This is a genomic window from Shinella sp. G-2 (assembly GCF_050172695.1).
Classification (GTDB): domain Bacteria; phylum Pseudomonadota; class Alphaproteobacteria; order Rhizobiales; family Rhizobiaceae; genus Shinella.
Window position 1 is genome coordinate 1 of sequence record NZ_JBBEYH010000001.1, and the last position, 222,336, is coordinate 222,336.

Consider the following 222,336-nt stretch of genomic DNA (forward strand, 5'->3'; position numbering starts at 1 on the left):
CTCGGGCTTCATTCACCTCATCGCAGCGATGATATGGATGCAGTGAATGTCGATCCGTCCTAGCCGGCGGTGCAGAAGTGCTCGCGGCCGTCATAGCCGACATAGGTGCCGCTACGCGGATTGAACGAGCGGTAGCGCTGCGAGCAGTAGTCATACCACGACTGGCTCCACGGCTCGTAGCTCGGCGTATAGACCGGCTGGCGGCGATAGATCACGCGGGGCTCGGGCTCCGGGTAATAATCCGGCTCCACGTAGCGCGGCTCGGAATAGCGCGGCTGGGACGCCAGTGCGCCGCCGATGATGACGCCGGTGGCAAGGCCAAGGGCGCCGCCGATCAGGGCGTCGCGATCGCGGTGATGGCGGCGCGGCTTGCGGTAGTAGCCATCGCCGGCATCGCCCCAGTAGCCGTCCCGGTGACGGTCGCGTGCTTCGACCACGCCCGCCGTCGCGGTGAGGGTCGTTGCCGCAACCGCCAGGGAAAGCACGATTGTCTTGAGGACTTTGTTCATGACGTCGATCCTTTGGATCCGGCCCATCGCCGGTCGATATCAACGAAACTAGAAGAGTGCGGCTGAACGGAGGCTGAACGAAAAAACCCGGCATCTCTGCCGGGCTTCAACTGAAAATCCTGAGGAAACCGGATCAGCCGGCAATCTGCAGGTTAACCGCCTTCGGGCCTTTGCCGCGGCGATCGGGTTCCGTGTCGAAGCTTACCTTCTGGTTTTCGGAAAGGCCGTTCAGGCCCGAAGCCTGCACAGCGGAAATGTGTACGAAGATATCCGCGCCACCGTTGTCGGGCTTGATGAAGCCAAAGCCCTTCTCGGTGTTGAAGAATTTTACAGTGCCAGTCTCGGCCATGCGTCAGGTCCTTTTCTCTCTGCCCGTATATTGGCGGCGGGCAGCACATCAGTTTTGCCCCATAGGGCGTTAGGCAGGCAGTTCTGGAGGTTGAGGAAAGGGTCCTGTTTTCACCGCAGCCAGCCAACCGTTGGTCTTGCGACCATCAGATCTTGGCTGCCCGGAATTGTTTCGCGTCTCCGGCGCGCATTTATTCAAGGTCTTCCCGTGTCCGCAAATTGCCCGAACGGCGCAAGAGTGATGTGTTTGCTTCAAATTGGCAAGCAAAAGTTTTGGCAGTCGTTTGACACGCCTCACTTTGGTCAAATTCCAGGCGATTGCCGAAAAAACCCTCAGCTTTTAGGGGCTTTCTGCTGCACTTGTATGACTTATATTGCGTTGCGAAAGAAGAAGCGCGCGGTCATGCTTCAACGGCAAGGCCCGCGCGGCGGCTGCGCAGCAGTTCCGGCACGAGTTCCACCGCCAGCATGGCGAGGAAGATGATGCCGCAGCCGACATAGCCGGCAGATGTGATGGTCTCGCCCAGCAGCATCACGCCGAAGAGGGCGGCGAAAAGCGCCTCGCTGGAAAGGAAGATGGCCGCCTGAGGGGCGGTCGTGTAACGCTGGGCGACATTCTGGAAGATGAAGGCGATGCCGCTGGAGAAGACGCCGGCATAGAGGATTTCGGGCAGCGCCCCCTTGATGGCGGCCAGGCTGACGGGCTCGAACAGGATGCCGGCCGCGCAGCCGAGCACACCACAGATGGCGAACTGCACCAGCGACAGGGCGATCGGCCGGCCGGAGCGGCCGGCATAGACGCCGACGCAGATCATCTGCACGGACCAGAGCACGGCGCAGAAAATGGTCAGCATGTCGCCGAGCGTCAGCGCGGCGAGCGTGCCGCCGGAAAGCAGGAAAATGCCGAAGGACGCCATGAAGGCGGCCGGCCAGACGATCCAGTGCGTCCGGCGGCGCAGCACGAGCACCGTCAGGATCGGCGTGAAGACCACATAAAGGCCGGTGAGGAAGCCGGAATTGGTGACGGTCGTGGTGAGGAGGCCGACCTGCTGGAAGGCGGCGGCGGCAAAGAGGGCAAGGCCGGTCAGCGCGAAGCCGGCGATATCGGCCTGTCGCAACGGGCTTTTCGCGCGCGACTTCTCCCATTGCGCGAAGGGTAGGGCGACCAGGGTGGCGACGGCGAAGCGCAGGCCGATGAACCACAACGGGCCGAGCGTCTGCATCGCCGTCGACTGAGCGATGAAGCCCGCGCCCCAGATGGCGCCGGCAAGCAACAGGAGAAGGTTCGCCTGAACGCGCGTCATGTTTTGTGACCCTGATGGGAGAAAGGGGGCGCGGTCGCGCCTTCGCGCTCCTGCTATCAGGTGCGGGGATTGGAGGCAAGGGAGGCGGCGTCAGTCCGTCACGGCCGAGCGGGAGATCCGGAGGAGCGCCCCGTCCTCGGCGTCCGTCAGAAGAAGAAGAGCGCCATCCGGTGCGACGACCACGTCGCGAATGCGGCCGAGCTCGCCGTCGAACAGCCGTTCCTCGGAAACGACGGCGCCGCTTTCGTCGCGCTCAAGGCGAGCGACGAGCTGGTACTTCAGCGCCGCGACGATCAGGTTGCCGTCCCATTCGGGGAACATCGCGCCGCGATAGACGGCGATGGCGCCCGGCGCGATAGAGGGATCCCAGTAATAAAGGGGCTGCTCGTAGCCTTCAGCCGACGCGCCGAACTCGAATTCCGCCCCGGAATAGTGCCGGCCGTAGGATACGAGCGGCCAGCCGTAGTTGCGGCCCGGCAGCGGCAAGTTGATCTCGTCGCCGCCACGGGCGCCGTGCTCGACCGAAAGCAGCGTGTCGTCCTTCGGGTCGATGGCAAGACCTTGCGGGTTGCGATGGCCCTTCGACCAGATTTCCGAGAGGCCATCCGCGCTGCCGTTGAACGGATTGTCGGCATGGGGGCTGCCATCGGGGTTGATGTGCAGGATGGCGCCGGCATGATCGCGCATGTCTTGTGCGCGCTCTCCTTCGCCCCGGTCACCGATGCCGAAGAACAGGCTGCCATCTTTGGCGATGGCGATGCGCGAGCCGAAATGCTGGCCGCGTGTCGTGAGGCGATTCATCAGGAAGATGCGCGTGGCGCCTTCGAGCTTCGTGGCATCGTCCGACAGCCTTGCCTTGCCGACGGCCGTGCCGATGCCGCCGTCGCCGCGGGCGCTATAGGTGAAGTAGAGAATGCGGCTCGTCGCAAAGTCAGGGGCAAGCGCGATGTCGAGCAGGCCACCCTGCCCATTCGTGGCAACTTCGGGCACGCCGCTGATCGGCGTGGAGACAGTGTGGTTGCGCACGAGGCGGAGCGTGCCGCCCTTTTCGGACACGAGATAGCCGCCGTCCGACAGCACTTCGACGGACCAGGGTTGCTTGAGGCCGGTCGCCAGCGTCTCGACGGAAAGCGCGGCCTTCTTGCTGGGGAATTCACGTGTCTGTGCGAGGGTGGGGGTGGCTGCGACGGCAAGGAGCAGGGCAATGGCCGCGAAGGCGCTCTTCCGCATGTTGGTGGTCTGCCGCATCGCCGTCTCCTGCTTTCGCCGTTAACTGGCCCAGAGCGGCACGGCTTTCAAGGGCAATCGGTGGAGGGCAGGGTCAATTTTGCGTGGAGGAATTCAGAGAGGGGGAATTCAGCGAGGGGTCGATCTGCGAGGTGGTGCGCTCGATGCCGGAAGTCTTGATCGTGTCGATCTCGACGGCCGGCGGAGACATCAGGCTGACGACCATGGCGACGCAGGCGACCAGAGCCGTCATCGCGATGAGGAACATGGCGCGCGTTTCCCGGGCCTTTGGCTTGCTGCCGATCGCGTCGTCATCCAGAAACATGTCTCTTCCCCTGTTTGCGTTCCGTGATGACGAAAAAGCCCGCCGAAGTCGGCGTCACAAGGACCGAATTGCGGCAAGGGCCGACATTTATTGCGGCGAAAATAAGGCTTGTGGAAAAAGTCGAAATTTCAGCGGGTTCGGCCGAATAGACCGCGCTTTCCCGCCGTTCTAGACACCCCGCCGGCCGAACTGGCGAAGGGGGCGAACGACGCGGCTTTCCGTGCCTGCGGCGGACGTCTCCGCGACGGCCTGGACCGGCGTGTCGGCATGCTCCGGAAAGGTCTGGTTGAAGCTGGTCGGGGCGAGTTCCGGGCGGGCGAGCAGGTAGCCCTGCAACAGCGGGCCGCCCATCTCGCGGCAAAGCGCCAGCATGTCAGGTTCCTCGATGCCCGCGACGATGGCGCGGATGGTCTTGGCGGCGAACTGGCTGACAACGACACGCAGCAGCGCAAGCCCGGCGGAGTTCTCGGCAAAGCCGCGCAGCCAGGCCGTGTCGAAGGTGACGAATTGCGGCTGCAGGCGGCTGACGCGCTCAAGGTCGCGGTCCTCGCCGGTATAGTCGTCGATGGCGATGGCAAAGCCGCTCTCATGCAGCCGCTCGGCAAAACGCGCCAGCCGGTCGGGATCGTCGAGCGGATGCTGGCGGATCTCGCAGGCGATGGCGTCGAGCGGCATGCCTGCCTCGTGCGCCGAGAGCCGCAGACGCTCCACCTCCTGCCGCATTGCCTGGGGTGTTGCGAAGAGGCCGCTCTGGATGTTGACGATGAGGGCGCAGTCGCGCCGGCCGAGTGCGCCGGCATTGAGGATGTGCAGGCTGCGACAAAGCCCGTCGACCGCCGCCCGCTCGTCTTCCGCGACGCGCTGGAAGAATTCGCCGGGCGAACAGGGCATGCCGCCCGCGCTGGCGCGGATCAGTCCCTTGAAGGCGGCGATCTGCAGGCGACCGTCCGGCTGCTCGCTGAAGATCGGCTGCAGGGCTGATTGCAGGAGATAGGGGCCATAGACCGCGCTAAATGCGCCGTCCGGCTGGCGGACGAGATTGGAGAAGATGCTTTTTTCGCTCATGCAGCGCACCATCCGCTGGAACGATGTCGACAAGCAAACCTTAGGCGCGACCCGTTAACGGCGGCTTAATCCTTCGCGTAAAAATTTTTACGTTCCCGCGTATTTCAACCTTTTCGTGTGATGCCGCCACGATCCATTCGCATCCGTGATAGTGTTGATGAAATTTTGCGAGGAAGCCCGGATTTCCCGCTTTTTTCGCCCTTCGCGCTTGCAAGACCGGCCCACATTCGACATAGACCTAACCGCTATGGAGCCCGGCGCTCCGGGTCCATGGCGTCCAGCCGTCTTTGAACCCGATGAGGACATCTCCATCATGGCCTTTCTTGCCGACGCCCTTTCCCGTGTGAAGCCCTCCGCCACCATCGCCGTTTCCCAGAAAGCGCGTGAACTGAAAGCGAAAGGCCGCGACGTCATCGGGCTTGGCGCGGGCGAACCGGATTTCGACACGCCCGACAATATCAAGAAGGCTGCGATCGACGCGATCAACCGTGGCGAGACGAAGTACACGCCGGTCGCCGGCATCCCGGAACTGCGCGAGGCCATCGTCAAGAAGTTCAAGCGCGAGAACAATCTCGACTACACCGCCGCGCAGACCATCGTCGGCACGGGCGGAAAGCAGATTCTTTTCAACGCTTTCATGGCGACGATGAATCCGGGCGATGAAGTCGTTATCCCGACACCTTACTGGGTTTCCTATCCGGAAATGGTCTCGCTGTGCGGCGGTACGCCGGTCTTCGTCGCGACGACGCAGGAAAACAAGTTCAAGCTGAAGGCGGAAGACCTGGAAAAGGCGATCACGCCGAAGACCAAGTGGTTCATCTTCAACTCGCCGTCCAACCCCTCGGGCGCGGCCTACAGCCATGACGAGCTGAAGGCGCTCACCGATGTGCTGATGCGCCATCCGCATGTCTGGGTGCTGACCGACGACATGTACGAACACCTGACCTATGGCGACTTCAAGTTCGCGACCCCGGTCGAAGTCGAGCCGGGCCTCTATGACCGCACGCTCACCATGAACGGCGTTTCCAAGGCCTATGCGATGACCGGCTGGCGCATCGGCTATGCGGCCGGCCCGCTCAACCTCATCAAGGCCATGGACATGATCCAGGGCCAGCAGACGTCCGGTGCCTGCTCGGTCGCCCAGTGGGCCGCCGTCGAGGCACTGAACGGCACGCAGGACTTCATCCCGGAAAACAAGAAGATCTTCGAGGGGCGCCGCGACCTCATCGTCTCCATGCTCAACCAGGCCAAGGGCATCGAGTGCCCGTCGCCGGAAGGCGCGTTCTACGTCTATCCGTCCTGCAAGGGCCTGATCGGCAAGACCGCGCCCTCGGGCAAGGTCATCGAGACGGACGAGGACTTCGTTTCGGAATTGCTGGAAGCGGAAGGCGTTGCCGTCGTGCACGGCTCGGCCTTCGGTCTCGGCCCGAACTTCCGCATCTCCTATGCGACCTCGGAAGCCCAGCTCGAAGAGGCCGGCAAGCGCATTCAGCGTTTCTGCGCCGGCTGCAAGTAAGCTATTCGGCCCTATGAATACGAAACCCGCCGGCGACGGCGGGTTTTTTCATTGCCGTTGGTGAAATTTTCGCCTTCGTCACCGATATAATGAAGCGATACGGAAACACCGGAGCAGCATCATGAAAGCCACATCCTTCTCCCTCGCCGCCCTGCTGGCGCTCACCGCCGCAACCGCCGCCCTTGCCGCCGACAGCTACGGGGAGCGAAGCGGAGAGACGCCGCGTGGAAAGATCGTTGCCGGCGAGCATCCGGGCATGATGACGGCCTGGGACTATTTCTTCAACAATCCGGAAAAGTACCGCGGCATGCGCAACGGCCCCGGCGAATATTACCAGGGCGCCGAACGCCGGTAAGCCGCGTCCTCAAAGCCCGATCATCGTCAACATGATGAAGGTGGCGAAGAGGATGAAATGCGTCATGCCTTCGATGGCGTTCGTCTCCCCGTCATTGAGGTTGATGGCGGCGGCGATCAGCGTGATCGCCACCATGACTGTCTGCGTCGGCGACATGGCCATGACGAAGGGCTGGCCGGTGTAGAGCGCGATGGCCTCCATCACCGGCACGGTGAGGATCACCGTCGAGAGCGATGCGCCCATGGCAATGTTGACGACGGACTGCATGCGATTGGCAAGGGCGGCGCGTAGCGCCGTCAGGATTTCCGGCGCGGCGGAAATCGCCGCGACGACGACGGCCATAAGCGCCGGCGGCGCGCCCGAGCCCTTGAGGCCAGCGCCCAGCAGCACCGACATGACCTCCGCGAGCGCGCCGATCAGCACCACGCCGACGAGGATGACGGCAATGGACAGGCTCGCGGGTTCGTTCTCGTCCGGCGCCTTGCTCGGCAGGCCTTCCTTCCGTTCGGCTCGCGGATAGGCGTAGCTGAAGAAGTAGCTGTGCACGCCCACCTGCATGCGCAGGAAGACGGTGTAGAGCGTGATCATCGCGCCGATGGTGAAGAGGGAATAGAGGTGCCAGCTTTCCCGCGGCACGAATTCCGGCACGACCATGGAAATGCCCATGGCCGTCAGGATCATCACGCCGTAGGTCTTTCCCGAATCGTCGTTATAGGGCTGTTCACCGTGGCGGATGCCGCCGAGAAGGGCGGCAAGGCCGAGAATGCCGTTGATGTCGAGCATGACGGCGGCATAGATCGTATCGCGCACCAGTGTCGGCGAGGTCTCGCCCTGCATCATGATGGCGAGGATCACCACCTCCACCAGCACGGCCGACAGCGTCAGGATCATCGTGCCATAGGGATCGCCGACCTTGGAGGCGAGGATTTCCGCGTGATGGGCGATGCGGGTTGAAACGAGGATGATCGCGGCGACGAGCGCGAAGGCCGCCAGGAGAACCGACAGGCGCCCCATCTCCAGAAGACGGTGTTCCGTCGCATAGGCGACGATGGCGGCGGCAAGGCCGATGAAAAGGAAACGTTCCTTCAACAGGCTGGAGAGCATGGGCGAGCGGGCTCCTCGGCAGATCGATCTCATAGATGTAGCCGGGATGCGCAAAAAGAAAACGCCCGCGATGAAGGAAACGCGGGCGTTCTTTGGGAGGACGTCTGAATGCGGCGAAGGGCAGGCGGGGAGGGACACGCCCACCAGCGCCTGCCTATCGCAAGGCCTATCCTCAGGCGACGTTTTCCAGCGCCGGGTAGTCCGTATAGCCCTTGGCGCCGCCACCATAGAAGGTGTCCTTGTCGGGGGCGTTCAGCACGGTGTCGTTCTTCAGGCGCTCCACGAGGTCCGGGTTGGCGATGAAGAGCTTGCCGAAGGCGACGAGGTCGGCCTTGCCGTCTTCCACGGCGTCGATGGCCAGTTCCCGGTTGTAGCCGTTGTTGACCATCCAGGCCGCCTTGCCGCCTGCGGCATGGTAAGCGGCGCGCAGGGCAGCATAGTCGAACGGCGTGTCGCCCTGCTGGTGATCACGTGGGCCGCCGGTCGCGCCCTCGATGATGTGGATGTAGGAAAGGCCGTAACGGGCAAGGCCTTCCACCACATGGGTGAAGAGCGGCTGCGGATTCGGATCGAAGGCGTCGTTGGCGGGCGTGACCGGCGAGATGCGGATGGCCGTGCGGCCGGCGCCGATTTCCGCGGTGATTGCTTCGACGACCTCGAAGAGCAGACGCGCGCGGTTCTCGATGGAGCCGCCATACGCGTCCGTGCGATGGTTGCTGCCCGAGCGCAGGAACTGGTCGATCAGGTAACCGTTGGCCGCGTGGATTTCGACGCCGTCGAAGCCCGCCTCGATGGCGGCGCGGGCGGCCCGGCGATAATCCTCGACGATGCCGGGAAGCTCGGCCTTTTCGAGGGCGCGGGGCTCGGAGGTCTCGGCAAAGCTGCCGGTGCCGTCGGCATTGATGAGATAGGTCTTCGACTTGGCCCGGATGGCGGAGGGAGCGACCGGCTTGCCGCCGCCCGGCTGCAGCGTGTCGTGTGAGATACGGCCGACATGCCACATCTGAACGACGATCCTGCCGCCGGCCTTGTGCACGGCATCCGTGACCTGCTTCCAGCCGGCGAGAGCTTCCGGCGTATAGAGGCCCGGCACGTCGGCATAGCCCTGACCCTGCTGGGTGATGGCCGTCGCCTCGGTGATCAGCAGGCCGGCGGAGGCGCGCTGTTCGTAGTAGGCGGCATTCAGCGTGTTCGGCACGGCGTGTGGCGAGCGGTTGCGCGTCAGCGGCGCCATGACGATGCGGTTCTTGACGTCGATATCGCCGATCTTCAAGGGGTCGAAAAGAGAGGTCATGGGAAGTCCTTCTTCTGGCTGGGAGGGGAGAGGTGCTCAGAGAGCGCCGTTGAGGTGATGGAGAAAGGCGGCGATCTTTTCGTCGTCGCGCTTGAAGAACACCCACTGGCCGACCTTGCGCGTCGTCACGAGGCCGGCGCGCTGCAAGGTGGAAAGGTGGGCGGAAACGGTGGACTGCGACAGGTCGCAGCGCTTCTCGATCTGTCCGGCGCAAACGCCGAATTCCAGCGGATGTTCCTGGCCGGGAAAATGCACCTGCGGCTCCTTCAGCCAGGCGAGGATTTCCAGTCGCTTGGGATGGGCGAGGGCTTTGAGGATTTCGTCGGTATCGGGTTCGGTCATGTCCATCGGAGCTTTACGATGTTTATATCGGATATTCCCGATATTGGGATCGCGGTTTGCCGATGCAAGGGGCTTCAGAAATAAAAATCAAAAAGAAAATAAATGGGCAAAAAAAGAGGGCCACAAGCGAAGCTCGGGCCCTGCTAGGTTGAAGGTTTAAGAACCTCCAGAGGGGAACAGCCAGCGCGCGGTACTGGGAGGAGAAAGACCGCAAGTGCGCCGGCTGTCTTTAATATGGGAGAGGGGGTTGCCGTCTTCAAGAGAAAGACGTGCCAAGTTTTGCATGAGCGTTGGAAATTCTGCCTTGGTTAACGAAAGGCAAAAAAAGAGGGCCGCAAGATCAACTTGGGCCCTTTGTAGTTTTGAAGGTAATAAAACCTCCAGAGGGGAACAGCTGCTGCGGTGGCACTGGGAGGAAAAAGCCACCAAAAGTGCATCAGCTGGGCGCGATATGATGCTTTTTCGGGCATACGGCAATCATTTAATGCGCATGCCAGCCATGCACGAGGCGCAAGCCTTCCGAAATGGCGGTTTCAGAAGTTCCAGTTGCGCGCCTTGGCGACGATGAAGTCTCTGAAAACCTTGAGCTTCGCCGAGTTCTTCATTTCGCTCGGATAGCAGAAGTAGGTATCGAACGAAGGGATATCCGCGCTTACGGGCAGCTGGATAAGTCCCGGGTCGCGGCCGACAATATAGTCCGGCAGCATCGCGATGCCGATGCCGAGCAGGCAGGCGCGCTTGATCGAGGTCTGGCTGTTGATTTGCAGCACGGAGGGGCGGGGGTTGTCGGAATCGCGGCCGGCGATCTCCAGCCAGTTCACGTCGAGTAGGTAGCTCGGCGCCGGTTCGCCGAAAGTGATGATCTTGTGGTTGTCGAGATCGTCGATCGACTGCGGCTCGCCGTAGCGATTGATATAGGAGGGCGCTGCATAGAGGTGCATGTGCACGGTGAAGAGCCGGCGCTGGATGAGGTCGGACTGCTGCGGCTCGCGCAGGCGGATGGCGCAGTCCGCATGGCGCATGTTCACGTCCAGCTCCTCGTTGTCGAGAATGAGCTGTACCTGCATGTCGGGATAAAGCGCGAGGAATTCCTGCACCTTGTCGGTCAGCCAGCCCTGGCCGAGGCCGACGGTGGTGGTGATGCGCAGCTTGCCGCTCGGCTTTTCGGTGTTTTCCGTCAGCTGCACGCGCACGCTTTCGAGCTTCATCAGCACGTCGTGGGCGGTGCGGTAAAGGATCTCGCCCTGTTCGGTGAGGATCAGGCCGCGGGCATGGCGATGGAAGAGCTTGATGCCGACATCCTGCTCCAGCGCACTGACCTGGCGGCTGATGGCCGACTGCGAAAGGTGCAGCTTGTCCGCTGCATGCGTGAACGAGCCCGCCTCGGCCGCGGCATGAAAAATCCGCAGCTTGTCCCAATCGAGCGGCATTCTATCCCCCATATGTCTTTGCGGCGGGAAACGAGCGTTTCCCGTCCGGTCGCTGATTCAACTGTTCCCACACGGGAGGTCGGTCGAGCCGCCTCCCTTCGTTGGCGGCTTCTACTCGGCCGCAATTGCGACAGGCATATGACCTGCAAGGTATTTTTCAGTTTCGAGAGCCGCCATGCAGCCCATGCCGGCAGCCGTGACCGCCTGGCGATAGATATCGTCGGTGACGTCGCCTGCGGCAAAAACGCCCGGCACATCCGTCGCCGTGGAATCGGCCGCCGTCCACAGATAGCCGTTCGGCTTCTGGCGCAGCTTGCCCTTGAAGAGTTCGACCGCCGGCGCATGGCCGATGGCGACGAAAACGCCGTCGATCGCCATATCCCGCGTCTCGCCGGTCTTCACATTGCGCAGCTTCACGCCGTTGACGGTTGCCGGCATCGGTGGCTTGGCCTCTGCGCCGAGATATTCGAGGACCTCGTGGTCCCAGACGATCTTGACGTTCTCCTTGGCGAACAGGCGCTCCTGCAGGATCTTTTCCGCACGGAACGAGTCGCGGCGGTGCACGACGGTCACGGTCCTGGCGAGGTTGGCAAGATAGAGCGCTTCCTCGACGGCGGAGTTGCCGCCGCCGACCACGATGACGTCCTTGTTGCGGTAGAAGAAGCCGTCGCAGGTGGCGCAGGCCGAAACGCCGAAGCCCATGAACTTGTGCTCGGTGTCGATGCCGAGCCACTTGGCCTTCGCGCCCGTCGCGATGATGAGGGCATCGGCGGTCCATTCGGCGCCGCTGTCGGTGGAGATGCGGAAGGGACGCACGTCGAGATCGACGTTCGTCACGAGGTCGTTGACGATCTCGGCGCCGACATGCTGGGCCTGCTTGAGCATCTGCTCCATCATCCACGGGCCCTGCACCGGATCGGCATAGCCCGGGTAGTTTTCCACATCCGTGGTGATCATGAGCTGGCCGCCCTGTTCCATGCCTGCGATCAGCACGGGTTCGAGCATGGCGCGCGCCGTGTAGATGGCGGCGGTGTAACCGGCGGGGCCGGAGCCGATGATCAGCACCTTTACGTGGCGGGCGGACATGGTCGTTCCTTCCGGGGCGGGAGGCCCCTCAATCGGCCGGCCGGCGCGATGTCGCGCAGGGCACGGGCAGCGTGTCTCTGTTGACCCTCATTTATGAGGGGAGTGCAGGCAGTTTCAAGTGTGCGCGGCGCTTTGCCAACAGGCAAGCGAAGGCGCGTGACATATTTGTGCCTCTTGCAGTAACAATGTTGCGCTGATGCGGCGATTCGGGTCACTTCCGGTCGCCATCCCGAAAGGTCTGTAATTTCCCATGTTTCGAGCCGAACTCGACGCCATCGACATCCGCATCCTGAAGGAACTGCAGGCCGATGGCCGGATGACCAATGTGGAGCTCGCCGCCCGTGCCGGCATTTCCGCGCCGCCGTGCCTGCGCCGTGTGCGCAAGCTGGAGGAAGCGGGCATCATCGAAGGGTATACGGCGATGCTGAACGCGCCCGCGCTCGGCTACGATCTCGTCGCCTTCTGCATGGTCGGCCTCAAGCACCAGTCGGAAGCCAACCTCAAGGCCTTCGCCGCCGCGACGACCGAATGGCCGATGGTGCGCCAGGCCTGGATGGTCTCCGGCGACAGCGACTTCCTGTTGCACTGCGTTGCCGAAAACCTCACCCGTTTCCAGGATTTCGTCATCGAGGAACTGACCGCCAACGCGCAGGTCGACACGGTGCGCACCATGCTGACGATCCGCCAGGTGAAGAAGGTCGGGCTGGTCGAACTGTGATCGCGCTAGAGAATTTCCGGTAAAACCCGGTTCACCGGAAACGCACTAACCGGCCTTGCCCTGCGGGCGGAACCGGCGCTTCTTCCGCCAGGCGATGTATTTGTCGATCATGAGCCGCTTCTGCTTCGCGAAGCCATAAAACCAGCGGCGGCTGTTGTTTTTCCGGCTCGCTCCTGACGAAGCGAGGATCTGGCTCTCTGCGCCGCTCGTCGTGACGGGCGCTGGCCAGAAGCTGTATCCATGCCCCTCGCGGGTCAGCCAGTGACGGAAGAAGTTGTCGACCGGCGCGAAGATCGTCCTGTGTTCCCGCACGAACCGCTCCGCGCCCCTGCGCGACCAGACGATGGCGCTCGTCGTCATCGGGAAGTAATGCGCGGCGACCAGTTCAAAGCGTTTTTCATCCGCCGCGTACCAGCCGAGGCCGGTGCTGATCTTCATCTTGTTGTTGCCGATGTTGATGAGAAGCCAGTCCGGGTCGAGGGCATCGAGGTCAGGCAGGGCCTTGTCGAGCAGGTCGACCGTATTGCACAGGGGAAGCGCATCGTCTTCAAAGACCAGCGCATAGGGGGCGTCGGTCTCAAGGAAGGCCTTCGCCACCTTCAGGTGGCTGTAGTAGCAGCCGATCTCGCCGCCGACGAGACTGCGCCCCATATAGGCCATTGCCGCCGAGGCATCGTAGTCGGCAAGCGTCGCAAGATCGTAGCGCCGGCCATCGACCGCGGAAATGCGCTCGAACGGCAGGCCGAAGCCGGCGAGGATCGAGCCGATCTTTTCCAGCCGTTCCGGATTTCCGTCGAGGTTGATAATGTAGGTTTTCATCATGCGTGCGGCTGCCGGCTACTCTTGATGTGCTTGGGGTCTTTTCGGCGGAACCACCTCAGCGCCTGCGCTGCATCGGTTCGGTGTCTATGCCGAGCAGGCGAAGGCTGTGCCAGAAGCGGCGACGCAGGGATTCCCGCCACTTGAAGATGTTCTCGTTGCTGAAGAACTTGCGCAGGCTGCGGTTCGGGCGCGACTTTCGATATCCCCAGCCCGTTCCATAAGTCGAGCGCTCGTCGCCGATATGCAGGACGCCGCCATCGTGCAGCCAGGCCATGTCCCGCTTCTGGGCCTTGTAGAAACGGCTGATCTTCGCTTCGTCGCCGACGCCCTTGTAGCCGCCGCCGAGCGCCAGATAGTCCGATCGGCGTCGCAGTCCCGGGTTGAAGGTGAAGGTGTGCCACAGGAAATGCAGTTCGGGGAAGGTTCGCTTGTAGCGCGCGGAGGCGGTGTGCCTGTCCTTCAGGCTCCGGACATATCGCGGCATGTCCGCGTCCGTCCGCACGCTGACCAGGATGACGTTCGGCTCCTGCTCCAGAACCTCGATCGCCCGCTCGATGAAGCCGGGACGGGTAAAGCGCCAGTCGTCTTCAAGGTGGAAGATGTAGTCGCTGTCGACCTCTCCATAGGCGCGGTCGATGGAGGCGATCTGCCCGAGGTTCTTGCCGTTCACGAGAATGCGGTGATTGACGCCCTCGAGAACCTTGCCGACCGCGTAGACACCCTCTTCCGCCGAATCCTCGATGATGAGGATCTCCTTCAGGGGATAGGTATTGTGCTCGACGAAGCTCTTGAGCGTTTCCTCGAGCAGGTCGAACCGCTTGCAGCTCGTCACGACAGCCGTGACCGTGGGCTTGGCTTCGGTGTTCTGGGGATGGCTCATCTCTGAATTGCCTTATCTTTCGAGACGAAAGGTTAGTTTCTCGCCGATGCCGCCTGCTCGTAGACGCGATATACCTGCCGAGCTTCGTTCTCTATCAGGAAGTTCTGCAGGGCGCGCGCCTGCCCGCGCAGGCCGGCAGACTGCCGTCGCGCATTGTCGTCGAGAAGGGCGGCCGTGGCATCGGTCATCGCCGAAAGATCGTCTTTTTCCACAAGGATGCCCGTGCCGGTGTCGATCTGTTCGCTGAATGCGCCGACGTCGGTCGCGACAACGGCAACGCCCGTCGCCATGGCCTCCAGCGGCGTCAGGCCGAAGCCTTCCCAGCGCTGCGGGGCGACGAAGAGATCGAGCGCGCGATACCAGTCGTTGATGTTGGTATGTTCGCCGACGAAGAGGATGCGATCGGCAAGACCGGCCGCCCGCACTTTCTCCTTCAGCGCATTCTCGTAGTTCACATGCTGGGCCGTCGCGCGTCCGGCGATGATGGCCGACCAGTCCGGCCGCTGCGGCAGGAGGCGGATCATCGCCTCGACGAAGAGGTCCGTTCCCTTCTGGTGGCGGACGCGGCCGAAGCATCCGGCATAGTTCTGCGCGGGGTCAAGGCCAAGGGCAGCCTTCGCCGCCGGCTTGTCGGTCGGCGGGGAGAACCGCGCGGGGTCTATGCCGTGCATGACCACCGTGCTCGGAACTTCAAGATAGGACGCCGTCTTCGCGCTGGTGGCGATGACGGCGTCCATCCTGGAAATCAGGAATTTCGTCCAGCCGGTATGGCGACGCTGCGAGGCGGAGGTGAAGACCAGCTTCAGCTTCATGCGCAGGAGATCGCGCATCACGATCGCTGGCAGCATCTCGAGGTTGCGGCGCGCATGCCAGATGCGGGCCTTGCGGCCGGGAGGCGCAGTCCAAAGGGACAGAAGATCACGCCAGCGCATCTTGGGCAGCGTGTCCGGCAGGCCGGGGCCGAGGGTGGAGACCTTCTGCCCGAGCCTGTTTTGAACCGGGACAAGCTGGATGATCGTCGACGTCACGCCGGAGAGCCGGCGCTTGAAGTTGGGAGCAATGACCTCGACGTTGCGCATGTCCTCTATGAACGGCATGAAGGGGTACTCACCCCCAGGTGACGGCGAGGATTTCGTAGGCCTTGGAACCGCCGGGGGCGTTCACTTCGATGCTGTCGCCGACTTCCTTGCCGATCAGCGCGCGGGCGATGGGCGAGGAGATGGAAATGCGGCCCTGCTTCACATCGGCTTCCTGGTCGCCGACGATCTGGTAGACCTTCTCTTCCTCGGTGTCCTCATCGATGAGCTTCACCCGGGCGCCGAACTTGATCTTGGAGCCGGACATCTTGGAGAGGTCGATGACCTCGGCGCGCGCGACGAAGTCTTCGAGCTCCGTGATGCGGCCTTCATTGTGGCTCTGGGCTTCCTTGGCAGCGTGGTACTCGGCATTTTCCGACAGGTCGCCATGGGCGCGCGCTTCGGCAATCGCCTCGATGATTCGCGGACGCTCTTCCTGCTGACGCCAGCGCAGCTCTTCCTGCAGCTTGACGAAACCGTCCTGGGTCATCGGTACCTTTTCAACCATTTTATCCCGTCCTTCAGAGCGCGCCGCCCAGGCCGAGGCCTGCGCGAACGCAAAAGAAAACGGTCTCCGGAGACGAATCCCCGGAACCGTCGAAAGCGTTTGAACGATCCTTATAGCAGATCGGCGGGCGCGAAAGCCAGTTTTTTTGCCGCACGCCCCGGAACGTTCCCGGGAACATTCGCCACTGGCTGCCGTTAGCCGATCAACGCGGGAGGTGCGCATGACAGGCAATACGGCCCATCTGGAAGGCAGGATCAACGCCCACCGGCGCCTGCTGGTGGAGCTGCTGTCCGTGGTCGCCGCCATCCCCGCGGCGCGCGAGGCATTGCTTGCCATGGCGCGGGACAACGAGACGGTCGCCGACCATGAGGAGGACCCCGGCATCGAGCCGGACGCCGCCTTTGCCGCCCAGCAGATTGCCGATGACGAGATCCGGGCGATCCTGACGGCCGCGATGGCCCGCCTCGAAACCAGGACATGAGCCAGGACATGAGGATGAAACAATGGGTGTGATGCGCAGGATTTCCGACTACTTCAAGCAGTTCGCGGGCGAAGTGTCCGGCAACCCGGCCCTCTACGAGGAAGGCCGCCGTGGGGCCGGGGAGGGCCATCGGGACGAGGACGGGCAGGCTGTGCCGATGGAACCGCGGATCGTGCCGGGGACGGGCAGCATCGTTTCGGAAGGGGCCGGTCGGGAGGAGGCCATGCATGCCGATGCCACGCCGCAATTTGCTATGTCGCAGGCCGGCCGCAGCAATGACGGCGTTTCCAGCATCAAGCCGCGCAGCATCGCCGGCAGTGACGATGCGACCGCCTCCCGCATCCCGCCGGGCATGGCAACGTCGGCCCGCGATCAGTCCGCCGACTTCGACGGAAACGCGCCGCAGGGCGGCGAAACACCGGTCGCGGACTATTCGGATATCGAACAGCTGAAGCTCTACCGACTCGTGCCGATTGCCGCCCCAACGGACACGAACTGGAACCTCGCGCCCAACCAGGGAGAGGTGGTGGTGCGCGCCCGATCCAGCGGCGATGCCCGTGTCGTTGCGGCGGACGCCGAACTCGATTTCATGGAAATCGATGCCCTGCCGGGTGACGGCAACTCCACCACCTCGTCCAGCGCTTTCCGCAACGAGAAGCTCTACACTGTCGTCGTCGAGACCGATCCGGCCTATCCGGTGGAAGGTCCGCGCGAAGTGGTCGCCGGTACGGTGCGTGTCGACAATATCCGTCCCACCGAACTCTAGAGAGGCCGCCATGACCCCGAGCCAATCCGCCCGCACGGCTGAAAAACAGCGCGACATCCAGAAGGACGTGGCCGAGGCCGACCGCAAGGGCAAGGCGGAAGAGCCTAAGGCCATGCAGGCCGGCGCCCGGCTCTATCCCGTGCCGCCATTTCCGAAGCAGCATCTGGCCAAGCCCGGCCACGAGGCGGATGTCGATCCGCCGCCAATGTATGACGCGCCCTTCTACAAGGGCTCGGAAAAGCTGAAGGACAAGGTGGCGCTGATCACCGGCGGCGATTCCGGCATCGGCCGGGCGGTCGCCGTGCTCTTCGCCCGCGAGGGCGCGGATGTCGCGATCTGCCATCTTGCCGAAGGCGGCGATGCGAAGGAGACGATTGCCGCCGTGGAGGCGGAGGGCCGGCGCTGCATCGCCTTTGCCGGCGACGTGAAGGACAAGGCTTTCTGCGCCCGGACGGTGACATGTGTGGTGCGTGATCTCGGCCGGCTCGACATCCTCGTCAACAATGCGGCTTTCCAGGTGCACACGAAGGATATCGTCGACCTCACGGAGGAGCATTTCGACGAGACGCTGAAGACCAATCTCTACGGCTATTTCTTCATGGCGCAGGCTGCCGTGCCGCATATGGAGCAAGGGTCGGCCATCATCAATACGGGGTCGATCACCGGCATCGACGGTTCCAAGGACCTGCTGGATTATTCCATGACGAAGGGCGGCATCCATGCCTTCACGCGTGCGCTGGCCGGCCAGCTCGTGCCGCGCGGCATTCGCGTCAACGCCATCGCACCCGGCCCGGTCTGGACGCCGCTCAACCCTTCCGACAAGGAGGCCGGGGACGTTGCGAAATTCGGGGCGCAAACGCCGATGAAACGCCCCGCCCAGCCGGAGGAACTTGCCCCCGCCTATGTCTTCCTCGCCTCGTCGCATTGCTCCAGCTACATCACGGGCGAAGTGCTGCCGATCGTTGGCGGGTACTGAAAAAGGAAAAGCCGGGCGAGGGCCGCCCGGCTTTTCGCGTTTTCGAAGGGTTCGTCTCAGAAATAGGACTGCAACGGCCGTACTTCGAGCTGGCCCTGCTTGAGGGCCTTGATGGCCTGGGCGGCGGCGGCGGCGCCGGCCATGGTGGTGTAGTAGGGCACCTTCTGCATCAGTGCGGCGCGGCGCAGCGACTTGGAGTCCGAGATCGCCTTGTTGCTGTCCGTCGTGTTGATGACGAGGCTGACCTGGCGGTTGCGGATGGCGTCCTCGACATGCGGACGGCCTTCCTGCACCTTGTTGACCTTGGTTGCCTCGATGCCGTTCTCGGCGAGGAAACGCGCGGTGCCGGAGGTCGCCATGACCTTGAAGCCGATGTCGGTCAGGAGGCGCACGGCCGTCAGCACGCGTTCCTTGTCCTCGTCGCGCACGGAGACGAAGACCGTGCCTTCACGCGGCAGGTCGACGCCGGCGCCGAGCTGCGACTTGGCGAAGGCGAGCGCGAAGTCGGTGTCGAGGCCGATGACCTCGCCGGTCGAGCGCATTTCCGGGCCGAGCAGCGTGTCGACGCCCGGGAAGCGGGCGAAGGGGAACACGGCTTCCTTGACGGCGATGTGCTTCAGGTTGCGCGGGTCCGGCTTCTCGCCATAGGCGGCAATCGCCACATCGAGCGCTTCACCGGCCATGACGCGGGCGGCAATCTTGGCGATCGGCGCGCCGATGGTCTTGGCGACGAAGGGCACCGTGCGCGAAGCGCGCGGATTGACTTCCAGCACGTAGATCGTGCCGTCCTTGATGGCATATTGCACGTTCATCAGGCCGCCGACATTGAGCGCCTTGGCGAGCGCCTTGGTCTGGCGTTCCAATTCGTCGACGGTCTCCTTCGACAGCGTGTTGACCGGCAGCGAGCAGGCCGAGTCGCCCGAATGGATGCCGGCTTCCTCGATATGCTCCATGATGCCGGAGACGAAGACGTCCTTGCCATCGGAGAGCGCATCGACGTCGACTTCCGTCGCATTGGTGAGGTAGCTGTCGAAGAGCAGCGGGTTCTTGCCGAGCAGGGTGTTGATCTGGCCGGTCTTGTCGTTCGGGTAGCGCTGCTTGATGTCTTCCGGAACAAGTTCCGGCACCGTGTCGAGCAGGTAGGTCTGGAGCTGGCCTTCCGAATGGATGATCTGCATGGCGCGGCCGCCGAGAACGTAGGACGGGCGCACGACCAGCGGGAAGCCGATCTCGCCGGCGACGAGGCGGGCCTGTTCGACGGAATAGGCAATGCCGTTGTTCGGCTGGGCAAGGTCGAGCTTCTGCAGGAGCTTCTGGAAGCGGTCGCGGTCCTCGGCAAGGTCGATCATGTCGGGCGCGGTGCCGAGGATCGGGATGCCGTTCTTTTCCAGCGCTTCGGCAAGCTTCAGCGGCGTCTGGCCGCCGAACTGCACGATGACGCCGACGACTTCGCCGTTGGTCTGCTCAGCCTTCAGGATCTCGATGACGTCCTCGGCCGTCAGCGGCTCGAAATAGAGACGGTCGGAGGTGTCGTAGTCGGTGGAGACCGTTTCCGGGTTGCAGTTGACCATGATCGCTTCATAGCCGGCATCCTTCAAAGCGAAGGCGGCATGGCAGCAGCAATAGTCGAACTCGATACCCTGGCCGATGCGGTTCGGGCCACCGCCGAGGATGACGACCTTCTTGCGATCCGAAATGCCGGCTTCCGAGCGCGTCGCGCCTGCAAACGGCGTCTCGTAGGTCGAGTACATATAGGCCGTTGGCGAGGCGAATTCGGCGGCGCAGGTGTCGATGCGCTTGAAGACCGGACGCACGTCGAGGCCGTTGCGCAGCTCGGCGACTTCCTTCGGGCGCTTGCCGGAGAGGGTGGCGAGGCGTGCGTCGGAGAAGCCCATGGCCTTCAGCATGCGCAGGTTCTCGGCATCCTGCGGCAGGCCGTGCTCGCGGATGCGGGCCTCCATGTCGACGATGGCCTTGAACTGCTCGAGGAACCACGGGTCGATCTTGGAGCCCTCATGGACCTCTTCCAGCGTCAGGCCCATGCGCAGCGCCTGGGCGACCATGCGCAGGCGGTCCGGCGTCGGCGTGGAGATCGCGGCGCGAATGGCGTTCTTGTCGTTGCCGTCGCCAAGGCCGGGGATCTCGATTTCGTCGAGGCCGGTGAGGCCCGTTTCGAGACCGCGCAACGCCTTCTGCAGCGATTCGGCGAAGGTGCGGCCGATGGCCATCACTTCACCGACCGACTTCATGGCGGTGGTCAGCGTCGGCTCGGCGCCGGGGAACTTCTCGAAGGCGAAGCGCGGGATCTTCGTCACGACATAGTCGATGGACGGTTCGAAGGAGGCCGGGGTCGCGCCGCCGGTGATGTCGTTTTCCAGCTCGTCGAGCGTGTAGCCGATGGCAAGCTTTGCCGCGATCTTGGCGATCGGGAAGCCGGTGGCCTTGGAGGCGAGCGCGGAGGAGCGCGAAACGCGCGGGTTCATCTCGATGACGACGAGACGGCCGTTTTCCGGGTTGACGGCGAACTGCACGTTGGAGCCGCCGGTCTCGACGCCGATCTCGCGCAGCACCGCGATCGAGGCGTTGCGCATGATCTGGTATTCCTTGTCCGTCAGGGTCAAGGCGGGGGCGACGGTGATCGAGTCGCCCGTATGAACGCCCATCGGGTCGATGTTCTCGATGGAGCAGATGATGATGCAGTTGTCCGCCTTGTCGCGGACGACCTCCATTTCATATTCCTTCCAGCCGAGGACGGACTCTTCGATGAGCACTTCCGTCGTCGGCGAGGCGTCGAGACCGGAATTGATGATCTCGAAGAATTCCGAACGGTTGTAGGCGATGCCGCCGCCGGTGCCGCCGAGGGTGAAGGACGGGCGGATGATGGCCGGCAGACCGATCGTGTCGAGCGCCTGCGCGCCGATGGCCATGGCATGGCTCATGTAACGCTGCTTGCGGTCGGTCTCGCCGAGGTTCCACTGGTTTTCCAGCTCGTCCAGCGCCTTGTCGAGCGCATCGCCCGACAGCTCCGCCTTCAGCTTGGCGCGCTCGGCTTCGTGGACCTTGCGGTCCTTGTCCTTGATCTCGGTGGCGTTGGCCAGCATGGACCGCGGCGTTTCAAGGCCGATCTTGGCCATGGCCTCGCGGAAGAGCGCGCGGTCCTCGGCCTTGTCGATGGCTTCGGGCTTTGCGCCGATCATTTCGACATTGTAGCGGTCGAGCACACCCATGCGCTTCAGAGAGAGCGCGGTGTTGAGCGCCGTCTGGCCGCCCATCGTCGGCAGCAGCGCGTCGGGGCGCTCCTTGGCGATGATCTTGGCGACGACTTCCGGGGTGATCGGCTCGACATAGGTCGCGTCGGCGAGGCCCGGATCGGTCATGATCGTTGCCGGGTTGGAATTGACGAGGATGACGCGGTAGCCTTCCTCCTTCAGCGCCTTGCACGCCTGGGTGCCGGAATAGTCGAATTCGCAGGCCTGACCGATGACGATCGGCCCCGCGCCGATGATGAGGATCGATTTCAAATCTTGGCGCTTGGGCATCTCTCTATCCGTTCTTCCGCGTGCGCGAAAAACCGGCCATGGTGATGGGTTCACCGGCCGGGCGCGCATCTATGGTCGTTCAAAGGCTAGAAGCGGCTTATAGGCAAATGCACGGGCAAGCGGAACCCCGAAAATCGCCCAATCGACAGGAAAAGTGCGGGTCCGGTTTCAGCGTTGCGCGCCGTCGATATAGCTCTGGATGGTGCGGCCGACTTCAGCGACGAGCCGGTCGCGCGTAAGGGCGACGACCGGCGGCAGCTTCAACACATAGCGGGTGAAGGCAAGGCCGAGTATTTGTGTGGCGACGAGGCCGGCGACAGCCGGGGTATCACGCCCCGCGAGCCGTGCGATTGCGGGGGCGACCTGACTTGCGAATATCTCCCGGAGCCGTGCGGCAGCCAACTCGTTGGAGGCGGCCGAGCGCAAGGCCACCGGCAAGGCCGAGGTGCCGGCCTCGTTTTCCCATATCATCAGGAAGTGCCGCACCAGAGCTTCACCAACCGTGGCGCGGGGCAAGGTGGTAATATCCGGTAGCCGCAGATCGATATCCGCGGCGCGGGCAAAGAGCAGGTCCTTGCCGCCGAAATAGCGGATCACCATAGCCGGATCGATAGTGGCCGCGGCGGCGATGTCGCGCACCGTCGTGCCGTCATACCCCTTCTCGGCGAAGAGAAGGCGCGCCGCTTCGAGAATGGTCTCTCGGGTCCGGTCCGACTTGGTCTTTCTGGCGGGGGAATCGGTCATGAGTAATGAATGCCAACGAGCGTTGACAAATTCAAGGGATAGTCATAAAAGTCAACGAATGTTGATTTTTGGAGATCGAGCCATGCTGCCGCAGGAAACCGAAGTCCTCATCGTCGGGGCAGGGCCTGCCGGCCTTGCTCTTGCCGCCGCCCTGCAGCAGGCCGGTCTTCATCCCGTCATCGTCGACCGGCTGGCCGCCGGACAGAACACCTCCCGCGCTGCTGTCATTCACGCCCATACGCTGGAAGTGCTGGAGCGGCTGGGCATTGCCGACGCGCTGGAGCGTCGCGGCCTGCCGCTCACCCGCTTTGCACTGCGTGATCACGACAATGCGCTTTTCGAGCTGGATTTCTCCATGCTTCCCTCCCGCTACGCGCAGATCCTCATGTTGCCGCAGGACGAAACCGAGGCGATTCTTGCCGAAAGGCTGAAAACGCTGGGCGGCAGCGTGCAGCGCGGGGTGACCGTTACGAAGATTACACCGGATGCGACAGGCGCGACGGCGGTTCTCGATACGCCCGAAGGCGAGCGCACGCTCCGCGCCCGTTACGTCATCGGCGGCGATGGCATGCACAGCATCGTTCGCGAAGCGGCCGGCATATCCTTTGACGGTGAAACCTATGCCGGGTCCTTCGTGCTTGCGGATGTCCATATGGACTGGCCGTTGAGCAGCGAGGTGACGATGTTCCTGTCGCCGGAAGGCATGGGCGTCATCGCTCCGTTGCCGAAAGGACGATACCGCCTTGTCGCCCCGGTCGAGAATGCGCCCGAAGCTCCGAACGTCGCCTTCATCCAGGCGATCCTCGACGCGCGCGGGCCGCGCAAAAGTCCGGGCCGGGTGCGCGACGTGCTCTGGAGTTCGCGCTTCCGCGTGCATCACCGCGTCGCCGCGCATTATCGCTCTGGGTCACTTTTCATCATGGGCGATGCGGCGCATGTGCATAGCCCCGCCGGCGGGCAGGGCATGAACACCGGACTGGTCGATGCCGTCGTGCTCGGCCAATTGTTGGCCGACGTGTTGCGGGGCAGGGCGCCGGAGGAGAGGCTCGATCTCTATGAGCAGAAGCGACGCCCCGCCGCAGCTGAGGTGCTGGCGCTTGCCGACCGGCTGACAAGGGTTGCGACCGTTCGCAACCCTGTCGCCCGAGTTCTGCGCAACCTGGTCCTTCGCGCACTCGGGGCTTCCCCCGTGTTCGGCCGCAAGCTTGCCCTCACCCTGTCGGGCCTCGCCCGCAAGGGGGCGGGGACGGTTCCCCCGCCCTGACAGGACGCTTTACTCCGTCGCCAATATCCCGGGCAGTTCCTTCAGGATGCTGTCGCGGGCGCGCAGGCTTGTGCGGGGTTCCTGTTTCTTCTCGTCCTGGAGCAACCGGACGAAGACGACGGTGCGCTCGTCGCGGCGCGCCCAGCCGACATACCAGCCCCATGGCTTGTTGTAGTCGAAGGTACCGTCGGCCTTGCGGGGATAGGCCATGCCGGTCTTGCCCTGCACGCCCCAGCCGTCGTCGATGTCGCGCCGCTCGACGATCTCCATGGCGGCATCCATGGCTTCGGCCGAGACGGGCAGTTCGTGGTTCACCAGTTTCCTGAGGAATTCCACCTGCTCCAGGGGCGAGATTTTCAGCGAGGAGGCGATCCAGGCGCGTTCCAGCCCGTTGTTCTTGCCGGGATCGCCCGTCATGTCGGCATTGCCGTAGCCGAAGGCTTCCGCGTAGTCGCGCATCTGTTCGTAGCCGAGGAATTCGGCGATGCGCTGGGAATACCAGACGACGGAAAATTCCATCCAGCGTTTCGGTGTCGTCGGCTGCCGCCAGGCATCGCCGCCCCAGTCCGGGTAACCCTTCATGAAGGGCAGCACCGGCTCCTCGGCATTTTCCAGAAAGCCGGAATCGTAGCCCATCACGGCGAGCGGCACCTTGAAGGTGGAGGCGGGGGTCACGCGGGTCTTGCAGTCGCCTTTCTCCAGGATGATTTCGGTGCTCGCCGCATCGGCGACGATCGTACAAATGGTACGGGCTTGCGCGGGGGAGGAGAGGCTTGCGGCCAGCAGGGTGCCGGCCGCGAAGAGACGCTTGTCCATCACGTTTTTCCTTGGTTTTCGAGGATTCTCGCAGTCTGGATAGCAGCACCTTGATGTGCTGACAAAAGATGAATACTGGTCTTAGCCATTAGGAAAACTGGGGCATCGCCATGGTTCGGCCATACCTTCCTCTGAACGCCTTTCGCGCTTTCGAGGCGTCCGCCCGGCATCTGAGCTTCACGCGGGCGGCCATCGAACTGAACGTCACGCAGGCGGCGGTCAGCCATCAGGTGAAGAGCCTGGAGGAGCAGATCGGCGTCGTGCTGTTCAAGCGCCTGCCGCGTGGGCTGATGATCACGGCGGAAGGCGAAAGCCTGTTGCCGGTGCTGCGCGACAGTTTCGATCGCATGGCCGATGCGGTGGAGCGTTTTCGCGGCGGGCATGTGCGAGAAATCCTGACGATCGGTGCCGTCGGAACCTTCGCGGTCGGCTGGCTCCTGCCGCGTCTTGCCGCCTTCCGCGAGCGCCATCCCCTTGTCGAGGTGCGGCTTTCCACCAACAACAACCGCGTCGATCTCGCCGCCGAAGGCCTCGATTTCGCCATCCGCTTCGGCGCAGGCGCCTGGCACGGGACGGATGCGGTTCGCCTCTTCGACGCGCCGCTTTCGGTGCTCGCCATTCCCGTCGTGGCGCACGATCTCAAGGAGCCGGCCGATCTTCTCGGCCATACATTGTTGCGCTCCTATCGCCGCGACGAGTGGACGCGCTGGTTCGAGGCCGCCGGGTTGCCGCGCACGCCGCCGCCGCAAAATGCCATCGTCTTCGATACGTCGCTCGCCATGATGGAAGCGGTGCTGCAGGGCGCAGGCGTCGGCCTCGCTCCGCCGCTGATGTTTTCGCGGCTGCTCTCCTCCGGTGCGGTGGTGCAGCCGTTCCGGACGAGCGTCACGCTCGGCAGCTACTGGTTGACCCACCTGCAATCGCGCACCGTCACCCCCGCCATGTCCGCCTTCTCGGCCTGGCTGAAGGTGACGGTGGCGGAGGAGGGGCTGGCCTGAACCCGTCAGGTCAGGTTGCGGCGGCGCTCCAGCTCCGCGTCTGTCGGCGTCTCGAACTCGAAGGACCCGGTGGCGACTTCGCCGGCGCGGGCATATTTGCTCATGACGACGCCGGTGTCGCTGGTGCGCGAATCGATCAGTGTCAGCGCCCGCGGGAAGGACGCGTCACCGAAGAGGCGCTTGCCCTTGCCGAGGATGACCGGGAAGACGGAGACGTGAACCTCGTCGACGAGGTCATGTTCGAATAGCGCCTTGAGGAATTCGGTGGAGCCCTGCGTCAGGAGGTTCGGTCCGTCCCCGGCCTTCAACGTCTTCACCGCCGCGACGGTGTCCGCGCCGAGTGCGTGGCTGTTCTGCCAGGTCGGCCTGAAGGCCGGATTGCGCGTCGCGACATATTTGTTGATGCGGTCGAAGAGCGGACCGATCGGATCGTCTTTTTCCACATAGGGCCAGTGAGCGGCGAAGATGTCGTAGGTCTTGCGGCCGAGCAGGAGGTCGAAGGGTTGGGCGAAGGTCTCGCCGATGGCCGCGCCCATCTTCTCGTCGAAGAGCGGGGCCGCCCAGCCACCGAAGCGGAAGCCGCCGATGGGGTCCTCCTGCGGCCCGCCCGGCGCCTGCATGATGCCGTCGAGACTGGTGAAGGCGCCGACAATAATCTTACGCATGGGGTTTCTCCTCGCAATTGAATGACCTGATATCCAAAGACGAATGGTGAAGGCACGATCCGACAGGCGCCCGTGAAAATTCGTATCAGCCCCAGCGGTCGCGCACCGCCTCGTTGCGGCTGCGGCTGACGGGGATCTCCCGTCCGTCCTTGAGGCGGATCGCCAGCCTGCCGTCGCTGCGCAGCAACCGGTCGACATGGTTGTCGGCGACGAAATGCGAGCGATGCACCTGTAGCCCGGCCGTACCGCCAAGCTCCTCCAGCGCATCGGAGAAGCGCAGGAGAACGAGTTCCCGACCGCGGCTCGTCGTCACCTCCGTGTAATGATCGGCGACCGTCATATGCAGGATGGTGCCGCGGTTTTCCGGCTTGAGGCGACGCAGCAGGGGAACTTCGCTCCGTTCTCCTGTCTGTTCTTCGGCCACGGGCGCCGGGGTGGGCGCGAGCGCTTCGGCCTGCTTGCTGCTCATCGTCATGAAGGTGAGGCCGCAGAACAGCGCTGAGAGCAGAAGGCCCGTCGCGATGCTTTCCGCGATGGTGGCGAGCGTCGGCGTGCCGCCGAAGGTCAGAAGGCTGATCGCCTCCGTCGCCAGTCCGACGGGAATGCCGGCGATGACGGTGCCCAGCGCCATGCGGCGGGGAAGGGACGGGATGCGGCCGCGCAGCAGCGTGTTGACGAAGACGATGGCGGTGACGGCAATGCCCCAGGCGACGGCGTGCAGCACCAGCCAGAAGCCGAGCCGCGGCGCGGCCGCCAGACGCTCGGCCGTGCCATAGGGACCTGTCACCCAGAAGATCAGCACGACCGCACCGAAGGTTGCCCAGAAGCGCGGGGCACGCAGGAAAACCTGCAGTTCACGAAGCGCGGATTGCGGGAGGGGGCGTTCCACGAAGTTTTCCGTCCGTTCGGGCCAAAGCGTTTGAGGCACTCCGATCAATGGCGGAAGACGGGACCGAATTCAACCACACCCCGGACCGACCATGACCTTCGAACCGCTTCTGACCGCTCCATTCGCCATCCAGTTTCATGTTGTAACCGTTCTGCCAGCCGCCGTGCTCGGCGCCGTTCTGCTCGCCCGCCCCAAGGGCACGCCGACCCATCGCCTGCTCGGGAAAATCTGGTTGGTGCTGATGGTCACGACGAGTGCCTCGACCTTCTTCATTCATGGCATCGACACCGTCGCCGGCTTCAGTCCGATCCATCTCCTCTCGGTCTATGTCATCATGGGCAGCGTCATGGCGGTCAATGCAGCCCGCCGGCGCGATATCCGCGCGCACCGCGCCCATGTCACCGGCATGTATTTCGGCGGCATCGTCGTCGCCGGCCTCTTCACCCTGGTGCCGCACCGCGTGATGGGCGCGATGATCTTCGACGGCACGTCGGGTTTCGCCAGCGGCCTCGCCGCCGCCATCGTCAGCGTGCTGCTCGTCGCCGCAGGCGCCCTGGCCGCCCGCGAGGCCGGCTGGGCGCAGCGCGTCAACGCGATGTTCAGGCGGCGGTGAGGCGCCGCTTTTCATTTTGCAAGGCGCCCCTGCAAGCCCTATAAGCTGGTGCTGAGGAACGAATTCATGCGGTGAGCGTTCGTCGGCAGTTCAATGCGGGGAAATGCGCCATGGAATGGAAAGGTCGTCGCCAGTCGGACAATATCGAGGACCAGCGTGGAGCCGGTCCCTCGGCGGGCGGGGGCAACCCCTTTGGCCGCGGCAGCGGTGGCGGGTTCCGCATTCCCATGGGCGGCGGTCGCCGCGCCGGCGGCGGCATGAGCTTCGGCACGATCATCTTTCTCGTCGTCATCTACTTCGTGCTGAAGATGATGGGCATCGACCTTCTGCAGGTGATGGGCGAGGGCGGTGGCGGCCAGGTCAGCATGCCGGGCTTCGAGCAGACGGAAAGCGCAAGCCGCCGCGCATCGCCGCAGGAAGAAGAGACCAAGGCCTTCATGGCGACGGTGCTCGCCGAAACGGAAGACACCTGGAACGGCATCTTCCAGGCGGCCGGCGAGCGCTACGAGGAGCCCAAGATGGTGCTCTTCTCCGGTTCCGTGCAGTCGGCCTGCGGTTTTGCCTCGGCCGCCTCCGGTCCGTTCTATTGCCCGGGGGATCGCAAGGTCTATCTCGACATGAGCTTCTTCGACGAGCTTGCCAACAAGTTCGATGCGGCCGGCGATTTCGCCCAGGCCTATGTCGTCGCGCATGAGGTGGGCCACCACGTGCAGAACCTTACCGGCGTGCTGCCGCGCTTCAACCAGCAGCGCCAGCGCATGAGCGAGGTGGAGGCCAACCAGATGTCGATCCGCGTCGAGCTCCAGGCCGATTGCTACGCCGGCATCTGGGGCAAATATACCGAGCAGAAAGGCATTCTGGAGCGCGGCGACCTCGAAGAGGCGCTGAATGCCGCCACGCAGATTGGCGACGACACATTGCAGAAGCGCATGCAGGGATACGTCGTGCCCGAGAGCTTCAACCATGGCACGTCCGATCAGCGCCGCCGGTGGTTCAAGCGCGGTTTCGATACCGGCCGCGTCGATGCCTGCGACACCTTCAAGGGCGACGTCTGAGGTTTAAGTCCCGCGCCGACGAACAGGACCCTCCGGTTTCGCGGCCGGAGGGTTTTTGCGTTTTCATCAGAAAAATGCATCGGAGCCATCAAAACTTTTGCGTTGTTCACGGATTGTTTCGTTGACCGAAGTGAAATAGAACTCGCCGCCTGACATTTTTGCCTGCCATGCGGGCACCGTTCATTTTTCGAGGTCCTCCCATGTTCGATGCCAGGTCCACCCGGCGCGGGCTGCTGCTTGTTTTCATGATCATGTTTCTCGACGTCATCGGCATTGCCATCATCATGCCGGTGCTGCCGACCTATCTGCGGGAACTGACGGGCGACGACATCAGCCAGGCGGCCATCGACGGCGGCTGGCTGCTGCTCGTCTATGCCGGCATGCAGTTCATCTTCGCGCCCTTCGTCGGCAATCTCTCGGATCGTTTCGGCCGGCGTCCAGTGCTGCTTGTCTGCATCCTCACCTTCGCCATCGACAATCTCATCTGCGCGCTGGCGACCAGCTACTGGATGCTCTTCGTCGGCCGGGTGCTGGCAGGCCTTTCGGGCGCGAGCTTCGGCACCGCGGCGGCCTATATCGCCGACGTCTCGACGGAAGAAACGCGCGCGAAGAATTTCGGGCTGATGGGCATTGCCTTCGGCACGGGCTTTGCGCTCGGGCCGGTTCTCGGTGGCCTGCTCGGCGAATTCGGCCCGCGTGTTCCGTTCTACGGCGCTGCGGTTCTGGCGTTCCTCAGCTTCGTGGCGGCCTGGTTCCTGCTGCCGGAAAGCCTTGCCCCGGCGAACCGTCGCCGTTTCGAGCTTTCCCGCGCCAACCCGCTCGGCGCGCTCCTGCAGATGCGCAACTATCCGGGCGTGCTGTGGATCGGGCTCGTCTTCTTCTGCTACTGGCTGGCGCATGCCGTCTATCCGTCGGTCTGGTCCTTCGTCTCCGCCTATCGCTTCGGCTGGAGCGAGGGGCAGATCGGTCTGTCGCTGGGCATTTTCGGCATCGGCGGTGCGGTCGTCATGGGCTTCGTTCTGCCGCGCGTCGTGCCGAGGCTGGGGGAGTACCGCACGGCGGTGCTCGGCCTGTTCTTCTCGGTGCTCGGCGTTGCCGGTTACGCCGCGTCCTATCAGGGCTGGATGATCTACGCGGTCATCCTGCTGACGGCGCTGGAGGCGCTGGCCGATCCGCCGTTGCGCTCGATCGCTTCGGCGCGTGTGCCGCCATCGGCGCAGGGTGAGTTGCAGGGCGCGCTTACCAGCGTGTCCTCGATCACGACGATCATCGGCCCGCTGCTCTTTACGCAGATCTTCAGCCATTTCACCGGTCCGTCCGCGCCGGTGGTCTTTGCCGGCGCGCCCTTCGCCTTTGCCGCCGTCATCCTCTTCGTCGGCTTCCTGATCTTCGTCGTGAAGCTCCGGGGCGCAGGTGCTGGTCCGAAGACGGATCTGGCTCCCGAAGGCGCGTGACGCGCCTTTCGGCGTGACATTTCGATGAAATTTCGCGGAAACGAGCCTCGTCGGGCCGGTTTCCGCGCATTTTTGATGAAAAGATCAAATCTATTCGATTGATCGCGGCCGAGACTTGTGATCGGAAGCGATGCGAAAGTGAGAACTATCATGCACATGGCACCGCACCGCGAGGACAATGGCTGGGGCGCGCATTTCCGGGCGACCTTCACCCTCGGCGTGCCGTTGATCGGCGCCCAGCTCGCCCAACTCGGCATTCACACGACGGATGTGGTCATTCTTGGCCGCCTCGGCGCTGCCCATCTTGCGGCGATCGTGCTGTCTTCCTCGTTCTTTTTCACCATCTTCATCCTTGGCTCGGGCTTTGCCAATGCCGTCATGCCCATGGTGGCGCAGGCCTATGGCCGCGGCGACACCGTTTCGGTGCGTCGCGCCGTGCGCATGGGCATGTGGGTGGTGCTTATCTACGCCGTGCTGACGGCGCCCATCTTCTACAATGCGGAAAACATCCTGCTCTTCGCCGGCCAGAAGCCGGAAGTGGCGGCCCTGGCCGGCAGCTATCTTGGCATTGCGCAATGGGGCATGGGGCCCGGTCTCCTGTTCATGACGCTGCGCGGCCTCGTCAGCGCGCATGGCCGGGCCGGCATCGTGCTCTATGTCACGATCACCATTCTCAGCATCAACGCCTTCTTCGCCTATGCGCTGGTGCTTGGTCATTTCGGCTTCCCGGCCATGGGCATCCGGGGCGCGGCCATCGTTTCCCTCGCGGTCAACATGCTGAGCTTCCTACTGCTGACCGCCTATATCCAGTCGCGGGCGGAGCTGCGTCGCTACGAGTTGTTCGTGCGCTTCTGGCGGCCGGACTGGCCGGCCTTCCGGGAGGTCGTGCAGCTCGGCCTGCCCATCGGCTTCACCATGCTGGCGGAGGTGAGCCTTTTCACCGGCGCCTCGCTGCTGATGGGCAATATCGGCACGCTGGAGCTTGCCGCGCACGGCATCGCGCTTCAGCTTGCCTCCGTCGCCTTCATGATCCCGCTCGGCCTCGCCCAGGCCGGCACGGTGCGTGTCGGGGTGGCGCATGGGCGTGGCGATCATCTCGGCGTTGTGCGCTCGTCCTGGGCGGTGCTGGTCGTGGCGTCGATCATCGCGATCGGCGGCGGCATTCTCTTCGCGCTCATTCCGACCACGCTCGCTTCGATCTTCCTCGACAAGGCGGGCAAGGATTCGGCGGCGGTCCTGGCGATTGCCGGCCCCTTCGTGGTCATTGCCGGCGTCTTCCAGCTTGTCGATGGCCTGCAGGCCATCGCCGCCGGGCTCTTGCGCGGCCTGAAGGACACGCGCATTCCCATGGTCATGGCGCTGATCTCCTATTGGCCGATCGGCTTCCTCTGCGCCTGGTTCTTCGCCTTTCCGGCCGGCTTCGGCGGGGTCGGCGTGTGGTTCGGCTTCGTCAGCGGCCTTGCCGCCGCCGCCGTCCTGCTCAACTGGCGTTTCTACCGGCTGGTGAAGCAGAGAAGCGCCGCGTAGCCTTTTCACGGCAACAAAAAACCCGCCGGTCTCCCGGCGGGTTTCTGAAGGATTGGAGACCCGGCCATGCGCCGGGTTTTCCGTTAGAGCATGTCAGGTTCAGATCGAACCAGACATGCTCTAAATTCTTTTGTTTTCGTTTGTCTTTTCGGGAAAACCGGTTCCCACTTTTCCCTGACAAACTCTAGGGCCTCGCTCAGGCAGCCATGGCCTTGCGCAGGTTCTCGTCGATCTTGTCGAGGAAGCCGGTGGTGGAGAGCCACGGCTGGTCGGGACCGATGAGGAGCGCGAGGTCCTTGGTCATGAAGCCCGATTCGACGGTCTCGACGCAGACGCGCTCGAGCGTTTCGGAGAACTTGGCAAGCTCCGCATTGCCGTCCAGCTTGGCGCGGTGGGCAAGACCACGGGTCCAGGCGAAGATCGAGGCGATGGAGTTGGTCGAGGTTTCCTCGCCCTTCTGGTGCTGACGGTAGTGGCGCGTCACCGTGCCGTGCGCAGCTTCCGCTTCCACCGTCTTGCCATCCGGCGTCATCAGAACCGAGGTCATCAGGCCGAGCGAGCCGAAGCCCTGGGCCACGATGTCGGACTGCACGTCGCCGTCATAGTTCTTGCAGGCCCAGACATAGCCGCCGGACCACTTCAGCGCCGAAGCGACCATGTCGTCGATCAGGCGGTGTTCGTACCAGAGCTTCAGTTCCTTGAACTTGTCGGCGAACTCCTCGTCGAAGACCTTCTGGAAGATGTCCTTGAAGCGGCCGTCATAGACCTTGAGGATGGTGTTCTTGGTCGACAGATAGACCGGCACCTTGCGCTGCAGGCCGTAGTTGAAGGAGGCGCGGGCGAATTCGGTGATCGAATCGTCGAGGTTGTACATGCCCATGGCGACGCCGGCGGACGGCGCGTCGAAGACATCGTATTCGATTTCCTTGCCGTCCTCGCCGACGAACTTCATCGTCAGCTTGCCCTTGCCGGGGAACTTGAAGTCGGTGGCGCGGTACTGGTCGCCGAAGGCGTGACGGCCGACGATGATCGGCTTGGTCCAGCCCGGAACGAGGCGCGGCACGTTCTTGCAGATGATCGGCTCGCGGAAGATGACGCCGCCGAGGATGTTGCGGATCGTGCCGTTCGGCGACTTCCACATCTTCTTCAGCTTGAATTCTTCGACGCGGGCTTCGTCCGGCGTGATGGTGGCGCACTTGACGCCGACGCCGTGCTTCTTGATGGCGTTCGCCGCGTCGATCGTCACCTGGTCGTTGGTGGCGTCGCGGTTCTCCATGCCGAGATCGTAGTATTCAAGGTCGACATCCAGGTAGGGATGGATCAGCTTTTCCTTGATGAACTGCCAGATGATGCGCGTCATCTCGTCGCCGTCGAGTTCGACGACGGGATTGGCGACCTTGATCTTTGCCATGGGGAGCCTCGTGCTTGTAGGGGCTTTGCGCCCCGGATCGTGGACTTGAAAGAACCGTTTGGCCCTATAGCACTCGTGGCCGGGAAGGCAAAGCCGACCAATGGCTGAGGCGGTTTATTTTCGCGCCGCAGCGGAATAAGTTTCGCCCAAATTGCGTTCCAGGAAGGTTCGCTGAAAGGCCCGTCCGGGCCAGCCGTCATCCAATGGAGAATATGATGTCGCGTTTCGGTCTCGTTGCGCTTGCCCTTCTGCTTCCCGTTTCCGCCGAAGCTGCCGATTTCAAGGCGCCGGTCGCGGAAATCATGACGGCGGCGACGAGCAACTGGCAGGACATGGGCTCGGACACGGATACGCCGCCACCCTATGTCGACTACTTCTCCGAGGATTTCCTCAAGCGCCTCTACAGCAAGGATTTCGTTGCGAAGTACCGCGCGGCCGCGAAGTATCCGGCCTATGACGACGGCGGTTCGCCCTTCGACTACGACCCGATCATCGGTGGGCAGGACGGCTGCGCGCTGAAGGATGTCACGACGGCCGAGGGCCAGCCGGCGAACGGCGCGGAGGAGGTGACCGTCACCTTCGACAACAGCCATTGTTTCGGTGAGCGCGCGTCGGACTGGCAGCCGGAAAAGCTGGTCTTCAGGATGATCGAGGAGGACGGCCACGCGGTCATCGACGATATCGAACGCTCCAGCTTCGAGGATGGCGCCTCGCTGAAGAAAGAGATGGTCGAGCTTGCGGAAAGCGGGGCGAAGGGCGAGACCGGCGGCAATGAGAGCGTCGAATAGGCCGCGGACTTTTCATTTCCGGCCGATTGTGCCAGTGAGACCCCATCTTTCTAGGGACCTATGGGCATGGCAGGCACGAACAGCGAACGCACGCTGATCGCCGAAGGACCGGCGATCATTCTCGTTCATCCGCAACTCGGTGAAAACATCGGCATGGTGGCGCGCGCCATGGCGAATTTCGGGTTGGCGGAACTGCGCCTCGTCAACCCGCGCGACGGCTGGCCAAGCGAGAAGGCCATCTCCGCCGCCAGCAAGGCCGATCACGTCATCGAGGCGGCGAAGGTCTATCCCTCGCTGGAGGAGGCGGTCGCCGATCTCGAATTCGTCTATGCGACGACCGCGCGCGACCGTTACGGCTACAAGGAAGTGCGCTCTCCTGTCGTGGCGGCGGACGACCTGCGCACCCGCTTCCGGGGCGGGCAGAAGACCGGCATCCTCTTCGGCCGTGAACGCACGGGTCTTACCAACGAGGAAATCGCCCTTGCCGACGAACTGGTGACCTTCCCGGTCAATCCCGCCTTCGCCTCGCTGAACCTTGCTCAGGCCGTGCTCCTGATGAGCTATGAGTGGATGAAGAGCGGCCTTGCCTCTGTCGAGGACACGCCCTTCGACGCACTTCCTCAGCGCCCGGCCAAGAAGGAAGAGTTGCAGGGCCTCTTCGATCATGTGGAAGAAACGCTCGATGCGCGCGGCTATTTCCGGCCTGCCGAAAAAAAGCCCAAACTGGTGGAGAACCTGCGCGCCATCCTGACGCGGCCCTCCTTCACCGGCACGGAGATTCAGGTGCTGCGCGGCATCGTTTCCTGCCTCGACCGTTTCACCCGGGAATCGCCGCGCGGGGCGACCAACCCGAACCGCACCCGCAACCGCCGGCCCAAGGTGCCCCGTGACAGCGAATAGAACCTTTCCAGAAAACGCGGCGACCGGTTTTCCCTCCGGCAACGGGACCGGCGCGAAACCGGTTCTCATGTTCGACAGCGGCATCGGCGGCCTCACCGTGCTGCGCGAGGCCCGCGTGCTGATGCCGGAACGGCACTTCACCTATGTGGCCGACGATGCGGGCTTTCCCTATGGCGGCTGGGAAGAGCCGGCGCTGAAGGCGCATATCGTCGATCTTTTCCGCAGGCTCCTCAACGAGCACGATCCGGAAGTCTGCGTCATCGCCTGCAACACGGCCTTCACGCTCGTCGGCAGCGACCTGCGCGCCGCCTTTCCGCACATGCCCTTCGTCGGCACCGTGCCCGCCATCAAGCCGGCCGCGGAGCGCACCCGCTCCGGCCTCGTCTCGGTGCTGGCGACGCCCGGCACCGTCAAGCGCGCCTATACGCGCGATCTCATCCAGTCCTTCGCCAGCCAGTGCGACGTGCGCCTCGTCGGTTCTGAAAACCTCGCCCGCATGGCCGAGGCCTATATTCGCGGCGAAACGCTGTCCGACGAAGCCGTGCGTGCCGAGATCATCCCCTGTTTCGTCGACGAGACGGGCCGCAAGACCGATATCGTCGTGCTCGCCTGCACGCACTATCCCTTCATGGCGAACCTCTTCCGTAAGCTTGCGCCCTGGCCGGTCGACTGGCTCGACCCTGCCGAGGCGATCGCGCGCCAGGCCCGCCGCCTCGTGCCCCCGCTCGAAACCATCGCCCCCGGCGAGGATATCGCCGTCTTCACCTCCGGCACGCCCGACTTTGCGACCCGCCGGCTGATGCAGGGCTTTGGGCTGCGCGTCGTCTGACGCGGCTTTCCCTGTGGGTTTTTCAAAAGCCGGGCGTGACGGGCGGGGATTTCGTGTTAGGGCTCTCCGGTTACCCGGTGGCGGCCGGGCGAGTCGGATTTTTCAGGAACGAGGAACGGGATGAAGGTCGGCATCGACATGGGAACGGTGCAGGGCGGCGCACCGGCCAAGCTCGATATCGAGGAACTGCTGGCAACGCGTCTCCTGGTGCAGGGCAATTCGGGCTCGGGCAAGTCGCATCTCCTGCGCCGCCTGCTCGAACAGTCCGCACAATGGGTCCAGCAGGTCATCATCGATCCGGAAGGTGACTTCGTCACGCTCTCCGACCGATTCGGTCATGTGGTCGTCGACGGCGAGCGCACGGAGGCCGAGCTCGTCGGCATCGCGAACCGTATCCGTCAGCACCGCGTGTCCTGCGTGCTCTCGCTCGAAGGGCTTGAGGCCGACGAGCAGATGCGGGCGGCCGGCATCTTCCTCAACGCGCTCTTCGATGCGGACCGGGATTTCTGGTATCCGGTGCTCGTTGTCGTCGACGAGGCGCAGCTCTTCGCACCCGCCGTCAGCGGCGAGGTCTCGGAAGAGGCGCGAAAGCTTTCGCTCGGCGCGATGACCAACCTGATGTGCCGCGGCCGCAAGCGCGGCCTTGCCGGGGTCATCGCCACGCAGCGCCTCGCCAAGCTCGCCAAGAACGTCGCCGCCGAAGCCTCCAACTTCCTGATGGGCCGCACCTTCCTCGATATCGACATGGCGCGTGCCGCCGATCTGCTCGGCCTCGACCGGCGGCAGGCGGAAATGTTCCGCGACCTGCCGCGCGGCTCCTTCGTCGCGCTCGGTCCGGCGCTGTCGCGCCGTCCGCTGCCGGTGACGATCGGCGCGGTGGAGACCTCCGCCCGCTCCACCAGCCCCAAGCTGATGCCGCTGCCCGATGCGCCGCAGGACGTGGAAGACCTGATCTTCACGCCCGATCCGGACGAGTTCACGCGCCCCCTCGTGCGCCGCGCGCCGCCCGCGCCACGCCCGACGACGGACATTCTCGCCGAACTTTCCCGCGCCCGGCCGGAGCCGGTGCAGGCCGAGGCGAAGGCACCTGCGCCAGAGATCTCAGCCGAGGAGCGCGAAAGCCTGCTCGACCAGGCGCTCGCCGAAATCCTTGCCAATCCCGAGGCGGCCTTCCGGGCCGACGCGGAACTGTTCCAGGATTTCCTCGTGCGCTGCCGTATCCGCCGCGTGCCCGGCGCGCCGCTCTCCCTGCCGGCCTTCCGGCGGAAGATGGCGGTCGCGCGCTCCGGCGTCGATGCCGAGACGGCGGCGACGGAGATATGGGCGCGAGCGCTCGACTTGTCCCGCAGCGTCACCGAGGACCTGCAGGGCGTGTTCCTGCTCGTCGCGCAGGCGGCGGTGCGCGGGCTTGCCTGTCCCTCGGATGCGCGGATAGCGCGGGCCTATGGCACGCATTCGGCGCGCCGTGCGCGCCGCCTTCTCGGCTACTTCGAGGAGCAGGGGCTGGTCGTCGTGCACAGCGATCTTGCCGGCCACCGCATCGTCGCTTTCCCCGATCTTGCCTGCGAGACGCTGCCGGGTGACGCCAACGGGCCGGACCTTGCCGATTCCCACCGCGATGCGGCGGAATAGGCGGATTTTCCGGGCTTTGCTCGTTGACAGTTTTGTAAAACTCCCCTAATGAGCCCGCCAACGCCGGGCAGCAATGTCCGGTGTTTCATTTGACATGTCCCGTGGATTCTCCGGTCGCGATCGTGAGAAGCCTGTCGGAACCCGAAAGGTTCAGAGGAGGGCGTGTTTCCTTCAGCCGGTCCGGCAACGGGCAGGCGATAACAAGACCAAGAGGAAATGCGATGAGCAAGCGCGCTGCATCCAAGTACAAAATCGACCGCCGTATGGGCGAAAACATCTGGGGCCGTCCGAAGTCCCCGGTCAACCGCCGCGAATACGGCCCGGGCCAGCACGGCCAGCGCCGCAAGTCCAAGCTTTCGGACTTCGGTGTTCAGCTCCGCGCCAAGCAGAAGCTGAAGGGCTACTACGGTGACATCCGCGAGAAGCAGTTCCGCGCGATCTTCGAAGAAGCTGCCCGCCGCAAGGGCGACACCCCGGAGAACCTGATCGGCCTGCTCGAATCGCGCCTCGACGCGATCGTCTACCGCGCCAAGTTCGTTCCGACGGTCTTTGCTGCACGTCAGTTCGTCAACCACGGCCACGTCAAGGTCAACGGCGTCCGCGTCAACATCGGTTCCTACCGTTGCAAGCCGGGCGACGTCATCGAAGTCAAGGAAAAGTCCAAGCAGCTCGTGACGGTTCTCGAATCCGTCGGCCTGGCTGAACGCGACGTTCCGGACTACATCGAAGCCGACCACAACAAGATGACTGCGACCTTCGTTCGCATTCCGGTTCTCTCCGACGTTCCGTACGCGGTCGTCATGGAACCGCACCTGGTCGTCGAATTCTACTCGCGTTAATTCGCGGGCGACACCTTGCGTAATCTGGAAAAGCCGCCAAGAGATTGGCGGCTTTTTCTTTTGGGAGAACAGCGGGATGGACTTGCAGGCAATCGTCGATGAAATCCACGCCGGCTTGTCGTCGCGGCGCGGCGAGGGCAAGGTTGCCGATTATATTCCGCAGCTTGCCCATGTGGACCCGCAGAAGTTCGGCATCGCGGTGGTGACGGTCGACAGCGCGGTGCATCTTGCCGGCGATGCGGACGAGCCCTTCTCCATCCAGAGCATCTCCAAGGTCTTCACCCTCACGCTGGCGCTCGGCAAGCATGGCGAGGCGATCTGGAAGCGGGTCGGCCGCGAACCCTCCGGTTCGGCCTTCAACTCCATCGTCCAGCTCGAACATGAAGGCGGCATTCCGCGCAACCCCTTCATCAATGCCGGCGCCATCGCCATCACCGACCTCGTGCTGGCCGGCCATACGCCGAAGGAGGCGATCGGCGAGGTCGTGCGGTTCCTGCGTTATCTTGCCGACGAGGACGACATCATCGTCGACCAGGCGGTGGCGCGCTCCGAGCAGGCAACGGGTTTCCGCAACTATGCGCTTGCCAATTTCATGCGCTCCTATGGCAAGCTCGACCATGCGGCCGAACTGGTGCTCGGCGTCTATTTCCATCAATGCGCCCTGGCGATGAGCTGCCGGCAGCTTGCGCGGGCAGGGCTGTTCCTCGCCAACAGCGGAACCAATCCGCTCACCGGCCACCGGGTCGTCTCGCATCTTCGGGCGCGGCGTATCAACGCTCTCATGCTCACCTGCGGCCATTATGACGGTTCCGGCGACTTCGCCTATCGCGTCGGCCTGCCGGGCAAGAGCGGCGTGGGCGGCGGTATTCTTGCGGTGGCGCCGGGCAAGGCCGCCGTTGCGGTCTGGTCGCCGGGCCTCAACGCGAACGGCAACTCCCTGCTGGGTTCGCTGGCGCTGGAAATGCTGGCGGCGCGCACCGGCTGGTCGGTCTTCGGGGCTTGATTGTGCCGGCCGTTCGGGGCATTGCAGCCGCATGACCCTCGCTTTCGACCAGACCGAAGACGACACCCCGGACGACGGCCGCCATCCGCTCTTTGCGAATGCGCCCTCCAGCGTCTCCTTCAACAAGCTGCGCAAGCGCCTGCTGCGGCAGGTGCGGCAGGCGATGGACGATTTTGCCATGCTGAGGGGCCAGAAGCGCTGGCTCGTCGGCCTCTCGGGCGGTAAGGACAGCTACGGCCTTCTGGCGCTGCTGATGGACCTGCAATGGCGCGGCCTGCTGCCGGTCGAGTTGATCGCCTGCAACCTCGACCAGGGACAGCCGAATTTCCCCAAGCACGTCCTGCCGGACTACCTGAAATCCATCGGCGTCCGGCACCGCATCGAATACCGCGACACCTATTCCATCGTGAAGGAGAAGGTGCCGGCGGGGGCGACCTATTGCTCGCTGTGCTCGCGCCTCAGGCGCGGCAATCTCTATCGCATCGCCCGGGAGGAGGGCTGCGACGCGCTGGTGCTCGGCCACCACAGGGAGGATATTCTCGAGACCTTCTTCATGAACTTTTTCCATGGCGGGCGGCTTGCCGCCATGCCGCCGAAGCTCCTGAACGACGAGGGCGACCTCATTGTGCTGCGTCCGCTTGCCTATGCGGCGGAGGACGATCTGGCGAAATTTGCCGTCGCCATGCAGTTCCCGATCATTCCCTGCGACCTCTGCGGCTCGCAGGACGGTCTCCAGCGCAATGCGATGAAGGCGATGCTGGCCGATATCGAGACGCGCATGCCGGGCCGCAAGGACGCCATGCTGCGCGCCCTCGGCCACACCAATCCATCCCATCTTCTCGACCCCAAGCTTTTCGATTTCTCCTCCCTCGAAACGGTAAGGCCCCATGACGACGATTGACATCAATGCCCTCGCGCTCGTGCTTGCACAGGCGGCCGAGGCGGAAATCCGCCCGCGCTTCCGCGCGCTCGGCAAGGGCGACATCCGCACCAAGGCGGACGCGAACGACCTGGTGACGGCGGCAGACGAGGCGGCCGAGCGCTTCATCAAGCGCGAGGTGACGGCGCAGTTTCCCGGCGTGCTCTTCGTCGGCGAGGAATCCGTCGCGGCCGATCCGGCGCTGCTGCCGAAGCTGGCGGAGGCGGAGCTTGCCATCGTCGTCGACCCCATCGACGGCACCTTCAATTTCGCGGCCGGCGTGCCGCTCTTCGGCGTCATGGCGGCGATCGTCTCCGGCGGCGAGACGGTCGGCGGCATCATCTACGATCCGATGGGCGACGATTTCGTCATGGCGGAAAAGGGCGGCGGCGCCTGGCAGACCGGCGATCACCGTCCGGCGGTACGCCTCAAGGCGCGGGGCGCCGCGCCGCTCGAAGCGATGACCGGCATGGCGTCGACCAGCTTCCTCGACCGCGAGCGCCGCGCCCGCATCCTCGGCAATCTCGCCAAGGTGGCCTTCGTTTCCAACTATCGCTGCGCGGCGCACGAATACCGCACCTTCGCCGCCGGCCACCTGCACTATCTCATGTACAACAAGCTGATGCCCTGGGATCATCTTGCCGGCACGCTGATCGCCCAGGAAGCCGGCGCCTATGCCGCCCGCTTCGACGGTTCGGCCTACAGGCCTGATCATGTCGAAGGCGGCCTGCTGGTGGCCCCGGACAAGGAAAGCTGGGAGCTGCTGCGCCGCGAGGTCTTCGTCGACTGAGGTGGTCTTGTGCAAGAAAAAGGCCCGGCTGCCATCGGCAGCCGGGCCTTTCGTTTTAGAGGCCGGTGGAACGCTCAGGCGCGTTCCGGAATGGCGTCCTCGCCCTTCTTCTCGCGCACGAGATTGATGAAGCGGCGGAAGAGATAGTGGCTGTCCTGCGGGCCGGGGGAGGCTTCCGGGTGGTGCTGGACGGAGAAGACCGGCTTGCCGACAAGGCGCAGGCCGCAATTCGTGCCGTCGAACAGCGAGACGTGGGTTTCCTCGACACCTTCCGGCAGGGACGAGGAGGCGACGGCGAAGCCGTGGTTCATTGAGACGATCTCGACCTTGCCGGTCGTGTGGTCCTTCACCGGATGGTTCGCGCCGTGATGGCCCTGGTGCATCTTCTCGGTGGTCGCGCCGACGGCGAGGCCGAGCATCTGGTGGCCGAGGCAGATGCCGAAGACCGGAATGCCGGTCTCGATCAGCGTCTTGATGACCGGCACGGCATATTCGCCGGTTGCCGCCGGGTCGCCCGGGCCGTTGGAAAGGAAGATGCCGTCGGGCTTCTGCGCCAGCACCTCTTCGGCGCTCGTCGTCGCCGGCATGACGGTGACCTTGCAGCCGAGGCCGGCGAAGAGGCGCAGGATGTTGCGCTTCACGCCGTAGTCGAGCGCGACGATATGGTACCTGGCGTCGCTGTCGGAAAGCTCGGCGCTGCCCTCGTTCCACACCCAGGGCTTCTCGCTCCAGCGCGAGGACTGGCCGGAGGAGGCGACCTTGGCGAGGTCGAGCCCGACGAGACCGCTCCAGGCCTTGGCCTCGGCCTTCAGGGTCTCGATGTCGAAGACCCCGTTCGGGTCATGGGCGATGACGGCGTTCGGCGCGCCGTTCTCGCGGATCCAGGCCGTCAGGGCGCGCGTGTCGATGCCCGAGAGGCCGATGATGCCGCGCGCCTTCAGCCAGGCGTCGAGGTGCTTGGCCGAGCGGTAGTTCGAGGGGTCGGTGATGTCGGCCTTGAAGATCGTGCCGACCGCGCCGTGGCGGGCGGCAGGCGTCAGGTCCTCGATGTCTTCGTCATTGGCGCCGATATTGCCGATATGCGGGAAGGTGAAGGTGACGATCTGGCCGAGATAGGAGGGGTCGGTCAGGATTTCCTGGTAGCCCGTCAGCGCCGTGTTGAAGCAGACTTCCGCCGTCACCTTGCCGGTGGCGCCGATGCCCTTGCCTTCGATCACCGTGCCGTCGGCGAGGACGAGCAGGGCGGTCGGCTTTTCAGTGGTCCATGCGGGGGTCGAGGTCATAGTCATCCCGTTTCCGGCGCCGGGCATGGGCTTGAAAGCCGTTGAGCCGGGCACCATTTAAGATCGCAGGCAAAGGCGCGCGGAAACCCGCGTTGGTTCGCCCTGATTGCCAATTTTCGTGCAGGTGCCGGAAAATAGACAAAGCGGATGACGGGGTCAACCGTTGCCTGTGGATTGCGTGGAATTATAAAGCGTTGAAAATCAATTGCTTGCGCAATCCGTTTGCCGGCAGGCCCTCCGCCGGTCTATGAGCATGCACAATCGAACGATGATCAAGGCCCCGCCGCCCTCCGGCGCGGATGGCCTTCAATGGAGAAAATGATGCGCGAGACCATCGCAAACGCCTTGAAGGATGCACTCAAGGCCAAGGACGCCTGTCGTGTTTCCACGCTGCGCCTGATCCAGGCCAAGCTGAAGGACTGCGACATCGCCAACCGCGGCGCCGGCAAGGGGCCCGTGGAGGATGACGAACTGCTGCAGATCCTCGCCAAGATGATCAAGCAGCGCGAGGAATCCGCCAAGATCTTCGCCGACAACGCGCGTCCGGAACTCGCCGCCCAGGAGCGCGAGGAAATCAAGGTCATCGAGAGCTTCCTGCCCGAGCAGATCTCCGAGGACAAGATGAAGGACATCATCGCCGCCGCCATCCCCGAGATCGGCGCGCAGGGCCTGCGTGACATGGGCAAGGTCATGGCCGTGCTCAAGGAGCGCTATCCCGGCCAGATGGACTTCGCCAAGGCCTCCGGCATGGTGAAGGAGCTGCTGAAGTAATCCGGCAGCAGACATTTCGGCGAAAGGGCGGCTTCGGCCGCCCTTTCTGTTTTGCCCTTCCGCCCCAAGTGGAACCAAACCCGCGGCGCACCGTTATGCGGCGTGAACAGGAGCCTGACGATGCGGCAAGGTCCGCGCATCGGCCCGCCCCGGCGAAGTGCCTGCGATGCCGCCGGAACGTATGTGCGTCAGAGTCCGTCCGGTGGCCGTTCTCGAAACGGAGACCGAGCCGATGCGCCTATTCTTCCTTCTGCCCGTCCTGCCGCTTCTCGCTGGCCCGGTGCTTGCGCATGATGCGCCGAGCGGCTGGCAATACGCGCGGTTCTGCTGCAACGGCAACAGCCACAACGGCGATTGCCAGAGGATCCCCGCGACCACCGTGCGCATCATCGACGGCGGCTTCCAGGTGACGCTGGCGCCTGGCGATCACCGGCTCGCCACCCGCCCTCACGTCTTCCGTCTGCCGCAGACGGCGGCGCGTCCCTCGCAGGACGGCGAATACCATCTCTGCCTTTTTCCGACCGAGGACACGCCCCGCTGCTTCTATGCGCCGGACATGGGCTTCTGACTGCTGCCCTGTGAATTGGCTGTGGGCGGGGTGGTAAGACTGGCGGCGGGCCGCCGGCATGGTTATATGGACCTCGACCGAGGTACCCATGCGCTTTTCCAATGCTTTCCTAGACGAGATTCGCGACCGCGTTTCGATTTCGGACGTGATCGGCAGACGTGTGACCTGGGATCGCAAGAAGACCAATGTGTCGCGCGGCGACTACTGGGCCTGCTGCCCGTTCCACGGCGAGAAGTCGCCGAGCTTCCATTGCGAGGACCGCAAGGGCCGCTACCATTGTTTCGGCTGTGGCGTTTCCGGCGATCATTTCCGTTTCCTCACCGATCTCGACGGGCTGTCTTTCCCGGAGGCCGTGCAGCAGATCGCCGATCTTGCCGGCGTCGCCATGCCCCAGCCGGACCCGCAGGCCGAGCAGCGCGAGAAGGAGCGCATGGGCCTTGTCGAGGTCATGGAAATGGCGGCGCGCTTCTTCCAGGACCAGTTGCAGACGCCGGGCGGCGCGAAGGCGCGCGCCTATCTGCGCGACCGCGGGCTGACCGGCCGCACCATCGAGACCTTCCGTCTCGGCTATGCGCCGGAGAGCCGCAACGCGCTGAAGGAGTTCCTGGCGGGCAGGGGCGTGCCGAAGGAGGCGATCGAGGCCTGCGGCCTCGTCGTGCACGGGCCCGATATCCCCGTTTCCTATGACCGCTTCCGCGACCGCATCATGTTTCCGATCCTCTCGGTGCGCGAAAAGGTCATCGCCTTCGGCGGCCGCGCCATGTCGCCGGATGCGCCGGCGAAATACCTCAATTCCAACGAGACCGAGCTCTTCCACAAGGGCAGCGTGCTCTACAACCATGCCCGTGCGCGCAAGGGCGCCCAGGGGGCTGACGGCGCCGGCACCATCATCGCCGTCGAAGGCTATATGGATGTGATCGCCCTTTACCAGGCGGGCATCGAGAATGCCGTGGCTCCGCTCGGCACCGCCCTGACCGAGAACCAGCTGGACCTGCTCTGGAAGATGACGCCCCAGCCGGTGCTCTGCTTTGACGGGGACGGGGCGGGCATTCGCGCGGCGAACCGCGGCGCCGACCTTGCGCTTCCCTTCATCAAGCCGGGCCGCACGGTGCGCTTCGCGCTGCTGCCCGACGGCAAGGACCCGGACGATCTCGTGCGCCACGAAGGCCGCGCGCCCTTCGACAAGGTGCTGGCCAATGCCCGTCCGCTGGCCGACATGATCTGGAACCGCGAGGTGCAGGGTTCCACGCTCGACACGCCGGAAAGCCGCGCCGAGCTTGAGGCGCGCCTGCGCCAGATCACCGCCGCCATCGCCGACGAGGACGTGCGTCGTCATTACCAGCAGGATATGCGCGACCGTCTCAACGCCTTCTTCCGCCCCGCTCCGCGGTCGGGCGGCGGCGGCTTTTCCGGCGGCCGGCCGGGCAGGGGTGGTGGCCGTGGCGCGCCGCAGGGCAATGCCGTGCCGTCGGGCATTTCCGACCGGCTGGCGCGTTCGGCGCTGGTGCGCGGCGCGCAGGAGCTGCCCGCCCTGCGGGAGAGCGTGCTGGCGCTGACCGTCGTCAACCATCCCGGCCTGTTCTTCAGCGATTACGACGAAATCGCCATCATCGAATACGAGAATCGCGACCTGCAGCGCCTGTGGTCCTCGCTGCTCGGCATTGCCGGTTCCATCGGCACCCGGCTCGACCGCGACCGGCTGGTCGAGGAGCTGGAGGCGGCCGGGTTCGACACGCTGCTGAAGGGCCTCGAGCAGCAGATCCGCAATTCCCGCCTGTGGATCGCCACCGCGGAGGCCGCGCCGGAGGATGCCCGCGAAGGCTATCTCCAGGCGCTCGCCCTGCACAAGCGCACGCGCGCCCTTCTGTGGCAGCGCCGCGAACTGGAGCGTGAACTGGCGATGGCGACGGAAGAGGGCGACGGCGAGCGTGTGCCGCAGATCCTGCGCGCCTTGCAGGAGGTGCAGCTCGAGACCGTGCGCATGGAGAACCAGGAAGCGATCATCGAGGGCTTCGGCGTGCTCTCCGGCCGCGTGAAGGGGCCTGCGGGCAAGTAGGCCGCTCTCGAGGCCTCTCAGCTGTCGTAGACGATGGAGAGCTTGTTGCCCGAGGGATCGCGCACATAGGCGGAATACCAGTTCGGTCCGTAATGCGGCCGCGGGCCGGGCGCGCCTTCGTCCATGCCACCGTGGGCAAGGGCGGCCGCGTGGAACGCCTGCACCTCTTCGTGCGAAACGGCGGGAAAGCCGATCATGGTGCCGTTGCCGGCACCGGCCGGCTCGCCATCGAACGGCGTGCACAGCCAGAGCTTGAAGCCGTCCTCGCCTCCGCCCCTGGTGTAGCTGCGCCAGCCCGGAAATTCGGACTGCATTGCCCAGCCGATGGTCGAGAGCACGGCGTCGTAGAACGTTGCTGTCGCGGCGGCGTCCGTAGCGCCCAGCGTTGCATAGACTTCCATCGCTTTTTCCTCCCTTGCGATCGTTTGCAATTTACCGCGAATCATGAACAAATCAAGAACATTGTGTGTGAGTGCAAAACGTGACGGCTGGATGGTTGCCGCAGGTGCCGGGCTTGGCCAGAATAGGGGCAAGGAAAAGTCGATCATGATTCAAGCCAAATCCCTCAGCCCCGTCTCCCGGTTGTTCGATGCACCCGGGGCAAAACCGCTCGACGTGCTCAAGCGCGTCTACGGCTACGACGCCTTTCGCGGCAAGCAGGAAGCGGTGGTGGAACGCGTGACGGCAGGGGGCGACGCCGTCGTCCTCTTCCCGACGGGGGCCGGCAAGTCGCTGTGCTTCCAGATCCCCGCGCTCTGCCGCGAGGGCGTCGGTATCGTCATTTCGCCGCTGATCGCGCTGATGCGCGATCAGGTGGAGGCGCTGAAGCAGCTTGGCGTGAAGGCCGCGGCGCTCAACTCTTCCCTGTCGCGCGAGGAATTCTTCGCCGTGCGCGATGCCATGCGCACCGGCGACCTCGACCTGCTCTACGTGACGCCGGAGCGTATCGTCACAGACGGCTTCGCCGAGCTCGTGGCGGACGCCCGCATCGCGCTCTTCGCCATCGACGAGGCGCATTGCGTTTCGCAATGGGGGCACGATTTCCGGCCGGAATACCGCACGCTCGGCCTGCTCGGGGAGCGTTACCCCGGCGTGCCGCGCGTCGCGCTGACGGCGACGGCCGATCCGCATACGCGCGACGACATCATCGAGCGTCTGGGGCTGGAGGAGGCCGAGGTCTTCACGACCAGCTTCGACCGTCCCAACATCGCCTACGAGATTGCCGAGCGCGACCAGCCGCGCCAGCAGCTCCTGCGCTTCCTGTCGCGCCACCAGGGCGAGAGCGGCATCGTCTACTGCCTGTCGCGCGCCAAGGTGGAAGACACGGCGGAGTGGCTGAACACGCAGGGTATTCGCGCGCTGCCCTATCACGCGGGCTTCGACCGCGCGGTGCGCGATGCCAACCAGGACGCCTTCCTCAAGGAGGAAAATCTCTGCCTCGTCGCCACCGTGGCCTTCGGCATGGGTATCGACAAGCCGGATGTGCGTTATGTCGCGCATCTCGACCTGCCGGGTTCGGTGGAGGCCTATTACCAGGAGACGGGGCGCGCGGGGCGTGACGGCCTGCCCTCCGAGGTCTGGATGGCCTACGGCATGGCGGATGTGGTGCAGCGCCGGCGCATGATCGACGAAGGCGGGGCCGCCGACGAGATCAAGCGCATCGAGCGCGCCAAGCTGATGGCGCTGCTCGCCATCTGCGAGACGGCCGGCTGCCGGCGCAAGGCGATCCTTGCCCATTTCGGCGAATCCCATGCCGGCGGCTGCGGCAATTGCGATACCTGCCGCAACCCGGTCGAGACCTGGGACGGCACGGAAGCGGCCATCAAGGCGCTCGCCGCCGTCTACCGCACCGGCGAGCGCTTCGGCGCCGGGCATGTCATCGATGTCCTGCTGGGCGCGGTCAACGAGAAGACCGAGCGCTTCGGTCATACGGAAATGCCGGTCTTCGGGGCGGGCAAGGATATCGCGCCGCGTGTCTGGCAGTCGATCTTCCGGCAGTTGCTGTCCATGGGCCTCATCAGCGTCGATCATTCCGCCTTCGGCGCCCTGAAGCTGGAGCCGGAGGCGCGCGCCGTCTTCCGCCACGAGCGGGAGGTGCTGTTCCGCAAGGACCGGCCGCAGACGGGACGCAAGGCGAAGGCCGGCGGCTCGCCCGCCGCCCGCGAGCGCTCCAACCTTGCCGGTTCCGACCGCGAGCTGTTCGAGCTGTTGCGCGCCGAGCGGCTTTCCATCGCCAAGGATCTCGACGTGCCGCCCTATGTCGTCTTCCCGGACACGACGCTCATCGCGCTCGCCAAGGAGCGCCCGCGCGACCGGGAGGAGCTTCTGGATATTCCGGGCATCGGCGTTTCCAAGCGCGACCGGTTCGGCGATGCCTTCCTGGCGGTGATCGACGACTTCGTCGGTTAAATTTCAACGCGGTGTCGGAACGTTCGGCCGTGCTTCGTCCTTGCTCCGGATCATCACGGAGGATGGTACGATGAAAGTCACGCAGCATCTCTGGTTCGAGAAGGACATGGAGGCCGCCATCGGCTTCTACGCCTCGCTCATTCCCGGTTCCTCGGTTCACTGGGTTTCGGCATTGCCGGCCGAAACGCCGAGCGGGCCGCCCGGCAGCGTCAAGATTGCGAGCTTCACCCTCGGCGACCAGCGCTACATGGCGATCGAGGCCGGGCCGCTCGATCCGTTCAACCACAGCTTTTCCATTATGGTGGAATGCGAGACGCAGGGCGACCTCGACCGCCTCTGGGATGCGCTGAAAGACGGCGGATCGGTGGAGCAGTGCGGCTGGCTTCGGGACCGCTGGGGCCTTTCCTGGCAGATCGCGCCGCGGCGGCTCGGCGAGCTGATGAGCGATCCGGACCAGGCGAAGGTCAAGCGCGTCACGGAAGCCATGCTGACGATGATCAAGCTGGACATCGCGCCACTGGACGCGGCGGCGGCCGGCTGAGCGGGCTCCCCTACATCCGAACCGTCATCCCGCCGTCCACCACGAGAACATGTCCATTGACGAAGGAGGCGGCGTCGCTGGCGAGGAAGAGGGCGGCGCCGGCGATTTCGTCGGGGCGCGCCCAGCGCTGCACGGGGATGCGCAGGCGCACGAAGGGCATCAGCTCGTCATTGGCGGCCATGGCCGCATTGGTTTCCGTCGCGAACCAGCCGGGCGCGATGGCATTGCTGGTGATGCCGTCAGGACCGTATTCGACGGCCATGCTGCGCATCAGGCCGGTCAGGCCGTGTTTGGCGGCGGGATAGATGCCATCGTTGGGCATGGCGACATGGCCGCCGATGGAGGTGACGGCGATCAGCCGGCCGTGGCCGTTGCGCTTCATCAGCGCGGCGGCATCGCGCGAAAGGCTGGCGGCGGCGGCAAGGTCGGTGCGGATCAGCTCGTCGATATCATCGTCGCTCAGTTCGGCGAGCGACCGGCGATTGCGCGCGCCGACATTGTTGACGAGCACGTCGAGGCGGCCGTGCTGGCGCTCGATGTGGGCCAGCGTCTCGCGCTGGGCGGCCCGGTCGGCAATGTCGAAGGCGGCGGCCGAGGCGCTGCCGCCGGCGGCCGCGATCTTTTCCACGGCGTCGTCGAGCGTTGCCGCCGTGCGCCCCGTCACCACCACATGCGCGCCGGCCTCCGCCAGCGCCCTGGCGATCTCGAAGCCGAGGCCGCGCGCGGCGCCGGTGACAAGGGCGATGCGGCCCTTCTGGGAAAACCTGTCCAGGATCGTCATTGCGGCCTCCTTTCGTGGCGCCAACGGACAGGGGCAGGGCGTGGCTGTCAACCCCGATGTGCGCGCAGGGACTGGACTGCACGGCTTTGCCCCTCGTCGAAAAGGCGCTATGTCCGGCCGCAGAAAGGATTTTCCCATGGCCCAGAACATCTACGACCAGCCCGCCTTCTTCGAGGGGTACAGCAGCCTTCCCCGTTCGGTGCACGGGCTCGCGGGCGCGGCGGAATGGGAATCGGTGCGTGCGCTGCTGCCGGCTCTTGTCGGCAAGCGCGTCGTCGATCTCGGCTGCGGTTTCGGCTGGTTCGCCCGCTATGCGGCGGAGGAGGGCGCTGGCAGCGTGCTTGCCCTCGACCTCTCGGAAAACATGATCGCCCGCGCGAGGGCCGAGACGGCATCGGACGCCGTGCGCTACGAAATCGCCGATCTCGACGGCCTGGAATTGCCGGCCGGCGCGTTCGATTTCGCCTATTCCTCGCTCGCCTTCCACTATGTCGCTGATTTCGAGCGGCTGGTGCGCACCATCCATGCGGCGCTCGTGCCTGATGCCGCCTTCGTCTTCACGATCGAACATCCGCTCTACATGGCGCCCTCCGCGCCTGACTGGGCGCAGATCGGCGGCCGGACCATCTGGCCGGTCGACGGCTACCTGATCGAGGGGCCGCGCACCACCGACTGGCTCGCCAAGGGGGTCGTCAAGCATCACCGCACGCTGGGCACGACGCTGAACACGCTGATCGCCGCCGGCTTTACCATCCGTCATGTCGAGGAATGGCGGCCGAGCGAGGCGCAGCTTGCGGCGCATCCGGAATGGCAGGTGGAGCTCAACCGGCCGATGTTCCTGCTGATCGCCTGCGATCGTTCCTGAAAAGCGTGCGGCGGCCTTTTATGCAGGCCGCTGCTGCGCTAGAACTCGTCTTCGTGGAGCCAATTCGCCGGCATCACGATCAAAAAGAACAGCCGGCGTCATCGGAAGGGGAACCGAGCCCATGGACCGACCGAAACTGCCGCTCGATGGCGCCTGCCGTTGCGGGCGGGTGAAAATCCGCATCAGCGCGCCACCGATGATCACCATGGCCTGCCATTGCACCGGCTGCCAGCGCATGTCGGGCAGCGCCTATTCCCTGAGCGCCGCGATCCCCACGGAAGGCTTCGCCGTCGTGGAAGGCGAACCGGTGGTCGCCGGAGCAAGCACCGAGGCGGGGCACCATTTCTGCCCGGACTGCATGACGTGGATGTTCACCCGGCCCGCCGGGCTCGATTTCTTCGTCAACATTCGTCCCACCATGCTCGACGATGTCAGCTGGTACAGCCCCTTCATCGAGACCTATACCAGCGAGAAGCTTGGCTGGGCGACGACGCCGGCCGTGCACAGCTACGAACGATTCCCGGCGATGGAGGATTTCGAACCGCTGCTCGCCGCCTATGCGGCCAGCGCCACTTGAACCCGCCGCCTGAACCGTCCCCCTGTCTCAAAGCCGTGAGTGCGTGCCCATGACCTCCGCCTTCATCGCCCACCTTCAATCGGAAATCGCCGGCCTCAAATCGGCCGGCCTCTACAAGTCCGAACGCGTCATCACCTCCAAGCAGGCGGGCGAGATCGCCGTTGCCTCGGGTGAGCGCGTGCTGAACTTCTGCGCCAACAACTATCTCGGCCTTGCCGACAACGAGGAGCTGGCGGAAGCCGGCCGGAAGGCGCTCGACCGCTACGGCTACGGCATGGCGTCCGTGCGCTTCATCTGCGGCACGCAGGAGGAGCACAAGCAGCTCGAAGCGTGCATCTCCAGCTTCCTCGGACTGGAAGACACGATCCTCTATTCGTCCTGCTTCGATGCCAATGGCGGTCTCTTCGAGACCCTGCTCGGGGAGGAGGACGCCATCATTTCCGATGCGCTGAACCATGCCTCGATCATCGACGGCGTGCGGCTCTCCAAGGCGAAACGCTTTCGCTATGCCAACAACGACATGGCGGCGCTGGAGGAGGAGCTGAAGAAGGCCGAGGGCAGCCGCTTCAAGATGATCGCGACGGACGGCGTCTTCTCGATGGACGGCATCATCGCCAACCTTCAGGGCGTCTGCGATCTTGCGGAAAAATACGGCGCGATGGTCATGGTGGACGACAGCCATGCCGTCGGCTTCGTCGGCAGGCACGGCCGTGGATCGGCCGAGCATTGCGGCGTGGAGGGCCGGGTCGACATCATCACCGGCACGCTCGGCAAGGCGCTTGGCGGTGCTTCGGGCGGCTATACGTCGGGCAAGCGCGAGGTGGTGGAATGGCTGCGCCAGCGCTCGCGGCCCTATCTCTTCTCCAACACGCTGGCCCCGGTCATCGCCGCCGCCTCGCTGAAGGTCTTCGACCTGATCGACAACGGCGACGCGCTTCGCCAGCGGCTTTATGCCAATGCCGATCTCTTCCGCGCGGAGATGACGAAGCTCGGCTTCACGCTGGCGGGCGAGGGGCATCCGATCATCCCCGTCATGCTCGGCGATGCGAGCCTGGCGCAGGAAATGGCGAGCCGCATGCTGGCCAGGGGCGTCTATGTCATCGGTTTCTCCTTCCCCGTCGTGCCGCGCGGGCAGGCGCGCATCCGCACCCAGATGTCGGCCGCCCATAGCGAGGCGGATGTTCGCAAGGCGATTCAAGTCTTCGCCGAAGTCGGACGTGAACTGGGCGTCATTTAAAGAGTCTTCTGAATCCCTTGTGGAGATTTCGTCATGTCGAACATGATGCGTGCGCTGGTTAAAGCGAAACCTGAAGTCGGCCTCTGGATGGAGACTGTGCCGGTGCCGGAGGTCGGGCCGAACGACGTGCTCATCCGGGTCAGGAAGTCGGCCATCTGCGGCACGGACGTGCATATCTGGAACTGGGACCAGTGGGCCCAGAAGACCATTCCGGTGCCGATGGTCGTCGGTCACGAATTCGTCGGCGAGATCGCCGAGGTGGGTTCGTCCGTCACCAAGTACCATGTCGGCGAGCGCGTTTCGGGCGAGGGGCATATCGTCTGCGGCAAGTGCCGCAACTGCCGCGCCGGGCGCGGGCATCTGTGCCACTACACCAAGGGCGTCGGCGTCAACCGGCCGGGCTCCTTCGGCGAATTCGTCTGCATTCCCGAGCACAATGTCGTGCCGATCCCGCACGACGTGCCGGACGAGGTGGCGGCGATCTTCGACCCCTTCGGCAATGCCGTGCACACGGCGCTCTCCTTCGATCTCGTCGGCGAGGACGTGCTCGTTACCGGCGCAGGACCGATCGGCATCATGGGCGCGATGGTGGCCAAGCGCTCCGGCGCGCGCAAGGTGGTCATCACCGACATCAACCCCGTCCGCCTCGACCTCGCCCGCAAGGTCGGGATCGACCATGTGGTCGATGCGTCCAGGCAGGACCTGAAGGACGTCATGAACGAGATCGGCATGACGGAAGGCTTCGACGTCGGCCTCGAAATGTCCGGCGCGCCGCCGGCCTTCCGCTCGATGATCGACACGATGAACAACGGCGGCAAGATCGCCATCCTCGGCATCGCGCCCGACGGCTTCGGCATCGACTGGAACAAGGTGATCTTCAAGATGCTGACGCTGAAGGGCATCTATGGGCGCGAGATGTTCGAGACCTGGTACAAGATGATCGCCTTCGTGCAGGGCGGGCTCGACCTTGCGCCGATCATCACCCACCGCATCAAGATCGACGAATTCCGGGACGGCTTCGAGGCGATGCGCTCGGGCAATTCCGGCAAGGTCGTCATGGACTGGTACTGAGAGGAGTTGCGAGGATGAAATACGAAGGAAGCTGTCATTGCGGGAACGTCGCCTTCGAGGTGGAAGGCGAATTCGACAGCGGGCTCGACTGCAATTGCTCCATGTGCCGCCGGCGCGGCGGCCTGCTCGCCTTCGTGCCCGCGGAAAACCTGAAGCTGACGACGCCGAAGGAGAACGTGTCGACCTACACGTTCAACCGTCACGTCATCCAGCATCATTTCTGCGCCAATTGCGGCATCGCGCCCTATGGCGAGGGAAGTGATCCGAAGGGGAACAGGATGGCGGCGGTGAACCTGCGTTGCATCCCGGCCATCGACCTCGAAACATTGACGATCAACAAGGTGGACGGGCGTTCCTTCTGAGCCCATGCGATTCGGTTCGCGCGGGCGGGGCGGCGGCTCTTGTCTTTCCGGGATTTGCGCCTACATGATGGCTCAATCGCCCGGATCCGCCGACAGTCCTGTCCGCGAAGCCGAATCGTAGTCTTTTGCGGCTTTTTTGCCGGAAAAGCTTGACGGAACCGAAAATTCTGGGAATCACCATTGTTGGCTGTGAAGGAATGGGTACGGCGGATCGGGAAGTCATGTCAATTGTGTTGCCTCGGCAACATATCCACTGTCCCATGGGCCGGGCGGTGGTTAATCAGGATTTAATTGTCAATCCGTTAGGTCAGGGACGCTGATAAGCGATTGCGCATGCCGAAGGGCTGTCGGCGGCGGAATCCCTAACCGCTTGAAAACTGGATGCTCAGGAAAGCGACGAAATAAATGGCGACAAAGGTCAAAGAGAACGAGGAAGTCGAAAACGAACGCGAAGGCGCATCCGACGGCCCTCTTCTCGATCTTTCCGATGATGCCGTCAAGAAGATGATCAAGGCCGCCAAGAAGCGCGGCTACGTCACGATGGATGAGCTGAATTCCGTCCTGCCCTCCGAGGAAGTGACCTCGGAGCAGATCGAGGACACGATGGCCATGCTCTCCGACATGGGCATCAACGTCATCGAGGACGAGGACGCCGAAGAGGCGGCCCAGGGCGAGGACGAAGGCGGCGACGACGACGGCGACAGCGAAGGCGGGGAGCTGGCGACGTCCAGCGGCACCGCGCTTGCGACCGCCAAGAAGAAGGAGCCGACCGACCGAACGGACGACCCGGTGCGCATGTATCTGCGCGAGATGGGATCCGTCGAGCTTCTGTCGCGCGAGGGCGAAATCGCCATCGCCAAGCGCATCGAGGCCGGCCGCGAAACGATGATCGCCGGTCTCTGTGAGAGCCCGCTGACCTTCCAGGCCATCATCATCTGGCGTGACGAACTCAACGAAGGCCAGACGCTGCTGCGCGAGATCATCGACCTCGAGACGACCTATTCCGGTCCCGAGGCGAAGGCTGCGCCGCAGTTCCAGAGCCCGGAAAAGATCGAGGCCGACCGCAAGGCGGCCGAGGAGAAGGAAAAGAACCGCAAGCCGCGCACGGCCGCCAACGACGACGACATCACCAATGTCGGCGGCGAAGGCCTGCCGCCGGAGGAAGAGGAAGAGGACGACGACGAGTCGAATCTCTCGCTCGCCGCCATGGAAGCGGAACTGCGTCCCCAGGTCATGGAGACGCTCGACACGATCGCCGAGACCTACAAGAAGCTGCGCAAGCTGCAGGACCAGCAGGTGGAAGCCCGCCTGCAGGCGACCGGCACGCTCTCGCCCGCCCAGGAGCGCCGCTACAAGGAACTCAAGGACGAGCTGATCACGGCGGTCAAGTCGCTGTCGCTCAACCAGAACCGCGTCGATTCGCTCGTCGAGCAGCTCTACGACATCAACAAGCGCCTCGTGCAGAACGAAGGCCGCCTGTTGCGTCTGGCCGAGAGCTACGGCGTCAAGCGCGACTCGTTCCTGGAACAGTACAACGGTGCGGAACTCGATCCGAACTGGATGAAGTCGATCGCCAATCTGGCCGCCCGCGGCTGGAAGGAATTCGCCAAGAGCGAGAACACGACGATCCGCGACATCCGCCAGGAAATCCAGAATCTCGCCACCGAGACGGGCATTTCCATTTCGGAATTCCGCCGCATCGTGCACATGGTGCAGAAGGGCGAGCGCGAGGCGCGCATCGCCAAGAAGGAGATGGTGGAAGCCAACCTCCGTCTCGTGATCTCGATTGCCAAGAAGTACACGAACCGCGGCCTGCAGTTCCTCGATCTCATCCAGGAAGGCAATATCGGCCTCATGAAGGCGGTCGACAAGTTCGAGTATCGCCGCGGCTACAAGTTCTCCACCTATGCGACGTGGTGGATCCGGCAGGCGATCACCCGTTCGATCGCCGACCAGGCCCGCACGATCCGCATTCCGGTGCACATGATCGAGACGATCAACAAGATCGTCCGGACCTCGCGCCAGATGCTGCACGAGATCGGCCGCGAGCCGACGCCGGAAGAGTTGGCCGAAAAGCTCGCCATGCCGCTCGAGAAGGTCCGCAAGGTCCTGAAGATCGCCAAGGAGCCGATCTCGCTGGAAACGCCTGTCGGTGACGAAGAAGATTCGCATCTCGGCGATTTCATCGAGGACAAGAACGCGCTGTTGCCGATCGACGCCGCCATCCAGGCGAACCTGCGCGAGACGACGACCCGCGTTCTGGCCTCGCTCACGCCGCGCGAAGAGCGCGTGCTGCGCATGCGCTTCGGCATCGGCATGAACACCGACCACACGCTGGAAGAAGTCGGCCAGCAGTTCTCGGTGACGCGCGAACGTATCCGTCAGATCGAGGCGAAGGCACTGCGCAAGCTGAAGCATCCGAGCCGCTCCAGAAAGCTGAGAAGCTTCCTGGACAGCTAAGCAGGCTGCGCTGCTCCCTCGCTTGCCGAGGCGACGAAGACATCCCCAAAGCCTCGCCTTTTGGCGGGGCTTTTTGTTTTGGGCGATGGAAACGATCTTGCGTGCCTCAATGGCGGACCGTAGCGGATGCGGAGGAGAGTGAGTCGCATGCAGAAGGTGATGTGGCGGCTCGCCACATCGCCGTCGCCGCCCTCGGGCGGGCGGCGGCCTGACGGCTTACCAGCTGCCGCAGGTTTTCAACTGGTGCGAATATTTCGCGGCCATGTTCGCCGCCCGTTTCGCGCCGGCCTTGGCCGTCGAACTCCAGTTGCCGCGCTGGTAGCCGGCATGACCATGGTAGTAGGCGATGTAGAGCCGGTAGGTGTCGTTGAGCGCGATGCCGTTCGTGCGGTTGCTCTGGCTGTGGTACCAGGCGATGAAGCGGATGGCGTCGCTGAAGTCCGTGCGCTTGGCCGCCCAGCGGCCCGTTTCGCGCTTGTAGCGTTTCCAGGTGCCGTCGAGTGCTTGCGAGAAGCCGAGCGCCGTCGACTGGCGTTTCCACGGAATGAAGCCGAGCAGATAGGTGCGCGGCGGGCGCGCATTATGGCGGAAGCCCGATTCCGTATAGATGGTCGCCATCAGCACGGGGACGGGCACACCGTATTCGCGCTCGGCGCTATAGGCGGCACGCCGCCAGTTGTCGAAGAAGCCGTCGCGCTGCTCGAAGATGGCACAGGCATTCTGCGTCTGTCGCGGAACGGACGCACAGCCGGCGAGCAGCAGGAGGACGACGATCAATACGCAACGCATCGCTGATCCTCAAAATTTCCGGATATTTATAAAGTGTAAATCTTAACAATCCGTTTTGATTCAATTGCTCTTTAGCGCGTCCCATTCACGGCCGTGATCCGCCTATCAGATATGCAAATGCATTATTTTGTTGCGCTTTTTGGCCTTCCGGCCTAATCAATCCACAGCACGCCGGCCCTTCGCGCACGATTGTTCCGGACCGTGGAAGTCCCGTCCCGTTATCGGATTTCGGCCCGCGCCGTCCGGACGCATGACGGTTTGCGACCGGGCCCTCCCCAAGGCCCCAGTTCAGGAGAAAGAACCATGAAGAAGCAGATTTTTGCCGGAGCGTTTCTCGCCGCTTCCGTCGCCTTCGCGCCGCTTGCCCATGCCGATATCGTCATCGGCCTCATCGCTCCGCTGACCGGCCCCGTTGCCGCCTATGGCGACCAGGTCAAGAACGGCGCGGAAGCAGCCGTTGCCGAGATCAACAAGAACGGCGGCATTCTCGGCGAGAAGGTCGTGCTGAAGCTGACGGACGATGCGGGCGAGCCCAAGCAGGGCGTTTCGGCTGCCAACCAGATCGTCGGCGAAGGCATCCGCTTCGTCGTCGGCCCGGTCACCTCGGGCGTCGCCATCCCGGCTTCCGACGTTCTGGCTGAAAACGGCATCCTGATGGTCACCCCGACCGCGACGGCGCCGGACCTGACGGCGCGCGGCCTGACCAACGTGCTGCGCACCTGCGGCCGTGACGACCAGCAGGCCGAAGTTGCCGCCGGCTATGTGCTTGCCAAGCTCAAGGACAAGAAGGTCGCCGTGATCCACGACAAGGGCGCCTACGGCAAGGGTCTGGCGGATGCCTTCAAGGCCGCGCTCAACAAGGGCGGCGTCACCGAGGCGCTCTACGATTCGATCACGCCCGGCGACAAGGATTTCAGCGCGCTGGTCACCCGCCTCAAGGCTGATGGCGTCGAAGTCATCTACTTCGGCGGTTACCATCCGGAAGGCGGCCTGCTGGCCCGCCAGCTGAAGGACCTTGCGGTCAACGCCACGATCATCGGCGGCGAAGGCCTCTCCAACAGCGAATACTGGGCCATCGGCAACGAGGCTGCGGCCGGAACGCTCTTCACCAACGCGTCCGACGCGCTGAAGAGCCCCGACTCGCAGGCTGCCGTCGCCGTGCTGAAGGAAAAGGGCGTTCCGCCGGAAGCCTTCACGCTCAACGCCTATGCCGCCGTCGAAGTTCTGAAGGCCGGCATCGAGAAGGCCGGCAGCGCCGAAGATGCTGCTGCCGTCACCGCGGCGCTGAAGTCCGGCGAAGCCATCCCGACCGCCATCGGCAAGCTGACCTACGGCGAAAGCGGCGACCTCACCTCGCAGAGCTTCTCGCTCTTCAAGTGGGAAGACGGCAAGATCGTCGCTGCCGAATAAGGCTTTCGCGCATCGGAACTTACGAACGCCGGGGTTTTGCCCCGGCGTTTTTGTTTGCGTCCAGCGCTCTGGCATCGCTGTGGATTTGATCCGGAGCCCGCCCCGCGGCAAGTGGCCTTAACGCCCCGCCCGGAACTTCTCCTTCAGCCGCGCGATATCCGCCGCGCTCCAGTCCGTTACGTCGGTCACCGCGATCCACGGATCGACATAGTGCTCGCCGGCATAGACATGGCCAAGCCCCATGGGCGTGGTCGTCGCCATCGCCATGTCGAGCGTCAGTTGCAGGAAGGTGACGACCGGATACCACTGGAAGGCCGGCGAGACGTCCGGGCCGCGCGGCGTCGCCATCCAGGCCGGCTGGCGGTAGAAGGCATAGGGGTCGTAGAAGACGATCGGATCGCTGGCATATTGCAGATAGACGATGCGCATCGGCCCCCAATGGTCGCCGGCTTCGGGCAGCGCGTTCCTCTGGCTGGTGAAGCGCACGTAGGAACCGTCGCGGAAACGAGGCAGCCAGGCGGGCGTGTCGGGATTGCGATCCGCCGTCATCTTGCGCCAGATGCGGCTGGGGAAGGGCGGGCCGGACCAGAGCGCGCCCTGATAGGGATCGCCGATCACCTCGAACAGTTCTGCCGACTGCTCGGAGGAGAGCGCGCCGAGGCTGAGGCCGTAGAGGTAGAGTTTCGGCCGGCTTTCCTTCGGCAGGCGCGTCCAGTGATCGTAGACGGCATGGAAGAGGGCGCGCGCGGCCTCCGCCCCGTAGTCCGGCTCGGCAAGCAGCGAAAGCCAGCTGGCGAGATAGGAATACTGGATGGCGACGCTGGCGATGTCGCCGTGATGCAGGTACTCGACCGTGTCGATGCCCTCCGGATCCACCCAGCCGGTGCCGGTCGGCATGACGATGAGGAGCGTCGAGCGCTCGAAGCCGCCGACGCGGATCAGCTCGTCGAGGGCGACCTTCGCCCGTGCCTCTGGCGTCTCGGCGGCGTTGAGGCCGGCATAGACGCGCAGCGGCTCCATGGCCGGCTTGCCGGTGAAGGCGGAAATCTCGGCCGCCGTCGGCCCGCTTGCCACATAGGAGCGGCCCATGCGGCCAAGCTCGTCCCAGCGCACCAGCGAGGCGGCACTGCCCGATTTCAGCGGATCGGACGGTTCGGCCGTATCGGGCTCGATCACCTGGTCGAGCCGGCGGAAGGAGGAATCGGCCGTGTGCAGCACGAAGCGCACGAGGATGCCGTCGGCCAATGTCCAGAACAGCGTCGCGGCCAGCGCCGTGCCGATGACATAGGAGAGCCGGCGCGGGGCCGCGCGGCGCGAGGTGCTGGCGAAGAGCGTGACGAGGAAGGCGAAGAACCGCCCGAGGCCGAGGAGCAGGAGGAAGGCGGCGAGCGCGATGAGGCCGACATAGAAGGGATGGGCCGTCTCGATGGGCGGCAGGTGCATCAGCGTGCGGATGGAATTCTGCCATTCCGCGGTACGCCACAGGAAGACGAGCGCCACGATGGCGCAGGCGCCGCCGGCCGCCGCCTTGAGCCCGAGTCGCACGCGATCCTTCGGCTCCGGCAGTTCCAGCCAGAACCACAGGGCGGACAGCGCGACGCCGAGACCGTAGCCGCAGGCCATGGCGACTCCCGACAGCAGCCCCTGCGTGACATAGGTGCGCGGCAGGAGGCTCGGCGTCAGCGAGGCGGCGAAGAACAGCGTGCCGAGCACCAGCCCGGTGGCGGAAAAGGAGAGGATGAGACGCCAGAACCAATCCCGCACCGTCTATCTCCTTTCGTTGCAATCGTTTCCGTCCAAACCTTGCACGCCGTCCCGTACGGTGCAACCGCCCGCTTCGGCGGGGCTTGGCGCAGGCGGGCCGGCCGCGATAGTCTGCCGCCATGGGGAGGCGGAAACCATGATGCGCAAGGAAAAGCCCGCGGAAAGCCCGGATGCCTATGTCGCCGCGCTTGAGGGCTGGCGGCGCGAGATCGTCGATGCCCTGCGCAGAGCGGTGGCGGCGGCCGGCGCGCCGGAAGAGCGCATCAAATGGGGCCACATCGTCTGCTTCTCCAACGGTCCCGTGCTGCTCATCCGCGCCGAGGCGGCGCGCGTGCTCTTCGGCTTCTGGCGTGGCAAGCGGCTATGCCAGATCGAACCGCGCCTGAAGCCCGGCGGCAAGTACGAACTGGCGACGATGACCTTTCTGGAGGGCGACAGGGTGGACGCGGTCATCGCCGAAACGCTGGTGCGTGCGGCCATCGCGCTCAATGCCGAGGTCGGCGATCCGACGCGGGCGAGCTGACGGCCCGCAAAAAATATCCCGCCCCTTGTCGGATCGCGCTGCCGCCCCACGTCCTTGTCCTATCCAACCAGGGAAGGAGACGACCATGATCTATGCTGACGGATTCGTTCTGGCCGTGCCGAAGGCCAATATCGAAGCCTACAAGGAGATGGCGCGTACGGCGGGCGCGGTGTGGAAGGAGCACGGCGCCATCGACTATGTCGAATGCATCGGCGACGACGTGCCCTATGGCGAACTCACCTCGTTTCCGCGCGCCGTGCAGGCAAGCGGTGACGAAATCGTGATCTTCTCCTGGATCACCTACGAATCGCGCGCGAAGCGCGACGAGATCGTCGCCAAGGTCATGGCCGATCCGCGCCTGCAGGGCGATGACTGGAAGGATGTCTTCGACGGCAAGCGCATGATCTATGGCGGCTTCCAGGCGATCGTCACATTGTGAGCGGCAGGCGGCTGCGCTATCAACGCAGCCGCCGCCTGAAAGAAAGGACCTGCCATGAACGAGCTTTATTACGCGATCGTCGGCACGAACACCGACACCAATGCCGGCCTTGCGCGCTTCATGGGCGTGATCCTGGTCTTCATCGTCGTCGTCGGCACGCTCTTCTGGGCAATCGGCTGAGGCCGGTCATGCCGCAGACGATCCTGACCGTTGCCACCCGGGGGCAGGGGCTCTACGAGTTCACCCGCGAGGTGGAAGGCTTCGTGCGCGATGCGAAGGTGCAGGCGGGGCTGCTCACGGTCTTCGTCCGCCACACCTCCTGCTCGCTGCTCATCCAGGAAAATGCCGACCCGGATGTCCGGCGCGATCTCGACCAGTTCTTCAAACGCCTCGTGCCGCCGGCCGACGATCCGTCCATGCGCTGGATTTCGCACACGCTGGAAGGGCCGGACGATATGCCGGCCCATATCAAGGCGGCGCTGACGCAGGTCTCCATCGGCATTCCCGTCATGGAGGGGCGCCTTGCGCTCGGCACCTGGCAGGGCCTCTACCTCTTCGAGCATCGCGACCGGCCGCACCGGCGCGAAATCGTGCTGCATCTCGGCTCTTGACGGAACCCGTTCTGAGGATGGAACGTTCCTGCGGCGATCCGCCGAGAGGAGAGAACCATGGCTGACACCGAAAGCATCAACCACGCCGTCATCGAGGCCCTGAATGCGCGCGATTTTTCCGCGCTCGCCGCCAGGGTGCATGAGGACGTGGCCATTTCAGGCATCGGCGAGGGCAGCGACAATGGCCGGGACGCGCTGCGCGACCGCCTCGCCCGGCATTTCGAGGCCTCGGACGAGAGCTATGGCGATGCGCTGGTGATGAGCGATGCGCTCGGCAACAATGTGGCGATCCGCGTGACAGCGCGCGGCAAGACCGCCGGCGGCGCGGCCTATTCGCGGGAGAAGATCCTGCTGATCGAACTGGAGGACGGGGTGATCACCCGGCTCGCCCTTTTCACCGGTTCATGAAGTTGAACGCAACCTGAACGGCGGATTCGGACTGCGTTCAGGCGGCCCGCCATATGGTCTCCTCAATCGCCGGACAGAACGCTTCGGCCGGAACAACAGGAGATGCTTCCATGACGACCATTCTGAAAAAGACCATTCTTGCTGCGGTCCTCGGCCTCGGCGCTCTCACTGCCGCCGTTCCGGCCGCTTCCGCCGCCAATCTTTCGGTGACGATCGACAATGTCGGCTACCGCAACGGCTTCCTCCAGGTGCAGGACTATGATGGTGAATGGGACGGCCGCGACCGTGAACGCGACCGCTGGGATCGCCGCCATGACCGCCGCCACGGCGACTGGGGCGGCCGCCGCGGTCGCTGCTCGCCGGACCTCGCCGTCGACAAGGCGCGCGATTTCGGCCTGCGCCGCGCCCGCGTCGTCGACGTCTCGCGCAGCAAGGTCGTGGTCGAAGGCTTCCGCCGTGGTGAATACCGCCGCATCGTCTTCGCGAACGACCGCGGTTGCCCGGCACTCTGGCGTTAAGGGCCGCGCCGGCCTGCCGGCGCCCGCCTGACGGAAACCGTCCACCTTGTCACCCCCGGCCGGCGGACGGCCGCCCTCCCGGTCTTGCCGGGAGGGTTTTTGCATTTTCTGGTTGCATGGTTGTTGCCTCACCGGCAAAGCCGTCTATCCTCCCACGCGGGAGGTCCATGATGCATGACCTGACATTGAAAACGGCAACGCCGGCGGATGCTTCCGCGGTGGGAGCCTTGCTGTCCCGCAGCTATCCGGCCCTGATGGGCGAGGCCTATGCGGCCGACGTGCTGGCGCCGGTCCTGCCGCTCATAACGCGGGCCAATCCCGCGCTGCTCGCCTCCGGCACCTTCTATATCGTGGAAGCAGCGGGGCGTGTCGTCGGCTGCGGCGGCTGGACCTTTGGCGCGCCGGGCTCGGGAGACCTCGTGGAGGGGCTGGCGCATCTGCGCCACTTCGCGGTCGATCCCGCTCATGTCCGCCAGGGCGTCGGACGCCTGGTCTACGATGCCTGCGCCCATGCGGCAGCCGGGCAGGGCGCCGTTCGTTTCCAGGCCTATTCGGCGCTGAACGCGGAGAGCTTCTATGCCGGCATGGGATTGCAGCGGCTGGACGTGCTTTCCCTCGTCATGACTCCTGGTATCACGATACCCACCATCCTCATGGAAGGCCCCGTCGTGCCGCGACCCTAGGCCGTCAGCCTTTCACCGGAAACGAAAAGGGCCGCGTTCGCGGCCCTTTCCTGTTATGCAATGCAGGTCTGTTTACTTGCCGAGCGCGAAGGTCACGTTGACGACGACGGAGTAGCTGTTCTCGCCGGTTGCGAGCGGCACCGAACCACCTTCGGCATAGTCCTTGGCGACGGCGCGCATCATCGGCATCGGCTCCGCGCGGTAGCTGGTTTCGGAGATTTCCAGCACGCGGCCGAGGCCGACGCCGGCGGCGTCCGTCAATTCCTTGGCTTTGGCGATGGCATTCTCCACGGCCTTCTTGCGCGCGGCGCTGACGGCCTCGTCCGGCTTGTCGTTGGTGAAGCGGATGCCGCCACCCTGGTTGGCGCCGAGCGTCACGGCCTTGTCGAGGATATCGCCGAGCTTGGAGAGATCGCGCACGCGCAGCGTCACCGTGTTGGTGACCTGGAAACCAAGCAGGATCGGCGGCGGGTTCTCGCCCGTCGAGCTCTGCGGATACTGGTACTGCGGGTTGATCGTGAAGCCCGAGGTCTGCAGGTCACGCTCCTCGATGCCGGCTTCCTTCAGCGCGGCGAGGATGTCGGCCATGGCCTTGTTGTTGGCGTCGAGCGCCTCGCGGGCAGTCTTGGCGTCCTTGACGACGCCGAGGTCGATCAGCGCCATGTCGGGCGCCATTTCGGCCTTGCCTTCGCCGGTCACGACGATGGTCGCTTCGCGCGGCTTGGCCGTGTCCTCGGCCTTTGCGGCCATCGGCAGGGCGGCGGCAAGGGCGAGCGAGAGGGCAACGAGGCTGGCGCCGGTGCGGCGGCCGAGGCTTCCGTGGAACATGCTGGAATATCTCCTGATAGTTGTGTCCCTTGACCCGTTTCTTCGCCCGCCATTGTGTAGAGAATACGGCAACGCTTGTGGGAAGAACCGATTTCGTCTAGACGCTAACCACCGTCGGCCGCCATTGACCGACGCCCCCGGCTTTGCCGCCGGGACGGGCCTGTAGCTCAATGGTTAGAGCCGGCGGCTCATAACCGCTTGGTTGGGGGTTCGAGTCCCTCCGGGCCCACCAATCCTCCACAGACGTCCCATACCGTCCACAGGCGTCTCCCAGACCCTAGCGTTTCCGGGCTTTCTGGATTACCTGGGACGCCTCTGGACACCCCAGCGATCCTATTTGTTGGCACGGTTGTTGGCATCAGACTTCGCGGTTTGCCGCGATGCCAACAAACTGGCGATTCCCGCCATTGAATCAACTGCTTGAACTGATTCGCTTTTTCCCAATTCGTTCGAGTCCCACCCGTTGCGGGTTCGAGTCCCATGGCCGAACCCACATCAAAATCTTGCAATCGTCGCTCCGGCTGGTGCAGAATGGCGAGGAGCTCAAGACGAGGCGAGATTGTGACGGGATTAGCCCCGGTAAACTTCGCCATGCCCGCAGATGCGGACCTTAGCCCTACGACAACCGGTTGAGATTTGAACGTAGGCCGGCAGCCTCGGCTGTAGTCGCGCAAGGCGGCTCGTAAGTGGTGACCGGATCTGATGTACAGACCCTTGCGTGTTATGGGTAGCTCCCGCCACGCTTGGGCGCCGGTGAGATGGCAACCTTCCGGCAGGTATGCAGGAATCTTTCGAGACCCTGTATCGCATCGAGCAAACCCGCTCCGGCGGGTTTTCTTTTGCGTTGAGATTGGCGAGCCCGAGCATCGGTTGAATTCGGGCAGTCAACGACTAGTCGAATTCACGCATGCTGAGTGAATGGGAACTGACCGCATCCATAGACGCGGTCAGCACTTGCCGGGTGTCCCGATCCCACGCGATGCTACTGTTTATTGGGTAGCGGACCGTAGTTATCGTAACTGTCCCTATGGAGCACACCCCGGAACTGAATCGGTTTCGCCTTCGTAGCGGTTAGTTTGATTTTCATAGGCATTTTGGGGGTGATTGCTCCTCCCATGGGAGCGATGGCCTGGGCGTTTACAACGATGCCATTAGTCAGCTGAATGCCTTTGTTAAATCCCCCAACATGAGGCTGTCCGCCGTTTAGCTCGAAACTGAGTTCATCCTGTTCATTGTCGAACATGAGAACGAATTGCGGATTGGGTTCCATTAGGTGAGATGCAGATATCGTAATCATGATCTCCTTTGAAGGGTCGCCTTCAAACTTATAGGTGAGGTTGGAAAATCCCATGTGCTGCGGAGTAAACGTATTGTTGCCTTGGATGACGTTTACAATCTGAACGATTGCTGCCTCGACGCCATTGGCGAACATGTCAATATAGACATTTTGAAGAAGCACGGGCGGCATTGCGGAGCCGTCTACACGCACGGGAATGATCTTGCACTCACCCTTTGTCGCCTTGAATAGCGCAGTCTGCCATTCGAGCTTGACCATACCGCTCTGAAGGCTTTTTTCTGAAACAAAGAAGAACACGAATTTTGGTGAAACCAGCCCTTCATTCATTTTGTCAATGATCCCGTCACCGGGCTGGATTGACCAACTGTCGTAAAAAACCTTGTCTTGTCCAAAAATTTCGCGAAGCCGTAGCGCAACCGGCTCGATAACAGGTTTATCTGCGTGATTATGACTTAGAAAAATCATCCGTACCCCTCCCTGAAAGTGTGCGACACAGGTAGGAATACGCATTAAAAACTTCAACTATGGATAAGCATTTGAGCAGGAGGTGCGTTTTCTGTGTAATCGTCCAGAGAAGTCCCACAGCAGCCCAATATTTGTTGGCATCAGTGTTGGCATCACGGCCGGCGCGACCGAATAAAATTGAATCATTACAGTTACTTAGGTGTCATGCTCCGGTTCCTCCGGGCCCACCAGCATCCTAAGCATCTGGATGTTCTTGCAATTTTAGGCCTCCTCGTTCTGTCGTACACATCGATGTACACACAACCGTACACATCGCGGCCCACTGAAAGGGTTCGTTATGTATCTTTGGCGACGGTCTTGCGGTTTTAGGTTCCAGCAACGGGTCCCGGCTAGGTTGCAGGGAAAACTCGGTTCTTCACTGATCAGAATCAGTCTCGGTCCGATTTCGGCGGAGGAGGCACGTCGTCGTGCCAGGATTCTGGCCGGAGCGTTGACCGATCTGATCGAGGAACCGCAAATGACAAGAGAAGTCCTTTCCGCCAGCCTGACGGCGCTCGCAACCGAGATCAACCGCATCAGGAGGCAGGACATGCATCTCATGTTCACGATGTAATCGGCAGCCCACATTCGCGAGATTAATGAAGACGAGTTCGCGAGCGACAACGATCGCGGAATAGCGGAACTCATGCGAGAGCACCGGGCATCATCAATTCAACGACGCAATAACCTGAAAGGGATTCGGGCCAGTTTGGAGCGGGTCGGCGCCGCGCTGGCTCAGGACAAGGTTGCCTGGCAGGCGGAGCGCGGGACGTATGAGAGCGTGGTGCGCGTTCTCGGATCGATTGAGCGCTCTGCTGCCGCTGCGCCTGCCGCCGTTGCGGTTCCGGCTACACCTATTGCCCCTGCCATTTCTTCGGAGCCAGAACCGGAGATCGAAGTTGATGCGCGGGCATTCAAGCCATCCACGCTGCTGAGCATCGCCGGGCGGGCAACTCTCGATGCCCGGAAGGCGGCCCTGAACTCCGACCATAAAGATGCGTCCCGGTATGAGGAGCGGCTTGAAACTGCGTTCTCTGCATTTCTGGAAGTCGTCGGCGACAAGGCGCTCTCATACTATCTGCCGATCCACATGCAGGACTTTGCGACCTTCCTCTCGCGTGTTCCCAGGAACCGTTCAAAGATCGCGTTGTTCAAGTGGCTGACGCTGAAGCAGACAGTCGATCTGAACGGGAAGCTGCCACTCGATCAACGCAAGCCTTGCCTGTCGGAAACGACGGTCGCCAGCTATCTCTCCGAAGTCAAGAATATCTGGTCTCAGGTGTCGGCCGGTGTCATGGGGCTCCGCGACATGGGAGCCTATCGTGTATCGATGCCGAAGGACGCCGCTGCGTCCATCGATCGGCAGCCCCTGGCAGCTCCTTCCCTGAACATCTGGCTGCGCGATGCGGCGACGCCCAGGCTCATGAATAAGCCCCATAAGGCATGGTTGCCCCTAGCTGGGCTGCTCACTGGCATGCGGCTGGCGGAACTGGTCTATCTCCAGCGAACTGACATCGTCGATGTCGAGGGTAACGAAGTCATCGATTTGACCAGACCGCTATCGGTCGGCGGGAAGGAGATAGACCTTCCGGTAAAGACGAAGACGTTGAAGCGCTACGTCGCAATCCACCCGCTGCTCCATGACACAGGGTTCATCGAATACGCCAAGAGCGTGACGTCTCCGGATGGTTTCGTGTTCGGCCACTTCCACAGCCTTCGGCACAGCGCCAAGGACTGGTTCCGCGAACATGCAGGGGAACGGCTGGCCGACCGCTCCGGAGGGCGTGGATTTCTCCGCGTTCAAAGAAAGACAACGGTAAGGTCTCGACGGCGCATGATAATCCTGCTTGATTGCGGGAACGCCATAGAATTGCTTCCAAAAATTGTATTCGGAGAATAACCGTCATGAATCAGCTCGCCGAGCAGACACCCATCGAAGTCGAAGATGAGTTCCAGCTCGGTCTTGAAGCTGGCGTTGAAGATGAAAGCGCTGACGAAGCTGCTTCAAGTGCTAGCTTTACAATTACCAGTTACGGTGCCGATTACCCGGTAGATACTCTTGTCAAGCGCATGAAGGGTGAAGCGTTCTTCATCCCAAAATTTCAGAGGAATTTTGTTTGGTCGCAACGTCATGCATCGCGCTTTATTGAGTCGCTGCTTATGGGGCTGCCTGTACCAGGCATCTTCCTATATAAGGAAGCTGACACGGGAAAGCACTTGGTTGTGGATGGGCAGCAAAGGCTACGCACGCTTGAGTTTTTCTATAGTGGTCTGTTCAAAGACAAAGCGTTTCGCCTGATTGGCGTTCGAAAAGAGTGGGAAAATAAAAATTATCAAGAGCTGGATGCAAACGAACGGTTGAAGTTGGATGATTCAATTGTTCATGCAACTGTTTTCCAGCAAGATCAACCGAAGAATACTTTGAAAAGTCTTTATTTTGTTTTCGAAAGGATTAACTCTGGCGGAATTAGACTTTCCCCTCAAGAGATTCGGAATTGCATCAGTGAAAGTGCAGTCCTTGAAACGGTTCGTGTTCTAAACGATGATGCGAATTGGCGAGCTATCTTTGGCGAAAAGAAGAACGCACGATTGAAGGACCAGGAACTTGTGTTGCGTGCCCTTGCCATGATCCACAGTCGATCCGCTTACTCTGCTCCGATGAGAGACTTCTTGAATGAATTCGCAACGGATGAGGACAAAAAAATAAAGCAAGCGGAGTTGACTGAGTTGGAGAGACTGTTCCGGCTTTCGATTGACGTAATCAATCAGGCGAAGGGCAAGACTTCCTTCAGACCGATAAGGGCGTTGAATGCGGCGGTGTTCGAGGCTGTTGTGGTTGGGGTTGCAGAGCGGGTTCGCTCGACCGGAAAATTGCTCGACGTGGCAAAGGTCGCCGCTAGCTACGACAAGTTGCTCTTGAACGACGAGTTTCTCAAGGCATCTCTGAGTGCCACTGCGACACTGGAATCCGTAAAGACACGTCAACGCCTTGCCATCGAGGCCTTTGCGGGCGCCTGATGTGTCTCTAGCGATCGAAAATAGATTCCGGGAAGTAGAAAAACTTGTTGTGGCCGCTCAGACGAAGGGGCTTGATCCTGAAGTGGCTGCCTACTATTGCAAGCTGGGGTGTGTCCTAATTTGCGGAGCGATCGAGCGGTCAATAGAGATTCTGATTTCCGATCGAGTCGGCGGGCGCTCCGCACCCCAGGTAAATTCGTTTTTGAAGTCTTTTTTTAAACGTGGTACCAACTACAACTGTGACGAAATACAGGATCTTCTTTTTAAGTTTGATGCAGATTGGGGACGCAAGTTCCAAGTACTCATAGAGAAAAATGATCAGATCCGCAGTGGTGTTGCGTCGTGCTATGCAGTGAGAAACTCGGTAGCGCATGGTGGTGGTCAGTCTCTTGGCCCAAATATACTTCGCCAGTATTTCGACAATGCGTTCACTTTGGTGGCGGGACTCGAAAATCTGTTGCGTGCCTAGAGGGTGCGTTTGCCCGTCAGTAGCGCTCGTAATATCCAAATGCTTGACCTCTGCTCGCCGACGACTGAGCATAGAAAACCGCCATCACAGGGCTCGCAACTTTCCGGGGCAGCGCGGAAATTGTCGCATCGGCCACACATCGTTTTCTCGTCCCGGAAGATGAAGAGCAGCAGGATTCGAAGCAGGCACGCGGATGCTGCCCATGAACGGCGCGAGGCATCGACGCTTGTTCAGTGTTTCCCGGCGCGCCTTGGGACACTGTACCCTTTGCATGCAAGCAAAGCGATCCGGCGATCATCGCCCGCAGGTCTGCCGGCGCGCTTTCTGGCTCCCTGAGGCGGATTTTCTTCCGTAGGGGCAAGCGCTCAACTTGCTTCAAGTCGGCACGCGCGCAGCCCGCGCGTTGTCCAGACGGTGCAGAACCTGCTCGTGGAATGTGACCGGCATACCCGGATCCAGCTTTCGACCATCCGCGGGGACCGCACGCGGGCTGTCGCCGAGCATGCGGCACTTTTACGCCTATGCGAGGAGGGCGCCTTCGAGGAGGGCGCGCGCCTCATGCATGCGCATATCGACCATATCCGTGCCGGTCTCGTTGCCCTGTTGGGTCGCGAAGACAGTTCCGAGCGAATTTGATTGCGCTTTGCGTGGCGGATCGCTCGCGCGTTCGGCAAGCCGTCTCAAAGCGTTTTCCACCTTCTCCGGCGCATAGCCACAGGTCTGGACCAGCGCCTCGTTCACGGCGATGCCCTCCTGCGCGTGGGCATCGCGAAAGCCGCGCACGCGCGCCATCGTGTTGTGATCGGTGCCGCGGGCGTCCACGAAGAGGAGAGGCGCCTTCAGGCCATATTCGCGCCCGCAATTGGCAAGCACGCGGCCCGGGCGACTGCGAATGCGCGACAGCGCACAGTCGCAGCCCCGCAATCATCGATTACGGGGCTGCGAGAAAGACGGAGGAGAGGGGCGGGGATTTCACGTTGCCTATATGGTGCCCGGGCGGAGGCAGACCTCTGCCAATTCTATCAGTTCGGGTGTGCCGCATACGAAGTCGAGCTTGCCGGATAGGCCTGCCTTCTCCCAGTCGATCGTCGTGTTCACGTCGAGCTGCGCCAATGCCGGCAGCATGCCGAGGATATCCCAGCAGGGAATGGAACGACCGAGATAGCCGTCCACCGCACCCTTGGCGATGTCGATCAGGGAAATGACGGATGAGCCGGTGATGCGGAATGCAACGTCGAGGTCGTTCATCACCTGGCCGATCGTGCGAAGGCCTTGGTCCTTGGGAACGCTCGGATGGATGCCGACGCCAAGCGCCGCGCAGGCGCGGTTGAATGGGCGCAGTGGAGGAAGGGGCGTTCCGTTGAGCGACGCCGCCATGCCGTCGCCGCCGGCGAAGAGTTCGCCGCGCACCGGGGTGTTGACGACGCCGAAGACAGGCCGGCCCCTCTCGAAGAGGCCGATGGAAATGCCCCAGCCATCGCTGCCGCGCACGAAATTGAACGTGCCGTCGATGGGATCGATGACCCAGGTACGACCGGACCGGCTTGGAATGGCGCTGCCTTCTTCGCCGAAGACGCCGTCATCCGGGAAGGCGCGGGAAAATTCCGCGCAGATGAAAGCCTCGACCTCCCGGTCGGCGGCCGTCACGAGGTCGAGCGGTCCCTTGGCTTCCACATCGAGCGTGGAGAGGGTCCGGAAATGGTTCAGCGCGATCTCGCCGGCCTCGAGGGCGATGGATTGGACGCGCGCATAATCGTTGCTCAAAACCGGATTCCTTTATTCGTCGATGGAAACATAGCGGGTGTGGACGGCGATATCGCCGTCCTGGATGCGGTAGACGTAATAGGCATAGGGCTCACGCACGAGCGGGGGCTCGTGCGGCGTCTGCGTCAGATCGAGGCCCATCTGGAACGCGGGACTGCCGGCAACGGTGCAATAGGCGCCGTTCCAGATTGCCTGATAGGGGCGATGGATATGGCCTGCGAGAAGGACGAGCCTTGCCGGGTGGGCGCGCACGATGCGGGCCATTTCCTCGCGCCCTTCGACCAGCGTCGCCGCGTCCAGCGATGGAATGCCCGAGGGGAAAGGCGGATGGTGAAGGAGGACAAGCGCCGGCCGCTCAGGCGCTGACGAGAGCCTTTCCTCCAGCCAGGCGAGGCTTTCGGCGGCGAGCGCACCCTCGCCGCGGCCCTCCACGAGCGTATCGAGCGCCAGGACGCGCATTCCGCCGATCTCGGCCTCGTAGTTCAGGAAATGTCCGTCACCAAAGGGCAGGCTTTGCGCGAAGGCCGAGCGGAACGCCCGGCGCTTGTCGTGATTGCCCGGCACGGTGAAGATCGGCATCGTGAGCGGCGACAGGATGTCCTTCAGCAGGGCATAGTCTTCCGGCGAGCCGCCGTCGGTAAGGTCGCCGGTCAGAACGACGGCATCGAGCGATGGCGCGAAGGCGGCGAGATTGTCCACCACGCGGCGCGCCGTCCGCTCGGCATCCAGCCGCACCAGCGGTGTTTCCGGCTTTTGCGCGAAGACGTGGAAATCGGAAATATGGGCGATCAGCACGGATTGCTCCTTTGGGGTCTTAACGGATGCCGGCGCGCATGAAGCTCTGGACGAATTGGCGCTGGAAGATGATGAAGGCGACAAGGAGCGGGGCGACCGACAGCAGCGTTGCGGCCGTCACGCGTGCCCAGTCCACACCTTGCTCGACGGTCGCGAAGACCTGGAGGCCGACGGTGATCGGGCGTGTCTCGACCGAATTCGTCACGACGAGAGGCCAGAGAAAGTTGTTCCAGTGATAGCTGACGGTCACGAGGCCGAAGGCGACATAGGTGGGTTTTGCAAGCGGCACGAAGACGCGCATCAGCACCTGCAGCGCATTGGCGCCTTCGAGCCGCGCGGCCTCCTCCAGCTCTTTCGGCACGCTCTTGAAGGTCTGCCGGAAGAGGAAGATGCCGAAGGCCGAGGCGAGATAGGGCAGGCCCATGCCGAGAATCGTGTCGCGCAGGCCAAGCGCCGCGAGGGTTCGATAGTTCTCCACCAGCAGGATTTCCGGCATGATCATCAGCTGGATCAGCACCAGCATGAACAGCACGTTCGAGCCGCGGAAGGGGAAGCACACGAAGGCATAGGCCGCCAGCGTGCAGACGACGAGCTGGGAGGCCAGGATGAGCGTCACCAGCAGGAACGTGTTGAGGAAGTAGCGCGGGAAGGGCGCGGCGGAGAGCACCTCGCGGAAGTTGTCGAGCGTCAGCGGGGCGAAGAGATCGAAGGAACTCGACCCCGTCGACGGATGAAAGGCCGCCCAGAGCGCGAAGAGCATGGGCGATATCCAGAGGAGAGCGAGAAACCAGGCGCCGAAGGTGGTCGCGGCGCTGGCGGGGGCGGATGTCGACGTGCTCATCGATAGTGAACCTTCTTGTCGAGATAGCCGAACTGGAACAGGGCGATGAGGGCGAGAACCGCCAGCAGGAAGACGGTGAGCGCCGCGGCATAGCCGGTATCCCAGTACTGGAAGCCGGTTTCGTAGATGTAGAAGAGCAGCAGCGTCGTCGCATTGTCCGGCCCGCCCTTGGTGAGCGCGATGACGTGGTCGACGAGGCGGAAGGCGCCGATCAGGGCATTGACCAGCACGAAGAGCGTGGTGGGCATGATGAGCGGGGCGGTGACGCGGCGGAAGGTCTGCATCGGCGTGGCGCCTTCCAGGCGCGCGGCCTCGATCAGCGTCGGCGAGATCTGCTGCAGGGCGGCGAGGTAGAAGATCATGAAGAAGCCAGCCTCCTTCCAGATCGTGATGACGATCAGCGCCCAGAGCGCCGTCGCCGGCGTGCCGAGCAGGTTGTTGTGGCCGAAACCGATGAAGCCAAGCAACTGGTCGATCGGGCCGTAGCCCGGCGCATAGAAGAACAGCCAGATATTGGCGACCGCTACCATGGGCAGCACGGTTGGCGTGAAATAGGCCATGCGCACGAAGCCCTGGCCGTGAATGCGGTTGTTGACGAAGAGGGCCATGGCGAGCGCCAGCGCCATCGAGACCGGGATGGTCGCGGCGGCATAGACGAGATTGTTCGTCAGCGCCTGCCAGAAAACCGGGTCCTCGATCATGCGGGTATATTGGTCGGCGCCGACGAAGACGGCGGCACGGCGGCCCTTCGGCGTGGACAGGAAGCTGTGGTAGAGCGTTGCCAGGACGGGCTGGTAGGTGAAGACCCACAGCAGGACGGCCGCCGGCAAGAGCAGCAAGCTTCCATAGAGGAGATTTCGAGACCTGTTCATGTCAAGACCTGTCGGCGGTTTCCATCCGGGCGGGGGAGGCGCGGCCCCTCGGAGCCGCGCCGGCACCTTAGCGATAGGGCTTCAGGATGCGGTCGATTTCACCCTGCGCGCCGGTCAGCGCCTCCTCGGCGGACTTGTTGCCCGTCAAGGCGGACGCAAGCGCGTCGTTGAGGATCTTCGTCGTGCGCGCATTCTCGTGCGTCGAGAATTCCGGAACGGATGCCGGGATCTGCTTGAGGGCCACCAGCGCCTGCGGCGCTTCGGCGACGTATTTCTTCATCGTCTCGGTTTCCCAGGACCCATCGCGCGGGGCGACATAACCGGTCTGCACCGCCCAGTCGGCGAGGGTTTCGTCCGAGGTCAGGAACTGGATGAACTTGTAGGCCGCCGCCTTTTCCTCGTCCGAGGCATCCTTGAAGATGTAGAGATTGCCGCCGCCCAGAACGGACGCCGGCGTCGGATGGCCGGGGAACGGGGCCACACCGAAATCGAAGGTGGCGTTCTTGCGGATATTGGCGAGATTGCCCGTCGTGTGCCAGATCATGGCGACGCGGCCGGCGAGGAAATCGGCCGGCGCCGTACCCCATTCGAAGATGCCCGGCGGATGGATCTGGTCCTTGGCGGAGAGATCGACCCAATATTGCAGGGCTTCGACGACCTTGGGATCGGTGAGATAGGTCTCGGTGCCGGCGTCGTTCACCAGCTTGCCGCCGTTCTGGGCGACCAGCGCGCCGAACAGCCACTGCGCCGAGCCGACATTGCCGGCAATGCCGATGCCCCAGCGCGAGACCTGGCCGGAGCCGTCCTTGGTTACGACGGCCTTGCCGGCGGCGGCCATCTCATCCCAGGTGGCCGGACCCTTTTCCGGGTCGAGGCCGGCCTCCTTGAAGGCCTGCTTGTTGTAGTACATCACGGCCGTCGAACGCTGGAACGGCACCGACCACAGATGGTCTTCGGTCTGCGCGCTTTTCAGATAGGCGGGCATGAAGCCGGCCAGCCAGGCCTTGTCCTCGTCGGTCGTGGTGAAGTCGTCGATCGGGTCGATGACGTCCTCGTCGATCAGGGTGTAGACGTCGGTGGCGAGCAGCACGGCGACGGCCGGCGGCGTTCCGGCCTTGGCGGCGGTCAGGGCCTTGGTCGTCGTGTCGTTGTAGTTGCCGGCATAGATCGGCGCGACCGTGATGCCCGGATTGGCTTCCATGAATTTCTGGACATAACCGTCGATGACCTTGGTCACCGGGCCGCCGACCTGGACCGGATAATAGAAGTCGATCTTGGTGTCGGCCAGCGCCAGTCCCGCACCGAGCGCCATATAGGAAATGCCGGCTGCGGCCAGTTTCAGGGCAGTTCGTTTGCTCATCAGCATGGTTTCATCCTCCTCTAGAAGCTCTGCACGCGGGCGACGTCGTCGCGTCTTGTCCCGCTCGTTGTGTCGAAGAAATGCGTGGCGGCGGCGTCCCAGGCCAGTTGCACGGCCGCGCCGTCGGCAAGGCCGGGGCGACCGGGAACGCGGACCTGCAGCGCCTGGCTGCCGATGCGGCAGGTCAGGATCGTGTCGGCGCCGAAATATTCGCTCGACTGCACGGTGGCCGGCTCGCCGTTTTCGACGAGGCGCAGGTGCTCGGGCCGTATGCCGAACCGCAGCCCGGCCGGTGCCGCAGTCGCGACCGTTCGGGTGCCGCCGGCAATCATCGCGCCGCCGGGACCGGCGGCCAGGTCGAGAATGTTCATCGGCGGCGTACCGATGAACTGCGCGACGAAGATCGACGCCGGCTTTTCATAGAGATCGCTCGGCGTGCCGGCCTGTTCGACGCGGCCCTTGTTGAGCAGGATGACCCGGTCGGCCATGCTCATCGCCTCGGTCTGGTCGTGCGTGACATAGACCATGGTGATGCCGAGGCGCTTTTGCAGCGCGCGGATCTCGCTGCGCATGCCGGCGCGCAGCTTGGCGTCGAGGTTGGAGAGCGGCTCGTCGAGCAGGCAGACCGGCGTTTGCGAAATGAGCGCGCGGCCGAGCGCCACGCGCTGCTGCTGGCCGCCCGACATCTGGCTCGGGCGGCGGTCGAGCAGGTGGCCGAGGCCGAGCAGTTCGACCGTCCGTTTCAGGCGCTCCTGCTGCTCCGCCTTTGCGACACCACGCACGGACAGGCCGAAGAGAATGTTGTCGGCGACGTCGAGATGGGGGAACAGCGCATAGGACTGGAAGACCATGGAGAGATTGCGCTTTGCCGGCGGCAGGTCGGTCACGGCCCGGCCGTCGATGGAGATCGTGCCCGAGGAGACGGTGTCGAGCCCGGCAATCAGCCGGAGCGTCGTCGACTTGCCGCAGCCCGACGGGCCGAGCAGGGCGACGAATTCGGCCTTGTCGGTGGCGAAGCTGACATCGTCGACCGCGCGGAACGAGCCCCAATCCTTCACAAGGTTACTGACGGATATTCCTACCAAGATTTCCTCCCCGCCCGGCAAGCCTGCCGGCACATCAGACAAAGATGAATTTGGACCGCAGATCGGCCGGCAGGGAGCGCGTCAGCGGACGCGTCGCCTCGTTGGTCACGATGTGGTCGATCTTCTGCAGGGGCGCGATCACCGAGAGCGCGCTCCGCTGGAATTTGGAATGGTCGGCGACCACGATGACCGTGCGCGCGATTTCGATCATCGCCTGCTGAACGGAGCTGATCTGCGGCGTCGCCGTCGCGATCATGCCGCGGTCGAGATCCACGGCCGTCACGCTGAGGATCGTCTTGTCGACGCTGAAGCGGCGGACGCCCTCAGCGGCGAGCGGGCCGCCAAGCGACCGGTTGAGATCGATGTACTGGCCGCCGATGAGATGGATGTCCTGTGCGCCGCTGGCGGCAAGCTCGGTCAGGATGTCGGCGCCGTTGGTCACGAAGGTCAGGGATTGGCGCGTGGCGAGGTGTTTGGCCACCTGAAGCGTCGTCGTGCCGCTGTCGATCATCACGGCGTCGCCTTCGACGACGAGTTCGGCTGCCGCGGCGCCGATCCGCGCCTTCTCCTGCGTATTGGCGCCCTCACGCACCGGCGTGCTGTAGTCGCGCGTCGCCTGGTTGATGATGGCGGCGCCGCCATGCATGCGCTTCAAGAGGCCGCGCGCCTCCAGTTCGCTGAGGTCGCGCCGGATGGTGGCGATCGAAACGCCCAGCGCATCCTTGAGCTTTTGCGCGTCGGCGAAGACTTCGATGCGCAACTGCTCGAGAAGCCGCGCCTGTCGAACGGCCGAGGATTTGAATTCGTTCTCCGAGGGATGCTCGCTCACCGGAAGTCCTCCCAGCCCTTAGTGATCGATTGCAATCTTTTTATGATCTTTTTCGATCATGTCAAGATGGATTCGTTTTCGGGATGAAAACGGTCAATCTCCCGGCCGAATGGCTTTTGCCGTCTGATGACTGGAATCGGAAAGCTGGGCTTATGGGAGCGTGCAGATGATTTTGAGCGATATCGCTCAATTTTTCCGGAAAGCTCTCATCCGGGCGATCAAGGGCGTGGACGGATATCGTCGCTGAGGATTGCCGAGGCTCGGACGCCCTCCGCTCGCAGGTGTCGGCTTGAGCGCTCGCCGCTGTTCCCGTCACGGGAACCCGCCCCATGTCGATCAGGGATAGGGTCAACTGGACGGATCTCTGGAGGGTTCTGGCCAGGAATGGCGCGGCAGATGATTGCGGTTGATCATCGCCGAGCACCGTGGCCCGGTCATTTGATGTGGCGTGTTCTATCCGTTCGCGCGTCCGGCACGACTACGCGAAGGGTGGGCGTGCGTGAGAAGAACCGCCGGCGCGGCGATCTGTCCCTGACCGTTCTACCAGCCTGCGAACTGCGCGATTTCCTCGTCCGAAACGGCAGAGAGTTCGCGGAAGGCGCGATCCAGAAGGTTCAGCGCCTCCTGAATATCGGTTTCGGTGATGGTCAGAGGCGGTGTGAATTCCAGCACGTTGCCGTTCATGCCGACATAATACAGCACGAGGCCGAGCTGGTAGGCGCGGTAGATGAGCTTCGCAGTCTCGGCTCTTGCCGGCGCGCGGCTCTGCCGGTCGCGAACGAGCTCCACGCCGCAGGCAAGCCCGCGGCCACGGATATCGCCGATCAGCGCATGCCGCTCCGCAAGCCGGCCCAGACCTTCGCGCAGCAGGTTGCCCTTGCGCTCGGCGGCGGCGGCAAGCGCCTCCGCTTCGATCGTTTCCAGAACCGCAAGGCCGGCGGCCGCGCAGACCGGGTTGCCGTGCAGGGTCTGCATGGCGAAGGCACTGGCACAATCGAGAATTTCGGCCGGTGCGATGACCGCCGAGAGCGGCAGGCCGCTGCCAAGACCCTTGCCGAGCACCAGAATATCCGGCGCGAAACCCTCGTGCTCGTAGCAATGCAGGCGGCCGCTGCGGGCAAGCCCGACCTTCACCTCGTCGCAGACGACGAGGATGCCGTGGGCGCGGCAGGTATCGGCGAATTTGCGCAGGAATCCCTCGGGCGGAACGATGAGCCCGCCATCCGACTGGATCGGCTCGATGAAGGCAGCGGCGATGGAGCCCGCCGGTACCGCCAAAAGCTTCTCCTTGAGAAGCGCGATGACCGCATCACCCGTCGGGTCGTTCTCGTAGGGGCGGTAAGGATCGGGATAGGGCAGTAGGATCAGCCCATCGGCCTTCGCGGCGTCGGCCTGTACGCTGTGGCCCGAAAAGGCCATCGATCCGACGGTGCAGCCATGATAGGCGCCGACGAAGGCAATGACGCCCGAGCGGCCGGTTGCTTTCATCACCGCCCGATAGACGGCCTCGTTGGCGTCCGAGCCGGAATGGCCGAACCAGACCTTGTGTGTGCCGCGGTCGGGAAAGGTGGCGAGCAGCCGTTCGGCGAGCGTTACGGCCGGTCCGTTGGAGGCCGACAGGATGCTTGCGCCGGCCGGATCGGCAACGGCGCGGGAGACCGCTTCGACAAGAGCGGGGTGGCCATAGCCGAGGCTGGCCGCGCCCCAGGCGCCTGTCAGGTCGATGAGATGACGTCCGTCTTCCTCCACCAGCCGAGCGCCGTTTCCGCCGGTAACGGCCAGCGAAAAGAACCGCAACTTCTGCAGGCTGCCGATGGCGGCTTCGTCGCGCGTATAGAGACTGTCGGCCATCAGCCATGCTCCCGAAGGGCGGTTTCGAAACAGCGGGTAAGCCGGTCGCCCCATTCCTCGACGCCTGCAAGCGTGTCGATCAGGTCATGGCGCACCTCGATCAACGCCCCGGCAAGCCCGCGGGCATCGGCATGGACCGGCACGGTATAATCCTCGTCGGGGTGGATGTTGTAGGGCTCGTTGTCGCCGACGGTCAGCGCCGCGTCGTGTTGCAGTTCGCGGATCAGCGTCTGGCCGAAACCGGTGGCCTCGCCATAGAGGATGCCGGCGTGCCAGGGGCGCTGCTTGCCGAAATAGACCGGCGTGAAGGAATGGATGCCGACGACGATGGGGCGCTTGCCCTCCGCCTGCAGGCGATCGAGCCGCCGCGCGACGGCTGCGGCGTAGGGGGTGAACAGCGTGTCGATGCGCTGCTGCCGCTCGGCCTCCGTCAGATCGAGATTGCCCGGGATTTCGGTCGTCTCGCTGACTTCGGGAATGGCCGAGGGCACGCCAAGCGGCCGGTTGCAGTCGATGACCAGACGCGAATAGTTGGCCATGAACAGCGGCGCATCGAGCGTGCGGCTGAGATGCTGCGAAAGGGCGCTGACGCCGATATCCCAGGCGATGTGGCGGCGCCGCTCGGCCTCGGGCAGGCCGAGATCGCCGAGCGTGCGCGGAATGCGGTTGGCGGCATGTTCGCACAGCAGCAGATAGGGCGAGGCGCCGTCGGGGTTGATCACCGCATAGGGCGGCGGCTCGTCGATGGCGAGCAACGGACGACCGGGATCGTGCCGCCATCGGTTCTCGGGACGTGGGATGGTCTTGGTCGAGGTCATGGCCTGCCCACTCAATAAACGGCTGCGTAGCGTGCGCAGAGCGCCTCGGGCGAAAGCCCTTCGACGATCTCGATCTCCTTGCGCTTCATGGCGAAGTAGCAATCGAGGAAGTCCTTCGGGAACCAGCCGGTCACCACCTCGTCCGCGGCAAGCGTGTCGAGCGCTTCGGCAAGGCTCGACGGCAGGCGGCGGATGCCGAGCCGGGCCTGTTCCTCGGCCGAGAATGCCGAGGGGTCGGAATTGATCAGCGGCGGCTGTTCCAGTCCGGCGCGGATGCCTTCGAGGCCGGCGCGCAGCAGAACGGCCAGGGACAGGTGCGGGCTCGCGCAGGCGTCCGCTGCACGGTATTCCATGTTGAACTGCTTGGCCGGATTGCTGCCGGGCAGGTCGAGCGTCGGGCAGATGCGCAGCGTCGCCTCGCGGTTCTTTTCGCCAAGGCAGGTATAGGCCGCGCTCCAGTGATGCGGCACGAGGCGCATATAGGACAGAACGGACGGCGCGGTGAAGGCGACGAGCGCCGGCAGATGCTTGATGACACCGGCGGCAAATGCGCCGGCGACCCTGGAAAGCCGGCCGGGGCGGGCGGCGTCGAAGGTGACGGGGTTGCCGTCGAGATCGGTGAAGCTGACATGCAGGTGCACGCCGTTGCCGACCCCGTCGGGATCGGTCTTCGGCGCGAAGCTGGCATGCCAGCCGAAGAGGGCGGCGACTTCGCGCGTGACGGCGCGGATCGTCGCGCCGCGGTCCGCCGCGACGAGTGCGGGGGCGGGGCGGCAGGTAACTTCGAACTGGTCCTTGCCATATTCCGGCAGGAACATTTCCGGCTCGGCGCCGGCTTCCTTCAGCGCGGTCATCAGCAGCGAGCCGAAGGGTTCGGCGCGGCGCTGGGCGCGCAGGCCGAAGGCGGGGGCGGCGGGCCAGTCGGCGCCGAGCACCTGGAATTCCTGCTCGACGGCGCTGACGACCTTGAGGCCTGCTTCCTTTTCGAACTGGGAGAGCGTCGCCTTCAGGAAGCTGCGCACGCAGCAATCCCAAGGCTCGCCCTTCAGGTCGGTAATGTCGGCATGGTAGAAATGCAGCGGCGTTTCATCCGGCAGGCAGGTGACGCGCGCCTTGCTTGCGGGATCGGCCATCAGGCGCAGGTCGCCGGCAGAGCCCCAGGGATTGGGATCCGCGATGAGGTCGAACGGCGTCAGCGCCAGGTTCGCCGGCACCCAGCCAACGCCCTTGCGCAGGTAATCCTCGATTTCGGAGGCGGCGAAGCTGCGGCCGCGGGTGATGCCGGCGATATCCGTCGTGACGAAGGTCGCAAGTTCCGTCAGGCCGGAGAGCGTCTTGTCATTCATGCTGTTCCCCTTTGAAGCGATCAGGCCTGGCCGAGCGTGGCAAGACGACGGACGACGGTTTCGGTGTCGGTGATCCAGCAATAGCCGGAATAGGCGCGCATCGCCGCGTCGTGCCGTTCCTGGCTGTAGGTGGCGCAGGCGTCCTCGACGACCGTCACCAGATAGCCGCGGTCGGCGGCATCGCGCACGGCCATGTCGACGCACTGGTCGGTGACGACGCCGGCAATGATGAGGTAACGCGTGTTGAGATTGCGCAGCACATAATCGATGTTCGTCGAGTTGAAGACGCCCGACGAGGTCTTGGGCAGTACGATCTCGTTGTCGATGGGCGCGAGCGCCGGGATGACCTGTCCTTCGGGAGACCCCTTCGGCACATGCATGTCGGAGAGCTTGTGGTCGAGCGAGCGGTCGCGGCCGTCCAGCGTCAGGCTTTCGATGATCGTGTGCAGCACGTTGCAGCCGGCCTTGCGGCCTGCCTCGAGAATGCGAACCTGATTGGGCACGACCATGTCGCGCAGGCGGCGATGGTAGTAGCTATCGGCGTCCTGCGGATGGGTCGGATCGAGGTTCGGCTCGCACCAGATGCGCTGCATGTCGACATAGAGCAGGGCGGTCATGCCGTCCTCGTAGGCGCTGTCGCGTCGCAGCAGGTCCCTGCCGTGTTGCACTTCAATCGCAGTCATGTCTGTCCTCCAATGGGTGTTGGTTCGCACGTCCGGGCGGAATGTCACTTGCTGCCGTCGGTCGGCGTGCCGTAGGCGTCCTCGGTAATGCCGTAGCTGCGGCGCAGCTCTTCCATGCGCTCGATGCGGCCGCGCGACTGGTTGGCAAGGCGTGCCGTCAGACCGGCGATCAGCGCCTCGGTCTGGGCGATTGCGGGCACCATCGTGTCGTAGGGCGAGACCGTGTCGACCGCCGCGGTGAGGGTGACCGAGGCGAATTCGGCGATCGGCGAGACCCAGCGGTCGGTGAAGAGCACGATGCGCGCCCCCTGCTTGGCGGCCTGGCGGGCAAAGCGGATCGTATCGATCTGGTAGCGCCGGTAGTCGTAGACGAAGAGCACGTCGCGCTTGCCGAGATCGACCAGCCAGTCGACCTGGTCGGCCTGGGTGCCGTTGATCCAGCGGGTCTCGCCGCGCAATTGCTTCATGTGCGACCAGAGCAACCCGGCGAGAAAGCCGCTGAAGCGTCCGCCGAGGCAATGGACGCGCATGTTCAGGTCGGCGGCGGCGTCGATGGCCGCCTCGAAATCGTCGGGCGGCAGCATCTGCATCGAGGATTCCAGCGCATGGATGCTGGCGCGCAGGAAATACTGATAGAAATTCTCCTGCTCCAGCGAGGGCTTTCGCGTGTCGAGCATCGACAGGGGCGAACTCATCCGCTCCTGCACTTCGCCGAGCAGCGCCGTCTGGAATTCCGGATAGCCGTCATAGCCGAGCTTGTTGGCAAAGCGCACCACCGTCGGATTGCTGACGCCGGCGGCGGCGGCCAGGTGCGCGACCGTGTTGAGGCCGGCTGCCGGATAGTTCGACAGCAGTTGCCGCACGATCTTCAGCTCCGCCCGCGTGAAGTCGATTTCCCCGTCCGTCAGGCGATCTCGAATGGCCATTGCCTGCCTCCCCCTCATGATCGGCGTCGCTGGCGCGATTTTAATTTTGTTACATTATTGCTAGCAGACAATAAAAAATGAAACAAGATTGACATATTGATTTTCTGGATTAACGTTTGTTGCGGGAACAGGCTCCGGAAAACGGCGCCACAAATTCGGGAGAATGCTGATGGTGCGCATAAGGCGCGGGACCGTCGTCGGGATCGTCGCGACGGTGCTCCCCCTGGTGGTCGCGGCCCTCGTGGCGAAGGGCTTCTTTCCCGGCGCGGGCGAACGCTTGGTCACGCTGTTCCTGATCAACGCCGTCGCCGTCATCGGCATCGGCATCTACAGCGGCAATTCCGGCATCATCTCCTTCGGCAATGTGGGCTTCATGGCCATCGGCGCCTACGCCTCCGGTCTCCTGACCATCAATCCGATCGTGCAGAAAACGGCGCTTCCCCATCTGCCGGAATGGCTCATGGGATGGGGCATGCCCTTCCTGCCGGCGCTTCTCGTCGCGCTTCTCGTCGTTGCGCTGGCCGCGGTCGCCATCGGCATTCCGGTCGCCCGGCTCGGCGGTTCCTCGGCCTCGATCTGCACGCTGGGCTTTCTCGTCATCGTGCATGTCGTGCTCGTCGCTTCCAGCGATTTCACCCGCGGCAGCCAGACCTTCTTCGGCATTCCGCGCGCGGTGAACCTCTGGGTGGCGCTGCCCTTCGCGGTGCTTGCCGTCGCCATTGCCCGTATCTATCGCGACAGTGCGGCGGGCATGAAGCTGCGCGCCTCGCGGGAGGACGAGATAGCCTCGACGGCGGTCGGCGTGAATGTGCGTCTGCACCGCTTTTTCGCTTGGGTACTCGGGGCAATCCTTTCCGGCGCGGCCGGCGTGCTGTTCGCCCATTTCATCGGCGCCTTCTCGCCGAAGGATTTCTATTTCAATCTCACCTTCATGCTTCTCGCCATGCTGATCCTGGGCGGCATCAGCACCGTCTCCGGCGCGGTGGTCGGCACGGCGGTCATCATGGTCATCGTGGAGCTCCTGAGAAAGCTGGAGGGCGGCGTCGATCTCGGTGTCTTCCAGCTTCCGACGGTCTTCGGCCTGACCGATATCGGCATCGGCCTTGCGATCCTGCTCGTCATGTACCGCCTTCAGGACGGGCTGCTCGGGGTGCGCGAACTCGACGAGCAGGTGCCGTTCCTCAAGCGTCTTTCTGCCGGCGCGGCGAAGCCTGCAACGGATGAGCCCGCGCAAGCCGCGGCGAGCCATGCGGGGACGTTGCGGGTTGAAAATGTCGGCAGGCGCTTTTCCGGCCTCGTCGCGCTTGAAAAGGCCGATTTCGAAATCCGTCCCGGTCTCGTCACCGGCCTGATCGGCCCGAACGGCGCCGGCAAGTCGACGCTCATCAACAGCGTCTCCGGCGTCGTGCCGCCTTCGACCGGCCGGGTGATGATCGATGGCACGGACGTGGCGTCCCTGCCGGTGCATCGCGTGCCGGTCTCGGGCCTTGCCCGTACCTTCCAGAACATCCGCCTCTTCAAGAACCTCACCGTCCTGGAAAACGTCACGGTTGCCGCAAGCGCCATCGCCAAGGACCGCGATCCGGTGGATCTTGCCCGCGAGGCGCTGGCGGAAGTCGGCCTTGTCGAGGTTGCCGGTCAACTCGCCGGCACGCTCTCCTACGGCGCGCAGCGGCGACTGGAAATCGCCCGCGCGCTGGCGCTGAAACCCCGCTACCTGCTGCTCGATGAGCCCGCCGCCGGTATGAACCCGGCCGAAACGCAGGAATTGATGACGGTGCTCGACCGCATCCGCACCAAACACCGCCTCGGCCTGCTGGTGGTGGAGCATGACCTGAAGCTGATCATGCGGCTCTGCGACATCGTCGTGGTGCTCAACAAGGGCCAGCAGATCGCCATCGGCACGCCGGCGGAAATCCAGGCCAACCCCGCTGTCATCGAAGCCTATATCGGCCGGCGCCGCTCGGCCGCCCAGGAGACCAAGCCGGCAACCGGCGCTGCCCTGCCGGGTATCGATCCCCATGCCGCCGGCAACCCCGCATAACCGCCAGAGGAGTATAAAATGAAAACGACATTGAAGGCCCTTATCCTGTCCACGGCGCTCGGTGCGCTGGCATTTCCCGCGCTCGCCGAGGACCTCGCCATCGGCCTCGCCACCGCGCAGACCGGTGCTCTTGCGCCCTACGACCAGCCCTCGCTGAAGGGCCTTCAGATGGCCGTCGACGAAATCAACGCGGCCGGCGGCATCGCCGGCAAGTTCCCGATCAAGCTGATCGCCAAGGATACCCGCTCGGATGCCGCGCAGACCGCGCTCGTCGCACAGGAACTCGTCGACGAGGGCATCAAGATCCTGATCACGCCCTGCGACGCCGATCCGTCGATCGCCGCCGGTCAGATCACCCAGGCCGCGCAGATCCCAGCCTTCTCCTTCTGCGCCACGACGCCGACCATGCCGCTCGCCGTTGGCGACTACATGTTCGGCAACTATCCGGCCGACAACGTGCAGGCTGCGGTGCTGGCGAACTACGCCAAGGAGAAGGGTTTCAAGACGGCCTATGTGCTGAAGTCGCCGGATACGGCCTATACGCTCAAGCTGCCGGAATATTTCGCCACCAGCTTCAAGGGCAAGGGCGGCGAGGTGATCGGCGAGGGCACCTACAGCATGGGCCAGCAGGACTTTTCCGCCGAGGTTACCAAGATCAAGGCGCTGAACCCGGCGCCCGATGTCATCATGACCGCGGCCTATGAGCCTGACTTCCCGGCCTTCATCCGCCAGCTGCGCGGTGCCGGCGTCACGACGCCGATCCTCGGCAGCGACGGCATCGATTCCCCGACGACCTTCGGCCTTGGCGCGCTGGTCGACGGCGTGGTCTTCACCACGGCCGGCTTTGCGACGGAGGGCAGCCCGCTCGCCGCCTTCAACGAGAAGTACAAGGCGAAGTTCGGCCAGGATCCGGACACCGTCTACATCGCCAACGGCTACGATCTCGGCAAGGTCATCGAGGCGGCCGTGACCAAGGCGGACAGCATCGAATCGACGGCCATTCGCGAGGCAATCGCCTCGCTGGAAAACGTCGAAGGCGTCACCGGCAAGATCAGTTATGCCGGCACGCAGGGCATGCCGCTGCGCTCCGTCTCGCTGGTGCGTATCGAGGGCGGCAACCGCTCGCTGGTCAACCAGGGCGTTCCGGCTGCCGAAGACGTTCCGGCGCCCTGACCTTGAAGCAGTGCCCTCCGGCGATGGCCGGAGGGCTTTCCCGTCCCGTATGGCTGAAGCGGATGTGCCCGATGATGCATGACAATCCCGACCCGAATCCCTTGCTCGACGTCAGCGGCCTCAAGGTCGCCTACGGGCCGGTCGAGGCGCTGAAGGGCGTTGACCTCAAGGTGCGCAAGGGCGAGATCGTCACCCTGCTCGGCGCCAATGGCGCGGGCAAGAGTTCGACGCTCAATGCGCTCGTCGGGCTTGCCGCCAAGCGGGCTGGCCGCGTGACCTTCGCCGGCAAGGATATCTCGGCGCTGCCGCCGGAAATGATCGTGCGCATGGGCATGACGCTGACGCCGGAAGGGCGCCGCATCTTCCCGACGCTGACGGTCGATGAGCACCTGCTTCTCGGCGGCGCCATGCACAAGGGCAAGGGACAGATAGACGCGGTGCGCGAAGACATGCTGTCGCGGTTCCCGATCCTCAAGGAGCGGCTGTACCAGAAGGCCGGGTCGCTTTCCGGCGGCGAGCAGCAGATGCTGGCGATTGCCCGCTCGATGATGTCCTCGCCGGACCTGCTGCTGCTCGATGAGCCGTCGCTCGGTCTTGCGCCGCAGATCGTCGACCAGATTTTCGAACTGATCGCGAGCCTGCGCGCGCGCGGACTGACGATCCTGCTTGTCGAGCAGAACGTCTCGCTGTCGCTCGAGATTGCCGATACCGGCTATGTCATGGCGAACGGCCGCATTGTTCTGTCCGGCTCCGCCGCCGAACTGCGCAACTCCACCGAAATCCAGGGCGCCTATCTCGGCGCGTGACCGGCAAGAAAGAAAACCATCCATGGACATGTTCCTGCAGCAACTGGTCAACGCGCTCAGCCTCGGCGGCACCTATGCGCTGCTTGCGCTCGGTCTCGCCGTCGTCTTCTCGATCATGGGTCTCATCAATTTCGCCCATGGCGAGCTGATGACCGCCGCCGGCTACGGCCTGTGCTTCGCGCTGCTCTTCGGTCTGCCTTTCGGTCTTGCCACCGTTCTGGCGATGGCGGTCGCCATTGCGCTGGTGTTGCTGATGGAGCGCACCGCCTTTCGCCCGGTCCGCGGGGCGAGCGGCACGACGCTGCTTTTGACGAGCTTTGCCGTCAGCGCCATCCTGCGCGTGCTGTTCCAGAATTTCATCTCGGCCCGCCCCAAGCCCGTGCCGATGCCGATGAGCCTTTCCGGAACGATCGAGATCGGCGGTCTGAATATCGGCGTCATCCAGGCGATCTCCATTCTCGTCACCGTCATCATGCTGGTCGGCCTGAACCTCTTCCTGCGCACCACCGTGCTGGGCCGTGCCATGCGGGCAGCGGCGGAGGACTTCGCCATCGTCCGCCTCATGGGCATCCGCGCCAATGCGGTCGTTGCCACGGCATTCGCGATTTCCGGCCTGTTGGCCGGCGTCGCGGGCATCCTCTGGGTGGCGCAGCGCGGCAGCGTCGATCCGCTGATGGGGTTCCTTCCGGTCCTGAAGGCTTTCATCGCGGCCATCATCGGTGGTCTCGGCAGCCTGTCGGGCGCCGTTGCCGGCGGTTTCCTGCTCGGCTTCATCGAGGTGTTCCTGCAAGCCTATCTGCCGGAAAACCTGATCAGCTACCGCGACGCCTTCACCATCCTGCTGGTCATCGCCGTCCTGTTGTTCGCACCACAAGGCTTGCTGGCGCGCAAGACAATCGTGAAGCTCTGAAATTGCTGAGCGGGCGATTGATACGCTTTCGCGCTTCCGGTTCGTAAGGCACACGTCGTATCGGCAACGTCAGCCGGTCTTCTCCATGATCGTCGGGATTTCCACGATGGTGGGGTCCGTCGAACCGGAATCGATGATGCCGAAGACGGCCTCCAGCATTTTCGGCACGTCCTGCCGCACCATCTCGATATGGTCGCCGAGCATGGCGACGAAGGGGTCCCAGTCGAAGCAGCCGAGATGGGGCATTCGCTCGGCATAGTGGCCGGAGCGGCGAATCCAGCGCATCACGCCTTCCAGGGAAATCGTCGAATTGACGAACATGCCACGCGGCAGATCGCTCGTGCGTTCGGCAAGCTGTCGCATGGCGTTTTCCGCCTTTTCCGGCGCATAGCCGCAGGTCTGGACCAGGGCCTCGTCCACGGCGATGCCCGCCTGCGCATGGGCGTCGCGAAAGCCGCGCACGCGCGCCATCGTGTTGTGATCGGTGCCACGGCCGCCCACGAAGAGGAGAGGGGCCTTCAGGCCATACTCCCGCTCGCAATTGGCGAGCACGCGGCGTGTCAGTTCCAGCGCGCCGCCGTAACTGTCGGAAATGACGGAGGGGGCCCTGGAGCCGGGCAGGTCGAGATTGATGGTGCGCACGCCGGCGCCGGCGCAAAGGTCGACGATGCGGTCGGGGTCCGTCGCGCCCGTCGCGACGAGGCAGTCGACCTGGTAGGACAGCATGGCGCGCGCCGCTTCCATCTCCAGCGCCGGGTCGCGCATCGTGCAGGTGATGATCGGGAACAGGCCGCGTTCGCGCGCGCGCGCCTCGAACTGCTCGACGATCGAACCGAAATAGCGGTTGTCGTATTTCGGTACGATCATGCCGATGATCCTCGAGCGCTCGCGACGCAGGACGCTCGCCTGCATGTTGAGCGCATAGCCCTGTTCCTCGGCCAGTTTGGTGATCTTCTCGGCAAGCTTGGCGCTGATGCGCCGCTTCTTCCAATTGCCGTTGAGAACGGCGCTTACCGCGCTGGCGGAAGTGCCTGCCAGCTCTGCGAGATCATAGATGGTCGTCCTTTTCGGTGGGCTCGTCCGATTCACATGTCATCTCCATTTCGAAAGCCACCTTGACACCAATGACGATTGGTGACAATTCTTGCTTCATCGATTGAGCAAGCATGCTCCATCGATGAAGTTGCCTGAACAGCAAGGCTGACCCAAGGGAGGAGTCAGACGGAGCACCGACGAACCGGACGTTGCGGCGTGGCTGCAGCGAACGATGATCTGCGCGCTGAAGGTGCGTGGAGGGGTCGAGCCTGTCGCCCTTGGCGGCTTGAGGTCGCCGGCGAACATGACTGCGAAAATCAACCGTGGAGGAACACCAATGAAGACGCTTACCACTTTGCTTGCCTCGACCGGCCTTGCCCTGTCGCTCGCCGGCGCCGCGCTTGCCCAGGAAAACGCGACCGTCGCGTTCCTGATGCCCGATCAGGCCTCGACCCGTTACGAGCAGCACGACTATCCGGGCTTCAAGGCCGAGATGGAAAAGCTGTGCGCCAGCTGCACGGTCATCTACCAGAATGCCAATGCCGACGTGGCACTCCAGCAGCAGCAGTTCAACTCGGTCATCGCGCAGGGCGCCAAGGTCATCGTTCTCGACCCGGTCGATTCCGCGGCCGCCGCTGCGCTCGTCGAGATCGCCCAGTCGCAGGACGTCAAGGTCATCGCCTATGACCGCCCGATCCCGGACAAGCCGGCCGACTACTACGTCTCCTTCGACAACCAGGGCATCGGCAAGGCCATTGCCCAGTCGCTGGTCGAGCACCTGAAGGCGAAGGGCGTTCCGGATGGCGCCGGCGTGCTTCAGATCAACGGCTCGCCGACCGACGCGGCCGCCGGCCTCATCCGTGACGGTATCCACGAGGCGCTCAAGGCTTCGCCCTACAAGACGCTCGCAGAATTCGATACGCCGGAATGGGCGCCGCCGAAGGCGCAGGAATGGGCTGCAGGCCAGATCACCCGCTTCGGCGAGGAGATCAAGGGCATCGTGGCGGCCAATGACGGCACGGGCGGCGGCGCAATCGCGGCCCTCAAGGCTGCCGGCGTCAAGGAAATGCCGCCGGTGACCGGCAACGACGCGACGATCGCGGCCCTCCAGCTCATCATCTCGGGCGACCAGTACAATACGATCTCCAAGCCGTCGGAAATCGTGGCCGCGGCCGCGGCCAACGTCGCCGTCGCGCTGCTCAAGGGCGAGACCCCGGAAGCGACCCACAAGCTCTACGAAACGCCTTCGCAGCTTTTCGTTCCGGCGGTCGTGACGGCGGAGAACATCAAGGCCGAAATCTTCGACAAGGGCATCAACAAGCCGGAAGAGGTCTGCACGGGCGAATATGTTGAAGGTTGCCGCAAACTCGGCATCATCAACTAATTGAGCCCATCGTGTCCGGCCGTGGCCTCCCGCGGCCGGACACTCCGATCCGTCGTAAGGTCTTTCTGAAGGTTCTAGGGGCCATGACAGCCACGCACAGTCTTCCCGCCAAGGGGCAATCGGTCATACGTCTCAGCGGCGTATCCAAGAATTTCGGGGCCGTATCCGCGCTGACGGATATCGAGCTCGATGTGAAGGCGGGCGAAGTCGTCGCGCTGGTCGGCGACAACGGCGCCGGCAAGTCGACGCTGGTCAAGGTGCTCGCCGGCGTGCACCAGCCTTCGTCCGGCACGACAGAATTCTGCGGCCAGCAGGTCTCGCTCGACACGCCCGCCAAGGCGCTGGACATGGGTATCGCCACCGTCTTCCAGGATCTCGCGCTCTGCGAAAACCTCGACGTCGTCGCCAACCTGTTCCTCGGCCATGAAATCTCGCCCTGGGCGCTCGATGAAGTGGCGATGGAAGTGCGCGCCTGGACGCTGCTGCGCGAGCTTGCCGCGCGCATTCCCTCCGTCCGCGAACCCATCGCCTCGCTTTCCGGCGGCCAGCGCCAGACGGTGGCCATCGCCCGCTCGCTGCTGCTCAATCCCAAACTCATCATGCTGGACGAGCCGACCGCCGCCCTCGGCGTGGCGCAGACGGCGGAGGTGCTGAACCTCATCGAGCGCGTGCGCGACCGGGGCCTCGGCGTCATCATCATCAGCCACAACATGGAGGATGTGCGCGCCGTGGCGGACCGGATCGTCGTGCTGCGTCTCGGCAAGAACAACGGCGTCTTCACGCCCGAATCCTCCAATCAGGACCTCATTTCCGCCATTACCGGCGCCACGGACAATTCCGTCTCGCGTCGCGCCGACCGCAAGGCCGGTGAAGCCCAGGACCATCAAGGGGGAGCAGCATGAGCCAGAATCCGTCCCAACCCATGCTGGACCGCAGTGACGAGCGTGTGCGCCATGACGACAGCCTCGCCGCCATGGCCAAGGGGTTCATCGACCGCGTGCGCTCCGGTGATCTCGGCATGCTGCCCGTCGCCGTCGGCCTCGTCGTCATCTCCATCGTGTTTTCCGCGCTGAACCCGATCTTCCTTGCGCCGAACAACCTCGTGAACCTGCTGTTCGACTGCGCCACCGTCGGCGTCATCTCGCTCGGCATCGTCTGCGTGCTGGTGCTTGGCGAAATCGACCTTTCGGTCGGCTCGATGAGCGGCCTTGCCTCGGCCATGGTCGGCGTGCTCTGGGTCAACCAGGGCTGGCCGATCGTCGGCGCCATCCTCGCGGCCCTCGTCGTCGGTGCGGGCGTCGGCCTGCTCTATGCGACGCTCTATAATCGCCTCGGCATGCCGAGCTTCGTCGCCACGCTCGCCGGCCTTCTCGCGCTGCTCGGCCTGCAGCTTTACATTCTCGGCCCGACCGGCTCGATCAATCTGCCCTACGCTTCCTCGCTGGTGCGCTTCGGCCAGATCCTGATCATGCCGGACTGGTTGTCCTATGCGCTCGCTCTCGTGCCCGGCCTCGTCATGATCGGTCGCGGTCTTCGCACCCGCAGCCAGCGTCTCGCCGTCAACCTGTCCGCTCAGCCGATGCGCGCGCTGATTCTCAAGGCCGTCCTGCTGACGGCCGCCCTGGAGGCTGCCGTCTTCTATCTCAATCTCGGCCGCGGCCTTCCGTGGATGTTCGCCCTCTTCGTGGGGCTCGCCGTCATCCTCAACTATGCGCTGACCCGCACGAAATGGGGCCGCTCGATGTTCGCCGTCGGCGGCAACAAGGAAGCCGCACGCCGTTCGGGTATCAATGTACGCCGCATCTATATGAGCGCCTTCATGCTCTGCTCGACGCTCGCGGCGCTCGGCGGCATCCTCTCGGCCTCGCGCCTTGCCTCCTCCAGCCAGCAGGCCGGTACGGGCGACGTCAACCTCAACGCAATCGCCGCAGCGGTGATCGGCGGCACGAGCCTCTTCGGCGGACGCGGCAGCGCCTATTCGGCCCTGCTCGGCATCATCGTCATTCAGGCGATCTCGAACGGTCTGACGCTGCTCAACCTGTCGTCCTCGCTGCGCTACATGATCACGGGCGGGGTCCTCGCCATCGCCGTCATCGTCGATTCGCTCGCCCGTCGCTCCCGCGTCAGCCACGGCCGCGCCTAACGAAATCTGGAATGGAGTTTTAGACCATGGCTGACCTCATGAAGGGCAAGATCGCCGCCATCACGGGTGCCGCCTCCGGCATCGGCCTCGAATGCGCCAGGACGCTCATTGCCGAAGGTGCGAAGGTGGTGCTCGTCGACCGGGCGAAGGACAAGCTGGAGCATCTGTGCGGGGAGCTCGGACCGAATGCCTTGCCGCTCGTCGTCGACCTGCTGACGCCGTCCGACGTCTCCGGCATGCTGCCGCGTATCCTCGAGATTGCCGGCGGGCTCGACGTCTTCCACGCCAATGCCGGCGCCTATATCGGCGGCCCGGTGGCCGAGGGCGATCCCGATGCCTGGGACCGCATGCTGAACCTCAACATCAACGCGGCCTTCCGCTCGGTTCATGCGGTTCTGCCCTACATGATCGAGAAGAAGACGGGCGATATCCTCTTCACCTCGTCGATTGCCGGTGTCGTGCCCGTCATCTGGGAGCCGATCTACACGGCGTCCAAGTTTGCCGTGCAGGCCTTCGTGCACTCCACGCGCCGCCAGGTGGCGCAGCATGGCGTGCGTGTCGGCGCGGTTCTTCCGGGCCCGGTCGTCACGGCGCTGCTCGACGACTGGCCGAAGGAGAAGATGGACGAGGCGCTCGCCAATGGCAGCCTGATGCAGCCGAAGGAAGTGGCCGATGCCGTGCTCTTCATGCTGACACGGCCGCGCAACGTGACGATCCGCGACCTCGTCATCCTGCCCAACAGCGTCGATCTCTGAAAGCGCGGCAAGCGGCGCGATGCCGCTTGCCCCAAATGTTCCTGATTGCAGGCGGTAGACCCATGAACACTCCATCCTCCGCACGCCCCGCGGGCGGCGACCGCTACCTCGTCGGCGTCGATGTCGGCACGGGCAGCGCCAGAGCCGGCCTCTTCGATCTGTCCGGCCGCATGCTGGCCTCCGGAAAGCGCGACATTTCGCTGTTTCGCGAGCCGGGCGCCATGGTCGAGCAGTCGAGCACGGAAATCTGGGCTGCCGTCTGCGCTTCGGTGCGTGAGGCTGTCGAGAAGGCGAGTGTCGCACCGGAAACGATCGCCGGCATCGGCTTCGATGCGACCTGCTCGCTGGTGGTGCTGGGGGAAGGGGGCGCGCCGCTGCCCGTCGGCCCCTCGGAAGATCCGCAGCGCGATATCATCGTCTGGATGGATCACCGCGCGGTGGAGCAGGTCGAGCGCATCAATGCCGGCAAATACGATGTGCTGCGCTATGTCGGCGGCATCATCTCGCCGGAAATGGAGACGCCGAAACTGCTTTGGCTCAAGGAGAACCGCCCGCAGGTCTTCGACGCCGCCTGGCAATTCTTCGATCTCGCCGATTTCCTGACCTGGCGTGCGACGGGCGATCTCGCCCGCTCGACCTGCACGGTCACCTGCAAATGGACCTATCTCGCCCATGAAAAACGCTGGGATTCCAGCTATTTCCGGGGCATCGGCCTCGGCGTCCTCGCCGACGAGGATTTCGCCCGCATCGGCCAGCGGGTCGTCGAGCCCGGCACGCCTGTCGGCGCCGGCCTGACGGCGCAGGCGGCAGGCGAGCTCGGTCTTGCCGTCGGAACGCCTGTCGCAGCCGGCATGATCGACGCCCATGCGGGCGGCATCGGCACGGTCGGTGTCGACGGCCCGCCGGAAAACAATCTCGGCTATGTCTTCGGCACGTCGTCCTGCACCATGACCTCGACCCACGAACCGGTCTTCGTGCCGGGGGTCTGGGGGCCGTATTTCTCCGCCATGGTGCCCGGCATGTGGCTCAACGAAGGCGGCCAGTCGGCGGCAGGCGCCGCCATCGAGCAGCTTCTCTCCTTCCATCCGGCGGTGAGCGAGGCCACGGCGCTTGCAAAATCGCGCGGCCTCTCCCTGCCGGTGTTGCTGGCGGAACTGGCCGCGGAGAAGGCGGATGCGCTTTCCGACGTGGCAAGGCTTGCCGATGGCCTGCATGTCGTTCCGGAATTCCTCGGCAACCGCGCGCCCTTCGCCGACCCGCACGCCCGCGCGGTCATCGTCGGCCTCGGCATGGAGCGCGATATAGACAATCTCGTCGCCCTCTACATCGCCGGCCTTTGCGGTATCGGCTACGGCCTGCGGCAGATCATCGATGCGCAGGCGGCGGCCGGCGCACCGATCGACCGGATCGTCATCAGTGGCGGCGCCGGGCAACTCGACCTCGTGCGCCAGCTTCTCGCCGACGCGACGGGCAAGCCGCTGCTCGCGACGCGGGCAGAAGAACCGGTGCTGCTGGGGGCCGCCATTCTCGGCAGCGTCGCCGGCGGTGCGTTCGCGGATGTGCGGTCGGCCATGTCGGCCCTTTCTGCAACCGACCGCAGCTATCAACCCGCCGAGGGCAAAACCGCGGATCTGCATGCAGGACGCTACGCTGCCTTCCAGCGCCTGCAATCGCTCGCCCGCGAAATCCGCTAGGCAGGCGACACAATTGCGCGACTGCTGGAAGGGCGATGGCGTCGCAATCGCCCCGCATACGGCCTCTGGCCGCCTTGCCGCCGCTAGACTTCGCCCTTCAGGGTTTCCTTCTGCGTGATCAAGCGCGCCGAATGAAGCCCTGTCACGGCGGTCCATAACCAGCTCATCGCGACCGCGAGGCGGCTCCTGGTCCCGATCAGGAAGTAGATATGGGCAAGGCCCCAGATCCACCAGGCGAGCCATCCCTTCAGGCGGATCCGGCCCAGTTCGATGACCGCGGCGCTCGGTCCGATGGTGGCGAGATTGCCGAGGTGCCGGTAGCGGAAGGCCTTCGGGCTCGGCTTGCTTGACAGGCGATCCCGGATGATGCCGGCGGCATATTTGCCCTGTTGCTTTGCGGCGGGCGCGATGCCGGGGACCGGCTTTCCGTCCGGGCCGGTAACGAGCGCGGTGTCGCCGATCACGAAGATCTCAGGCATTCCCTTCACGGTCAGGTCCGGCTCGACGATGACGCGCCCGGCGCGATCCGTCGGGCAATCGAGCCATTGTCCTGCCTTCGACGCCTGGACGCCCGCCGCCCAGATCACCGTTTGCGCCGGCACGAACGTCTCGCCGATCCGTATCCCGTCCTCGCCGCAGGAGGTCACCGGTATTCCTGTCCGGATGGTGACGCCGATTTTTTCAAGGGCGCGTTCGGCATAGCCGGAAAGGTCCGGGTGAAATGCCGGCAGGACGCGCGGGCCTGCCTCGACGAGAACGATCCTGCTGGTTCTGGTATCGATCGACCGGAATTCCTTGACCAGCGTGTGGTGCGCGAGCTGCGCGATGATGCCGGCCAGCTCGACGCCGGTCGGACCGCCGCCGATGATGGCGAAGGTCAGGAGGGCCTCGCGCGCCTTCGGATCCGTCTCCAGTTCCGCGCGCTCGAAGGCGAGCAGGAGGCGCCGCCGGATGGTCGTCGCGTCCTCGAGGGCCTTCAGCCCGGGTGCATAGGGTTCCCACTCGTCGCGGCCGAAATAGGCATGCCGCGCGCCGGTCGCCAGGATCAGCGTATCGAAGGGGACCGTGTGGCCGTCCCGCAGGACAACGCGCTTCTGCTCCCGGTCGATGCCGACGACATCGCCGAGGAGCGTGGAAATGTCGGGCCGGTTGCGAAAGACGGAGCGGATGGGCCAGGCGATTTCCGATGTCGCGAGAAGCGTGGTGGCGACCTGATAGAGGAGGGGTTGGAACAGGTGGTGATTGCGGCGATCGATGATGGTGATCTCGATATCCGGATGCCGCAGGCTCCTGGCCGCTTGCATGCCACCGAAACCAGCGCCGACGATGACGACCTTGTGCTTGTGCATGTCGAATCCTCTCCGGGAAATCTACCGGATCAAAGTCACAGCCCATCGCAGCCAGCAAGCGTTAATATCCCGAAGGCCTTTGGGGCAACGGGCACCGCCGGCATGGCGGCCATGAATGCGTTTCGTGGAGGCGTTCTGCTGCGACCGTCTCAGAGCGAACTGTCCAGGAAATACCACTGGTCCAGATGCGCCCGCACGACAGGTTCGATGGCGGCGTTGAGGTGGAGCATGTCTTCGAGGAAACGTTCGCCCGGTTTTTCCTCGGGGGGCAGGCGGATGGGGGCGAGGGCCCTGGCTTCGAAGCGGAAGCCTTCCGTGCGGATGTTGTACCAGGGGCAGATCGTGGCGTTCGTCATGCGCGCGAGGCGGATGATGAGGGCGATGTTGCCTTCCATATGGGGCGGACGGTCGAAGAAGGGGCCGCGGATGACGCCGCGGAAACCTTCGTCGCAGAAGGCGTTGACGACGCCGCCCTTCTGCAGGACCTTGAGGGCCGGGCGCACGCCCTGGAAGCCGGGCGGCAGGAACTGTACGCCGGTCTTCGTGCGTACGCGCCTGGCGATCCAGGCCTTCGCCCGTTCCGTCGGCGGCACATAGAAGGTGTGCGGCGAGACGTTGATCTTCTGCAGCAGGATCGGGCCGATTTCCCAATTGCCGAGATGCAGGCCGACGATGATCGTCGGCCCCGCACGGACGGCCTGTTCGATGATTTCAAGGCCCTCGTAGCGGATGCGCTCGGGGTGGTCGATCATGCGGGTGACGACGGAAAACTCCGTCATGATGCGGCCCTGCGACCGCTGGTTCTCGGCCACAAGGGCTTCGCACTCGGCTTCGGAGAGATCGGGACGGAGCGTGCGGATCGTCGCGCGCGCCCGGTGCACCGCGACCTTGTGGAAGCGGGGGATGGCGAAGCGGCCAAGCCAGCCGCCGAGGTTGGAGACGACATCCATCGGCAGCAGCTTCAGGGAATAGTGGCCGAGAAGGTGGGCGGCGTTCCAGAGATTGTCCTTGACCCAGTAGGTCAGGAAACGCTGGCGCGCCTCGCGGCCGGCGAAAAGCGCCGACAGGCCCGGCCGGTCGCCGCTCGAAAAGAACCAGGCCTTGCGGCGGGCGAGGCCTTCGGCCTTGTGGGGCGGCTGGTCCGTCACGGCGCGGCTCCTCAGCGTTTCTCGATGGTGATCGGCAGGCCGTCGCGCGGGCGCAGCGTGAGCCGGCAGACCGGCTCCACCTTATGGTTTTCCGGAACCCGTACGCGGAAGCGCTGGGCGATGGCGGCAAGGCACAGCACCGCCTCGGTGAGGCCGAAATGCAGGCCCGGGCAGACACGCGGGCCGCTGGCGAAGGGAATGTAGCTATAGGGCGTCGGCCGGCGGCCTTCCAGGAAGCGTTCGGGCCGGAAGCGGTGCGGCTCGGGAAACAGGCTCTCGGTGCGGTGCAGCAGCCACGGCACGATGAGGATCAGCGAATTGGCGGCGATGTCGACGCCGCCCAGCTGGTCTGCCTTGCGGTTCTGCCGCGCCAGGATCGGCACCGGCGGATAGAGGCGCAGCGTCTCCTCGATGACCGCCTTGCACCATTCGAGGTTCGGCACGTCGTCGATGGTCGGCGTGCGGTCGCCGCAGACACGGGCGATCTCCTCGTGGACGGCGCGCTCCACCCAGGGGGCGCGGGCCAGCAGATACCAGGCCCAGGTCAGGGTCGCGGCCGTGGTCTCGTGGCCGGCCATGAAGATCGTTGCGGCCTCGTTGCGCAGCGCCACCACGTCGAGCTTCAGTTCGGGGTTGCGCTGCTGGCGGCGGATCAACAGCTCGACCATCGAATTGTGGTCGCCGCGGCCGGCAAGATGATCCTCGACGACCTTGTCGATGATCCTGTGGATACGCTTGACCGAGCGGCGCAGCGAGGGCGTGCGCAGGATCGGCAGGCCATCGTCGAAGCCGAGGAAGTAGCCGAGATTGATCGAATCGATCAGCGACTGGTAGCTGGTGAAGCCCTCGGTGACGGCCGCCGCGCCCTCCTCGCCGAGCTGATTGCCGAAGACGGCGCGTGAGATGATCTCCGCCGTCAGGCCGGCCATTTCGTGCAGGGCGTTGAGCGTGGTGCCCTCGGGCATGCCGCGCCAGCGCTCGACGAGTTCGCTTGCGGTCTGTTCCATGACGGGCCCGAAGGCGGGCACGCGGTTCATGTGCACGATGTCGGCGACGAGCGCGCGCCGCTGGCGCCAGGTCTCGCCGTCGGAAATGAAGAGGCCGTCGCCGAGCAGGTGCTCCAGCGCGCGCCGCATCTGCGGGCTCTTGCGCTCGTAGTTGTCCTGCCGCTTGACGACCACGTCGCGGATGAGCGCGGGGCTGTTCACCAGCACGACCTGGCGGCCGAGAATGCGGATTTGCGAAACGTTTTCGCTATAGTCGCCGGCACGCCAGATCGACAGGAAATCGGCGCGCGCCTGCAGGAGAAGATTGAGCGGTTTTCCCGGCGGGCCGGCATAATATTGCGCGCGCACGGGCTCGAGCACGCCGTCGCCTATGAATTCGTGAAAGTGGACCGGTTTCTGGAGCCAGGCGAGCATGCAAAGCCAAATTGTTTGTTTGGCTAACGTCTAAACAACGGGCTGCATCTGTCAACCTGGGCGCGAACAGGATTCAGGCCCGGCGCCGGGCGATGAGGGCATAAAGCAGCATCATCAACAGGAGCGCGGTCGGCCAGAAGTCCGTCGCCTGGTCCCAGTTCCACTCCCAGAAGCGATAGCCGTCGAGATGGGGCGGTTTCATATGGACCGAAACCTCGTAGTCCCGCTTCTCGCGGCCGTGGAAATGGCCGATAGCGAAGGCAAGGCCGATGACGAAGCTGTCGCGCCAGCAGTAGAGCGGTCGTGCGATGGCCGCGACCACGACGGCCATGACAAGCCCCTCGACCATATGGCCGAGCCAGTCGTAATTCTGCTGAATGAAGGACCAGTCCATCGCTAGGCCACGCGCCGGGCTCGGTGGAAGGACGGTCCCGCGCGGCGGGACGGTAAAGGCCCCGCGACCGAGGGGAGGGTGGTTTCTGGCATGCACATGCTTGCACAATCGTCCCGCCGCCGGATTGTTCCGGATAGGGACCTTTCACCACCGTACATCCGACACGTGCCGTCGCGACCTGGACTGGATTGTGTTGAACAATATTGCTAGGGTTATTCAACAAGACTGAAAACAAGATCGGGCCGAGGACGCGTGGTGTCTGCGCGCCGGCAAGGCCCCTGAGGAGGAGGACGTCATGAAGCCCAATCCGATAACCGCAGCGCCTGCGGATGCAGAGGCCCGCAAGGCCATCACGCCGGTGATCTGCTACCCGGTCGAGACCCTGCCGCGGCCGGACCTTGCCGCCTACCGCGCTCTTCGGGACGATCTGGAGCTGGTGGAAACCGTCGTCGTGCCGCCGCGCGAGGCCGCTACCTGGACGGTGCCGGCCGGGCATTTCTGCCGCATCGTCAGCAGCGAGGGACCGCAGGTCGGCGACCTCAATCTCTTCAATGCCAACGATTTGCGCGAGCGGCTCTATACCGGCAAGACGCGGGCGCTGAACGGTACCCATGTCGGCCTTGGCGACCAGCTCTTCTCGAATTTCCCTTATCTGCGCCCCATCGCCACCATCACGCACGATACGCTGGACTGGTACGGCTTCGACGAATTCGGCGGCGCGGTACACGATGTCATCGGCACGCGCTGCGACCCCTACACGAACAACCTCTTGAGCCACGGCGGCCAGTATCATCATTGCTGCCATTCCAACCTGACGCGCGCCTTCGCCAAAAAGACCGGCATGGCGCCGCGTGAGGCGGAAGGTTACGTGCATGACGTGCTGAACGTCTTCATGTGCACCGGTTTCACGCGCGACACGGGACAGTATTTCATGAAGGCGAGCCCGGTGCGGCCGGGCGACTATCTGGAGTTCTTCGCCGAGATCGATCTGCTCGGCTGCATGTCGGCCTGCCCGGGTGGGGACTGCTCGTCGCAGCACTCTTCCGATACGGCGGCCTGCTATCCCATGGTCGTCGAGATCTACAAGGCCAAGGGCCTGCCGAAAGGCTGGGCGCCGCCGCCGGTCAACGGCTATGACGGCACCCACGGCCTCTAACCCGGGACTCATCGCCATTCGGCCGATGCTGATCGCACGGGCCGAATGGATCGGCGATTGGCCCTAGCGCGGCCGGCGGATGGTGCGGATCGTGCCGCTTCGTCCGCCACCACAGAAGAAGCGGTCGGCGCCGTCGGATTCCAGACCCGAGACGCCGGTGCCCTCGGGCATAAGGATCGTGTCGAGCACGGCGCCGCTTTCCGGATCGATGCGGCGCAGGTCGCTTTCCTCTCCCTCCCAGGTACCGTGCCAGAGTTCGCCATCCACCCAGGTCACGCCCGTCACCATGCGGTTGCTCTGGATGACGCGGATGACCGCGCCGGTCTGCGGATCGATCTGGTGAATCTGCCGGCTGCGGTATTCGCCCACCCACAGCGAGCCTTCCGCCCAGGTGAGGCCGGAATCACCGCCATTGCCGGGTGCGGGAATGGTGGCGAGCACGGTGCCGGAGGCGGGATCGATCTTGTGGATCTTGTCTTCGGAGATCTGGAAGAGATGGCGGCCGTCGTAGGCCGTGCCGGCATGGGCGGCCATGTCGATGGTGCCGAGAATGCGGCCGTCCTCGGGGTCGATGGAATGGACGGCGTCACCGGCGGCAAACCAGACGGCCTTGCCGTCGAAGGTGACGCCGCCGATCTGTTCCACGCCGGGAAAGGGGCCGTATTCGTGCAGGATCTCCGCCTTGGACGTGCGCATCGAAAATCTCCTTTGGATCGCTTGTGACCCTATCCTAACCGCCGGGCAGGGGGCCCGGGAGTAACAAGAGTGTCGAGAAGGCGCCGGGCGTCGGCGTCAGCCAGCGCCGGGTGCGCCCGCGGCCGATCGCCTGCACCTTGCCGGCGCTGGAAAGCGCTTCGAGCGCGCGCTGCACGGTGCGCGCGCTGGTGCCGAGCGCGATGGCGAGCGCCGAGGTCGACCAGGCCTCGCCATCGGCAAAGAGCGCGAGCACGTCGGCATGCGGCTCATCCAGCGGCGGGGCGAGAACGGCAACGGGCCTGCCATTGTTCGGCGCGAGCGCAAAGCCGGTCTTCGTCGCGGTGATGTCGGCCACTCCTCCCAGTTCCGCGCGCAGCCGCCCCATTTCCACGCGCAGACGCGCGCGGTGGGATTCGTCGGCATGCCGGGCGCGGAAGGCGTCGAGAAGCAGCCTTTCCCGGCTCGCGTCGCCGGGAAAGGCCTCGGCCAGCGTGCGCAGCAGGGAAAACAGGATCGGCCGTGTGGCGAGCGAGACGGTCGTCTCGCCGCAGCGCACGACATGCCGGCAGGCATCGACAACCAGGGTGTCTGTTGTCAGCAGGCTTGCGACCTCCTGCGGCAGCAACGGGCGCTCCGTCCCCGCCGTCAGCAGCCGGGCGGCGGGCTGCCGCAGCACGGTCGCCGCCTCTTCCACCTCGCGCAGCAGGGCGAGGATGCGCGCCTGCCGGGCCGCATCGGTTGCGCGGGCAAAGGCCTCCCGCGCCGCATCGATATGCAGGCGGCGTACCGCGATGCCCGCGACGGCCAACTCGTGCGCGGCCCGCAGCGTGGGCGGCAGCGCATCGGGCTCCGTCTCGGCAAGGCGCGCTGCGGCTTCCGTCAGATCGCCGATCAGCAGCAGACGGCGGATGGCCAGCGTCCTCGCATGGGCGGCATTGAGGTGGTCACCATGGGCCGCGAGCGTTTGCCCGGCTGCCGAAAGCGCCTTGACCGGCCAGGTGAGGTCGCGCGAGACAAGGGCGATTTCCGCTTCCGCCACGATGCAGCGTGCCCGCGCCACGGCCTCGCGCGGGCCGAAGGCGCGACCGGCGCTTTTCAGGAGCGTCTTGGCCCGATCGAGATCGCCGAGCTGGGCCATGGCGATACCGCGCAGCGCCAGCGCCGGCGGGTCCTCGCGCAGCGCCACGCGGTCGAGCGCGCCGAGCGGATCGCCGGCGGCAAGCGCCCGGGCGGCGGCTGTGATCATCGAGTCCATGCAAATCCCGTCACGCTTGTAACTCCCGCCTGCGCCCGAACCGCCGCTAGTCTTTGCCTGTCCGTTGCCGAGGAAAGGCGTTTTGCTGCGTGCATTCAAGCCCTTTCTGGTGGAACGCCCGTCGGCCCACAGGGCCATGCGAAATTCTTTCGCATCCGATGTCGGAGCGGGTATCCTGCCAGCGTCTTTCATGCGGTCGGACAGTCTGGCCCGGCATTGCCGGGCGACCGCTAAGGAGATGACCATGATCCATACGCATTATCGCTGGGTGATCGTCGCGGCAGGGGGCCTGCTCGGCTGCGTTGCCATCGGCGCCATGTTCTCGCTACCGGTTTTCCTCCTGCCCATTTCCAAGGAAACGGGCTGGTCGGTGACCGGCATTTCCACCGCCATGACCATCGGCTTCCTCGCCCTGGCCTTCGCCAGCATGTTCTGGGGAAGCCTCTCCGACCGCTGGGGGCCGCGACCCGTCGTTCTGGCGGGCTCGGCGCTGCTCGTCGTCAGCCTGCTTCTGGCAAGCACGATCACCTCGCTCGTCGGCTTCCAGTTCGTCTTCGGCCTCATGGTGGGGGTGGCGGTCGCCGCCGTCTTCGCGCCGATGATGGCCTGTGTCACCGGCTGGTTCGATACGCATCGCAGCCTTGCCGTCTCGCTGGTCTCGGCGGGCATGGGCATGGCGCCCATGACCATGTCGCCCTTCGCCGCCTGGCTCGTGACCATGCATGACTGGCGAACCTCGATGCAGGTCATCGCGCTGGTCGCCGCCGTGCTGATGATCCCGGCCGCGCTGCTGGTCAAGAGCCCGCCAGCTCTCCAGGAAGGCGGGGACGGCGCGGCTGCGGCGGATGAGCCGCAGGAGGCGATGTCGACGCGGGACGTGCTGCGCTCGCCGCAATTCGTCATCCTGTGCCTCACGAACTTCTTCTGCTGCGCCACCCATTCCGGGCCGATCTTCCACACGGTCAGCTATGCCATTACCTGCGGCATTCCGATGATCGCGGCCGTCACGATCTACAGCATCGAGGGCCTTGCCGGCATGGGCGGGCGCGTGGTCTTCGGCATTCTCGGTGACCGGTTCGGCGCCAAGCACATTCTCGTGCTCGGGTTGTTCGCGCAGGCCTTCGGGGCGCTCGCCTATATCTTTACCGGCGGGCTTGCGTCCTTCTATCTCGTGGCGGGCATCTTCGGCTTCATCTATGCCGGCGTCATGCCGCTTTACGCTGTCATCGCACGGGAAAACTTCCCGCTGCGCATGATGGGCACCGTCATCGGCGGCACGGCCATGGCCGGCAGCCTCGGCATGGCGCTGGGGCCGGTCGCCGGCGGGCTGATCTACGACACCTTCGCCAGCTACACATGGCTCTATGTCGGCTCCTGGGGCATCGGCCTCGGCGCCTTCCTCATCGCCATGACGTTCCGGCCGGTGCCGAAGGGACGCGAGGCGCTTGCAACGGCTTGAGGACGAACGAGGCTGAGGGCCTCATGGCCCAGCCTCGCCATGGCAGGCGCCAGCGGCAGCTTAATGCACCCTCTTCACCTGCATCATGCCGGGCGAGGCCTGGCGTGATGCAGGTGAGGGGCGTCTGAAAGATGCCGTTTGCTGATCATGCCGCTGCGCTCGATCACGCTGCCCCGGCCGGATCGCCGATCGGCATCAGCGCGGGCTTCGTCGCCTGTTCGCGCTTGATCTTCTCTTCCTCGCTCTCGCCCTCCTTCGTCTTTCCGGCATCGCCGGGTGTCGTGCGGGAGGGGACGGCGTTGGTCTCGCCATCGGCATCTGGTGCGCCTGGCTTCGGTTTCTCGATTGTCATGGCGGCTCCTTTTCGGAAGATCGGCCTTAGAAATTCAGGAACTGTTCCGGGTTCTTGCGGGCGCGCATGAGAAGGTCCAGCTCCCGTTTCGAGGGGCCGAACTTGTCGTATAGCCGTTTGGCCTCCTGCGGAGTGAGGCCGTAAGCCGTGCGAAAGGTTTCTATCGTGTAGCGTTCTCCCGACAGACGGCGGTGGTCGGGAAAGAGCTTGGATTGGTCGGGCATCTGCGGTCGCGCCTATCGTCTTTGACAGGGCTTCAACCGGCAAGGGCGGGTATTGTTCCCTCTCCATCGGGAAAGGTTCGGGCGGATCGCTCCGCCCGAAGGCGCTCAGGCCCCGGCGCAGAAATCCCGGAGCGCATGGGCGGCGGCGAGCATGTCGAAGGTGCGGTCCTCGCTGACCGGCTCGGCATCCGTCGAAAGCTTGATCATCGCGAATTCCGCCTTCGGGTCCATGTAGAGATACTGGCCGAAAATGCCGAAGCACATGAAGACCGGACTGTCGGGCGCCTCGATCCAGAACTGGTTGTGATAGGCCCCGTTCGGCAACGCGCCCTGCCGCTCGTCGCCGAAGACGTCGTGGTCGGCCTTGTTGAAGCTCTCGATCCAGTCCTTCGGCACGATCTGCCGGCCATGGGCCTTGCCGCCGTTGAGGAGGAGCAGGGCGAAGCGGGCGAAGTCGCGCAGCGTCGCGTTGAAGCCGCCGTCTGCCAGCGCGTAACCGCCGCGGTCGAGCGTGATATAGGCGTTTTCCTCCGCGCCCATCGGCGTCCAGAGCTCCTCGCTGATAAGGTCGGCGAGGTGCTTGCCCGTCACGCGCTGCATGATGAAGGCGAGCACGTCCGTTTCGATGGAGCGGTACTGGAAGAGCTGGCCGTGCGGGCGTTCCTGCTCGGTGAGCTGGAGGATCAGCTCCCAGACGGTCATCGGCCAGGACGGGTCGCTGATCTCGAACCAGCCGCAGGCCTGGCCGAGCTTCTGCATATGCGAGCCTGGCGTCGTGTAGGATTCGTCGAAGAGCACGCCGCTCGTCATGTCGAGCACGTGCTGCACCTTGGCGCCGCGATAGCCGGTTGCCTCGAGTTCCGGCAGGTACTGCGTCACGGGTGCCTGCGGGTCGATCAGGCTGCGGGAGACGAGAATGCCGAAGACGGCCGAGGTGACCGATTTGGAGACGGACATGGCGAGGTGCTGCCGGTAGGGCTTCATGCCGTTCATGTAGCGCTCGTCGACGATCTCGCCGCGCGACAGCACGAGGAAACCGTCGGTCGCGCTTTCCTCCAGCCATTGCGGGATCGTTCGGCGGCCGGCGCGGGTCTCGAAGGCGAGGCCATCGATATCGCGCTTGCGCTCGGGCAGCGGCAGGACCGGGCCGGGGCCGCGCCAGATTTCGGCGGTCGGCACCATTTCGCGCACATGCTGGAAGGTCCAGCGATGATAGGGCGGAAAGTCCCATTCGCCGCGCGGAATGATCGGCGCGCCGGGGTTTTTCGGGTCGCGCCGCCAGGGCTGCATGGTCGCGGTCATAAGGTTCTCCAAATTTTTCGTGCTGAAATCAGCCGGCGATGAGCTCCGGCAGGCGGTGGATCGAGGCGACGAGCTGTTGGGTATAGGCTTCGCGCGGATTGCCGAGCACCTCCGCCGCCGCGCCATGCTCGACGACCTTGCCGGCGCGGAAGACATAGACGCGCTGGCAGAAGGAGCTGACGACCGACAGGTCGTGCGAGATGTAGAGGAGCGTCAGCTTGCGCTCGCGCTGCAGGCGGGCGAGCAGATCGAGGATCTGTGCCTGCGTCGTCACGTCGAGCGCCGAGGTGATCTCGTCGGCGATCAGGATTTCCGGCTTCAGGGCGAGTGCGCGGGCGATGCCGACGCGCTGGCACTGGCCGCCGGAGAGCTGGCCGGGGCGGCGGCTGCCAAGGTCCCGCTTCAGTTCCACCATGTCGAGCAGCCTTTCGGCTTCCTTGACCGCGCCGGCGCGGTCGGTGAGCTGATGGCGCCAGATCGGTTCGGCGATGGATTCCAGCGCCGTCATGCGCGGATTGAGCGAATCGTAGGGGTTCTGGAAGACCATCTGCACCCGGCGGCGGAAACCGAGCAGGGCGGCCCCCGAGAGATCGCCGATCGGCTGGCCTTCCAGCGTGACGCCGCCTTCGGTCGCCTTGTTCTGCAGGATGACGGTGCGGGCGAGCGTGCTTTTGCCCGAGCCGCTTTCGCCGACGATGCCGACCGTCTCGCCGGCCCTGATCGTGAGGTCGATGCCGTCGAGCGCCCGGAAGGGTTCCGGCCGGCGGCCGCGCAGGGCATCGACGATGTCGCGCTTGACGGGGAAGTGCACCTTGAGGTTCTTCACCTGCAGCAGCGGCGCATCGGCGGCCGCGCCGCTCCAGCCGCTCGTCAGGCTCTTGCGGCCGGGCTGGGAGTTGACGAGCAGGCGCGTATAGGGATGACGCGGATTGCTCACCACCTGATGGGCCGGGCCTTCCTCGACGATCTCGCCATGGCGCATGACGACGATGCGCGCGCAGATATCGGCAAGCACGCCGAGATCGTGCGATATGAGCGCGATGGCGAGACCTCGGGCGCGGTTGAGGTCTTTCAACAGTTCCAGGATCTTCTGCTGCACGGTCACGTCGAGCGCTGTCGTCGGCTCGTCGGCGATCAGCAGGCGCGGGGCGCAGCTGATGGCGGCGGCGATCATGACGCGCTGCTTCATGCCGCCCGAAAGCTCGTGCGGATAGGATTTCGCGCGCATCGCGGGCTCGCGGATGCCGACATCTTCGAGAAGCGCCACGGCCTTTTCCCAAGCGGCGGTGCGCGGCAGGCCGAGGTGACGCATCATCGGCTGGGCAATCTGCCGGCCGATAGTCTGCAGCGGGTTGAGATGCGAAGAGGGGTTCTGGAAGATCATCGAGAGGTCGCGGCCGCGCAGGGTCGACCATTGCTCCGGCGCAAGGCCGAGCAGGGGCTTGCCGTCGAGGCCGATCTCGCCCGTAACGGCCGCGGTCGGTGGCAGGAGGCCGAGCGCGGCGCGGCAGATGGTGGATTTTCCCGAGCCGCTTTCGCCGGCAATGCCGACGATCTCGCCGGGGGCGATGCGGAAGGAGACGTTCCTGACCACCGGCACCTTGCCGAAGGCGACGGAGACATTGGAAATATCGAGCAGGGAATTCGTCATGCGGCGGCTCGCTGGCGGCTGAGATGGGTGAGGCCATCGCCGAGGAAGATGAGGCCGAGGCCAAGGCTGATGGCGGCAAGGCCGGGGAAGGTGCATATCCACCAGGCCTGGCGCAGGAAGCGTGTGCCGTCGGCGATCATCACGCCCCATTCGGCGAGCGGCGGCTGGGCGCCCATGCCGAGGAAACCGAAGCTGGCGCCGGCGAGCATGACGAGCACGGCATCGCTCACCGCATAGGCGATGACCGGGCCGAAGGCATTGGGCAGCACGTGGCGGAACAGCGTGACGCGGTCGGAAAAGCCGAGGCACTTCGCGGCCTGGACATATTCGCTGCCGCGCACGGCCATCACCTCGGCGCGCACGAGGCGGGCATAGGTGATCCAGGCGACAAAGGCGAGTGCGATGAAGAAGTTGAGGAGGCCCGGCCCGAGCACGCCGACGATGGCGAGAACCAGCACGAAGAACGGGAAGGCGGCCGTCAGGTCGTAGAGGCGCATCAGCACCGTGTCGATGAAGCCGCCGTAGTAGCCGCTGACGAGGCCGACCGTCGTGCCGATGATGAGCGGCGGAAGCACGCCGGCAAGGCACATCAAGAGGTCGATCTGCGCGCCGAAGAGCACGCGCGAGAAGACGTCGCGGCCGACCTGGTCGGTGCCGAACCAGTGTTCGGCGCTCGGTGCCTGCAGGGCGTGCACGATGTCGACGGCGTTCGGGTCATAGGGGGCGATCCACGGGGCGAAGAGGGCGACAAGCACCCAGAGCCCGACAAACCCGCCGGCGACGACGAGGCCGAGGGGCAGGGGGGCGCGCTCGGGCGCGGAATTTGCGGAGGCGTCCAGAGACATGGGCTTGCTCCTAGAGGCGGGCGCGCGGATCGATCGCCGCGGAGAGAAGGTCGACGAGGAAGGTGACGGCGACCGTGGTGGCGGCGAACATCACCGTCAGGCCCTGGATGACGTGATAATCGCGGGCGAGCAGCGAATTGATCATCAGGGTGCCGAGGCCGGGCACGGCATAGACCGTTTCCACGACGATGGTGCCGCCGATCAGGAAGGCGACGATGACGCCGAAGAGATTGAGCGTCGGCAGGATGGCGTTGGGCAGAACGGTGCGCCAGAAGATCTCGCTTTCGCTGGCGCCCTGTGCACGGGCGGCGGTGACGAAATCGGCGGCGGATTTTTCGATCAGCGCGGCGCGCAGGCTCTGCACCAGAACGGGAACGATCCAGATCGCCGTCGAGAGCGCCGGCAGGAAGAGATGGTGCAGATGTCCGACAAAGCTCTTGCCGTAGCCGGAGACCGGAAACCAGCCGAGGCTGACGCCGAAGAAGCGCGACATCATGATGCCGAGCCAGAAGACCGGGATCGCCATGCCGGCGACGCCGATCAGACGGATGATCTGGTCGGTCAGGCTGCCGGGACGCCGGGCGCTGGCGATGGCGAGCGCGATGGAGGGCGGCACGGCAAGGCAGATGACATAGCCCGTCAGGAACAGGGTCGGCCAGACATATTGGCCGATCAGCTCGGCGACCGGCCGCTTGTAGCGCAGCGACATGCCGATATCGCCGGTGACGAGATTGCCGGCATAGATGACGAACTGCTGCCACAGCGGCTTGTCGAGGCCGAGGCTCTGGCGGATGGCTTCGAGCGTTTCCGGCTTGGCGCGGTCGCCGGCGATCACGCGCGCCGGATCGCCCGGCACCATATGCACCAGAAGAAAGGTGACGAGCGTGATGCCGACGAGCACGAAGACGAGCTGCAGGATGCGGCGCAGGATCATGTGCATGGTAGGTCCCCGGATGCGGAAAAAAGGCGCGACGTCTTGCGACGCCGCGCCAGCCTGGGAGGAATTATTCCTCGATCGTCATGTCCTCGAGCGTCCACTGCATGGCGGGGGTGAGCTTGAGGTTCTTCAGACGGGTCGAATAGGCGACGGCGAAGGGCGCGTCGAAGAGCGGGACCTGGGCGGCCTCGTCCGTCGCGATCCTGGCGATCTCCTGGTAGATGGCGGCGCGCTTGGTCTCGTCTTCCTCGCGCGAGCCTTCCTCGGTCAGCTGGTTGACGCGGGCATTGTCGTAGAAGGTGTTGAAGGCGTGCGAGTCGCAGGCGCCGCAGATCGCCCAGCGCACGGCGGTATCCGGATCGGTCAGCTCGTTCGTCCACCAGGTCGGCGTCGCGTCGTATTCGGCGGTCGCCGTATCCGACCACCAGGTCGCCACGTCGACATTGACGATGGACGGCTTCAGGCCGATCGCTTCAAGCTGTGCCTGCATGAAGAGCGCGATCTGCTGGGTCGCCTGGCCGGCCGTCACCGGTATCTTGACCTCCTTGCCGGCCATGCCTGACGCCTCGATCAACTGCTTGGCCTTTTCCATGTCGGGAGCGAAGCCGGCATAAGCCTTGTCGTGATAGTCGAGGCCGGAGGGCAGGACCGTATTGGCGGGCGTCGCAAGGCCCGTCGTCACGATCTCGGTGATCGCCTTCTTGTCGAGCGCATAGGCGACGGCCTGGCGCGCCCTGACGTCGGAGAAGGGCGCGCGGCTGTGGTTGAGCAGCACGGTATAGATGACGTGCGAATCCTCCATGCGCATGTCGATGCCTTCGGTCGCGGAGAGGTCGGCAGCCTGCGACCATTCCACTTCGCGCATCACGTCCACTTCGCTGGATTTCAGCATGGCGGCCGCCGTTTCCGGCTCGGCGATTTCAAGCAGTTCCACCGTGGCGTCGGACTTCGGATAACCCGTGCGCCAGTAGTTGGCGTTCGGCACCAGAACCAGCTTTTCGCCCGGCTTCCATTCCTTCACGGCATAGGGGCCGGAGGTGACGGGCACGTCGGCGAAGGCCTGTTCGCCGCGCTTTTCGACATCGGCCTTGGAGACGATGCCGGCATTCCACATCTCGAACTGGCCGAGCTGCGAAACGAGCGGGTTCTTCATCTTGACGACGACGGTCCTGGCGTCAGGCGCCGCGAAGGATTCCACCGCGCCGAAGGTCGAGGGCAGGGCGGATTGCGGGTCGGTGCGCACGCGCTCGAAGGAGAAGACGACGTCGTCGGCGGTGAGCGGCGTCCCGTCGGAGAACTTCGCTTCGCGCAGGTGCAGCGTGTAGGTCAGGCGGTCGTCGGAAATCTCCCACTTTTCCGCAAGGCCGGGTTCCAGCGCGCCGGTATCGGTGTTGCGATGCAGGACACGGGCATAGAGCTGGCCGAAGGTTTCGATATTGCCGGCCGCGGCGGAGCGGGACGGATCCAGCGTCGTCGCCGGATAGGGCGAGGCGATGCGCACGAGCGCCTCGGCATGGGCGGCGGCGCTCATGCCCATCGTCGCGACCCCGAGGGCGACGGAGGCCGCCAGTACAAGCTTGCTCAGTTTTCTCATGGCTTCTCCCCTTTTGAAGGCCGGGCACTCCTGTTGCCGGGCGATCTCTGGGGGAGATTTTGTGATCTCAGATCACGATTGTGTCAACTTGAACTTTGCAAATTTCGTGATTTGTGATCACAAAATTTTCTCGCAAAGCGGAAGGTTCTGGGCCGAGAGGCCGGAAATTTCTGCAATTTCAGCGCCTTCGCAGCCTGGGCGGCGGAATGGGGCGTCTCAGGGAAAGTGTGCGGCTAGGCGCGCAGGACGTCGCCCGTCAGCTTGGCGCGACGGGTGAGGTAGCCGGCGAGCGGATCGTCGAAGGCGTTTTCCGCCGAGCAGACGGCATCGAGGAAGAGCGAGAAGAGGCTGGCCTGCGAGGTGACGTCGAGCTTGGCGTAGAGGTTCCGCCGGTGCAGCTTCACCGTCGCCGGCGCGATACCGAGCTTGGCGGCGGCTTCCTTCACCGAGTGACCGCGCAGGATGAGTTGTACGACCTGGCATTCACGGCCGGTCAGAACGCTGCGGCCGAAATTGCGCACGGCCTGCGCCAGCGCGCTTTGCAGCAACGGCTCGTCGTCCCGGCCCTCGGGGCGAAGGTCCCGGTAATGCCGCACGATGGCCTTGACGAGCAGCGGCGTTGCGGTGCGCAGGAACCTGAGGTCGAGGGTGGTGAAGGCGGGGCGGGTGGCGCGGCGGGCGAGCGAGATGGCGAACTTGGTGTCTGCGTCGAGGCTCACCAGCACGTTGATCTCGTCCTGCAGGCCGGAATACTGGTAGAACTCTCGGTAGTAGTCGCTGTCGCCGAAGCCGGTGTCGAGCTGGCTCAACTGGTGCACGCCGTCGATACCGTCTTCCAGCGTCAGCCGGTAGAAGGGATCGAGCCGGTAGTAGCCCTGCAGATATTGCTGGATGTTGGACAGACCCCGGTCCGTCCGCCAGTCGTTGAACAGGATCTTCGGCGCAAGGCCCCGGCGGTAGAGCAGGACGAGGCTGGCGTCGAAAGCGATCTGCTGCTTCAGCGCGTTCATGATGCGCTCCTGGAAATCCAGCCGGCCGATGCCGTCCAGCAGCGCCATGGCCAGATCGGAAATGGCCGAGACCTGTCCGTCCTCAGTCAATGTTTCGACAGTCATATGTTCCCCGCGGCCGATTCCGGTTCCGTCGTTTGCCCATAGTTCTATGCGTGAACCTTGCGTTTGTCTCGCCCGACAAGAAATGCACATGCACCCCATTGCGTGATCTGAGATCACAGTATAGCGTTTAAGCATCGCCGGGGGAAGCTGCCTTCCGGTGGCATTTGCCGGGTCGGCGCAGAGATGAAGCCACGGGAAACCGCGAGACTGTGCGGCGGCGAATGGGTGGTTCCGGATATTGTGGGGGTTGCCGCGCAAGTGGCATGGCATGAAATGTGCCTGCTGCAGTGCGAGTTTCATCCCCATTTTCGTTCCGGTGACGCTGGCGGGCGTCTTGCAGGACGAGCCGGATCCACTCCTGCAGCGGGGGATTGAGAAAGGACAGGCCATGGTCGGCAGAACCGCTTTCGAGGAGAGATACGGCTTTCGCCGCGATCAGGTGAGGCTCGGCAACTGGCGTATGACGCCGTTCAGCGCCTGGGCGTTCCAGAATGTCGGCGAACTGGTGCCGAGCGCCCATGTCTGGGGCGGAACGGGCGAGGCGGATGCGCCGCTGGATCCGGCGGGCCTTGTGGCCGAGACCGTGTCGCTGCCCGGTGGCAAGGAGCGGATCGGCGACTTCCTCGCCCGCTCCCATGCCGACGCCCTCACCGTCATGAAGGCTGGCACGTTCGTTGCGGACTGGTTCGCGCCGACGATGGACGCCGGCAACCGCCACATCGCCTTTTCGATCAGCAAGTCCATCGTCGCGGTCGTCGCCGGCGCCTTGCAGGAGGATGGCCTTCTCGACCCGCAGGCGCCTGTCACGCACTATGTGCCGGAGACGGCCGGCTCGGCCTATGGCGATGCGACGGTCCAGCATGTGCTGGACATGGTGGTCGCCATCGACATCGACGAGGCCTATCTCGACCAGAACAGCCCCTTCGGGCGCTACCGCAAGGCCATGCTGTGGAATCCGGGTGGCGGCGAGGAGGGGCTTGCCGAATTCCTCTGCACGCTCCAGCCCCTGCCGGGCGACCATGGCGACATCTTCCGCTACCGTTCGCCGAACACCGACATGCTCGGCGTCATTCTCGAGCGGGCCTCCGGCCACCGCATGCCCGATCTCCTGCGGGAAAAGCTCTTCGCGCCGCTCGGCGCACGCGGGGCGGTGTCGATCACCGTCGACCGTGAGGGCACCTGCCGCTCGTCGGCCGGCATCTCGCTCACCCCGCGCGATCTCGCCCGCGTCGGCGAGATGATGCGGCAGGGCGGTGTTGCTGCGGGCAGGCGCCTCGTCTCCGAAGCCTGGGTCGCCGACACGATCGGCGGCGGCAGCAAGGACGCCTGGGACAAGAGCGATTTCCACGGGCTCTTCCCGAAGGGTCGCTACCGCAACAAATGGTACCAGACGGGCGAAGGCGCCTATTGCGGCATCGGCATTCACGGCCAGTGGCTCTACATCGATCCGGCGAGGGAAACGGTCATCGTGCGCATGTCCTCGCAGCCGGATCCGGTGACCGATCCGTTCGACCGCGACAACATCGCGTTTCTTGCCGCGCTGTCCCGCATGGTCTGAGGCAGGCGTGCCGGCGTCGTTCGCGGGACTTGCGCGGGCGCCGGCAAATCTCCTACCAAGGGCAACGGCAGCAACGCGCAAGGCGGTTTTCGAGGGACGGACATGGCGGCGAAGAAGGCGACGAGCATCACGGCGATCGAGGCGCCCGTGCCCATGCACGAGCAGGTCTATCAGCAGATCGTGCATGCGCTGATGGCCGGGCATTTCGAGCCGGGCCAGAAGCTTACCTATCGCAAGGTGGCGGAGCAGTTCGGCACCAGCCCGATGCCGGTGCGCACCGCCTTCCAGCGCCTGCAGGCCGTGCGCGCGCTGAATCTTCTGCCGAACGGCAGCGTCGAGGTGCCGCTTCTCACCGTGCCGTCCTTCAACAGTCTGATCGAGGCGCGCCTCGCCATCGAGGGCACGGCGACGGAGCTGGCGACGCCGCGGCTCAACGGCAACAGCCTGCGCACCGTCCGGCACCATTGCAAGGCGCGCACGGAGGCCGCCAAGGCCGGCGACATCGATCGCTACCTGCAGGCCAATTTCGATTTCAAGTTCGCGATCTATCAGCACTGCGGCAACGAATACCTGCTGTACATCATCGAGATCCTCTGGCTCCAGGCCGGTCCCTTCCTGCGCAAGCTGGTCGAGGGCACGACCTTCACGCCGACCGAAGCCCTCGACGTCGATTTCCATGAGCGCATCATGGACGCTCTGGAGGCGAAGGATCCGGTCGCGGCCCGTGAGGCCGTGGCCCACGACATTCGCGAGGCGGCGCAATACATGCTGAAACACGCGAAGTTCATGGCGGGCTGAGGCGGCGTCTTCCGACGCCGCCGGTTTCTCGGAGGTTCAGTCTCGTCCGGACCAGCGGCTGCCGACAGCGACGGCAAGCCGCTGTGCCAGCGAACGGACCGGAGACGGCGCGGCGAGGGTCGGCTTCGCCCTGGGAGCCGCGACGGCTTCCACCGCCTGCCGTCCGTCGCCAAGACGAAACTGCGCGATCCGGCCCGACAGCGCGGCGACTTCGCCGACCAGCGTGTGGCAGGCGGCGTTCGTCTCTTCCACCATGACGGCGTTCTTCTGCGTCGTCTCGCCGACCACCGTCACCGCGGCATTGATCTCCTGCAGGCTGCTCGACTGTTCGCGGGCGGCGAAGACGATCGCCTGCACATTGGCGTCGATCTGCTGCACCTCGCCGACGATGGTTTCCAGCGTCTCGCCGGTCTGCCCGACGAGCGACACGCCGCGATGCACCTGTTCGCCGGAGGCGGTGATGAGCAGCTTGATCTCCTGCGCCGCCTTGGCCGAGCGCTGGGCAAGATCGCGCACTTCCTGCGCCACCACGGCGAAACCCTTGCCGGCTTCGCCCGCGCGGGCGGCCTCCACGCCGGCATTGAGCGCAAGCAGGTTCGTCTGGAAGGCGATGGTGTCGATCACGCCGATGATGTTGAAGATCGATTGCGAGGATTGCTCGATGGCGCTCATCGCCTCCACGGCGGCGCGCACCACGGTGCCGGAGCGCTCGGCATCCTGCTTGGCGCGGCTCACCTGCACGCCGGCCTGTTCGGCGCGGGCGGCCGACCGGGCGACGGAGCGGGTGATCTCGGACAGCGCCGCGGAGGTCTCCTCCACCGAGGCGGCCTGCTGCTCGGTGCGGCGGGCAAGATCGTCGGCCGCCCGCTGGATTTCCGTCGAGCCCTGCTCGATGGTCGCGGCATTGTCGCGGAAGGACAGCATGGCGTCTTCGAGCTTTTCCACCGCGGCGTTGAAGTCGGTGCGGATGCCGTCCAGCGAACCGGTGAAGGGTTTTGTCAGCCGCACGCCCATGTCGCCGCCGGAAAGGCGGGCAAGGCCGGCGCCGAGTTCGGCGACGACGAAGCGGATTTCCTCCTGTCGGGCCTGTTCGGTGAGGCTGCGTTCCTGCCGGTCCGTTTCGTCCTGTTCGCGGCGCGCGACAGCCTCCGCCTCCAGCGCCACGCGCTTGCGGTTGCTGTCGAGCAGCACGCCGAGCGAGCGGGAGAGGCTGCCGAGTTCGTCCGTCTTTTCCCGGTCGGTCAGCTCGACGTCGAGGGTGCCGTTCGCAATCGCCGTGGTTTGGCCGATGATCCGGCCGATGCGGCCGACGAAGCGGCGGGCGATCACCCAGCCGGCGAAGGCGACCAGCACCGCGCCGCCGGCAATGAGGCCGATGGCAATGGTCTGCAGCCGCGTCAGGCTGGCAAAGACCGTCGCTTCCGGCACGGAGACCACGGCATACCATTTCGCGCCGGCAAAGGGTTCGACCGGTACGGCGATGGCAAGCGATGGCGTGCCGTCCTTCTCGGGGAAGTCGTGAATCTGGTCCGGCGCATCGAGCAGGGTCTTCCAGGCTGTCTGGTCGAGATCCGTCTTGTCGAGCGGCTGGCCGAGCACCGTTGCGTCGGGATGGGCGACGAAGCTGCCCTTCTCCGTGACGAGCGCCATGTAGCCGGTGCCGAGCGGCCGGATCGCGCCGAGCCGTTCGGTGATGGCGTTCAGCACGAGATCGCCGCCGCCGACACCAAGGACGATGCCATCCACCTTGATGGCGCCGGAAATCGAGGCGAGGCGGGTAACCTTGCCCTCGACCGCATATTCGAAGGGTTCGGTCAGCCGCAACGCCCCTGTTTTCAGCGGCTTCATGAACTGTTCCTGCGCGTCCGGCAGGTCATAGTCGATGGTCGGCTCAAGCTTCAGGTCGTCTCCCTTGCGGAAGACATAGGGGATCAGCCGGCCCGAGGCGTCGTGCATCGGCTTGCCGGCGAATTCCGCGTCGCGGCCGTCGAAGGCGTTCGGATTCCAGATCGTGGCGAAGCCGGCGAGTTCCGGCGCGGTGGCGAGCGATTGCAGGAGAAGGCGGTTGATGTCCTCGCGGGTCGCGGTGCCCTGCCGCTTCAGCACCGCCATGGAGGCGTTGAGCTGCTCGACGAAGCGGGAGGCCTGCCGCAGCTCCATGGTGATCTGCATCGCCTGCGTCACGGCTTCCTGCCGGATCTTGTCGCGGCTTTCCTCCAGCATTTCCTGGCGGGCGACATAGAGAAGACTTGCCGCCGTGCCGACCGTGGCGATCAGCCCGAAGGCGATCGTCGCGAAAATATTGCGCATCGTTGCCGATTTGAACACCGTTCCCTCCTCGTTCGGTCTTCGCGTGTCTCAATGCAGGGGGAAGCCCAGCGCCGAGACGAATTTCAGCCAGGGCAGCCGCCATCCGCCCTTCCGGTCGGCCGTATCCAGCGCATTCATGGTGATCTGCGCGCCAAGCCAGCGGAACGGTTCCGGCGGCACGATGGACGGCATCTGCGTCGCGAATTCCAGCCGGCTCTCGGGCAGCGTCGAGCCGGCCAGGATGTCGAGCGCGACGCGCGCGCCGAAGCGCGAGGCCGAGACGCCGAAGCCGGAATAGCCGCCGGCATAGACGACCTTGCCGCCGTAATAGCGCTGGAAATGCACCGCCATGCGCGTCGAAAGGTCGATGGCGCCGCTCCAGGCATGGCTGAAGGAAAGGCCTTCGAGCTGCGGGAACGTATCGAAGAAGGCGCTGGCGAGCGGCGCGTAGGTGTCGTGCGCGCGGTCGATGGCGGGCGAGGTGTCGCCGTTGAAGGCATAGGCGAGGCGGCCGCCGAAGATGATGCGGTTGTCTCTCGTCAGGCGCATGTAGTTCATCTGCGTGCGCATGTCGTAGATGCCCTGCCGGTTGCCCCAGCCGATAGCCGCCATCTGCGCGTCGGAGAGCGGCTGCGTCGCCAGCACCCGGTCGCGGATCGGCACGATGCGGCGCTTGATATGCCTGTGCCCGGCCATGAAGGCATTGGTGGCGAGCAGCACCCGGTCGGCGACGATCGTGCCGTGCGGCGTGGTCACGCGCATCTTGCCTGCCGTCTCCTCGATGCCGAGCAGCGGGGTGGTTTCGTAGATTTCGACGCCGAGGCTCAGCGCGAGGCGCTTCAGGCCCCAGGCGAGCAGGGCAGGGTGCACGGTGCCGGCGACGTCCTTGGTCCAGACGCCGGCCTTATAGCGCGGCGAGCGGATATGCTCGGCAAGGGCGCTCTGGTCGAGGAAGACGGCGTTATGGCCGTATTTGAGATGCAGGTCGTGCTCTTCGTGCAGGCTGTCGATCTGGCTGTCGTCGATGGCGACGTTCAGTTCGCCGCCCCATTCGGCGTGACAGTCGATGCCGTTGTCGGCGATCGTCTGCATGAATCCGCGCATGTTCTCCTGGCCGAACGCTTCCAGCGTGGCGATATCCTTGGGGAAGATGCGGGCGGCATTGGAGAGCCCGTGCATGACCGAGGTGGAGGCGACCCCACCGTTCCGGCCGGACGCGCCGCTGGCGATGCTCGATTTCTCGATCAGGATGACGGCGCAATCGGGTTTTGCCTGCCGCGCCTGGATGGCGGCCCAAAGGCCCGTGAAGCCGCCGCCGACCACCAGAAGGTCGGCCTTGCGCGGGGCGGTGAGGGGAGGCAGCGCTGCCGGCCGGTCGGGTCGATCCAGCCAGAAGGGTTCCATTTTCACGTCGGCAAGCGCTTTCGATACCATGGTACGCATCTCCTCCCCTCCGCCTGCCGTTACTTCGACGTCTGGAGGACGTAGATCTTGCGCATGGTTTCCAGCACCTCGAAGCGCACTTCGGTGGCCGGGGGCAGGATGTAGCTTTCACCCGGACCGAAGGTCTCGACGGAACCGTCCGGATTGGTCAGCGCGACCTTGCCGGAGACGATGACGGCATATTCGGTGCCGTTCGGATAGACGAGCATTTCGGCATAGGGGGTGCACTGCCAGGTGCCGATGACGAGCGAGCCGTCGGCGCTTTCGAAGTGGACGTCGCCCATCTCCTCGGCAAAGCCGGAGAGAATGGCTTCCGCCGGCACGACGCTGCACTTTTCGAGCGCGTTGAGGCCAACGCCGTCGCGGCCGAGCTTGATGACTTTCGACATGATGAAATCCTAACCTTGGTTGGCAACTTGCCTGCTTTTGCAGGACTTGCCCGTATTTCGCCCGCGGCCGGAAACTGCGGAATACGCCAAAAGGGTAGGTGAAAAGCAGCCTCCGCCATGGGCGGCGCGGCGCCAAAACAGAGACGGGGCCGGGACATTCGCGCCTCGACCCCGCCATCCGGGAGAAACTGTTGAGCACAGCTCATCTGGTGGACGCAGATTGTATACCGCGCCGCCCGAAAAGCCGGAAACTAAGGCCGCATTATCAACGCGGCCGCACTATTTTGCGGCTGTGAACACTGGGTTTGCGCTGCAAATAGAGGGTTGATGCGGATCGTACATGGGCTCATGATCATTGTACATGGTCCTTCCCGATGGATTGTCGACATTCCCTATCTGCAAGTGTTGATGATGCACTTTTTGCATTGTACACAATAATTGCGGTCTGATGGATCGCGATGGGGTGGCCGGCTGCTGGAGGGCGGCGCGGCTTCTTCGTCCAACAAATACCCATGGGAGGGGAGTATGAAGCAGGCACTTCTTTCGATTTGCGCGGCTGCGCTCGGACTGACGCTGGCTGGTCAGGCCTCGGCTGCCGGCACGCTGGAAACCGTCAAGGCGCGCGGCAAGCTCATCTGCGGCGTCTCGCTGACGGTGCCGGGTTTCGCGGCGCCGGACGACAAGGGCCGCATGCAGGGCTTCGACGTCGACATCTGCCGCTCGATCGCCGCTGCCGTCTTCGGCGACGGGGAAAAGGTCGATTTCGTTCCGACCAACATCAACACGCGCTTCCAGGCGCTGCAGTCCGGCGAGATCGACGTGCTGTCGCGCCAGACGACGCATACCTTCTCGCGCGATGCTTCGCTCGGCCTCGATTTCGGTCCGACGGTCTTCTATGACGGCCAGGGCCTGATGGTGCCGAAGTCGCTCGGCGTTTCCAGCGCCAAGGAACTGACGGAAGCCGCGATCTGCACCCTGCCGGGCACCACGACCGCGCAGAACATCTCCGACTTCTTCGCCGCCATCAACGGCAAGTTCGAGCTCGTCGTGTTCGAGAGCCCGGACGAGAACCGCGCCGCGTTCTATTCGGGCCGCTGCGAAGCCATCACCTCGGACCGCTCGGACCTTGCCTCGATCCGCTCCGTCGCCAACAATCCGGAAGATTACGTCGTCCTGCCGGAAACGATCTCCAAGGAGCCGCTCGCGCCGGCCTTCCGCCAGAACGATTCCAACTGGGGCGACATCGTTTCCTGGTCGGTCTGGCTGCTGATGGCCGCCGAAGAAAAGGGCATCACCCAGGCGAATGTCGACGAGAAGCTGAAGAGCGAGGACCCGGACGTACAGCGCATGCTGGGCGCCACCGAGGAACTCGGCAAGATGCTCGGCCTCGACAACAAGTGGGGCTACAACGTCATCAAGAGCGTCGGCAATTACGGCGAAATCTTCGAGCGCAACGTGGGCGAGGGCACCAAGCTCGGCCTGACGCGCGGCCCGAACGCGCTGTGGAACGCCGGCGGCCTGATCTACTCGCCGCCGATCCGTTGATCGCTTCCTAGAGCGATCTTCCCGGGCGCGCGCGTGGCGGTGCGCGCGCCCTTTCTTTCCCGATACCGGCGGCGAGGTTTCATGGCTTTCCTGCATGACATGCGCTTTCGCGCCTATTTCTATCAGGTCGTGGCGATCGGTTTCGTCGCCCTCGTCGGCTGGACCCTGGTTTCCACGGCAAGCGGCAACCTCGCCAAGCAGAACATCGCGACCGGCTTCGACTTCCTGACGCGGCCGGCCGGCTTCGTCATCACCGAGGCGGCCATCGCCTTCGAGCCCACCGATACGGTCGGCCGGGCCATCCTCGTCGGCATCGCCAATACGGTGAAGGTCTCGCTGCTGGCCGCCTTCTTCGGCACCGTGCTCGGCCTTGCGGTCGGCATCGCGCGCATGTCGCACAATCCGCTGCTGGCGCGCCTTGCGCTCGTCTATGTCGAGCTTCTGCGGAACGTGCCGCTGCTGCTCTATCTCTTCCTCTGGTATTCGCTGATCATTCTCATCCTGCCGCCGGTCAAGCAGGCGCTGCATCTTCTGCCGGGCGTCTATCTTTCCAACAGCGGTCTCGTCGTGCCGGCAGCGCTCGTCGAACGCGGCGGCCTTGCGCTGCTCGTCGCTCTCGTCGCCGGTGCGGCGGCGGCCCTCGTCATCCGCAGCGTGGCGACGAAGAAGCGCGTCGCCACCGGCCGGTCGAACCATGGCGGCCTCCTTGCGCTTGCCGCGCTGGTCGCTCCCGCGCTGCTGCTCTGGCTTGCCGGCGGCGTTTCGATCAGCTGGGATTTCGCGACCGCTGGCAAGTTCCGCCTGACGGGCGGGCTGCACGTGCGGCCGGAATTCGTCGCGCTGCTCTTTGGCCTCGCGCTCAGCGTTTCGGCCAATGTCGCGGAAATCGTGCGCGCCGGCATCCAGGCCGTCAACAAGGGACAGTGGGAGGCATCGTCCGCACTCGGGCTTTCTCGCGGCAAGACCATGCGGCTCGTCGTGCTGCCGCAGGCGCTGCGCATCATCATCCCGCCGCTCACCAACACCTATCTCACCGTCTTCAAGAACAGTTCGCTGGCAATCGCCATCGGCTACCCCGACCTTGTCACCGTCTCCAACATCGTGATGAACCAGACCGGGCAGGCCATGGAGACCATCGCGATCTTCATGGGCGTCTATCTCACGCTGTCGATCGCCATCTCGCTGCTGATGAACTGGTACAATGCGCATGTCGCGCTGAAGGAGCGCTGATATGACCGACGTCCAGGCCCTCGTCCTCGCGCCGCCGCAGCCCGCGCCCGGTGCCGCACGCATGGGTAAGTTTTCCGCCTATTTCGGCACGCCCGGCAACACGCTGGTCAGCCTCCTGTCGATTGCCGTCATCCTGTTCGTCGTCAAGCTCGCCTTCGGCTGGCTGGTGGTCGATGCGGTGTTTTCCGGCGACGGCGCGGTGTGCAAGGCGGCAAGCGGCGCCTGCTGGCCCTTCGTCGGGCAGAAGCTGCGCTACATGCTGTTCGGCTTCTACCCCTACGAGGAGCAATGGCGGCCGATGCTCGCCCTGCTGCTCTTCTTCGGCGCCTGCCTCTTCTCCATGATGCCGCGCTTCTGGAGCCGCGGACTGCTGATCGCCTGGATCGTCGTCATCCTGCCGGGGCTCTACATTCTCATGGCCGGCGGTGTCTTCGGCCTGTCATCGGTGCCGACGACGAACTGGGGCGGCCTGCCGCTCTCCTTCACGCTCTCCTTCGTCGGCCTGACGCTTGCCCTGCCGCTCGGCATCGTGCTGGCGCTCGCCCGGGCCTCCAACCTGCCGGCGATCCGCGTGCTGGCCATCGGCTTCATCGAGATCGTGCGCGGCGTGCCGCTGATCAGCATCCTGTTCATGGCGACGGTCATGCTGCCGCTCTTCATGCCCGAGGGCACGACCATCGACAAACTGCTGCGCGCGCAGGTGGCGATCATCCTTTTCGCCTCCGCCTATATCGCCGAGATCGTGCGCGGCGGCCTGCAGGACGTGCCGGCCGGGCAATACGAGGCGGGCAAGTCGCTCGGCCTGCACTACTGGCAGGTCATGCGCAAGATCGTGCTGCCGCAGGCGCTGAAGAAGGTCATTCCGCCGATGGTCGGCCTGTTCATCGGCTTCTTCCAGGATACGACGCTCGTCACCATCGTCGGCCTTGTCGATTTCCTCGATACGGTGCGCTCGGCGATCCGCGACCCGGAATGGCAGGGCATCGCCGTGCTCGAGGGCTATCTCGTTGCTGCCGCCGTCTACTTCACCTTCAGCGCCCTGATGGGCGCCTACAGCCGCTTCCTCGAAAAGCACTTCAGGACGACCTATGCGTAACGTCACCGTCATCCGCAACGCCCGCACCGTCGTCGCCTATGATGGCGCAACGGGCGGCCACGCCTATCTGGAGGAGGCCGACGTCGCCTTCGACGAGACCGGTTTCCTCCATGTCGGCGGTCGCTACGAGGGGCCGTTCGCGGCGGAGATTTCCGGCCGCGACCGCATGGTCCTGCCGGGCCTTGTCAACGTGCATTGTCATTCCGGCGAAGAGCCGATCTCGAAGAGCTTCTTCGAGGACCAGGGCACCGCCGCCCTCTGGGGCCAGGCGATGTACGAATTTTCCACACTCATCGAGATCGGCGACGATGCGGTGAAGGCCGCGCTCACCGTCATGCTGGGCGATCTGCTGCGCAGCGGCGTCACCACCTTCGTCGACATTGCCGGCCCGCATGACTGCTGGTTGCCGACGCTGGCGGAAAGCGGCGCGCGCGCCTATGTCGCGCCCGGCTTCCGCGAGGCGCAGTGGCATGTGGAAGACAGCCACCGCCTCGATTTCCGCTGGAATTCCGTCCGTGGTCGCGAGGCCTTCGCGCGGGCGCTCGAAACCGTCGACGCCGCGCGGGCGCATCCCTCCGGCCGGCTCGGTGGCATCGTCGCCCCGGCGCAGGTCGAGACATGCTCGCCCGAACTCTTGCAGGAAGCGGCCGAGGCGGCGCGCAGCCGCAAGGTGCCGATCACCATCCATGCCGCCCAGACCATGGCCGAGCATGAGGAACTGCTGCGCCGTCACGGCCTCACCGCCGTGCAGTATCTCGAAAAACTGGGCGTTCTCGGCCCGGATCTCATTCTCGGCCATTGCATCTTCATCGACAGCCACAGCTGGACGCGCCAGCGCACGGCGGACGATCTCGGCCGCCTTGCGGCAAGCGGCACGAGCGTTGCCCATTGCCCCGTCACCTTCGCGCGCAGCGGCATGATCCTGCAATCGGTCGGCCGCTATCGCCGGAGCGGCGTCAACGTGGCGCTCGGCACGGACAGCTACCCCTTCAACATGCTGGAGGAGATGCGCACGGCGCTGATCAATGCCCGTATCGCCGCCGGCACGGTCTTCGACGTCTCGACCGCCGATATGCTCGACGTGGCGACGCTGACGGGGGCGAAGGCTCTCGGCCGTAGCGATATCGGCCGCATCGCCAAGGGCGCGAAGGCGGACTTTTCGCTGATCGACCTGAAGCATCCCGGCATGCAGCCGGTCTATGACCCGTTGCGCAACCTCCTGCATTGCGCCGCCGAGCGCGCGGTCGCCGCTGTCTATGTCGATGGGGCCTGCGTCATGGAAAACGACCGGCCGACACGGGTCGACTATGACGGGGCGCTTGCGGAATTGCAGGCGGTGCAGGACTTCGCGGTGCGCCATTTCCAGGCGAACGATCCGCGCGGCCGCTCCGCCGCCGCGCTCGCCCCGCTCTCGTTGCCGGTGCTGCCGCATCCGTGATGCTGCGGATCGCCAAGGCGTGAGGGAAGCCGTATGATGCCGCTCCCGATCCCCGACACGGCCGTACCGCGCATGCATCGACGCCTGACATTTCTCCGTTCCTCGGCCGCGCTTGCCGGCGGCTGGCTGCTGATGCTCGCGGCCTTCGGCATCTATTCGGCAACGAGCCACCGGCAGGCCTTCGAGCAGGAGGTGTCGGAAAGCGGCCGCGCCTTGCAGCGGGCGATCTCCCAGCGCGTCGCCCAGCACGATGCGCATCTCACCGGCCTCAGCGCCCTCGGTCTCGCGCAGGCACAGCCGTCGGAGGACTTCGACCTCGTCGCCAAGTCGATCCTGCGCTTCTACCCGCGCATCGTCGCCATCGACCTCATTCATGTGCCGGCGGGGGCGGCGGCCGGCGTGGTGAGTTCCGCAAGGTCCGACGACGGCTCGACGGCCGATCCAGAACAGGTTTCACGGGCGGTGGAAATGCTCACCCCCGGCAAGGCCGCCTATGGTCCGGACGCCAAGCCCGGACATTACCGGGTGATGAAGCGCATGAACGATACGATGGCGGTCAGCCTCGATATCGACGGCGCCAAGCTGGTCGAGGGGGAAGAACTGCCGAACTGGGCGACGCTGCGGCTGTCCACCGCCGAAGGCCCGCTGCTGGAAACCGGGGCGAAGCAGCCCGTTGTCGAAGGGTTTCTCGCCCGTACGGTGAGCTTCGATGCGCCCATCGTCAGCAGTACGCAGCCCTTGCGGCTCTCCCTGCAACGCCATGTCACCCCGGCGCAGCTTCTGCCGCCGCTGCCCTTTCTGCTTTTCGCCGCCATCTCGCTCGCCGGCCTCGTTCTGGTCCGCTCTCTCCTGAAACACCGGCAGGAGGCGGCGGTGGCGCGCGAGGCGGCGGAGGCGGCCTCGCGGCGCGAGGCCTTGCGCCAGCACGAAACGAAGCTCGCCCATGCGCTGCGCATCAACAGCATGGGCGAAATGGCCTCCGGCATCGCCCATGAGCTGACCCAGCCGCTGACAGCGCTGCTGAGCCAGAGCCAGGCGGGCCGGCGCATTGCGGCGGCGAACGGCCTGACGGACACGCCCATCGATACGGTGCTCGCCGCCAATGTGCTGCAGGCCAAGCGCGCCGCCGATATCCTCGTGCGCCTGCGCGCCTATGTCGGCAAGAGCGCGCTGGAGGCCGGAATTCACGACCTCGGCCGCCACGTTGCCGATATCGTCGCCCTCTCGCGCATCGATCTCGACCGGCGCGGCATCGCGCTCGATATCGACGTTCCCGAAGCCCCCGCCCTGGCGCGGATCGATCCGGTCGAGATCGAACAGGTCATTCACAATCTCATCCGCAATGCGGCCGATGCGGTGGAGCAGGCGGGCAGGGCGGACGGCCGGGTTCTGGTCGCGCTGACGCCGGCAGGGTCGAGCTACGAGATCACCGTCTCCGACAATGGCACAGGCATTCCGCCGGAAATCCTGCCGCGCCTGTTCGAGCCGTTCTTCTCCAGCAAGCCTGACGGCATGGGCCTCGGGCTCAGCCTGTGCGAAAGCATCGTCGAGCGTTTTGACGGCAGCATTGCCGCGGAGAACCGGGCGGACGGCGGGGCGGTCTTCACCGTGCGCCTGCCGGCGGCGCGCGACATGCACACACGAGAGGAAGCAGCGGAATGACGATGGCGCCGGTCTATCTGGTCGATGACGACGAGGGGGTGCGCAGCGCGCTTTCGCTGCTGCTCGGCACCTATGGCATTCGCATCGAGACCTTCGGCGACCCCACCGCCTTCCTGGCGCGTGCGCCGAAACTGAAGCCGGGTGTCCTGCTGCTCGACCTGCGCATGCCCGCCATTACCGGCCTGCAACTGCATGAAAGGCTTGCCGCCATCGGCTGCGACTGGCCGACCATCATCTGTACCGGCCATGGCGACGTGCATGCCTGCCGGCGGGCCTTCAAGGCGGGCGTCGTCGATTTCCTCACCAAGCCCATCGACGAGCAGGTGCTGATCGAGGCCCTGCAGCAGGCCTCCGGCGCGCTCGACGCGCATGCGGAAAGGGCCGAGGCGGCAAAGCTGGTGGCGCAGCTCACCGACCGCGAGCGCGAGGTGCTGGATATGGTGGGACGCGGCTGGTCGACGAAGGAGATCGCCGACAGCCTGCAACTGTCGCCGCGCACGGTGGATACGCATCGGGCGAATATAGCCCAGAAACTCGGCACGACCTCGGTCGCGGAGTTCGCGCGCTTCGCCCTCATCGGACAGGCTCCGTAGCCTTACGGACGCCGCTCCGTCCGTCCACCGATACCGGAAAACGTGGAAATCTCCGAAAAGAGGGCGTCGCCGCAAACGAGATGGAGCGGCCCCAGATGGAGATCACCATGAAGACGTTCGTTGCCACTGCCTTTGCCGCTCTCACCCTTGCCGGCGCCGCCCATGCCGAAGTCCTGACCGAGCGCAACATGCCGCTCGACATCGCCGTCGAAGCCGCCGACGCTGCCGTGAAGGCCTGCGCTGCCAAGAAGTTCAATGTAACGGTTGCCGTCGTCGACCGTGCCGGCGTCACCCGCGTCGTCCTGCGCGCCGACCGCGCCGGCCCGCATACCCTCGACAGCGCCGTCCGCAAGGCGTTCACGGCGGCCTCCTTCCGCACGCCGACCCAGAAGATCGCTGAAAATGTCGGCAAGAACCCGGCTGCCGCCCAGCTCGTTTCCATCGAAGGCCTGCTGGTTCTCGCCGGCGGCGTTCCGGTCAAGGCCGGTGAAGAAACCATCGGCGCTATCGGCGTGGGCGGCGCACCGAGCGGCGACATCGACGACGAATGCGCCCGCGCCGGCATCGACGCCGTCAGCGCCAAGCTGAAGTAAGCCTTCGTCAGCCGCTGCCGTCATCCCGGCCCATCCAGGGTTCGACGATGACGGAGGCGCTTTGCGAAACCATGGCCTCGGCATCGTCGGATGCCGGGGTTTTTCCATTGCGGGCAAACGCATAGACTGGGCGGACGCATCAGGAGAATGTTCATGCGCCCAACGATTCCCGCTCTCGCCGCCTGCCTGCTTCTTGCCGGACCGTCGCTCCTTTCGGCCAAGGATGCCGCCTATGTCGCCTGCGACAACGGTCTGCGCTGCCTGAAGGCGCCATGTCCCTCCACCACGGTGCGCGATCTAGCGACCGGCAAGGAATGGAAGGGGGCGTCCCCGGATATCAGTGGGCTTTCGCAGGCCGACCAGCAGCGCATCCGCGACACGGATGCCCTCTATTTCGGCCGCCTCGTGTTGCGCGGCCATATTGCACGGCAGGCGAAGGAGAACTCCACGCTGGTCGTCACCGGCATTGCGCGGAAGACGAAGCCGGCGGAGCGCCGGCATTGCCCCAAAGGCTAGAGCATGTCAGGTTCTGATTGAACCAGACATGCTCCGAATTCTTTTGTTTTCGTTTGTCTTTTCGGGAAAACCGGTTCCCACTTTTCCCTGACAAACTCTAGTCGCGGTCGGGCGCGCCGAGCGGGAAGAATTTGCGGAAAGGCCGGCCCTCGTCGACGGCGCGGGCGAAGGACGGGCGGGCGAGCAGGCGCTTTCGATAGGCATGCACATTCCCGAAGGCCGGATCGATGGCATGCGTCCAGTCCGCATAGAAGAGGAACGGGCCGGCGCCGCAATCGGCCAGCGTGAAGGCATCGCCCGTCGCCCATTCCTTGCCGTCCATATGCCGGTCGAGCCAGGCATAGGCGCGCTCCAGCATCTGCCGTGCATCATTGACGCCATAGGGGTCGCGATCGGCCTCCGACCGGATGGCGTTGAAGACGATCTTCTGCTGCGGCGTCGAGATGTAATTGTCGAAGAAACGGTCGAGCATGCGCACTTGGAGGGCCGCCGCCGGATCGTCGGGAATGAGCTTCACCGGCCCCGGATAGTGTAGGCCGAGATATTCGATGACGATGCTGGCTTCGACGATGGTGCTGTCGCCGTCGACGAGAATGGGAAAGCGCTTGATCGGCCAGCGCGCCTCGAAATCGGCAAGCGTTTCGGGATCGGCATGATCGAGCAGGCGGTACTCGAAATCCGTGCCGTTCTCGTAAAGCGCCGTCAGCGCCTTCTGGCAGTAGCTCGAAAAAGGGTGGGCATAGAGTACCGGCTTCATGGCAACCTCCGCGTCTTCGCGGATTGTTGTCGCAAATCTGATTGCAAAATGCAATCGGATTTTCCCTTGCTCACTCCGTCAGACCCAGGAAGGCCCGCTGCAGGTCCTCGTTATGCGCCCGGGAGAACTGGCTGCGCGCGAGGGGGATTGCCAGAACCAGAAACACCAGGGCGGTCACGAACAGCGCGCCCGGGTTGAGAAGTCTTGTTTTCACGCATCACCTCGTCATTCACGGCTCTTCATGCGCCGCCAAGCTGACTCTTGCCTGAACGCGCCCGCCGCTTCGTTCAGTCAGTCTCGTTCAGGCGGCTGTCAGCTTGGTCCGGCAGGGAAGGCGCAGAATGGCGGTCTCATGCGATGGATCGCCGGAATGGCATGAAAGGACATCCCATGCGCGAAGGAGCCGGCCGCAAAGCCTTCTGGCGGCCCGAACTCGGCAGCGTCACCGTCAGCATCCTGACGGCGCTCTACCTTCTGACCCTCACCAACTGGAGCTTCTGGTCGAAGGGCTGGCTCTATCTGGAGGGGCGGCCGACGACGTTCGCCTCCATCGCCATCGGCATCGCCTGCCTCTACATCGCGCTCTGCGTCGCCGTTTCGGTGAAATATGTGATGAAGCCGTTCTTCATCCTGCTCATCCTGTCGGCGGCGGCGGGCGCCTGGTTCATGGACCGGTTCGGCGTGATCATCGATATCGAGATGATCCGCAACGTGGCCGAAACGAACAGCGCCGAGGCCGGTCACCTCCTTACGCCGGGCTTCGTGCTGCACATGCTGGCCTATGGCGTGCTGCCCTCGCTGCTGCTCGTCTGGGTGAAGGTTCGCCATCGCACGTTCTTCGCCAAGGTGCGGGGCAATCTCGCGGTCATCGTCCCGGCGCTCGTGCTCGCGCTTGTCGCCGGTCTTTCCCATGGCCGCATCTATGTCGCGGCCGTGCGCGCGCATCACGACTGGTTCGAGGTGTTGAACCCGTTCGTGCCGCTTGTCACCGCCGCCTATTTTGCCGCCGGTCAGTCCGGCGATCTCAATGCCGTCGCCGCCCCGCTCGGCGAGGATGCCCGCGTCGCCGACGTGCCGCTGACCGAACGCAAGCCGCGCCTGATGATCGTCGTTGCCGGGGAGACGGCGCGGGCCGACAATTTCTCCCTCGGCGGTTACGGCCGTGACACCAATCCGGAACTGGCGAAGAAGGACATCCGCTATTTCCCCGACACGACGAGCTGCGGCACCGCGACGGCCGTCTCGTTGCCCTGCATGTTCTCGGTCTATACGCGCGCCGACTACACGCATCGCAAGGGGCTGGAGACGGAGAACCTGCTCGACGTGCTCACCCATGCCGGCGTGAAGGCCGAATGGTGGGACAACAATACCGGCAGCAAGTCGATCGCCAAGCGTGTCAAGGAACGCTCGCTGATCGAGGGTGGAAATCCGCGCGACTGCTCGGGCGGCGAGTGCCGCGACCAGGTGATGCTCGACAATCTCGATGCCTGGATCGGCTCGGTGAAGACGGATACCGTGCTGGTGCTGCACCAGATCGGCAGCCACGGCCCGGCCTATTTCCAGCGCTATCCGGAAGAATTCCGCCGCTTCACGCCCGATTGCCGCAGCACCGAGTTCTCCAACTGCACGAAGGAGGAGATCCTCAACGCCTATGACAATACCATCCTTTACACCGATCATATCCTTGCCGGGGTGATCGACCGGCTGCAGAAGCAGGAAGACCGTCTCGACGTCTCCATGCTCTACATGTCCGACCACGGCGAATCGCTCGGCGAACTCGGGCTCTACCTGCATGGTGCGCCCTATATGATCGCCCCGAGCGTGCAGACCCATGTGCCCTTCGTGCTCTGGCTCGGCAAGGACGAGAAGGCCGCCTATTCCACGGCCTGCCTCGATGAGGAAACGAAGAAGCCGCAGTCGCACGACAACCTTTTCCACAGCGTGCTCGGCATGATGCGGGTGGAGACGACGGTGCGCGACCCGGCGCTGGACCTCGTGTCCAACTGCCGGCTCGGGGCGACCTCCTGAATGCCAGGGCGGTGACAACGGGGGCGGGCGTCTTATATTCTCCGGATTCGGAAGGTGGCCACGAGGCCGCCGGGATGCGGGGAAGCCAGTCTTTGAGAGTTCTGCTGATCGAGGACGACGCGGTTCTGGGCGAGGCGGTGCGCGACTATGTCGCCGGGCTCGGCCATGCCGTGGACTGGATGCAGACGCTGGAGGACGGCCGCAACGCCACCGGAACCGTCGACTACGACCTGATCCTTCTCGACCTGCGCCTGCCCGATGGCAGCGGGATTGCGCTGCTGACGAGCCTGCGCCGGGCGGGCATGGCGACGCCCATCATCATCCTGACGGCGCATGACCAGATTTCCGATCGCATCGAAGGCCTGAACAGCGGGGCGGACGACTACCTCGTCAAGCCGTTCAACCTCGGCGAACTCGGCGCCCGCATGCTGGCCGTCGCCCGGCGTTATGCCGGCGCGGCGCTGCCGCTGCTGGAGGCCGGGCCGCTGACCATCCAGCTTGCCGACCGGCGGGTGCTTCGCGAGGGCCGGCCTGTCGATCTCTCCAGCCGCGAATGGGCGGTCCTGGCGCGGCTTGCCGCCCGGCCGGACGCCGTCGTTTCCAAGGGGCAGATCGAGGAAGCGCTCTATGCCTTCGGTTCGGAGATCGAGAGCAACACGGTGGAGGTCTATGTCAGCCGCCTGCGCAAGAAACTGGGCAAGGACTGCGTGGAGACCCTGCGCGGCATCGGTTACAGGCTGGGACGATGAAGGGGTTCAAAAGCCTTGCCGGCCAGTTGATGCTGTGGATCACCGTGACCATCACGCTGCTCTGGCTGGTGGCGGTCGGCTTCGGCGCGCTGGTCATGCAGGACGAGTTCGGCGAGATTTTCGACAGTGCCCTGCAGGAGACGGCCGAGCGGCTCGTGCCGCTGGTTTCCGACGGCCTGCTGCGGCCCGACGACCTCATCGCGCCGCGCCGCATCGAGGCGTTGCGCGGGCCTGCGGAAGAAGAATACCTGACCTATCAGGTGCGCGACGCAACCGGCCGCGTGCTGCTCCATTCGCAGACCGCCGCCGTCGAGCCCTTCGGCGCGCCGCTCGAAGTCGGCTTCTGGCAGGCCGAGACGGGCCGCATCTACACCGCCGGCACCCCTGACGGCACGATCTTCGTGCAGGTGAAGGATTCCGCTTCGGAGCGGCAGGAGGCCATGATGGAGGGCGCGCTTGCGCTGCTGCTGCCGGTGCTGCTCATCGTTCCCGTCACCATCGCCGCCGTCTGGTTCGTCGTGCGCCGGGTGCTTTCGCCGGTCGAAACCCTGCGTGCGGCCATCGGCGAGAAGGACGGCGGCAATCTCGCCGCCATCGAATCGGCCGGCCTGCCGCAGGAGCTGAAGCCGATCCTGCGCTCGGTCAATCTGCTGTTGTCGCGCCTGCGCGCGGCGTTCGCCGCCGAGCGGGAGTTCACCTCCAACAGTGCGCATGAGCTGCGCACGCCGATTGCCGGCGCGCTGGCGCAGACCCAGCTTCTCCTGTCCGAGCTGAAGGAGGCGCCGTCCAGGGCGCGCGCCCGGCAGATCGAGGCGTCTTTGCAAAAGCTCGCCAAACTCACGGAAAAGCTGCTCCAGCTCGCCCGCGCCGAAGCGGGCATCGGCATGACCGAAACCACATTCGATGTCGCAGACGTGGTCGGCGTCGTGGTCACGGACTTCCAGCGCGCTTCCGAGGATGCCGGACGGATCCGCAGCCGCAGCGCGCTTTCCGCCCCGATGCTGCGGGAAGGGACGGCGGATGCCTTCGCCATCGTCCTGCGCAATCTCATCGAGAATGCCCTGCTGCATGGGCGGGCGGATGAGCCGGTGGATATTTTCCTGACCGCCGAGGGCAATGTGCGCATCGAGAACGGTGCCGCGCCGCTTTCCGAGGCGGAGCTGGCGGCGGTGCGCAAACGCTTTTCCCGCGGCAAGACGGTCGCGCCCGGCTCCGGCCTCGGTCTGTCCATCGCCGAGCGCCTGCTGGCGCAGATGCGGGCGAGCCTCGTCCTGACCTCGCCCATTCCCGGCCGTGTTGACGGTTTCCGGGCAGAAATCGTGTTTCCCGCCGCAGGCTGACACAAGCCGCCTCACACCTGCTCCATTTCCGAACAGCCTCGTTTTCCAGCATTTCCGGTTCAGAAAGGACAGGAATGCTTCCCCATATTTTTCCCTTTGCATGTGAGAAAGGTGTGGCTTTATGCCGCATTGTGTGGTTTTCTGTGGTCATAATCAGAAAAGGTGGGGAATATGGGTCGTAAACCGGAAGACTATGCGCGGCTTTTGGCTAGCGCTCTTTGCAAGCTTCATGCCGCGGAGTGCCGTGGGGCATCGCCCCTCGTGTCGGACGACAGTCTTCGCGTCATCACCGACACCATTGCCGCTGCAATGGACGATGCCCGGAAAATCCATGTCGAACAGGAAGTTGCGGCGATGCGTGAACGCCGCGAGCGACTTCATCTGCACTCCTGACGCTGCATCCTGACAGCGCCGTCGCCTGGGTTCCGTGCGACGGCGGCCTGCCTCGTGGATGACTTTCCCGTTGTGGCGCGATAGGTCTTTGCACCTGTGCGCAACGATTCCGGGGAGGGGCTGACATGGCGGACTGGGGCAGGACGGGCGACGGCAGGATCGCATTGGTCACGGGCGGCGGCACGGGCATCGGGCTTGCCGTCGCGCGCGGCCTCAGCGGAGAAGGCTATACGGTCGTCATTACCGGGCGGCGCCCCGCGGTGCTGGAGAAGGCGGCGGCGGAGATTTCCGCCGAAACCGGGCATCCGGTGCGCGGCATGGCCTGCGACGTCGGCGATCCCTTGCAGGTGGCGGCGGTCTTTGCCGAAGTGAAGCAGGAATTCGGCCGCCTCGACGTGCTGGTCAACAATGCCGGCTCCAACGTATCGCCGGCGCTTCTGGAGGACATTCCCTTCGAGGAATGGTCGAGCATTCTTGCCGCCAATCTCACGGGCGCCTTCCTCTGCACGCAGCACGCCTTCAAGATCATGAAGGACCAGGTCCCGCGCGGCGGACGCATCATCAACAACGGCTCGATTTCCGCGACCACGCCGAGGCCGAATTCGGCGCCCTATACCGCGACCAAGCACGCCATCACCGGCCTCACCAAGTCGACGGCGCTCGACGGCCGCAAATACGACATCGCCTGCGGCCAGATCGATATCGGCAATGCCGCGACGGACATGACCGCACGGATGAGCGCCGGCATCCTCCAGCCGAACGGCGAGATCGCCTCAGAGCCGACCATGTCGGTCAAGCACGTGGCCGATGCCGTGATCTACATGGCCAGCCTGCCGCTCGACGCCAATGTGCTGACCATGACGGTCATGGCGACCAACATGCCGTTCGTCGGGCGGGGGTAGGGGCGGAAACCTTACCGGCGCGGCTCGCCGCCCTGCGCATAGACCGATTTCTGCTGGAACTTGAACACGTGGCCGCAGCGGCAGCGGATCATGTGTTTGTCCGGATACTTCGATGCGCGTTCGGTGATGAAGCCATGCGGCAGTGCGTCCACGGTGAAATCCGGGTTCTTGCGGGTCGGCATGTCGTCTTCGGAGACCTCCGCATAGCCGGAATTGCCGCACATGGCGCATTCGAGTTTGCGCGAATAGCGGTCGCGGGCGGCCATGGCATGCTCCTTCGTCGGAATCGGGTTCGCCGTTAATAGGCATCGCCTCCGCCGGTTTCAATGCTTCATGCGGCCAGCAGGGCCTGAAGCGCGGCGATGATGCGCCGATGCTGGTGCGCATGCCGGGTGCGCACGTTGACGGCGGCATAGACGGGCTGGGCGATGGGCTCGGCCCCCGCCACCCGGCTCGCCGCGCCGGTCCGGAGCAGCCGCTTCGCATCCGCTGCCGTCACGAAGGCAGAGCCGCCGAGCTTCTGCATCAGCGCGAGGATGGCGGTCGTCTCGCCGCTGGCGATGGGCGCGGTCGAAAGATCCGGATGGGCCTGCCGGTGCAGCCGGTCGAAGGCGGGCGAATAGACGGCCTGGATATAGTCGTCCGGCTTGACGTCCTCGATGCGCGCCACCTTGTTGCTCACCATCTCGTAATGCACGTCGCCGATGCGCTCGTAATGCAGGTCCGGCAGGTAGTGGGGCGTGAAGAGGATGGCGAGGTCGAGGTCGCCGGCCCCGAGGTCGCGGTTCATCTGGCTGGAATAATCGACCTCCAGATAGATGGAGGTGGCCGGCAGTTCCCGGCGCACCGCCGCCAGCCATTCGCCGGCATAATGGGCGGCAAGATCGTGCTGCAGGCCGATGCGCATGGAACGCTCGTAGGCGCCGGCCGTCTCCACCGCGCGTGCCGCCTCATGCCATTGATGCTGCAGGGCTTTTGCATGGTCGAGGAAGCGCAGGCCCGCCGCCGTCGGCTGGGTGCCGCCCTTGTTGCGGGCGAAGAGCTTTCGCGCGAACAGCGCCTCCAGCGCATTGATGCGATGGGTGACCGTCGATTGCGTGATGTTGAGCCGCTCCGCCGTGCGGTTGAAATTGCGGGTTTCCATCAGGTCCAGGAATGTCTCAATCAGGATGATTTGCATGAATGCGCCGCAATTTCCCTATGTTTGACGTCAGTCTAATCGATATTGTCGATTAATAAAGCGGCTTCCATCCGCTTGCCGCCCGGCGCTTTGGTTGCCACAAATCCCCGTCAAAGAAGGGGATCGAGAATGTCCGCACTGCCAAGCCATGCCCGGGTCGTCATTATCGGCGGAGGCGCCGTGGGCGCGTCGGCGCTCTATCATCTGGCGAAGGCCGGATGGACGGACTGCGTGCTCCTGGAAAAGAACGAGCTGACGGCCGGCTCCACCTGGCATGCCGCAGGCAATGTGCCGACCTTCTCGTCGTCCTGGTCGATCATGAACATGCAGCGCTATTCGGCCTCGCTCTACCGCGAGCTTGGCGCGCTGGTCGACTATCCCATGAACTACCATGTGACGGGCTCGATCCGTCTCGGCCACTCCAAGGAGCGCCTGCAGGAGTTCAAGCGCGTCGTCGGCATGGGCCGCTATCAGGGCATGGACCTCGATATCCTCTCGCCCGACGAGATGCGCGGCAAATATCCCTTCCTCGAGACGCACGATCTCACCGGCGCGCTCTACGACCCCTATGACGGTGACATCGACCCCGCCCAGTTGACTCAGGCGCTCGCCAAGGGCGCGCGCGACATGGGCGCAAAGATCTTCCGCTTCTGCCCGGCGACCGGTGCGCGCCGCGAGGGCGAGGATTGGGTGATCTCCACGCCGCAGGGCGAGATCCGCTGCGAGAAGGTCGTCAACGCCGCCGGCTACTATGCCCGCGAGGTCGGCAAATGGTTCGGCCGCGACGTGCCGATGATGGTGATGAGCCATCAATACATGCTGTTCGAGGAAATCCCGGAACTGGCCGCCTGGTCGCGGGAGGCCGGCCACAAGCTGCCGCTGCTGCGCGACGTCGATTCGTCCTACTATCTCCGGCAGGAAAAGACGGGCATGAACCTCGGCCCCTACGAGCGGAACTGCAAGGCGCACTGGGTGACGCCCGACGATCCGATGCCGGACGATTTCTCCTTCCAGCTCTTCCCCGACGATCTCGACCGGCTCGAATGGTATCTCAACGACGCCGTCGAGCGCGTGCCGATCCTCGGCACGGCGGGCCTTTCGCGCATGATCAACGGGCCCATTCCCTATGCGCCTGACGGCAATCCGCTGATCGGCCCGATGCCGGGCGTGCCGAATGCCTTCGAGGCCTGCGTCTTCACCTTCGGCATCTGCCAGGCGGGCGGGGCCGGCAAGGTGCTGGCGGAATGGGTGACGGAGGGCGAGACGGAATGGGACATGTGGTCCTGCGATCCGCGCCGCTATACGGCCTTTGCCGCCGACAAGGACTATTGCGTCGCCAAGGGCATGGAAATCTACGGCCACGAATATGCCATGCATTTCCCCAAGCACGCCTGGCCGGCGGGACGCGACCGGAAACTGTCGCCGATCCACGACCGCATCAAGGCGCTCGGCGGCCAGTTCAAACCCTATAACGGCTGGGAACGCGCCAACTGGTACGCGCAGCCCGGCGACGACCTTTCCGAGGCGTCGACGCAGACCTGGAACCGCGAGGGACCATGGCGCCCGCGCATCGAGGAAGAGTGCCGCGCCGTCGCCGAGGCCGCCGGCATCCTCGACCTTCCGGGCTTTTCGCGCTTCCGCGTCAAGGGGGAGGGCGCGACGGCCTGGCTCTCCACGCTCATCACCGGCAAGGTGCCGAAGCCCGGCCGCATCGGCCTTGCCTATTTCTCCGACGACAAGGGCCGCATCGTCACGGAAATGTCCGTCATGATGCTGGCGGAGGACTTCTTCTTCCTCATCACCGCCGCGACCGCGCAGGCGCACGATTTCGAGTGGCTCCAGAAACATCTGCCGAAGAACCCGGCCTTCACGCTCGACGATGTGACGGAAAACTTCTCCTGCCAGATCCTTTCCGGCCCCAGGTCGCGCGCCATCCTTTCCGAGGTCTGCAAGGCCGATCTCACCATGCCCTGGCTCACCCATCAGCCGGTGGAGATCGCCGGCCGCTGGTGCCAGCTGGTGCGCGTGTCCTTCGCCGGCGAACTCGGCTGGGAAATCCACACCAAGGTTGAGGACACGGCGGTCATCTTCGACGCCGTCTGGGCGGCGGGCCAGGCGCATGGCCTGAAACCGTTCGGCATGGAAGCGCTCGACAGCCTGCGCATCGAGAAGGGCTATCGCGCCTGGAAGGGCGATCTTTCGACCGACTACACCATCCTGCAGGGTGGGCTCGACCGCTTCGTCGACTGGGCGAAGCCCGATTTCAAGGGCAAGGCGGCGCTGGAGCGCGAGAAGCAACAGGGCGTGAGCAAGCGTTTCGTGCTGCTGACGGTCGATGCCGGCGAATGCGATGCGCCCTACATGTCGACGCTCTGGCACGGCGGCAAGGTGGTGGGTGAAACCACCTCCGGCAACTGGGGCTACCGCACCGGCAAATCCATTGCGCTCGGCATGCTGCGCGCCGACCTCGCCGTGCCCGGCAGCGAGATCGAGGTGGAAATCTACGGCGACCGCTTCAAGGCGACCGTCCAGCCGGACGGCCCGCTCTTCGACCCCAACAATGAAAGACTGCGCGCATGAGCAAGCCCATTCCCTCCAAGGCGAGAGCCGTCATCATCGGCGGCGGCGTGTCCGGCTGCTCGGTCGCCTATCATCTCGCGAAGCTCGGCTGGACGGATGTGGTTCTGCTCGAACGCAAGCAGCTCACCTGCGGCACGACCTGGCACGCCGCCGGCCTTATCGGCCAGCTCCGCGCCTCGCAGAACATGACGCGGCTCGCGAAATATTCCGCCGACCTCTATGTCAAGCTCGAAGCCGAAACCGGCATCGGCACGGGCATGCGCCAGTGCGGCTCGATGACCGTGGCGCTGACCGAGGAGCGCAAGGAGGAAATCTATCGCCAGGCCTCGCTGGCCCGCGCCTTCGATATCGATGTGCGCGAGATCACCGTCGACGAGGTGAAGGGTCTCTATCCGCATCTCAACACGGCCGACGTGAAGGCCGCCGTGCACCTGCCGCTCGACGGCCAGTGCGACCCGGCCAACATCGCCATGGCGCTTGCCAAGGGCGCGCGGCAGAACGGCGCGACGGTGATCGAGGGCGTCAAGGTGACGTCGGTTCTGACGAAGGACGGCCGCGTGACGGGCGTTACCTGCGAGCAGAACGGCGAGACCTTCACCATCGAGACGGAAAATGTCGTCAACGCCGCCGGCATGTGGGGGCGCACGCTCGCCGACATGTCGGGCGTCACGCTGCCGCTGCATGCCTGCGAGCATTTCTACATCGTCACCGAGCCGATCCCGAACCTCCAGCGCCTCCCGGTGCTGCGCGTGCCGGACGAATGCACCTATTACAAGGAGGATGCCGGCAAGATGCTGATCGGCGCCTTCGAGCTGAAGGCCAAGCCCTGGGGCATGGACGGCATCAGCGAGGACTTCTGTTTCGACCAGCTGCCGGAGGACTTCGACCACTTCCAGCCGATTCTCGAAAACGCCATCAACCGCATGCCGATGCTGGAAACCGCCGGCATCCACACCTTCTTCAACGGCCCGGAAAGCTTCACGCCCGACGACCGCTACTATCTCGGCGAAGCCCCGCAACTGAAGGGCTACTGGGTCGCCGCCGGCTACAATTCCATCGGCATCGTCTCCTCCGGCGGCGCCGGCATGGCGCTCGCCCAGTGGATGAACGACGGCGAGCCGCCTTTCGATCTGTGGGAAGTGGATATCCGCCGCGCCCAGCCGTTCCAGCGCAACCGCGCCTATCTGAAGGACCGCGTCTCCGAAACGCTCGGCCTGCTCTATGCCGACCATTTTCCCTATCGCCAGATGGCGACGGCGCGCGGCGTGCGCCGCTCGCCGCTGCATGAGCACCTGAAGGCCCGCGGCGCCGTATTCGGCGAGGTCGCCGGCTGGGAACGCGCCAACTGGTTCGCCAAGGACGGCCAGGAGCGGGAATACCGCTATTCCTGGAAGCGGCAGAACTGGTTCGAGAACCAGAAGGAAGAGCACCTTGCCGTGCGCAACGGCGTCGGCCTCTTCGACATGACCTCCTTCGGCAAGATCCGTGTGGAAGGCCGCGATGCGCTCGCCTTCCTGCAAAGGCTCTGCGCCAATCAGATGGACGTCGCCCCCGGCAGGATCGTCTATACGCAGATGCTCAATGCGCGCGGCGGCATCGAGAGCGACCTGACGGTGACGCGCCTCTCCGAAACCGCCTTCTTCCTCGTCGTGCCCGGCGCGACGCTTCAGCGCGATCTTGCCTGGCTGCGCAAGCACCTGAAGGACGAGTTCGTCGTCATCACCGATGTGACGGCGGCCGAAAGCGTGCTCTGCGTCATGGGACCGAAGGCGCGCGACCTCATGCAGAAGGTCAGCCCCAACGACTTCTCGAACGCCCATCATCCCTTCGCGACGGCGCGCGAGATCGAGATCGGCATGGGCCTTGCCCGCGCCCACCGTGTCACCTATGTCGGCGAACTCGGCTGGGAGCTCTATGTCTCCACCGACCAGACCGCCCATGTCTTCGAGACGCTGGAGGCGGCGGGGGCCGATGTCGGCCTGAAACTCTGTGGCCTTCACACGCTCGACAGCTGCCGCATCGAAAAGGCTTTCCGCCATTTCGGCCACGACATCACCGACGAGGATCACGTTCTGGAAGCCGGCCTTGGCTTTGCGGTGCGCACGAAGAAGGGCGATTTCATCGGTCGTGACGCCGTGCTGCGCAAGGAGGAGGAAGGTCTGAAGCGCCGCATGGTGCAGTTCAGGCTCACCGATGCCGTGCCGCTCCTCTTTCACAACGAGGCGCTGGTGCGTGATGGCAGGATCGTCTCGACCATCACCTCCGGCAATTACGGCCACACTCTCGGCGGCGCCATCGGCATGGGCTACGTGCCCTGCGCGGGCGAGAGCGAGGCGGATGTGCTGGCCTCGCGCTACGAGGTCGAGATTGCCGGCGTGCGCGTGGCGGCGGAAGCCTCGCTTGCGCCGATGTACGATCCGAAAGCCGAGAGGGTACGGGCATGACCAGCCTCGCCGAACGCCACCAGCGCTTCCATGACCTCCATCAGTCGGGCTGCTTCGTCATCCCGAACCCGTGGGACATGGGCTCCGCCCGCATGATGGCGGCGTCCGGCGCGGTGGCGCTCGCCACCACCTCCGCCGGTTTCGCCTTCACGCTCGGCCGGCCCGACATGGGCCGCGTGACGCGCGAGGAAGCGCTGAAGCATGCGGAAGACCTGGTGCGCGCCACGCCGCTTCCCGTCTCCGGCGATTTCGAGAACGGTTTTGCCGATGCGCCGGACGATGTGGCCGAGACGATCCGCCTTGCCGCCGAAGCGGGCCTTTCCGGCTGCTCCATCGAGGATACGCGCATGGTCGAGGGCAACCCGGCCTATGGTTTCGATCTCGCCGTGGACCGCATTCGCGCCGCCGCGGACGCTGCCCGCTCGCTCGGCCGGCCCTTCGTGCTGTGCGCCCGCGCCGACGGCGTGATGAACGGTGTCTACGATCTCGACGAGGCCATCCGCCGCATCCAGGCCTTCGAGAAGGCGGGCGCGGACCTGCTCTATGTCCCGGTGCCGCCGGGCGAGGCGGAGTTGCGCCGCGTGGTGCAATCGATCGCAAAACCGGTCAATGCGCTTGCCGCCGGGCCGTTGCGCCAGCTCACCGTGCCGCAGCTCGCCGCCATCGGCGTGCGCCGCATTTCCCTCGGCTCGATGATCGCCCGCGTCACCCACGCGGCCATTGCCGAGCAGATGGAGGCCATCGTCAGGGATGGCAGTTTTGCAAAATTGTCCGCCGCCGCATCGGGGGACCGGATCAATCAGATGCTCGCCGCCGGAACCGGGGATATCGGCTCGGGTTGAGACATCAACCCCCACCCGGACAGGCAGAGCGAAACGAGACCCTTTGAGGCGCAAGCCTTCGCGCAGGAGTGAACCATGACTGAAGCCGCAACGTTGACCTCCCGTCGTGCCGGCGGCCGCGCCGCCCGTGTCGCCATGCGCGCCGCGCCGCTGGCGGAAAATGTCCGTCCCGTTCGCCCTGGCCTGCCCGGCGGCCAGTACAAGCCGCTGACGGAGGCGGCCGTGCGCCGCATTCATGAGGCGGCGCTCGACGCGCTGGAGAATATCGGTCTCGCCAATGCCCCGAAATCCGGCGTCGAAATCATGACGCGTGCCGGCGCCATCCTCGGCGAGGACGGGCGCCTGCGCTTCCCGCGCGCGCTTGTCGAGGACATGCTGGCGCTTGCCGCACGGGACATCACGCTCTTCGGCCGCGACCCCAAATACGACCTCGAACTCTCGGGCACCCGCGTCTACTACGGCACGGCGGGCGCGGCCGTGCACATCGTCGACGTCGAGAAGCGCGAATACCGCGAATCGACGGCGAAGGATCTCTTCAACGCCGCCCAGCTCGTCCACCATCTCGACAACATCCATTTCTTCCAGCGGGCCATGGTCTGCCGCGATGTCGCCGACAACTTTCTGATGGACATCAACACGCTCTATGGCTGCTGCGCCGGCACGTCCAAGCATGTCGGCACCAGCTTCTCCGATCCATCGCATGTCGCCGGCTGCTTCGATCTCATCCACATGATGGCGGGCGGCGAGGACAAGTGGCGGGCGCGTCCCTTTGTGTCGAACTCCAATTGCTTCGTCGTGCCGCCGATGAAGTTCGCGGAGGAAAGCTGCATCACCATGGAGGCCTGCATCCGTGCCGGCATGCCGATCCTCCTGCTTTCGGCAGGGCAGGCGGGTGCCACGGCCCCGGCGCCGCTCGCCACCGCCATCGTGCAGGCCGTCGCCGAGTGCCTTGCCGGCGTCGTCTATGTCAACGCCATGGCGCCCGGCCATCCGGCGATCTTCGGCACCTGGCCCTTCGTTTCCGACCTTCGCACCGGCGCGATGTCCGGCGGCTCGGGCGAGCAGGCCCTGCTCACGGCCGGCTGCGCGCAGATGCACCAGTTCTACGGTCTGCCGGGGGGCGCTGCCGCCGGCATCGCCGATTCGAAGCTGCCCGACATGCAGGCCGGCTGGGAACAGGCGATCTCCAACGTCATGGCCGGCCTTTCCGGTCTCAACATGGTCTATGAGTCCGTCGGCATGCATGCCTCGCTGCTCGGCTTCTGCCTGGAAAGCCTCGTGCTCGGCGACGACCTGCTCGGCCAGGTCCAGCGCTGCGTGCGCGGCATCGACGTCACGGAGGATTCCGTCTCGCTGGAGACCATGCGCTCGGTCTGCCTCGACGGCCCCGGCCACTATCTCGGCGACCCGCAGACCCTGTCGCTGATGCAGACGGAATATGTCTATCCCGCCGTCGCCGACCGTACGAGCCCGAAGGAATGGGCCGAGATCGGTCGTCCGGATCTCGTGCTGAAGGCGATCGAGCGCAAGAACCGCATCCTCTCGGAAGCCGGCGGTCCGCTCTTCGATTTTGCGACGGACCAGGCGGTGCGCGAGAAGTTCAAGATCTATTTCTAGAGTTTGTCAGGGAAAAGTGGGAACCGGTTTTTCCGAAAAGACAAACGAAAACAAAAGAATTTAGAGCATGTCTGGTTCAATCTGAACCTGACATGCTCTAGATCATTTCCAGCCGAGGCCTTGTCGCCTCGGCTGGAATGTTTCAGGCCCTGCGGTCGAAATGGGTGCGCAGCGACACGTGCGTCTGCACGGTCGCGATGCCCGGCGTCGTCGCGATCTGGCGGCGCACGGTGTCGAGTTCGGCGTTGGACGCGCATTCGACGAGCAGCATCAGGTCCGTCGGTCCGGCCAGCGACCAGCAGGTCACGACATTCGGAATGCCGGTGAGATGCGGCACGATGTGATCGCAACTGCGGCCCTGCTGGAAACCGACGGCGATCAGCGCCTCGACGCCCGGCCGCTCCCGGTCGATGCCGAGTTTCACCGTGTAGCCGGCAATCACGCCCCTGGCCTCCAGCCGGCGGATGCGCTCGTGCACCGCGCTACGGGAGAGCCCGCTGTGGCGCGCCAGTTCCACGAGGCTCTGGCGGGCATCGGCGCGCAGCGCCGCGAGCAGAAGCCTGTCCTTGTCATCCAGCTCGTTCATCCGGAAAATTCTCCCTGTTGCCGGACGGATGTCCTGTTCTCCGTCACCTTGCTGCGCGAAACCGGATGGAAAAGCAACTATTCGTCGATCATCAGCTCAAGGAGAGATCGATGCCGACCATTCCGCAGAACGCCGTCCTCATCCCCATCGACATGCAGCGCGCCTTCGACGCCGCGCCCTGGCCGGCGCGCTGGAACGACCGGCTCGACGCGAACGGCCTTGCCCTCCTTTCCGCCTGGCGGGCCGCGGGACGGCCGATCATCCATGTCCGACATGACAGCATCGTGCCGGGTTCCACGCTCGGTCCCGGCACGGCGGGCAATGCACATCGTCCCGGTTTCGAGCCGCAGACCGGCGAACCGCTGGTCACCAAAAGCGTCAACGCCGCCTTCATTGGCACGGATCTCGAGTTGCGGCTGCGCCGTCTCGGCGCCGACACCATCGTGCTCTTCGGTCTGTCGACGGATATGTGCGTCTCGACCAGCGTGCGCGTCGGCGCCAATCTCGGTTACCGCGTCATTCTGGTCGAGGACGCCTGCGACTGCTTCGACCTGCCGGACGGGACGGGCGGGACGATCCCGGCGGCGGAAGTGCACCGCGTCCATGTCTCGACGCTCCGGCATGAGTTTGCCGAGGTGCTGCGGACGGCTGACCTCGTCTGAAGCGTTTCCAGCCGAAACGGCGTCGTTCTGGCGTCGGAGAATGCGGCAGAAACAAAAAGATGGGGCAGTTCCGGTGAGCCGGTGTTCACCGGGTTTGTTCTAGATCATGTCAGGTTCAGATTGAACCAGACATGCTCTAAATTCTTTTGTTTTTGTTTGCCTTTTCGGGAAAACCGGTTCCCACTTTTCCCTGACAAACTCTAGCGGCCCGCGGCCCGCACGTCGCGCAGGCCGAAATCGAAGCGCGGCGTCGTGACAGGGGCAAGGTCGAGGCCGGGGAAGACGGCGAAGGTGCTGAAGGGCTGGCTTTCGCCCGGCAGCACGCGCAAGACGACCAGTGCGCTGTCGCGGCCCGCCTCGCGGCACACCCCGTTCGGGCAGTCGGACAGCACGACGTTGAGCCGGACGGATTGCAGCGGCGCACCGCCCTTGTTGGTGATGCGACCCGTGACGCGGTAGCTGGTCTTCGTCTGGCCGGGGCTTGCCTGCATGTCGGTGAGATCGATGCTGTCGGCGGTGAGGGCCGGAGTTGCTACCTCGGGTGTTGTGACCGTGCCCGTGGGGGCGCGCTCGTCGACGAACCAGATCAGCAGGGCGCTTGTCAGGCCTATGGCCACCACGATGGTGAGGACGGGTTCGACCCAGCTTTGAAAGCGCCGGAAGCGCAGTGCGAGATAGAGAATGGCCGCCGCCGCGACTGCGAATGCCCAGATCATTCAGGTCCTCCTGGGCATGATATAGCGTGCGCGGCGGGCCGCCGGAAGGGCGGCCGCTTCAATTCGACTTGTTCATTCCGGCTTGAGGCTGATCCAGTAGGCGCCGTCGAAGGGAACGGCGGCGAAGCGCTCGTTGATCTCCTTCAATGTCGCCTCGGGGTCGATATCGCCGAAGAGGTCGGGGCGCAGCCAATGCGCGAAGGCCTCGGCGGCGAGAATGTTGATCGGCACGGTGTTGAAGAAGTTCCACAGGCCGTAGACACGCTGGTCCTTCACGGCCTTGAGATTTGCCAGCAGCGGGTCGGAAACGGCGCGGGCGAGCGTCGTGCGCGCCTCGTCGGGAGCGACGCCCGGGCCGACGGAGAAGCTGCTATAGGCGCCGCCCGGCGAGGCGGTGGCGATATAGACCTCGGGGTTTGCCGCGACGATGAATTCCGAATTCACGATGCCGCCCTGCGGCGGCAGGCTTGCGGCGACGTTGCGGCTGCCGGTGAGGCCGATAAAGGCGCCGAGATTGCCGGTGCCGTAGGCATAGCAGCACTTTTCCGGATTGGGGAAGGCGTCGAGCAGCACGGTCGGGCCGGGCTCGGCATGGGCGGCGGCGCGGTCGCGGATGCGCTGGATGCGTGCGTCGTAGAAGTCGGCGAAGGCGTTCGCCTGTTCCTCGCGGTTCAGCACCTTGCCGATGAGGCGCATGTTGTCTGCCGTGGTGTTCAATGCGCCGCTGTTGAAGTCGACCACGATGACGGGCACACCGATCTCTTCGAGATAGCCGATGGCCTGCTTGCCGAGGTCCGTATCCGCCTGCCAGTTGGCGAGAATGGCAAGGTCGGCCTTCAGCGACAGCGCCACCTCGAAGGAGAGGCTGATGCCGTCGCCGACGACCGGCACGTTCTCGATGGCGGGGAATTTTTCCTTGAAGCGCGCGTAGATTTCCGGGTTGTCGCCCTTCATGTCACTCGCCCAGCCGGAGAGGATGCTGACGGGATCGGGGTGGATGAGCGACAGCGCCACGAGATTGAAGCCGCTGGCGAGCAACACGGCCTTCGGTTCGGCGGGAATGGTGACGGTGCGGCCGAAAGCGTCGGTGACGGTCAGCGGATAGTGCACTTCGGCGCGGGCAGGCAGGCCCGCGAACAGCAGGAAGGCGGCGGCGAAGAAGGCGAAGAGGGGACGGATCATTGTTTTCTCAGTTCCGGCAGGGCGCAGAGTTCGCCGCAACCGGGTATGCCCGGCAGCATGTAGCGCAGGCAGCAGACCTTGCGGCGACAGTGGGTGACGCCCGCCTCCAGTTCATGTCGCAGGCAGCCGTGGAAGGGATTGCGGTTGCCATCGGCAAGCTGCGGGCAGTCGAACAGCGGTTGCGAGGGCCAATGGTCCTCGCCGTCGGAGGAGGCGCGCTCCGTCGTGTTGAAGGCATAGTCGATATAGACGGCCGCATTGTTCCAGGCGAGTTTCGGCGCGATGCCGGACTTTTCCTTGAGAAGGGCGACGGCGCGCGCGAGGTGACAGTCCACCAGCGGCGTGACGAAATCGACGAGGGTCTTGCCGCCGCTCCATTCGCCCTCGTGCGGCAGGCCGAAGGCGCGCGGCAGGCCGTCCTCGCCGATGGCGATGGTCATGGTGTCGAAGGCGACGGGCAGGGTCATTTCCGCCCGCCGCGCCACGACATAGGGGATGGTGAGCGCGGAGAAATAGTAGAGCGACCAGAAGGAGGCCGCCGCCCGGCGATCCGCCCCGCCATGGCTTGCCGCGTAGCGGTCGAGCGTTTCGGTAAAGCCGTCTCCCGCCAGGAAATCGCGAAGCGGCACAGCGCCCTCCAGCTCCGCGGAAAGCATCATCTTCTCGCCGCACCAGGCATGTTCGCCGGTAAAGACCGCCTTCAGGCTGGGCCTGAAAGCGGTCTCACCGTCCTGGAGGAAGGGGGTGTTCAAGGGCTTACCACTGATACTTCAGGCTGCCGATGACGGTGCGGCCCTGGTCGCGGTAGCAGAAGCCGGCCGAGCACACGGCATCGCGCCGGTTGAAGAGGTTTGTGGCGTTGACCTGCAGCTTCAGGCCCTCGAAGTCCTTGTTGATCGCACTGAAATCGTAATCGATGGCGGCGTCGACCAGGGCGCGCGAGTTGTTCTTCGTGGTGTTGGCGTCGCTGCCGTAGCTCGATCCGGTGAAGCGAACGCCCGCGCCGAAGCCGAGGCCGGAAAGCGCGCCATCCTCGGGCATGTCGTAATGCGCCCAGAGCGATGCCATGTGGCGCGGCACGGAGGAGACGTCGTGGCCGAGCGTGGCGGCCGGGCCTTCGATGATCTTGGCCTGCGTATAGGTGTAGGAGGCGATCAGCGACAGGCCGTTGTCGAGACTGGTGGAAGCTTCCAACTCGAGACCGCGCGAGCGCAGCTTGCCGCGCTGCACCTGGATGTTCGTCGGGCCGGAAGGCAGGTTGACGACTTCGTAGTAGAGGCCGTTCTTCTGGTCGATGTTGAAGAGCGCGGCGGTCAGCAGCGTATTGCTGTCGGGCAACAGGTACTTCACGCCGATTTCCTGCTGCGTGCTTTCCGTCGGCTTGAAGGGATTGCCGGTTTCCAGGTTCACGCCGGCATTCGGCGAGAAGGCGGTGGAGTAGCTGGCATAGGGCGTGATGCCCCATTCGGTTTCGTAGGTCACGCCGGCGCGCCAGGAGAAGGCGCGGTCGCTCTGCTTGATCGTGTCGACGATGCCGGTCGCAAGGTCGGTGTTGTCGGTATCGGTCGAGACCCAGTCGTAACGCCCGCCGAGCGTGAAGGTCAGTGCGTCGTAGCGGATCTGGTCCTGCAGGTAGAGGCCGGTGATGAACTGGTCCTGCACGCTCTGCGTCTGGAAGTCGATGGGCGCGACGGGGCGGCCGAGCGTCGGGTTGCGGCTGTCGAGCGGCGGGGAAACGCCGTAGCCGTTGAGCGATTTCCAGTAGACCTTGGTGACGTCGACGCCGGTCAGCAGCGTGTGCTCCAGCGCGCCGGTGTCGAATTTCGCCTCGAGCTGGTTGTCGACCGTATAGGTGTTCAGCCACTCCTCGAAGGTGCCGGCGCTGCTGTCGAGCAGCAGCGGGTCGATGGCGTTCGGCTGATAGGCGAAGGCCCAGTCGGCATCGATGTTCAGCCAGGAGGCGCGGGCGTTCTGGCGGAAGGTGAAGGTCTCGTTCAGGCGGCGCTCGAACTCATAGCCGATGCGGCCCTGGCTCTGGATGGAATCGTTGAAGGCGGGGTTGCCGGCGAAGAAATCGCTGACCGTGGCGCCGTCGAAATAATAGGCGGCGGTGCCGCCGGTCTTGGTGCGGGAATATTCGCCGAGGATCGTCAGGCGGGTGTCTTCGTCCGGCTTCCAGGTGAAGGCCGGGGCAAGATAGAGCCGGTCATCGGGAACGCCGACCTGCTCGGTGTCGGCCGAGCGCGCAAGGCCGGTCAGGCGGTAGAAGAACGGATCCTCGTCATTGACCGGGCCGGAGAAATCGAACTGGCCCTGGTAGCGGTTGTGGCTGCCCCCCTGCACCTCGACCTCGCGCAGCACGTCTTCCGTCGGGCGCTTGCTGATGAGGTTGTAGAGGCCGCCCGCGCCGGATGCGCCATAGAGCGCGGAGGAGGGGCCGCGCAGGATCGAGACGCCTTCGAGGCCGTAGGGCTCGGTCTTGAACAGCGAGGAGCCCGCTCCCGGCTGGCGCAGGTTGTCGCGGAAGACACCGGTATAGGTCACGTCGAAGCCGCGCACGGTGAAGCTGTCGAAACGCGGATCGAAGCCGTAGCCGCCGACGCGCGTGCCCGGCGTATAGGCGAGCGTGTCGAGCAGGGTCTGCGGGTTGCGGTCCTCCAGTTGCTGCTTGGTAATGGAGGAGATCGACTGCGGCGTCTGGATGAAGGGTGTATCGGTCTTTGCGCCCGTCGCGCTGCTCTTTCCGACATAGCCGTCCGCATTGATCACGCCGCCGCTGCCGCCATCGACGACGATGTCTTCAAGAACGGTGGCCGTGCCGGCATTGGCCGCCGGCTCCTGTGCCGCGGCCATGCTGGCGAGCGTGAGGAGGGAGGTACCGGCAAGGGCGAGGCGAAGCGAGGAGCGAAGGGAAGCGTGCATGCGGAAGGTCTCTCTGACGAAACGGTCAATACATGACTGCTTTTATCAGGATTCTTTCCGTTGCAACAATATATATGATTATTCGAGTCATGTTTCTGGTCGTGTTGCCGCATCGCAACACGACCCGAAAGGTCCGCTCAGCCCGAAGCTCGGCTCAGAAGGCGAGGCTGCCGGCCATCAGCGCAAGCACGAGGAAGACGAGGAAGATGAGGAGGGCGATCGCGAAGAGAACCTTGGCGATGGTGGCCGTGGCGGCCGACACGCCGGAGAAGCCGAGGAAGCCGGCGATCAGCGATATGACAAGGAAAATCAGGGCCCATTTCAGCATGGCGATGCCTCCTGTTTGGTTTGGAGGCAAGACGCATGGCGGGCAAAAAAGTTCCGGGACGCGGGGCGCCCCGGAAGGTGGCCGCCTGGGCGGCGGGGAGGATCAGCCGTGATTGATCATGACGTGGCGGACGGCGGTGTAGTCCTCCAGCGCGTAGATGGACATGTCCTTGCCATAGCCCGACTGCTTGACGCCGCCATGGGGCATTTCGGTCGTCAGCATGAAGTGGGTGTTGATCCAGGTGCAGCCGTATTGCAGGCGGGAGGCCGCCTTCATCGCCTTGCCGATATCCTTCGTCCAGACGGAGGAGGCGAGGCCGTAGTCGCTGTCGTTGGCCCAGGTGATGGCCTGATCGGCATCGGAGAAACGGGTGACGGAGACGACCGGGCCGAAGACCTCGCGGCGGACGATCTCGTCGTCCTGCGTCGCGCCGGCGACCACCGTCGGCTGGAAGAAGTAGCCCTCGTCGCTGCCGGTACGCCCGCCCGCGGTGATCTCGATATGCTTCACCTCGGCGGCGCGCTCCACGAAGCTTGCGACGCGGTCGCGCTGCCGCTTCGAGATCAGCGGGCCGATCTCGTTGAGCGTGTCGTCGGGGTCGTTGTACTTGATGGTCGAGACGGCCGCGGAGAGGTCGGCGACCAGCTTTTCGTAGATGCCGTCCTGCGCATAGATGCGGCAGGCGGCGGTGCAGTCCTGGCCGGCATTGTAGTAGCCGAAGGCCCGGATGCCGGCGACGACGGCGTCGAGGTCGGCATCGTCGAAGACGACGACCGGGGCCTTGCCGCCGAGTTCCAGATGGGTGCGCTTGACGGTCTTGGCCGCGGCGGCGAGCACCTTCTTGCCGGTGGCGACGTCGCCGGTGATCGAGACCATGTTGATCTTGGGGTGGTTGATCAGCGCATTGCCGACCGTCTCGCCGCGCCCGAGCACGATATTGACCACGCCTTCCGGCAGGATGTCGGCGAGGAGTTTCGCCATCTTCAGCGCCGTCAGCGGCGTCTGCTCGGAGGGCTTGAAGACGACCGTGTTGCCGCCGGCAATTGCCGGGGCGAGCTTCCAGGCCATCATCATCAGCGGATAGTTCCACGGTGCGATGGAGCCGACGATGCCGACCGGGTCGCGGCGCACCATGGAGGTGAAGCCGGGCAGGTATTCGGCGGCGACGGGGGCGTGCAGCGAACGGATCGCGCCGGCGAAGAAGCGCCAGCAGTCGACGATGGCAGGCAGCTCGTCATTGCGGGCGGCGTTGATCGGCTTGCCGCAATTGAGCGATTCCAGCGCGGCGAAGGCGTCGGCATCCTTCTCGATGGCGTCGGCGATGCGCAGAAGATAGCCGGAGCGTTCGGCGGGCGTGGTCGTCGCCCAGGAGACGAAGGCCTTTTCGGCGGCGTCGACGGCAGCGTCGATCTGCGCGTAGGAGGCTTCCGGCAGATCGACGATCTTGCCGCCGGTCTTCGGGTTCAGGATGTGCTCTTCCGCCTCGGTGCCGGCCTCGAAGCGCGAGCCGATCAGCATCTGGGTGTCCATGATGTTCTCCCTTGTCTCAGATTATTTGCCGCTGCCGGCGACCTGGTCGCCGTCGCGGGTGAGGTAGTAGGCGCCGAGGATCGGCAGGAAGGTGACGAGCACCACGATCATGGCGACGACATTCGTCACCGGCCGCTGGCGCGGGCGCACGAGTTCTTCCAGCATCCAGATCGGCAGGGTCGACTGCTGGCCGGCGGTGAAGGTGGTCACGATCACCTCGTCGAAGGACAGCGCGAAGGCGAGCATGCCGCCGGCGAGCAGCGCGGTGCCGATGTTCGGCAGGATGACGTACCGGAAGGTCTGGAAGCTGTCGGCGCCGAGGTCCATCGAGGCTTCGATCAGCGAGCCGGAGATGCGGCGAAAACGGGCGACGGCATTGTTGTAGACGACCACGACGCAGAAGGTCGCGTGGCCGAGCACGATGGTCCAGAAGGAGAAGGGGATCTCCGCGAAGGAAAAGGCCGAGCGCAGCGCGATGCCGGTGATGATGCCGGGCAGGGCGATGGGCAGGATGACGAGCAGCGAGATCGTCTCGCGGCCGAAGAATTTCGTGCGGGAGACGGCGGCGGCGCAGAGCGTGCCGAGCACGAGGGCGATCGCCGTCGAGATCGACGCGACGCGGACGGAAAGCCCCATCGCCTCCCAGACGTCCGGCCGGTTCCAGGCAACGGCGAGCCATTGCAGCGTGTAGCCCGGTGGCGGGAACTGGTAGCTCTTCTCCTCTGTGGTGAAGGCGTAGAGGAAGATGAGCAGGATCGGCAGGTGCAGGAAGGCAAGGCCGGCGCCGGCAGCGATCTTCAGGCCGAGCGGAGCGGAGGTGTTCTTGTCAGAGCGCATCGAAGGCTCCCTGTCGCTTGGCCATCCAGAGATAGAGGCCCATGATGACGATCGGCACGACGGAGAAGGCGGCGGCGAGCGGGATGTTGCCGGCCGTGCCCTGCTGGGCATAGACCGCCTGGCCGATGAAGAGCCGCGACGAGCCGATGATCTGCGGAATGATGTAGTCGCCGAGCGTCAGCGAGAAGGTGAAGATCGAGCCGGCGATGATGCCGGGCAGGGCCAGCGGAAACAGCACGTGGCGGAAGGTCTGGCCGGGATTGCCGCCGAGATCGGCGGAAGCCTCTATCAGGTTGCCCGGCACGCGCTCCAGCGAGGCCTGGATCGGCAGGATCATGAAGGGCATCCACACATAGATGAAGACGATGAAGGTGCCGGTGTAGCTGATGGAGAGCGACGCGCCGCCGACGACCGGCAGGGCGAGCCAGGCATCGAGCAGCCACAGAAGATGCAGCTTGGCGAAGACCCAGGTAAGGATGCCTTCCTTGGCGAGGATCAGCTTCCAGGCGTAGATTTTCACCAGGTAGCTCGACCAGAGCGGCAGCATGACGCCGAGATAGAAGATGACCTTCCATTTCCCCTTGGCATAACGCGCCGCGTAGTAGGCGATGGGGAAGGCGATGATCGCCGAGGCGAGCGTCACGAGCACGGCCATCAGCACGGTGCGCAGGATGATGTCGAAATTCGACGGGATGAGGAGCTGCCTGTAGGTGGCGAAGGTGAACTCGTAGTTGATCAACCCGGAAAAGTCGTCGATCGAGAAGAAGCTCTGCAGCAGCAGCGCGAACAGCGAGCCGAGATAGATGACGCCGAGCCAGAGCAGCGGCGGCGTCAGCATCAGGAGCAGCAGGATGCCCGGGTTGCGCCAGAAGAAATCCGAGAGCCGCCCGAAGGCGCCCTGCCGGCGCGCGAGGATGGAGGTGTCGGTGACGGTGCTCATTGGGCGCCGTCCATGGTGTGCAGATCCTCGGGCAGGAAGGAGAGGGTGACGCTTTCGCCCTGGGCAGGCACCGCGACGGAGGCCGGCAGCATGGCGGCGACACGCGCGCCGTTCACCTCCACCGTCACGCGGTTCGCCGCGCCGAGGAAGCTTGCCGCCGTCACGCGGCCGGAAAAGTGCTTGCGGCCGGGGCCGTCGCCGAGCGTGATCGCCTCGGGGCGCAGGCTCGCATAGTGTTTTCCGTAGCCGAGACCATCGACGAAGTCCGGCGGCAGCACATTGGAAGAGCCGACGAAATCCGCGACGAACCGCGTCTTCGGCCGCTTGTAGACCTCTTCCGGCGTACCGAGCTGCTGGATCTTGCCGTCGCTGAAGACGGCGATGCGGTCGGCCATCGACAGCGCCTCGCCCTGGTCATGGGTGACGAAGACGAAGGTAATGCCGAGGGATTTCTGCAGCAATTTCAGCTCTTCCTGCATCTGCTCGCGCAGTTTCAGGTCGAGCGCGCCAAGCGGTTCGTCGAGAAGCAGCACGCGCGGGCGGTTGACGAGGGCGCGGGCGAGCGCCACGCGCTGGCGCTGGCCGCCGGAGAGCTGGCCGGGCCGGCGTGCGCCGTAGCCGGGCAGTTTCACCATGGCCAGCGCTTCTTCCGCCGCCTTCAGACGCTCGGCCTTGCCGACGCCCTTGACCATCAGGCCGTAGGCGACGTTCTCGAGGATCGAGAGATGCGGGAAGAGGGCGTAGTCCTGGAACACCGTGTTGACGTTGCGCCGGTAGGGCGGCACGCCCTCGGCCGTCTCGCCGAAGATTTCGATATGGCCGGAGGTCGGCTGCTCGAAGCCGGCCATCAGGCGCAGGCAGGTGGTCTTGCCGGAGCCCGACGGCCCGAGCATGGCGAAGAATTCGCCCTCGGCGATGGCGAGATCCACGCTGTCGACGGCGCGCACGGCGCCGAAATGGCGGGATACTTGCTGGAACAGGACGGCGGTCATGGGGGCTCCCGGTGTGTTGTGGTCCGCCCCTGATCCGCTTGGCCGCAGCCTCTTTCCGCGGTTGGAAAGAGGGAGGCACGAGGCGGCGTTTCCCGCCACGGCCCTTGGCCGGTGAAGCGAAACCTGTCGGGGGCATGGTCCCTCTCCCCGCATGCGGGGAGAGGGTCAGGATAGGGGTATCTTAGCGGCCGCCGATCACGCCGATATAGTCGGAGACCCAGCGGTGATAGGGCACGCATTCGCCCTGGCTTTCGCACTTGGTGACGGGCGTGCGCCAGAAGGCGATCTTTTCGAAGTTGTCGAAGCCGTTGGTCGAGCAACCCGTGTCGGTCAGAAGGGCGTTGCCCTTGCAGGCGGCCGGAACCGAGGGAACGGCGCCGAACCAGGCGGCAGCGTCACCCTGCACCTTGGCGGACAGCGAATGCTCCATCCACATATAGGCGCAGTTCGGATGCTGGCTTTCGGCATGCAGCATGGTCGTATCCGACCAGCCCGTCACGCCTTCCTCCGGGAAGGTCGAGGCGATCGGCTGCTTTTCCGCCTGCATCAGGTTGACCTGGAACGGCCAGGAACCGGAGGCGACGACGCCTTCGTTCTTGAAGTCGTCGATCTGGATCATCGCATCGTGCCAGTAGCGGCCGACCAGCGTGCGCTGGACGCGCAGCAGGTCGAGCGCGGCCTTGTACTGGTCTTCGTTGAGCTCGTAGGGGTTCTTGATGCCGAGTTCCGGCTTGTGCGCCATCAGGTACTGGGCGGCGTCGGCAATGTGGATCGGGCCGTCATAGGCCTGCACGCGGCCCTTGTTGGACTTGCCGTCCGGCAGGGTCATCTCCTCGAAGACCACCTTCCAGCTCTTCGGCGCCTCGCCCTTGAAGGCGTCGGTATTGTACATCAGCACGTTCGGGCCCCAGAGATAAGGCGTGCCGTAGTGAACGCCGTTCACCGTGTGCCAGGGCGCGTTCTGCAGGCGCTCGTCGATGGTCTTCCAGCTCGGGATGAGGTCGGTGTTGATCGGCTGCACGCGCTTGCCGGCAACGAGGCGCAGCGAGGCGTCGCCCGAGGCGGTGACGAGGTCGAAGCCGCCCTCGTTCATCAGGGCGACCATTTCGTCCGAGGTCGCAGCGGTCTTCACCGTTACCTTGCAGCTCGTCTTCTTCTCGAACTCGCTGACCCAGTCGTAGTTCTTGTCGGTCTCGCCGCGTTCGATATAGCCGGCCCAGGCGACGATGGAGACTTCGCCCTCGCCGGCGCCAAGTTCCTTCAGCGGCTCCTGGGCGATGGCGGCAGTGGTGAAGGCGAGCGAAAGGGTAAGCGCGGTGCAGGAATGCAGAAGTCGCTTCATGACAGTCTCCCGTTTTGGTCCGCTTTGAGCGGCATTGTTCCCGAGAGAAAAGGTGCCGCGATTTTGCCGCTTTCGCAAATTCATTAATCAGAATGTCGGTATCGGAAATTCCGAAATCGGGCGGGATCTGCCCGCGACAGGGCAGGATCCTACCGCCCGCGCCCGCTCCGCAGCGCCTCCGCCAGACCCACGAAATCGCGCGCCGCCTGCGGCAGGCCGGAGCCCTTGCGCCAGACCATGCCGACCTGCACCACCGGCAATGCGCCGGAGACATCGCGGCTTTCGATGCGGTCGCCTTCCAGCGACCAGGGTCGGTAGACCAGGTCCGGCAGGAGCGCGATGCCCGCGCCCGTCGCCACCAGGCTGCGCACCGCCTCCACCGAGCGGGTGCGGAAGGCGACATGCGGGCGAGCGCCGAGCGCGCTCAGGAGCTTGCCGGTGTTCTCCTCGATTTCGTCCACCGTCAGCATGATCAGCGGCTCCTTGGCGATGTCGCTGACGGAGATGATGTCGGCCGAGACGAGGGGATGGCCGATGGGTAGCCACAGACGGTAGGGCGAGGTCTCGATGATTTCCGCCTGCAACGCCATGCGGTCGCGCAGGTTCGAGATGACCATGACCGCGACATCCAGCTCGCCGCCGACCAGAAGGTGTTCGAGATAGGAGCCGTTGTCCTCGATGGCGCTGACATCGATGCCGGGAAAGGCGCGGCGATAGCGCGAGAGAAGGTCGGACAGCACATAGCCGGCGACGAGCGAGGTGACGCCGAGATTGAGCTGGCCCTTCTCCGCCGCGCGGTTGTCGGAAAAGGAACGGCGTGCGTCCGAGACATTGGCGAGGATCTTCGTCGCATGGCGCAGGAACTGATGGCCGTTGTGCGTCGTCGTCAGGCCGCGCGGATGGCGCTCGAAGAGTTCGACGCCAAGGTCCGATTCGAGTTCCTTGATGGCCTCGGTGATCGAGGACTGCGAGATCGAGAGGTTCTGCGCCGCGCGCGTAACGGAGCCCTGCTCCGCGACGGCGACGAAATACTGCAATTGCCGGAAAGTGAAAGCCATGCCGGCAGTTAATAGAACGGCGCCACGGGATGCAAGCCACGCAAAAAGAGCGGGAAAAGGCGCGACCGGCGTGTCCGGGGGATGCGCTCCTGCTATGATCGGCGCAAACGACGAGGAGCCGCCATGACCGAACGTCCCATGCCGAGCGAGGAGGGCATTCTGGCCTTCCACAAGCGCTGCGAGGATTTTTATCCTGCCGATGCCGTCGATGCCGACATCGCGCAGCAGCGCGCCTGGTACGATGCGCTCTGCGCAGCCTTCGATGCGCCGCCGCCGGCCGGCATGGTCAAGCAGGACAGCCTTGTCGCCGAACGCATTGCCGTGCGGCGCTATCGTCCGGCCAAGGTGACAACGCAAACCCGGCTCTTCTACATCCATGGCGGCGGCTTCGTCGTCGGCTCGCTGAACAGCCATGACGCGATCTGCGCCGAGATTTCCGAGGCGGCAGGCGCCGAACTCGTCTCGGTCGATTACCGCCTGTCGCCCGAACATGTCTGGCCCGCCGCCTTTGACGATTGCTGGGCGGTGCTGGTCGAGCTTCTTCTGGAAGGCCACCCGGTCGTCCTGATCGGCGACAGCGCGGGCGGCAATCTTGCGGCCGGCCTCGCGCTGAAGGCGCGCGACGAGGGGTTGAAGGGCATTGCCGGGCAGGCGCTCGTCTATCCCGGCCTCGGCGGCGATCTCGTTTCGGGCTCCTATCAGGACATGGCCGAAGCGCCAGGCCTCTCGACCGCCGACATCGCTTATTACCGCGACATCTATGGCGCGCCTGACGATGCGGTGCATGCCTTTCCGCTGCGGGCGGAAAATCTCTCCGCCCTGCCGCCGGCCTTCATCACCGGCGCCTATTTCGATCCGCTGCGCGACGACGCCCGCGCCTATGCGGCGCGCCTCGCGCTGTCGGGCGTGCCGGTCGAGTTCCGCGAGGAAAAGCAGATGATCCATGCCTGGCTGCGCGCCCGGTTCATGAGCGAAGGGGCAAGGGCCGGGTTTGCGGCGCTGTGCGATGCCGTGCGCCGGATGGCCAATCCATGAGCGGCGGCACCGATCTCGACCAGTTGCTGGCGACCATGGAGCCGGCGCTCAGCGAGGCCTGCTTCGTCTATGCGAGCGTGCCCGTTGCGGCGCTTGCCGAGCATCTTTCGCGGGGGCCCATCGGTCTCTTCCGCGAGGAGGAGGGCATCACGCTGATCCTGCCCGCCGAGGCGGCGGATGGGCTTGCCGCCAGCGCGCCGATGCGCCTGATCACGCTGACGGTGCATTCCTCGCTGGAGGCGGTGGGGCTCACGGCGGCCTTCTCGGCGGCGCTCACCGAGGCCGGCATCAGCGCCAATGTGGTTGCCGGTTATTATCACGACCATATATTCGTGCCGGAGCGGGATGCCGACCGGGCGATCGAGGCGCTGCGGGCGCTGTCCCGCGCGGCGCGTGAAAAGGGAGAAACGCGATGAAATTCCAGCAGCTTTCGGCCGCCGTCCTGATGCTTGGCGTTGCGGCGGCGATGCCGTCCGTCTCGGTCGCTGAGGACGCCCCGGCCCCCATCCCGGCCTGCGCGATGTCGGGTGCGAAGAGCGTCTTCATCGGCGGCGCCCCGGCGTTGCGCCTGTCCGACGTGGTGAACTGCCCGCCGGAGCTCTACGAGATCGTGCCGAGCATCATGATCGAAGGCCAGCCCATGGTGAAATTCCGCACCGGCGTCGGCGAGAAGGGCAATTGCACGGCGCGCGGCGAGGAGACGGTGATGGCCGAAGGCGAATCGACCAGCCGCGTTGGCGACGTGGCGTGCACGCAGAACTGAGGTTCGGCCGAGTCCTCTGATCCTTTAGCACTGCTTGTGGAAGGCTGCCGAGGCAGGCGGGATCACGGGGGAACAGCTTCCAAAAAGATACGGGCGGCCGAAGCCGCCCGTTTTCGTCAGTTGCCGGCGCTTTCCATGCGCCTTGTCGTGAGCACCCGTTCCAGCCAGCCGATCTCCATTTCGGGAACGGATTTCAGCAGCAGGTCGGTATAGTCGTCGAAGGGCGGCGAGAGCACCTTCGATTTCGGGCCGAAGCGCACGAGGCGTCCGCGGTGCATCACCGCCACGCTGTCGGCGATGGCGCGCACGATGGCGATGTCGTGGGTGATGAACATGTAGGAGACATGCGTTTCCTCCTGCAGCTTCAGGAGAAGCTTCAGGATGCCCTCGGCCACCAGCGGGTCGAGCGCGGAGGTCGGCTCGTCGCAGAGGATGAGCTCGGGCTTCGCCGCCAGCGCCCGTGCGATGGCGACGCGCTGTTTCTGGCCGCCCGAAAGCTCGGCCGGATAGCGGTCGGCGAAACGGCCGCCCATCTCGATCTGCTCCAGCAGTTCCTTGACCCGCTCCGTCTTCTGCTGGCCGCGCAGGCCATAATAGAAGGTGAGCGGGCGGCCGATGATGTCACGCACCGTCTGGCGCGGGTTCATCGCCGTGTCGGCCATCTGGTAGATCATCTGGATGCGGCGCAGCTCATCATTCGACCGGCCTTTCAGCGCCTTCGGCAGAGCCTTGCCGTCGAAGCTGATCGTGCCTTCCTGCGGCGGCAGCAGGCCGGTGATGACGCGGGCGAGGGTGGATTTGCCCGAGCCCGATTCACCCACCACCGCCAGCGTCTGGCCCTTCGGCAGATGCAGCGAGACGTCCTGCAGCACCTTGAAGCCGTTGGAATAGCCGGCCGTGACGTTCTCCACCTTCAGGAGCGTGTTGCTCTGGTCGGGCGCTTCGTCCCGGCCGGTGCCGCGCACGTTGACGAGGGCGCGGGTATAGTCCTGCGTCGGTGCCTCGATGATCTGCTTGACCGAGCCGTATTCCACCATCTTGCCGTGCCGGAGCACGAGGATGTCGTCCGTGATCTGCGCCACCACGGCAAGGTCGTGGGTGATGTAGAGCGCGGCGGTGTGGGTCTCCTCGATGGCGTGCTTGATGGCGGCGAGCACGTCGATCTGCGTCGTCACGTCGAGCGCCGTCGTCGGTTCGTCGAAGACGATCAGCTCCGGATTGGGGCAGAGCGCCATGGCGGTCATGGCGCGCTGCAACTGGCCGCCCGAGACCTGGTGCGGGTAGCGCTGGCCGAAGGTCTCCGGGTTCGGCAGGCCGAGCACCCTGAAGAGGTAGAGCGCACGCTTTTCCGCTTCCTCACGGCTCATGATGCCGTGTTTCAGCGACGCCTCGATGACCTGTTCGCCCAGCCGGTGGGCGGGGTTGAAGGCCGCGGCCGCCGATTGCGCGACGTAGCAGACCTTCGCGCCGCGCACCTTGCGGATGCCGGCCGGCGAGAGCTTCAGCAGGTCCTCGCCGTTGAGCTTGACCTCGCCGCCGGTGATGCGCACCCCGCCGCGCCCATAGGCGAGCGCGGTGAGGCCGATGGTCGATTTGCCGGCGCCCGATTCACCGATGAGGCCGAGCACCTTGCCCTTCTGCACGTCGAAGTTCACGCCTTCGACGAGCGTCACGGTTTTCGGCGGTTCGCCCGGCGGGTAGCTGGTCGCCTCGATCTTGAGATTGCGGACGGAAAGAAGATCAGGCATCGCCGCGTCCCCCCTTCAGGCTCGAGGTGCGTTTCATCAGCCAGTCGACGACGAGGTTGACGCAGATGGCGAGCCCCGCGATCGCACCGCCCGGAATGAGGGCGGCCGAAATGCCGAAGATGATGCCGTCCTTGTTGTCCTTCACCATGCCGCCCCAGTCCGCCGCGGGCGGCTGGATGCCGAGGCCGAGGAAGGAGAGGGTGGAGAGGAACAGGATCGAGAAGGCGAAGCGCAGGCCGAACTCGGCGAGCAGCGGCGAGAGCGTGTTGGGCAGGATCTCGCGGAAGATGATCCAGCCCGTGCCTTCGCCGCGCAGCCGTGCGGCCTCCACGAATTCCATGACCGCGACGTCGAGCGCGACGGCCCGGCCGATGCGGTAGACGCGGGTCGAATCGAGGATCGCCATGACGAGGATGAGGATCCAGAGCTGCTGCGGCAGCACGGCCAATACGACGAGGGCGAAGATCAGCGTCGGGATCGCCATCATCAGGTCGTTGAAGCGCGAGAAGGCCTGGTCGACCAGCCCGCCCGTCACCGCCGCCGTGAAGGACAGCAGCATGCCGAGCGAGAAGGAGAGCACGGTTGCCGCCAGCGCCACGAAGATCGTGGTGCGGGCGCCGAAGATCAGCCGCGAGAAGAGGTCGCGGCCGAGATTGTCCGTGCCGAGCAGATAGTCGCCGCCCATCGGTTGCCAGACGGCGCCGACGATTTCGCTTTCCCCATGGGGCGCGATGAGGGGTGCGAAGATGGCGCAGAAGATGGCGAGGGCGATGCCCAGGATGCCGATCCAGGCGCTGACGGGAATGCTGGAAAGTCTCATCGCGGATGCCTCAATCTGGGGTTCGCGATGATCGCAAGGATATCGGCGAACATGTTGAGGAAGATGTAGAAGGCGGCGAAGATCAGGCCGCAGGCCTGAACGACGGGCATGTCGCGCACCGTCACGGCGTCGACCATGTACTGGCCCATGCCGGGATAGACGAACACCACCTCCACCACGACGACGCCGACCACGAGATAGGCAAGGTTCAGCGCGATCACGTTGATGACAGGCGCCACGGCGTTGGGCGCCGCGTGCTTGGCGATGATGCGCAGGCCCGACAGGCCTTTCAGCTCCGCCGTCTCGACATAGGCCGACGACATGACGTTGAGGATCGCCGCCCGCGTCATGCGCATCATGTGGGCGAGCACGACGAGGACGAGGGTGGCGGTCGGCAGTGCGATGGCCGACAGCCGCTGGCCGATCGTCATCGAGTCATAGACCGTCGCCGGGAAGGTCGCGACACCCAGTTGCACGGCGAAGAACAGGATCAGCAGGTAACCGACGAAGAACTCCGGAAGCGAGATCGCCGCCAGCGAAATGACGTTGATGATCTTGTCCGGCAACCGGTTTCGGAACTGCACCGCAAGCATGCCGAGACCGACGGCGAGCGGCACGGAGATGATCGCCGCGAAGAAGGCGAGGAACAGCGAATTGCCGAGACGCTTGCCGATCTGCTCGCTGACCGAGTTCTTGGAGGCCCAGGATTTGCCGAAGTCGCCCTGGATCGCGCCGCCGAGCCAGTTGAAGTAGCGGGTGGTCGCCGGCTGGTCGAGACCGAGGTCCTTGCGGATGTTCTCCACCGCCTGGGGCGTTGCCGACTGGCCGAGATAGGTGGTCGCGAAGTCGCCGGGCAGGGCTTCCACGCCCCCGAAAATCATCAGGGAGACGGCGAAGAGCAAGGCCACGCTGAGCGCGAGGCGTTGCAGGATGAGCGCAACCAGGGGGCTGCTCTTGCTGAGTTTCGCCCAGAACGAAGGCGAGGCTTCGATGGCTGGGGTTCCAGTGGACGCAACCGACCCGGCAACGCCGGCAGACTGCGGGCTATCGCCCGCAATCGCCGTTGCTGTCAGCTCCGGACCGTGCGCCGGTCCGCCGCCGGTCATCAGGCGTCGAGCCAGACGCGGGTTGCGACATAGCCGTTCGACATGTCGTTACCGATGTCGTGGACGTAGCCCTTCACCTGCTTGGAGCAGGCGTTCACGAAGTCGTTGAACATCGGCAGGATCAGGCCGCCTTCGTCACGCACCATGGTCGCCATGGTGCGGTACATGTCCTTGCGCTTGGCCTCGTCGAGTTCCGAACGGGCTTCGAGCAGGATCTTGTCGAAGTCCGGGCGCAGGAAGCGGGTGTCGTTCCAGTCGGCCGTCGACAGATAGGCCGTGGAATACATCTGGTCCTGCGTCGGGCGGCCGCCCCAGTAGGAGGTGGAGAAGGGCTGCACGTTCCAGACGTTCGACCAGTAGCCGTCGCCGGGTTCGCGCTTCACCTCGATCTCGATGCCGGCCTTCTTGGCGCTTTCCTGATAGAGAACGGCCGCATCGACCGCGCCCGGGAAGGCGACGTCGGACGTGCGCAGCAGCACCGAGCCGCTGTGGCCGGACTTCTTGTAGTGGAAGGCTGCCTTGTCCGGGTCATAGGCGCGCTGCTCCATGCCTTCCGGGAAGAGGGCATAGGTTTCGTTGATCGGGAAGTCGTTGCCGATCTTGCCGTAACCGCCGAGCACCTTCTCCAGCATGGTCTCGCGGTCCATCGCGTATTTCAGCGCGAGGCGCAGGTCGTTGTTGTCGAAAGGCGCCGTGTTGCAATGCATGATGAACACGTAGTGGCCGCGGCCGGAGGTGGAGAGGATTTCCACCGTCGGTGCACGCTTCAGGAGGTCGACGGTCTTCGGGTCGACGCGGTTGATATAGTGTACCTGGCCGGAGGAGAGGGCGGCGATGCGGGCCGTCGCGTCGTTCATGTTGATGATTTCGACGCTGTCGACGAAGCCGCGGTCCTGGCGCCAGTCGTTCTGGTTGCGCTCGAAGGTGGCGCGAACGCCCGGCTCGAAGCTCGTCATCTTGTAGGGGCCGGTGCCGTTGGCCGAGGACGGATCGTCGTAGCCGCCGTTCGGCTGGATGACGAGATGGTAGTCGGTGAGCAGCAGCGGCAGGTCGGCATTGCCTTCCGTCAGCGTCAGCACGAGGTTGTCGCCGTCGGCCTTGATTTCCTTGATCGACTTCATGACGCCGAGCGCGCCGGATTCCGACTTCTCGTCGGTGTGGCGCTGCAGGGTCTTGATGACGTCCTCGACGGTCAGGTCCTTGCCGTCGTGGAACTTCACGCCCTTGCGGATCTTGAAGGTCCAGGTCGAGGCGTCGGCCGAAGGCTCCCAGGATTCGGCGAGCGCCGGTACCGGCTTGCCGGTCAGCGGCTCGGATTCGACGAGCATGTCGCCCCAGCAGCGGCCGATGCAGAACATCACCTGCGACAGGAACTTCGCCGGGTCGTTGGAGTCCGTCGCCGAACCGCCTTCGAGGCCGAGCTTCAGATGGCCGCCGCGCTTGGGCTCCTGGGCCTTGGCGGCGGTGTCGAACATCGTGCCGGCGACCGCCAGCGTGATGCCGAAGGCGGCGGCGCGGCCCATGAACTCGCGGCGGTTCATCTTGCCGAGCGCGACCTGGCTGGTGAGATATTTGGTGTAATCAGTCATTCCCCTGTTCCCTTTCGCTAGGCCCTTTTTGTGGGCATTTGTCGTTATGATTGGCAGAATTTCTGGTTTTCGCCTCTAAGGCAACCTTACGACCGGCTTTTCTACCGGCAAAGGTTCATATCAGTTCCTCCGAATGCCTCCTTCAAGTGCCGCTTCGCGGCTCGTTTTGCATAAAGCTAACCATGGAGAGGCCAGCTGTAACGCCCTAAATTACCTATTTCTTCCATAAATCAGGCTTATGGAAAGCTACGGAATGCGCCCGATGCAGGGGCGCTTTCCTCATCGTCCCTTCCAGACAGGATCGCGTTTCTCCGCGAAGGCGCGGGCGCCCTCGAGCTGATCTTCGCTGGAATAGAGAATGTCGACCGTGCGGAACTGCCGCTTGGTGATCCTGTTCATGGTCCCCTGGAAGGTGTCGCCTTCGGCCGCGCGCACCACTTCCTTGATGGCGGCGTAGACGAGCGGCGGGCCGCTTTCGAGCAGGCGCGCCAGTTCCCAGGCGCGGTCCATGAGCTTGTCGGCGGGCAGGATCTCGTTGACGAAACCCCAGCGATGCGCCTCTTGCACGTCGAGCCAGCGGCCGGTGAGCAGCATGTCCATGGCGATGTGATAGGGGATGCGCTTCGGCAGCTTGATCGAGGCGGCATCGGCCACCGTGCCGGAGCGGATTTCCGGCAGGGCGAAAGTGGCGTGTTCGGCAGCGAGGATGAGATCGGTCGAAAGCGCGATCTCGAAGCCGCCGCCGCAGCAGATGCCGTTGATGGCCGAGATGATCGGCTTGTTGAGGTCGCGCAGTTCCTGCATGCCGCCGAAGCCGCCGATGCCGTAGTCGCCGTCCACGGCGTCGCCTGCCGCGGCCGCCTTCAGGTCCCACCCCGGACAGAAGAACTTTTCTCCCGCGCCGGTGATGATGGCGACGCGCAGGCTGTCGTCGTCGCGGAAGTTGGCGAAGACTTCGCCCATGATGCGGCTGGTCGCCAGATCGATGGCGTTCGCCTTGGGGCGATCGATCGTGACTTCGAGAATGCCGCCTTCGCGGCGCTGGCGTATCGGTCCGGTCATGATTGTTTCCTCAGACGGATCAGTGCATCGGCCGCGACGACGCCGTCGCCGGCGGGGAGCACCATTACGGGATTAACGTCCAGTTCTTCGATTATTGAAGCGTTTGAAACGACATAGGATGCCGCTGATGCGACGGCGGCGACGAGGGCGTCGATATCCCCCTTCGGCGCACCCCGGTAACCGTTCAGCAGCTTTGCGATCTTGAGGCCGGAGATCGCCGCGCGGATCGCATTTTCGTCGGTCGGCAGCGTGAGGATTGCCGAATCTTCCAGCAATTCGACGAGGATGCCGCCCGCGCCGATGGTCAGCACCGGGCCGGCGATGGGGTCGCGCATGGCGCCGACGATCAGTTCCGCGACGGGTTTGCCCACCATCTTTTCCACAAGGAAACCGGAAGCGACGCCGGCCATGGCCTTCGCCGCGTCCATGACGGCTTCGCGGCTGGCAAGATTCAGTTTCACCGCACCCGCTTCGGTCTTGTGCGCGACGCCGAGGCCCTTGAGGACGACGGGGAAGCCGAGCGTTTCGGCAGCCTCCGCCGCAGCGTCGGCCGTTTCGGCCGTGAGGCCCTTCGGAACGGGAAGACCATGGGCGGCGAGGGCCTGCTTGGCGTCGTGCTCCGTGAGCGTGACCGCTTCGCCTTCGCCCGTCCCGGCTTTCAGGAGCGGCGCGGACAGCGGCTTCGCCCAGGCTTCGCCGATGCCGGCGGCAGCGTCGGCGGCGGCAAGGGCTTCCTCGATGCCGTAGAAAGGCACGACGCCGTTCTGCATCAGCATTTCAGCGGTCGCCTCCGGCATGTTCTCGCCCATGCTGGCGACGATACCGGCGTTTGCTCCTGCCGCCTTCGCAGCGTCGATGACGGCGTGGCAGGTGGTGATCCAGTCGGCTGGATCGCAGCGGTCGAGGCGGGGAAAATCGAGCACCAGCAGGTTCAGCCCGTAGTCGCCCTGCATCATCGTGGTGAAGGCGGCGGTCTGCTTCTCGCGGTTGCCCCACACGAAGGTGTGGTAATCGAGCGGATTGGAGATCGTCACCATCTGGCCGAGCGTTTCGCGCAGCGGCTGGCGCTGGAAATCCTTGAGCGCCCGGTAGGAGACTTTCCGCTTTTCGCCCGCATCGGCCATCAGCGAAGCTTCGCCGCCCGAGCAGGACATGGACGAGATGTCGTAATTCGGCAGCGGGCCGGCGACATGCAGCAGTTTCAGCGTTTCAAGCAGTTCCGGCAGCGTCTCGACGCGGCCGATGCCGAGGCGCGCGAGCAGGGCCGAGGAGACGGCGTCGTTGCCGGCGAGCGAAGCGGTGTGCGACACGGTGGCAAGCTGCGCCTGCTCGGATTTGCCGACCTTCAGCGTGACGACGGGCTTCTTCAGTTCGCGGGCGCGCAGGCCGAGGCGTTCCAGGGACTGGAGGCTGTCGAAGCCTTCGATATGGAGGCCGACGGCGGTGACGCGCGGGTCTTCGAGCACGGCGCAGGCGAGATCTGCAAGGCCGGTCTGCGCCTGGTTGCCGGCGGTCAGGATATAGGCAAGCGGCAGGCCGCGCTGCTGCATGGAAATGTTGCAGGCGATGTTGGAAGACTGCGTGAGGACGGCGACGCCCTTTTCGATGCGCAGCATGCCGTGCTGGTCGGGCCAGAGCAGGGCGCCGTCCAGCATGTTGATGAAGCCGTAGCAGTTCGGTCCGAGGATCGGCATGTCGCCGGCAGCCTCGACCAGCGCCTTCTGCAGATCGTCGCCATCGGCAAGCTCGCTGATGGCTTCGCGGAAGCCCGAGGCATAGCAGACCGCGCCGCCCGCGCCGCGCGCTGCGAGGTCGCGGATGATGCCGATGGTGAGTTCCCGGTTGACGCCGACGAAGGAGGCGTCCGGCGCGCCCGGCAGATCGGCGACGGAGCGGTAGCATTTGCGGCCGAGGATTTCGTCCTCTCGCGGATGCACCGGCCAGATCTCGCCGGCAAAGCCCATCTTGTCGCACTGGAAGATGACGCGCCGCGCCTCCTTGCCGCCGAAGACGGCGATGGATTTCGGACGGATGAGGCGGTCGAGGGAACGGATCATGGCAAGGTCTCCCACGCGGCTACCCCCCTCTGGCCTGCCGGCCATCTCCCCCTCAAGGGGGGAGATTGAAGGGGGGACCGTTTTGCCTGAAGGCAGCGTGGCCGTTGAAGGGAAGCCCTTGTGTCCAGCCGATCTCCCCCCTTGCGGGGGAGATGGCCGGCAGGCCAGAGGGGGGTGTTACGGGAAGAACCGACCATCCTCAGGCTCCCAGCGGCCTGAGCAGGTCGCGGCTGATGATATGCCGCTGGATTTCCGAGGTGCCGTCCCAGATGCGCTCCACGCGGGCGTCACGCCAGAAGCGGGCGAGCGGGAGGTCGTCCATCAGGCCCATGCCGCCATAGATCTGGATCGCCTCGTCGGTGACGCGGGCGAGCATTTCCGTGGCATAGACCTTGGCCGAGGCGATCTCGCGGTTCGAGGGAAGGCCCTGGTCCAGCCGCCAGGCGGCGCTGAGCGTCAGGAGGTCGGCGGCATCGATCTCGGTGATCATGTCGGCAAGCTTGAAGGAGACGCCCTGGTTCGCGCCGATCGGCTTGCCGAACTGCTTGCGCTCGGCGGCGTAGTTGAGCGCATAGTCGAAGGCGCGGCGAGCCCGGCCGACGGAGGTGGCAGCGACGGTAAGGCGCGTCGCATAGAGCCAGTCGTTGGCGATGTCGAAGCCCTTGTGCACCTCGCCGAGGATCTGGGAGGAGGGCAGGCGGCATTCGTCGAAATTGAGGATGCAGTTCTTGTAGCCGCGGTGGGAGACCGAGTTGTAGCCGTCACGGATCTCGAAACCGGGCGTGCCGCGGTCGACGAGGAAGCAGGTGATCAGCTTCTTCTTGCCGCGCGGCGTGTCCTCCTCGCCGGTCGCGATGAAGACGATGACGAAGTCGGCGATATTGGCGTGGCTGATGAAGTGCTTGGTGCCGTTGACGACCCAGTCGTCGCCGTCCTTGCGGGCAAAACACTTCATGCCGCGCACGTCGGAGCCCGCGTCCGGCTCGGTCATGGCGAGGGCGTCGAACTTGTCGCCGCGCACGGCAGGCAGCAGATACTGCTCGCGCTGCTCGGCGTTGCACGCCATCAGGATGCCGGAGGGGCGGCCGAAGAAGACCGTCAGCGCCATCGATCCGCGACCGAGCTCGCGCTCGACCAGCGTGAAGGAGGTGTGGTCGAGCCCGGCGCCGCCGACCTCTTCGGGCATGTTGCAGCCGAAGAAGCCGATCTCCTTGCACTTGCGGGCAATGTCCTGGCCGAGTTCCGGCGGCACATGGCCGGTGCGCTCGACCTCGTTTTCGTGCGGATAGATTTCCGTCTCGACGAAGGCGCGGACGGTGTCCACGATCATCTGCTGTTCGTCGGTGAGTGCGAAATTCATTGGGTAGTCCTCCCCGTCTGTCTTTTACGGGAGGCGCGTGCGGCGACCTCCCTCTGCCCTTGCGGGCATCTCCCCCTCAAGGGGGAAGATTGGTTGCGGCACCGCCTTGCGCCCTGCCGATCTATCCTTCCGAGGAAAGACGCCCGGCAGGGCAGAGGGCTGGAATCACTTGTGCTTCTGTCCGACGCTGCGGCCAGCGCCTTCCGGCGCCGCCAGCTTGGCATGGGCTTCGGCAATTGGCGCGATCCTGGCCAGCACCTCGGCGGGTGCGTCGGTGCTCTTGCCGGCCTTGGAATCGACATGGACCATCATCTGCTCGGCCGTGGCGATGACGTCGCCGGTGGCGGCGTCGTGGATGCGCGTGAAGAAGTGCAGGCGCTTGCGGTCCGAGGAAAGGATCTGGAGCGTCGTGTAGAGCGCCTGGCCGAGCTTGGCTTCGCCGAGATGGCGGATATGGGTTTCCACCGTGTAATAGCTGTGGCCGGCTTCCACATAGGCGAAGTCGACGCCGATGAGGCGCAGCAGCGCGTCGGACGTGTCGCCGAAGAGCTGGAGATAGCGGTGCTCCGTCATGTGGCCGTTATAGTCGACCCAGGCGGCATTGACCTTGGTGTCGACGAGACGCAGCGGCTGCGCGGCGGAAACCTCGACCTTCGCCTTGCCGGCCTTGGCCCACAGGTGTTCCTCGAATTCGGCGAGCAGCTTGCCCGAGCCCCAGCCGCGGCCTTCGTCGCCGGCCTTCAGCGCATGCATGATGCCGACGAGGTTCTGGTCGCGGATGCGTTCCAGCTCGCGGATGCCGCGGGCGCCGGACTGGGCGTCGGACTGGTTGGCGATCTTCTCGACCAGCTCGTCGTTGAGGTCGACGACGTCGGTGAGCTTCGTCCAGGGCCAGGAGAGGCAGGGACCGAACTGGGCGAGGAAGTGACGCATGCCCGCTTCGCCGCCGGCGATGCGGTAGGTCTCGAACATGCCCATCTGCGCCCAGCGCATGCCGAAGGAATAGCGGATCACGTCGTCGAGCGTCTCCGTGTCGCAGATGTCGTCCTTGATCAGCCAGAGGCCTTCGCGCCAGACGGCTTCGAGGAGACGGTCGCCGACGAAGGCCTCGATCTCCTTGTTGATGATGACACCCTTCATGCCGATGGGGGCGAGCTTGGCCTTGGCGTCTTCCAGCACGGCGCGCGAGGTCTTCTGGCCGCCGACGAGTTCGGCGAGCGGCAGCAGGTAGACGGGGTTGTAGGGATGCGCCACGAACAGGCGTTCGGGGTGCTTCATGTCGCGCTGAAGATCGGTCGGCATGAGGCCGGAGGTGGAGGAGCCGATCAGGGCGTCGGGCCTGGCGGCGGCGTCGATCTGGGTCAGGACATTGCGCTTCAGTTCCAGCCGCTCGGGAACGCTTTCCTGAATCCAGTCAGCGTCTTGCACGGTCTCTTCGATGCTCTTGCAGAAGGTGACCTTACCCTTCGGCGGCAGAGGCGCCATGGTGAGCATGCCATAGGCGCGCTCGGCATTGGCCATGACTTCGCCGATGATGCGCTCGGCTTCCGGGTGCGGATCGAAGACCTTCACGTCGATGCCGGCGAGCGCGAAGCGGGCGACCCATGCTCCGCCGATGACGCCGCCGCCGACACAGGCTGCCTTGTTGATGGTGCTCATAGGGATACTGCTTTCATGGCTTGTGGTCTTCAGATGCGGCATCCCCCTTCGCCCTGCCGGGCATCTCCCCTTCAAGGGCGGGGAGATCAGAGGGGCAATGCCTTGCCCAATGCAACGGTCGCGGTCGAACGGAGGCGCCTGTTTCCCGCCGATCTCCTTTCGAGGGGAGATAACCGGCGGGGCGGAGCGGGTGACCGCGTTCCGCCGCGCGCCTCGTTCGTCAGCCGCGCGGCGCGCGCTTCGTTAGTTTCAGCTTCTCGCGCACTTCGGCGGGGCCGATGACGCGGGCGCCCATGCTTTCGACGATGTTGACGGCCTTGTCGACGAGCTGCGCATTGGTGGCGAGCTGGCCCTTGCCGACATAGAGATTGTCCTCGAGGCCGACGCGGACATTGCCGCCCGCAAGCACGGCCGCGGCCGGGTAGGCCATGGCGTTGCGGCCGATGGAGAAGGCCGAGAAGGTCCAGTTGGACGGCACGTTGTTGACCATCGCCATGAAGGTGTTGAGGTCATCCGGCGCACCCCACGGAATGCCCATGCAGAGCTGGATCAGCACCGGGTCCTCGATGATGCCTTCCTCGGCGAGCTGCTTGGCGAACCAGAGGTGGCCGGTGTCGAAGGCTTCGATCTCCGGGCGGACGCCGAGGTCCGTCATCATCTTGCCCATGGCGCGCAGCATGGACGGCGTGTTGGTCATCACGTAGTCGCCGAGCGAGAAGTTCATCGTGCCGCAGTCGAGCGTGCAGATTTCCGGCAGGCATTCGGCGACGTGGGACACGCGCTCGGTGGCACCCACCATGTCGGTGCCGTTGGGGTTCAGCGGCAGGGGCTGTTCGGTGTTGCCGAAGATCATGTCACCGCCCATGCCGGCGGTGAGGTTGAGCACGACGTCGACCTCGGCGTCGCGGATGCGCTCGGTCACCTCGCGGTAGAGATCGTTGCGACGGCTCGGCGCGCCGGTTTCCGGATCGCGGACGTGGCAGTGCACGATGGCCGCGCCGGCCTTGGCGGCTTCGATGGCCGATTCGGCGATCTGCTTGGGAGAGCGCGGAACATGGGGCGATTTTCCGGCGGTGTCGCCGGAGCCGGTAACGGCGCAGGTGATGAAGACGTCGCGGTTCATGGCTAAGGGCATTGTCGTTCTCCCGGTATTCTCGTTACGGCCATTACGAGCCAAGAGAAGACGCAATGCTTTCACTTTTCGGATCCATCCTTGACAATTCGAGAGATGAAAAAGCATGCTTGCCACATGCTCGATCCCTCCGCCGATACGCTCGACATCGATATTCTCGTGCTGCCCGAGACGAACCTCATTCTCGTCGCCTCGGTCATCGAGCCCTTGCGCGCGGCCAACCGCATCTCCGGCCAGGCGCTCTATCGCTGGCGGATTTTCTCGCCGGACGGACTGCCGGTCGAGACGCGCAGCCGCATCCCCGTGCCGGTCGACGGCCCGTTCCGGCCGGAGAAGGAGGCCCATCCGCTCTTCGTGCTTTCCTCCTATCAATGGCAGATGAGTGCGACGCCTCTGTTGCGGCGCCAGCTTTCGCAGACGGCACGCTACCGCACGGCCATGGCCGGCATCGAATCGGGCAGCTGGCTGCTCGCCGAGGCAAGCCTGCTCGACGGCCATTCGGTGACGATCCACTGGGAGGACATGGAGGAGTTCGCATCGCGCTATCCGCAGATCGCCGTCATGCGCGAGCGTTTCGTCATCGACGGCAAGCGGCTGACGACCGGCGGTTCGCTGCCGACACTCGACCTTATGCTGGAGATCATCCGCCGCCGGCAGGGCTATTCGCTGGCGCTCGAAGTCTCGCGCCTCTTCATCTACGAACACGAGCGCACCGGGGGCCTGCTGCAGGTGCCGGCGCTCGGCAACATGCGCGTCGCGGACCAACGCGTGAGCCAGGCGGTGCGGCTGATGGAAGAGACGGTGGATGCGCCGTTGACGTTGGCGCGGCTCGCAAGGCGCGTGGGCATCAGCGCGCGGCACCTGCAGGACCTCTTCCAGGAATCCATGGGGGTCGCCCCGCACCAGCACTATCTGGCGCTGCGCCTCAATGCCGCCCGGCGCAAGGTGATCGAGACCAGGGCGGAATTCGCCGACATCGCCGCGCTCACCGGTTTCAATTCGTCCTCCGCCTTCTCCCGCAGCTACCGCGCGCACTACCACGAAAGCCCGACGGAGACGCGGCGGCGGCTGCGGACCGGAGCGAAGTCCTAGAGAAATTCAGGTGAACTACAGCCTGTTGTTTTCGCTTCACTATCCGAAGCGAAGCTTCGCCATCTCGGCTGGACATGTTCCTAAGCTTTTGCAAGGAGCGCCAGCATGGTCTCCGCCGCCTGCCGGGAAAGGGCGTCGCGCGGCCAGACGAGGCTGAGCGACTGCTGGTAGGCGGCATCGAGCGGCAGCAGCGTCGGCGGCGGCGCGATGTTGGCGACGGAGTGCTCCGGCAGCACCGAGAGATGACCGTGGTCCAGCACGAGGTTGATGATGACGGGGATCGAATCGACCTCGACCAGCGTCAGGCGGGCGCGGTCGGCAGGTGACAGCGCGGCTTCCAGAAAACGATCCGTCATCTGGCGCAGACCGCTGCGCGGGCTGGGAACCGCGATGGGATAGCGCCGCAGCAGGGCGGCGATATCCTGCCGTTCGGCCTCTTCCAGTGCGAGCGGGGCGGCGAGGGCAAGTTGCGAGCGGCCGATCAACTGGCCGTCGAATTCGGCGGGATAGCGGTCCGTATCGAGCAGGATCAGATCGAAGCGGCGGGTCTTGAGGCCGGAGACGAGATCGTCCGCCGTGGTGGAGGAGAGGAAGAGCGGCTGGCGGGGCCGGGCCGCGCGCCATTTGACCGCAAGGCGCGCCAGCAGGGCGGCGATCTCGCTTTCATGGCCGAAGGGAATGACGGTGCCGAGCCGCCAGGTGGCGGCGGACCGGCGAAAACGCTCGGCCGAGGCGACATAAAGCGCCTCCCAGGCCGTGCCGATCCGCTCGGCAAGGGTGAGCGCCTCGAGGCCGGCCGGCGTGCAGCTTATGCCGGCCGCCGACCGGTCGAGCAGCTTGCAGCCGATGGTCTGCTCCAGATGGCTGAGCTGGCGGGTGAGCTGCGGCTGGCCGAGGCCGAGATTTTTGGCGGCCGCATTGATGCTGCCGGCTCTTGCGGCGGCGGCGAAGCGGGCGAGGGCGGGAAGCGGGATGGCAGGCACCGTTGCCGTGCCGGTCCCCAGGGCGGCGAGCGCGGTGGCGGCGTGGGCGATCTCGGAAAAGCGCGGCAGGCGCGCTTCGGCCTCCAGCGTCGGAACGAGCGCCTGCCCGTCGCGGCGCACCAGCGGCACGGAAAGCACGGCCTCGACCCGGCGAAGCGCCGCGCTGGCGCTGGAGGCGGGCCGGCCCGAGGCGACGGCCGCCCTGCGGATGCCGCGTTCTTCGAGAATGCTATGCACAAGACAAAGGGTGGAGAGATCCACGGAACGGGCCTTTCGGTTTTTCCGTTCGGCCTATAGCATGAACCGTACGGCTTTTGGGATATGGGTTCGGCCCGCGTTCCGCATAACATCCACATCCGGATTTACGCCGCTCCGTCACACGTTTGCTGGACCCGCGCCAGAACAGGCTTTTTGAAAATGCTCGCTTCCGCCGATACGCTCTACCTCACCGGTCAACCGCTCGATTTCGCCACGCTGGAGGCGATCGGCACGGGCGCGCGCCACCCTGTCGCCTGCGAGATCGGCATGGGGCGTGTCGGCACGGCGCGGCATGTGGTGACGGAGCGCCTGGCGACGGGCCTGCCGATCTATGGTGCGAATACCGGCGTCGGCTCGATGAAGGACAAGCTCTGGACGGCGGACGACCTTGCCGAATTTAACAACAGCCTCGTCAAGGCGCATCACTTCGGCACGGGCGAGCCCTTCTCTCTGCCCATCGTGCGCAAGGCGATGGCGATCCGCGTCAACACCGCGCTCGGCGGCTATTCCGGCTGCAGCCCGGACCTCATCGACGCCTTCCTGGCCCTGCTTGAACGGGATATCGTGCCGGTCGTGCGCCGTCACGGCTCGATGGGCTGCGCCGATATCGGCCTGATGGGGCAGGTGGCCGCGGTGCTGACGGGCGAGGGCGAAGCCTGGTTCGGCGGCGAGCGCCTCCCGGCGGCCGAAGCGCTCAAGCGTGCCGGCCTTGCGCCCTATCGCATGCAGCCGCGCGATGCGCTGGCCGCGCTCAGCGTCAATGCCATTTCCCATGCCGCCGCCGCCAATGTGGTGCGCGAGGCGGCCAAGGCGATCCGCAACCTCATGGTGACGGGCGTGCTCTCCTCGCTGGCGCTCGGCGCCTCGGCCGATCCATGGCGGGTGGCAGCCCGCCTTTCGGCCCATGGCGAGGCGCTGGCCGGCACCTGGTTCGAGGCGCAGGCGACGTCAGGCCATTGGCCCAAACCGTCTGCGATCCACGATCCGCTCAGCCTGCGCATGACCGCGCAGGTTTTCGGCGCCTGCCTCGATACACTGATGAATGCCGCCGAGCGCATCGTCGAGGCGACGGCGCAGTCGGACGACAACCCGGTCGTGCTCGACAACCACGTCATGGCCTCGGGCGGCTCGCTGCCGCTATCGACCACGCTCTATGTCGAGGCGGCGCAGACGGGCTTTGCCCATCTTGCCCGCAACGTGCTGAACCGCTGCGTGCTGCTCGCCAATGGCGTGCGCCGCAACCTGCCGGTCAATCTCGTCGCGCCCGGCGAGGCGGCGACGGGCTTCGGACCGCTGCTGAAGCTTGCCGTGGAACTCTACATGCGCATCCAGTCGCTGGCCGTGCCGATCTCGGCGCAATCCATCGTCGTGGCCGGCGGTCTGGAAGAGGAGGCGACCTTCCTGCCGCTCATCGTCGAACGCATGGAAAGCCAGGTGCGTGACCTGCGCCAGCTCGCCGCGCTCGAAGCCATGCTGTCCTCGCAGGCGATCGACCTTGTCGGCGACAATGCCGAAGGCGTCGCGGCCATCGCCTATCAGCGCACGCGGGCGATCAGCCCCTTCTACCGCAAGGACAGGCCGCTTTCCGCCGAGATCGAGGCGCTCGACCGCGATCTTGCCAGCCCCGAGGCGCTTGCCGCCTTCGTCGATGCCGCGCCCATGGCGGGTTTCGACGCCTTCTTTGCTCTCAAGTCCTGACGGAGACCATCATGGCCGATTTCGATCTCGTTCTGAAAGGAACCGTGGTTCTTGCGGACCGCATCGTGGATGGCGGGCATGTGGCCGTGCGCGACGGCAAGGTGGTGCATGTCGGGCAGGGCGCGATGCCCGCGGCGAAGGAGCGGCACGATCTCTCCGGCGCGCTGATCCTGCCGGGCGCCATCGATGCGCAGGTGCATTCGCTCTCGCAGAAGAACCAGGAGGATTTCATCTGGTCGACGCGCTCGGCGGCGGCGGGCGGCGTCACCACCATCGTCGACATGCCCTATGACGAGGGCAATCTCGTCTGCTCGGCCGAGGCGGTGAAGATCAAGGTCGATCATGCCTCGCCGCAGGCGCGCGTCGATTTCGCGCTCTACGGCACGGTCGACCCCGAGGAGGGGCCGGCGCGCATCGGCGAGATGGTCGAGGCGGGTGTCGCGGCCTTCAAGTTCTCCACCTTCGGCACGGATCCGAAGCGGTTCCCGCGCATTCCGGTGGCGCTGCTGGAGGATTGCTTCCGCGCCATCGCGCCGACGGGGCTGGCGGCCGGCGTGCACAACGAGGACGACGAGGCGGTGCGCGCGGCGATTGCCAAGGTGAAGGCGGCCGGTATCACCGACTACCGTGCCCATGGCCTGTCGCGTCCGCCGCTGACGGAGCTGCTCGCCTCCAACCAGATCTACGAAACCGGCGCCGAGACCGGCTGCCCGGCCCATGTGGTGCATTGCTCGCTCGGCCGCGGTTACGAGATCGCCGCCGCCTACCGGGCGCAGGGGCACCGCGCAACCATCGAGTGCTGCATCCACTATCTGACCCTCGACGAGGAGAACGACGTGCGCCGTCTCGGCGGAAAGGCGAAGATCAATCCGCCGATCCGTTCGCGCGCCGAGGTGGAAAAGCTCTGGCGCCACGTCGCCGAGGGCAATGTCACGCTGGTTTCCACCGACCACGTCAGCTGGTCGGAGGACCGCAAGACCAATCCGGACATGCTGGCCAATGCGTCGGGCGTGCCGGGGCTGGAGGTCATGGTGCCGCTCTTCGTCAAGGGCGCGCTGGAGCGCGGCATTCCCCTGACGCGCGCCGCCGAGCTGATGACGCTCAACCCGGCGCGGCATTTCCGGCTGGATCATGCCAAGGGCGCGCTGGAGGCCGGCAAGGATGCCGACATCACCGTGCTGACGCCCGAGCCCTATATCTATGACGCGGCGGCGAGTGGCCACAACGTCGTCGGCTGGTCGCCCTATAACGGCATCAAACTGCCGTGGCGCGTTTCGGCCACGTATCTGCGCGGCAGGCTCGCTTTCGATGGAAAGACGGTTCTGGCCGAACCCGGCGCCGGCGCTTTCGTGCGGCCGCTGCCGACGCTGGTTTGCGCGGGTGCCCGCTGATGGCCCGCGCCAGCAATCTGCCGGTCGATCCCGCCCGCATCGCGGATGTGATCGACGGCCTCGCCGCGCTCACCGAGCCCGGCCGGCCCTATACGCGGCGCGCCTTTACCGCTCTGTTCCCGGCGGGGCGGGATTTTCTTCGCGACAGGTTTCAGGCCGCGGGGCTTGAAACGCGCATCGACGCGGCGGGCAATCTCGTCGCGCGTCGGCCGGGTCGCAAGCCCGGTCTCGGCACGATCATGCTCGGCTCGCACTCCGACACGGTGCCGGACGGCGGGCGTTACGACGGCATTGCCGGCGTCGCCGTGGCGCTGGAAGTGGTCCGGTCGCTTGCCGACCGGGGCATCGACCTCGACCATGACCTGGAAGTCGTCGATTTCCTCGCCGAGGAGGTCTCGATCTTCGGCGTCTCCTGCATCGGCAGCCGCGGCATGGCCGGCGTGTTGCCGGCGGAGTGGCTGTCCCGGGAGAGCGGCGGGCTGACGCTGGAGCAGGGCATTCGCGATGCCGGCGGCGATCCGGCGCGCATTGCGGCCGAGGCGCGCAAGGACATCGCGGCCTTCCTCGAACTGCATATCGAGCAGGGGCCGGTGCTGGAGACGGAGAAGCGCGATATCGGCGTCGTCACGGCGATTGCCGGCATCACCCGCATCGAGATCGTCGTCGAGGGCCGGGCGGACCATGCCGGCACGACGCCGATGGGCAGCCGCGCCGATGCGCTGGCCGCCGCGGCGCGGCTGGTGACCGGCATCGAGGCGCTGGCGACGTCGCTTTCCAAGGGACCGGCGCACTTCACCGCGACGGTGGGCGAGTTCTCCATCGAGCCGAATGCGGCCAATGTCGTCCCGTCCCGCGCCCGCCTGCTGATCGACGCGCGGGCGGAAGAACGGGCGACGATGGACGGCTTTGCGGCCTCCGTCGAACGCATGGCGGAAGCGGTCGCGCACGAGACGGGCACGCGCATCGCCACGCCGCGCCGCATCTCCGACAACATGCCGACGCCAGGCGATGCGCTGCTGCTCGACGTGCTGGACGCGGCCTGCGAGACGGCGGGCGCCAGCCATCGGCGCATGGCCTCCGGTGCGGGGCATGACACGGCCTTCATGGCGAAGGTGACGCGCGCGGCGATGATCTTCGTGCCCTGCCTTGGCGGGCGCAGCCACGCGCCGGAGGAGTTCGCCGAGACCGACGACATCGCGCTCGGGGCGGCGGTGCTTCTTCATGCAGTGATTCAACTCGACGAGAAACTTCAGAAAGCGATTCAGGAGGGCGCCTAATGGGCCGGATTCTAAAGGAAAAAGACGTCGAGGCGGCGGTCAAGGGCGGCTCGGTCTATGCCGCCGGCGGCGGCGGCTGGGCCGACCACGGGCGCATGCTCGGCTATGCGGCGGTTTCCATCGGCAAGCCGGAGCTGGTTTCGATCGACGAGCTTTCGGACGATGACTGGGTGGCGACGGCCGCGGCCATCGGCGCACCCGCGTCGACCACGCCCTGGGAGATGCGCGGCGTCGATTATGTGAAGGCCGTGGAGCTTTTGCAGGAAGCGCTGGGCGAAAAGGTCTCGGCGCTGATGGTGGGACAGAACGGCAAGTCCTCGACGCTGAACGGCTGGCTACCCTCCGCCATCCTTGGCACCAAGGTGCTCGACGCCGTCGGCGACATGCGCGCGCATCCGACCGGCGACATGGGCTCCATCGGCATGGCCGGCTCGCCCGAGCAGATGATCCAGACGGCCGTTGGCGGCAATCGCGACGAGAACCGCTATATCGAACTCGTCGTGCGCGGCGCGACGGCGAAGGTCTCGCCGATCCTGCGCACCGCCTCCGACATGTCGGGTGGCTTCATCGCCTCCTGCCGCAACCCGCTGCGTGCCTCCTATGTGCGCAGGAACGCCGCGCTCGGCGGCATCTCGCTCGCCCTGAAACTCGGCGAGGCGATCATTGCGGCGGAAAGCAACGGCGGTTCGGCGATCATCGACGCCATGGTCAGGACAACGGGCGGCGCAATCCTCTCCGAAGGCGTCATCACCGACAAGTCGGTGGTCTATACCAAGGAAGCCTTCGACATCGGCACGGTGACGCTCGGCACGGGCGACAAGGCGACCGTGCTGCATGTGATGAACGAATATATGGCGGTGGAATCGGCCGAGGGCACGCGCCTTGCCACGTTCCCCGACGTCATCACCACACTCTCGCCCGAGGGTGAACCGCTCAGCGTCGGCCAGCTCGAGGTCGGCATGAGGATCTTCGTGCTGCATGTGCCGAAGACGATCATTCCGCTGGCCTCCAGCGTGCTCGACCCGACCGTCTACCCGTCGGTCGAAAAGGCGATGGGCATCGATCTCGTCAGCTACGCGCTGGCCAAGTAACCGGGAGCGGGCGATGGCACGGGACAGGGAACTGGAAGACATCGTCCGCGCCGATCTCGGCCTTCGCGCCGGGCTCTCGGAAAAGCCCATGTTCGGCGGGCTTGCCTTTCTGCTCGACGGGCACCTTCTTTGCGGTGCGCGCAGGGAGGGCATGCTGGCACGCCTCGGCAAGGGCAACGATGCCTGGGCGCTCGCTGTCGACGGCATTGCGCCGATGATCATGGGAGAGCGGGTGATGGAGGGCTGGGTGCGCGCCTCGCCCGAGGCCTGCGCCGACGAGGCGCTGCGCCGCCGCCTCATCGCCGAGGCCATTGCCTTCGTCGACGCGCTGCCGCCGAAGTAACACGATATCTTACGCAAGAGGGACAACCATGCCGAAGCCCAATCCGCGCCATCCGAACTATCCGATCCCGAGCGGCAATGTGCTGCGCGCCAAGGGCTGGCGGCAGGAGGCCCTGCTGCGCCTCCTGGAAAACGTGCTCTCGGTCGGCGAGGACCCGGACAATCTCATCGTCTATGCCGCGCTCGGCAAGGCCGCACGTAACTGGGCGGCACACAAGGCCATCGTCAAGGCGCTGACGGAGATGGACGAGGACCAGACGCTGGTCATTCAGTCTGGCAAGCCGGTGGGCCTGCTCAAGACCCATGCGAAAGCGCCGCTCGTCATCATGGCGAACTGCAACATCGTCGGACAATGGGCCAAGGCCGAGGTCTTCTACGAATTGCAGCGCAAGGGGCTGATCTGCTGGGGTGGCCTGACGGCCGGCGCGTGGCAGTATATCGGCAGCCAGGGCGTCATCCAGGGCACCTATGAAATCTTCATGCGCATCGCGGAAAAGCGCTTCGGCGGCAGCCTTGCCGGTCGCTTCATCCTGACCGCCGGCCTTGGCGGCATGGGCGGCGCACAGCCGCTCGCCGGGCGCATGGCGGGAGCCGCGATCCTTTGCGTCGACATCGACCCCGCGCGTGCCGCGGCGCGCAAGGCGGTCGGCTATCTCGAACATGTGGCGCCGGACCTCGATACGGCGCTCGCCATGATCGAGGACGCCGTGAAGGAGAAGCGCGCGACGTCCATCGGCCTCGTCGGCAACGCGGCCGAGATCTATCCGGAAATCGCCCGGCGCGGCATCGTGCCCGATATCGTCACCGACCAGACCTCGGCGCACGACCTCGTCTACGGTTACGTGCCGAAGGGCATGAGCCTCGATCAGGTGAAGGACCTCCGGGATGACGGGCAGGGGCAGCTGATGGCGGCAAGCCGCGCATCCATCGTCGAGCATGTCTCTGCCATGCTGGAGTTCCAGAAAATGGGCTCCGAAGTCTTCGACAACGGCAACCTCATCCGCACGCAGGCGCGGGAAGGCGGCGTCGGCAACGCTTTCGACATCCCGATCTTCACCGAAGCCTATCTGCGACCCCTCTTCGCGCGCGCCATCGGTCCCTTCCGCTGGATGGCCCTGTCGGGCGAGGAGAGCGACATCGCGCGCATCGACGACCTCGTGCTGGAGATGTTCCCGGACAACAGGATCGTCACCAACTGGATCCGCCTTGCCCGCGAGAACGTGCCCTTCGAGGGCCTGCCGGCGCGCATCGCCTGGCTCGGCCATGGCGAGCGCACGGACCTCGCACTCGCCGTCAACCGGCTGGTCGCGGCAGGGGAACTGAAGGGGCCGATCGCCTTTTCGCGCGACCATCTCGATGCCGGTGCGATGGCGCATCCGAACATCATGACGGAGCGCATGAAGGACGGTTCGGACGCCATTGCCGACTGGCCGCTGCTCGACGCCATGCTGCTTTCCTCCTCCATGGCCGACCTCGTCGTCGTGCATTCCGGCGGCGGCGGCTATGCCGGCTACATGACGAGCTGCGGCGTGACGCTGGTGGCGGACGGCACGGAAGCGGGCGCGGAACGGCTCGATCACGCGCTGACCAACGACACCTCGCTCGGTGTCATCCGCTATGCGGATGCGGGTTATGAGGAGTCCTTCGACGAGATCGACAAGAAGGACATCGGCTACGTTCGTATCGGTTGACGGCTGAGCGCGGACGCATTCGGGGTCGGTCCAAGGCGCGGCAAGCGGATGCTTGCCGCGCCTTTCTTAATGGCAATCGTCAAGGCGCGTGGACGGTGTGGACCTAAGTGCCTGAAATGTCACGGTCGGCCGTAAAGATTGTATTTAACATTTCGCGGTAATCTTCCGTTAGTAATTCCGTCCGTGTGTCGAAAGGGCGGGGCTTCGGTTTGTTTTGCGTGCGAGTGCCTTATGCGTCTTTCGGTCCTGTCAGCGATCCTCCTCGGCTGTGTTTCCATGGCTGGCTGTGCGTCTAGCTCCAGCCCGGAGACGGCGCTTGCCATCAAGCCTTCCGCGGAAACCACCAGCTCCGTCAAAAAGGGCGGCGGGCCCGTGCCCGAAATCTCGGTCGGCGAAGGCAAGGTAAAGGCCGACGGTGCGCAGGAAATGCTCGCCTGGGCCGGGCCGGTGCCGGAAACCGGCGTCTTCGAAAGCGTCACGAAACAGTCGGCGATCCCCGAGGAACGTCCGGTCGAGACGATGATGGCGGAAGAGCCGGTACAGGGCGCCTCGCGCAAGCGTTCGCGCGTCTACAGCCAGCAGTTCCGCGATGCGCATCCGATCAATTTCGGCAAGCGCGCGCCGAGGCACTATCAGGTGCACGGCGTCGACGTTTCGCGCTGGCAGGGTGACATCGACTGGATGAAGCTGCGCACCCAGGGCGCCAACTTCGCCTTCATCAAGGCGACGGATGGCGGCGACCATCTCGACCCGATGTTCCAGAAGAACTGGCGACGGGCGAAGGAGGCGGGCATCAAGCGCGGCGCCTACCACTTCTTCTACTGGTGCCGCGTCGCAAGCTCGCAGGCCGAATGGTTCATCCGCAACGTTCCGAAGGATCCGGACGCGCTGCCGCCGGTCATCGATGCAGAATACAACGGCGATTCCGCCTGTAAGAAGCGCCTGTCGCGCGAAAAGTATGTCGAGAAGATCAAGGTCTTCGCCGAGATGCTGGAGCGCCATTATGGCAAGCGGCCGATCATCTACACCGCGCCCGACTTCTACGAGGACAACCTCTCGGGCGAGCTGACGCAATATCCGTTCTGGCTGCGCTCGGTCGCCGCGCATCCCTCCAAACGCTACCCGAACCGCCGCTGGCTGTTCTGGCAGTATTCGGGTTCGGGGCTGTCGCACGGCGTCGAGGGCAAGATCGACCTCAACGTCTTCTCGGGCAGCGTGAACGACTGGCACAACTGGCTGAATGGCCAGTCATAAGGCAGCACGGGCGACGGTCTATTTCTGCTTCTGCGGATAGATCGTCTCGCCGCGTTTCAGCATCTCCACATAGGTTTCGATCTTGCGCTTGCGGGCGGCGTCCGTCTTGATGTTGTGCAGGCGGAAGGCGAGGGCGAAGCGGTTCTGCTCCGTCAACCTGCCGAGCATGTCCCTTGCCGCCGGTTCGGCGTCGATGGCGGCCTGAAGGTCCGGCGGTATCTTCAGATCCTTGCCGCTGCCATAGGCCTTGTCCCAGCGGCCGTCCGCCTTGGCCGCGTCCACCTGTTTCAGGCCGTGCTCGGTCATTCGGCCGCTCTCGATCAGCCGGCCGACCGTCTCGACGTTCTTCTTGCTCCAGACGCTCTTGCGGCCGCGCGGGCTGTAGCGCTGGAAGAAGCTCCTGTCGTCGTGGCCCTTGCGGATGCCGTCGATCCAGCCCCAGCACAGCACGACCTCGATCGCCTCTTCGGGGTTGATGGATTGCAGGCCTGAGCCGCGCTTGTGGATCTTGATCCAGACCTCGGGCGTGTCGGCGTGGTTTTCCGCCAGCCAGCGGTAGAAGCTGTCCGGATCGGCAAATTCCCGCACATGGGCTGGGTTGATTTCCACAGGCGCCATCGGATTTCTCCCTGAGACCGGGCCGGGCGTGGCCGCTTTGCATCGCTCCGCAAGAACGAGGGGTGGATGCCGAAGATGTGATGCCCCCGCTTCTTGCCAGCCCCGTGGCGCTTTGGCTAGCCATCGGCCTCAACCCGTTCCTTCCATTGGAGTTTATGTCGAGAATGCCTACGGTGTGCACATTGTCGCGCAGAGCCTTCTTCCTGGGCGCCGCCGCGACGCTCGCGGGATGCGCAACCACGGAAACTTCGGTCAAGACGGTTCCCGTTCCGAAGAAGGTCAGCTATCCTATCGTGCCGGCGACGGACGAGGAACTGGCCGCGCGTTATGCTCCCGTCGAGGACGGCGGTCATCTCATTCCGGCCATTCCCTACCGGGAGATCGACCCGAAATATTACCGTCAGCGCGTATCGGACCCGACCGGCGAAGCGCCGGGCACGGTGGTGGTCGATACGGCGGCGCGCTTCCTCTATGTCGTGGAGCCAGGTGGCACGGCGATGCGCTACGGCGTCGGCATCGGCCGCGACGGCTTTGCCTGGGAAGGCGAGGGCGTGATCCAGTGGCGTCAGCCCTGGCCGCGCTGGAAGGTGCCTGCCGACATGATCAAGCGCCAGCCGAGCCTTGCCAAATACTCCGTCGAGAACGGCGGCATGGAGCCCGGCATCAAGAACCCGCTCGGTGCGCGTGCGCTCTATATCTTCCAGAACGGTCAGGACACGCTCTACCGCCTGCATGGCTCGCCGGACTGGAAGTCCATCGGCAAGGCGACGTCTTCCGGCTGCGTGCGGCTGATCAACCAGGATGTGCTCGATCTCTACAAGCGCGTGCCCTATCACGCGCGCATCGTCGTGCATCAGTCGGGGCTGTCCTCCGTCTGAGCACGGACCGTTATGCGGACTTGAACCGCGCCATCAGGTCGGCGCGGGCCGGGTCTGTCAGCGTCACCGCGGCGCCGAATTCCAGCGGCGTCAGCGCGGCCTCGTCCGGATAGACGATGGCGTTGCCGGTAATCTCCGACGGCAGCAGCGCGATCACCCGGCTGTCGGTGGTCGGCGCGCCATTGGCGATATGCTCGCGCACCGCATGGTTCGGATCCATCAGGAAGTCGAGCAGCGCATAGCCGGCCGGCTTGTTGAGGGCGCTCGACGGCATCGCGTAGAAATCCGCCCAGATCTCGCCGCCGTCGGCGCCGAGCGTGAACCGGATTTCCGGGATATCGCGGTTGAGCTGCGCGCCATCGTTCGTCCAGCACATGCTCATCCAGGCATCCGTGGCGCGCAGCGCCGGCTGGTAGTCGCTGTTGATCGCGTAGAGATGCGGCTTCACCGCCATCAGCAGTTTCTCGGCCTCTGCCAGTTCCTCGGCCTTCACCGAATTGAAGGAGAAGCCGAGCGAGACGAGGGCATTGCCGATGGCGGTGAGCTGATAGTCGTGCACCATGACGCGGCCGTCGGCCTCGGTCATCGCCAGCGCGAAGAAATCCTTCCAGCTCGTGACATCCGAGCGCACCTTGTCGGAATTGAAGGCGATGCCGGTGGTGCCCCAGTTCTTCGGCACGCCATAGGTCTTGCCGTCGACCGTGCCCCGGTCGAGGAAGCGGCCGTTCTGGGTCGCCGGATTGAAGTTCGGCACCTTGGAAAGATCGAGCGGATCGATCAGGCCGAGGCCGGCATAGGTGGATATGGCGTAGTTGGTCGGCACGAAGAGGTCCCATCCGGCGCTGCCGGTCTTGAGCCTTTCCAGCATGTCCTCGTTCGAGCCGAAGACGTTGACCTCGACGGAAACCCCCGTCGCCGCGGTGAAGGCCTCGAAGCTTGCGGGATCGTGGTAGTTCGGCCAGGTGGCGATCGCCATGGACGAGCCGAGATTTTCACCAGCATGGGCGGCGGCATTGAAGAGACCCGGCTGGCGGGCGAGCACGGCGGCGGCAAGGCCGAGCCCGGTGACGCCGAGAAAATGCCGGCGCGTGACCGAGCCGCGCTTCAGCCGTTGGAATTCGTCCGTCAAGTCCCGGGCACGGATCGGAGTGTTCTGGCCGGACCATTTCGCCATTGAGCGTTCCCTTATTATTGTGGGCCTGTTTCCCTCAGGCCGGATATAGGCGCCGTACCGGGATCGAGGCTGGTTTCGCCGCATCGTTTCCCGGGTTTTCGCGCGTGCCGCGGTGAGGCGGTCTCCGCCGCCCTTGCCGCACGGGCCGGATGCTAGGTCAGCCGCCGATAAACTGGTATATACCTCGTAGGAGGTATTTTTCCGTTTTTGCGACTGTGGGAGGAGTATACCCGGACGACGGCCTTCACCGGCCGCTGGGGGAATTTGAGGGAGAGACGCGCCATGCAGGCGGATTTGAGGGCACTTTTCCAATCGCTTGCCGACTGGACGGAGACGACGGAAAGCTCCGACAAGCAGGCCGGGGAGACCCTGCTTTCGATGACGCGCGCGCTGGTGCGTTTCGACTACATGGTGATCTTCGCCTATCGCGACAAGGCGCGGCCGATCCACCTCTTCAGCACCTTCGAGCCGGAGGACTACAAGCTCTTCGTCACGCTCTACCAGACCGGTCCATACCTGCTCGATCCGTTCTATCATGCCGCGCGGGCGGACCGGGCGGGTGTCATGCGCATGCGCGAGCTTGCGCCGGATCGTTTCTTTTCCAGCGAATACTACCGCACCTTCTACTCGCAGACCCAGCTTGCCGAGGAGGTCGGTTTCTTCGTGCCGACGCGCGACGGGGTGACCGTGGTGGTTTCGCTGATGCGGCGGGAGAAGACGGGCGCCTTCCCGGCGACGGAATTCGGGCTGCTCAGCGATGCCGAGCCCTTCATGTCCGCCTTCGTGCGCCATGCCTGGGGCAATCTTGCCGGCCGCTTCGCCGAAATGGTGCAGGGGCGCGGGCGGCGCAGCGAGCCGGTCAGCGCGGCGGACAGGGTCTGGCGCAGGCTGAACCTGACCGACCGCGAATCCTCGATCGTCGAACTGGTGCTGCAGGGGCATTCGTCGGAATCGATCGGGCTGAAGCTCGATATCTCGACGGGCACGGTGAAGGTTCACCGGCGCAATGTCTATCGCAAGCTCGGCATATCCTCGCAGATCCAGTTGCTGTCGATCTATCTGAAGAACCTGCAGGGATAGGCGGTTAGACGAAAAAGCCCGGCATTTCTGCCGGGCTTTTTCGATTCTTTTCAACGGTTTGTCGGACCGTGTTTGCGGATCGATTCCGGCCGTTAAGAGATCGATTCAACCCGCCGTCGCGAGAGCGACCTGCGCGCGGGCATCGATGATCTGGCGGGCGGCGTTGGCGGCTTCCTTGCCCTTGATGACGAAGTGATCGCGGAAGAAGGCGATGTGGGCTTCCGATTCTTGGAAATTGTGCGGCGTCAGCACGGCCGAGAGCACCGGCACATTGGTGTCGAGGCCGACGCGCACGATGGCATCGACCACGGTGCCGGCGACGAAGTCGTGGCGGTAGATGCCGCCGTCGACGACGAGCGCGACGCCGAGGATGGCGGCATAGCGGCCGGTACGGGCGAGAAGCTGGGCCTGAAGCGGGATTTCGAGCGCACCCGGCACGTCGATCACGTCGACGTCCTCGGCGCGGCCGCCGAGCGCCTGCCATTCGGCGATGAAGGAGGTGACCGCCTGATCGACGATACCGGCGTGCCAGCGGGCGCGCAGGACGGCGATGCGGGTGGCGGGCGTGGCATTCATATTCATGTCGAGGCCTTTCAAGGGTTGAGCCATTTTTCAACGGTCCCCTTGGGCGAACACGCAAGGACGGACGCCGCCTGCCACGGCGGATGCCTCCTGCTTGCTCTCTTCCATCCGGACTGTGACCGTCGGCTCCGGCATCGCACCGGATCTGCTGACCCTTCCTTGCGGAAGGCGCTCGCGGGCTCCCGGATCGCTCCGGATACCGCCGGTGGGGAGTTTCACCCCGCCCTGAGAACGATGGAAGACTAGACGGCAAACGCCCGCGGATCAAATCCGCGGGCGACGCAAAAGACGCAATTCACGACAGATTTTTCCAAGCCTCTCGCAAGTCCTGGAACGAATGCTCAGTCCCGGATGACGAGCAGGTCGCCGGCGGTGAAGCGCAGCGTGACCGTTTCGCCGACGGCCGGCGGCACGAGGCCGGGGCTGTTGAACATGTCGAAGGAAATGATGCTGCCGCCGACCCGCATGCGGGTGCGGATGACCGAGCCGAGGAAGTTCGAGGAGACGACCTCGCCGGAAAGGGCGGTGTCGCCCTTGGCGTCGGGCGCAATGGAGCCGGCTTCCGGGCGCAACGCCAGCGAGACGGTGTCGCCGGCCTTGGCACTGCCGAGCGATTCGCGCAGCGTGACGCCCTGGTCGCCGATGGAGATGCGGTTCGACGCGGCGTCGACCACCTTGGCCTCGATGAGGTTCAGCGTGCCGACGAAGTTGGCGACGAAGCGGGTGGCGGGGCGGTTGTAGATTTCGGCGGGAGCACCGATCTGGTCGGCCTTGCCGGCATTCATGACGACGATGCGGTCGGAGATCGACAGCGCCTCTTCCTGGTCATGGGTGACGAAGACCGTGGTGATGCCGAGCTGCTGCTGGATCTGACGGATTTCCTCGCGCAGCGACACGCGGATCTTTGCGTCGAGCGCCGAGAGCGGCTCGTCGAGCAGCAGGACCTGCGGCTTCGGGGCCAGCGCGCGGGCGAGCGCCACGCGCTGCTGCTGGCCGCCGGACATCTGGTAGGGATAGCGGTCGGCGAGATGATCGAGCTTGATGAGGCCGAGCATCTCCTTGACGCGCGCGTCGATCTCGGCTTTCGGCCGGCCGGCGACCTTGAGGCCGAAGGCGACGTTCTCGGCGACGTTCATGTTCGGAAAGAGGGCATAGGCCTGGAAGACCATGCCGATGTTGCGCTGGTTGGGGCGAAGGTTCGCCTGGCTCTTGCCGTCGATGGCGATCGTGCCGCCCGAGGGCGTCTCGAAACCGGCGATCATGCGCAGGACGGTGGTCTTGCCGCATCCCGATGGTCCGAGGAACGAGACGAACTCGCCCTTCTCGATGGACATGTTGAAATCCTTGACGACCTGCACGGGGCCGAAGGACTTCTGGATGCTGGTGAGGGTCAGGAAGCTCATGAATGGTCCTTAGGCGGGGCTTTGCGCGCCCTTCTGGAAGCGGGAAACAAGCTGGATCAGGCCGAGGCAACCCCAGGTCAAGGCGAAGGACATGACCGCGAGCGCAGCCGGCTCGTAGGCGCGGTTGGCGCCGAGAAGCTGCATGTAGGGGCCGAAGGCCGGACGGTTGAGAAGGGCGGCCATGGTGAACTCGCCGATGACGATGGCGAAGGTGAGGAAGGCGCCCGAGAGCACGGCGACCAGCACGTTCGGCAGGATGATGCGCGCAAGGATCGTCATCCAGCCGGCGCCCAGGCTCTGGGCCGCCTCCGTCAGCGTGGCGATGTCGATGGAGCGCAGGCCCGTATCGACCGAGCGATACATGTAGGGCAGGGCCAGCGTCGCATAGCCGAACATCAAGAGAATGTTCGTGCCCGTCGTCGTGCCGGTCAGCGGCAGCCAGCTCGACGTGTTGTAGAGGCGGATATAGCCGAAGACGATGACGATGGCCGGAATGACCAGCGGCAGGAGGGTGATGAATTCGATATAGGGGCGAAGGCCCGGCATCTTCAGCCGCACCCAATAGGCGGTTGGCACCACCAGCAGGACGCCGAAGACGATGGTCGCGAGCGCCATCAGCACCGAATAGGTGAAGGTCTCCTGGAAGCGCGGATCGCCGAGCACGACGGCATAGGCATCCAGCGAGTAGACGCCACGCCGCATCTTCATGGAGAAGTTCGTCATGCCGAGCAGCGGCAGGATGAAATAGAGCAGCCCGAAGATGAGGGCGCCCCAGGCCCAGAACTTCTTCATTTCAGCCACCTTTCGCTGCGGGCGCGCAGCCAGATGTAGATCGTGTTGGCAATGCCCGTGACGACGATCATGCCGAAGGCCAGCGCATAGCCGAGATGGGGATTGCCGAGAACGTCGCCGCGGATCTGTGCGAAGAGCAGGATCGGCACGATGGAGAGCGACGAGCCGGTCAGCGCGATGGCGGTCGCGACGGCGCCGAAGGCATTGGCGAAGAGCAGGGCGAGCGTGCCGAGGAAGGAGGGCAGCAGGATGGGGAAGGCGACCATGCGCCAGTACTGCGCATTGGTCGCGCCGAGAATCTGCGCCGCCTCGCGCCATTCGCGCTTCAGGCCGTCGAGCGCGGGCGTGATGATGAGGATCATCAGCGGAATCTGGAAGAACAGATAGGTGATCGTCAGGCCCCAGAAGGACAGGATGTTGAAGCCGAGTGCACGCAAGTCGATGCCGACCTGGGTCTTCAGGAACACCGTGAGAAGGCCGACCGGGCCGAGGGTCGCGAGGAAGGCGAAGGCGAGCGGGACGCCCGCGAAGTTGGAGGCAACGCCCGAGAAGGTCAGCAGCGGGCCGCGGATCCATTTCGGCAGGCCGCCGAGCACCACGGCGGAGGCGACCGCAAAGCCGATCAGGCAGCCGAGCAGGGCCGAGGCGATGGAGATCTTGATCGAGATCCAGTAGGCCGACAGGATCGACGTCGTGAACAGCCCGCGGATGTTGTCCAGCGTGAAGCCGCCTTCCGGCGTCTGGAACGCGCCAAGGACGATACGCATCGTCGGCATGACCAGGAACAGCAGGACAAAGATCGCGAAAGGCGCCACGCCGAGCCAATGCAGCGGGAGGCGGAAGGGCTCCCGCGTCGGCTGTCTGGTGGCTGAACTGTCTGATGACATTAAGAAAACCTCGGGTGGGGTTGCCGTCATTGGCATACCGCAATCGTCGCCCCGGCCAGAGAGCCGGGGCGACGAAGGATGTCGTTTACTGCACGTTCGCGCCGACGACGCTGTCCCATGCGCCGGTTACGGCAGCCTTGTTGGCGTCGACTTCCTCGAGCGTCGGGAAGTAGGCCTTTTCATAGGATTCTGCCGGCGGCAGGGCGTCGATCAGGTCCTGCGGAACCTTGCCGGCCTTGACCATGGCGTTGAAGCGCGCCGGATGGCAATAGCCCTTCAGCCAGCCGAGCTGACCTTCGTCGGAGTACAGGTGCTCCATCCACAGCTTGGCAGCGTTCGGGTGCGGCGCATAGGCCGAGATGCCCTGAACGTAGACGCCGGCGAGGACGCCCGTTGCCGGAACGACGACTTCCGTCGGCGGGTTGCCGTTGAGGGTCTTGGCCCAGCCGAGCGCGTTGTAGTCCCAGGCGACGACGATCGGGGTCGAACCCTGGGCGAGCGTGCCGGACTTGCCGATAACCGGAACGAAGTTGCCGGCCTTGTTCATTTCGGCAAAGTAGGCAAGGCCAGCTTCACCGGCTTCCTTGCCGGACTTCGCGCCTTTGCCGAGACCGGCGGCGAGAACGCCGAGGATGGCCTGGTTGGAGGCGCGCGGGTCGCCGGCGAGAGCGACCTGGCCGGCATATTCCGGCTTCAGGAGGTCGGCCCAGTCCTTCGGCGTGTTGGCGACGAGGTCCTTGTTCACCAGGAAGGACATCACGCCGTAGTAGTCGCCGTACCAGTAGCCTTCGGCGTCCTTGACGGAGTCCGGAATTTCGTCCCAGGTCGAGACCTTGTAGGGCTGCAGCAGGCCTTCGGCCTTGGCCTGCGGGCCGAAGGCGAGACCGACGTCGATCACGTCGGGCGACTGCGGGCCCTTGTTGTCCTTGTTGGCCTTGATGGCTTCGACTTCGTCAGCCGAGCCGGCGTCGGGGTTCAGTTCGTTGACCTGTATTTCCGGATACTTCGCCTTGAAGGAGGCGATGACGTCACCGTAACCGCACCAGTCGTGCGGCAGGGCGATCGTCGTCAGCATGCCTTCCTTCTTGGCGGCTTCGATCAGCTCGGCGCTCGGCTCAGCGAAGGCGAGCGAGGTGGTGGCGATCACCATGGCGGTGGAGAGCGAAAGCAGACGTTTCGTATGTGACATCACGGGTGTTCTCCTTTTGTGTGTCAGGCATTTCGGCGAGGTGATTACTTGTGGCGTATGAAGCTTATGTGACAGTTTTGTTTCGGTTTTTTCGTTTTGCTGTCACGGCTTGCCGGAGACCTCCGGCCGGGGTTTGCGAAAAAGCCGGCTGGCCTCGAAGAGGCCCTCCAGCGTCTTCATTCGGCCGCTGGTTTCCTCCCAGCCCGAACTCTGGACGGCTTCGATCAACGCTTCGACGATGAACAGCGTCACGACGGACGAATCCCATGCCGAGGGCGCTTCGATATGGACCCGGAACACCTTCGCGGCCGCCTTCGCGACGGGCGAGGCCCACTGGTCGGTAAAAAGCACGATCTCCACGCCACGCTCGCGGGCGGCGCGGCCGAGCGTTTCCATCTCCTGCTCGTAGCGCCTGATGTCGAAGATCACGAGCACGTCGCCGGCCTTCATGTTCAGCACGTAGTGCGGCCAGGAACTCGGATTGGAGGCGATCTGCGTGACGTTCGGGCGGATGACCTGGAGATGGGTGAAGAGGTAGTCGGCGAGCGCCTTCGTGATGCGGCCGCCGATGATGTAGATGCTGCGCTGGCGGTCGGCGAGAAGGGCGGCCGCGCCATCGAATTCCGGGGTCTCGAGCTGCGCCAGCGTCTGGCGCAGGTTGGTCATGATCGCATCGGCGAAGCGATTGAGGATATGCGTGCCGGGCGCATTGGCGGCCCAGCGGTCATGCTTGGTGATCGGGCTGGACAGCGTCGCCTCGAGCTCGTGGTGCAGGCGGGCCTGGAAATCCGGGAAGCCCCGGAAGCCGAGCTTCTGCACCATGCGTGCAACCGTCGGCGTCGACACGCCGGCGTTCTCGGCCACCGTCGTGATGCTACCGAGGCCGGAGACGGGATAGTTGTCGAGCAGCGATGTGGCCAGCTGCTTTTCGGCGCGCGTCAACGCATCGAAATGAGCATGGATCACATCCGACACCGTCATGGATGCTTGGTTCAGCGTCAAATTGTTCCCCTGCGCTCCGGTCTTTGCCGGAGTTTTGAAAATTAAACATCGCTGTCACAATTCGAGTCAAATGATTTTTTGAAGAGATTTTTTCACAACCCCGTTGACAGCGGCAAAACTGTGAAGAATTCTTTTCATTAATGATAAAAGCCGGTCGAGGGGATCAGGCTGATGGGAATTCTGACTGGAGAGGAGGGCGACCCCGTCGCCCTTGAGAATGCTGCTGCGCGCGGTCGGGTCATCCTGGTCTGCGAGCATGCATCGCGCCTTCTGCCCAAATCGCTCGGCACGCTCGGCCTGTCCAGCGAGGCGCTGGCGAGCCATATCGCCTGGGATCCGGGTGCGCTCGCCGTATCGCGCATGATGGCGAAAAGCCTCGATGCGACGCTGGTCTTCCAGCGTTTTTCCCGTCTTGTCTACGACTGCAACCGTCCGCCGGAATCGCCCGCCGCCATGCCGGAAAAGAGCGAGGTCTTCGACGTTCCCGGCAATGCCGGGCTCGACCAGGCGGCGCGCGATGCCCGCACGCAGGCCCTCTACCTGCCGTTCCGGGAAAAGCTCTCCCGCCTGGTGAAGGAGCGGACGGACGAGGGCAGGGCGCCCGTCATCGTGACGATGCACAGCTTCACGCCGGTCTATTTCGGCAAGCCGCGCGCGGTCGAAATCGGCATTCTGCATGATGCCGACACGCGCCTTGCCGACGCCATGCTTGCCGAGGCCGGCACGGGCGGGCTTTACGACATCCGCCGTAACGAGCCCTACGGGCCTGAGGACGGCGTGACGCACACCTTGAAGGAGCACGGCCTTTCCAACGGCCTTGCCAATGTAATGATCGAGGTCCGCAACGACCTCATCCGAGACGAAGTCGATCAAAGGGTCGTGGCCGACTATCTGGCAGGATTGCTCCTCAAGAGCCTTCCCGCCGCCTAATCAGAAAAAGACCCGGGGAGCGGCATGCCCGCGGCGCATATCCCATGCATTTCATGGGCCTCAGACACAGGCGGCCCTCGGCAATTCCGCCAGGGACCAGTCGATACAGGGGAAAAACATGTCAGATTATTCCGATAACGATAAACATGAGGACATGCAGGTCCTGCATTCCATGGGATACGCGCAGGAACTCGAGCGGCGCATGAGCCAGTTCTCGAACTTCGCCGTTTCCTTTTCGATCATTTGCATTCTTTCCGGCGGCATCAATTCCCTCGCGCAGGCGACCTCTGGCGCCGGCGGCGCGGCGATCGGTATCGGCTGGCCGGTCGGCTGCTTCATTTCCTTCGTCTTCGCCGTCGCCATGGCACAGATCAGCTCGGCCTATCCGACGGCCGGCGGCCTCTATCACTGGGGTTCCATCCTCGGCAACCGCTTCACCGGCTGGCTGACCGCCTGGTTCAACCTGCTCGGCCTCGTCACGGTTCTCGGCGCCATCAATGTCGGCACCTACTACTTCTTCATGGGCTCGTTCGGCACGCCGTATTTCGCCCTGGAAGACACCACGACGACCCGCATCATCTTCCTGGCGATCATCACCGGCGCCCAGGCGCTCGTGAACCACATGGGCATCGGCCTCACCGCGCGGTTGACGGACTTTTCCGGCTATCTGATCTTCGCGACGTCCATCGCGCTCGCCATCGTGTGCCTGGCCGCCGCCGACAGCTACGACATCGCCCGCCTCTTCACCTTCTCGAACTTCTCGGGTGCGGCCGGCGGCAATGTCTGGCCTGAGAATTCGGGCACCTGGGTGTTCCTGCTCGGCCTTCTCCTGCCGATCTACACCATCACCGGCTACGACGCCTCGGCCCATACGTCGGAAGAAACCGTCAAGGCGGCGCATTCCGTGCCGCGCGGCATGGTCTCCTCCGTGCTGTGGTCGGCGCTGTTCGGCTACATCATGCTGTGCTCCTTCGTGCTGATGATCCCGGGTTCCGTGGCCAATGCCGACGGCACCACGACGGACGGCATGACGGCCGCGGCCGCACAGGGCTGGAACGTCTTCTTCTGGGCCATGGACACGCAGGTCAATCCGACGATCAAGGACGTCCTCTACTTCGCGATCCTCGTCGCCCAGTGGCTCTGCGGCCTTGCCACCGTCACCTCGGTTTCGCGCATGATCTTCGCCTTCTCGCGTGACGGCGGCCTGCCGTTCTCGCGCGGCCTGTCGAAGGTCAGCCCGAACTACCGCACGCCGGTCGCCGCCATCTGGACCGGTTCCATCCTGTCGGTGCTGTTCGTCTGGGGCTCCTCGCTCGTCTCCATCGGCGAGACGCCCGTCTACACCGTCGTCGTCTCGTGCACGGTCATCTTCCTCTTCTTCTCCTTCGCGATCCCGATCGCGCTCGGCCTCTTCGCCTGGGGCACCTCGAAGTGGGACAAGATGGGACCGTGGAACCTCGGCGAAGGCATGTTCAAGCTGTTCGCGATCCTGTCGATCATCGCCATGGCGCTGATCTTCATCCTCGGCATCCAGCCGCCGAACGACTGGGCGCTCTACATCACCGTCGGCTTCCTCGTCCTGACCGCGATCATCTGGTTCGGCCTCGAAAGCCGTCGCTTCCGCGGCCCGCCGATCGGTGACGAAGTCGCCCGTCGCCAGGCCGAGATCGCCGCCGCCGAAAAGGCTGTCGGCCAGGCCTGATCTTTCCAGCGCGGGGGCCGCGCATGCGGCCCCCGTTTTCATTTCGACCGTTCAATTTCCGACCGCGGCGAGAGCTTCGCCGGACACCACTCCAGGACCGAAACACCATGAGCACGACTTACACATTCGATGATCTGAAGAAGGATGTCGCCGAAGGCCGCATCGACACCGTTCTCGCCTGCCTCGTCGATATGCAGGGCCGCCTCATGGGCAAACGTTTCCACGCGCAGTATTTCGTCGAAAGCGCCTATGAGGAGACCCATAGCTGCAACTATCTGCTGGCGACGGACATGGAGATGGATACGGTCTCCGGCTACAAGTCAACGAGCTGGGCGGCCGGCTATGGCGACTATACGATGAAGCCGGACCTTGCGACGTTGCGCAAGCTGCCGTGGCTCGAAGGCACCGCACTGGTGCTCTGCGACGTGCTCGACCACCACACCCACGAGGAAGTGCCGCATTCGCCACGCGCCATCCTGAAAAAGCAGGTCAAGCGGCTGGAGGCCATGGGCCTGAAGGCCTTCATGGCGAGCGAACTCGAATTCTTCCTCTTCGACCAGAGCTTCGACGACGCACGCGAAAGCGGCTACCGGGACCTGCGTCTCGCCTCCGGCTACAACGAGGACTACCATATCTTCCAGACGACCAAGGAAGAGGACGTCATGCGCGCGCTGCGCAACGGCCTGCAGGGCGCCTGCATTCCGGTGGAGAACTCCAAGGGCGAGGCCTCGGCCGGCCAGGAGGAAATCAACGTGCGCTATGCCGACGCGCTGGCGATGGCGGACCGGCATTCGATCATCAAGAACGCCACCAAGGAAATCGCCTGGCAGCGCGGCAAGGCCGTGACCTTCCTTGCCAAGTGGAACTACAACGCCGCCGGCTCCTCCTCGCATATCCACCAGTCGCTGTGGAGCGTGGACGGCAAGGAGGCGAAGTTCTTCGACAAGGACGCCAAATACGGCATGTCGGAGATGATGCGCATGTATGTGGCGGGTCTGCTCGCCCATGCCAGCGAGATCACCTATTTCCTCGCGCCCTACATCAATTCCTACAAGCGTTTCGTCGCCGGCACCTTCGCGCCGACCAAGGCCGTCTGGAGCAAGGACAACCGCACAGCCGGCTATCGCCTGTGCGGCGAGGGCACCAAGGGCATCCGCATCGAATGCCGCGTCGGCGGCTCCGACCTCAACCCGTATCTTGCCATGGCAGCGCTGCTCGCCGCCGGCATTGCCGGCATCGAGGGCAAGCTGGAACTGGAAGCGCCCTTCGTGGGCGACGCCTATGGCGGCAAGGATATCCGCGAGATTCCGAAGACCCTGCGCGGTGCCGCGGCGGCCCTGAAGGAGTCCCGGATGCTGCGCGAGGCCTTCGGCGACGACGTCATCGATCACTATGTCCGCGCCGCCGAATGGGAGCAGGAAGAGTACGACCGCCGCATCACCGACTGGGAGGTGGCGCGCGGCTTCGAGAGAGCGTAAGGCTGCTGCCAGCCAAGGCTGAACCTGCCCCGGCGAATAACCCTCCAGGGATATTTGCTGTGCGGCAGGACCGGCTATTGTCCGGCGCGAAACTTCATATCGGAAACAGGAAGTCGATCATGACTGTGATCAAATGCATATCCCCCGTGGACGGCTCGGTTTACGCCGAGCGTGAGGCGATGCCGCTGGCCGCCGCGCAGGCCGTCGTCGCCCGCGCGAAGAAGGCGCAGAAGGCCTGGGCCAAGCGTCCGCTGGAAGACCGTATCCAGCTCGTCCTCAAGGGTGTCGCGCGCGTCAACGAGATGGCCGACGAGATCGTGCCGGAAATCGCCTGGCAGATGGGCCGCCCGGTGCGCTACGGCGGTGAGTTCAAGGGCTTCAACGAGCGCTCCAACTATGTCGCCGAAATCGCCGGCTCCTCGCTCGCGCCCATCGTCATCGAGAACAGCGACCGTTTCGAGCGCCGCATCGAACGCGAAGCCCATGGCGTCGTCTTCGTTATCGCGCCATGGAACTACCCCTACATGACGGCGATCAACACGATCGCACCGGCCCTGATGGCCGGCAATGTCGTCATCATCAAGCATGCCGCCCAGACGCTGCTCGTCGGCGAGCGCCTCGTGCGCGCCTTCAACGAGGCAGGCGTGCCGGAAGACGTCTTCCAGAACGTCTTCCTCGACCATGACACGACTTCGGCGCTGATTGCCGCCAATTCGTTCGACTTCATCAACTTCACCGGCTCCGTCGAGGGCGGCCGGGCCATCGAGCGCGCCGCCGCCGGCACCTTCACGCCCGTCGGCCTCGAGCTCGGCGGCAAGGATCCGGGCTACGTCATGGAAGACGCGGACCTCGACGCCGCCGTCGACACGCTGATGGACGGCGCGACCTACAATTCCGGCCAGTGCTGCTGCGGCATCGAGCGCATCTACGTCAACGAGAAGCTCTACGACGCCTTCGTCGAGAAGTCCGTCGCCTGGGTCTCCAACTACAAGCTCGGCAATCCGCTCGATCCGGAAACGACGCTCGGCCCGATGGCGCACAAGCGCTTCGCCGCGACGGTGCGCGCCCAGATCGCCGATGCCGTTTCGCGCGGCGCGAAGGCGCTCGTCGATCCCAAGCTCTTCCCGGCCGACGACGGCGGCGCCTATGTCGCCCCGCAGGTTCTCGTCGATGTCGATCATTCGATGGAGTTCATGACCGAGGAGACCTTCGGCCCGGCCGTCGGCATCATGAAGGTCAAGAGCGACGAGGAAGCGCTCGCCCTGATGAATGACTGCAAATACGGTCTCACCGTCTCGCTCTGGACGAAGGACAGCGAACGGGCGGCCCGCATCGCCGGCGACCTCGAGACCGGCACCGTCTTCCAGAACCGCGCCGACTATCTCGACCCGGCGCTCTGCTGGACCGGCGTCAAGGAAACGGGCCGCGGCGGCTCGCTCTCCGTCATCGGTTTCCATAACCTCACCCGACCGAAATCCTACCATTTCAGGAAAGCTTGAAGCGCATGACCATCACCGCCAACTGGAGCTACCCGACCGCGATCAAGTTCGGGGCGGGCCGCATCTCGGAACTGGCCGACCACTGCAAGGCGGTCGGCATGAAGAAGCCGCTGCTCGTCACCGACCGCGGCCTTTCGACGATGCCGATCACCAAGAACGCGCTCGATCTCCTGGAGGCCGCCGGCCTCGGGCGGGCGATGTTCGCCGAAGTCGATCCGAACCCGACCGACAAGAACCTCGCCGACGGCGTGAAGGCCTTCAAGGACGGCGGGCATGACGGCGTCGTCGCCTTCGGCGGCGGCTCGGGCCTCGACCTCGGCAAGGCCATCGCCTTCATGTCCGGCCAGACGCGCCCGGTCTGGGACTTCGAGGATATCGGCGACTGGTGGACCCGCGCCAATCCGGCCGGCATCGCCCCCATCGTCGCCGTGCCGACGACGGCCGGCACCGGCTCGGAAGTCGGCCGCGCCTCCGTCGTCACCAATTCCGAGACGCACACCAAGAAGGTCATCTTCCACCCGAAGATCCTGCCGTCCGTGACGATCTGCGACCCGGAACTGACTGTCGGCATGCCGAAGGTCATCACCTCGGGTACGGGCATGGACGCCTTCGCCCATTGCCTCGAAGCCTATTGCTCGCCGTTCTACCATCCGATGAGCCAGGGCATCGCGCTGGAAGGCATGCGCCTCGTCAAGGAATACCTGCCGCGCGCCTACAAGGACGGCACGGATATCGAGGCCCGCGCTCATATGATGTCGGCCGCCGCCATGGGCGCCGTCGCCTTCCAGAAGGGCCTCGGCGCGATCCATTCGCTGTCGCACCCGGTCGGCGCGATCTACAACACGCACCACGGCATGACCAACGCCGTCGTGATGCCGCCGGTGCTGACCTTCAACCGCCCGGCCATCGAGGCGAAGATCGCCAGCGCCGCCGCCTATCTCGGCATCGCCGGTGGCTTCGACGGCTTCTTCGACTATGTGCTGCGCCTGCGCGAGGAACTCGGCGTGCCGGACAAGCTCTCGGCGCTCGGCGTCGGCACGGACCGGATCGACGAAATGTCCGAAATGGCCATCGTCGACCCGACGGCCGGCGGCAATCCGGTGGAGCTGACGCTCGAGGCGGCCAAGCGCCTCTTCGTCGAATGCATCTGAGCCTGGCGGCCTGAAATGCGAGGGGTGGCGATCGGCCGATCGCCACCCTTCTTTTTTATGATAATTGTTACGGATTGCGTCGCATGATGGTGGTCATCAAAATGTCATGCGACTGTCATGATTTGCGCCGTTCCCCGGCCCATCCTGCCAGTCTGATGCGGCGGTACGGGTTATGGCAGTCATATCGATAGCGAACGCCAAGGGCGGCTCGGGCAAGACCACGGCGGCGGTTCTGCTGGCGAGCGAACTCGTGCAGCGCGGCGCGCGCACGGCGCTTCTCGATTGCGACGAGCTGAAGCTGGCGGCGAGCTGGGCGCGGGCAGCCCGCCTGGGCGAGGCGCTGACGCTGGTCGACACCATCGCCGCCTCCAATCTTGCCACGCATCTGCGGGCGCTGCGCGCCGGGCATCACCATATCGTCATCGACTTCTCGGGCGCGCGCGACGCGCTGGTGGCGCTGGCGGCAGGCGTGTCCGATCTCGTGCTGGTGCCCGTGCAGGGCTGCGCCATGGATAGCCGCGGGGCCGCTCATGTGCTGGAACTCGTGGATCTCGTCAGCGCCAATGCACATATGCCGATCGAGCGCGCCGTCGTGCTCTCCCGCGTCAACCCGCTCGTCACGACTCGTGCGCTGCGCAATGTGAAGGTCATGCTCGACGCGGCGAAAATCCCCGTCGTCCCGACGCCTCTCATCGAGCGCAGTGCCTTCCGCGACATGTTCGAGACCGGCGGCACGCTCCATACGATGGGCGAGGGGCGGGTGAGCAATCTCGAAAAGGCCGTGCTGTAACCCGCAAGATCACATGGCACTTACGGGAATATCCGGGATTTAACGGGAATTGGCGGGAGAGGCCCGGAAGATCAGGCGCTTGAGCGTGATAGCGCGGAATACGGGGAAAAATCGTCGCGCAAGTTCAAATGGCACAATTAGCCCCCAGACGCGCTCCATTCAGCGAGGCTTTTTCCGTCGAGCGTTACGTTACTCGCCAAGGCCGCGTCTTCCTTGCCGTCGATCGTAAAATATTCGCACGTCGTCCGGTTGCGGAGGGGCGCGCCAAATGCATTTTTCGCGTCATATTCGATGGTCTTCGCGTACAGCGTCACCTTCTCCGGCGCTGCGTCGACCTCTTTCATGAAAACGGCGGTTTCCTCGGCGGAATAGCCTTGTCGACGGAATTTGAAGACGACGTCCTCCCGCCGAGAAATCTGCTCCTCGGTCTCCCGGAGCGATACCCGGTCGTATGAGGTGGGTGAGCGAAGTCGTTGCTTGATGGCATCCTCGCAGGCTGTGAGGACCTGCGAGCCGAAGGGCTTACAGCCCGTCAGGACTGCGCAAACAGAAGCAAATACAAACACGTAGCGGCGCATTGAAGACCTATATAGTTCGGCCGAACCACATTACGCGGCCCGCGATTTGCAGGTCGGGAACTTCGTCCGGCGGCACCGTTTCCGGCGGATGGCGCGGATTGTCTGAAACGAGTGTGACCGACCCGTTGCGCATCAGGCTAACTCGCTTCACGAGCAGATTTCCCGCGTAAACAATAACATAGATCGCATTATCTCGGACCTGATCAATCGTCGTGTCGACGATGACGACATCGCCGTCACGCAATGTCGGCTCCATACTGTCCCCTTTGATCGGGAGGATATGCGCTCCACTCGGAGTAATGCCCTGCTGCCGCAGCCACCGCTCATTAAAGGCAACGAAATCAGTCGGCTGTTCGTTGAGAGCCAAGGCCCCAGGTCCAGCAGATGGCCTCACATCCGAAAGTACGGGCAGCCAGACCCATTCCTCATAGGCCTCTGCCATCCGCTTCTGCTCTTCAAGCGTCAATGAGACCGGACCACCTTGGAAATCAACGTCCAGACGCATAGGGCCCCGCTCAGATACCAGCCAATCTAAAGTTACATTGGCAGCTTCTGCGATCGCCTGCAGCTTGTCTAGCCCCGGCATCGAGCCTTCCAGGTATCGGCGTAACGTCGAATCGCCGACCCCACTTTTTTTCGCAAATGCGTGAATTGTTGTCCCTGATAGCGCGATTTCGAGCCGCTGCGCGAAAGTCGTATTGGGCATTTGTGTAACTCTGACCCCTCGTCAGACTTGAGAAATCCACCGAAATCAGCCTCTTTCGAACGCAAATTCAATGGCTTGCCTGACATTTGTGGACTTCACGCAAAGCGAAAAAGTCTGACGCGAGAAATCGCGCAATACGGTTGACTTATTCGCGCTATTGCGCAAAATCGTGTTGCAACATTGTTTGAACGCCGTTTGAACACCGACACCCAGGCCAACGACCTTTCGCAGAGGTCAGAAAAAACAGGGAGCCATCATGACGACCACGAAGAAGTGGGATCGCCGGGCCATCAAAGACGAGCTGCTCCGTCAGAACAAAACGCTGACGGGGATCGCACGCGATAAGGGCCTCAACGAGAGCGCTTGCCGCCAGGGTATCATTGGAGCGAGCCGCAAAGGCGCTGAGGCTATTGCCGAAGCCCTTGGCGTTCCATTCCGCGATATGTTCCCGGACGCCTACACACTCGGCCGTCACGACGAGGGAAACACTACCAGCAAGAAGACAGCTCGCGATAGCGCAAAAACCCCTCGCGGCATTGACAGCGCGCGGAGCCTCGCATGAATGCGCTGTCTAAAATCTCGCAGGACGTGAACATCGCTCCGCAGCCTACCACCGGTAGCCTGCAAACGATCGAAATCGCCGCAATCGACGTCGCGCCGAATCACCGCAAGCCTGACCCGGATTGGGTTGCGGCCTTGCGTGAGGACATGATGCACCGCGGCCACCACACGCCCATCCAGGTCGTCGACCTCGGCGGGCGGTATCAGCTCATCAAGGGCCTTCGTCGCATGCTCGCCGTCGAGCAGCTCGGCCACGTCTACATCGACGCCCTCGTTCAGTCGCCCGCGCAGTTCGGTTCGGACGCGGCTCTTCGCCTTCGCCAGATTTCCGCGCAGATCATGCGCCGGGAACTCAGCGTTCTTGACCGCGCCGTGAACGTCGCGTCCTGGCGAGCGATCTACGAGACGACGACCGGCATGATCCGGCCCGGCCGGAAATCTATTAGGGTCAAGTTTGACCCTAATTCGGAAGAGAGCCTTGAAGAGCACGCTGAGCTTTTCTCCGGCACCTTCTCGGAGGCCGCCCAGCGCGCCCTTGGTCTGAACAAAGAAGCCGTCAAACGCTACCTGCGCATCGCCAAGATCGACGCTCCCGTTGTCGATCGCATCGCGCTCCATTCGATCGCCGACAATCAATCCGAACTGCTGGCGCTGGCCGCCGAGACGGCGGACCGGCAGGGAGCGATCGCCGACCTGCTCTTGTCTCAGCCTGCCGGCGCCAGCAGCGTGGCCGGGGCCATCTACGTCATCGACGGGACCGCTCCGGCTCCGGTGCTCGCTCCCTGGGAGCGCTTCTCGGAACGCTTCACGTCGCTACGGCCGCCGGAGCAGGAGCGGTTCTTTGACGTCCATGCGGCCGCCATCGAGCGCTGGCGCGCGAAGCGGAGCAACTAATGACCCGCAAGCGCGACCCTTTCACGGTCGATCTCTTCAGCGATCTCAAGCCCGCTCCCGTCGTCGATCGCTTCGACGGCGAGGACGTCAAGGCTTGGTCGCTGGCCGGTCGACTGGCGAAGGCGGTGGCGCGGACCATGGAGGCAAGCGGCAAGTCTCGTGACGAGATCGCCGCCGAGATGACCGAGGTCACGAAGACCGACGTCTCCAAGGCCATGCTGGACGCCTATGCCAGCCAGGCGCGCGAAAAGCATTCGATATCCGCCCTGCGCCTCGCGGCGTTGGCGATCGTCACCGGCGACGCCCGGGCCTTCAACACGCTTCTGGAAGAGGCTGGGCTCATCGTCGTCCCCCAAAAATACGAAGCACTCCTCCGCCGTGAACGGGCACGCGAACTGCGCGACCAGTTGGAACGGGAGGAGAAGGCCGCGGATGCCGAATGGAGGGCAAACCGTTGATCAGGGAATTGTTCCGAGAACTGCTCAACCTCGACCGGGAGGACATCGCCGCGGTCGTCGCCATAGCGCTCTTCACCACGGTCGTGTGCCTCGGTGCTGGCGAGATTTCCGAACTCATCCTGGCAGCGAGGATCGCACGATGACCGGCGCCATCCAACTGACGGAGCGCGAGGTCGTGATGCTGGTGATGCTCGCCATCACCACCGTCTGGGCCCTCAGCGCCACTCTTGTCGCCGTCCATCTCACCGGCCAGCGCAGCATCATTGCGTGGCTTGTCGACGATCTCCGCCGCACCTTCCGGGGGGAAGAATGAGCATGAAGGTCTGGCTCACCGCCCGCGAGATCGCCGAACAGCAGCTTCCCGACCTGCCGACATCGGAGAGCGCCGTCATCCGTCTCGCCAAACGCGAAAACTGGAACACGCATCCCTGCTATGTCCGTGACCGCGCCGCGGTTGGTGGCGGCATGGAGTACGATTACCGCCTGCTGCCGACGCTCGCCCAGGTCGCCTATCTGCAGCGGCACATGGTTGTCGGCACGGAGACCACGGAGGCCGAGGCCTCGGCGTCGGTACCGGCGCCCGCCACCGTCAGCAATCGCGCCGCCATGGAACGCGATGCGCGGCTCGCAGTGCTCGGCGCGTTCGATCGCTTTAGCCGCGGCATGCGTCTGCACCAGCGCGCCTGCATGCAGATATTCTGCGATCGCTACGAGCTGGGCATGATCAAGGTGGACGATTGGGTCAAGGACGTCGTCCCCTGCGTCTCCAAGCGCACGCTCGCTCGCTGGCGCTCCCTCAAGAACGCGGGCGCGCAGAACGCGCTTGCTGTCGATCGCTCCAAGGCGCGCGCCGGCACGGGTGTTCTCGACATCGCCAATGACGGCAAGGTCCGCAACTTCCTTCTGGCGTTGGTCGCCAAGGCCCCGCAGTTGGCGGCCTCGGACGTGCGGACGCAGTGCCGCTATGAGTTCGGTGACACCCTGGAGGTGGTTTCGAAGGGCGTTCAAAAAACGATCGACCTGCCACCGATCCGCACCTTCCAGCATTTCCTGAAGGTGCTGAAGGAGAGCCACGCCGTCGAGCTGACGAAGCTCACCAATCCCGACAAGTTCCGCTCGACGATGGCGCTGTCCGGCGTCGGCACCCTGCGCCACATCACCGAGCCGAACGCCCTCTGGCAGATCGACGCCTCGCCGGTGGACGCGCTTTGCACCGACGGCCGCCATTCGATCTATTGCTGTATCGACATCGCGACACGCCGGTCCGTCTGGTACGTCTCCAAGACCCCGCGCGCCTCCGCCGTCGCACTGCTTATGCGAAAGGCAATCCTCGCCTGGGGCAAGCCTGACGCAGTGAAGACGGACAACGGTTCGGATTTCGTTGCCCGCGACACGAAACGGCTCTTCGCCTCGGTCGCGATCGAAGCCGTGATTTCGGACGCCTACAGCCCCGAGCAGAAGGGGCATGTCGAGCGGATGATCAAGACCTTCCAGCACAAGTTCGCAGTGCTCCTGCCGGGATACGTCGGCCACAACGTCACCGACCGCAAGGCGATCGAAGACCGCAAGAGCTTCGCTGCCCGTCTCGGCCAGGACGATGCAGAGACCTTCGGCGTTGCCCTCTCGGGCGCAGAGCTGCAGGAAGCCGTCGATCGCTGGGCCACCACGATTTACCAGCACGAACCGCATGCCGGCCTTGCCGGCCGCACACCGTTCCAGGTTGCCGCGTCATCGACAGCGCCGATCCGAACGATCGACGAACGCGCCCTGGACGTTCTGCTGATGCCGGTTGCCGGGAACGATGGTCACCGCCGCGTGACGAAGTTCGGCATCCGCATCGACCACTACCACTATATCGCCGCGACGATCCTGCCCGGTACCGACGTCTTCGTCCGCCGCGATCCGAACGACATGGGCCGCGTGCACGCTTTCACGCTCGACGGCGGCACCTATTTGGGTGAGGCCATCTGCGCCGAGCTGGCTGGTATCCATCCTGAGACGTGGGTGAAAGCGCAGAAGGAACTGCAGGCGGATATCATCCGGGAGAAGACGTCGGAGATCCGCAAAGGCATGCGCGAGATCGCCAAGGGACCGGCGCTCTACGAACGCGCCCTGTCGGTTGCCGCCCGCGACATTCCGAACGTCATCGCGTTGCCGAAGCGCGAAGAGCGGCACGAGACCCCGCAGATTGCGGCCGCACTCGACATCACGCCCGGCCCGAAGGCTGCGGCCTCCGTCGCCAGCGACGCCCAGCGCGAGATCGTGCTTGCGGACCTCGCTCCGCAGCGGCCCGCGGCCAACGTCACCCCCATTCGCACCGAACCCACATCCGCCCAGCGCTTCCGCGCCGCGCTCGACATCGAGCAGCGCCATGCAGCGGGCGAGTTGGTCGATGCAGACAAGCTCATCTGGCTCGGATCGTACCGCGAGAGCGCCGAATACAAGGCGCAGCGGGCCATGTGGGAAGACTTCGGCGATCAGGCGCCGGGACTGCGTACCTGAAAGAAAACGCCCCGCTGGCGGCAACCAGCGGGGCGGGACTGAAGATCAAACTTAAGGACTGAATCATGAATGCATTGAGCAAACCTGTCAATCCCGGCTTCGGCTCGGTGGCGCCCCTGAAGAACGTCGCCGAATGCCTTGCCGTCGCGCAGAAGATCATCGACCGCCCGGTTGGCGTCGATGGTCTTGGCGTCTTCTTCGGGCCTAGCGGTTACGGAAAGTCGAAGGCCAGCCAGTACGTCCAGAACAAGACCAAGGCCCTCTATATCGAGGTGTTTGACTACTGGACGAAAAAGGTCCTCGTTGAGTCCATCCTTGCGGAACTCGGCGTCGACAAGCCGCGCGGATCGATCGCCGACATGATGCGCCAGATCCTGCGGATGCTGCAGGACGATCCGAACCGGCTCCTCATCGTCGATGAGGCCGACAAGCTCGTGGACAAGGGCCTGATCGAGTACATCCGCGACATCTACAAGGGCGCGCGTATTCCGGTGCTCCTGGTCGGCGAGGAGCGCTTGCCGGACAAGCTGAAAGCCTATGAGCGCTGCGAAAACCGCGTGACGGCTTTCGGCATGGCGAACCCTTGCGACCTGGACGACGCGCAGGCGCTCGCCAGCATCTATCAGCGCCAGCTCCGCGTTCAGGACGATCTGCTCTCCCATATCGTAAGGGAGACCAACGGCGTCACCTCCCGCGTCGTCACGACGCTTGCTGAGGTCGGCCAGTTCGCCCGTGCCCGCCAGCTCTCCGAGATATCGCTCGAGCAATATACCGGCCCGATCTTCACCGGCCGCGCACCGCGGAGGAAGTGACCATGCGGAAGCTCCTCAAGCTCAGCGTTTCGGGCACCACGCCGATCCAACATGGCATGGATCACATGTGGTCGGTCATCCTCGACCTCACCCGCGAAACTGACGTCTTCCTGTATTCCGACGTCACCGGCCGATACGACCAGGCGCATCGTACCCGTGTCGCCAATGACCTCGCCAAGCTCGTCGCCTGCGGTTTTCTCGAACGTCTGCAGGAGAAGGCATCGCCTCGTGGTGCACGGCCTTATCGGCTGTTGCAGCGCCAGAGCGAAACGCCAGTCCTGCGCGACGACGGGAAAGGCAGGAGCACGGTCGGCCAAGGTCTCCAGAACATGTGGAACGTCATGCGCCGGGCACGGGGCGGTTTCACGGTCAACGACTTGGCGATCGAAGCCAGCACCGACGATTGCGTCGTGAAGTACGACAACGCGAACAGCTACTGCCGCGCGCTTGAACGCGCCGGCATCCTCAAGAAGATGAAGGCGGGCAAAGGCTCGACCGGCCGCGCCCTCTATGTGCTGCTCGGTTCGGCCAATACCGGCCCGAAGCCGCCCCGCCGCTACAAGGCGTCCTTCATCCTGGACGAGAACCAGAACCGCATCATCGGCCCTGCAGAAGCCGAGGAGATCGCGCCATGACGCTCATCCCATCCGCGCGGCCGGTGACGGACTATCTCGCGAAGGTCGAAGCTGCCTGGGGCAACGCCGCCCCCGATTGGGTGCTGGTGCTTGCGAGCGCCTGCACCAAGGACAGCCAGAGCGCCGTTGCTCGAAAGGTCGGCTATTCCGCCCCGACGATCAGCGCCGTCCTCGGCAACACCTACAAGGGCAATCTTCCGAAGGTCGAGGAGGCCGTGCGCTGGCAGCTTATCGGCGACACCGTGTCCTGCCCGATGCTCGGCGCCATCCGCAAGAATGAATGCCTGGAATGGCAGGCCAAGCCCTACGCGGCGACCTCGTCCCATCGGGTCGAAATGTATCGCGCCTGCCGGGACGGGTGCCCCTACAGCCGCATCCCCACACAAACCGAGGAGATCACATCGTGACCGATTTCATTTCCACCGAGCTGAAGGCCCTCGCAATTCGGTTCGGCGACCATGACCATGAGGGGCTGGTTATGACCGGCGAGGAGCTGTGGAAGCTCGCCCAGCACCTTCGTGTCATCGCCGACGCGGCATTTCTCCTGGAGCGCGAGGTTGTCCGTCGTCGGCGCGCCGATGAGGAGCGCCAGCCGCGCGACCGGATCACTGCCGCCCTGGCCGTGCCCGGCACCAATGTCCTGCACCTCTTCCCCAAGGGAAATGCGTGATGGCCGCAGTCTCTCCCACCTCCGAACTCAATCGGCGCGGCGATTTTGCCGCGCTTCAAACCGGCTTTGAAAGGTCTTTGAACATGGATGCAATCATTCTGGAAGAACGCCCCGACACCGGCATCACCGTCGTCAAGGGCAAGGACTACATGACCGATGCCAGGGGCTCGCTTGTGCCCGTTGAGCTGATCAAGCCCGCCGACAAACTGGAAGACGAGGTCGTTCGGAAGGTCATTGGCTTCGCCGGTGACATCTCCGCGCAGATCGCCCGCTTCCGGCTCCACTGCATGGAAGACCTCGACGGGTTCGACGGCCTCCTGGAGCAGGAATACGGAGCCAAGAAAGGCGGGGCGAAGGGCAATCGCACCTACCAATCGTTCGACGGGCTCCTGAAGGTGCAGGTCGCGATCAACGACTTCGAAGAATACGGCCCGCAGCTCCAGACGGCAAAAGCGCTGATCGTCGAGTATCTCAACGAGATCACCTCGGATAGCAGCGCCGAGATCCGCGCCCTTATCACGAAGGCGTTCAATACCGATAAGGCGGGCAAGGTCGACCGCTCCGAGATCCAAAAGCTGACGAAGCTGCAGATCGACGATCCGCGCTGGAAGGAGGCCATGCGCGCCATCGAGGAGGCGAAGCGCATCAACTATTCGAAGCAGTACATCCGCTTCTATCAGCGTGCCTCTCTGAACCACCAGTGGGTCCCGATTACCGTTGACATGGCGAAGGCGTGAGGGCTGGACCATGGCCAAGAGAACAACGAAGCCAGGGCATCGACGCCTCAAAGGACAATGGACACCGAAGCGCGCGCATGCCTTCTGCCTCTCGCGCGTCAAGACGATCGAGCTTCTTCTTGAGGAGATCGCGGCGACCTACAATGACATCGACCAGACCGTCGTCTACGAGATCGATCGTCTCCGGGACGAACAGTTGCCGCAGCTCGGCCGCACGCTGGACGAGGCACTGGAAGAAGGGCGCACGCTATGACCCGCGCCCTCATTTCCACCCGTGAGCGTAAGCTGCTCGATCTCAAGCGCTGCCCTTGCTGCGGAGCCGCGCGCGTCGAGGCCTCTGGGGGGCGCAACGCCGATATCGCCTTTGCGTGCGGAGGCCGCTTTCATCTCGACGCGAATGCCGAGATCGCACCGGCGGACGTCTGCCCGTCCGGCTCCTATGTCGCTGCCAAGGCCCTCAACGACGAAGCGCTTGCCGAGGTGCGGGCGATGGTAGGTGCGGCATGAGGCACTTTCGCGATCTCGACGACGTCATCGCCGCCCTTGCCGCCGAGGCTGAAAATCTCGGCCAGGAGGTGCAGCGCCGGCCGGACGGCACCTTCCTGATCTTCAAGATCGACTGCGAGTGCGGGGCTCACGCGGTCACCGAGGTCAACCTCGCCAATACCGCAGCCGCAATTTGGAGTGCATTTGATCGAGGTTCAGAACCTACCTCGCGCGGGGTATATGGCTCATGAAGACGAGGTCACCGCTCAATTTTGTAGGTGCGAGCAAGTCGACGCATTGCTTCGAAAATCGGCTCGCTGTGATTTACATAGTACGAAACGAAGCCTTCGATCCGTTCTTCGCCGCCCTCATTGCAGAAAACGTCATATTCGAAGTGACGAACGTCGTCGGCGCTATGTCGCCCTTCTCCATGGAAGTAGTTGTAGGCTATCTCGACGCTCTGCAGGACATTGTCGACGCGTTTCCGGAGGTCCCAGACACGGTGGTTCAAGTCAGCGTCAAAGAGCGCCGCTCCCTCCAGGAAGTGCGGTCGCTTCAGCAACGCGGCTATATTGTTTACCTCGCTTCGGATAGAGGAGATTTCGAACCGAAGCGGCGAGCTAAGATGGTTCGGATCGTTCCGGCGTGCGACCACGTTTTCAAGGTCGGTGCGGAGGTTCTTGCGGCTGTTCATAAGCTCCTTGAATTGTGGGTAGAGCGCTCTGTCTACCTTCAAGGTGTCAGCCCTAAGCGCCAGAGCGATCTGCTCGGAATGCCGACGCGCCGCCTGACGTTCCGTTTGTTCCATGGTGAAAACGGTCCACATTGCCGCAGCGACGGCGAAGATGCCTGCGAACAGCGTTTGGAAATCGAACAAAACCGTTCGCCAGGCATCCTCGCCACTACGCGCGCTCTGTTCCGGCGCATCCCCGAACATAACAGGCAAAACTACCGCCGCTCCGATAGCGATAGCTGCGGCGGTCGCAAAAGCTCTTTGATGTTGCATCGTCATCCCCACGCACCTCGGCAAGGGACAATGGCTATATCGACGCCGCTGTTCAAGCTTCCTGCGGCTTTTGCGGGGGAGCCCATATGAACGGTATCTATTTTGGCGAGGGCGTCTGCCTGCGAGCATATTCCTCCGCGTCGAAAGGCACGAACGCGACCATCAAGATCGAGTTGGAGACCACTGACAGATACGATCTAGCAGACATCTTGCGTCAGCTCGACGCTATCGCCCTCAAGCAGAAAAAGGCGACGAAGACGATTAGGCAGGGTCAGACCAATGCCACGGGGACGAAACCAACAAATGGTTCGACCCCCCACGGGGTCGATCGTGACCAGGAGGTTGAGCGATGACCTCCACCGTCGCCGCCATCTTCGTTGGCTTCAAGCAGCTTGGCATTGCTGACGAAACCGATCAGCGCGCCATCTATTCCCGCGTCACCGGCAAACCCCGGTTGAGCCTCATGAAGCCGCCGGAAAAGGACGCCGTGCTTGCCGAGCTGCGCCGGCTCGGTTTCACGACTGTGCCGCGCCGCGCCAACGGGCGGCAGCAGCTCACCGGCCGCGCCGCGAAAAAGGTCCAGGCGCTTTGGATCGCCGGTTGGAACCTCGGCGTGTTCGACAGCCGGGACGACGCCGCGCTGATCGCCTTCGTGAAACGCCAGACCGGCCTTGATCACGCGAGCTGGCTGCACCAGGCCGGCGACACCATTGCCGTCGTGGAGGCGCTGAAGGCGTGGATCACCCGTGAAGCTGGCGTCGATTGGAGCCCGACGGGCAAACGCGACGCCGCCTATCTCGGGCGCTACGGCTACAAGATCGCCTGGGCGCAATGGCGCATTCTCCATCCCGGCGCCGACCGGATCGCGCGGAAAGGTTTCGACACGTTCGTGGTCGCGACCACCGGCACGACGGGCATGTGGACCGAGATCTCCGATGCCGAGTGGCAGAAGGTCATGAACGCCCTCGGTCCGCAGGTCCGGGCTGCCAGGAAGGCCAAGCCATGACCGGCCGCACCGACATATCCGCCCTGCAGGCCATCATCGTCGACGCGGAAAAGCGCGTCGCCAGCGCCCAGGACGAACTTAGCCAGTCGGCCGCAATCCTCGCCCATCGTGTCGGCCCTCTCGCCACCGCGCACCGGCTGGCGGAACTCGCCCTGGAATTTCACGAGCTGGCACAACAGGAGGTGCCGTCGCCATGAACACGCCCGCGCTGCCGTTGTTTGAAGTCGAGACTTTGAACGCCATTCGAGAGGAGCGTGAAGCCCTCTTGAAGCGGCTCAGGCGCGGAGGCGTGGACGCGCACACCCGGATGCGGCGGGAAGAAAAACTCAAGACCCTGACGGCTCGACAGATCGAGATCGAGACGACTTGCGGCATCGGCCGCACGGCTGGCCGGCATGATTGATCGCTCTACCGACCGCATGTGGATGACGCCGCTGCTCAACCAGATCGCCGATGTGGCTGGTGAGCGGGCGGCGCTTCTGCTTGGCTCGGAGAAGGCCGGTCTGCAGATCTACATCCCCGACCGGGTGCCGCACGATCACTGGCTGGCCGTCCTGGTCGGCGCCGAGGCGGCCGATGCCATCGCGGCCAAATGGGGCACGCAGCACATCACCATACCCGTCGCGATGAACGGAGATCGCCGCCGCCGTGCCGCCGTGATTGCCGAACTGATCAAAAAGGGTTACTCCAACAACGAAATCGTCCGCATGACGGGCGTCTCTCGTCGCACGGTCACCGACCACCGCAGCAAGCAGGTCGACGATAGCCAAGGCTCCCTTTTCTGAGCCGCAGCGCAATTCTGCGCTTCTGACTTTCCGTTTTCCCCAGCCCATTGTCCCCCGAGTTGCACGCCTTGATCCCAAGGCGCTTTTTCGTTCCGGGGGACATAGATGGCCACCACTTTTGACCAGTGGGTCGAGGCGCGCCTTTTGGCGCATGGCGCGTATGCGGGCACCGTCGACGGCGCGCCCGGACGCCGGACGATCGAAGCGCTGGAGCGGTTCCAGCGGGCGGAAGGCCTGCTCGTCACCGGCATGGCGAATAGTGCGACCGTGGAGGCCCTGCGCCGTTCAACGGCACGCTCCGCCCCCCTGCAGGCGCCCGCGGTCCCTGCAGAGCCGGTCTGGATGCGCGAAGCCCGTCGTCATATGGGTCTGCGCGAGGTTCCTGGTCCGGGCTCCAATCCGGTCATTATCGGCTGGGCCAAGCGCGTTGGCGGCTGGGTGGCCAACTTCTATCGCGATGACGATACGCCTTGGTGCGGTCTTGCAGTTGCGGCCTGGATCGCAATCACTCTTCCGAAAGAGAGCCTTCCGGCCAATCCGCTCGGCGCGCTCAATTGGAGGAAGTTCGGCGTTGCCCTGGCGGAGCCGGCCCTCGGTGCGATCCTCGTTTTCAAGCGCGACGGCGGTGGCCATGTCGGTGAATATGCCGGCGAGGACGATACGCATTTCCATGTGCTCGGCGCCAATCAGAACAACTCCGTCTCCATCACGCGGATCTCGAAGGATCGGCTCGTTGCCGTCCGTTGGCCGTCGACGGCTGATCTGCCGACCGGCGGTCGCGTTCGGCTGACGGCGAAGGGTGTGCCCGTCACGAGGAACGAGGCATGACGCCCCGCCCGAGTTATCGCACAACGAAGCGCCAGATCGCGTTCAACACGGCCTCCGCGTGGATCGTCATTCTTCTGGTCTGCGCGGGTGCCGTCTCCGGCGTCCAGCAGGCGGTCGATATCGCCAGCATCGTTGTCCCGTCGATGGTGATGCTGATCGCGGCTCTGCTCGGCATCCACCGGGTGACCGGATCGATGGACTATCGCGCCGCCCAGGAGCATGCCGGCGAAGCCGCAGATCAACCGGGAGCGGCCGCATGATGGCGCTCCTCAACAGGGCAGCGCTGCCGGCCTTCGCGGCGGCAGCGCTGCTGCTCACCTTCGGCCTGATCATGCTCTTCGTCGTGTCGCGCATCGACACGCTGATCGACCGCGCCGTGACCTCGGCCGTCGCCGGCCGCGATGCGCATTGGATCGCCGAGATCGAGCGGACCAATGCCCAGGCGCTCCGGCGCGTCGCCGACCAGGCGCAAGCCGCACTTGCCATCGAGGCAGCAGCCAACGACCGCGTGCGCGCCGTCGAAGCCCAACTATCCGAACTGGAGACTGCCAATGCGGCCTTGCCTGCTGGCGATGCTTGCGGCCTCGGCCGTGATCGCGTCCGCCTGCTCCCCCGATAGCCCGACGCCGGTCATCCGCGCCGATCTGCGCGCGGCGACCTTGCCGGCCGCCGCGCGCCAATCTTGCCCGCGTCCGCGCAGCCTGCCGGATCGTGACATGACCTCCCAGGAGGTCACATCCACCTGGGGCGCGGATCGAGCCGCGCTCCTGACTTGTGAGACGAGACGGGCGGCCGCTGTTGCGGCCGTCGACGCCATGGAGACCAAGCCTTGAGCAACTTTGAAGACCGTTTGGCCCACGCCGACGAACGGGTCACGGCCGAGCGGCAGGCGGAAATCGCCAGAGCCGGCGCCGCCCTCGCGGCTCTCGGTACCGCCGACTGCCAGATGTGCGGTGAACCGATCTCGGCCGCGCGCCGGGAGGCTTTGCCCTCGGCCCGCCGGTGCCTGCAATGCCAGATCAAGGCGGACCGCCGGAGGAAGGGTCGATGATGGACGTTGCACCGCTCGTTCCGTGGATCGGACTTTCGATCTCAATTTTCACGTTGTTCGGCCTCGTCCGCAACGCGCTTACCTCCGGTGAGAAGAAGTTGGAGGAGCGCCTTACCAAGACCGAGAGCAAGCTGATCGACCACGATCGCCGCATCCAGACTGTCGAAGGAGAGATGAAGCATCTCCCGGATCGGGAAACCGCGCACAATCTCCAGATCAGCATGGAGCGCATCGCCGGCCGCCTCGACACCATGGACGAGCGGCTGAAGCCGATCGCGGCGACAAACCATCGTTTGCAGGAATACCTGCTTGAGCAGGTGGGGAAATAAATGGGGACCGTTATGGACATGGAAGAAGAAGCTCGGCTTGCAATTCTGAAAGAGCTTTTCAAAGAGGACAACAAGGCGATGTCGTCGGCACGGATGCAGCGATATCTGCTGACGCGTCTCATGATCGACAAGCCGCGCGAGTGGGTCGAAAGACAATTCACCTATCTCCGTGATATGGGCGCGGTCACCATCGTCCAGGCGGACACCGTCATGGTTGCCCGCCTGGGCGAACGTGGTGATTTTCACCTTCAGGGCCTCGTATCGATCCCCGGCGTCATGAGCCCCAGCGCCCGCGGCGGGGCCTGACATGGGGCGCGCCCGCCTGTCCAACATCGAGCTTCTCCCCGACGTGTGCGCGCCGGTCGTCGCCTGGGCGGCTGCCGAGCTGCAGAAGCGAGACCGGACGCAGACGGAGATCTACGAAGAGTTCGTCGGCAAGCTGGAAGCCATCGAGCGCGAGCACCGCGGCGAGATCGAGTTTTCCATTCCGTCGTTCTCGGCGTTCAACCGCTACTCGTTGAAGCTCGCCACGATGACCAGGCGCATCAACGACACGCGGGAGATCGCGTCCACCCTTGCCGAGAAGTTCAACGCCACCGACAGCGACAACCTCACCCTGATAGCGGCCGAGGCGATCAAGACGCTAGTTTTCGAACTCCTGACCAACGGCGGCGAGGCGGGCTTCCAGCCGAAGGACGCCATGTCTCTTGCCAATGCGTTGCGCTCGGCGGCCCAGGCGCAGGGCGTCTCGACCTCGCGGCGGCAAAAGGTGGAGAAGGAACTCACGGGCATGGCGCAGACTGCGGTCGACGCCGCCGCCAAGCTCAACCAGCAGGTCGACAAGGCCGAAGTTCTCCGCCTCATTCGCCAGGCCTACGGGGTCGAGGGATGAGCGCACCATTGCTCTACGGCTACCAGCGCCGGTGGTTTGAGGACAAATCCCGCTTCAAGATCGGGAAGTTTGCCCGTCAGACCGGAAAGACCTTCACGACCACGCTGGAAGTCGTCGACGACGCGTTCGAAGCAGCCGTAGCCGGGAAGCGCACACGCTGGGTCATTCTGTCCCGCGGCGAACGGCAGGCGGCCGAAGCCATGAACGAGGGCGTGAAGATCCACGCCAAGGCTTACGGCCTCGTCTTCGGCGAGCTGCAGCCCTATGACTGGGTCGGCGACAACGGCACGTACCGCGCTCTCGAAGTCGAACTTCCCCATGGCAGCAAGATCACGGCCCTGCCGGCGAACCCCGACACGGCGCGCGGCTTCTCCGCGAATGTCTTCCTGGACGAGTTCGCCTTTCACAAGGACAGCGGCGCGATCTGGAAGGCGCTGTTCCCGGTCATCTCTGCCGGCTGGAAACTGCGCGTTACCTCGACGCCGAACGGCAAGAGCGGGAAGTTTTACGAACTCGACACGGCCGACGACAGCACCTGGTCGCGGCATGTCGTCGACATCTACCAGGCTGTCCGCGATGGCCTGCCCCGAAACATTGACGAGCTGCGCAAGGGCATCGCCGACGACGACGCCTGGTCGCAGGAATACGAGCTGGCCTATCTCGATGAGGCAAGCGCCTGGCTGTCCTACGAGCTGATCTCGTCCGTCGAGGATGATGACGCCGGCGACCCGGGAGGATACCAGGGCAACGCCTGTTTCGTTGGTCGCGACATCGGCCGTCGAAACGACCTTCACGTCATATGGGTGTGGGAGCAGATCGGCGACGTTCTCTGGTGCAGGGAGATCATCGAGCAGAAGCGCGCCACCTTCGCCGACATGGACGCCGCCTTCGACGAGGTCATGACACGGTACCGCGTCGCGCGCGCTTGCATCGACCAGACAGGCATGGGCGAAAAGGTCGTGGAAGATGCCCAGCGCCGCTATGGCGCTCGCGTCGAGGGCGTCCTCTTCACGCCCGGCAACAAGCTGATCATGGCGACGGCCGGCAAGGAACGGTTCGAGGACCGAACCGTGCGGATCCCGCTCGGCAACGTTCCCCTGCGTTCCGACCTCCACAAGCTCCGCAAGGTCTCCGGGCCGACCGGCGCGCCTCGTTTCGTCGCCGAGCGCGACGACGACCACGCCGACCGCACCTGGGCGGCCTTCCTCGGCATCAACGCCGCCGGCGGCGACCAGATGGAATACGGCTACACGCCGGTCCCCCGCAGCGCCACGAAGTTCGACACACCAGACGCCGATCGGGACGATGGCGCTCCCGTCCGGCTCGCATCCATGCGCCGATCAAGAGGTATCTACTGATGGTCCAGCTCGTCGACCAGTACGGCCGGCCGATCAGCACGGCCGCCCTGAAGCAGGAGCAAGCCGCGCCGACGATGACGGGCGTGCGCCGGCCCAACACCGAGCACCAGGCGTCGGGCCTGACACCGGGCAAGCTCGCTCGCCTCCTGAAATCGAGCGTCCACGGCGACCCCGAGGCGTACCTTGAGCTTGCCGAGGACATGGAGGAGCGAGATCTCCACTATGCCGGCGTCCTCGGGTCTCGCAAGCTGCAGGTCGCCGGCCTCGATATCACCGTCGAAGCGGCGAGTGATTCCGCCGCCGATGTCGAGAACGCGGAAATGATCCGCAAATTCGTCAAGCGCGACGCCATCCAGACGGAACTGGTCGATATCCTGGACGCCGTTGGCAAGGGTTTCTCGGCCACGGAGATCATCTGGGACATGTCGGCGAGCCAATGGGAGCCGGTTGCCCTGAAATGGCGCGACCCGAGGTGGTTCCGCTTCCTCGATGACGACGGCGAAACGCCGCTGCTGCGCGACCCGGCCGGCGATCAGCCGCTCGCGCCGTACAAATGGGTGTTCCACCAGGCGAAGGTAAAATCCGGCCTTCCGATCCGCGGTGGCATCGCGCGGGCTGTCTGCTGGACCTTCCTCTTCAAGAGCTTCACGGCAAAGGATTGGGCGATCTTCTGCGAGGCGTATGGTCAGCCTTTGCGGCTCGGCAAGTGGGGCGAAGGCGCTTCGAACGAGGACAAGGAAATCCTCCTGCGGGCGGTCGCGAATATCGGCGTCGACTATTCCGCAATCGTCCCGGCGTCCATGTCGGTCGAATTCATCAAGGCCGATGTGTCGGGCTCGCACGAACTCTATGAAAAGCGCTGCGACTGGCTGGACCGGCAGGTGTCGAAACTCGTCCTCGGCCAGACCGGCACCACCGACATGACGGCGGGCGGGTATGCCCAGGCGAAGGTGCATGACGGCGTGAAGGCCGACATTGAGCGGTCGGACGCCCGGCAGCTCGCCGCCACGCTCAACCGGGACCTGGTCCGCCCCTACATCGACCTGAACAAGGGACCACAGAAAGCCTACCCGACCATATCGATCGGCAGGCCCGAGCTGATCGACGTCGAAAAGTGGATGAAGAACGTGGCGACCTTCGTCGCGCTGGGCGGCAAGATCGCCATGTCCACCGTGCGCGACAAGATCGGCGCGCCGGAGCCCGGCAAAGACGAGGAGCTGCTGGTGCCTCGTAGCCGCCCCGCTGCGGCCGCAGAAGTCCCGCCGCCGGCCGACAACCCCGCAATCGTCGGCAAGCCCTCCGCCCAGCGCGCCGCGCCGGCGGCGAAACCCGCCGACGCCATCGACCGCGCCATTGTCGAAATCCTCGACGATGACGGCTGGTCCGAAATGGTGGAACCGGTTGTCGCCGGGCTTGAGGAAGCCATCGCGGGGGCCACCACCATCGAAGAGGTCCGCGCCATCATCGCGGACCGCTACCGCAGCATGGATGTCAGCGCCATGACCGATATGCTCGCCAGGGCGGCGTTCTCGGCGCGTCTCGCCGGCATTGGCGACGACGATCTCGGCGAGGCCTGACCTTGGCCGTCGTCCTCAAGCCCCTTGCCCCTGTCGACGCCATCGCCGCCTTCGAGCTGCGCAAGGGCAATCTCGCCGAAACCTTCTCCTGGCAGGACTTCTGGCAGGAGGAGCACGCAACGTCCTTCACGGTCGCGAAGTCGGCCGGCTTCGACATCCTGAAGGACATTTCAGACGCCTTTGAACGGGCTTTGAAGGAAGGCCGGACACCGGCCGAGTTCGCCCGTTCGCTTAGACCGGTGCTTGAGGCAAAGGGCTGGTGGGGGAAAAAGCTGGTCGAAGATCCGCTCACCGGCGAGATCCGGCCGGCGCAGCTCGGCAGCGCGCGGCGGCTGCAGACGGTCTTCGACGCCAACATGCGGACATCCTATGCCGCGGGGCACTGGGCGGGTTTCGAGCGGAACCGCAAGTCGCGTCCATTCCTCCGCTATGTCTGCCTCCTGGACGATCGCACCCGGCCAGCGCACCGTGCCAGGCACAACCTCGTCCTGCCGATCGACCATCCCTATTGGGAGATGTGGGCGCCACCCTGCGGCTGGAACTGCCGCTGCACCCTGCAGAGCCTTTCGCAACGCGACATCGACCGCCTGCTTGCCGAGGGCGAGAAGCTTCAGTTCGAGCCGCCGCAGGACACCTATCGGAATTTCGTCAACAGCCGCACGGGTGAGATCGTCCGCGTCCCTGACGGCATCGATCCGGGCTGGGCGTACAATCCCGGCCGTGCCGGATACGAGGCGCGCGTCAACAAGGCCGTGGCGGAGAAGATCTCCGGCGCTTCGCCCGAACTGGTGACGGCCGCGGTCGAGGAGCGCGTATCCAGCAGCGCCTTCGAGCGCTTCGTACGCCGCCCCCAGGGCGCCATGCCCGTCATGCCGATATCGCCCGAGCTTGCGGGCGCGCTCGGCGTCGACGCCCGCGTGGCGCTCCTGTCGGCCGAAACCATGGTCAAGCAGCTAGCCCGTCACCCGGAGATGACGATCGAGGATTACCGGCTCTTGCCCGCCATGCCCGCGAAGGCCACGCTCGCCGTCACAGACGGCCCGTTGTCGGTGGTGCTGATCCGCCTGACCGGAGGGCGTTGGCTTCATGCCGTCGTCAAGTCGACCAAAAGCCGGAAGGCCGCCTTCCTCACCAGTTACCGCTTCACGAGCGAGGACCGCGTGCTGAAGCTGCTCGCGCGGGACGGCGTGCGGATCGTGCTTGATCGAAGGGAGGATTGATGTGCGCGGTAGGGCCTCGCAGGAACCCTACATGACGGTCCCACCCGGAGGTGGTCCTACGGCCGCGAGAATATCACCGTGTCGCGCGCACGGCCTGAAACTAGCACAATGAAAGGCCGCTTTCAAATTTGGCCGCCAGCGCGCGCAAAGGGGCTCGGATGCCCCGATGGCCGTTCTTGGCGCAAATGCGCCCCCATGGCCTTCAAATCGGCTTCAATTTTGATGCTGTTCCTCGTTGCAGGATCACGAGCGCGCCGCTAAGTGTTGCTGCAGGGCGTTCCCAGCGCCCGAAGCGCCGTGGTGCAGTTTTGCACTTCTGACTGCCGCTGCCGACCGCCGTTAGATGGCGGTCATGAAAAACGCTCTCGCTCACCTCGCCACCGCGGTCATCTCGGCGCACGTCGCCGAGCTTTCGCCCTACGCCGCCGATGGCATTTGGATCCAGCTTATCCCCGCGGGCACATTCAACGGACGCGATGGCCGCGGCCCATACCATGCCGGTGACCAGGCCAGCCTGCAGCGCATCGCCGAACTCACCCGCAGCTACCACGGCGCGACCGACATCGTCTTCGACTATGAACACCAGACGCTGAAGGCGCCGGACAACGGCAAGCCAGCGCCCGCGTCGGGCTGGATCAAGGAAGTCGAGGCGCGCGCCGATGGGCTCTTCGGCCGTGTCGAGTGGACCGCCGCAGCCGAGGCCTCGATCCGTGCGCGGGAATACCGCTACCTCTCGCCGGTCTTCTTCCACGACAAGGATGGAAACGTCCTGGCGCTGCAGAACGCGGCCCTGACCAACTCCCCCAACCTGAACATGGCGGAGGTCTCCGCCCATTCGGTCTTCCACCAAACTTACAAAGAGGAACCTATGGAGAAGCTGATCGCTGCCCTCGGCCTTGCCGGCGGCGCCAGCGAGAATGATGTGCTTGTCGCCATCAACTCGCTTCTGACCAGCTCGACGGCGATTGCCGTCGCGGCTGGCCTGACACGCGATGCCAAGTCGGAGGCGATCATCGCAGCCGTCCAGTCGGCGGTCGCCGATCGCAAGAAGATTGCGATCGCTGTCGGCAAGCCGGAAACGGCAAGCGCCGACGACATCGTTTCGGCAATCAGCGCCGCGCATTCTGCCGGCACGGTTGACCCGACGAAGTGGGTGCCGGTCGCGCAGGTGACCGCCATGCAGGCTCAACTGAACGCGCTCACCGACCAGATCGGTACGGACAAGGCCACCGAGGCCGTCGAGAAGGCGATCAAGGAAGGCAAGCTCGTCCCCGCCCTGAAGGAATGGGGCCTCTCCATGCACCGGGCCGATCCCGCCAAGTTCGATGAATTCATCGGAAAGGCGCCCGTTCTCACCGCTGCCCAGCGCTCGGCCTCGGCGAAGGATCCCAGCGCCGCTGGCGATGTCCTCGGCGATGCCGAACTCGCGGTCATGCACCAGATGGGGCTCTCCGAGGACGACATGAAGAAATCCAAGGCAAAACTGGAGGCAGGCCGTTGACCGCCCTTTCCGCTGATCGCCCCACCCCGCGCGCCATTCCCGACAAGCGGCGGGTTCCTGTCGCCGCGGGCGTCAAGCTCTTTGCCGGCGGGCTTGTTGCCATCAATGCCGGCGGCTTCCTCACCCCCGTGACGGCGGCCACCACCCTGAAGGCGGCCGGCCGCTGCGCCAAGTTCACCGACAACACGTCGGGCGGCAACGGCGCCGTCTCGGCGGACCAGGAACTCGGCACGTTCCGCTGGGAGAACTCCTCGGCGGCCGACCTCATCACCCGCGCCGACATCGGCAGCGACGCTTACGGCGTCGATGACCAAACCGTCGCGAAAACCAACGGCGGCGGCACCCGGTCCGTGGTCGGCAAGATTGCCGACGTCGATGACCGCGGCGTCTGGGTCACCCACAACTAAGAAGGCGCTCCAATGGAACTGAACAGTACGACACTTCGCGCGGCAGGCGTCGGCTTCGATGCCGCCTTCGCACGCGGACTTGCAATGGCGCAGCCGGTCTATGAGCGGATCACGACAACGATCAACTCCACGACGGCGTCAAACGAGTATGGCTGGCTCGGCAAGTTCCCGAAATTCCGCGAGTGGATCGGCCCCCGTGTCATCAACGCGCTCCAGAAGCACGGCTACACGCTGAAGAACCGGTCCTTCGAGAGCACCATCAGCGTCAACCGCGACGATTTCGAGGATGACAATCTCGGGATTTACAAGCCCCTCTTCGAGGAGCTGGGCCTGCAAGCCCGGATGTTCCCGAACGAGCTGGTCTTCGCGCTCCTGATGCTCGGCTTCAGCACGAAGTGCTACGACGGCCAGTATTTCTTCGACACGGATCATCCTGTCCTGGACAAGGATGGCAAGCCCGTGAGCGTCGCCAACACGGACGGCGGCGCCGGCGCGCCGTGGTTCCTCATGGACGTCTCGCGGGCCCTCAAGCCGCTCATCTTCCAGAGCCGCAAGAAGTTCGACAAGCTCGTCCGCAAGGACAAGGAGGACGACGACAACGTGTTCTTCGGCAACGAGCTGGTCTTCGGCTCGGACGGCCGCTGCGAAGTCGGTTTCGGTTTCTGGCAGATGGCCTGGGGCTCCAAGCAGGCGCTCGACGCCGCGCACTACGAGACGGCCCGCGTCGCGCTGACGAGCATGAAGGCCGACTACGGCAATCCCCTTGCGATCAACCCCACGCTCCTGGTCGTGCCGCCCTCGTTGGAGGGCGCGGCGAAGGATGTCGTCAAGAGCGTCCTGGTCAACGGCGGCGAAACCAACAAGTGGGCCAACACCGCCGAAGTCCTGGTCGTTCCCTGGCTGGCCTGACGGCTGCCCTTCTTCCGCCCGGCGCTTCAATTCCGGGCGGTTGGCAAACCCGCAAACTCGACAAGGATGTGCAATGCGCTACTCCCGAATGCTCGCCTTTCTCCTGAACGCCTGCATCGTCTGCATCGGCCACGTCGCCGCGTTCGTCGGCCCGCTCATCGTCGCCCCGCTCATGTACCTCATCCGTGATGCCCCGGCCGTTGCGGTCCATCTCTTCGTCACCTGGATCAAGCCGGCCGCCTTCCGCGTGCTTGGCGTGCTGTCGGCCGAGTATCGCGATAGCTGGCTGACGGACGGACAGAGCCTGCGGGCGACCTGACCCATTGTCCCGCGCCGGCTCCGGCCGGCCGGGCTTTCCGAGGCGGATCGGCTGCGATCCTCCTCGCAAATCCCGAAAGGAAAACGCTCATGAGCAAGAACTCGAAGAAGCCTTTCAAAGCTCCGACCAGCGCCGTGGCGACCACCGCCGCGATCGCATCGGAGACCAACGCTGCCGGCGTCGTCCTGGACGCCGCAGCGACCCCGCCGGGTTTGAGCGATCCCGGCGGGACCAATACCCCAGCGAGCAGCGGCGTTGCTGCCGGCGAGGCTCCGACCAATCCGGTGAAACCGCATGACGAAGATGGCACGTCGACACCCGGCATGGCGCCGGAAGCGGCGAACGGCCAGTCAGCCCCGGAAGCGGAAGCAGCGGCTTCCGGGGGTCTCGTGGAACAACCCGAACCCTCCCAGGGCGATGCGGCGAGCGGGGCCGGCAATCCGGCCGGTCCCGCTGACCGCCCCGCCGAGCAAGGTCTCAGCACACTGACCTTCCGCACGGGCGGATTTGTCGAGTTCGGCTCCAACGCGCCCGCATTCACCACCGGCGTGGATCTCGCCACTGCCCAGGACGTCGGCGTCATCTCTTGGGGTGACCGCTTTGCCGCGCTTTCGGACAGCCATCCCCACACCTACCGCTTCTTCTCGCGCCTCATCGAGGAGGAGCCGGAGATCGTGCCGACCTCGCTCTTCGTGACCTCGAAGACCAACGGCTTCCGCCGCGGCGGTGTCGTGCACTCGCCGTCCGGCACCACCTTCGCGCCGGGCGACTATACGCCCGAGCAGCTGGAGGCATGGCTCGGTGAACCGGAACTCACCGTCGAGATCGTCTGATGAGCTATGCCACCCAGCAGGACATGGTCGACCGCTTCGGTGAGCTGGAACTCGTCCAGCTCACCGACCGCGTCAACGTCCCGGTCTCCACGATCGACGCCGTCGTTGTGGCGCGCGCCCTGGGCGACGCCTCGGCGAAGATCGACACGTATTTGACGAAGGCGGTCAAGCTGCCGCTGCCGACCGTGCCGGACGTCCTGGTGAAGACCGCGGCCGATATCGCCCGGTACTATCTGCACGGCAAAGCGGCCGACAAGGACAGCCCGGTCACGGCCGCGTACAATGACGCCCTGGTGTGGCTGCGCGACGTCTCGCGCGGGCTCGTGGAACTGTCCGTGGCTGGCGAGACGCCGGCGCCGGCCGGCGGCGGTTCCGTCAAGGCCGTCGCACCGAACCGTGTCTTCACGCGCGACACGCTGAGGCACCTCTGATGCCCGGCGTCGCGATCCTCCTCGATGACGAACTGTCGCCGGTCCTCAGCGCCATCGGCGTGACCGTCACGCATCCCGGCGCCCTGATGGCCGAATTCGCCGCGGCCATGCTCACGTCGACGCAGCAACGTTTCCACCGCGAGACCGGACCGGACGGCGTGAAGTGGAAGCCCCTTGCTCGCCGCACCGCCATGAAGCGTGTGCGCGGCCGACGCCGGGGCACCGCGAACATCCTGCGCGTCACGACCCAGCTCTATTCCAGCCTGGTCGCCGCATCCGACGATCACTCGGCCGAGGTGGGCAGCAACCTGGTTCACGCCCGGCCACACCAGCTCGGCAGCGAAACCACGCACTATGCGCGCAGCCAGCGGGCGTCCTTCAAACGGATCCGCGGCCAGCACCGCATCGTCCGCCCAGGCACCAAGGGCTCGGCGGAGCGCAACATCACCATCGGCGAACACACCGTCTCCGTGCCGGCGCGGCCGTATCTCGGCTTTTCCGCGCCCGACCGGGAGAACTTCATCGCCATCGGCCAGGAGTGGCTCAAGAGGGGGACCAACCTTTGATCACCTCCCTGAAAACCCGCCTCCTGGCACCCGGCACACCGTTCCGCATCGCGGGCGGCGCGACCGACCTGGCCACCGTCAAGGACGCGCCGCCGCAGTCGCCGGCCGTCTACGTGTTCTGCGGTACCGACCGATCGGAGAAGGACGGCACGACCAGGTCGAAGGTTCGCCAGCGCTGCACGGTCGATATCTCCGTCGTGATCGTCACGACGAACCTATCGGCCCAGCACAACGCCGCCGCGGCCGACGATGTCGAAACCCTGAAGAAATTCGTCCGCGGCCGGCTACTCGGCTTCGTGCCGGACGGCGCGCTGGACCCGCTGCAGCATGTCGAGGGCGAGATGCAACAGGCCATCGCCGGCACGGTCTGGTTCGAGGACGTGTTCGTCACCACCACCTGGCTCAACGAGGACTGACATGGACGACAACGCAAGCAAGGGCGGCTCTTACATCCGCGAGAACGGCAAGCTGAAGCTCATCGAGCGCACCGAGCCGCCGAAGCCCGCCAAGCCGGCTGAAGCCGGAGCGGAAGGAAACGTGGCGCCGAAGGGATCGGCCGGCAAGAAGGACCAGGCCGATGGCTGAACGTTACGTCGACAATCTCGCCATCCTCTGCAAGATCGAGGCGAACTATGGCGTCAGCGCCGCGCCCACCGGTGCGGCCAATGCCATGGTCCTGCGCAACGTGACCTATGAGCCCCTGGCCGGCCAGGACATCGAGCTTGACCGCTACAAGCCGTACATGGGCCACCAGGGCATCTTCCTGACCGGAGACTACTGCCGTCTGCGCGGTGAGTTCGACATTGCCGGTTCGGGTGTCGCCGGGACCGCGCCGGCCTGCAGCCCGCTCCTGCGCTCGTGCGGCCTGCAGGAAGTCATCGACGCCGTCGTCGACGTGCAATACTCGCCGGTCAGCAAGCTCTTCGAGAGTTCGACGATTTTCTACAACGATGACGGCGTCAACCACGTCATGTTGGGCGTGCGCGGCAAGTTGACCGCCTCGCTGTCGCCGGGGGGCATTCCGAGCTTCACAGTGGAAATGATCGGCCTCCTCGGAACGTTCTCGGACACTGCGCTGCCGCCGGTCAACGACAGCGCCTGGATTGAGCCTGTCCCGGTCAACAAGGCCAACACCACGGTCTCACTGCACGGCCATGCCGGCGCCTGTGAGGGCCTGACCTGGGACCTCGGCAACACCGTCGAGCCTCGCCTCCTTATCAACCAGGAGAGCATTCGCCAGACGGGGCGCAAGGCGACCGGCTCTGCCATTTTCGAGGCCACCAGCCTCGCCGAGAAGAACTGGATCCAGATCGCGCGCGCCCGCACGCTCGGCGCGCTTGCCGCTCAGCACGGAACCGTCGCCGGCAACATCGTCAAGTTCGATATGCCGAAAGTCCAGATCGGCCGGCCGACCTATGGCGAGACCCAACGCATCCGCAACAACACCCTTCCGCTCATCATCCGTCCCAACGCCGGCAATGACGAGCTGGTCATCACCTTCAAGTGATGGCCTGAACTCCTGTTTCAAAGGCCCTTCAAATGACCTTCAAGTTCACC

The 222,336-nt window shown here is 64.5% G+C and carries 228 protein-coding genes, 1 tRNA gene, 2 pseudogenes and 1 riboswitch (1 of these 232 only partly in view); of the genes and pseudogenes, 134 read left to right on the plus strand and 97 right to left on the minus strand.

From position 1 onward, the window contains the following. Positions 1-59: 59 nt before the first annotated feature. From V8U06_RS00005 to V8U06_RS00030, 6 genes are all read right to left on the minus strand, one after another. Complete coding sequence (locus V8U06_RS00005) at positions 60-509, minus strand: BA14K family protein (protein ID WP_427138973.1); 450 nt, start codon at positions 507-509, stop codon at positions 60-62. A gap of 133 nt (positions 510-642) precedes the next feature. Beyond that, complete coding sequence (locus V8U06_RS00010) at positions 643-858, minus strand: cold-shock protein (RefSeq protein WP_064330734.1); 216 nt, start codon at positions 856-858, stop codon at positions 643-645. Positions 859-1,258: 400 nt separating this feature from the next. Then, entirely contained in the window at positions 1,259-2,161 is a 903-nt protein-coding gene (locus V8U06_RS00015; protein WP_427138974.1) for a DMT family transporter, read from the minus strand. A 90-nt stretch (positions 2,162-2,251) separates the two neighbouring features. Then, positions 2,252-3,409, minus strand: coding sequence for a PQQ-dependent sugar dehydrogenase (locus V8U06_RS00020; protein ID WP_427138975.1), 1,158 nt, complete (start codon positions 3,407-3,409; stop codon positions 2,252-2,254). Positions 3,410-3,482: 73 nt separating this feature from the next. Then, entirely contained in the window at positions 3,483-3,713 is a 231-nt protein-coding gene (locus V8U06_RS00025; protein ID WP_427138976.1) for a hypothetical protein, read from the minus strand. A 168-nt stretch (positions 3,714-3,881) separates the two neighbouring features. Continuing rightward, positions 3,882-4,778, minus strand: coding sequence for an EAL domain-containing protein (locus tag V8U06_RS00030; protein ID WP_427138977.1), 897 nt, complete (start codon positions 4,776-4,778; stop codon positions 3,882-3,884). Between the two features lie 313 nt (positions 4,779-5,091). Here V8U06_RS00030 and V8U06_RS00035 point away from each other — a divergent pair, with 313 nt between their 5' ends. Together V8U06_RS00035 and V8U06_RS00040 are read left to right on the plus strand one after the other, a co-directional pair. Next, positions 5,092-6,294 carry a pyridoxal phosphate-dependent aminotransferase gene (locus tag V8U06_RS00035; RefSeq protein WP_427138978.1) on the plus strand — a complete coding sequence of 401 codons (1,203 nt, stop codon included), beginning with the start codon at positions 5,092-5,094 and terminating at the stop codon, positions 6,292-6,294. Between the two features lie 121 nt (positions 6,295-6,415). Further along, the gene (locus V8U06_RS00040; protein WP_427138979.1) at positions 6,416-6,649 is read left to right on the plus strand and encodes a hypothetical protein; all 234 of its coding nucleotides are present in this window, start codon (positions 6,416-6,418) and stop codon (positions 6,647-6,649) included. Positions 6,650-6,658: 9 nt separating this feature from the next. On the opposite strand, the gene V8U06_RS00045 is transcribed toward V8U06_RS00040, so the two are convergent. The 5 genes from V8U06_RS00045 to trxB all read right to left on the minus strand — a co-directional run bounded on the left by V8U06_RS00045 (position 6,659) and on the right by trxB (position 11,905). Next, entirely contained in the window at positions 6,659-7,753 is a 1,095-nt protein-coding gene (locus V8U06_RS00045) for a calcium:proton antiporter (protein WP_427138980.1), read from the minus strand. A 172-nt stretch (positions 7,754-7,925) separates the two neighbouring features. Next, positions 7,926-9,047, minus strand: coding sequence for an alkene reductase (locus V8U06_RS00050; protein ID WP_427138981.1), 1,122 nt, complete (start codon positions 9,045-9,047; stop codon positions 7,926-7,928). Positions 9,048-9,083: 36 nt separating this feature from the next. Further along, on the minus strand, positions 9,084-9,389 hold the full coding sequence (locus V8U06_RS00055; protein WP_226921843.1) for an ArsR/SmtB family transcription factor: 306 nt from the start codon (positions 9,387-9,389) through the stop codon (positions 9,084-9,086). Between the two features lie 533 nt (positions 9,390-9,922). After that, complete coding sequence (locus V8U06_RS00060; RefSeq protein WP_226918288.1) at positions 9,923-10,819, minus strand: LysR family transcriptional regulator VtlR; 897 nt, start codon at positions 10,817-10,819, stop codon at positions 9,923-9,925. A gap of 111 nt (positions 10,820-10,930) precedes the next feature. Next, entirely contained in the window at positions 10,931-11,905 is a 975-nt protein-coding gene (gene trxB / locus V8U06_RS00065; protein WP_427138982.1) for a thioredoxin-disulfide reductase, read from the minus strand. A gap of 250 nt (positions 11,906-12,155) precedes the next feature. On the opposite strand from trxB, the gene V8U06_RS00070 reads away from it, so the two are divergent. Further along, positions 12,156-12,623 (plus strand): Lrp/AsnC family transcriptional regulator, encoded by a 468-nt coding sequence (locus V8U06_RS00070; RefSeq protein ID WP_427138983.1) that lies wholly within the window; start codon positions 12,156-12,158, stop codon positions 12,621-12,623. Positions 12,624-12,668: 45 nt separating this feature from the next. Here V8U06_RS00070 and V8U06_RS00075 read toward each other — a convergent pair whose 3' ends face one another. The 4 genes from V8U06_RS00075 to greA are packed head-to-tail and all read right to left on the minus strand — an operon-like array spanning position 12,669 to position 15,909. After that, entirely contained in the window at positions 12,669-13,445 is a 777-nt protein-coding gene (locus V8U06_RS00075) for a glycosyltransferase family 25 protein (protein WP_427138984.1), read from the minus strand. Positions 13,446-13,500: 55 nt separating this feature from the next. Further along, the gene (locus V8U06_RS00080) at positions 13,501-14,325 is read right to left on the minus strand and encodes a glycosyltransferase (RefSeq protein ID WP_427138985.1); all 825 of its coding nucleotides are present in this window, start codon (positions 14,323-14,325) and stop codon (positions 13,501-13,503) included. A 32-nt stretch (positions 14,326-14,357) separates the two neighbouring features. Further along, positions 14,358-15,422, minus strand: a complete 1,065-nt coding sequence (locus V8U06_RS00085; protein ID WP_427138986.1) for a glycosyltransferase family 4 protein — start codon at positions 15,420-15,422, stop codon at positions 14,358-14,360. 10 nt (positions 15,423-15,432) lie between these two features. Then, complete coding sequence (gene greA / locus V8U06_RS00090) at positions 15,433-15,909, minus strand: transcription elongation factor GreA (protein WP_226918295.1); 477 nt, start codon at positions 15,907-15,909, stop codon at positions 15,433-15,435. Positions 15,910-16,129: 220 nt separating this feature from the next. Here greA and V8U06_RS00095 point away from each other — a divergent pair, with 220 nt between their 5' ends. The 3 genes from V8U06_RS00095 to V8U06_RS00105 all read left to right on the plus strand — a co-directional run bounded on the left by V8U06_RS00095 (position 16,130) and on the right by V8U06_RS00105 (position 18,132). Then, positions 16,130-16,390: a hypothetical protein gene (locus tag V8U06_RS00095; RefSeq protein ID WP_427138987.1), complete on the plus strand. Its 261-nt coding sequence runs from the start codon at positions 16,130-16,132 to the stop codon at positions 16,388-16,390. Between the two features lie 439 nt (positions 16,391-16,829). Beyond that, positions 16,830-17,156: a hypothetical protein gene (locus V8U06_RS00100; protein WP_427139551.1), complete on the plus strand. Its 327-nt coding sequence runs from the start codon at positions 16,830-16,832 to the stop codon at positions 17,154-17,156. A 10-nt stretch (positions 17,157-17,166) separates the two neighbouring features. Then, complete coding sequence (locus tag V8U06_RS00105) at positions 17,167-18,132, plus strand: SDR family oxidoreductase (RefSeq protein ID WP_427138988.1); 966 nt, start codon at positions 17,167-17,169, stop codon at positions 18,130-18,132. 56 nt (positions 18,133-18,188) lie between these two features. On the opposite strand, the gene carB is transcribed toward V8U06_RS00105, so the two are convergent. Next, the gene (gene carB, locus V8U06_RS00110; RefSeq protein WP_427138989.1) at positions 18,189-21,671 is read right to left on the minus strand and encodes a carbamoyl-phosphate synthase large subunit; all 3,483 of its coding nucleotides are present in this window, start codon (positions 21,669-21,671) and stop codon (positions 18,189-18,191) included. A gap of 168 nt (positions 21,672-21,839) precedes the next feature. Then, on the minus strand, positions 21,840-22,415 hold the full coding sequence (locus V8U06_RS00115; protein ID WP_427138990.1) for a TetR family transcriptional regulator: 576 nt from the start codon (positions 22,413-22,415) through the stop codon (positions 21,840-21,842). 82 nt (positions 22,416-22,497) lie between these two features. Here V8U06_RS00115 and V8U06_RS00120 point away from each other — a divergent pair, with 82 nt between their 5' ends. After that, positions 22,498-23,679, plus strand: coding sequence for an FAD-dependent oxidoreductase (locus V8U06_RS00120; protein ID WP_427138991.1), 1,182 nt, complete (start codon positions 22,498-22,500; stop codon positions 23,677-23,679). 9 nt (positions 23,680-23,688) lie between these two features. Here V8U06_RS00120 and blaOXA read toward each other — a convergent pair whose 3' ends face one another. Beyond that, the gene (blaOXA, locus tag V8U06_RS00125) at positions 23,689-24,495 is read right to left on the minus strand and encodes a class D beta-lactamase (RefSeq protein WP_427138992.1); all 807 of its coding nucleotides are present in this window, start codon (positions 24,493-24,495) and stop codon (positions 23,689-23,691) included. A gap of 110 nt (positions 24,496-24,605) precedes the next feature. Here blaOXA and V8U06_RS00130 point away from each other — a divergent pair, with 110 nt between their 5' ends. Further along, the gene (locus V8U06_RS00130; protein WP_427138993.1) at positions 24,606-25,493 is read left to right on the plus strand and encodes a LysR family transcriptional regulator; all 888 of its coding nucleotides are present in this window, start codon (positions 24,606-24,608) and stop codon (positions 25,491-25,493) included. 5 nt (positions 25,494-25,498) lie between these two features. Here the strand turns inward: V8U06_RS00130 and V8U06_RS00135 are convergent, their stop codons facing one another. Together V8U06_RS00135 and V8U06_RS00140 are read right to left on the minus strand one after the other, a co-directional pair. Continuing rightward, entirely contained in the window at positions 25,499-26,158 is a 660-nt protein-coding gene (locus V8U06_RS00135; RefSeq protein ID WP_427138994.1) for a dihydrofolate reductase family protein, read from the minus strand. 85 nt (positions 26,159-26,243) lie between these two features. Continuing rightward, positions 26,244-27,047, minus strand: a complete 804-nt coding sequence (locus tag V8U06_RS00140) for a LytTR family DNA-binding domain-containing protein (protein WP_226918304.1) — start codon at positions 27,045-27,047, stop codon at positions 26,244-26,246. A gap of 91 nt (positions 27,048-27,138) precedes the next feature. On the opposite strand from V8U06_RS00140, the gene V8U06_RS00145 reads away from it, so the two are divergent. From V8U06_RS00145 to V8U06_RS00160, 4 genes are all read left to right on the plus strand, one after another. Further along, entirely contained in the window at positions 27,139-27,660 is a 522-nt protein-coding gene (locus V8U06_RS00145; RefSeq protein ID WP_427138995.1) for a DUF2306 domain-containing protein, read from the plus strand. A gap of 110 nt (positions 27,661-27,770) precedes the next feature. Further along, positions 27,771-28,715, plus strand: a complete 945-nt coding sequence (gene ypfJ, locus V8U06_RS00150) for a KPN_02809 family neutral zinc metallopeptidase (protein WP_226918306.1) — start codon at positions 27,771-27,773, stop codon at positions 28,713-28,715. A 200-nt stretch (positions 28,716-28,915) separates the two neighbouring features. Continuing rightward, entirely contained in the window at positions 28,916-30,169 is a 1,254-nt protein-coding gene (locus V8U06_RS00155; RefSeq protein WP_427138996.1) for a TCR/Tet family MFS transporter, read from the plus strand. A 150-nt stretch (positions 30,170-30,319) separates the two neighbouring features. After that, entirely contained in the window at positions 30,320-31,696 is a 1,377-nt protein-coding gene (locus V8U06_RS00160; protein WP_427138997.1) for an MATE family efflux transporter, read from the plus strand. A 196-nt stretch (positions 31,697-31,892) separates the two neighbouring features. On the opposite strand, the gene V8U06_RS00165 is transcribed toward V8U06_RS00160, so the two are convergent. Next, the gene (locus V8U06_RS00165; RefSeq protein ID WP_226918309.1) at positions 31,893-33,107 is read right to left on the minus strand and encodes an NADP-dependent isocitrate dehydrogenase; all 1,215 of its coding nucleotides are present in this window, start codon (positions 33,105-33,107) and stop codon (positions 31,893-31,895) included. 215 nt (positions 33,108-33,322) lie between these two features. Between V8U06_RS00165 and V8U06_RS00170 the strand changes: the two genes are divergently transcribed. From V8U06_RS00170 to V8U06_RS00205, 8 genes are all read left to right on the plus strand, one after another. After that, positions 33,323-33,895 (plus strand): hypothetical protein, encoded by a 573-nt coding sequence (locus tag V8U06_RS00170; protein ID WP_427138998.1) that lies wholly within the window; start codon positions 33,323-33,325, stop codon positions 33,893-33,895. A 66-nt stretch (positions 33,896-33,961) separates the two neighbouring features. Then, positions 33,962-34,795: an RNA methyltransferase gene (locus V8U06_RS00175; protein WP_427138999.1), complete on the plus strand. Its 834-nt coding sequence runs from the start codon at positions 33,962-33,964 to the stop codon at positions 34,793-34,795. A gap of 67 nt (positions 34,796-34,862) precedes the next feature. After that, positions 34,863-35,624, plus strand: a complete 762-nt coding sequence (murI, locus tag V8U06_RS00180; protein ID WP_427139000.1) for a glutamate racemase — start codon at positions 34,863-34,865, stop codon at positions 35,622-35,624. A 120-nt stretch (positions 35,625-35,744) separates the two neighbouring features. Next, a complete protein-coding gene (locus tag V8U06_RS00185) occupies positions 35,745-37,256 on the plus strand; it encodes a helicase HerA domain-containing protein (RefSeq protein ID WP_427139001.1) in 1,512 nt (503 codons plus the stop codon). Positions 37,257-37,477: 221 nt separating this feature from the next. Continuing rightward, positions 37,478-38,095, plus strand: a complete 618-nt coding sequence (gene rpsD / locus V8U06_RS00190) for a 30S ribosomal protein S4 (RefSeq protein WP_226918314.1) — start codon at positions 37,478-37,480, stop codon at positions 38,093-38,095. Positions 38,096-38,171: 76 nt separating this feature from the next. After that, positions 38,172-39,098 (plus strand): glutaminase, encoded by a 927-nt coding sequence (locus tag V8U06_RS00195; protein WP_427139002.1) that lies wholly within the window; start codon positions 38,172-38,174, stop codon positions 39,096-39,098. Positions 39,099-39,129: 31 nt separating this feature from the next. After that, positions 39,130-39,999 (plus strand): tRNA 2-thiocytidine(32) synthetase TtcA, encoded by an 870-nt coding sequence (ttcA, locus tag V8U06_RS00200; protein ID WP_427139003.1) that lies wholly within the window; start codon positions 39,130-39,132, stop codon positions 39,997-39,999. Beyond that, positions 39,986-40,807 (plus strand): inositol monophosphatase family protein, encoded by an 822-nt coding sequence (locus V8U06_RS00205; protein ID WP_226918317.1) that lies wholly within the window; start codon positions 39,986-39,988, stop codon positions 40,805-40,807. The genes ttcA and V8U06_RS00205 overlap by 14 nt, the downstream gene beginning before the upstream one ends. Before the next feature lie 74 nt (positions 40,808-40,881). On the opposite strand, the gene carA is transcribed toward V8U06_RS00205, so the two are convergent. Further along, positions 40,882-42,090 (minus strand): glutamine-hydrolyzing carbamoyl-phosphate synthase small subunit, encoded by a 1,209-nt coding sequence (gene carA / locus V8U06_RS00210; protein WP_371826647.1) that lies wholly within the window; start codon positions 42,088-42,090, stop codon positions 40,882-40,884. A gap of 321 nt (positions 42,091-42,411) precedes the next feature. On the opposite strand from carA, the gene V8U06_RS00215 reads away from it, so the two are divergent. From V8U06_RS00215 to dnaG, 3 genes are all read left to right on the plus strand, one after another. Then, entirely contained in the window at positions 42,412-42,861 is a 450-nt protein-coding gene (locus V8U06_RS00215; protein WP_427139004.1) for a GatB/YqeY domain-containing protein, read from the plus strand. Between the two features lie 232 nt (positions 42,862-43,093). After that, complete coding sequence (locus V8U06_RS00220; RefSeq protein WP_427139005.1) at positions 43,094-43,429, plus strand: hypothetical protein; 336 nt, start codon at positions 43,094-43,096, stop codon at positions 43,427-43,429. A gap of 88 nt (positions 43,430-43,517) precedes the next feature. After that, positions 43,518-45,485: a DNA primase gene (gene dnaG / locus V8U06_RS00225; protein WP_427139006.1), complete on the plus strand. Its 1,968-nt coding sequence runs from the start codon at positions 43,518-43,520 to the stop codon at positions 45,483-45,485. A 17-nt stretch (positions 45,486-45,502) separates the two neighbouring features. On the opposite strand, the gene V8U06_RS00230 is transcribed toward dnaG, so the two are convergent. Then, on the minus strand, positions 45,503-45,886 hold the full coding sequence (locus tag V8U06_RS00230) for a VOC family protein (protein WP_427139007.1): 384 nt from the start codon (positions 45,884-45,886) through the stop codon (positions 45,503-45,505). Between the two features lie 145 nt (positions 45,887-46,031). On the opposite strand from V8U06_RS00230, the gene recQ reads away from it, so the two are divergent. Both recQ and V8U06_RS00240 read left to right on the plus strand, forming a co-directional pair. After that, on the plus strand, positions 46,032-47,894 hold the full coding sequence (gene recQ / locus V8U06_RS00235; protein WP_427139008.1) for a DNA helicase RecQ: 1,863 nt from the start codon (positions 46,032-46,034) through the stop codon (positions 47,892-47,894). Between the two features lie 70 nt (positions 47,895-47,964). Continuing rightward, positions 47,965-48,435 carry a VOC family protein gene (locus V8U06_RS00240; RefSeq protein WP_427139009.1) on the plus strand — a complete coding sequence of 157 codons (471 nt, stop codon included), beginning with the start codon at positions 47,965-47,967 and terminating at the stop codon, positions 48,433-48,435. Positions 48,436-48,445: 10 nt separating this feature from the next. On the opposite strand, the gene V8U06_RS00245 is transcribed toward V8U06_RS00240, so the two are convergent. Further along, positions 48,446-49,216, minus strand: a complete 771-nt coding sequence (locus V8U06_RS00245) for an SDR family oxidoreductase (RefSeq protein ID WP_427139010.1) — start codon at positions 49,214-49,216, stop codon at positions 48,446-48,448. 136 nt (positions 49,217-49,352) lie between these two features. On the opposite strand from V8U06_RS00245, the gene V8U06_RS00250 reads away from it, so the two are divergent. The 6 genes from V8U06_RS00250 (at position 49,353) to rpoD (ending at position 55,788) form a co-directional block, all read left to right on the plus strand. After that, positions 49,353-50,081, plus strand: a complete 729-nt coding sequence (locus V8U06_RS00250; protein WP_427139011.1) for a class I SAM-dependent methyltransferase — start codon at positions 49,353-49,355, stop codon at positions 50,079-50,081. 121 nt (positions 50,082-50,202) lie between these two features. After that, positions 50,203-50,658: a GFA family protein gene (locus tag V8U06_RS00255; RefSeq protein ID WP_427139012.1), complete on the plus strand. Its 456-nt coding sequence runs from the start codon at positions 50,203-50,205 to the stop codon at positions 50,656-50,658. 49 nt (positions 50,659-50,707) lie between these two features. Further along, positions 50,708-51,895: a glycine C-acetyltransferase gene (locus tag V8U06_RS00260; protein ID WP_427139013.1), complete on the plus strand. Its 1,188-nt coding sequence runs from the start codon at positions 50,708-50,710 to the stop codon at positions 51,893-51,895. Positions 51,896-51,928: 33 nt separating this feature from the next. After that, positions 51,929-52,966, plus strand: coding sequence for an L-threonine 3-dehydrogenase (gene tdh, locus V8U06_RS00265; RefSeq protein WP_427139014.1), 1,038 nt, complete (start codon positions 51,929-51,931; stop codon positions 52,964-52,966). A gap of 14 nt (positions 52,967-52,980) precedes the next feature. Next, positions 52,981-53,328, plus strand: coding sequence for a GFA family protein (locus tag V8U06_RS00270; protein ID WP_427139015.1), 348 nt, complete (start codon positions 52,981-52,983; stop codon positions 53,326-53,328). A gap of 405 nt (positions 53,329-53,733) precedes the next feature. Beyond that, positions 53,734-55,788 (plus strand): RNA polymerase sigma factor RpoD, encoded by a 2,055-nt coding sequence (gene rpoD, locus V8U06_RS00275; RefSeq protein ID WP_427139016.1) that lies wholly within the window; start codon positions 53,734-53,736, stop codon positions 55,786-55,788. A gap of 216 nt (positions 55,789-56,004) precedes the next feature. On the opposite strand, the gene V8U06_RS00280 is transcribed toward rpoD, so the two are convergent. After that, entirely contained in the window at positions 56,005-56,577 is a 573-nt protein-coding gene (locus V8U06_RS00280) for a transglycosylase SLT domain-containing protein (RefSeq protein WP_427139017.1), read from the minus strand. A gap of 303 nt (positions 56,578-56,880) precedes the next feature. Between V8U06_RS00280 and V8U06_RS00285 the strand changes: the two genes are divergently transcribed. Next, positions 56,881-57,987 carry a branched-chain amino acid ABC transporter substrate-binding protein gene (locus V8U06_RS00285; protein ID WP_226918331.1) on the plus strand — a complete coding sequence of 369 codons (1,107 nt, stop codon included), beginning with the start codon at positions 56,881-56,883 and terminating at the stop codon, positions 57,985-57,987. A gap of 117 nt (positions 57,988-58,104) precedes the next feature. Here V8U06_RS00285 and V8U06_RS00290 read toward each other — a convergent pair whose 3' ends face one another. After that, entirely contained in the window at positions 58,105-59,751 is a 1,647-nt protein-coding gene (locus tag V8U06_RS00290) for an alpha/beta hydrolase (RefSeq protein ID WP_427139018.1), read from the minus strand. 136 nt (positions 59,752-59,887) lie between these two features. Here V8U06_RS00290 and V8U06_RS00295 point away from each other — a divergent pair, with 136 nt between their 5' ends. The 7 genes from V8U06_RS00295 (at position 59,888) to V8U06_RS00325 (ending at position 62,933) form a co-directional block, all read left to right on the plus strand. Continuing rightward, complete coding sequence (locus V8U06_RS00295) at positions 59,888-60,274, plus strand: DUF1801 domain-containing protein (RefSeq protein ID WP_427139019.1); 387 nt, start codon at positions 59,888-59,890, stop codon at positions 60,272-60,274. An 85-nt stretch (positions 60,275-60,359) separates the two neighbouring features. Then, positions 60,360-60,713 carry a DUF1428 domain-containing protein gene (locus V8U06_RS00300; protein ID WP_427139020.1) on the plus strand — a complete coding sequence of 118 codons (354 nt, stop codon included), beginning with the start codon at positions 60,360-60,362 and terminating at the stop codon, positions 60,711-60,713. A gap of 54 nt (positions 60,714-60,767) precedes the next feature. Then, positions 60,768-60,893, plus strand: a complete 126-nt coding sequence (locus V8U06_RS00305) for a hypothetical protein (RefSeq protein ID WP_256463795.1) — start codon at positions 60,768-60,770, stop codon at positions 60,891-60,893. Positions 60,894-60,901: 8 nt separating this feature from the next. Then, positions 60,902-61,324 (plus strand): secondary thiamine-phosphate synthase enzyme YjbQ, encoded by a 423-nt coding sequence (locus tag V8U06_RS00310; protein WP_427139021.1) that lies wholly within the window; start codon positions 60,902-60,904, stop codon positions 61,322-61,324. Between the two features lie 57 nt (positions 61,325-61,381). After that, complete coding sequence (locus tag V8U06_RS00315) at positions 61,382-61,732, plus strand: nuclear transport factor 2 family protein (protein WP_226918336.1); 351 nt, start codon at positions 61,382-61,384, stop codon at positions 61,730-61,732. Between the two features lie 110 nt (positions 61,733-61,842). Further along, complete coding sequence (locus tag V8U06_RS00320; protein WP_226918337.1) at positions 61,843-62,250, plus strand: hypothetical protein; 408 nt, start codon at positions 61,843-61,845, stop codon at positions 62,248-62,250. A 167-nt stretch (positions 62,251-62,417) separates the two neighbouring features. Next, entirely contained in the window at positions 62,418-62,933 is a 516-nt protein-coding gene (locus tag V8U06_RS00325) for a GNAT family N-acetyltransferase (protein WP_427139022.1), read from the plus strand. A 72-nt stretch (positions 62,934-63,005) separates the two neighbouring features. Here V8U06_RS00325 and V8U06_RS00330 read toward each other — a convergent pair whose 3' ends face one another. Continuing rightward, positions 63,006-63,761 (minus strand): SIMPL domain-containing protein, encoded by a 756-nt coding sequence (locus V8U06_RS00330; protein WP_427139023.1) that lies wholly within the window; start codon positions 63,759-63,761, stop codon positions 63,006-63,008. Positions 63,762-63,917: 156 nt separating this feature from the next. Here V8U06_RS00330 and V8U06_RS00335 point away from each other — a divergent pair. Next, a tRNA-Ile gene (locus tag V8U06_RS00335) sits at positions 63,918-63,993 on the plus strand. A gap of 750 nt (positions 63,994-64,743) precedes the next feature. On the opposite strand, the gene V8U06_RS00340 is transcribed toward V8U06_RS00335, so the two are convergent. Further along, positions 64,744-65,523: a toll/interleukin-1 receptor domain-containing protein gene (locus V8U06_RS00340; RefSeq protein WP_427139024.1), complete on the minus strand. Its 780-nt coding sequence runs from the start codon at positions 65,521-65,523 to the stop codon at positions 64,744-64,746. Between the two features lie 337 nt (positions 65,524-65,860). Between V8U06_RS00340 and V8U06_RS00345 the strand changes: the two are divergent. The 5 genes and pseudogenes from V8U06_RS00345 to V8U06_RS00365 all read left to right on the plus strand — a co-directional run. Beyond that, positions 65,861-66,019: pseudogene (locus V8U06_RS00345) on the plus strand (DUF6538 domain-containing protein); the annotation flags it as partial. 189 nt (positions 66,020-66,208) lie between these two features. Beyond that, on the plus strand, positions 66,209-67,462 hold the full coding sequence (locus V8U06_RS00350; RefSeq protein WP_427139025.1) for a hypothetical protein: 1,254 nt from the start codon (positions 66,209-66,211) through the stop codon (positions 67,460-67,462). Between the two features lie 5 nt (positions 67,463-67,467). Next, complete coding sequence (locus V8U06_RS00355; RefSeq protein WP_427139026.1) at positions 67,468-68,580, plus strand: DUF262 domain-containing protein; 1,113 nt, start codon at positions 67,468-67,470, stop codon at positions 68,578-68,580. A gap of 1 nt (position 68,581) precedes the next feature. Then, positions 68,582-69,049: a HEPN domain-containing protein gene (locus V8U06_RS00360; RefSeq protein ID WP_427139027.1), complete on the plus strand. Its 468-nt coding sequence runs from the start codon at positions 68,582-68,584 to the stop codon at positions 69,047-69,049. Between the two features lie 429 nt (positions 69,050-69,478). Beyond that, positions 69,479-69,565: pseudogene (locus V8U06_RS00365) on the plus strand (GntR family transcriptional regulator); the annotation flags it as partial. A gap of 3 nt (positions 69,566-69,568) precedes the next feature. Here V8U06_RS00365 and V8U06_RS00370 read toward each other — a convergent pair. The 13 genes from V8U06_RS00370 to V8U06_RS00430 form a co-directional block, all read right to left on the minus strand. Beyond that, on the minus strand, positions 69,569-69,871 hold the full coding sequence (locus V8U06_RS00370; RefSeq protein WP_427139586.1) for a hypothetical protein: 303 nt from the start codon (positions 69,869-69,871) through the stop codon (positions 69,569-69,571). A 159-nt stretch (positions 69,872-70,030) separates the two neighbouring features. After that, the gene (locus tag V8U06_RS00375) at positions 70,031-70,813 is read right to left on the minus strand and encodes an inositol monophosphatase family protein (protein WP_427139028.1); all 783 of its coding nucleotides are present in this window, start codon (positions 70,811-70,813) and stop codon (positions 70,031-70,033) included. Between the two features lie 12 nt (positions 70,814-70,825). Beyond that, complete coding sequence (locus V8U06_RS00380; RefSeq protein ID WP_427139029.1) at positions 70,826-71,608, minus strand: phosphodiesterase; 783 nt, start codon at positions 71,606-71,608, stop codon at positions 70,826-70,828. Between the two features lie 19 nt (positions 71,609-71,627). Continuing rightward, entirely contained in the window at positions 71,628-72,449 is an 822-nt protein-coding gene (locus V8U06_RS00385) for a carbohydrate ABC transporter permease (protein WP_427139030.1), read from the minus strand. Next, entirely contained in the window at positions 72,446-73,321 is an 876-nt protein-coding gene (locus V8U06_RS00390; RefSeq protein ID WP_427139031.1) for a carbohydrate ABC transporter permease, read from the minus strand. The genes V8U06_RS00385 and V8U06_RS00390 overlap by 4 nt, the downstream gene beginning before the upstream one ends. Positions 73,322-73,388: 67 nt before the next feature. After that, on the minus strand, positions 73,389-74,681 hold the full coding sequence (locus V8U06_RS00395) for an ABC transporter substrate-binding protein (RefSeq protein ID WP_427139032.1): 1,293 nt from the start codon (positions 74,679-74,681) through the stop codon (positions 73,389-73,391). A 20-nt stretch (positions 74,682-74,701) separates the two neighbouring features. Next, a complete protein-coding gene (locus V8U06_RS00400; RefSeq protein ID WP_427139033.1) occupies positions 74,702-75,766 on the minus strand; it encodes an ABC transporter ATP-binding protein in 1,065 nt (354 codons plus the stop codon). A gap of 34 nt (positions 75,767-75,800) precedes the next feature. Next, a complete protein-coding gene (locus V8U06_RS00405) occupies positions 75,801-76,595 on the minus strand; it encodes a DeoR/GlpR family DNA-binding transcription regulator (RefSeq protein WP_427139034.1) in 795 nt (264 codons plus the stop codon). Positions 76,596-77,135: 540 nt separating this feature from the next. Then, complete coding sequence (locus tag V8U06_RS00410; RefSeq protein WP_427139035.1) at positions 77,136-78,446, minus strand: aspartate aminotransferase family protein; 1,311 nt, start codon at positions 78,444-78,446, stop codon at positions 77,136-77,138. After that, positions 78,446-79,264 (minus strand): N-formylglutamate amidohydrolase, encoded by an 819-nt coding sequence (locus V8U06_RS00415; RefSeq protein ID WP_427139036.1) that lies wholly within the window; start codon positions 79,262-79,264, stop codon positions 78,446-78,448. The genes V8U06_RS00410 and V8U06_RS00415 overlap by 1 nt, the downstream gene beginning before the upstream one ends. Before the next feature lie 11 nt (positions 79,265-79,275). Next, entirely contained in the window at positions 79,276-80,610 is a 1,335-nt protein-coding gene (locus V8U06_RS00420) for a glutamine synthetase family protein (RefSeq protein ID WP_226918357.1), read from the minus strand. 20 nt (positions 80,611-80,630) lie between these two features. Continuing rightward, a complete protein-coding gene (locus V8U06_RS00425) occupies positions 80,631-81,293 on the minus strand; it encodes an isochorismatase family cysteine hydrolase (RefSeq protein ID WP_427139037.1) in 663 nt (220 codons plus the stop codon). 44 nt (positions 81,294-81,337) lie between these two features. Next, positions 81,338-82,219, minus strand: a complete 882-nt coding sequence (locus V8U06_RS00430) for a MurR/RpiR family transcriptional regulator (protein WP_011982909.1) — start codon at positions 82,217-82,219, stop codon at positions 81,338-81,340. A gap of 169 nt (positions 82,220-82,388) precedes the next feature. Between V8U06_RS00430 and V8U06_RS00435 the strand changes: the two genes are divergently transcribed. From V8U06_RS00435 to V8U06_RS00450, 4 genes are all read left to right on the plus strand, one after another. Further along, a complete protein-coding gene (locus V8U06_RS00435) occupies positions 82,389-84,263 on the plus strand; it encodes a branched-chain amino acid ABC transporter ATP-binding protein/permease (protein WP_427139038.1) in 1,875 nt (624 codons plus the stop codon). Between the two features lie 18 nt (positions 84,264-84,281). Further along, positions 84,282-85,436 carry an ABC transporter substrate-binding protein gene (locus V8U06_RS00440; RefSeq protein ID WP_226918359.1) on the plus strand — a complete coding sequence of 385 codons (1,155 nt, stop codon included), beginning with the start codon at positions 84,282-84,284 and terminating at the stop codon, positions 85,434-85,436. Between the two features lie 71 nt (positions 85,437-85,507). Then, positions 85,508-86,242, plus strand: a complete 735-nt coding sequence (locus V8U06_RS00445) for an ABC transporter ATP-binding protein (protein ID WP_427139039.1) — start codon at positions 85,508-85,510, stop codon at positions 86,240-86,242. 22 nt (positions 86,243-86,264) lie between these two features. Then, on the plus strand, positions 86,265-87,152 hold the full coding sequence (locus V8U06_RS00450; RefSeq protein WP_011982913.1) for a branched-chain amino acid ABC transporter permease: 888 nt from the start codon (positions 86,265-86,267) through the stop codon (positions 87,150-87,152). Between the two features lie 69 nt (positions 87,153-87,221). On the opposite strand, the gene V8U06_RS00455 is transcribed toward V8U06_RS00450, so the two are convergent. Next, positions 87,222-88,241: a LacI family DNA-binding transcriptional regulator gene (locus V8U06_RS00455; protein ID WP_427139040.1), complete on the minus strand. Its 1,020-nt coding sequence runs from the start codon at positions 88,239-88,241 to the stop codon at positions 87,222-87,224. A 283-nt stretch (positions 88,242-88,524) separates the two neighbouring features. Here V8U06_RS00455 and V8U06_RS00460 point away from each other — a divergent pair, with 283 nt between their 5' ends. The 5 genes from V8U06_RS00460 (at position 88,525) to V8U06_RS00480 (ending at position 94,163) form a co-directional block, all read left to right on the plus strand. Beyond that, complete coding sequence (locus V8U06_RS00460; RefSeq protein WP_226918363.1) at positions 88,525-89,571, plus strand: ABC transporter substrate-binding protein; 1,047 nt, start codon at positions 88,525-88,527, stop codon at positions 89,569-89,571. Between the two features lie 83 nt (positions 89,572-89,654). Next, on the plus strand, positions 89,655-90,473 hold the full coding sequence (locus V8U06_RS00465; RefSeq protein ID WP_427139041.1) for an ATP-binding cassette domain-containing protein: 819 nt from the start codon (positions 89,655-89,657) through the stop codon (positions 90,471-90,473). Next, positions 90,470-91,714, plus strand: coding sequence for a sugar ABC transporter permease (locus tag V8U06_RS00470; protein WP_226918365.1), 1,245 nt, complete (start codon positions 90,470-90,472; stop codon positions 91,712-91,714). Before V8U06_RS00465 ends, V8U06_RS00470 begins: the two co-directional genes overlap by 4 nt. A 26-nt stretch (positions 91,715-91,740) precedes the next feature. Next, on the plus strand, positions 91,741-92,469 hold the full coding sequence (locus V8U06_RS00475) for an SDR family oxidoreductase (protein ID WP_226918366.1): 729 nt from the start codon (positions 91,741-91,743) through the stop codon (positions 92,467-92,469). Positions 92,470-92,531: 62 nt separating this feature from the next. Beyond that, positions 92,532-94,163: an FGGY-family carbohydrate kinase gene (locus tag V8U06_RS00480; RefSeq protein ID WP_427139042.1), complete on the plus strand. Its 1,632-nt coding sequence runs from the start codon at positions 92,532-92,534 to the stop codon at positions 94,161-94,163. An 83-nt stretch (positions 94,164-94,246) separates the two neighbouring features. On the opposite strand, the gene V8U06_RS00485 is transcribed toward V8U06_RS00480, so the two are convergent. From V8U06_RS00485 to V8U06_RS00500, 4 genes are all read right to left on the minus strand, one after another. After that, entirely contained in the window at positions 94,247-95,512 is a 1,266-nt protein-coding gene (locus V8U06_RS00485) for an NAD(P)/FAD-dependent oxidoreductase (protein ID WP_427139043.1), read from the minus strand. Positions 95,513-95,661: 149 nt separating this feature from the next. Then, the gene (locus tag V8U06_RS00490; protein ID WP_427139044.1) at positions 95,662-96,660 is read right to left on the minus strand and encodes a lysophospholipid acyltransferase family protein; all 999 of its coding nucleotides are present in this window, start codon (positions 96,658-96,660) and stop codon (positions 95,662-95,664) included. A gap of 11 nt (positions 96,661-96,671) precedes the next feature. Then, positions 96,672-98,027 carry a cytochrome P450 gene (locus V8U06_RS00495; RefSeq protein WP_427139045.1) on the minus strand — a complete coding sequence of 452 codons (1,356 nt, stop codon included), beginning with the start codon at positions 98,025-98,027 and terminating at the stop codon, positions 96,672-96,674. 127 nt (positions 98,028-98,154) lie between these two features. Then, positions 98,155-98,475, minus strand: coding sequence for a hypothetical protein (locus V8U06_RS00500; protein ID WP_427139046.1), 321 nt, complete (start codon positions 98,473-98,475; stop codon positions 98,155-98,157). A gap of 295 nt (positions 98,476-98,770) precedes the next feature. On the opposite strand from V8U06_RS00500, the gene V8U06_RS00505 reads away from it, so the two are divergent. After that, on the plus strand, positions 98,771-99,631 hold the full coding sequence (locus tag V8U06_RS00505) for an urea carboxylase-associated family protein (RefSeq protein ID WP_427139047.1): 861 nt from the start codon (positions 98,771-98,773) through the stop codon (positions 99,629-99,631). A 63-nt stretch (positions 99,632-99,694) separates the two neighbouring features. Here V8U06_RS00505 and V8U06_RS00510 read toward each other — a convergent pair whose 3' ends face one another. After that, positions 99,695-100,327, minus strand: a complete 633-nt coding sequence (locus V8U06_RS00510) for a PQQ-binding-like beta-propeller repeat protein (protein ID WP_226918382.1) — start codon at positions 100,325-100,327, stop codon at positions 99,695-99,697. Between the two features lie 34 nt (positions 100,328-100,361). Next, positions 100,362-101,582: a helix-turn-helix domain-containing protein gene (locus V8U06_RS00515; protein WP_427139048.1), complete on the minus strand. Its 1,221-nt coding sequence runs from the start codon at positions 101,580-101,582 to the stop codon at positions 100,362-100,364. Positions 101,583-101,826: 244 nt separating this feature from the next. Between V8U06_RS00515 and V8U06_RS00520 the strand changes: the two genes are divergently transcribed. Continuing rightward, the gene (locus V8U06_RS00520) at positions 101,827-103,041 is read left to right on the plus strand and encodes an MFS transporter (RefSeq protein ID WP_427139049.1); all 1,215 of its coding nucleotides are present in this window, start codon (positions 101,827-101,829) and stop codon (positions 103,039-103,041) included. A 163-nt stretch (positions 103,042-103,204) separates the two neighbouring features. On the opposite strand, the gene V8U06_RS00525 is transcribed toward V8U06_RS00520, so the two are convergent. From V8U06_RS00525 to V8U06_RS00560, 8 genes are all read right to left on the minus strand, one after another. Further along, entirely contained in the window at positions 103,205-103,393 is a 189-nt protein-coding gene (locus tag V8U06_RS00525; RefSeq protein ID WP_427139050.1) for a hypothetical protein, read from the minus strand. A 26-nt stretch (positions 103,394-103,419) separates the two neighbouring features. Further along, positions 103,420-103,617: a hypothetical protein gene (locus V8U06_RS00530; protein ID WP_226918386.1), complete on the minus strand. Its 198-nt coding sequence runs from the start codon at positions 103,615-103,617 to the stop codon at positions 103,420-103,422. Positions 103,618-103,722: 105 nt separating this feature from the next. Next, the gene (locus V8U06_RS00535; RefSeq protein WP_427139051.1) at positions 103,723-104,919 is read right to left on the minus strand and encodes a serine hydrolase domain-containing protein; all 1,197 of its coding nucleotides are present in this window, start codon (positions 104,917-104,919) and stop codon (positions 103,723-103,725) included. A gap of 28 nt (positions 104,920-104,947) precedes the next feature. Next, complete coding sequence (locus tag V8U06_RS00540) at positions 104,948-106,570, minus strand: dipeptide ABC transporter ATP-binding protein (protein ID WP_427139052.1); 1,623 nt, start codon at positions 106,568-106,570, stop codon at positions 104,948-104,950. Next, positions 106,567-107,415, minus strand: a complete 849-nt coding sequence (locus V8U06_RS00545) for an ABC transporter permease (protein ID WP_427139053.1) — start codon at positions 107,413-107,415, stop codon at positions 106,567-106,569. Before V8U06_RS00545 ends, V8U06_RS00540 begins: the two co-directional genes overlap by 4 nt. A gap of 10 nt (positions 107,416-107,425) precedes the next feature. Next, positions 107,426-108,355 carry an ABC transporter permease gene (locus tag V8U06_RS00550; protein WP_226918390.1) on the minus strand — a complete coding sequence of 310 codons (930 nt, stop codon included), beginning with the start codon at positions 108,353-108,355 and terminating at the stop codon, positions 107,426-107,428. 64 nt (positions 108,356-108,419) lie between these two features. Continuing rightward, entirely contained in the window at positions 108,420-109,946 is a 1,527-nt protein-coding gene (locus tag V8U06_RS00555; protein WP_427139054.1) for an ABC transporter substrate-binding protein, read from the minus strand. A gap of 233 nt (positions 109,947-110,179) precedes the next feature. Beyond that, on the minus strand, positions 110,180-111,061 hold the full coding sequence (locus tag V8U06_RS00560; protein WP_226918392.1) for a helix-turn-helix transcriptional regulator: 882 nt from the start codon (positions 111,059-111,061) through the stop codon (positions 110,180-110,182). Between the two features lie 388 nt (positions 111,062-111,449). Between V8U06_RS00560 and V8U06_RS00565 the strand changes: the two genes are divergently transcribed. Together V8U06_RS00565 and V8U06_RS00570 are read left to right on the plus strand one after the other, a co-directional pair. Then, positions 111,450-112,619 carry a serine hydrolase domain-containing protein gene (locus V8U06_RS00565; protein ID WP_427139055.1) on the plus strand — a complete coding sequence of 390 codons (1,170 nt, stop codon included), beginning with the start codon at positions 111,450-111,452 and terminating at the stop codon, positions 112,617-112,619. A gap of 102 nt (positions 112,620-112,721) precedes the next feature. Continuing rightward, positions 112,722-113,417, plus strand: coding sequence for a GntR family transcriptional regulator (locus V8U06_RS00570; RefSeq protein ID WP_226918394.1), 696 nt, complete (start codon positions 112,722-112,724; stop codon positions 113,415-113,417). 36 nt (positions 113,418-113,453) lie between these two features. Here the strand turns inward: V8U06_RS00570 and V8U06_RS00575 are convergent, their stop codons facing one another. From V8U06_RS00575 to V8U06_RS00585, 3 genes are read right to left on the minus strand one after another with little or no spacing between them, the layout of a single operon-like run. Further along, positions 113,454-115,727, minus strand: coding sequence for a methyl-accepting chemotaxis protein (locus V8U06_RS00575; protein WP_427139552.1), 2,274 nt, complete (start codon positions 115,725-115,727; stop codon positions 113,454-113,456). A gap of 48 nt (positions 115,728-115,775) precedes the next feature. Next, positions 115,776-117,161, minus strand: coding sequence for an NAD(P)/FAD-dependent oxidoreductase (locus V8U06_RS00580; protein ID WP_427139056.1), 1,386 nt, complete (start codon positions 117,159-117,161; stop codon positions 115,776-115,778). A gap of 29 nt (positions 117,162-117,190) precedes the next feature. After that, positions 117,191-117,559 carry a cupin domain-containing protein gene (locus tag V8U06_RS00585; RefSeq protein ID WP_226918397.1) on the minus strand — a complete coding sequence of 123 codons (369 nt, stop codon included), beginning with the start codon at positions 117,557-117,559 and terminating at the stop codon, positions 117,191-117,193. 525 nt (positions 117,560-118,084) lie between these two features. Between V8U06_RS00585 and V8U06_RS00590 the strand changes: the two genes are divergently transcribed. From V8U06_RS00590 to V8U06_RS00625, 8 genes are all read left to right on the plus strand, one after another. Then, positions 118,085-119,104, plus strand: coding sequence for an amino acid ABC transporter substrate-binding protein (locus V8U06_RS00590; protein WP_226918398.1), 1,020 nt, complete (start codon positions 118,085-118,087; stop codon positions 119,102-119,104). A gap of 81 nt (positions 119,105-119,185) precedes the next feature. Further along, complete coding sequence (locus tag V8U06_RS00595) at positions 119,186-120,334, plus strand: amino acid ABC transporter permease (RefSeq protein WP_427139057.1); 1,149 nt, start codon at positions 119,186-119,188, stop codon at positions 120,332-120,334. Position 120,335: 1 nt separating this feature from the next. Continuing rightward, positions 120,336-121,430 (plus strand): amino acid ABC transporter permease, encoded by a 1,095-nt coding sequence (locus tag V8U06_RS00600; RefSeq protein WP_427139058.1) that lies wholly within the window; start codon positions 120,336-120,338, stop codon positions 121,428-121,430. Next, positions 121,423-122,868: an amidohydrolase family protein gene (locus V8U06_RS00605; RefSeq protein WP_427139059.1), complete on the plus strand. Its 1,446-nt coding sequence runs from the start codon at positions 121,423-121,425 to the stop codon at positions 122,866-122,868. Before V8U06_RS00600 ends, V8U06_RS00605 begins: the two co-directional genes overlap by 8 nt. A 33-nt stretch (positions 122,869-122,901) precedes the next feature. Then, on the plus strand, positions 122,902-124,530 hold the full coding sequence (locus V8U06_RS00610) for a sensor histidine kinase (protein ID WP_427139060.1): 1,629 nt from the start codon (positions 122,902-122,904) through the stop codon (positions 124,528-124,530). Further along, positions 124,527-125,123: a response regulator transcription factor gene (locus V8U06_RS00615; RefSeq protein WP_226918403.1), complete on the plus strand. Its 597-nt coding sequence runs from the start codon at positions 124,527-124,529 to the stop codon at positions 125,121-125,123. Before V8U06_RS00610 ends, V8U06_RS00615 begins: the two co-directional genes overlap by 4 nt. 107 nt (positions 125,124-125,230) lie before the next feature. Next, entirely contained in the window at positions 125,231-125,716 is a 486-nt protein-coding gene (locus V8U06_RS00620; protein WP_427139061.1) for a GlcG/HbpS family heme-binding protein, read from the plus strand. A gap of 153 nt (positions 125,717-125,869) precedes the next feature. Continuing rightward, positions 125,870-126,232 carry a hypothetical protein gene (locus tag V8U06_RS00625; RefSeq protein WP_427139062.1) on the plus strand — a complete coding sequence of 121 codons (363 nt, stop codon included), beginning with the start codon at positions 125,870-125,872 and terminating at the stop codon, positions 126,230-126,232. A gap of 97 nt (positions 126,233-126,329) precedes the next feature. Here V8U06_RS00625 and V8U06_RS00630 read toward each other — a convergent pair whose 3' ends face one another. Both V8U06_RS00630 and V8U06_RS00635 read right to left on the minus strand, forming a co-directional pair. Continuing rightward, positions 126,330-126,989: a glutathione S-transferase family protein gene (locus V8U06_RS00630; RefSeq protein WP_427139063.1), complete on the minus strand. Its 660-nt coding sequence runs from the start codon at positions 126,987-126,989 to the stop codon at positions 126,330-126,332. A gap of 70 nt (positions 126,990-127,059) precedes the next feature. Next, positions 127,060-127,203 (minus strand): hypothetical protein, encoded by a 144-nt coding sequence (locus V8U06_RS00635; protein ID WP_226918407.1) that lies wholly within the window; start codon positions 127,201-127,203, stop codon positions 127,060-127,062. A 176-nt stretch (positions 127,204-127,379) separates the two neighbouring features. Here V8U06_RS00635 and V8U06_RS00640 point away from each other — a divergent pair, with 176 nt between their 5' ends. From V8U06_RS00640 to V8U06_RS00650, 3 genes are all read left to right on the plus strand, one after another. Further along, entirely contained in the window at positions 127,380-129,017 is a 1,638-nt protein-coding gene (locus V8U06_RS00640; RefSeq protein WP_427139064.1) for a phosphoethanolamine transferase, read from the plus strand. Positions 129,018-129,109: 92 nt separating this feature from the next. Then, on the plus strand, positions 129,110-129,766 hold the full coding sequence (locus V8U06_RS00645) for a response regulator transcription factor (protein ID WP_226918409.1): 657 nt from the start codon (positions 129,110-129,112) through the stop codon (positions 129,764-129,766). Further along, on the plus strand, positions 129,763-131,106 hold the full coding sequence (locus V8U06_RS00650; protein ID WP_427139065.1) for a sensor histidine kinase: 1,344 nt from the start codon (positions 129,763-129,765) through the stop codon (positions 131,104-131,106). Before V8U06_RS00645 ends, V8U06_RS00650 begins: the two co-directional genes overlap by 4 nt. Before the next feature lie 153 nt (positions 131,107-131,259). On the opposite strand, the gene V8U06_RS00655 is transcribed toward V8U06_RS00650, so the two are convergent. Next, entirely contained in the window at positions 131,260-131,487 is a 228-nt protein-coding gene (locus V8U06_RS00655) for a hypothetical protein (protein ID WP_427139066.1), read from the minus strand. Between the two features lie 137 nt (positions 131,488-131,624). On the opposite strand from V8U06_RS00655, the gene V8U06_RS00660 reads away from it, so the two are divergent. Next, positions 131,625-132,401 (plus strand): SDR family oxidoreductase, encoded by a 777-nt coding sequence (locus V8U06_RS00660; RefSeq protein ID WP_427139067.1) that lies wholly within the window; start codon positions 131,625-131,627, stop codon positions 132,399-132,401. Positions 132,402-132,412: 11 nt separating this feature from the next. Here V8U06_RS00660 and V8U06_RS00665 read toward each other — a convergent pair whose 3' ends face one another. Together V8U06_RS00665 and V8U06_RS00670 are read right to left on the minus strand one after the other, a co-directional pair. Continuing rightward, positions 132,413-132,667 (minus strand): hypothetical protein, encoded by a 255-nt coding sequence (locus tag V8U06_RS00665; protein ID WP_226918413.1) that lies wholly within the window; start codon positions 132,665-132,667, stop codon positions 132,413-132,415. A gap of 65 nt (positions 132,668-132,732) precedes the next feature. Beyond that, positions 132,733-133,581 carry a LysR family transcriptional regulator gene (locus tag V8U06_RS00670; RefSeq protein ID WP_427139068.1) on the minus strand — a complete coding sequence of 283 codons (849 nt, stop codon included), beginning with the start codon at positions 133,579-133,581 and terminating at the stop codon, positions 132,733-132,735. A gap of 129 nt (positions 133,582-133,710) precedes the next feature. Here V8U06_RS00670 and V8U06_RS00675 point away from each other — a divergent pair, with 129 nt between their 5' ends. From V8U06_RS00675 to V8U06_RS00690, 4 genes are all read left to right on the plus strand, one after another. Then, positions 133,711-136,161 carry a GcvT family protein gene (locus V8U06_RS00675; protein WP_427139069.1) on the plus strand — a complete coding sequence of 817 codons (2,451 nt, stop codon included), beginning with the start codon at positions 133,711-133,713 and terminating at the stop codon, positions 136,159-136,161. Beyond that, positions 136,158-138,605: a GcvT family protein gene (locus tag V8U06_RS00680; RefSeq protein WP_427139070.1), complete on the plus strand. Its 2,448-nt coding sequence runs from the start codon at positions 136,158-136,160 to the stop codon at positions 138,603-138,605. The genes V8U06_RS00675 and V8U06_RS00680 overlap by 4 nt, the downstream gene beginning before the upstream one ends. Further along, the gene (locus V8U06_RS00685; protein ID WP_427139071.1) at positions 138,602-139,447 is read left to right on the plus strand and encodes an isocitrate lyase/PEP mutase family protein; all 846 of its coding nucleotides are present in this window, start codon (positions 138,602-138,604) and stop codon (positions 139,445-139,447) included. Before V8U06_RS00680 ends, V8U06_RS00685 begins: the two co-directional genes overlap by 4 nt. A gap of 75 nt (positions 139,448-139,522) precedes the next feature. After that, positions 139,523-141,064, plus strand: coding sequence for a trimethylamine methyltransferase family protein (locus tag V8U06_RS00690; protein WP_226918418.1), 1,542 nt, complete (start codon positions 139,523-139,525; stop codon positions 141,062-141,064). 142 nt (positions 141,065-141,206) lie between these two features. Here the strand turns inward: V8U06_RS00690 and V8U06_RS00695 are convergent, their stop codons facing one another. Further along, positions 141,207-141,650: an Lrp/AsnC family transcriptional regulator gene (locus tag V8U06_RS00695; RefSeq protein WP_427139072.1), complete on the minus strand. Its 444-nt coding sequence runs from the start codon at positions 141,648-141,650 to the stop codon at positions 141,207-141,209. Between the two features lie 110 nt (positions 141,651-141,760). On the opposite strand from V8U06_RS00695, the gene V8U06_RS00700 reads away from it, so the two are divergent. Further along, a complete protein-coding gene (locus V8U06_RS00700) occupies positions 141,761-142,312 on the plus strand; it encodes a cysteine hydrolase family protein (RefSeq protein WP_427139073.1) in 552 nt (183 codons plus the stop codon). A 200-nt stretch (positions 142,313-142,512) separates the two neighbouring features. Here V8U06_RS00700 and V8U06_RS00705 read toward each other — a convergent pair whose 3' ends face one another. The 11 genes from V8U06_RS00705 to V8U06_RS00755 all read right to left on the minus strand — a co-directional run bounded on the left by V8U06_RS00705 (position 142,513) and on the right by V8U06_RS00755 (position 154,159). Then, positions 142,513-143,028, minus strand: coding sequence for a hypothetical protein (locus tag V8U06_RS00705; RefSeq protein WP_427139074.1), 516 nt, complete (start codon positions 143,026-143,028; stop codon positions 142,513-142,515). A gap of 72 nt (positions 143,029-143,100) precedes the next feature. After that, positions 143,101-144,210: an ABC transporter substrate-binding protein gene (locus tag V8U06_RS00710; protein WP_427139075.1), complete on the minus strand. Its 1,110-nt coding sequence runs from the start codon at positions 144,208-144,210 to the stop codon at positions 143,101-143,103. Then, the gene (gene fhuF / locus V8U06_RS00715; protein WP_427139553.1) at positions 144,207-144,869 is read right to left on the minus strand and encodes a siderophore-iron reductase FhuF; all 663 of its coding nucleotides are present in this window, start codon (positions 144,867-144,869) and stop codon (positions 144,207-144,209) included. The genes V8U06_RS00710 and fhuF overlap by 4 nt, the downstream gene beginning before the upstream one ends. A gap of 97 nt (positions 144,870-144,966) precedes the next feature. Next, on the minus strand, positions 144,967-147,132 hold the full coding sequence (locus tag V8U06_RS00720) for a TonB-dependent siderophore receptor (protein ID WP_427139076.1): 2,166 nt from the start codon (positions 147,130-147,132) through the stop codon (positions 144,967-144,969). A gap of 154 nt (positions 147,133-147,286) precedes the next feature. Beyond that, positions 147,287-147,460 (minus strand): DUF1328 domain-containing protein, encoded by a 174-nt coding sequence (locus V8U06_RS00725; protein ID WP_427139077.1) that lies wholly within the window; start codon positions 147,458-147,460, stop codon positions 147,287-147,289. Positions 147,461-147,562: 102 nt separating this feature from the next. Next, positions 147,563-148,990 carry a gamma-aminobutyraldehyde dehydrogenase gene (locus V8U06_RS00730; protein ID WP_427139078.1) on the minus strand — a complete coding sequence of 476 codons (1,428 nt, stop codon included), beginning with the start codon at positions 148,988-148,990 and terminating at the stop codon, positions 147,563-147,565. A gap of 21 nt (positions 148,991-149,011) precedes the next feature. Next, positions 149,012-149,827 (minus strand): ABC transporter permease, encoded by an 816-nt coding sequence (locus tag V8U06_RS00735; RefSeq protein WP_427139079.1) that lies wholly within the window; start codon positions 149,825-149,827, stop codon positions 149,012-149,014. Further along, positions 149,817-150,767 carry an ABC transporter permease gene (locus V8U06_RS00740; RefSeq protein ID WP_427139080.1) on the minus strand — a complete coding sequence of 317 codons (951 nt, stop codon included), beginning with the start codon at positions 150,765-150,767 and terminating at the stop codon, positions 149,817-149,819. The genes V8U06_RS00735 and V8U06_RS00740 overlap by 11 nt, the downstream gene beginning before the upstream one ends. After that, positions 150,764-151,759, minus strand: a complete 996-nt coding sequence (locus V8U06_RS00745) for an ABC transporter ATP-binding protein (RefSeq protein WP_427139081.1) — start codon at positions 151,757-151,759, stop codon at positions 150,764-150,766. The genes V8U06_RS00740 and V8U06_RS00745 overlap by 4 nt, the downstream gene beginning before the upstream one ends. Before the next feature lie 181 nt (positions 151,760-151,940). After that, positions 151,941-153,101, minus strand: a complete 1,161-nt coding sequence (locus V8U06_RS00750; protein ID WP_427139082.1) for an ABC transporter substrate-binding protein — start codon at positions 153,099-153,101, stop codon at positions 151,941-151,943. Positions 153,102-153,250: 149 nt separating this feature from the next. Then, positions 153,251-154,159, minus strand: coding sequence for a LysR family transcriptional regulator (locus V8U06_RS00755; RefSeq protein ID WP_427139083.1), 909 nt, complete (start codon positions 154,157-154,159; stop codon positions 153,251-153,253). 123 nt (positions 154,160-154,282) lie between these two features. On the opposite strand from V8U06_RS00755, the gene V8U06_RS00760 reads away from it, so the two are divergent. Genes V8U06_RS00760 through V8U06_RS00770 form a run of 3 tightly spaced genes read left to right on the plus strand, consistent with a single transcriptional unit; the run spans position 154,283 to position 155,957 of the window. Beyond that, positions 154,283-155,194: an alpha/beta hydrolase gene (locus V8U06_RS00760; protein WP_427139084.1), complete on the plus strand. Its 912-nt coding sequence runs from the start codon at positions 154,283-154,285 to the stop codon at positions 155,192-155,194. Continuing rightward, positions 155,191-155,610, plus strand: a complete 420-nt coding sequence (locus V8U06_RS00765) for an ACT domain-containing protein (protein ID WP_427139085.1) — start codon at positions 155,191-155,193, stop codon at positions 155,608-155,610. The genes V8U06_RS00760 and V8U06_RS00765 overlap by 4 nt, the downstream gene beginning before the upstream one ends. Beyond that, positions 155,607-155,957 carry a hypothetical protein gene (locus V8U06_RS00770; RefSeq protein WP_427139086.1) on the plus strand — a complete coding sequence of 117 codons (351 nt, stop codon included), beginning with the start codon at positions 155,607-155,609 and terminating at the stop codon, positions 155,955-155,957. The genes V8U06_RS00765 and V8U06_RS00770 overlap by 4 nt, the downstream gene beginning before the upstream one ends. Before the next feature lie 116 nt (positions 155,958-156,073). Here the strand turns inward: V8U06_RS00770 and V8U06_RS00775 are convergent, their stop codons facing one another. The 9 genes from V8U06_RS00775 to V8U06_RS00815 all read right to left on the minus strand — a co-directional run bounded on the left by V8U06_RS00775 (position 156,074) and on the right by V8U06_RS00815 (position 168,493). Beyond that, on the minus strand, positions 156,074-157,705 hold the full coding sequence (locus tag V8U06_RS00775) for an ABC transporter ATP-binding protein (RefSeq protein WP_427139087.1): 1,632 nt from the start codon (positions 157,703-157,705) through the stop codon (positions 156,074-156,076). Further along, positions 157,698-158,525: an ABC transporter permease gene (locus V8U06_RS00780; RefSeq protein ID WP_226918436.1), complete on the minus strand. Its 828-nt coding sequence runs from the start codon at positions 158,523-158,525 to the stop codon at positions 157,698-157,700. Before V8U06_RS00780 ends, V8U06_RS00775 begins: the two co-directional genes overlap by 8 nt. Continuing rightward, positions 158,522-159,631 (minus strand): ABC transporter permease, encoded by a 1,110-nt coding sequence (locus tag V8U06_RS00785; RefSeq protein WP_427139088.1) that lies wholly within the window; start codon positions 159,629-159,631, stop codon positions 158,522-158,524. Before V8U06_RS00785 ends, V8U06_RS00780 begins: the two co-directional genes overlap by 4 nt. Next, the gene (locus tag V8U06_RS00790; protein ID WP_226918438.1) at positions 159,631-161,220 is read right to left on the minus strand and encodes an ABC transporter substrate-binding protein; all 1,590 of its coding nucleotides are present in this window, start codon (positions 161,218-161,220) and stop codon (positions 159,631-159,633) included. The genes V8U06_RS00785 and V8U06_RS00790 overlap by 1 nt, the downstream gene beginning before the upstream one ends. Positions 161,221-161,499: 279 nt before the next feature. Further along, on the minus strand, positions 161,500-162,282 hold the full coding sequence (locus V8U06_RS00795) for a carnitinyl-CoA dehydratase (protein WP_226918439.1): 783 nt from the start codon (positions 162,280-162,282) through the stop codon (positions 161,500-161,502). Further along, positions 162,279-164,339, minus strand: coding sequence for an acetate--CoA ligase family protein (locus V8U06_RS00800; RefSeq protein ID WP_427139089.1), 2,061 nt, complete (start codon positions 164,337-164,339; stop codon positions 162,279-162,281). Before V8U06_RS00800 ends, V8U06_RS00795 begins: the two co-directional genes overlap by 4 nt. Positions 164,340-164,538: 199 nt before the next feature. After that, positions 164,539-165,699 carry an acyl-CoA dehydrogenase family protein gene (locus V8U06_RS00805; RefSeq protein ID WP_226918441.1) on the minus strand — a complete coding sequence of 387 codons (1,161 nt, stop codon included), beginning with the start codon at positions 165,697-165,699 and terminating at the stop codon, positions 164,539-164,541. A 165-nt stretch (positions 165,700-165,864) separates the two neighbouring features. Then, the gene (locus V8U06_RS00810; protein ID WP_427139090.1) at positions 165,865-167,358 is read right to left on the minus strand and encodes a carnitine 3-dehydrogenase; all 1,494 of its coding nucleotides are present in this window, start codon (positions 167,356-167,358) and stop codon (positions 165,865-165,867) included. Positions 167,359-167,578: 220 nt separating this feature from the next. Continuing rightward, entirely contained in the window at positions 167,579-168,493 is a 915-nt protein-coding gene (locus tag V8U06_RS00815) for a 3-keto-5-aminohexanoate cleavage protein (RefSeq protein WP_427139091.1), read from the minus strand. A 93-nt stretch (positions 168,494-168,586) separates the two neighbouring features. Here V8U06_RS00815 and V8U06_RS00820 point away from each other — a divergent pair, with 93 nt between their 5' ends. After that, on the plus strand, positions 168,587-169,582 hold the full coding sequence (locus V8U06_RS00820; protein WP_427139092.1) for a GlxA family transcriptional regulator: 996 nt from the start codon (positions 168,587-168,589) through the stop codon (positions 169,580-169,582). Between the two features lie 80 nt (positions 169,583-169,662). On the opposite strand, the gene V8U06_RS00825 is transcribed toward V8U06_RS00820, so the two are convergent. Then, positions 169,663-170,826, minus strand: coding sequence for a LysR family transcriptional regulator (locus tag V8U06_RS00825; RefSeq protein ID WP_427139093.1), 1,164 nt, complete (start codon positions 170,824-170,826; stop codon positions 169,663-169,665). Between the two features lie 156 nt (positions 170,827-170,982). Here V8U06_RS00825 and V8U06_RS00830 point away from each other — a divergent pair, with 156 nt between their 5' ends. From V8U06_RS00830 to V8U06_RS00860, 7 genes are all read left to right on the plus strand, one after another. After that, positions 170,983-172,521 (plus strand): aromatic amino acid lyase, encoded by a 1,539-nt coding sequence (locus V8U06_RS00830; RefSeq protein ID WP_427139094.1) that lies wholly within the window; start codon positions 170,983-170,985, stop codon positions 172,519-172,521. Between the two features lie 11 nt (positions 172,522-172,532). Continuing rightward, complete coding sequence (locus tag V8U06_RS00835; protein ID WP_427139095.1) at positions 172,533-173,912, plus strand: dihydroorotase; 1,380 nt, start codon at positions 172,533-172,535, stop codon at positions 173,910-173,912. Next, positions 173,912-175,189 carry a Zn-dependent hydrolase gene (locus V8U06_RS00840; RefSeq protein WP_427139096.1) on the plus strand — a complete coding sequence of 426 codons (1,278 nt, stop codon included), beginning with the start codon at positions 173,912-173,914 and terminating at the stop codon, positions 175,187-175,189. The genes V8U06_RS00835 and V8U06_RS00840 overlap by 1 nt, the downstream gene beginning before the upstream one ends. Further along, on the plus strand, positions 175,189-176,280 hold the full coding sequence (locus V8U06_RS00845; protein WP_427139097.1) for a DUF917 domain-containing protein: 1,092 nt from the start codon (positions 175,189-175,191) through the stop codon (positions 176,278-176,280). The genes V8U06_RS00840 and V8U06_RS00845 overlap by 1 nt, the downstream gene beginning before the upstream one ends. Before the next feature lie 13 nt (positions 176,281-176,293). Then, complete coding sequence (locus tag V8U06_RS00850) at positions 176,294-176,623, plus strand: TfoX/Sxy family protein (RefSeq protein ID WP_427139098.1); 330 nt, start codon at positions 176,294-176,296, stop codon at positions 176,621-176,623. 28 nt (positions 176,624-176,651) lie between these two features. Next, positions 176,652-178,313 carry a urocanate hydratase gene (locus V8U06_RS00855; protein ID WP_427139099.1) on the plus strand — a complete coding sequence of 554 codons (1,662 nt, stop codon included), beginning with the start codon at positions 176,652-176,654 and terminating at the stop codon, positions 178,311-178,313. 231 nt (positions 178,314-178,544) lie between these two features. After that, positions 178,545-179,567 (plus strand): glycoside hydrolase family 25 protein, encoded by a 1,023-nt coding sequence (locus V8U06_RS00860; protein WP_226918451.1) that lies wholly within the window; start codon positions 178,545-178,547, stop codon positions 179,565-179,567. A gap of 18 nt (positions 179,568-179,585) precedes the next feature. Here V8U06_RS00860 and V8U06_RS00865 read toward each other — a convergent pair whose 3' ends face one another. Continuing rightward, positions 179,586-180,185, minus strand: coding sequence for a YdeI/OmpD-associated family protein (locus tag V8U06_RS00865; RefSeq protein WP_427139100.1), 600 nt, complete (start codon positions 180,183-180,185; stop codon positions 179,586-179,588). A 164-nt stretch (positions 180,186-180,349) separates the two neighbouring features. Between V8U06_RS00865 and V8U06_RS00870 the strand changes: the two genes are divergently transcribed. Further along, the gene (locus V8U06_RS00870; RefSeq protein WP_427139101.1) at positions 180,350-181,063 is read left to right on the plus strand and encodes a L,D-transpeptidase; all 714 of its coding nucleotides are present in this window, start codon (positions 180,350-180,352) and stop codon (positions 181,061-181,063) included. A gap of 10 nt (positions 181,064-181,073) precedes the next feature. On the opposite strand, the gene V8U06_RS00875 is transcribed toward V8U06_RS00870, so the two are convergent. After that, positions 181,074-182,237, minus strand: a complete 1,164-nt coding sequence (locus V8U06_RS00875) for an ABC transporter substrate-binding protein (protein WP_427139102.1) — start codon at positions 182,235-182,237, stop codon at positions 181,074-181,076. A 282-nt stretch (positions 182,238-182,519) separates the two neighbouring features. Here V8U06_RS00875 and V8U06_RS00880 point away from each other — a divergent pair, with 282 nt between their 5' ends. Further along, positions 182,520-183,317, plus strand: coding sequence for a helix-turn-helix transcriptional regulator (locus V8U06_RS00880; protein ID WP_427139103.1), 798 nt, complete (start codon positions 182,520-182,522; stop codon positions 183,315-183,317). 105 nt (positions 183,318-183,422) lie between these two features. Here the strand turns inward: V8U06_RS00880 and V8U06_RS00885 are convergent, their stop codons facing one another. The 6 genes from V8U06_RS00885 to V8U06_RS00910 form a co-directional block, all read right to left on the minus strand. Next, complete coding sequence (locus V8U06_RS00885) at positions 183,423-183,899, minus strand: 6,7-dimethyl-8-ribityllumazine synthase (RefSeq protein ID WP_427139104.1); 477 nt, start codon at positions 183,897-183,899, stop codon at positions 183,423-183,425. A gap of 92 nt (positions 183,900-183,991) precedes the next feature. After that, a riboswitch (FMN riboswitch) is annotated at positions 183,992-184,136 on the minus strand. 104 nt (positions 184,137-184,240) lie between these two features. After that, entirely contained in the window at positions 184,241-185,302 is a 1,062-nt protein-coding gene (locus V8U06_RS00890; RefSeq protein ID WP_427139105.1) for an ABC transporter ATP-binding protein, read from the minus strand. A 9-nt stretch (positions 185,303-185,311) separates the two neighbouring features. Continuing rightward, positions 185,312-186,094: an ABC transporter permease gene (locus tag V8U06_RS00895; RefSeq protein ID WP_226918458.1), complete on the minus strand. Its 783-nt coding sequence runs from the start codon at positions 186,092-186,094 to the stop codon at positions 185,312-185,314. Beyond that, complete coding sequence (locus V8U06_RS00900; protein ID WP_226918459.1) at positions 186,091-186,981, minus strand: ABC transporter permease; 891 nt, start codon at positions 186,979-186,981, stop codon at positions 186,091-186,093. The genes V8U06_RS00895 and V8U06_RS00900 overlap by 4 nt, the downstream gene beginning before the upstream one ends. Before the next feature lie 85 nt (positions 186,982-187,066). Further along, on the minus strand, positions 187,067-188,173 hold the full coding sequence (locus V8U06_RS00905) for an ABC transporter substrate-binding protein (protein ID WP_427139106.1): 1,107 nt from the start codon (positions 188,171-188,173) through the stop codon (positions 187,067-187,069). 99 nt (positions 188,174-188,272) lie between these two features. Further along, on the minus strand, positions 188,273-189,166 hold the full coding sequence (locus V8U06_RS00910; protein WP_427139554.1) for a MurR/RpiR family transcriptional regulator: 894 nt from the start codon (positions 189,164-189,166) through the stop codon (positions 188,273-188,275). 174 nt (positions 189,167-189,340) lie between these two features. On the opposite strand from V8U06_RS00910, the gene V8U06_RS00915 reads away from it, so the two are divergent. From V8U06_RS00915 to V8U06_RS00940, 6 genes are all read left to right on the plus strand, one after another. After that, positions 189,341-190,102 (plus strand): N-formylglutamate amidohydrolase, encoded by a 762-nt coding sequence (locus tag V8U06_RS00915; protein ID WP_427139555.1) that lies wholly within the window; start codon positions 189,341-189,343, stop codon positions 190,100-190,102. 118 nt (positions 190,103-190,220) lie between these two features. Beyond that, the gene (locus V8U06_RS00920) at positions 190,221-191,804 is read left to right on the plus strand and encodes an amino acid permease (protein ID WP_226918462.1); all 1,584 of its coding nucleotides are present in this window, start codon (positions 190,221-190,223) and stop codon (positions 191,802-191,804) included. Positions 191,805-191,911: 107 nt separating this feature from the next. Next, positions 191,912-193,282, plus strand: a complete 1,371-nt coding sequence (locus tag V8U06_RS00925; protein ID WP_427139107.1) for a glutamine synthetase family protein — start codon at positions 191,912-191,914, stop codon at positions 193,280-193,282. Positions 193,283-193,401: 119 nt separating this feature from the next. Then, positions 193,402-194,781, plus strand: coding sequence for an aldehyde dehydrogenase family protein (locus V8U06_RS00930; RefSeq protein ID WP_226918464.1), 1,380 nt, complete (start codon positions 193,402-193,404; stop codon positions 194,779-194,781). Between the two features lie 5 nt (positions 194,782-194,786). Then, positions 194,787-195,932: an iron-containing alcohol dehydrogenase gene (locus tag V8U06_RS00935; RefSeq protein ID WP_427139108.1), complete on the plus strand. Its 1,146-nt coding sequence runs from the start codon at positions 194,787-194,789 to the stop codon at positions 195,930-195,932. Between the two features lie 172 nt (positions 195,933-196,104). Further along, the gene (locus tag V8U06_RS00940) at positions 196,105-196,722 is read left to right on the plus strand and encodes an AAA family ATPase (RefSeq protein ID WP_427139109.1); all 618 of its coding nucleotides are present in this window, start codon (positions 196,105-196,107) and stop codon (positions 196,720-196,722) included. Between the two features lie 137 nt (positions 196,723-196,859). Here V8U06_RS00940 and V8U06_RS00945 read toward each other — a convergent pair whose 3' ends face one another. Then, entirely contained in the window at positions 196,860-197,300 is a 441-nt protein-coding gene (locus V8U06_RS00945; RefSeq protein ID WP_427139110.1) for a hypothetical protein, read from the minus strand. A gap of 7 nt (positions 197,301-197,307) precedes the next feature. Then, complete coding sequence (locus V8U06_RS00950) at positions 197,308-198,006, minus strand: S24 family peptidase (RefSeq protein WP_427139111.1); 699 nt, start codon at positions 198,004-198,006, stop codon at positions 197,308-197,310. A 256-nt stretch (positions 198,007-198,262) separates the two neighbouring features. Between V8U06_RS00950 and V8U06_RS00955 the strand changes: the two genes are divergently transcribed. The 14 genes from V8U06_RS00955 (at position 198,263) to V8U06_RS01020 (ending at position 206,012) form a co-directional block, all read left to right on the plus strand. After that, positions 198,263-198,568 carry a helix-turn-helix domain-containing protein gene (locus V8U06_RS00955; protein WP_427139112.1) on the plus strand — a complete coding sequence of 102 codons (306 nt, stop codon included), beginning with the start codon at positions 198,263-198,265 and terminating at the stop codon, positions 198,566-198,568. Then, positions 198,565-199,461, plus strand: coding sequence for a ParB/RepB/Spo0J family partition protein (locus V8U06_RS00960; RefSeq protein WP_427139113.1), 897 nt, complete (start codon positions 198,565-198,567; stop codon positions 199,459-199,461). The genes V8U06_RS00955 and V8U06_RS00960 overlap by 4 nt, the downstream gene beginning before the upstream one ends. Further along, on the plus strand, positions 199,461-199,919 hold the full coding sequence (locus tag V8U06_RS00965) for a hypothetical protein (RefSeq protein WP_427139114.1): 459 nt from the start codon (positions 199,461-199,463) through the stop codon (positions 199,917-199,919). The genes V8U06_RS00960 and V8U06_RS00965 overlap by 1 nt, the downstream gene beginning before the upstream one ends. Then, positions 199,916-200,062, plus strand: coding sequence for a hypothetical protein (locus V8U06_RS00970; RefSeq protein ID WP_427139115.1), 147 nt, complete (start codon positions 199,916-199,918; stop codon positions 200,060-200,062). The genes V8U06_RS00965 and V8U06_RS00970 overlap by 4 nt, the downstream gene beginning before the upstream one ends. Further along, on the plus strand, positions 200,059-200,232 hold the full coding sequence (locus tag V8U06_RS00975) for a hypothetical protein (RefSeq protein ID WP_427139116.1): 174 nt from the start codon (positions 200,059-200,061) through the stop codon (positions 200,230-200,232). The genes V8U06_RS00970 and V8U06_RS00975 overlap by 4 nt, the downstream gene beginning before the upstream one ends. After that, positions 200,229-202,421 carry a DDE-type integrase/transposase/recombinase gene (locus V8U06_RS00980; protein ID WP_427139117.1) on the plus strand — a complete coding sequence of 731 codons (2,193 nt, stop codon included), beginning with the start codon at positions 200,229-200,231 and terminating at the stop codon, positions 202,419-202,421. Before V8U06_RS00975 ends, V8U06_RS00980 begins: the two co-directional genes overlap by 4 nt. A gap of 65 nt (positions 202,422-202,486) precedes the next feature. Next, entirely contained in the window at positions 202,487-203,233 is a 747-nt protein-coding gene (locus tag V8U06_RS00985) for an AAA family ATPase (RefSeq protein ID WP_427139118.1), read from the plus strand. A 2-nt stretch (positions 203,234-203,235) separates the two neighbouring features. After that, positions 203,236-203,868, plus strand: coding sequence for a hypothetical protein (locus V8U06_RS00990; protein ID WP_427139119.1), 633 nt, complete (start codon positions 203,236-203,238; stop codon positions 203,866-203,868). Continuing rightward, positions 203,865-204,275 carry a transcriptional regulator gene (locus V8U06_RS00995; protein WP_427139120.1) on the plus strand — a complete coding sequence of 137 codons (411 nt, stop codon included), beginning with the start codon at positions 203,865-203,867 and terminating at the stop codon, positions 204,273-204,275. The genes V8U06_RS00990 and V8U06_RS00995 overlap by 4 nt, the downstream gene beginning before the upstream one ends. Then, positions 204,272-204,538 (plus strand): hypothetical protein, encoded by a 267-nt coding sequence (locus tag V8U06_RS01000; RefSeq protein ID WP_427139121.1) that lies wholly within the window; start codon positions 204,272-204,274, stop codon positions 204,536-204,538. The genes V8U06_RS00995 and V8U06_RS01000 overlap by 4 nt, the downstream gene beginning before the upstream one ends. 83 nt (positions 204,539-204,621) lie before the next feature. Continuing rightward, positions 204,622-205,275, plus strand: a complete 654-nt coding sequence (locus V8U06_RS01005; protein WP_427139556.1) for a DUF3164 family protein — start codon at positions 204,622-204,624, stop codon at positions 205,273-205,275. Positions 205,276-205,285: 10 nt separating this feature from the next. Then, the gene (locus tag V8U06_RS01010; protein WP_427139122.1) at positions 205,286-205,528 is read left to right on the plus strand and encodes a hypothetical protein; all 243 of its coding nucleotides are present in this window, start codon (positions 205,286-205,288) and stop codon (positions 205,526-205,528) included. After that, a complete protein-coding gene (locus tag V8U06_RS01015; protein ID WP_427139123.1) occupies positions 205,525-205,782 on the plus strand; it encodes a hypothetical protein in 258 nt (85 codons plus the stop codon). The genes V8U06_RS01010 and V8U06_RS01015 overlap by 4 nt, the downstream gene beginning before the upstream one ends. Next, a complete protein-coding gene (locus tag V8U06_RS01020; RefSeq protein ID WP_427139124.1) occupies positions 205,779-206,012 on the plus strand; it encodes a hypothetical protein in 234 nt (77 codons plus the stop codon). Before V8U06_RS01015 ends, V8U06_RS01020 begins: the two co-directional genes overlap by 4 nt. Positions 206,013-206,020: 8 nt before the next feature. On the opposite strand, the gene V8U06_RS01025 is transcribed toward V8U06_RS01020, so the two are convergent. Continuing rightward, the gene (locus V8U06_RS01025) at positions 206,021-206,773 is read right to left on the minus strand and encodes a hypothetical protein (RefSeq protein WP_427139125.1); all 753 of its coding nucleotides are present in this window, start codon (positions 206,771-206,773) and stop codon (positions 206,021-206,023) included. Between the two features lie 80 nt (positions 206,774-206,853). Between V8U06_RS01025 and V8U06_RS01030 the strand changes: the two genes are divergently transcribed. The 26 genes from V8U06_RS01030 to V8U06_RS01155 form a co-directional block, all read left to right on the plus strand. Further along, a complete protein-coding gene (locus V8U06_RS01030; RefSeq protein WP_427139126.1) occupies positions 206,854-207,120 on the plus strand; it encodes a hypothetical protein in 267 nt (88 codons plus the stop codon). Then, on the plus strand, positions 207,117-207,773 hold the full coding sequence (locus V8U06_RS01035) for a regulatory protein GemA (RefSeq protein ID WP_427139127.1): 657 nt from the start codon (positions 207,117-207,119) through the stop codon (positions 207,771-207,773). The genes V8U06_RS01030 and V8U06_RS01035 overlap by 4 nt, the downstream gene beginning before the upstream one ends. Further along, complete coding sequence (locus V8U06_RS01040) at positions 207,770-207,970, plus strand: hypothetical protein (RefSeq protein ID WP_427139128.1); 201 nt, start codon at positions 207,770-207,772, stop codon at positions 207,968-207,970. Before V8U06_RS01035 ends, V8U06_RS01040 begins: the two co-directional genes overlap by 4 nt. Beyond that, on the plus strand, positions 207,967-208,176 hold the full coding sequence (locus V8U06_RS01045; protein WP_427139129.1) for a hypothetical protein: 210 nt from the start codon (positions 207,967-207,969) through the stop codon (positions 208,174-208,176). Before V8U06_RS01040 ends, V8U06_RS01045 begins: the two co-directional genes overlap by 4 nt. Further along, on the plus strand, positions 208,169-208,558 hold the full coding sequence (locus V8U06_RS01050) for a helix-turn-helix domain-containing protein (protein WP_427139130.1): 390 nt from the start codon (positions 208,169-208,171) through the stop codon (positions 208,556-208,558). Before V8U06_RS01045 ends, V8U06_RS01050 begins: the two co-directional genes overlap by 8 nt. A gap of 105 nt (positions 208,559-208,663) precedes the next feature. Next, the gene (locus V8U06_RS01055; protein ID WP_427139131.1) at positions 208,664-209,386 is read left to right on the plus strand and encodes a TIGR02594 family protein; all 723 of its coding nucleotides are present in this window, start codon (positions 208,664-208,666) and stop codon (positions 209,384-209,386) included. Further along, positions 209,383-209,646 carry an NAD(P)+ transhydrogenase beta chain gene (locus tag V8U06_RS01060; RefSeq protein WP_427139132.1) on the plus strand — a complete coding sequence of 88 codons (264 nt, stop codon included), beginning with the start codon at positions 209,383-209,385 and terminating at the stop codon, positions 209,644-209,646. The genes V8U06_RS01055 and V8U06_RS01060 overlap by 4 nt, the downstream gene beginning before the upstream one ends. Further along, the gene (locus V8U06_RS01065) at positions 209,643-210,005 is read left to right on the plus strand and encodes a hypothetical protein (RefSeq protein WP_427139133.1); all 363 of its coding nucleotides are present in this window, start codon (positions 209,643-209,645) and stop codon (positions 210,003-210,005) included. Before V8U06_RS01060 ends, V8U06_RS01065 begins: the two co-directional genes overlap by 4 nt. 210 nt (positions 210,006-210,215) lie before the next feature. After that, positions 210,216-210,437, plus strand: coding sequence for a TraR/DksA C4-type zinc finger protein (locus tag V8U06_RS01070; protein ID WP_427139134.1), 222 nt, complete (start codon positions 210,216-210,218; stop codon positions 210,435-210,437). Continuing rightward, positions 210,434-210,766 (plus strand): DUF2730 family protein, encoded by a 333-nt coding sequence (locus tag V8U06_RS01075; protein WP_427139135.1) that lies wholly within the window; start codon positions 210,434-210,436, stop codon positions 210,764-210,766. Before V8U06_RS01070 ends, V8U06_RS01075 begins: the two co-directional genes overlap by 4 nt. 12 nt (positions 210,767-210,778) lie before the next feature. Next, the gene (locus V8U06_RS01080; protein ID WP_427139136.1) at positions 210,779-211,072 is read left to right on the plus strand and encodes a hypothetical protein; all 294 of its coding nucleotides are present in this window, start codon (positions 210,779-210,781) and stop codon (positions 211,070-211,072) included. 1 nt (position 211,073) lies between these two features. Then, entirely contained in the window at positions 211,074-211,658 is a 585-nt protein-coding gene (locus V8U06_RS01085) for a phage protein Gp27 family protein (protein WP_427139137.1), read from the plus strand. Then, positions 211,655-213,016, plus strand: coding sequence for a terminase large subunit domain-containing protein (locus V8U06_RS01090; protein ID WP_427139138.1), 1,362 nt, complete (start codon positions 211,655-211,657; stop codon positions 213,014-213,016). The genes V8U06_RS01085 and V8U06_RS01090 overlap by 4 nt, the downstream gene beginning before the upstream one ends. After that, positions 213,016-214,593: a DUF935 domain-containing protein gene (locus V8U06_RS01095; RefSeq protein WP_427139139.1), complete on the plus strand. Its 1,578-nt coding sequence runs from the start codon at positions 213,016-213,018 to the stop codon at positions 214,591-214,593. Before V8U06_RS01090 ends, V8U06_RS01095 begins: the two co-directional genes overlap by 1 nt. A 2-nt stretch (positions 214,594-214,595) precedes the next feature. Further along, the gene (locus V8U06_RS01100) at positions 214,596-215,813 is read left to right on the plus strand and encodes a phage minor head protein (protein ID WP_427139140.1); all 1,218 of its coding nucleotides are present in this window, start codon (positions 214,596-214,598) and stop codon (positions 215,811-215,813) included. Positions 215,814-216,165: 352 nt separating this feature from the next. Continuing rightward, positions 216,166-217,314, plus strand: a complete 1,149-nt coding sequence (locus tag V8U06_RS01105; protein WP_427139141.1) for a phage protease — start codon at positions 216,166-216,168, stop codon at positions 217,312-217,314. After that, a complete protein-coding gene (locus V8U06_RS01110) occupies positions 217,311-217,721 on the plus strand; it encodes a hypothetical protein (RefSeq protein ID WP_427139142.1) in 411 nt (136 codons plus the stop codon). Before V8U06_RS01105 ends, V8U06_RS01110 begins: the two co-directional genes overlap by 4 nt. 12 nt (positions 217,722-217,733) lie before the next feature. Next, on the plus strand, positions 217,734-218,630 hold the full coding sequence (locus V8U06_RS01115) for a Mu-like prophage major head subunit gpT family protein (protein WP_427139143.1): 897 nt from the start codon (positions 217,734-217,736) through the stop codon (positions 218,628-218,630). 73 nt (positions 218,631-218,703) lie between these two features. Next, positions 218,704-218,949: a hypothetical protein gene (locus V8U06_RS01120; protein WP_427139144.1), complete on the plus strand. Its 246-nt coding sequence runs from the start codon at positions 218,704-218,706 to the stop codon at positions 218,947-218,949. 89 nt (positions 218,950-219,038) lie between these two features. Continuing rightward, complete coding sequence (locus V8U06_RS01125; protein ID WP_427139145.1) at positions 219,039-219,782, plus strand: hypothetical protein; 744 nt, start codon at positions 219,039-219,041, stop codon at positions 219,780-219,782. Continuing rightward, positions 219,782-220,213 (plus strand): gp436 family protein, encoded by a 432-nt coding sequence (locus V8U06_RS01130; RefSeq protein ID WP_427139146.1) that lies wholly within the window; start codon positions 219,782-219,784, stop codon positions 220,211-220,213. Before V8U06_RS01125 ends, V8U06_RS01130 begins: the two co-directional genes overlap by 1 nt. After that, complete coding sequence (locus V8U06_RS01135) at positions 220,213-220,779, plus strand: phage virion morphogenesis protein (protein ID WP_427139147.1); 567 nt, start codon at positions 220,213-220,215, stop codon at positions 220,777-220,779. Before V8U06_RS01130 ends, V8U06_RS01135 begins: the two co-directional genes overlap by 1 nt. Next, entirely contained in the window at positions 220,776-221,195 is a 420-nt protein-coding gene (locus V8U06_RS01140; protein ID WP_427139148.1) for a phage tail terminator protein, read from the plus strand. Before V8U06_RS01135 ends, V8U06_RS01140 begins: the two co-directional genes overlap by 4 nt. 1 nt (position 221,196) lies before the next feature. Further along, a complete protein-coding gene (locus V8U06_RS01145) occupies positions 221,197-221,364 on the plus strand; it encodes a hypothetical protein (RefSeq protein WP_427139149.1) in 168 nt (55 codons plus the stop codon). Continuing rightward, the gene (locus tag V8U06_RS01150; protein ID WP_427139150.1) at positions 221,357-222,286 is read left to right on the plus strand and encodes a phage tail tube protein; all 930 of its coding nucleotides are present in this window, start codon (positions 221,357-221,359) and stop codon (positions 222,284-222,286) included. Before V8U06_RS01145 ends, V8U06_RS01150 begins: the two co-directional genes overlap by 8 nt. 32 nt (positions 222,287-222,318) lie before the next feature. Continuing rightward, positions 222,319-222,336, plus strand: the 5' end (the start) of a protein-coding gene (locus V8U06_RS01155; protein WP_427139151.1) for a hypothetical protein. 402 nt of this gene lie beyond the right edge of the window; only the first 18 of its 420 coding nucleotides appear in the window; its start codon is at positions 222,319-222,321; the stop codon falls past the right edge of the window.

Excerpts from the sequence above, each read along its gene's own strand:
- V8U06_RS00965 (WP_427139114.1), top strand. The coding sequence starts at position 199,461 with ATGACCCGCAAGCGCGACCCTTTCACGGTCGATCTCTTCAGCGATCTC.
- V8U06_RS00805 (WP_226918441.1), bottom strand. The coding sequence starts at position 165,699 with ATGAATTTCGCACTCACCGACGAACAGCAGATGATCGTGGACACCGTC.
- V8U06_RS00920 (WP_226918462.1), top strand. The coding sequence starts at position 190,221 with ATGTCAGATTATTCCGATAACGATAAACATGAGGACATGCAGGTCCTG.
- V8U06_RS00720 (WP_427139076.1), bottom strand. The coding sequence starts at position 147,132 with ATGCACGCTTCCCTTCGCTCCTCGCTTCGCCTCGCCCTTGCCGGTACC.
- V8U06_RS00655 (WP_427139066.1), bottom strand. The coding sequence starts at position 131,487 with ATGAAGTCGCTCGCGGCGTTCACGCATCGCCGCAACTTCCTGTTCGAC.
- V8U06_RS00005 (WP_427138973.1), bottom strand. The coding sequence starts at position 509 with ATGAACAAAGTCCTCAAGACAATCGTGCTTTCCCTGGCGGTTGCGGCA.
- V8U06_RS00195 (WP_427139002.1), top strand. The coding sequence starts at position 38,172 with ATGGACTTGCAGGCAATCGTCGATGAAATCCACGCCGGCTTGTCGTCG.
- V8U06_RS00175 (WP_427138999.1), top strand. The coding sequence starts at position 33,962 with ATGGCAGGCACGAACAGCGAACGCACGCTGATCGCCGAAGGACCGGCG.
- V8U06_RS00145 (WP_427138995.1), top strand. The coding sequence starts at position 27,139 with ATGACCTTCGAACCGCTTCTGACCGCTCCATTCGCCATCCAGTTTCAT.
- V8U06_RS00830 (WP_427139094.1), top strand. The coding sequence starts at position 170,983 with ATGCTCGCTTCCGCCGATACGCTCTACCTCACCGGTCAACCGCTCGAT.
- V8U06_RS00350 (WP_427139025.1), top strand. The coding sequence starts at position 66,209 with ATGCGAGAGCACCGGGCATCATCAATTCAACGACGCAATAACCTGAAA.
- V8U06_RS00465 (WP_427139041.1), top strand. The coding sequence starts at position 89,655 with ATGACAGCCACGCACAGTCTTCCCGCCAAGGGGCAATCGGTCATACGT.
- V8U06_RS00680 (WP_427139070.1), top strand. The coding sequence starts at position 136,158 with ATGAGCAAGCCCATTCCCTCCAAGGCGAGAGCCGTCATCATCGGCGGC.
- V8U06_RS00620 (WP_427139061.1), top strand. The coding sequence starts at position 125,231 with ATGAAGACGTTCGTTGCCACTGCCTTTGCCGCTCTCACCCTTGCCGGC.
- V8U06_RS01025 (WP_427139125.1), bottom strand. The coding sequence starts at position 206,773 with ATGACGATGCAACATCAAAGAGCTTTTGCGACCGCCGCAGCTATCGCT.
- V8U06_RS01085 (WP_427139137.1), top strand. The coding sequence starts at position 211,074 with ATGGGGCGCGCCCGCCTGTCCAACATCGAGCTTCTCCCCGACGTGTGC.
- V8U06_RS00485 (WP_427139043.1), bottom strand. The coding sequence starts at position 95,512 with ATGCACAAGCACAAGGTCGTCATCGTCGGCGCTGGTTTCGGTGGCATG.
- V8U06_RS00945 (WP_427139110.1), bottom strand. The coding sequence starts at position 197,300 with ATGCGCCGCTACGTGTTTGTATTTGCTTCTGTTTGCGCAGTCCTGACG.
- V8U06_RS00730 (WP_427139078.1), bottom strand. The coding sequence starts at position 148,990 with ATGGACACCCAGATGCTGATCGGCTCGCGCTTCGAGGCCGGCACCGAG.
- V8U06_RS01060 (WP_427139132.1), top strand. The coding sequence starts at position 209,383 with ATGACGCCCCGCCCGAGTTATCGCACAACGAAGCGCCAGATCGCGTTC.
- V8U06_RS00030 (WP_427138977.1), bottom strand. The coding sequence starts at position 4,778 with ATGAGCGAAAAAAGCATCTTCTCCAATCTCGTCCGCCAGCCGGACGGC.
- V8U06_RS00325 (WP_427139022.1), top strand. The coding sequence starts at position 62,418 with ATGATGCATGACCTGACATTGAAAACGGCAACGCCGGCGGATGCTTCC.
- V8U06_RS01145 (WP_427139149.1), top strand. The coding sequence starts at position 221,197 with ATGGACGACAACGCAAGCAAGGGCGGCTCTTACATCCGCGAGAACGGC.
- V8U06_RS00935 (WP_427139108.1), top strand. The coding sequence starts at position 194,787 with ATGACCATCACCGCCAACTGGAGCTACCCGACCGCGATCAAGTTCGGG.
- V8U06_RS00605 (WP_427139059.1), top strand. The coding sequence starts at position 121,423 with ATGCGTAACGTCACCGTCATCCGCAACGCCCGCACCGTCGTCGCCTAT.
- V8U06_RS01045 (WP_427139129.1), top strand. The coding sequence starts at position 207,967 with ATGAACACGCCCGCGCTGCCGTTGTTTGAAGTCGAGACTTTGAACGCC.
- V8U06_RS00270 (WP_427139015.1), top strand. The coding sequence starts at position 52,981 with ATGAAATACGAAGGAAGCTGTCATTGCGGGAACGTCGCCTTCGAGGTG.
- V8U06_RS00020 (WP_427138975.1), bottom strand. The coding sequence starts at position 3,409 with ATGCGGCAGACCACCAACATGCGGAAGAGCGCCTTCGCGGCCATTGCC.
- V8U06_RS00165 (WP_226918309.1), bottom strand. The coding sequence starts at position 33,107 with ATGGCAAAGATCAAGGTCGCCAATCCCGTCGTCGAACTCGACGGCGAC.
- V8U06_RS00735 (WP_427139079.1), bottom strand. The coding sequence starts at position 149,827 with ATGCGCTCTGACAAGAACACCTCCGCTCCGCTCGGCCTGAAGATCGCT.
- V8U06_RS00660 (WP_427139067.1), top strand. The coding sequence starts at position 131,625 with ATGGCGGACTGGGGCAGGACGGGCGACGGCAGGATCGCATTGGTCACG.
- V8U06_RS00610 (WP_427139060.1), top strand. The coding sequence starts at position 122,902 with ATGATGCCGCTCCCGATCCCCGACACGGCCGTACCGCGCATGCATCGA.
- V8U06_RS01095 (WP_427139139.1), top strand. The coding sequence starts at position 213,016 with ATGGTCCAGCTCGTCGACCAGTACGGCCGGCCGATCAGCACGGCCGCC.
- V8U06_RS00450 (WP_011982913.1), top strand. The coding sequence starts at position 86,265 with ATGGACATGTTCCTGCAGCAACTGGTCAACGCGCTCAGCCTCGGCGGC.
- murI (WP_427139000.1), top strand. The coding sequence starts at position 34,863 with ATGTTCGACAGCGGCATCGGCGGCCTCACCGTGCTGCGCGAGGCCCGC.
- V8U06_RS00460 (WP_226918363.1), top strand. The coding sequence starts at position 88,525 with ATGAAGACGCTTACCACTTTGCTTGCCTCGACCGGCCTTGCCCTGTCG.
- V8U06_RS00890 (WP_427139105.1), bottom strand. The coding sequence starts at position 185,302 with ATGAGCTTCCTGACCCTCACCAGCATCCAGAAGTCCTTCGGCCCCGTG.
- V8U06_RS01080 (WP_427139136.1), top strand. The coding sequence starts at position 210,779 with ATGGACATGGAAGAAGAAGCTCGGCTTGCAATTCTGAAAGAGCTTTTC.
- V8U06_RS00560 (WP_226918392.1), bottom strand. The coding sequence starts at position 111,061 with ATGACTGTCGAAACATTGACTGAGGACGGACAGGTCTCGGCCATTTCC.
- V8U06_RS00250 (WP_427139011.1), top strand. The coding sequence starts at position 49,353 with ATGGCCCAGAACATCTACGACCAGCCCGCCTTCTTCGAGGGGTACAGC.
- V8U06_RS00115 (WP_427138990.1), bottom strand. The coding sequence starts at position 22,415 with ATGACCGATTCCCCCGCCAGAAAGACCAAGTCGGACCGGACCCGAGAG.
- V8U06_RS00525 (WP_427139050.1), bottom strand. The coding sequence starts at position 103,393 with ATGACAATCGAGAAACCGAAGCCAGGCGCACCAGATGCCGATGGCGAG.
- V8U06_RS00105 (WP_427138988.1), top strand. The coding sequence starts at position 17,167 with ATGACCCCGAGCCAATCCGCCCGCACGGCTGAAAAACAGCGCGACATC.
- V8U06_RS00255 (WP_427139012.1), top strand. The coding sequence starts at position 50,203 with ATGGACCGACCGAAACTGCCGCTCGATGGCGCCTGCCGTTGCGGGCGG.
- V8U06_RS00120 (WP_427138991.1), top strand. The coding sequence starts at position 22,498 with ATGCTGCCGCAGGAAACCGAAGTCCTCATCGTCGGGGCAGGGCCTGCC.
- V8U06_RS00695 (WP_427139072.1), bottom strand. The coding sequence starts at position 141,650 with ATGAACGAGCTGGATGACAAGGACAGGCTTCTGCTCGCGGCGCTGCGC.
- V8U06_RS00650 (WP_427139065.1), top strand. The coding sequence starts at position 129,763 with ATGAAGGGGTTCAAAAGCCTTGCCGGCCAGTTGATGCTGTGGATCACC.
- V8U06_RS00930 (WP_226918464.1), top strand. The coding sequence starts at position 193,402 with ATGACTGTGATCAAATGCATATCCCCCGTGGACGGCTCGGTTTACGCC.
- V8U06_RS00060 (WP_226918288.1), bottom strand. The coding sequence starts at position 10,819 with ATGCCGCTCGATTGGGACAAGCTGCGGATTTTTCATGCCGCGGCCGAG.
- recQ (WP_427139008.1), top strand. The coding sequence starts at position 46,032 with ATGATTCAAGCCAAATCCCTCAGCCCCGTCTCCCGGTTGTTCGATGCA.
- V8U06_RS00840 (WP_427139096.1), top strand. The coding sequence starts at position 173,912 with ATGGCCCGCGCCAGCAATCTGCCGGTCGATCCCGCCCGCATCGCGGAT.
- V8U06_RS00885 (WP_427139104.1), bottom strand. The coding sequence starts at position 183,899 with ATGAATATGAATGCCACGCCCGCCACCCGCATCGCCGTCCTGCGCGCC.
- V8U06_RS00475 (WP_226918366.1), top strand. The coding sequence starts at position 91,741 with ATGGCTGACCTCATGAAGGGCAAGATCGCCGCCATCACGGGTGCCGCC.
- V8U06_RS00025 (WP_427138976.1), bottom strand. The coding sequence starts at position 3,713 with ATGTTTCTGGATGACGACGCGATCGGCAGCAAGCCAAAGGCCCGGGAA.
- carA (WP_371826647.1), bottom strand. The coding sequence starts at position 42,090 with ATGACCTCGACCCCCGCATGGACCACTGAAAAGCCGACCGCCCTGCTC.
- V8U06_RS00865 (WP_427139100.1), bottom strand. The coding sequence starts at position 180,185 with ATGGCGCCTGTGGAAATCAACCCAGCCCATGTGCGGGAATTTGCCGAT.
- V8U06_RS00355 (WP_427139026.1), top strand. The coding sequence starts at position 67,468 with ATGAATCAGCTCGCCGAGCAGACACCCATCGAAGTCGAAGATGAGTTC.
- V8U06_RS00575 (WP_427139552.1), bottom strand. The coding sequence starts at position 115,727 with ATGCGCAATATTTTCGCGACGATCGCCTTCGGGCTGATCGCCACGGTC.
- V8U06_RS00480 (WP_427139042.1), top strand. The coding sequence starts at position 92,532 with ATGAACACTCCATCCTCCGCACGCCCCGCGGGCGGCGACCGCTACCTC.
- V8U06_RS00725 (WP_427139077.1), bottom strand. The coding sequence starts at position 147,460 with ATGCTGAAATGGGCCCTGATTTTCCTTGTCATATCGCTGATCGCCGGC.
- V8U06_RS00440 (WP_226918359.1), top strand. The coding sequence starts at position 84,282 with ATGAAAACGACATTGAAGGCCCTTATCCTGTCCACGGCGCTCGGTGCG.
- V8U06_RS00900 (WP_226918459.1), bottom strand. The coding sequence starts at position 186,981 with ATGTCATCAGACAGTTCAGCCACCAGACAGCCGACGCGGGAGCCCTTC.
- V8U06_RS00540 (WP_427139052.1), bottom strand. The coding sequence starts at position 106,570 with ATGACGAATTCCCTGCTCGATATTTCCAATGTCTCCGTCGCCTTCGGC.
- V8U06_RS00990 (WP_427139119.1), top strand. The coding sequence starts at position 203,236 with ATGCGGAAGCTCCTCAAGCTCAGCGTTTCGGGCACCACGCCGATCCAA.
- V8U06_RS00285 (WP_226918331.1), top strand. The coding sequence starts at position 56,881 with ATGAAGAAGCAGATTTTTGCCGGAGCGTTTCTCGCCGCTTCCGTCGCC.
- V8U06_RS00550 (WP_226918390.1), bottom strand. The coding sequence starts at position 108,355 with ATGCACATGATCCTGCGCCGCATCCTGCAGCTCGTCTTCGTGCTCGTC.
- V8U06_RS00955 (WP_427139112.1), top strand. The coding sequence starts at position 198,263 with ATGACGACCACGAAGAAGTGGGATCGCCGGGCCATCAAAGACGAGCTG.
- V8U06_RS00995 (WP_427139120.1), top strand. The coding sequence starts at position 203,865 with ATGACGCTCATCCCATCCGCGCGGCCGGTGACGGACTATCTCGCGAAG.
- dnaG (WP_427139006.1), top strand. The coding sequence starts at position 43,518 with ATGCGCTTTTCCAATGCTTTCCTAGACGAGATTCGCGACCGCGTTTCG.
- V8U06_RS01120 (WP_427139144.1), top strand. The coding sequence starts at position 218,704 with ATGCGCTACTCCCGAATGCTCGCCTTTCTCCTGAACGCCTGCATCGTC.
- V8U06_RS00615 (WP_226918403.1), top strand. The coding sequence starts at position 124,527 with ATGACGATGGCGCCGGTCTATCTGGTCGATGACGACGAGGGGGTGCGC.
- V8U06_RS00310 (WP_427139021.1), top strand. The coding sequence starts at position 60,902 with ATGCCGCAGACGATCCTGACCGTTGCCACCCGGGGGCAGGGGCTCTAC.
- V8U06_RS00425 (WP_427139037.1), bottom strand. The coding sequence starts at position 81,293 with ATGACTGCGATTGAAGTGCAACACGGCAGGGACCTGCTGCGACGCGAC.
- V8U06_RS00690 (WP_226918418.1), top strand. The coding sequence starts at position 139,523 with ATGACTGAAGCCGCAACGTTGACCTCCCGTCGTGCCGGCGGCCGCGCC.
- V8U06_RS01105 (WP_427139141.1), top strand. The coding sequence starts at position 216,166 with ATGAAAAACGCTCTCGCTCACCTCGCCACCGCGGTCATCTCGGCGCAC.
- tdh (WP_427139014.1), top strand. The coding sequence starts at position 51,929 with ATGTCGAACATGATGCGTGCGCTGGTTAAAGCGAAACCTGAAGTCGGC.
- V8U06_RS00860 (WP_226918451.1), top strand. The coding sequence starts at position 178,545 with ATGCGTCTTTCGGTCCTGTCAGCGATCCTCCTCGGCTGTGTTTCCATG.
- V8U06_RS00260 (WP_427139013.1), top strand. The coding sequence starts at position 50,708 with ATGACCTCCGCCTTCATCGCCCACCTTCAATCGGAAATCGCCGGCCTC.
- V8U06_RS00530 (WP_226918386.1), bottom strand. The coding sequence starts at position 103,617 with ATGCCCGACCAATCCAAGCTCTTTCCCGACCACCGCCGTCTGTCGGGA.
- V8U06_RS00750 (WP_427139082.1), bottom strand. The coding sequence starts at position 153,101 with ATGAAGCGACTTCTGCATTCCTGCACCGCGCTTACCCTTTCGCTCGCC.
- V8U06_RS00015 (WP_427138974.1), bottom strand. The coding sequence starts at position 2,161 with ATGACGCGCGTTCAGGCGAACCTTCTCCTGTTGCTTGCCGGCGCCATC.
- V8U06_RS00240 (WP_427139009.1), top strand. The coding sequence starts at position 47,965 with ATGAAAGTCACGCAGCATCTCTGGTTCGAGAAGGACATGGAGGCCGCC.
- V8U06_RS00420 (WP_226918357.1), bottom strand. The coding sequence starts at position 80,610 with ATGAATGACAAGACGCTCTCCGGCCTGACGGAACTTGCGACCTTCGTC.
- V8U06_RS01125 (WP_427139145.1), top strand. The coding sequence starts at position 219,039 with ATGAGCAAGAACTCGAAGAAGCCTTTCAAAGCTCCGACCAGCGCCGTG.
- V8U06_RS00040 (WP_427138979.1), top strand. The coding sequence starts at position 6,416 with ATGAAAGCCACATCCTTCTCCCTCGCCGCCCTGCTGGCGCTCACCGCC.
- ypfJ (WP_226918306.1), top strand. The coding sequence starts at position 27,771 with ATGGAATGGAAAGGTCGTCGCCAGTCGGACAATATCGAGGACCAGCGT.
- V8U06_RS00960 (WP_427139113.1), top strand. The coding sequence starts at position 198,565 with ATGAATGCGCTGTCTAAAATCTCGCAGGACGTGAACATCGCTCCGCAG.
- V8U06_RS00755 (WP_427139083.1), bottom strand. The coding sequence starts at position 154,159 with ATGGCTTTCACTTTCCGGCAATTGCAGTATTTCGTCGCCGTCGCGGAG.
- V8U06_RS00780 (WP_226918436.1), bottom strand. The coding sequence starts at position 158,525 with ATGAGACTTTCCAGCATTCCCGTCAGCGCCTGGATCGGCATCCTGGGC.
- V8U06_RS01030 (WP_427139126.1), top strand. The coding sequence starts at position 206,854 with ATGAACGGTATCTATTTTGGCGAGGGCGTCTGCCTGCGAGCATATTCC.
- V8U06_RS00515 (WP_427139048.1), bottom strand. The coding sequence starts at position 101,582 with ATGGACTCGATGATCACAGCCGCCGCCCGGGCGCTTGCCGCCGGCGAT.
- V8U06_RS00875 (WP_427139102.1), bottom strand. The coding sequence starts at position 182,237 with ATGGCGAAATGGTCCGGCCAGAACACTCCGATCCGTGCCCGGGACTTG.
- V8U06_RS00640 (WP_427139064.1), top strand. The coding sequence starts at position 127,380 with ATGCGCGAAGGAGCCGGCCGCAAAGCCTTCTGGCGGCCCGAACTCGGC.
- V8U06_RS00070 (WP_427138983.1), top strand. The coding sequence starts at position 12,156 with ATGTTTCGAGCCGAACTCGACGCCATCGACATCCGCATCCTGAAGGAA.
- V8U06_RS01035 (WP_427139127.1), top strand. The coding sequence starts at position 207,117 with ATGACCTCCACCGTCGCCGCCATCTTCGTTGGCTTCAAGCAGCTTGGC.
- V8U06_RS00975 (WP_427139116.1), top strand. The coding sequence starts at position 200,059 with ATGACCGGCGCCATCCAACTGACGGAGCGCGAGGTCGTGATGCTGGTG.
- V8U06_RS00410 (WP_427139035.1), bottom strand. The coding sequence starts at position 78,446 with ATGGCCGACAGTCTCTATACGCGCGACGAAGCCGCCATCGGCAGCCTG.
- V8U06_RS00445 (WP_427139039.1), top strand. The coding sequence starts at position 85,508 with ATGATGCATGACAATCCCGACCCGAATCCCTTGCTCGACGTCAGCGGC.
- V8U06_RS00800 (WP_427139089.1), bottom strand. The coding sequence starts at position 164,339 with ATGATCCGTTCCCTCGACCGCCTCATCCGTCCGAAATCCATCGCCGTC.
- V8U06_RS01050 (WP_427139130.1), top strand. The coding sequence starts at position 208,169 with ATGATTGATCGCTCTACCGACCGCATGTGGATGACGCCGCTGCTCAAC.
- V8U06_RS00215 (WP_427139004.1), top strand. The coding sequence starts at position 42,412 with ATGCGCGAGACCATCGCAAACGCCTTGAAGGATGCACTCAAGGCCAAG.
- V8U06_RS00035 (WP_427138978.1), top strand. The coding sequence starts at position 5,092 with ATGGCCTTTCTTGCCGACGCCCTTTCCCGTGTGAAGCCCTCCGCCACC.
- V8U06_RS00555 (WP_427139054.1), bottom strand. The coding sequence starts at position 109,946 with ATGAGAAAACTGAGCAAGCTTGTACTGGCGGCCTCCGTCGCCCTCGGG.
- V8U06_RS00815 (WP_427139091.1), bottom strand. The coding sequence starts at position 168,493 with ATGCCCTTAGCCATGAACCGCGACGTCTTCATCACCTGCGCCGTTACC.
- V8U06_RS00765 (WP_427139085.1), top strand. The coding sequence starts at position 155,191 with ATGAGCGGCGGCACCGATCTCGACCAGTTGCTGGCGACCATGGAGCCG.
- V8U06_RS01055 (WP_427139131.1), top strand. The coding sequence starts at position 208,664 with ATGGCCACCACTTTTGACCAGTGGGTCGAGGCGCGCCTTTTGGCGCAT.
- V8U06_RS00245 (WP_427139010.1), bottom strand. The coding sequence starts at position 49,216 with ATGACGATCCTGGACAGGTTTTCCCAGAAGGGCCGCATCGCCCTTGTC.
- V8U06_RS00395 (WP_427139032.1), bottom strand. The coding sequence starts at position 74,681 with ATGAGCAAACGAACTGCCCTGAAACTGGCCGCAGCCGGCATTTCCTAT.
- V8U06_RS00570 (WP_226918394.1), top strand. The coding sequence starts at position 112,722 with ATGGCGGCGAAGAAGGCGACGAGCATCACGGCGATCGAGGCGCCCGTG.
- fhuF (WP_427139553.1), bottom strand. The coding sequence starts at position 144,869 with ATGATGCTTTCCGCGGAGCTGGAGGGCGCTGTGCCGCTTCGCGATTTC.
- V8U06_RS00925 (WP_427139107.1), top strand. The coding sequence starts at position 191,912 with ATGAGCACGACTTACACATTCGATGATCTGAAGAAGGATGTCGCCGAA.
- V8U06_RS00330 (WP_427139023.1), bottom strand. The coding sequence starts at position 63,761 with ATGTTCCACGGAAGCCTCGGCCGCCGCACCGGCGCCAGCCTCGTTGCC.
- V8U06_RS00590 (WP_226918398.1), top strand. The coding sequence starts at position 118,085 with ATGAAGCAGGCACTTCTTTCGATTTGCGCGGCTGCGCTCGGACTGACG.
- V8U06_RS01010 (WP_427139122.1), top strand. The coding sequence starts at position 205,286 with ATGGCCAAGAGAACAACGAAGCCAGGGCATCGACGCCTCAAAGGACAA.
- V8U06_RS01090 (WP_427139138.1), top strand. The coding sequence starts at position 211,655 with ATGAGCGCACCATTGCTCTACGGCTACCAGCGCCGGTGGTTTGAGGAC.
- V8U06_RS00675 (WP_427139069.1), top strand. The coding sequence starts at position 133,711 with ATGTCCGCACTGCCAAGCCATGCCCGGGTCGTCATTATCGGCGGAGGC.
- V8U06_RS00075 (WP_427138984.1), bottom strand. The coding sequence starts at position 13,445 with ATGATGAAAACCTACATTATCAACCTCGACGGAAATCCGGAACGGCTG.
- V8U06_RS00810 (WP_427139090.1), bottom strand. The coding sequence starts at position 167,358 with ATGAGCACCATCAACAAGGCAGCCTGTGTCGGCGGCGGCGTCATCGGC.
- V8U06_RS00185 (WP_427139001.1), top strand. The coding sequence starts at position 35,745 with ATGAAGGTCGGCATCGACATGGGAACGGTGCAGGGCGGCGCACCGGCC.
- V8U06_RS00770 (WP_427139086.1), top strand. The coding sequence starts at position 155,607 with ATGAAATTCCAGCAGCTTTCGGCCGCCGTCCTGATGCTTGGCGTTGCG.
- V8U06_RS00320 (WP_226918337.1), top strand. The coding sequence starts at position 61,843 with ATGACGACCATTCTGAAAAAGACCATTCTTGCTGCGGTCCTCGGCCTC.
- V8U06_RS00220 (WP_427139005.1), top strand. The coding sequence starts at position 43,094 with ATGCGCCTATTCTTCCTTCTGCCCGTCCTGCCGCTTCTCGCTGGCCCG.
- V8U06_RS01150 (WP_427139150.1), top strand. The coding sequence starts at position 221,357 with ATGGCTGAACGTTACGTCGACAATCTCGCCATCCTCTGCAAGATCGAG.
- V8U06_RS00670 (WP_427139068.1), bottom strand. The coding sequence starts at position 133,581 with ATGCAAATCATCCTGATTGAGACATTCCTGGACCTGATGGAAACCCGC.
- V8U06_RS00435 (WP_427139038.1), top strand. The coding sequence starts at position 82,389 with ATGGTGCGCATAAGGCGCGGGACCGTCGTCGGGATCGTCGCGACGGTG.
- V8U06_RS01075 (WP_427139135.1), top strand. The coding sequence starts at position 210,434 with ATGATGGACGTTGCACCGCTCGTTCCGTGGATCGGACTTTCGATCTCA.
- V8U06_RS00545 (WP_427139053.1), bottom strand. The coding sequence starts at position 107,415 with ATGTCTCTGGACGCCTCCGCAAATTCCGCGCCCGAGCGCGCCCCCCTG.
- V8U06_RS00130 (WP_427138993.1), top strand. The coding sequence starts at position 24,606 with ATGGTTCGGCCATACCTTCCTCTGAACGCCTTTCGCGCTTTCGAGGCG.
- V8U06_RS00050 (WP_427138981.1), bottom strand. The coding sequence starts at position 9,047 with ATGACCTCTCTTTTCGACCCCTTGAAGATCGGCGATATCGACGTCAAG.
- V8U06_RS00870 (WP_427139101.1), top strand. The coding sequence starts at position 180,350 with ATGCCTACGGTGTGCACATTGTCGCGCAGAGCCTTCTTCCTGGGCGCC.
- V8U06_RS00095 (WP_427138987.1), top strand. The coding sequence starts at position 16,130 with ATGACAGGCAATACGGCCCATCTGGAAGGCAGGATCAACGCCCACCGG.
- V8U06_RS00585 (WP_226918397.1), bottom strand. The coding sequence starts at position 117,559 with ATGTCGAAAGTCATCAAGCTCGGCCGCGACGGCGTTGGCCTCAACGCG.
- V8U06_RS00505 (WP_427139047.1), top strand. The coding sequence starts at position 98,771 with ATGAAGCCCAATCCGATAACCGCAGCGCCTGCGGATGCAGAGGCCCGC.
- V8U06_RS00630 (WP_427139063.1), bottom strand. The coding sequence starts at position 126,989 with ATGAAGCCGGTACTCTATGCCCACCCTTTTTCGAGCTACTGCCAGAAG.
- V8U06_RS00595 (WP_427139057.1), top strand. The coding sequence starts at position 119,186 with ATGGCTTTCCTGCATGACATGCGCTTTCGCGCCTATTTCTATCAGGTC.
- V8U06_RS00850 (WP_427139098.1), top strand. The coding sequence starts at position 176,294 with ATGGCACGGGACAGGGAACTGGAAGACATCGTCCGCGCCGATCTCGGC.
- rpsD (WP_226918314.1), top strand. The coding sequence starts at position 37,478 with ATGAGCAAGCGCGCTGCATCCAAGTACAAAATCGACCGCCGTATGGGC.
- V8U06_RS00510 (WP_226918382.1), bottom strand. The coding sequence starts at position 100,327 with ATGCGCACGTCCAAGGCGGAGATCCTGCACGAATACGGCCCCTTTCCC.
- V8U06_RS00045 (WP_427138980.1), bottom strand. The coding sequence starts at position 7,753 with ATGCTCTCCAGCCTGTTGAAGGAACGTTTCCTTTTCATCGGCCTTGCC.
- V8U06_RS01020 (WP_427139124.1), top strand. The coding sequence starts at position 205,779 with ATGAGGCACTTTCGCGATCTCGACGACGTCATCGCCGCCCTTGCCGCC.
- V8U06_RS00305 (WP_256463795.1), top strand. The coding sequence starts at position 60,768 with ATGAACGAGCTTTATTACGCGATCGTCGGCACGAACACCGACACCAAT.
- V8U06_RS01005 (WP_427139556.1), top strand. The coding sequence starts at position 204,622 with ATGGATGCAATCATTCTGGAAGAACGCCCCGACACCGGCATCACCGTC.
- V8U06_RS00980 (WP_427139117.1), top strand. The coding sequence starts at position 200,229 with ATGAGCATGAAGGTCTGGCTCACCGCCCGCGAGATCGCCGAACAGCAG.
- rpoD (WP_427139016.1), top strand. The coding sequence starts at position 53,734 with ATGGCGACAAAGGTCAAAGAGAACGAGGAAGTCGAAAACGAACGCGAA.
- blaOXA (WP_427138992.1), bottom strand. The coding sequence starts at position 24,495 with ATGGACAAGCGTCTCTTCGCGGCCGGCACCCTGCTGGCCGCAAGCCTC.
- V8U06_RS01135 (WP_427139147.1), top strand. The coding sequence starts at position 220,213 with ATGCCCGGCGTCGCGATCCTCCTCGATGACGAACTGTCGCCGGTCCTC.
- V8U06_RS00055 (WP_226921843.1), bottom strand. The coding sequence starts at position 9,389 with ATGACCGAACCCGATACCGACGAAATCCTCAAAGCCCTCGCCCATCCC.
- V8U06_RS00795 (WP_226918439.1), bottom strand. The coding sequence starts at position 162,282 with ATGACCGGACCGATACGCCAGCGCCGCGAAGGCGGCATTCTCGAAGTC.
- V8U06_RS00535 (WP_427139051.1), bottom strand. The coding sequence starts at position 104,919 with ATGACCGCGACCATGCAGCCCTGGCGGCGCGACCCGAAAAACCCCGGC.
- V8U06_RS00080 (WP_427138985.1), bottom strand. The coding sequence starts at position 14,325 with ATGAGCCATCCCCAGAACACCGAAGCCAAGCCCACGGTCACGGCTGTC.
- V8U06_RS00740 (WP_427139080.1), bottom strand. The coding sequence starts at position 150,767 with ATGAGCACCGTCACCGACACCTCCATCCTCGCGCGCCGGCAGGGCGCC.
- V8U06_RS00880 (WP_427139103.1), top strand. The coding sequence starts at position 182,520 with ATGCAGGCGGATTTGAGGGCACTTTTCCAATCGCTTGCCGACTGGACG.
- V8U06_RS00160 (WP_427138997.1), top strand. The coding sequence starts at position 30,320 with ATGCACATGGCACCGCACCGCGAGGACAATGGCTGGGGCGCGCATTTC.
- V8U06_RS00155 (WP_427138996.1), top strand. The coding sequence starts at position 28,916 with ATGTTCGATGCCAGGTCCACCCGGCGCGGGCTGCTGCTTGTTTTCATG.
- V8U06_RS00430 (WP_011982909.1), bottom strand. The coding sequence starts at position 82,219 with ATGGCCATTCGAGATCGCCTGACGGACGGGGAAATCGACTTCACGCGG.
- V8U06_RS00315 (WP_226918336.1), top strand. The coding sequence starts at position 61,382 with ATGGCTGACACCGAAAGCATCAACCACGCCGTCATCGAGGCCCTGAAT.
- V8U06_RS00790 (WP_226918438.1), bottom strand. The coding sequence starts at position 161,220 with ATGACTGATTACACCAAATATCTCACCAGCCAGGTCGCGCTCGGCAAG.
- V8U06_RS00665 (WP_226918413.1), bottom strand. The coding sequence starts at position 132,667 with ATGGCCGCCCGCGACCGCTATTCGCGCAAACTCGAATGCGCCATGTGC.
- V8U06_RS00135 (WP_427138994.1), bottom strand. The coding sequence starts at position 26,158 with ATGCGTAAGATTATTGTCGGCGCCTTCACCAGTCTCGACGGCATCATG.
- ttcA (WP_427139003.1), top strand. The coding sequence starts at position 39,130 with ATGACCCTCGCTTTCGACCAGACCGAAGACGACACCCCGGACGACGGC.
- V8U06_RS00415 (WP_427139036.1), bottom strand. The coding sequence starts at position 79,264 with ATGACCTCGACCAAGACCATCCCACGTCCCGAGAACCGATGGCGGCAC.
- carB (WP_427138989.1), bottom strand. The coding sequence starts at position 21,671 with ATGCCCAAGCGCCAAGATTTGAAATCGATCCTCATCATCGGCGCGGGG.
- V8U06_RS00950 (WP_427139111.1), bottom strand. The coding sequence starts at position 198,006 with ATGCCCAATACGACTTTCGCGCAGCGGCTCGAAATCGCGCTATCAGGG.
- V8U06_RS00280 (WP_427139017.1), bottom strand. The coding sequence starts at position 56,577 with ATGCGTTGCGTATTGATCGTCGTCCTCCTGCTGCTCGCCGGCTGTGCG.
- V8U06_RS00705 (WP_427139074.1), bottom strand. The coding sequence starts at position 143,028 with ATGATCTGGGCATTCGCAGTCGCGGCGGCGGCCATTCTCTATCTCGCA.
- V8U06_RS00855 (WP_427139099.1), top strand. The coding sequence starts at position 176,652 with ATGCCGAAGCCCAATCCGCGCCATCCGAACTATCCGATCCCGAGCGGC.
- V8U06_RS00985 (WP_427139118.1), top strand. The coding sequence starts at position 202,487 with ATGAATGCATTGAGCAAACCTGTCAATCCCGGCTTCGGCTCGGTGGCG.
- V8U06_RS00010 (WP_064330734.1), bottom strand. The coding sequence starts at position 858 with ATGGCCGAGACTGGCACTGTAAAATTCTTCAACACCGAGAAGGGCTTT.
- V8U06_RS00835 (WP_427139095.1), top strand. The coding sequence starts at position 172,533 with ATGGCCGATTTCGATCTCGTTCTGAAAGGAACCGTGGTTCTTGCGGAC.
- V8U06_RS00625 (WP_427139062.1), top strand. The coding sequence starts at position 125,870 with ATGCGCCCAACGATTCCCGCTCTCGCCGCCTGCCTGCTTCTTGCCGGA.
- V8U06_RS01065 (WP_427139133.1), top strand. The coding sequence starts at position 209,643 with ATGATGGCGCTCCTCAACAGGGCAGCGCTGCCGGCCTTCGCGGCGGCA.
- V8U06_RS00785 (WP_427139088.1), bottom strand. The coding sequence starts at position 159,631 with ATGACCGGCGGCGGACCGGCGCACGGTCCGGAGCTGACAGCAACGGCG.
- V8U06_RS00760 (WP_427139084.1), top strand. The coding sequence starts at position 154,283 with ATGACCGAACGTCCCATGCCGAGCGAGGAGGGCATTCTGGCCTTCCAC.
- V8U06_RS00170 (WP_427138998.1), top strand. The coding sequence starts at position 33,323 with ATGTCGCGTTTCGGTCTCGTTGCGCTTGCCCTTCTGCTTCCCGTTTCC.
- V8U06_RS00085 (WP_427138986.1), bottom strand. The coding sequence starts at position 15,422 with ATGCCGTTCATAGAGGACATGCGCAACGTCGAGGTCATTGCTCCCAAC.
- V8U06_RS00295 (WP_427139019.1), top strand. The coding sequence starts at position 59,888 with ATGATGCGCAAGGAAAAGCCCGCGGAAAGCCCGGATGCCTATGTCGCC.
- V8U06_RS00385 (WP_427139030.1), bottom strand. The coding sequence starts at position 72,449 with ATGAGCACGTCGACATCCGCCCCCGCCAGCGCCGCGACCACCTTCGGC.
- V8U06_RS00700 (WP_427139073.1), top strand. The coding sequence starts at position 141,761 with ATGCCGACCATTCCGCAGAACGCCGTCCTCATCCCCATCGACATGCAG.
- V8U06_RS00230 (WP_427139007.1), bottom strand. The coding sequence starts at position 45,886 with ATGGAAGTCTATGCAACGCTGGGCGCTACGGACGCCGCCGCGACAGCA.
- V8U06_RS00685 (WP_427139071.1), top strand. The coding sequence starts at position 138,602 with ATGACCAGCCTCGCCGAACGCCACCAGCGCTTCCATGACCTCCATCAG.
- V8U06_RS00470 (WP_226918365.1), top strand. The coding sequence starts at position 90,470 with ATGAGCCAGAATCCGTCCCAACCCATGCTGGACCGCAGTGACGAGCGT.
- V8U06_RS00580 (WP_427139056.1), bottom strand. The coding sequence starts at position 117,161 with ATGGTATCGAAAGCGCTTGCCGACGTGAAAATGGAACCCTTCTGGCTG.
- V8U06_RS01040 (WP_427139128.1), top strand. The coding sequence starts at position 207,770 with ATGACCGGCCGCACCGACATATCCGCCCTGCAGGCCATCATCGTCGAC.
- V8U06_RS00205 (WP_226918317.1), top strand. The coding sequence starts at position 39,986 with ATGACGACGATTGACATCAATGCCCTCGCGCTCGTGCTTGCACAGGCG.
- V8U06_RS00300 (WP_427139020.1), top strand. The coding sequence starts at position 60,360 with ATGATCTATGCTGACGGATTCGTTCTGGCCGTGCCGAAGGCCAATATC.
- V8U06_RS00845 (WP_427139097.1), top strand. The coding sequence starts at position 175,189 with ATGGGCCGGATTCTAAAGGAAAAAGACGTCGAGGCGGCGGTCAAGGGC.
- V8U06_RS00500 (WP_427139046.1), bottom strand. The coding sequence starts at position 98,475 with ATGGACTGGTCCTTCATTCAGCAGAATTACGACTGGCTCGGCCATATG.
- trxB (WP_427138982.1), bottom strand. The coding sequence starts at position 11,905 with ATGTCCGCCCGCCACGTAAAGGTGCTGATCATCGGCTCCGGCCCCGCC.
- V8U06_RS00940 (WP_427139109.1), top strand. The coding sequence starts at position 196,105 with ATGGCAGTCATATCGATAGCGAACGCCAAGGGCGGCTCGGGCAAGACC.
- V8U06_RS00775 (WP_427139087.1), bottom strand. The coding sequence starts at position 157,705 with ATGCCTGATCTTCTTTCCGTCCGCAATCTCAAGATCGAGGCGACCAGC.
- V8U06_RS00340 (WP_427139024.1), bottom strand. The coding sequence starts at position 65,523 with ATGATTTTTCTAAGTCATAATCACGCAGATAAACCTGTTATCGAGCCG.
- greA (WP_226918295.1), bottom strand. The coding sequence starts at position 15,909 with ATGGTTGAAAAGGTACCGATGACCCAGGACGGTTTCGTCAAGCTGCAG.
- V8U06_RS00600 (WP_427139058.1), top strand. The coding sequence starts at position 120,336 with ATGACCGACGTCCAGGCCCTCGTCCTCGCGCCGCCGCAGCCCGCGCCC.
- V8U06_RS01115 (WP_427139143.1), top strand. The coding sequence starts at position 217,734 with ATGGAACTGAACAGTACGACACTTCGCGCGGCAGGCGTCGGCTTCGAT.
- V8U06_RS00520 (WP_427139049.1), top strand. The coding sequence starts at position 101,827 with ATGATCCATACGCATTATCGCTGGGTGATCGTCGCGGCAGGGGGCCTG.
- V8U06_RS00745 (WP_427139081.1), bottom strand. The coding sequence starts at position 151,759 with ATGACCGCCGTCCTGTTCCAGCAAGTATCCCGCCATTTCGGCGCCGTG.
- V8U06_RS01015 (WP_427139123.1), top strand. The coding sequence starts at position 205,525 with ATGACCCGCGCCCTCATTTCCACCCGTGAGCGTAAGCTGCTCGATCTC.
- V8U06_RS00895 (WP_226918458.1), bottom strand. The coding sequence starts at position 186,094 with ATGAAGAAGTTCTGGGCCTGGGGCGCCCTCATCTTCGGGCTGCTCTAT.
- V8U06_RS00710 (WP_427139075.1), bottom strand. The coding sequence starts at position 144,210 with ATGATCCGTCCCCTCTTCGCCTTCTTCGCCGCCGCCTTCCTGCTGTTC.
- V8U06_RS00390 (WP_427139031.1), bottom strand. The coding sequence starts at position 73,321 with ATGAACAGGTCTCGAAATCTCCTCTATGGAAGCTTGCTGCTCTTGCCG.
- V8U06_RS01130 (WP_427139146.1), top strand. The coding sequence starts at position 219,782 with ATGAGCTATGCCACCCAGCAGGACATGGTCGACCGCTTCGGTGAGCTG.
- V8U06_RS00565 (WP_427139055.1), top strand. The coding sequence starts at position 111,450 with ATGGTCGGCAGAACCGCTTTCGAGGAGAGATACGGCTTTCGCCGCGAT.
- V8U06_RS00820 (WP_427139092.1), top strand. The coding sequence starts at position 168,587 with ATGAAAAAGCATGCTTGCCACATGCTCGATCCCTCCGCCGATACGCTC.